223 protein-coding genes, 3 tRNA genes and 2 pseudogenes (1 of these 228 cut by a window edge) are annotated in these 230686 nt (G+C 59.2%); 156 read left to right on the top strand and 72 right to left on the bottom strand.

All coding sequences use genetic code 11. From position 1 onward, the window contains the following. A protein-coding gene (locus J2T09_RS12940) for a ligase-associated DNA damage response DEXH box helicase (protein WP_373458451.1) crosses the window boundary here: on the top strand, positions 1 to 528 show its 3' end. The gene continues 1986 nt to the left of window position 1, outside the view; only the last 528 of its 2514 coding nucleotides appear in the window; the start codon falls outside the window, past its left edge; it ends in the stop codon at positions 526 to 528. A gap of 176 nt (positions 529 to 704) precedes the next feature. Further along, positions 705 to 1430, top strand: coding sequence for a ligase-associated DNA damage response endonuclease PdeM (gene pdeM, locus J2T09_RS12935; RefSeq protein WP_373458450.1), 726 nt, complete (start codon positions 705 to 707; stop codon positions 1428 to 1430). On the opposite strand, the gene J2T09_RS12930 is transcribed toward pdeM, so the two are convergent. After that, entirely contained in the window at positions 1431 to 1868 is a 438-nt protein-coding gene (locus J2T09_RS12930; RefSeq protein ID WP_306835230.1) for a universal stress protein, read from the bottom strand. It lies immediately after the preceding gene. Between the two features lie 67 nt (positions 1869 to 1935). Further along, on the bottom strand, positions 1936 to 2496 hold the full coding sequence (locus J2T09_RS12925; protein WP_306835224.1) for a dihydrofolate reductase family protein: 561 nt from the start codon (positions 2494 to 2496) through the stop codon (positions 1936 to 1938). Between the two features lie 94 nt (positions 2497 to 2590). Here J2T09_RS12925 and J2T09_RS12920 point away from each other — a divergent pair, with 94 nt between their 5' ends. Continuing rightward, a complete protein-coding gene (locus tag J2T09_RS12920) occupies positions 2591 to 3094 on the top strand; it encodes a winged helix-turn-helix transcriptional regulator (RefSeq protein ID WP_306835218.1) in 504 nt (167 codons plus the stop codon). Between the two features lie 15 nt (positions 3095 to 3109). Here J2T09_RS12920 and J2T09_RS12915 read toward each other — a convergent pair whose 3' ends face one another. After that, on the bottom strand, positions 3110 to 3829 hold the full coding sequence (locus tag J2T09_RS12915; protein WP_306835216.1) for an anti-sigma factor: 720 nt from the start codon (positions 3827 to 3829) through the stop codon (positions 3110 to 3112). Beyond that, positions 3826 to 4380: a sigma-70 family RNA polymerase sigma factor gene (locus tag J2T09_RS12910; RefSeq protein WP_306835313.1), complete on the bottom strand. Its 555-nt coding sequence runs from the start codon at positions 4378 to 4380 to the stop codon at positions 3826 to 3828. The genes J2T09_RS12915 and J2T09_RS12910 overlap by 4 nt, the downstream gene beginning before the upstream one ends. 281 nt (positions 4381 to 4661) lie before the next feature. Here J2T09_RS12910 and J2T09_RS12905 point away from each other — a divergent pair, with 281 nt between their 5' ends. Continuing rightward, positions 4662 to 5450 (top strand): DUF4394 domain-containing protein, encoded by a 789-nt coding sequence (locus J2T09_RS12905; protein WP_306835214.1) that lies wholly within the window; start codon positions 4662 to 4664, stop codon positions 5448 to 5450. A 117-nt stretch (positions 5451 to 5567) separates the two neighbouring features. On the opposite strand, the gene J2T09_RS12900 is transcribed toward J2T09_RS12905, so the two are convergent. From J2T09_RS12900 to J2T09_RS12880, 5 genes are all read right to left on the bottom strand, one after another. Next, positions 5568 to 5882: a hypothetical protein gene (locus J2T09_RS12900; protein WP_306835212.1), complete on the bottom strand. Its 315-nt coding sequence runs from the start codon at positions 5880 to 5882 to the stop codon at positions 5568 to 5570. A gap of 106 nt (positions 5883 to 5988) precedes the next feature. Beyond that, positions 5989 to 6795 carry a TIGR02186 family protein gene (locus tag J2T09_RS12895; RefSeq protein ID WP_306835210.1) on the bottom strand — a complete coding sequence of 269 codons (807 nt, stop codon included), beginning with the start codon at positions 6793 to 6795 and terminating at the stop codon, positions 5989 to 5991. After that, positions 6795 to 7715 carry a sulfite exporter TauE/SafE family protein gene (locus tag J2T09_RS12890; RefSeq protein ID WP_306835208.1) on the bottom strand — a complete coding sequence of 307 codons (921 nt, stop codon included), beginning with the start codon at positions 7713 to 7715 and terminating at the stop codon, positions 6795 to 6797. Before J2T09_RS12890 ends, J2T09_RS12895 begins: the two co-directional genes overlap by 1 nt. Positions 7716 to 7983: 268 nt before the next feature. After that, entirely contained in the window at positions 7984 to 12048 is a 4065-nt protein-coding gene (locus J2T09_RS12885; RefSeq protein ID WP_306835206.1) for a peptidoglycan-binding protein, read from the bottom strand. Between the two features lie 254 nt (positions 12049 to 12302). Continuing rightward, on the bottom strand, positions 12303 to 12584 hold the full coding sequence (locus J2T09_RS12880) for a hypothetical protein (protein ID WP_306835200.1): 282 nt from the start codon (positions 12582 to 12584) through the stop codon (positions 12303 to 12305). Between the two features lie 129 nt (positions 12585 to 12713). Here J2T09_RS12880 and J2T09_RS12875 point away from each other — a divergent pair, with 129 nt between their 5' ends. The 4 genes from J2T09_RS12875 to J2T09_RS12860 all read left to right on the top strand — a co-directional run bounded on the left by J2T09_RS12875 (position 12714) and on the right by J2T09_RS12860 (position 18442). Continuing rightward, complete coding sequence (locus tag J2T09_RS12875) at positions 12714 to 14507, top strand: acyl-CoA dehydrogenase C-terminal domain-containing protein (protein WP_306835194.1); 1794 nt, start codon at positions 12714 to 12716, stop codon at positions 14505 to 14507. A gap of 89 nt (positions 14508 to 14596) precedes the next feature. Further along, a complete protein-coding gene (locus J2T09_RS12870; RefSeq protein ID WP_306835192.1) occupies positions 14597 to 14785 on the top strand; it encodes a hypothetical protein in 189 nt (62 codons plus the stop codon). A gap of 56 nt (positions 14786 to 14841) precedes the next feature. Further along, positions 14842 to 16050, top strand: a complete 1209-nt coding sequence (locus J2T09_RS12865; protein ID WP_306835191.1) for an acetyl-CoA C-acetyltransferase — start codon at positions 14842 to 14844, stop codon at positions 16048 to 16050. Positions 16051 to 16225: 175 nt separating this feature from the next. Then, a complete protein-coding gene (locus J2T09_RS12860; RefSeq protein ID WP_306835189.1) occupies positions 16226 to 18442 on the top strand; it encodes a 3-hydroxyacyl-CoA dehydrogenase NAD-binding domain-containing protein in 2217 nt (738 codons plus the stop codon). Between the two features lie 333 nt (positions 18443 to 18775). Here J2T09_RS12860 and J2T09_RS12855 read toward each other — a convergent pair whose 3' ends face one another. From J2T09_RS12855 to J2T09_RS12820, 8 genes are all read right to left on the bottom strand, one after another. Continuing rightward, a complete protein-coding gene (locus tag J2T09_RS12855; protein WP_306835186.1) occupies positions 18776 to 19060 on the bottom strand; it encodes a GIY-YIG nuclease family protein in 285 nt (94 codons plus the stop codon). An 83-nt stretch (positions 19061 to 19143) separates the two neighbouring features. Then, entirely contained in the window at positions 19144 to 21264 is a 2121-nt protein-coding gene (locus J2T09_RS12850) for a bifunctional diguanylate cyclase/phosphodiesterase (RefSeq protein WP_306835183.1), read from the bottom strand. A gap of 194 nt (positions 21265 to 21458) precedes the next feature. After that, entirely contained in the window at positions 21459 to 23555 is a 2097-nt protein-coding gene (locus J2T09_RS12845) for a DEAD/DEAH box helicase (protein WP_306835181.1), read from the bottom strand. Between the two features lie 153 nt (positions 23556 to 23708). After that, positions 23709 to 24992, bottom strand: coding sequence for a cystathionine gamma-synthase family protein (locus J2T09_RS12840; RefSeq protein ID WP_306835179.1), 1284 nt, complete (start codon positions 24990 to 24992; stop codon positions 23709 to 23711). 75 nt (positions 24993 to 25067) lie between these two features. Next, positions 25068 to 25787, bottom strand: a complete 720-nt coding sequence (locus J2T09_RS12835; protein ID WP_306835178.1) for an LrgB family protein — start codon at positions 25785 to 25787, stop codon at positions 25068 to 25070. Continuing rightward, positions 25784 to 26155 (bottom strand): CidA/LrgA family protein, encoded by a 372-nt coding sequence (locus J2T09_RS12830; protein ID WP_306835176.1) that lies wholly within the window; start codon positions 26153 to 26155, stop codon positions 25784 to 25786. Before J2T09_RS12830 ends, J2T09_RS12835 begins: the two co-directional genes overlap by 4 nt. A gap of 166 nt (positions 26156 to 26321) precedes the next feature. After that, the gene (locus J2T09_RS12825; RefSeq protein WP_306835174.1) at positions 26322 to 27593 is read right to left on the bottom strand and encodes an OpgC family protein; all 1272 of its coding nucleotides are present in this window, start codon (positions 27591 to 27593) and stop codon (positions 26322 to 26324) included. Positions 27594 to 27779: 186 nt separating this feature from the next. Next, positions 27780 to 31295 carry a PAS domain-containing hybrid sensor histidine kinase/response regulator gene (locus J2T09_RS12820; protein WP_306835172.1) on the bottom strand — a complete coding sequence of 1172 codons (3516 nt, stop codon included), beginning with the start codon at positions 31293 to 31295 and terminating at the stop codon, positions 27780 to 27782. 197 nt (positions 31296 to 31492) lie between these two features. On the opposite strand from J2T09_RS12820, the gene mscL reads away from it, so the two are divergent. The 3 genes from mscL to J2T09_RS12805 all read left to right on the top strand — a co-directional run bounded on the left by mscL (position 31493) and on the right by J2T09_RS12805 (position 34151). Then, positions 31493 to 31921, top strand: coding sequence for a large conductance mechanosensitive channel protein MscL (gene mscL / locus J2T09_RS12815; RefSeq protein WP_306835170.1), 429 nt, complete (start codon positions 31493 to 31495; stop codon positions 31919 to 31921). 102 nt (positions 31922 to 32023) lie between these two features. Then, positions 32024 to 33190, top strand: coding sequence for a pyridoxal phosphate-dependent aminotransferase (locus J2T09_RS12810; protein WP_306835168.1), 1167 nt, complete (start codon positions 32024 to 32026; stop codon positions 33188 to 33190). Between the two features lie 334 nt (positions 33191 to 33524). Then, positions 33525 to 34151 (top strand): sugar transferase, encoded by a 627-nt coding sequence (locus J2T09_RS12805; RefSeq protein WP_306835310.1) that lies wholly within the window; start codon positions 33525 to 33527, stop codon positions 34149 to 34151. Positions 34152 to 34155: 4 nt separating this feature from the next. On the opposite strand, the gene J2T09_RS12800 is transcribed toward J2T09_RS12805, so the two are convergent. Next, complete coding sequence (locus tag J2T09_RS12800) at positions 34156 to 34941, bottom strand: metallophosphoesterase family protein (RefSeq protein ID WP_306835166.1); 786 nt, start codon at positions 34939 to 34941, stop codon at positions 34156 to 34158. Positions 34942 to 35612: 671 nt separating this feature from the next. On the opposite strand from J2T09_RS12800, the gene J2T09_RS12795 reads away from it, so the two are divergent. From J2T09_RS12795 to J2T09_RS12785, 3 genes are all read left to right on the top strand, one after another. After that, positions 35613 to 36809, top strand: a complete 1197-nt coding sequence (locus J2T09_RS12795) for a polysaccharide biosynthesis/export family protein (protein WP_306835163.1) — start codon at positions 35613 to 35615, stop codon at positions 36807 to 36809. 301 nt (positions 36810 to 37110) lie between these two features. Beyond that, positions 37111 to 39366: a polysaccharide biosynthesis tyrosine autokinase gene (locus tag J2T09_RS12790; RefSeq protein ID WP_373458448.1), complete on the top strand. Its 2256-nt coding sequence runs from the start codon at positions 37111 to 37113 to the stop codon at positions 39364 to 39366. A gap of 93 nt (positions 39367 to 39459) precedes the next feature. Beyond that, a complete protein-coding gene (locus J2T09_RS12785) occupies positions 39460 to 40314 on the top strand; it encodes a DUF6030 family protein (RefSeq protein WP_306835159.1) in 855 nt (284 codons plus the stop codon). 85 nt (positions 40315 to 40399) lie between these two features. Here the strand turns inward: J2T09_RS12785 and J2T09_RS12780 are convergent, their stop codons facing one another. Next, complete coding sequence (locus J2T09_RS12780; RefSeq protein WP_153352837.1) at positions 40400 to 40624, bottom strand: hypothetical protein; 225 nt, start codon at positions 40622 to 40624, stop codon at positions 40400 to 40402. A gap of 166 nt (positions 40625 to 40790) precedes the next feature. Continuing rightward, positions 40791 to 40865, bottom strand: a tRNA-Thr gene (locus J2T09_RS12775). A 153-nt stretch (positions 40866 to 41018) separates the two neighbouring features. On the opposite strand from J2T09_RS12775, the gene J2T09_RS12770 reads away from it, so the two are divergent. The 12 genes from J2T09_RS12770 to J2T09_RS12715 all read left to right on the top strand — a co-directional run bounded on the left by J2T09_RS12770 (position 41019) and on the right by J2T09_RS12715 (position 49359). Further along, positions 41019 to 41243: a hypothetical protein gene (locus J2T09_RS12770; RefSeq protein ID WP_306835308.1), complete on the top strand. Its 225-nt coding sequence runs from the start codon at positions 41019 to 41021 to the stop codon at positions 41241 to 41243. Between the two features lie 133 nt (positions 41244 to 41376). Further along, entirely contained in the window at positions 41377 to 42669 is a 1293-nt protein-coding gene (murA, locus tag J2T09_RS12765) for a UDP-N-acetylglucosamine 1-carboxyvinyltransferase (protein WP_306835156.1), read from the top strand. A 171-nt stretch (positions 42670 to 42840) separates the two neighbouring features. Next, positions 42841 to 43695 carry an oxidoreductase gene (locus J2T09_RS12760; protein WP_306835154.1) on the top strand — a complete coding sequence of 285 codons (855 nt, stop codon included), beginning with the start codon at positions 42841 to 42843 and terminating at the stop codon, positions 43693 to 43695. A 156-nt stretch (positions 43696 to 43851) separates the two neighbouring features. Further along, positions 43852 to 44283: a DUF2948 family protein gene (locus J2T09_RS12755; protein WP_306835152.1), complete on the top strand. Its 432-nt coding sequence runs from the start codon at positions 43852 to 43854 to the stop codon at positions 44281 to 44283. Positions 44284 to 44331: 48 nt separating this feature from the next. After that, entirely contained in the window at positions 44332 to 45630 is a 1299-nt protein-coding gene (hisD, locus tag J2T09_RS12750) for a histidinol dehydrogenase (RefSeq protein ID WP_306835150.1), read from the top strand. Between the two features lie 3 nt (positions 45631 to 45633). Then, complete coding sequence (locus J2T09_RS12745; protein ID WP_306835148.1) at positions 45634 to 46107, top strand: UPF0262 family protein; 474 nt, start codon at positions 45634 to 45636, stop codon at positions 46105 to 46107. Between the two features lie 14 nt (positions 46108 to 46121). Further along, on the top strand, positions 46122 to 46601 hold the full coding sequence (locus J2T09_RS12740) for an arsenate-mycothiol transferase ArsC (RefSeq protein WP_306835306.1): 480 nt from the start codon (positions 46122 to 46124) through the stop codon (positions 46599 to 46601). Positions 46602 to 46758: 157 nt separating this feature from the next. Next, positions 46759 to 46977 (top strand): translation initiation factor IF-1, encoded by a 219-nt coding sequence (gene infA, locus J2T09_RS12735; protein WP_004435948.1) that lies wholly within the window; start codon positions 46759 to 46761, stop codon positions 46975 to 46977. Between the two features lie 9 nt (positions 46978 to 46986). After that, positions 46987 to 47607: a Maf-like protein gene (locus J2T09_RS12730; protein ID WP_306834889.1), complete on the top strand. Its 621-nt coding sequence runs from the start codon at positions 46987 to 46989 to the stop codon at positions 47605 to 47607. Positions 47608 to 47694: 87 nt separating this feature from the next. Then, positions 47695 to 47904 carry a DNA gyrase inhibitor YacG gene (gene yacG / locus J2T09_RS12725; protein WP_306834887.1) on the top strand — a complete coding sequence of 70 codons (210 nt, stop codon included), beginning with the start codon at positions 47695 to 47697 and terminating at the stop codon, positions 47902 to 47904. Between the two features lie 191 nt (positions 47905 to 48095). Further along, positions 48096 to 48171 (top strand) — tRNA-Phe (locus tag J2T09_RS12720). Positions 48172 to 48363: 192 nt separating this feature from the next. Continuing rightward, entirely contained in the window at positions 48364 to 49359 is a 996-nt protein-coding gene (locus J2T09_RS12715; protein ID WP_306834885.1) for a sensor domain-containing diguanylate cyclase, read from the top strand. A 96-nt stretch (positions 49360 to 49455) separates the two neighbouring features. On the opposite strand, the gene J2T09_RS12710 is transcribed toward J2T09_RS12715, so the two are convergent. The 4 genes from J2T09_RS12710 to J2T09_RS12695 all read right to left on the bottom strand — a co-directional run bounded on the left by J2T09_RS12710 (position 49456) and on the right by J2T09_RS12695 (position 53417). Continuing rightward, a complete protein-coding gene (locus tag J2T09_RS12710) occupies positions 49456 to 51651 on the bottom strand; it encodes a methyl-accepting chemotaxis protein (RefSeq protein ID WP_306834883.1) in 2196 nt (731 codons plus the stop codon). Positions 51652 to 51829: 178 nt separating this feature from the next. Continuing rightward, positions 51830 to 52423, bottom strand: coding sequence for an SCO family protein (locus tag J2T09_RS12705; RefSeq protein WP_306834881.1), 594 nt, complete (start codon positions 52421 to 52423; stop codon positions 51830 to 51832). A gap of 2 nt (positions 52424 to 52425) precedes the next feature. Next, a complete protein-coding gene (locus J2T09_RS12700) occupies positions 52426 to 52902 on the bottom strand; it encodes a copper chaperone PCu(A)C (protein ID WP_306834879.1) in 477 nt (158 codons plus the stop codon). 110 nt (positions 52903 to 53012) lie between these two features. After that, on the bottom strand, positions 53013 to 53417 hold the full coding sequence (locus J2T09_RS12695) for a DUF2946 family protein (RefSeq protein ID WP_306834877.1): 405 nt from the start codon (positions 53415 to 53417) through the stop codon (positions 53013 to 53015). Between the two features lie 236 nt (positions 53418 to 53653). Between J2T09_RS12695 and J2T09_RS12690 the strand changes: the two genes are divergently transcribed. Continuing rightward, on the top strand, positions 53654 to 53893 hold the full coding sequence (locus J2T09_RS12690) for a hypothetical protein (protein ID WP_306834875.1): 240 nt from the start codon (positions 53654 to 53656) through the stop codon (positions 53891 to 53893). A 14-nt stretch (positions 53894 to 53907) separates the two neighbouring features. On the opposite strand, the gene J2T09_RS12685 is transcribed toward J2T09_RS12690, so the two are convergent. The 4 genes from J2T09_RS12685 to mprF form a co-directional block, all read right to left on the bottom strand. Then, positions 53908 to 55134: a TIGR03862 family flavoprotein gene (locus J2T09_RS12685; RefSeq protein ID WP_306834873.1), complete on the bottom strand. Its 1227-nt coding sequence runs from the start codon at positions 55132 to 55134 to the stop codon at positions 53908 to 53910. An 87-nt stretch (positions 55135 to 55221) separates the two neighbouring features. After that, positions 55222 to 55854 (bottom strand): TerC family protein, encoded by a 633-nt coding sequence (locus tag J2T09_RS12680; protein ID WP_306834871.1) that lies wholly within the window; start codon positions 55852 to 55854, stop codon positions 55222 to 55224. A 177-nt stretch (positions 55855 to 56031) separates the two neighbouring features. Beyond that, a complete protein-coding gene (locus tag J2T09_RS12675) occupies positions 56032 to 57405 on the bottom strand; it encodes an AcvB/VirJ family lysyl-phosphatidylglycerol hydrolase (RefSeq protein WP_306834869.1) in 1374 nt (457 codons plus the stop codon). Continuing rightward, positions 57402 to 59948 carry a bifunctional lysylphosphatidylglycerol flippase/synthetase MprF gene (mprF, locus tag J2T09_RS12670; protein WP_306835304.1) on the bottom strand — a complete coding sequence of 849 codons (2547 nt, stop codon included), beginning with the start codon at positions 59946 to 59948 and terminating at the stop codon, positions 57402 to 57404. The genes J2T09_RS12675 and mprF overlap by 4 nt, the downstream gene beginning before the upstream one ends. An 824-nt stretch (positions 59949 to 60772) precedes the next feature. Between mprF and J2T09_RS12665 the strand changes: the two are divergent. The 13 genes and pseudogenes from J2T09_RS12665 to visR form a co-directional block, all read left to right on the top strand. Continuing rightward, positions 60773 to 62239: pseudogene (locus J2T09_RS12665) on the top strand (methyl-accepting chemotaxis protein); the annotation flags it as partial. A gap of 195 nt (positions 62240 to 62434) precedes the next feature. Next, entirely contained in the window at positions 62435 to 62734 is a 300-nt protein-coding gene (locus tag J2T09_RS12660) for an STAS domain-containing protein (RefSeq protein ID WP_306834865.1), read from the top strand. Beyond that, entirely contained in the window at positions 62731 to 63096 is a 366-nt protein-coding gene (gene cheY1 / locus J2T09_RS12655) for a chemotaxis response regulator CheY1 (protein ID WP_112727556.1), read from the top strand. The genes J2T09_RS12660 and cheY1 overlap by 4 nt, the downstream gene beginning before the upstream one ends. 16 nt (positions 63097 to 63112) lie before the next feature. Then, a complete protein-coding gene (locus J2T09_RS12650; RefSeq protein WP_306834861.1) occupies positions 63113 to 65341 on the top strand; it encodes a chemotaxis protein CheA in 2229 nt (742 codons plus the stop codon). Between the two features lie 30 nt (positions 65342 to 65371). Then, positions 65372 to 65839, top strand: a complete 468-nt coding sequence (locus J2T09_RS12645) for a chemotaxis protein CheW (RefSeq protein WP_306834860.1) — start codon at positions 65372 to 65374, stop codon at positions 65837 to 65839. Beyond that, positions 65836 to 66744, top strand: coding sequence for a protein-glutamate O-methyltransferase CheR (gene cheR / locus J2T09_RS12640; protein WP_306834859.1), 909 nt, complete (start codon positions 65836 to 65838; stop codon positions 66742 to 66744). Before J2T09_RS12645 ends, cheR begins: the two co-directional genes overlap by 4 nt. Further along, entirely contained in the window at positions 66741 to 67778 is a 1038-nt protein-coding gene (gene cheB / locus J2T09_RS12635) for a protein-glutamate O-methylesterase CheB (RefSeq protein WP_306834858.1), read from the top strand. The genes cheR and cheB overlap by 4 nt, the downstream gene beginning before the upstream one ends. Next, positions 67779 to 68168 (top strand): response regulator, encoded by a 390-nt coding sequence (locus J2T09_RS12630; RefSeq protein WP_112727551.1) that lies wholly within the window; start codon positions 67779 to 67781, stop codon positions 68166 to 68168. After that, complete coding sequence (cheD, locus tag J2T09_RS12625) at positions 68165 to 68722, top strand: chemoreceptor glutamine deamidase CheD (RefSeq protein WP_306834856.1); 558 nt, start codon at positions 68165 to 68167, stop codon at positions 68720 to 68722. Before J2T09_RS12630 ends, cheD begins: the two co-directional genes overlap by 4 nt. 79 nt (positions 68723 to 68801) lie before the next feature. After that, positions 68802 to 69191 (top strand): chemotaxis protein CheT, encoded by a 390-nt coding sequence (gene cheT / locus J2T09_RS12620; protein WP_306834854.1) that lies wholly within the window; start codon positions 68802 to 68804, stop codon positions 69189 to 69191. Between the two features lie 116 nt (positions 69192 to 69307). After that, positions 69308 to 71005, top strand: coding sequence for a flagellar basal-body MS-ring/collar protein FliF (gene fliF / locus J2T09_RS12615; RefSeq protein WP_306834852.1), 1698 nt, complete (start codon positions 69308 to 69310; stop codon positions 71003 to 71005). 308 nt (positions 71006 to 71313) lie between these two features. Beyond that, on the top strand, positions 71314 to 72051 hold the full coding sequence (gene visN / locus J2T09_RS12610; protein WP_306834850.1) for a transcriptional regulator VisN: 738 nt from the start codon (positions 71314 to 71316) through the stop codon (positions 72049 to 72051). 14 nt (positions 72052 to 72065) lie between these two features. After that, entirely contained in the window at positions 72066 to 72812 is a 747-nt protein-coding gene (gene visR, locus J2T09_RS12605; RefSeq protein ID WP_373458439.1) for a transcriptional regulator VisR, read from the top strand. 67 nt (positions 72813 to 72879) lie between these two features. Here the strand turns inward: visR and J2T09_RS12600 are convergent, their stop codons facing one another. The 6 genes from J2T09_RS12600 to motA form a co-directional block, all read right to left on the bottom strand. After that, complete coding sequence (locus tag J2T09_RS12600) at positions 72880 to 73323, bottom strand: hypothetical protein (protein ID WP_306834845.1); 444 nt, start codon at positions 73321 to 73323, stop codon at positions 72880 to 72882. Continuing rightward, positions 73320 to 74408, bottom strand: coding sequence for a flagellar biosynthesis protein FlhB (flhB, locus tag J2T09_RS12595; RefSeq protein ID WP_306834843.1), 1089 nt, complete (start codon positions 74406 to 74408; stop codon positions 73320 to 73322). The genes J2T09_RS12600 and flhB overlap by 4 nt, the downstream gene beginning before the upstream one ends. A 165-nt stretch (positions 74409 to 74573) precedes the next feature. Further along, positions 74574 to 75638, bottom strand: coding sequence for a flagellar motor switch protein FliG (fliG, locus tag J2T09_RS12590; protein ID WP_306834841.1), 1065 nt, complete (start codon positions 75636 to 75638; stop codon positions 74574 to 74576). Between the two features lie 29 nt (positions 75639 to 75667). Next, on the bottom strand, positions 75668 to 76309 hold the full coding sequence (gene fliN / locus J2T09_RS12585) for a flagellar motor switch protein FliN (RefSeq protein WP_306834839.1): 642 nt from the start codon (positions 76307 to 76309) through the stop codon (positions 75668 to 75670). A gap of 76 nt (positions 76310 to 76385) precedes the next feature. Next, positions 76386 to 77339 carry a FliM/FliN family flagellar motor switch protein gene (locus J2T09_RS12580; RefSeq protein ID WP_306834837.1) on the bottom strand — a complete coding sequence of 318 codons (954 nt, stop codon included), beginning with the start codon at positions 77337 to 77339 and terminating at the stop codon, positions 76386 to 76388. A gap of 3 nt (positions 77340 to 77342) precedes the next feature. After that, positions 77343 to 78218 carry a flagellar motor stator protein MotA gene (gene motA / locus J2T09_RS12575; RefSeq protein WP_306834835.1) on the bottom strand — a complete coding sequence of 292 codons (876 nt, stop codon included), beginning with the start codon at positions 78216 to 78218 and terminating at the stop codon, positions 77343 to 77345. A 271-nt stretch (positions 78219 to 78489) separates the two neighbouring features. Here motA and flgF point away from each other — a divergent pair, with 271 nt between their 5' ends. The 14 genes from flgF to J2T09_RS12505 all read left to right on the top strand — a co-directional run bounded on the left by flgF (position 78490) and on the right by J2T09_RS12505 (position 88550). Beyond that, on the top strand, positions 78490 to 79224 hold the full coding sequence (flgF, locus tag J2T09_RS12570) for a flagellar basal-body rod protein FlgF (RefSeq protein ID WP_306834833.1): 735 nt from the start codon (positions 78490 to 78492) through the stop codon (positions 79222 to 79224). 14 nt (positions 79225 to 79238) lie between these two features. Next, positions 79239 to 80621, top strand: a complete 1383-nt coding sequence (fliI, locus tag J2T09_RS12565) for a flagellar protein export ATPase FliI (RefSeq protein ID WP_306834831.1) — start codon at positions 79239 to 79241, stop codon at positions 80619 to 80621. 6 nt (positions 80622 to 80627) lie between these two features. After that, positions 80628 to 81200 (top strand): flagellar protein, encoded by a 573-nt coding sequence (locus J2T09_RS12560; protein WP_373458446.1) that lies wholly within the window; start codon positions 80628 to 80630, stop codon positions 81198 to 81200. Between the two features lie 53 nt (positions 81201 to 81253). Next, a complete protein-coding gene (gene flgB / locus J2T09_RS12555; RefSeq protein ID WP_306834830.1) occupies positions 81254 to 81640 on the top strand; it encodes a flagellar basal body rod protein FlgB in 387 nt (128 codons plus the stop codon). A gap of 4 nt (positions 81641 to 81644) precedes the next feature. Further along, positions 81645 to 82064: a flagellar basal body rod protein FlgC gene (flgC, locus tag J2T09_RS12550; protein WP_306834828.1), complete on the top strand. Its 420-nt coding sequence runs from the start codon at positions 81645 to 81647 to the stop codon at positions 82062 to 82064. Continuing rightward, positions 82061 to 82399, top strand: coding sequence for a flagellar hook-basal body complex protein FliE (locus J2T09_RS12545; RefSeq protein WP_306834826.1), 339 nt, complete (start codon positions 82061 to 82063; stop codon positions 82397 to 82399). The genes flgC and J2T09_RS12545 overlap by 4 nt, the downstream gene beginning before the upstream one ends. 22 nt (positions 82400 to 82421) lie before the next feature. Beyond that, positions 82422 to 83210, top strand: coding sequence for a flagellar basal-body rod protein FlgG (gene flgG / locus J2T09_RS12540; protein ID WP_306834824.1), 789 nt, complete (start codon positions 82422 to 82424; stop codon positions 83208 to 83210). A gap of 20 nt (positions 83211 to 83230) precedes the next feature. Further along, entirely contained in the window at positions 83231 to 83725 is a 495-nt protein-coding gene (flgA, locus tag J2T09_RS12535) for a flagellar basal body P-ring formation chaperone FlgA (protein WP_373458438.1), read from the top strand. Positions 83726 to 83727: 2 nt separating this feature from the next. Further along, positions 83728 to 84840 carry a flagellar basal body P-ring protein FlgI gene (locus tag J2T09_RS12530; protein WP_306834823.1) on the top strand — a complete coding sequence of 371 codons (1113 nt, stop codon included), beginning with the start codon at positions 83728 to 83730 and terminating at the stop codon, positions 84838 to 84840. Positions 84841 to 84854: 14 nt separating this feature from the next. After that, positions 84855 to 85382: a MotE family protein gene (locus J2T09_RS12525; RefSeq protein ID WP_306834820.1), complete on the top strand. Its 528-nt coding sequence runs from the start codon at positions 84855 to 84857 to the stop codon at positions 85380 to 85382. Beyond that, positions 85379 to 86098, top strand: coding sequence for a flagellar basal body L-ring protein FlgH (flgH, locus tag J2T09_RS12520; protein ID WP_306834818.1), 720 nt, complete (start codon positions 85379 to 85381; stop codon positions 86096 to 86098). The genes J2T09_RS12525 and flgH overlap by 4 nt, the downstream gene beginning before the upstream one ends. Positions 86099 to 86134: 36 nt before the next feature. Beyond that, entirely contained in the window at positions 86135 to 86653 is a 519-nt protein-coding gene (locus J2T09_RS12515; RefSeq protein ID WP_306834816.1) for a flagellar basal body-associated FliL family protein, read from the top strand. Then, entirely contained in the window at positions 86650 to 87387 is a 738-nt protein-coding gene (gene fliP / locus J2T09_RS12510) for a flagellar type III secretion system pore protein FliP (protein WP_306834814.1), read from the top strand. Before J2T09_RS12515 ends, fliP begins: the two co-directional genes overlap by 4 nt. A 173-nt stretch (positions 87388 to 87560) precedes the next feature. Then, entirely contained in the window at positions 87561 to 88550 is a 990-nt protein-coding gene (locus J2T09_RS12505) for a glycosyltransferase family 2 protein (protein ID WP_306834812.1), read from the top strand. A 77-nt stretch (positions 88551 to 88627) separates the two neighbouring features. On the opposite strand, the gene J2T09_RS12500 is transcribed toward J2T09_RS12505, so the two are convergent. From J2T09_RS12500 to J2T09_RS12490, 3 genes are read right to left on the bottom strand one after another with little or no spacing between them, the layout of a single operon-like run. After that, positions 88628 to 89368, bottom strand: coding sequence for a hypothetical protein (locus J2T09_RS12500; protein WP_306834810.1), 741 nt, complete (start codon positions 89366 to 89368; stop codon positions 88628 to 88630). Positions 89369 to 89377: 9 nt separating this feature from the next. Continuing rightward, positions 89378 to 90064 (bottom strand): hypothetical protein, encoded by a 687-nt coding sequence (locus J2T09_RS12495; RefSeq protein WP_306834808.1) that lies wholly within the window; start codon positions 90062 to 90064, stop codon positions 89378 to 89380. 30 nt (positions 90065 to 90094) lie between these two features. After that, a complete protein-coding gene (locus J2T09_RS12490; protein WP_306834805.1) occupies positions 90095 to 91657 on the bottom strand; it encodes a hypothetical protein in 1563 nt (520 codons plus the stop codon). 268 nt (positions 91658 to 91925) lie between these two features. Here J2T09_RS12490 and J2T09_RS12485 point away from each other — a divergent pair, with 268 nt between their 5' ends. Together J2T09_RS12485 and J2T09_RS12480 are read left to right on the top strand one after the other, a co-directional pair. Further along, positions 91926 to 93752 carry a glycosyltransferase gene (locus J2T09_RS12485; protein ID WP_306834803.1) on the top strand — a complete coding sequence of 609 codons (1827 nt, stop codon included), beginning with the start codon at positions 91926 to 91928 and terminating at the stop codon, positions 93750 to 93752. An 82-nt stretch (positions 93753 to 93834) separates the two neighbouring features. Next, entirely contained in the window at positions 93835 to 95040 is a 1206-nt protein-coding gene (locus tag J2T09_RS12480; RefSeq protein ID WP_306834802.1) for a glycosyltransferase family 2 protein, read from the top strand. Positions 95041 to 95225: 185 nt separating this feature from the next. Here the strand turns inward: J2T09_RS12480 and J2T09_RS12475 are convergent, their stop codons facing one another. Then, positions 95226 to 97139, bottom strand: a complete 1914-nt coding sequence (locus J2T09_RS12475) for an O-linked N-acetylglucosamine transferase, SPINDLY family protein (RefSeq protein WP_306834800.1) — start codon at positions 97137 to 97139, stop codon at positions 95226 to 95228. Between the two features lie 334 nt (positions 97140 to 97473). Here J2T09_RS12475 and J2T09_RS12470 point away from each other — a divergent pair, with 334 nt between their 5' ends. From J2T09_RS12470 to J2T09_RS12315, 32 genes are all read left to right on the top strand, one after another. Then, a complete protein-coding gene (locus J2T09_RS12470) occupies positions 97474 to 98409 on the top strand; it encodes a flagellin N-terminal helical domain-containing protein (protein ID WP_306834799.1) in 936 nt (311 codons plus the stop codon). 306 nt (positions 98410 to 98715) lie between these two features. Further along, complete coding sequence (locus tag J2T09_RS12465; protein ID WP_306834797.1) at positions 98716 to 99654, top strand: flagellin N-terminal helical domain-containing protein; 939 nt, start codon at positions 98716 to 98718, stop codon at positions 99652 to 99654. A gap of 318 nt (positions 99655 to 99972) precedes the next feature. Then, positions 99973 to 100932: a flagellin N-terminal helical domain-containing protein gene (locus J2T09_RS12460; protein WP_306834795.1), complete on the top strand. Its 960-nt coding sequence runs from the start codon at positions 99973 to 99975 to the stop codon at positions 100930 to 100932. A 303-nt stretch (positions 100933 to 101235) separates the two neighbouring features. Further along, positions 101236 to 101898, top strand: a complete 663-nt coding sequence (locus J2T09_RS12455) for a hypothetical protein (protein WP_306834793.1) — start codon at positions 101236 to 101238, stop codon at positions 101896 to 101898. After that, positions 101895 to 103244 carry a MotB family protein gene (locus tag J2T09_RS12450; RefSeq protein ID WP_306834791.1) on the top strand — a complete coding sequence of 450 codons (1350 nt, stop codon included), beginning with the start codon at positions 101895 to 101897 and terminating at the stop codon, positions 103242 to 103244. The genes J2T09_RS12455 and J2T09_RS12450 overlap by 4 nt, the downstream gene beginning before the upstream one ends. A 2-nt stretch (positions 103245 to 103246) precedes the next feature. Beyond that, a complete protein-coding gene (gene motC / locus J2T09_RS12445; protein WP_306834789.1) occupies positions 103247 to 104569 on the top strand; it encodes a chemotaxis protein MotC in 1323 nt (440 codons plus the stop codon). After that, complete coding sequence (locus J2T09_RS12440) at positions 104566 to 106014, top strand: flagellar hook-length control protein FliK (protein ID WP_306834787.1); 1449 nt, start codon at positions 104566 to 104568, stop codon at positions 106012 to 106014. The genes motC and J2T09_RS12440 overlap by 4 nt, the downstream gene beginning before the upstream one ends. Further along, the gene (locus J2T09_RS12435) at positions 105953 to 106639 is read left to right on the top strand and encodes a transglycosylase SLT domain-containing protein (RefSeq protein ID WP_306834785.1); all 687 of its coding nucleotides are present in this window, start codon (positions 105953 to 105955) and stop codon (positions 106637 to 106639) included. The genes J2T09_RS12440 and J2T09_RS12435 overlap by 62 nt, the downstream gene beginning before the upstream one ends. Before the next feature lie 280 nt (positions 106640 to 106919). Continuing rightward, on the top strand, positions 106920 to 107591 hold the full coding sequence (locus tag J2T09_RS12430; protein ID WP_306834783.1) for a response regulator transcription factor: 672 nt from the start codon (positions 106920 to 106922) through the stop codon (positions 107589 to 107591). A 172-nt stretch (positions 107592 to 107763) separates the two neighbouring features. Next, positions 107764 to 108972 (top strand): flagellar hook protein FlgE, encoded by a 1209-nt coding sequence (locus J2T09_RS12425; RefSeq protein WP_306834781.1) that lies wholly within the window; start codon positions 107764 to 107766, stop codon positions 108970 to 108972. A 32-nt stretch (positions 108973 to 109004) separates the two neighbouring features. Next, positions 109005 to 110534, top strand: a complete 1530-nt coding sequence (flgK, locus tag J2T09_RS12420) for a flagellar hook-associated protein FlgK (protein WP_306834780.1) — start codon at positions 109005 to 109007, stop codon at positions 110532 to 110534. Between the two features lie 2 nt (positions 110535 to 110536). After that, positions 110537 to 111559 carry a flagellar hook-associated family protein gene (locus tag J2T09_RS12415; RefSeq protein WP_306834778.1) on the top strand — a complete coding sequence of 341 codons (1023 nt, stop codon included), beginning with the start codon at positions 110537 to 110539 and terminating at the stop codon, positions 111557 to 111559. A gap of 37 nt (positions 111560 to 111596) precedes the next feature. Continuing rightward, positions 111597 to 111944, top strand: a complete 348-nt coding sequence (gene flaF, locus J2T09_RS12410) for a flagellar biosynthesis regulator FlaF (RefSeq protein WP_306834776.1) — start codon at positions 111597 to 111599, stop codon at positions 111942 to 111944. Continuing rightward, a complete protein-coding gene (gene flbT, locus J2T09_RS12405; RefSeq protein WP_306834775.1) occupies positions 111941 to 112390 on the top strand; it encodes a flagellar biosynthesis repressor FlbT in 450 nt (149 codons plus the stop codon). Before flaF ends, flbT begins: the two co-directional genes overlap by 4 nt. Next, positions 112381 to 112938, top strand: coding sequence for a flagellar hook assembly protein FlgD (gene flgD / locus J2T09_RS12400; protein ID WP_306834772.1), 558 nt, complete (start codon positions 112381 to 112383; stop codon positions 112936 to 112938). Before flbT ends, flgD begins: the two co-directional genes overlap by 10 nt. 64 nt (positions 112939 to 113002) lie before the next feature. Next, positions 113003 to 113269, top strand: coding sequence for a flagellar biosynthesis protein FliQ (gene fliQ / locus J2T09_RS12395; RefSeq protein ID WP_306834770.1), 267 nt, complete (start codon positions 113003 to 113005; stop codon positions 113267 to 113269). Positions 113270 to 113379: 110 nt separating this feature from the next. Next, positions 113380 to 115467 (top strand): flagellar biosynthesis protein FlhA, encoded by a 2088-nt coding sequence (gene flhA, locus J2T09_RS12390; RefSeq protein WP_306834768.1) that lies wholly within the window; start codon positions 113380 to 113382, stop codon positions 115465 to 115467. Between the two features lie 53 nt (positions 115468 to 115520). Next, positions 115521 to 116282, top strand: a complete 762-nt coding sequence (fliR, locus tag J2T09_RS12385; protein ID WP_306835298.1) for a flagellar biosynthetic protein FliR — start codon at positions 115521 to 115523, stop codon at positions 116280 to 116282. 9 nt (positions 116283 to 116291) lie between these two features. Continuing rightward, entirely contained in the window at positions 116292 to 116702 is a 411-nt protein-coding gene (locus J2T09_RS12380) for a hypothetical protein (protein WP_306834766.1), read from the top strand. A gap of 131 nt (positions 116703 to 116833) precedes the next feature. Continuing rightward, positions 116834 to 117382, top strand: a complete 549-nt coding sequence (locus J2T09_RS12375; protein WP_306834764.1) for a rod-binding protein — start codon at positions 116834 to 116836, stop codon at positions 117380 to 117382. A 25-nt stretch (positions 117383 to 117407) separates the two neighbouring features. Beyond that, positions 117408 to 117773: a hypothetical protein gene (locus J2T09_RS12370; protein WP_306835296.1), complete on the top strand. Its 366-nt coding sequence runs from the start codon at positions 117408 to 117410 to the stop codon at positions 117771 to 117773. Continuing rightward, a complete protein-coding gene (locus J2T09_RS12365) occupies positions 117773 to 118318 on the top strand; it encodes a hypothetical protein (protein WP_306834762.1) in 546 nt (181 codons plus the stop codon). The genes J2T09_RS12370 and J2T09_RS12365 overlap by 1 nt, the downstream gene beginning before the upstream one ends. 149 nt (positions 118319 to 118467) lie before the next feature. Continuing rightward, complete coding sequence (locus J2T09_RS12360) at positions 118468 to 119121, top strand: hypothetical protein (RefSeq protein WP_306834760.1); 654 nt, start codon at positions 118468 to 118470, stop codon at positions 119119 to 119121. 113 nt (positions 119122 to 119234) lie between these two features. Continuing rightward, positions 119235 to 121052 carry a hypothetical protein gene (locus J2T09_RS12355; protein ID WP_306834758.1) on the top strand — a complete coding sequence of 606 codons (1818 nt, stop codon included), beginning with the start codon at positions 119235 to 119237 and terminating at the stop codon, positions 121050 to 121052. 140 nt (positions 121053 to 121192) lie between these two features. Next, positions 121193 to 122092: a bifunctional methylenetetrahydrofolate dehydrogenase/methenyltetrahydrofolate cyclohydrolase FolD gene (folD, locus tag J2T09_RS12350; RefSeq protein WP_306834756.1), complete on the top strand. Its 900-nt coding sequence runs from the start codon at positions 121193 to 121195 to the stop codon at positions 122090 to 122092. A 120-nt stretch (positions 122093 to 122212) separates the two neighbouring features. Continuing rightward, positions 122213 to 123574 carry an ABC transporter substrate-binding protein gene (locus J2T09_RS12345; RefSeq protein ID WP_306834754.1) on the top strand — a complete coding sequence of 454 codons (1362 nt, stop codon included), beginning with the start codon at positions 122213 to 122215 and terminating at the stop codon, positions 123572 to 123574. A 280-nt stretch (positions 123575 to 123854) separates the two neighbouring features. Further along, positions 123855 to 124868 carry a carbohydrate ABC transporter permease gene (locus J2T09_RS12340; protein WP_306834752.1) on the top strand — a complete coding sequence of 338 codons (1014 nt, stop codon included), beginning with the start codon at positions 123855 to 123857 and terminating at the stop codon, positions 124866 to 124868. A 1-nt stretch (position 124869) separates the two neighbouring features. Continuing rightward, on the top strand, positions 124870 to 126063 hold the full coding sequence (locus J2T09_RS12335) for a carbohydrate ABC transporter permease (protein WP_306834750.1): 1194 nt from the start codon (positions 124870 to 124872) through the stop codon (positions 126061 to 126063). Positions 126064 to 126115: 52 nt separating this feature from the next. Then, positions 126116 to 127774, top strand: coding sequence for a beta-galactosidase BglA (bglA, locus tag J2T09_RS12330; protein WP_306834748.1), 1659 nt, complete (start codon positions 126116 to 126118; stop codon positions 127772 to 127774). 34 nt (positions 127775 to 127808) lie between these two features. Next, positions 127809 to 128900, top strand: coding sequence for an ABC transporter ATP-binding protein (locus tag J2T09_RS12325; protein WP_306834747.1), 1092 nt, complete (start codon positions 127809 to 127811; stop codon positions 128898 to 128900). A gap of 183 nt (positions 128901 to 129083) precedes the next feature. Further along, the gene (locus J2T09_RS12320) at positions 129084 to 129440 is read left to right on the top strand and encodes a hypothetical protein (protein ID WP_306835293.1); all 357 of its coding nucleotides are present in this window, start codon (positions 129084 to 129086) and stop codon (positions 129438 to 129440) included. A 25-nt stretch (positions 129441 to 129465) separates the two neighbouring features. Then, positions 129466 to 129966 (top strand): hypothetical protein, encoded by a 501-nt coding sequence (locus J2T09_RS12315; RefSeq protein ID WP_306834746.1) that lies wholly within the window; start codon positions 129466 to 129468, stop codon positions 129964 to 129966. 114 nt (positions 129967 to 130080) lie between these two features. On the opposite strand, the gene J2T09_RS12310 is transcribed toward J2T09_RS12315, so the two are convergent. The 6 genes from J2T09_RS12310 to J2T09_RS12285 all read right to left on the bottom strand — a co-directional run bounded on the left by J2T09_RS12310 (position 130081) and on the right by J2T09_RS12285 (position 137264). Beyond that, complete coding sequence (locus J2T09_RS12310; RefSeq protein ID WP_306834744.1) at positions 130081 to 130263, bottom strand: hypothetical protein; 183 nt, start codon at positions 130261 to 130263, stop codon at positions 130081 to 130083. Between the two features lie 63 nt (positions 130264 to 130326). Further along, positions 130327 to 132147 carry a phosphogluconate dehydratase gene (edd, locus tag J2T09_RS12305; protein ID WP_306834742.1) on the bottom strand — a complete coding sequence of 607 codons (1821 nt, stop codon included), beginning with the start codon at positions 132145 to 132147 and terminating at the stop codon, positions 130327 to 130329. A gap of 120 nt (positions 132148 to 132267) precedes the next feature. Beyond that, positions 132268 to 132966: a 6-phosphogluconolactonase gene (gene pgl, locus J2T09_RS12300; RefSeq protein WP_306834740.1), complete on the bottom strand. Its 699-nt coding sequence runs from the start codon at positions 132964 to 132966 to the stop codon at positions 132268 to 132270. Between the two features lie 3 nt (positions 132967 to 132969). Beyond that, the gene (gene zwf, locus J2T09_RS12295) at positions 132970 to 134442 is read right to left on the bottom strand and encodes a glucose-6-phosphate dehydrogenase (RefSeq protein ID WP_306834738.1); all 1473 of its coding nucleotides are present in this window, start codon (positions 134440 to 134442) and stop codon (positions 132970 to 132972) included. A gap of 94 nt (positions 134443 to 134536) precedes the next feature. Beyond that, positions 134537 to 135826 (bottom strand): NAD(P)/FAD-dependent oxidoreductase, encoded by a 1290-nt coding sequence (locus J2T09_RS12290; protein ID WP_306834736.1) that lies wholly within the window; start codon positions 135824 to 135826, stop codon positions 134537 to 134539. Positions 135827 to 135836: 10 nt separating this feature from the next. Continuing rightward, positions 135837 to 137264, bottom strand: coding sequence for a glutamine synthetase family protein (locus J2T09_RS12285; protein WP_306834734.1), 1428 nt, complete (start codon positions 137262 to 137264; stop codon positions 135837 to 135839). 149 nt (positions 137265 to 137413) lie between these two features. On the opposite strand from J2T09_RS12285, the gene J2T09_RS12280 reads away from it, so the two are divergent. The 3 genes from J2T09_RS12280 (at position 137414) to J2T09_RS12270 (ending at position 140928) form a co-directional block, all read left to right on the top strand. Beyond that, positions 137414 to 138607: an NAD(P)/FAD-dependent oxidoreductase gene (locus J2T09_RS12280; protein WP_306834733.1), complete on the top strand. Its 1194-nt coding sequence runs from the start codon at positions 137414 to 137416 to the stop codon at positions 138605 to 138607. Between the two features lie 143 nt (positions 138608 to 138750). Beyond that, entirely contained in the window at positions 138751 to 138882 is a 132-nt protein-coding gene (locus tag J2T09_RS12275) for a hypothetical protein (protein ID WP_306834731.1), read from the top strand. Between the two features lie 207 nt (positions 138883 to 139089). After that, on the top strand, positions 139090 to 140928 hold the full coding sequence (locus J2T09_RS12270; protein ID WP_306834729.1) for a methyl-accepting chemotaxis protein: 1839 nt from the start codon (positions 139090 to 139092) through the stop codon (positions 140926 to 140928). Between the two features lie 313 nt (positions 140929 to 141241). Here the strand turns inward: J2T09_RS12270 and J2T09_RS12265 are convergent, their stop codons facing one another. Then, the gene (locus J2T09_RS12265; protein ID WP_373458434.1) at positions 141242 to 141508 is read right to left on the bottom strand and encodes an SMc00767 family acetate metabolism repressor; all 267 of its coding nucleotides are present in this window, start codon (positions 141506 to 141508) and stop codon (positions 141242 to 141244) included. A gap of 230 nt (positions 141509 to 141738) precedes the next feature. Beyond that, on the bottom strand, positions 141739 to 143028 hold the full coding sequence (gene aceA, locus J2T09_RS12260) for an isocitrate lyase (protein WP_306834727.1): 1290 nt from the start codon (positions 143026 to 143028) through the stop codon (positions 141739 to 141741). A 191-nt stretch (positions 143029 to 143219) separates the two neighbouring features. On the opposite strand from aceA, the gene J2T09_RS12255 reads away from it, so the two are divergent. From J2T09_RS12255 to J2T09_RS12235, 5 genes are all read left to right on the top strand, one after another. Next, positions 143220 to 144638 carry a helix-turn-helix domain-containing protein gene (locus J2T09_RS12255; protein WP_306834725.1) on the top strand — a complete coding sequence of 473 codons (1419 nt, stop codon included), beginning with the start codon at positions 143220 to 143222 and terminating at the stop codon, positions 144636 to 144638. Positions 144639 to 144781: 143 nt separating this feature from the next. Beyond that, positions 144782 to 145879 carry a polyamine ABC transporter substrate-binding protein gene (locus J2T09_RS12250; RefSeq protein ID WP_373458433.1) on the top strand — a complete coding sequence of 366 codons (1098 nt, stop codon included), beginning with the start codon at positions 144782 to 144784 and terminating at the stop codon, positions 145877 to 145879. A 93-nt stretch (positions 145880 to 145972) separates the two neighbouring features. Then, positions 145973 to 147124, top strand: coding sequence for an ABC transporter ATP-binding protein (locus tag J2T09_RS12245; RefSeq protein ID WP_306834723.1), 1152 nt, complete (start codon positions 145973 to 145975; stop codon positions 147122 to 147124). Positions 147125 to 147135: 11 nt separating this feature from the next. Further along, positions 147136 to 148074: an ABC transporter permease subunit gene (locus J2T09_RS12240; RefSeq protein WP_306834721.1), complete on the top strand. Its 939-nt coding sequence runs from the start codon at positions 147136 to 147138 to the stop codon at positions 148072 to 148074. Between the two features lie 4 nt (positions 148075 to 148078). Then, entirely contained in the window at positions 148079 to 148891 is an 813-nt protein-coding gene (locus J2T09_RS12235) for an ABC transporter permease (RefSeq protein WP_306834719.1), read from the top strand. A 3-nt stretch (positions 148892 to 148894) separates the two neighbouring features. Here J2T09_RS12235 and J2T09_RS12230 read toward each other — a convergent pair whose 3' ends face one another. Then, a complete protein-coding gene (locus J2T09_RS12230) occupies positions 148895 to 150742 on the bottom strand; it encodes an AsmA family protein (protein WP_306834717.1) in 1848 nt (615 codons plus the stop codon). A gap of 160 nt (positions 150743 to 150902) precedes the next feature. Between J2T09_RS12230 and J2T09_RS12225 the strand changes: the two genes are divergently transcribed. Continuing rightward, the gene (locus J2T09_RS12225) at positions 150903 to 152858 is read left to right on the top strand and encodes an acetoacetate--CoA ligase (protein WP_306834715.1); all 1956 of its coding nucleotides are present in this window, start codon (positions 150903 to 150905) and stop codon (positions 152856 to 152858) included. A gap of 298 nt (positions 152859 to 153156) precedes the next feature. Here the strand turns inward: J2T09_RS12225 and J2T09_RS12220 are convergent, their stop codons facing one another. After that, positions 153157 to 157149, bottom strand: a complete 3993-nt coding sequence (locus J2T09_RS12220) for a PAS domain-containing sensor histidine kinase (RefSeq protein WP_306834713.1) — start codon at positions 157147 to 157149, stop codon at positions 153157 to 153159. Positions 157150 to 157381: 232 nt separating this feature from the next. On the opposite strand from J2T09_RS12220, the gene J2T09_RS12215 reads away from it, so the two are divergent. The 8 genes from J2T09_RS12215 (at position 157382) to J2T09_RS12180 (ending at position 164499) form a co-directional block, all read left to right on the top strand. After that, positions 157382 to 157828: a phasin family protein gene (locus J2T09_RS12215; protein ID WP_306834711.1), complete on the top strand. Its 447-nt coding sequence runs from the start codon at positions 157382 to 157384 to the stop codon at positions 157826 to 157828. A 126-nt stretch (positions 157829 to 157954) separates the two neighbouring features. Next, positions 157955 to 158031, top strand: a tRNA-His gene (locus J2T09_RS12210). A 369-nt stretch (positions 158032 to 158400) separates the two neighbouring features. After that, on the top strand, positions 158401 to 159540 hold the full coding sequence (locus J2T09_RS12205) for a DUF262 domain-containing protein (RefSeq protein ID WP_306834709.1): 1140 nt from the start codon (positions 158401 to 158403) through the stop codon (positions 159538 to 159540). Position 159541: 1 nt separating this feature from the next. Further along, positions 159542 to 160042 carry a hypothetical protein gene (locus J2T09_RS12200; protein WP_306834707.1) on the top strand — a complete coding sequence of 167 codons (501 nt, stop codon included), beginning with the start codon at positions 159542 to 159544 and terminating at the stop codon, positions 160040 to 160042. 174 nt (positions 160043 to 160216) lie between these two features. Then, complete coding sequence (locus J2T09_RS12195) at positions 160217 to 161368, top strand: plasmid recombination protein (RefSeq protein ID WP_306834705.1); 1152 nt, start codon at positions 160217 to 160219, stop codon at positions 161366 to 161368. Beyond that, positions 161365 to 162039: a hypothetical protein gene (locus J2T09_RS12190; protein WP_306834702.1), complete on the top strand. Its 675-nt coding sequence runs from the start codon at positions 161365 to 161367 to the stop codon at positions 162037 to 162039. The genes J2T09_RS12195 and J2T09_RS12190 overlap by 4 nt, the downstream gene beginning before the upstream one ends. After that, a complete protein-coding gene (locus J2T09_RS12185; protein WP_306834701.1) occupies positions 162036 to 163997 on the top strand; it encodes a DotA/TraY family protein in 1962 nt (653 codons plus the stop codon). The genes J2T09_RS12190 and J2T09_RS12185 overlap by 4 nt, the downstream gene beginning before the upstream one ends. A 166-nt stretch (positions 163998 to 164163) precedes the next feature. After that, positions 164164 to 164499, top strand: a complete 336-nt coding sequence (locus J2T09_RS12180; protein ID WP_306834700.1) for a hypothetical protein — start codon at positions 164164 to 164166, stop codon at positions 164497 to 164499. Positions 164500 to 164895: 396 nt separating this feature from the next. Here the strand turns inward: J2T09_RS12180 and J2T09_RS12175 are convergent, their stop codons facing one another. The 5 genes from J2T09_RS12175 to J2T09_RS12155 form a co-directional block, all read right to left on the bottom strand. Then, positions 164896 to 165234 (bottom strand): hypothetical protein, encoded by a 339-nt coding sequence (locus J2T09_RS12175; RefSeq protein WP_306834699.1) that lies wholly within the window; start codon positions 165232 to 165234, stop codon positions 164896 to 164898. A 4-nt stretch (positions 165235 to 165238) separates the two neighbouring features. Then, complete coding sequence (locus tag J2T09_RS12170) at positions 165239 to 165568, bottom strand: hypothetical protein (protein ID WP_306834697.1); 330 nt, start codon at positions 165566 to 165568, stop codon at positions 165239 to 165241. Between the two features lie 62 nt (positions 165569 to 165630). After that, positions 165631 to 165870: a hypothetical protein gene (locus J2T09_RS12165; RefSeq protein ID WP_306834695.1), complete on the bottom strand. Its 240-nt coding sequence runs from the start codon at positions 165868 to 165870 to the stop codon at positions 165631 to 165633. A 33-nt stretch (positions 165871 to 165903) separates the two neighbouring features. Further along, a complete protein-coding gene (locus J2T09_RS12160; protein WP_306834693.1) occupies positions 165904 to 166428 on the bottom strand; it encodes a hypothetical protein in 525 nt (174 codons plus the stop codon). Between the two features lie 567 nt (positions 166429 to 166995). Then, complete coding sequence (locus J2T09_RS12155; protein ID WP_306834691.1) at positions 166996 to 167238, bottom strand: hypothetical protein; 243 nt, start codon at positions 167236 to 167238, stop codon at positions 166996 to 166998. Positions 167239 to 168007: 769 nt separating this feature from the next. On the opposite strand from J2T09_RS12155, the gene J2T09_RS12150 reads away from it, so the two are divergent. Continuing rightward, positions 168008 to 168601, top strand: coding sequence for a hypothetical protein (locus tag J2T09_RS12150; RefSeq protein ID WP_306834689.1), 594 nt, complete (start codon positions 168008 to 168010; stop codon positions 168599 to 168601). Positions 168602 to 168743: 142 nt separating this feature from the next. Here the strand turns inward: J2T09_RS12150 and J2T09_RS12145 are convergent, their stop codons facing one another. Continuing rightward, positions 168744 to 169910, bottom strand: a complete 1167-nt coding sequence (locus J2T09_RS12145) for a flagellin N-terminal helical domain-containing protein (RefSeq protein ID WP_306834687.1) — start codon at positions 169908 to 169910, stop codon at positions 168744 to 168746. A gap of 327 nt (positions 169911 to 170237) precedes the next feature. Continuing rightward, positions 170238 to 171572, bottom strand: a complete 1335-nt coding sequence (locus tag J2T09_RS12140) for a hypothetical protein (RefSeq protein WP_306834685.1) — start codon at positions 171570 to 171572, stop codon at positions 170238 to 170240. A gap of 233 nt (positions 171573 to 171805) precedes the next feature. On the opposite strand from J2T09_RS12140, the gene J2T09_RS12135 reads away from it, so the two are divergent. Next, the gene (locus tag J2T09_RS12135; RefSeq protein ID WP_306834682.1) at positions 171806 to 172498 is read left to right on the top strand and encodes a helix-turn-helix domain-containing protein; all 693 of its coding nucleotides are present in this window, start codon (positions 171806 to 171808) and stop codon (positions 172496 to 172498) included. 116 nt (positions 172499 to 172614) lie between these two features. On the opposite strand, the gene J2T09_RS12130 is transcribed toward J2T09_RS12135, so the two are convergent. From J2T09_RS12130 to J2T09_RS12115, 4 genes are all read right to left on the bottom strand, one after another. Continuing rightward, positions 172615 to 173496 (bottom strand): NaeI family type II restriction endonuclease, encoded by an 882-nt coding sequence (locus J2T09_RS12130; RefSeq protein WP_306834680.1) that lies wholly within the window; start codon positions 173494 to 173496, stop codon positions 172615 to 172617. Between the two features lie 34 nt (positions 173497 to 173530). After that, complete coding sequence (locus tag J2T09_RS12125) at positions 173531 to 174496, bottom strand: DNA cytosine methyltransferase (protein WP_306834677.1); 966 nt, start codon at positions 174494 to 174496, stop codon at positions 173531 to 173533. Positions 174497 to 174649: 153 nt separating this feature from the next. Then, positions 174650 to 175072 (bottom strand): very short patch repair endonuclease, encoded by a 423-nt coding sequence (locus J2T09_RS12120; RefSeq protein ID WP_306834675.1) that lies wholly within the window; start codon positions 175070 to 175072, stop codon positions 174650 to 174652. A gap of 159 nt (positions 175073 to 175231) precedes the next feature. Beyond that, positions 175232 to 175684, bottom strand: coding sequence for a deoxycytidylate deaminase (locus tag J2T09_RS12115; RefSeq protein WP_306834674.1), 453 nt, complete (start codon positions 175682 to 175684; stop codon positions 175232 to 175234). A gap of 78 nt (positions 175685 to 175762) precedes the next feature. Here J2T09_RS12115 and J2T09_RS12110 point away from each other — a divergent pair, with 78 nt between their 5' ends. Beyond that, on the top strand, positions 175763 to 176497 hold the full coding sequence (locus J2T09_RS12110) for a dCTP deaminase domain-containing protein (protein WP_306834672.1): 735 nt from the start codon (positions 175763 to 175765) through the stop codon (positions 176495 to 176497). Then, complete coding sequence (locus tag J2T09_RS12105; protein WP_306834669.1) at positions 176494 to 177363, top strand: thymidylate synthase; 870 nt, start codon at positions 176494 to 176496, stop codon at positions 177361 to 177363. The genes J2T09_RS12110 and J2T09_RS12105 overlap by 4 nt, the downstream gene beginning before the upstream one ends. 49 nt (positions 177364 to 177412) lie before the next feature. Here J2T09_RS12105 and J2T09_RS12100 read toward each other — a convergent pair whose 3' ends face one another. Then, the gene (locus J2T09_RS12100) at positions 177413 to 178939 is read right to left on the bottom strand and encodes a hypothetical protein (protein ID WP_306834667.1); all 1527 of its coding nucleotides are present in this window, start codon (positions 178937 to 178939) and stop codon (positions 177413 to 177415) included. 518 nt (positions 178940 to 179457) lie between these two features. Between J2T09_RS12100 and J2T09_RS12095 the strand changes: the two genes are divergently transcribed. The 6 genes from J2T09_RS12095 to J2T09_RS12070 all read left to right on the top strand — a co-directional run bounded on the left by J2T09_RS12095 (position 179458) and on the right by J2T09_RS12070 (position 185545). Then, a complete protein-coding gene (locus tag J2T09_RS12095) occupies positions 179458 to 179547 on the top strand; it encodes a potassium-transporting ATPase subunit F (protein WP_153354446.1) in 90 nt (29 codons plus the stop codon). 10 nt (positions 179548 to 179557) lie between these two features. Beyond that, the gene (locus tag J2T09_RS12090; RefSeq protein WP_306834665.1) at positions 179558 to 179716 is read left to right on the top strand and encodes a hypothetical protein; all 159 of its coding nucleotides are present in this window, start codon (positions 179558 to 179560) and stop codon (positions 179714 to 179716) included. Between the two features lie 65 nt (positions 179717 to 179781). Continuing rightward, entirely contained in the window at positions 179782 to 181851 is a 2070-nt protein-coding gene (gene kdpB, locus J2T09_RS12085; protein WP_306834663.1) for a potassium-transporting ATPase subunit KdpB, read from the top strand. Between the two features lie 109 nt (positions 181852 to 181960). Continuing rightward, positions 181961 to 183637: a potassium-transporting ATPase subunit KdpA gene (kdpA, locus tag J2T09_RS12080; RefSeq protein WP_306834660.1), complete on the top strand. Its 1677-nt coding sequence runs from the start codon at positions 181961 to 181963 to the stop codon at positions 183635 to 183637. A 12-nt stretch (positions 183638 to 183649) separates the two neighbouring features. Further along, positions 183650 to 184210: a potassium-transporting ATPase subunit C gene (locus tag J2T09_RS12075; RefSeq protein WP_306834658.1), complete on the top strand. Its 561-nt coding sequence runs from the start codon at positions 183650 to 183652 to the stop codon at positions 184208 to 184210. 642 nt (positions 184211 to 184852) lie between these two features. Further along, entirely contained in the window at positions 184853 to 185545 is a 693-nt protein-coding gene (locus tag J2T09_RS12070) for a helix-turn-helix transcriptional regulator (protein ID WP_306834656.1), read from the top strand. Between the two features lie 97 nt (positions 185546 to 185642). Here J2T09_RS12070 and J2T09_RS12065 read toward each other — a convergent pair whose 3' ends face one another. Then, positions 185643 to 186539: a LysR family transcriptional regulator gene (locus tag J2T09_RS12065; RefSeq protein WP_306834654.1), complete on the bottom strand. Its 897-nt coding sequence runs from the start codon at positions 186537 to 186539 to the stop codon at positions 185643 to 185645. A gap of 119 nt (positions 186540 to 186658) precedes the next feature. On the opposite strand from J2T09_RS12065, the gene J2T09_RS12060 reads away from it, so the two are divergent. The 5 genes from J2T09_RS12060 (at position 186659) to J2T09_RS12040 (ending at position 192935) form a co-directional block, all read left to right on the top strand. Further along, positions 186659 to 188155 carry a CoA-acylating methylmalonate-semialdehyde dehydrogenase gene (locus tag J2T09_RS12060; RefSeq protein ID WP_306834653.1) on the top strand — a complete coding sequence of 499 codons (1497 nt, stop codon included), beginning with the start codon at positions 186659 to 186661 and terminating at the stop codon, positions 188153 to 188155. A gap of 214 nt (positions 188156 to 188369) precedes the next feature. Further along, positions 188370 to 189443, top strand: coding sequence for a YjgN family protein (locus J2T09_RS12055; RefSeq protein ID WP_306834651.1), 1074 nt, complete (start codon positions 188370 to 188372; stop codon positions 189441 to 189443). Then, positions 189433 to 190497 carry a M48 family metallopeptidase gene (locus J2T09_RS12050; RefSeq protein WP_306834649.1) on the top strand — a complete coding sequence of 355 codons (1065 nt, stop codon included), beginning with the start codon at positions 189433 to 189435 and terminating at the stop codon, positions 190495 to 190497. The genes J2T09_RS12055 and J2T09_RS12050 overlap by 11 nt, the downstream gene beginning before the upstream one ends. Before the next feature lie 462 nt (positions 190498 to 190959). Then, positions 190960 to 191439: an iron-responsive transcriptional regulator RirA gene (gene rirA, locus J2T09_RS12045; RefSeq protein WP_306834648.1), complete on the top strand. Its 480-nt coding sequence runs from the start codon at positions 190960 to 190962 to the stop codon at positions 191437 to 191439. Positions 191440 to 192275: 836 nt separating this feature from the next. Further along, a complete protein-coding gene (locus tag J2T09_RS12040) occupies positions 192276 to 192935 on the top strand; it encodes a TetR/AcrR family transcriptional regulator (RefSeq protein WP_306834646.1) in 660 nt (219 codons plus the stop codon). A gap of 11 nt (positions 192936 to 192946) precedes the next feature. Here J2T09_RS12040 and J2T09_RS12035 read toward each other — a convergent pair whose 3' ends face one another. Together J2T09_RS12035 and J2T09_RS12030 are read right to left on the bottom strand one after the other, a co-directional pair. Beyond that, complete coding sequence (locus J2T09_RS12035; RefSeq protein WP_306834644.1) at positions 192947 to 194194, bottom strand: NAD(P)/FAD-dependent oxidoreductase; 1248 nt, start codon at positions 194192 to 194194, stop codon at positions 192947 to 192949. Positions 194195 to 194293: 99 nt separating this feature from the next. Further along, complete coding sequence (locus J2T09_RS12030) at positions 194294 to 194524, bottom strand: hypothetical protein (protein WP_306834642.1); 231 nt, start codon at positions 194522 to 194524, stop codon at positions 194294 to 194296. Positions 194525 to 194752: 228 nt separating this feature from the next. Between J2T09_RS12030 and J2T09_RS12025 the strand changes: the two genes are divergently transcribed. Then, positions 194753 to 194986 carry a tautomerase family protein gene (locus tag J2T09_RS12025; protein ID WP_306834640.1) on the top strand — a complete coding sequence of 78 codons (234 nt, stop codon included), beginning with the start codon at positions 194753 to 194755 and terminating at the stop codon, positions 194984 to 194986. Positions 194987 to 195194: 208 nt separating this feature from the next. Here J2T09_RS12025 and J2T09_RS12020 read toward each other — a convergent pair whose 3' ends face one another. Next, positions 195195 to 196445, bottom strand: coding sequence for a D-amino acid dehydrogenase (locus tag J2T09_RS12020; RefSeq protein ID WP_306834637.1), 1251 nt, complete (start codon positions 196443 to 196445; stop codon positions 195195 to 195197). Positions 196446 to 196690: 245 nt separating this feature from the next. Here J2T09_RS12020 and J2T09_RS12015 point away from each other — a divergent pair, with 245 nt between their 5' ends. From J2T09_RS12015 to J2T09_RS11935, 17 genes are all read left to right on the top strand, one after another. Next, the gene (locus J2T09_RS12015) at positions 196691 to 197152 is read left to right on the top strand and encodes an Lrp/AsnC family transcriptional regulator (RefSeq protein WP_306834635.1); all 462 of its coding nucleotides are present in this window, start codon (positions 196691 to 196693) and stop codon (positions 197150 to 197152) included. Positions 197153 to 197331: 179 nt separating this feature from the next. Next, positions 197332 to 199488: a type VI secretion system tip protein TssI/VgrG gene (gene tssI / locus J2T09_RS12010; protein WP_306834633.1), complete on the top strand. Its 2157-nt coding sequence runs from the start codon at positions 197332 to 197334 to the stop codon at positions 199486 to 199488. 429 nt (positions 199489 to 199917) lie between these two features. Further along, entirely contained in the window at positions 199918 to 200721 is an 804-nt protein-coding gene (locus J2T09_RS12005; protein WP_306834630.1) for a hypothetical protein, read from the top strand. A gap of 41 nt (positions 200722 to 200762) precedes the next feature. Continuing rightward, positions 200763 to 201167, top strand: a complete 405-nt coding sequence (locus J2T09_RS12000; protein WP_306834628.1) for a PAAR domain-containing protein — start codon at positions 200763 to 200765, stop codon at positions 201165 to 201167. Position 201168: 1 nt separating this feature from the next. After that, the gene (locus J2T09_RS11995; RefSeq protein ID WP_306834626.1) at positions 201169 to 202401 is read left to right on the top strand and encodes a hypothetical protein; all 1233 of its coding nucleotides are present in this window, start codon (positions 201169 to 201171) and stop codon (positions 202399 to 202401) included. Then, positions 202401 to 202868 carry a hypothetical protein gene (locus J2T09_RS11990; RefSeq protein WP_306834625.1) on the top strand — a complete coding sequence of 156 codons (468 nt, stop codon included), beginning with the start codon at positions 202401 to 202403 and terminating at the stop codon, positions 202866 to 202868. Before J2T09_RS11995 ends, J2T09_RS11990 begins: the two co-directional genes overlap by 1 nt. Positions 202869 to 202893: 25 nt before the next feature. After that, positions 202894 to 203214, top strand: coding sequence for a hypothetical protein (locus J2T09_RS11985; RefSeq protein ID WP_306834623.1), 321 nt, complete (start codon positions 202894 to 202896; stop codon positions 203212 to 203214). A 208-nt stretch (positions 203215 to 203422) separates the two neighbouring features. Further along, a complete protein-coding gene (locus J2T09_RS11980; RefSeq protein ID WP_306834620.1) occupies positions 203423 to 204199 on the top strand; it encodes a GAD-like domain-containing protein in 777 nt (258 codons plus the stop codon). A gap of 146 nt (positions 204200 to 204345) precedes the next feature. Continuing rightward, on the top strand, positions 204346 to 204780 hold the full coding sequence (locus J2T09_RS11975) for a hypothetical protein (RefSeq protein WP_306834618.1): 435 nt from the start codon (positions 204346 to 204348) through the stop codon (positions 204778 to 204780). Between the two features lie 278 nt (positions 204781 to 205058). After that, on the top strand, positions 205059 to 206234 hold the full coding sequence (locus tag J2T09_RS11970; RefSeq protein ID WP_306835287.1) for a cell wall hydrolase: 1176 nt from the start codon (positions 205059 to 205061) through the stop codon (positions 206232 to 206234). A gap of 231 nt (positions 206235 to 206465) precedes the next feature. Beyond that, complete coding sequence (locus tag J2T09_RS11965) at positions 206466 to 206816, top strand: AtpZ/AtpI family protein (RefSeq protein ID WP_306834616.1); 351 nt, start codon at positions 206466 to 206468, stop codon at positions 206814 to 206816. 68 nt (positions 206817 to 206884) lie between these two features. Beyond that, positions 206885 to 207634, top strand: a complete 750-nt coding sequence (locus J2T09_RS11960) for a F0F1 ATP synthase subunit A (RefSeq protein ID WP_306834614.1) — start codon at positions 206885 to 206887, stop codon at positions 207632 to 207634. A 72-nt stretch (positions 207635 to 207706) separates the two neighbouring features. Then, complete coding sequence (locus J2T09_RS11955) at positions 207707 to 207934, top strand: F0F1 ATP synthase subunit C (RefSeq protein ID WP_003494147.1); 228 nt, start codon at positions 207707 to 207709, stop codon at positions 207932 to 207934. A 79-nt stretch (positions 207935 to 208013) separates the two neighbouring features. Then, the gene (locus J2T09_RS11950) at positions 208014 to 208649 is read left to right on the top strand and encodes a F0F1 ATP synthase subunit B (protein ID WP_306834611.1); all 636 of its coding nucleotides are present in this window, start codon (positions 208014 to 208016) and stop codon (positions 208647 to 208649) included. 4 nt (positions 208650 to 208653) lie between these two features. Beyond that, positions 208654 to 209139: a F0F1 ATP synthase subunit B gene (locus tag J2T09_RS11945; protein WP_306834609.1), complete on the top strand. Its 486-nt coding sequence runs from the start codon at positions 208654 to 208656 to the stop codon at positions 209137 to 209139. A gap of 230 nt (positions 209140 to 209369) precedes the next feature. Further along, positions 209370 to 209738, top strand: coding sequence for a hypothetical protein (locus J2T09_RS11940; RefSeq protein ID WP_306834607.1), 369 nt, complete (start codon positions 209370 to 209372; stop codon positions 209736 to 209738). Next, positions 209728 to 210270 carry a hypothetical protein gene (locus J2T09_RS11935; RefSeq protein ID WP_306834605.1) on the top strand — a complete coding sequence of 181 codons (543 nt, stop codon included), beginning with the start codon at positions 209728 to 209730 and terminating at the stop codon, positions 210268 to 210270. The genes J2T09_RS11940 and J2T09_RS11935 overlap by 11 nt, the downstream gene beginning before the upstream one ends. A 10-nt stretch (positions 210271 to 210280) precedes the next feature. On the opposite strand, the gene J2T09_RS11930 is transcribed toward J2T09_RS11935, so the two are convergent. Both J2T09_RS11930 and J2T09_RS11925 read right to left on the bottom strand, forming a co-directional pair. Then, positions 210281 to 210940 carry a ribonuclease HII gene (locus tag J2T09_RS11930; protein WP_306834603.1) on the bottom strand — a complete coding sequence of 220 codons (660 nt, stop codon included), beginning with the start codon at positions 210938 to 210940 and terminating at the stop codon, positions 210281 to 210283. 149 nt (positions 210941 to 211089) lie between these two features. Further along, on the bottom strand, positions 211090 to 212247 hold the full coding sequence (locus J2T09_RS11925; protein ID WP_306834601.1) for a PA0069 family radical SAM protein: 1158 nt from the start codon (positions 212245 to 212247) through the stop codon (positions 211090 to 211092). Positions 212248 to 212379: 132 nt separating this feature from the next. Here J2T09_RS11925 and J2T09_RS11920 point away from each other — a divergent pair, with 132 nt between their 5' ends. Beyond that, positions 212380 to 212892, top strand: coding sequence for a glycosyl transferase (locus tag J2T09_RS11920; RefSeq protein WP_306834600.1), 513 nt, complete (start codon positions 212380 to 212382; stop codon positions 212890 to 212892). A gap of 3 nt (positions 212893 to 212895) precedes the next feature. On the opposite strand, the gene moaB is transcribed toward J2T09_RS11920, so the two are convergent. The 4 genes and pseudogenes from moaB to J2T09_RS11900 form a co-directional block, all read right to left on the bottom strand. Further along, positions 212896 to 213450, bottom strand: a complete 555-nt coding sequence (moaB, locus tag J2T09_RS11915) for a molybdenum cofactor biosynthesis protein B (RefSeq protein WP_306834598.1) — start codon at positions 213448 to 213450, stop codon at positions 212896 to 212898. A gap of 21 nt (positions 213451 to 213471) precedes the next feature. Continuing rightward, positions 213472 to 214353: a 4-(cytidine 5'-diphospho)-2-C-methyl-D-erythritol kinase gene (locus J2T09_RS11910; RefSeq protein WP_306834596.1), complete on the bottom strand. Its 882-nt coding sequence runs from the start codon at positions 214351 to 214353 to the stop codon at positions 213472 to 213474. Between the two features lie 288 nt (positions 214354 to 214641). Next, positions 214642 to 216450 (bottom strand): annotated as a pseudogene (locus tag J2T09_RS11905) (tetratricopeptide repeat protein); the annotation flags it as partial. A gap of 146 nt (positions 216451 to 216596) precedes the next feature. Continuing rightward, positions 216597 to 217613 (bottom strand): polyprenyl synthetase family protein, encoded by a 1017-nt coding sequence (locus tag J2T09_RS11900; RefSeq protein WP_306834592.1) that lies wholly within the window; start codon positions 217611 to 217613, stop codon positions 216597 to 216599. Between the two features lie 102 nt (positions 217614 to 217715). Here J2T09_RS11900 and J2T09_RS11895 point away from each other — a divergent pair, with 102 nt between their 5' ends. The 7 genes from J2T09_RS11895 (at position 217716) to J2T09_RS11865 (ending at position 221715) form a co-directional block, all read left to right on the top strand. Then, positions 217716 to 217946 carry a putative signal transducing protein gene (locus tag J2T09_RS11895; RefSeq protein WP_306834590.1) on the top strand — a complete coding sequence of 77 codons (231 nt, stop codon included), beginning with the start codon at positions 217716 to 217718 and terminating at the stop codon, positions 217944 to 217946. Continuing rightward, positions 217943 to 218755 carry a tRNA1(Val) (adenine(37)-N6)-methyltransferase gene (locus J2T09_RS11890; protein ID WP_306834588.1) on the top strand — a complete coding sequence of 271 codons (813 nt, stop codon included), beginning with the start codon at positions 217943 to 217945 and terminating at the stop codon, positions 218753 to 218755. Before J2T09_RS11895 ends, J2T09_RS11890 begins: the two co-directional genes overlap by 4 nt. Before the next feature lie 95 nt (positions 218756 to 218850). Next, a complete protein-coding gene (locus J2T09_RS11885) occupies positions 218851 to 219714 on the top strand; it encodes a S49 family peptidase (protein ID WP_306834586.1) in 864 nt (287 codons plus the stop codon). A 27-nt stretch (positions 219715 to 219741) separates the two neighbouring features. Beyond that, entirely contained in the window at positions 219742 to 219936 is a 195-nt protein-coding gene (locus tag J2T09_RS11880) for a hypothetical protein (protein WP_132272831.1), read from the top strand. 93 nt (positions 219937 to 220029) lie between these two features. Then, complete coding sequence (locus tag J2T09_RS11875) at positions 220030 to 220260, top strand: AbrB/MazE/SpoVT family DNA-binding domain-containing protein (RefSeq protein ID WP_306834583.1); 231 nt, start codon at positions 220030 to 220032, stop codon at positions 220258 to 220260. Next, positions 220260 to 220664: a PIN domain-containing protein gene (locus tag J2T09_RS11870; protein ID WP_306834581.1), complete on the top strand. Its 405-nt coding sequence runs from the start codon at positions 220260 to 220262 to the stop codon at positions 220662 to 220664. The genes J2T09_RS11875 and J2T09_RS11870 overlap by 1 nt, the downstream gene beginning before the upstream one ends. Before the next feature lie 115 nt (positions 220665 to 220779). Beyond that, entirely contained in the window at positions 220780 to 221715 is a 936-nt protein-coding gene (locus J2T09_RS11865) for a glycine--tRNA ligase subunit alpha (protein WP_373458445.1), read from the top strand. Between the two features lie 32 nt (positions 221716 to 221747). On the opposite strand, the gene J2T09_RS11860 is transcribed toward J2T09_RS11865, so the two are convergent. Next, the gene (locus J2T09_RS11860) at positions 221748 to 222038 is read right to left on the bottom strand and encodes an addiction module antidote protein (RefSeq protein WP_306834576.1); all 291 of its coding nucleotides are present in this window, start codon (positions 222036 to 222038) and stop codon (positions 221748 to 221750) included. A 2-nt stretch (positions 222039 to 222040) separates the two neighbouring features. Then, positions 222041 to 222340 carry a type II toxin-antitoxin system RelE/ParE family toxin gene (locus tag J2T09_RS11855; RefSeq protein ID WP_306834574.1) on the bottom strand — a complete coding sequence of 100 codons (300 nt, stop codon included), beginning with the start codon at positions 222338 to 222340 and terminating at the stop codon, positions 222041 to 222043. A 123-nt stretch (positions 222341 to 222463) separates the two neighbouring features. Here J2T09_RS11855 and J2T09_RS11850 point away from each other — a divergent pair, with 123 nt between their 5' ends. The 10 genes from J2T09_RS11850 to J2T09_RS11805 all read left to right on the top strand — a co-directional run bounded on the left by J2T09_RS11850 (position 222464) and on the right by J2T09_RS11805 (position 230422). Further along, entirely contained in the window at positions 222464 to 223015 is a 552-nt protein-coding gene (locus J2T09_RS11850) for a LemA family protein (RefSeq protein WP_306834572.1), read from the top strand. 119 nt (positions 223016 to 223134) lie between these two features. After that, entirely contained in the window at positions 223135 to 224388 is a 1254-nt protein-coding gene (locus tag J2T09_RS11845; RefSeq protein WP_306834570.1) for a 3-phosphoshikimate 1-carboxyvinyltransferase, read from the top strand. Positions 224389 to 224413: 25 nt separating this feature from the next. Further along, positions 224414 to 226366 (top strand): DUF2207 domain-containing protein, encoded by a 1953-nt coding sequence (locus J2T09_RS11840; protein WP_306834568.1) that lies wholly within the window; start codon positions 224414 to 224416, stop codon positions 226364 to 226366. 47 nt (positions 226367 to 226413) lie between these two features. Then, on the top strand, positions 226414 to 226695 hold the full coding sequence (locus J2T09_RS11835) for a type II toxin-antitoxin system RelE/ParE family toxin (RefSeq protein WP_306834566.1): 282 nt from the start codon (positions 226414 to 226416) through the stop codon (positions 226693 to 226695). Positions 226696 to 226707: 12 nt separating this feature from the next. After that, on the top strand, positions 226708 to 227004 hold the full coding sequence (locus tag J2T09_RS11830) for a HigA family addiction module antitoxin (RefSeq protein WP_306834564.1): 297 nt from the start codon (positions 226708 to 226710) through the stop codon (positions 227002 to 227004). Between the two features lie 127 nt (positions 227005 to 227131). Continuing rightward, positions 227132 to 229285, top strand: a complete 2154-nt coding sequence (gene glyS / locus J2T09_RS11825) for a glycine--tRNA ligase subunit beta (RefSeq protein ID WP_306834562.1) — start codon at positions 227132 to 227134, stop codon at positions 229283 to 229285. A gap of 183 nt (positions 229286 to 229468) precedes the next feature. Beyond that, complete coding sequence (locus J2T09_RS27590) at positions 229469 to 229657, top strand: type II toxin-antitoxin system RelE/ParE family toxin (RefSeq protein ID WP_373458430.1); 189 nt, start codon at positions 229469 to 229471, stop codon at positions 229655 to 229657. A gap of 1 nt (position 229658) precedes the next feature. Beyond that, entirely contained in the window at positions 229659 to 229973 is a 315-nt protein-coding gene (locus J2T09_RS11815; RefSeq protein WP_306834559.1) for a helix-turn-helix domain-containing transcriptional regulator, read from the top strand. A 52-nt stretch (positions 229974 to 230025) separates the two neighbouring features. Then, entirely contained in the window at positions 230026 to 230277 is a 252-nt protein-coding gene (locus J2T09_RS11810) for a type II toxin-antitoxin system ParD family antitoxin (protein ID WP_306834557.1), read from the top strand. Next, a complete protein-coding gene (locus J2T09_RS11805) occupies positions 230270 to 230422 on the top strand; it encodes a hypothetical protein (RefSeq protein ID WP_306834555.1) in 153 nt (50 codons plus the stop codon). Before J2T09_RS11810 ends, J2T09_RS11805 begins: the two co-directional genes overlap by 8 nt. The last annotated feature ends 264 nt before the right edge of the window (positions 230423 to 230686 follow it).

Genomic DNA, 230686 nt, shown 5'->3' with positions numbered 1-230686 from the left:
CTCGGTTTTGTCGCCACCGATTATTCGCTGGCCATCTGGGGCCTGAACGATCTGGGGGCGATGATCGCGGATGGTTCATTGAGCCTGTCGGACCTGTTCGACGAGGATATGCTGGGTGATGATCTCGAAGCATGGCTGGACGAAAGCTACATGCTGAAACGCACATTTCGCAATTGCGCCGTCATTTCCGGCCTGATCGAACGCCGCCATCCGGGCAAGGAAAAGACCGGACGGCAGGTGACGGTGTCGACCGACCTGATCTACGACGTGCTGCGCACGCACGAGCCGGACCACGTGCTTCTGGAAGCAACTCGGCGCGATGCGGCATCGGGGCTTTTGGATATCGGCCGTCTGGGCGATATGCTGGGACGAATCAAGGGGCATATCACCCACCGTGACCTCGATCGCGTGTCGCCATTGGCAGTACCGATCATGCTGGAAATCGGCAAGGAAAGCGTGCCCGGCGAAGCACAGGATGCGGTGCTGCAGGAAGCGGCGGACGAGTTGATTGCGGAGGCTGGATTGTAGGGATGGGTGAGGCAGTTACGCATACTCTCCGTCATCCCGGCCTTGGGCCGGGATCCAGCAGCGCCGCGTCTGCGGCGCAAAGACTTCTTTCACGCGAAGGACTTCGCGTGGCTGGATTCCTGTGACAAGCACAGGAATGACGTAGAAAAAAGCATTTGAAAGACGAACCAACCGTGATGAACCGCCTGGGGCTTAGTCCCCGCACCATGCTGACCAACACCCCCGCCACCGAGGACATTCTCGTCCACGGTGTGGCGGCCGTGTGTGATCCGCTCGGTGGTCTCTACCTGCCGGAAACCGGCATGCTCGTCGTTTCCGACCTGCATCTGGAAAAGGGCGCTGCTTTCGCCCGCCGCGGCATGATGCTGCCGCCCTATGACACGATCGCCACGCTCAACATCCTCGCCGCCGTCATCGCCCGTTACGATCCAAAGATCGTCGTCTCTCTCGGTGACAATTTTCACGACCGGCGCGGCTCCGAATTCCTGCCGGCTGATCTGCGCGCGATGATTTTGGACATGGCCCGCGGCCGTGACTGGATCTGGATCAACGGCAACCACGATCCCGACGGCACCACCGATCTGCCCGGCATCAGCATCGACGAACTCGTCTATGGCGGTCTCGTGTTCCGCCACGAACCGAGCCTGATATCGGGCAAGGGCGAGGTGGCTGGTCACCTCCACCCGTCCGCCACCGTGAGACGGCGCGAAAAATACGTGCGTCGTCCCTGTTTCGCCACCGATGGCCACCGCCTGCTGATGCCGGCTTTCGGGGTTCTGACCGGTGGACTGGATCTCAATCACAAGGCCATGCAGGGCATTTTTGACCGGCAAGCGCTGGTGGCGCATCTGCTGGGTCGCGACCGGATTTATTCGGTGCGTTATGGCAACCTTTTGGCGTGATTACCGATAGACCAGCACTGGCGTCTTGGTCAGCGCCAGCACTTTCAACGTCACGCTGCCCAGCATGAAGGCCGAAATGCCCGAACGGCCGCGCGAGCCGATGGCGATCAGGTCGCATTCGTGTTTCGCCGACACATCGACTATCACCTGCGCCGGGTTGGTGCTGGTGATCCTTTCCACGTGGATGCGCACGCCGCGTTTTTCGGCTTCCGCCTTCGCATCGGCCAGAATGCCCTTTGCGGCTTCCTCCACCTGCCGGTCATATTCGGCATAGGCGATCTCCAACCCGGTCGGGTTGAGCGTGATGGCCTGCAACGGCTCTACCACCACCAGTACGGTCGCCGCCGCATTCATCTCGACGGCAAGGTCGAGCGCCTTTTCCAGCGCTTCGGTTGCCAGTTCCGAACCATCGGTGGGGATCAGGATATGCTTGTACATGGCTGCCTCCTTGGCTGTTGTTGAGAAGGAGGATGCGACCGCTAAGCGCTGCCTGCCTTGACCTGTGTCAAGTCTTGCCGCTGACCGCATAAGTCAACAGCGCAGCGCCCTTTTCAGTTCGGTCGGTGGAGATCAGCGTCAGGTCCTTGAGCGCATCCGCCTGCTTGAACAACGGATTGCCCTTGCCCAGCAGAACCGGCACGATGCACAGCCGGTATTCATCCACCAGCCCGGCATCGAGCATGGAGGCCACCAGTTCGGCGCTGCCGAAGATGAAAATGGTCTTGCCGTCCTCGCTCTTCAGCCGCGTCAGTTCCGCCACCGGATCGCTGACGACACGCGTATTGTTCCACGCCGCATCCGTCAGCGTTTTCGAAACCGCCAGCTTGGCGATCGAGTTCATCATGTCCTTGATGCGGCCGGGTTCTTCCGCCGTCGGCCAATAGGCTGCCATGCCCTGATAGGTCTTGCGACCGAACACGAGGAGATCGCCTTCCTCGCCAAACCGTTCCGAAAGCTTTTCCAGCTCCGGCCCCCAGGCCTTTTCGTGAAAGGAAAGGTCCCAAGGCGTCTCACCCTCGAAATAACCGTCCAATGTCATCAGGTTCCATACCACCAGCTTGCGCATGTCTTTCTCCATTACGAGTTAACCGGTTGCATTTCGAAACTGGTTGAACGCTAGCGTGACCGATTGTAGAATGCAAGCGGTTTTGGAGAATGGCATGGAAGACAGAATTCGCTCGGGCTGCCCGATCAATCTGACGCTGGAGGTGCTGGGCGATCGCTGGAGCTTGATCGTCATCCGCGACATCATGTTCGGCAATCGCCGGCATTTTCGCGAGTTGTTGCAGAATTCCGAGGAAGGCATTGCCTCCAACATTCTCGCCAGCCGGCTGAAGCGCCTCCTCGAACATGGCCTGCTCACCCGCGTGGATGATCCCAGCCACAAGCAGAAGGGCATTTACAGCCTCACCGAAATGTCGATCAGCCTCATCCCGATCTTCGCCGAAATGGGCGCCTGGGGAAACCGCTTTCTTCCCGTTTCGGAAGAACTTTCCATCCGCGCGCAATTGCTGGAAGAGGGCGGCCGGCCGCTCTGGAATGATTTCATGGAGGAACTGCGCGTGCTGCATCTGGGCGCCGAACGCGATCCGCAAAAACCGTCCGTGTTCGAACGCCTGCAGGCTGCCTATCAGGAGGTCGTTGCCCGCAGGCAAAGTGCCTGATGCGCTGACACGGCTTCACCGCGCCAGTTTTGCAAAACCCTTGGCAAGGATTGGCCCAGTCGGTCGTCCGGTCGGTGAGCCGCCGGCCTGTTCCAGCGTGATCTCATAGAGTTGCGTATCCTGCGGTTTCGGCAGGGTCGAGCCGCTCAATGTTTTCGATTGCGGTCCTTCCAGCAGACCAAGCGACATCGGCCCCATTTCGCGCGAGGGCAGGGTCCAGACCTGCATGGTCTTGTCCGCCGGCACGGCAAAATCGGCCAGCAGGCGGACGCTGGCGGTATCGTTGCCAAAATCCTCGACAACGGCCTGCACCTCACCCGCCTCGTTCAGGAGAACGGCGACAACCAGCGGCTCGATCGTGCGCGTCACGCTCCAGATCAGCCCGCCCGCGAGGATCAGTGATGCGGCCATTGCCGAAATCGCCGCAGCCCGCCAGCCGGAACGGCCATTGTCATTGCCGGCGGAAGGCAGGCGCGGCGAAACCGAGCGGATGGAGGTGTTGCCGGTATTGTCCGGCAGTCGTTTGGCGATTGCATCCCACAGCGTCGGTGAGACGGTTTTCGGCTCGATGCTTGTGTCGAGTGGCAGAAAACGCTCCCGCGCCTTGGCAATGGCGGCGGCAAGCTCGGCATTGCGTTCGATTTCGGCTTCCACGGCCGCAGCCTCTGCCTCGTCCAGAAGCCCGAGCACGTATTCGTCGGCGATGGTCGGGATGTCGGCGGGATCGATCCTCATGCCATGCACTCCCGCAGCGACAGAAGCCCGCGCCGTATCCATGATTTCGCGGTTCCGAGCGGCAGTTTCAGCCGGCCGGCAATCTCGCCATGGGTATAACCGCCGACATAGGCCATCAGGATGCCGCGTCGCTTGGTATCATCCAGCCCGCCAAGGCATTCCTTCAGGCGGCTGTCGCGGTCCAGCCGGTGCCAGGCCGCCATGATCTCTTCCTGCTGCTCGCTGTCCTGCAGCGCCTCCAGCCCGTCTTCGCCGACAAGATCCTCGCGTCTGCCATCGCGCAACATGTTGAGCGCGCGGTTACGCACGATCGCATAAATCCAGCCGCGCGCCGATCCGCGATCGGGAGCGTATTGATGGGCGTGCGTCCAGATGCGGATAAAGGCTTCCTGCACCACTTCCTCGGCAAGATCACGTCGTCTGACGATCCGCTGCGCCACCGCCACCAGCTTTCCGGCCTCATGGTCGAAGATCTGGCGCAAGCCATTGCGGTCACCGGAGGCGCAGGCCTCAAGTGCTGCTGCCAAATCCGTCGTCTGGTCTGTCGCCAAGGCCAAGTCGCTCTCTCCTCGTGAGCATTCGCGGATATGCGAATATTCCAATTCTGCTGTTGCCACGGCTGACATGGGCTCGTCCAGTCATCAAGGTTTCACACAGCCGTTATGGGACCGCATATGGAAGACACCGCGCAGACGAAAATGGATGCAGTCGAAAAAATATTTTTGGCCGCTGCATCCAGATGCCCCCTCCCGTGTGTCTACCTTCCGAGAGACCTGAAAAGGCCGCGCGCCAACAGCGCTCTCGAAGAGATCGAAACAAACGGGAGAAAGCCATGAACATCGCTCGCACCGCTCTGATCGCATCCACCATGCTTGCAGCCTCTGTCGTCACCGCCTCCGCGGCCCCCGTGCTCGGCCTTGCCGGTGACAAGACGCTGGTCATGTTCGACACGGCAAAGCCGGAAGTCACCAAGACGATGGACGTCACCGGCGTTGATAAACTCGTCGGCATCGATTTCCGTCCCGGCAACAAGACGGTCATCGGCGTCACGCCGGAACACGTGATCGTCTCGATCAACCTCGAAACCGGCGCCGCCACCGAAGTCGCCAAGATGGACAAGATGCTGACCATGACGGAAGCACCTGTCGTCGTCGACTTCAACCCGATGGCCGACCGCCTGCGCTTCATGACCGGCACCACCAATCACCGTGTTCACCCGGATACCGGTGCAGTGACCGTCGATGGCGTGCTGGCCTATGAAGAAGGCGACATGCACAAGGGCGAAACGCCCAACATCGTTGCCGCCGCCTACACGAACTCGATCGGCAAGCCGGAAAAGACGGCGATGTACAATATCGACGCCACGATCGGCGCGCTGATCCAGCAGACCAAGCCGAATGACGGCACGCTGAAGGCCATCGGCAAGCTCGGCATCAAGGACAAGCCTGCCACCTATGCCTTCGATATCCAGGGTGAAGAAGGCGGCAAGAACACCGCTTACCTCGCCGCCGGCAAGATGCTCTACACCGTCAATCTGGAAACCGGTGCAGCCACCGAAGTCGGCGCCATCACCGGTACGGACAAGGAAATCCGCGACATCGCCATCCTGCCGGCGATGTGATCGTGTCCGAAATCTCCATCCGCAGCGGCGACGTTGCGGATGGGAGGTGTCTTCGAAGGTAACAATAGCGCATGTCGATGACTGAAATTCGTCTTCAAGCTGTTTTTCAGTGCAGGCTTATCCGAAGAAGAAACTGATATCGTTGATCAATATCTTATCGTCATCAGAAAATTTCACAGTGTGCATCTCAAAGATTTTATAAATCAAAACTTTCGCTGGCGGTCTGTCTTTTTGTTCTTCGATCAATGATATCAACTCACGGGAATTTTCTGGATCGTCAACGTATTTTTCAATGAGATATATCAGATGGCTGACGCATTCTTCTTTTGTCATATAAATTTGTGGCTCTCTGATTTTTAAAATGAGCTGGAACCAGCGCGTGCCGTCGCCTGGTCGATGAAATGAAACGGCAATAAAATATGCTGTGATCACACAATCTTTCCTCCTCTGCCACGACGAAAAAAGGGTTTTGGAAGCCAGATATTGATTGATCACCTGCAGAAATGCCCGCCGCTTGCCAGCGCAAAGCCACCACCACTCACTTCTTGCGGAACATCAAACTCGCGCCCCATCCCGTCACCAGCGCGATCATCACGCATAAAATGCCATAGAGGATCGGCTGGTTGTGGGCCGCATCGGTGATCTGCTGTTCGATGCCGGTCTTGTTGACGCGCAAGGGCAGTTCGCGTTCGGCCAGCAGCGTGCCGCTCTTGAACAGGTAAGCGCGCACCATGTGTACGCCATCCGGCACGTTGGCGGGCAGGCGCAGGCTGGCGCGAAACAGGCTGGACGAGACGAAGCGCACGCCGCCAAAATCGTGCTGGTAAAGCCCGCCCGCCAGTTTCAGGCGGCGATAGGCATCGCGGAATTCGGTCAGATTGCCGGCATTGCCGACATAACCGGTGGGTGACAGGCGCATATGGTCGGTGCCGATCGGCAGGCCGCCTTCGCTCGAAAGGATGTCGTCGATCTGCCGCGTCGCCGCCACCGAATAGGAGGCCGGCACCTGTTCGAAGGTCATGGATTCGGTATTGACCCAGATGCCGAGCACGCGGCTTTTCTTGCGCACCGTGGCGTAATCCAGCGGGCCTTCCAGCGTCACCACCACATCATACTGGCCGATCGCCAAAAGCAACTCGTCGGCATTGGTCAGCGCCCCGAAAATCGTCAGGTCGGCGCCGCGAAAATCCGAGGCGATGCCGATTTCGCTGGTCGAGGTGCCGATTTCCAGCCCTTCCTTCACCGCCGTCGCCTGGCCGAACGGCACCTGGGCTGCGGCCGGCTGGCCGATAAAGGCGAGGGCAGCGACAAGCGCGAAACGACGAAAGGCAGCGGCAGGCGACATCAGAAGCTCCCGACGCTGACGGAATAGAGATCGGCCGGCGTCACCACCAGCGTCACGGCAAGGCGCAGCGCCACGGCGAGAACCAACAGCGCCAGCAGCGCGCGCAGCTGTTCGCCGCGCAGTTTCTGGCCCACACGCACGCCATATTGCGCGCCGATGACGCCCGCCACCATAAGGATCGTCGCCAGAACGATATCGACGGAATAGTTGGTCGCGGCCTGCACCATGGTCGTATAGGCGGTGACGAAAATGATCTGGAACAGCGATGTGCCGACAACCACATTGGTCGGGATGCGCAACAGATAGATCATCGCCGGCACCATGATGAAGCCGCCGCCGACACCCATCACCGAGGTCAGGACTCCGATGGCAAAACCCAGCGCCACGACCGGAATGGCCGAGAGATAGATCTTTGATTTCTTGAAGCGCATCTTGAACGGCAGCCGATGCACCCAGCTGTGGTGCCCGGGCCGTTTCAGCGTCACCTGTTCTTGTCTGGCGGCGCGGCGCATGGCGCGCACGCTCTCGTTCAGCATCAGCGTGCCGACCGTGCCGAGCAGAAGAACGTAAAGAATGGCGATGAAGAGATCGAGCTGGCCGATGCTGCGCAGCCAGGAAAACACCCAGATACCCGCCGTCGCCCCTAGAAGGCCCCCCACCAGCAGCACCGTGCCGAGCTTGATGTCGAGCGTGCCGCGCCTGAAATGGGTAATCGCGCCGGACACAGAGGAGGCGACCACCTGGTTTGCGCCGGTGGCAACGGCCACAACCGGGGGGATGTTGTAGAAGATCAGCAGCGGCGTGATCAGAAAACCACCGCCAACGCCGAACATGCCGGACAGAAAGCCGACAGCCGCACCCATGCCGAGGATGATGAAAATGTTCACCGAAAGCTCTGCAATCGGCAGATAGACAGTCACGGTCAACCTCGAAACGGCTTCGCCGTCGCGGGCGGTGGTCGCGTGCTAACCGCCCGTTGCGGCGATGAAAAAACAATGCCGGCCACACGTCTTCAATGACGCGGCCGGGCTCGATTGTCATGCGCCCGCCCATTAAACAGGTCAATCCATAAGCTTGGATTAATACGGCATTTTTCCGTTCGCCAATCCGGGCATTCGCCGGGCACATGACACAAAAAAGCGCGCGAACCTTGCGGCCGCGCGCCTTCGATACACTGCGTTGACCTGATCAGCCCTGGTTGGTGGCCAGCAGCTTGCGCACCAGCGGTTCGCTGACCTTGCCGTCCGGTTCCATGCCATTGGCCTTCTGGAAGGATCGGATGGCGGCAACGGTCTTGTTGCCCATCTTGCCATCCGGCGCGCCGGCATCAAAACCGTTCTTGTTCAGGATGGCCTGGATGTTGCGGATCGCCTTTTCCATGTCGACCGAGGCGGTCTTTTCGCCCTTGCCGACCCATTCATCCGGCAGGTTGACGCTGTTGGCGGTCGGATCGACCGGCTTGACCTGCCACTGTTCGGCCGTGGACTTGGCAGCCTCTAGCTGTGCCGGGGACATGGCAGCGCCCACTTCGTCACGCTTCTGCGCCGCATCCTGATCGCCGCCACGGGCCGCGACCGCGAACCACTTGTAGGAAGCATCGAGGTTCTGCGGCACGCCATTGCCGCGCGCATAAAGGATGGCGAGGTTGAACTGGCTGTCGGAAACGCCGAGATCGGCGGCCTTTTCGAACCAACTGACGGCCTTGGCATAATCCGGTGTGCCGGCCGCACCCGATGCGTAGAGCACGGCGAGATTGTGCATTGCGCTGGCATTGCCGGCTTCTGCTGCCTGCTCGTAATAGGTCATCGCCTTGCCGAAGTCGCGGGTAACGCCGGTACCCTTTTCGTAGAGGTTGGCGACACGGTATTGCGCAGGCGCCAGACCGCGTGTCGCGGCCATCTCATACCAGCGCACGGCTTCGGGCAAGTTGGCGGCAACGCCGCGACCGTCCTGATAACGCGCGCCGATTTCAAACAGGGCCTGCGGATCGCCGCTGGCTGCCGCATCGGCAAGCGATTTCGGGCCCATCGTGGCCGGAACCTCGATCGCAGCCTGCGGGGCGGCCGGGGTAGCAGTTTCTGGAGCAACGGGTGCCGGCGCGGTTTCGGCGGAAGGTGCCTGCTGGGTTTCAGCGAGCGGTGCCGTATCCAACGGTGCCTGCGCCACATCCGGCAGCGGCGCGGGTGCGGACGAAGATGCCTCGCCACTCTCCAGCGGTGCCGCGTTTTGAGCGTCTGCGCCGGTGGGCTCCTGCAGGGATGTATCGGCCTCGTTGGCGGTCATGCCCGTTGCCGGCGTGCCCTCGGCCGGGTTTTCAGCCGGTGCCACCATGCCCACTTCCGGCGGCGCTGCGGGTGCATCGTCGCCACGTGTCAGGGTATTGACCAGCGGCATCGCCATCAGCGCCAGAAGCACGGCGCCGACTGCCAGCAGGATGGGCTTGCGGTGTTTGGCAAAGGCTGCGGAAAGTCCGCCACCTTTCGCACTGTCCGCCTTCAGCATGGCGGCGCGACCGGCCTTCACGGCATTGGGCTTTTCCGCCTTGGTCTTGCCCTTACCGCGCGAACCGGCGGAAACGGCAAGTGTCGGGTCGGTTTCCATGGCAGCAGCCTTGGCGGCGCGGCGTGCGGCGGCAATGTAATCGACGCTTTCTCCGTCACCTGCGGTGTTTCCCGCCTGACCGGCCTGGCTGGCGCGAACGCGCTCGAGAATCTTCTTCACGTCTGGCATGCCGGAGCCCGGTTCCAGCGGCACGTTCTGCTGTTCGGGCGGCAGCATGTCGACAGGATCGATCGACGGTGTCGGCTCCACTACCGTGCGGTCGGTCGCCTTCGGTTCGGCTTCCCTGTGGCCGGACAGAAAACGCTTCATGCCGCCGAGAAGGCTCTTGCCGGACTTGTCACCGGCCGCGATCACACGACCTTCCTTGTCGGCGGTGCGCTGCGCATTTTCCAGATCGTCGCTGGCATCGCCATTGTCCAGAAGGCCGCTCTCGAGATCGTCCGCAAACAGCGAGCGTTCGTCCAGACGGTCTTCAGCCGGCAGGGCAACGGAATTGTGCAGGTCTTCACCGCCGGCAAACATAGGCACCGTCGCCTTCGGCATCACAGGTGCGACCTGCGCGGCAGGCGTGGCCTGTGCAAACTGCGCGGCAGGCGCGGCCTGTGCGGCAGGCGCAGACTGCATGGAGGTTCTGGTCGTTGTCGGCGAGGGAGCCGGAACAGAACGTGCCGGCTCAAGAGTGCCCTGTCGGGCAATGCTGCCTTCCATCGTGTCCAGCCGGTCGGCAATGCTGACCAGCGTCCGGTGCAGCATTTCAAACGTCTGGTGCGTGCGTTCTTCCGAACCGCGCGTCAGATCTTCCAGATGGCGCAGATCTTCGGCCAGCGCCGTCAATGCGCCCATGTCGGGGGCGGCGCCACCGGAAGCCGCGCCGTTGCGGGCATAAGCCTCGACAACGGCCTCGGCAGCCTGACGGGCAGCCTCGATCACATATTCGTCGCTGGTCGCCATATAACCTTCGATGGCCGACATGCGCTCCTCGAAGGCGGCGGGCAGCTCGAAGGCTTCCGCGGCCGGCTTCGGTTCGCTGATCAGGCGGGAAAGATTGGCGATCTGGTCTTCGAGATTGCGCAGCGCATCATTGTCGCTGGCCGGTGCGGAAGCCGCATCGTCCAGACGCGCGGCGATATCGCTGAGGCGGCCTTCCAGTCGGCCGAACAGTTCATTGTCGACAGGTGCTGCCGGCTGCGTGACTTCGATTTCTTCGATACGGCGCGAGATATAGTCCAGCCGTTCGGCCAGCGCGTCGTTGACGGAACCCTGTTCCAGCGCGTCGATCTTGCGGGAAATGTCGGAAAGATAACCGGTCAGTTCGGCCGGCTGGGCCGGTTGCTGCACGCGTTCCATCAGGATGGCGAGGTCTTCCAGACGCTCGTCCAGACGCATCGCACCCTGTTCGCGGGAAAAATCGTCGATCTTGCGTGCCAGCGCCTCGATGCGCACACCCATCTCGTCATCCATGGCGGACGGCACAGCGGATTGCAGCGCATCGCGATGCATGGCGTCGATCTGGTCGGCAAGGCCTTCGAGCCGGCTTTCCAGCCGTCCGATCATGCCATGGTCGAGAGCGGCATCGGCCGAGGCACGGCTGCTTGCCGTCAAGGCGCGGCTGATCTCGTCCAGACGCTTGTCGAGCACGGAAAACTGCTCGACGATCATCGGATCGTTATGCGGCACCATGCGGGTGCCGAGCTGTTCCACCGCGCCGGCCAGCGTCAGCAGCTTGTCTTCCAGCGCAAAGATCGCGCTGTTGTCGCCGACGGCGCCCAGTTGCGTCTTGATGTCGTCGATCCGGTAGGCGAGCGCCAACAGTTCCTCGCGCAGCGCCTGCGGATCGGCATCGAGCACGCGCTCTTCCAGACCCAGAAACTGCGTTTCCATGCGTTGCACGGTGTCTTCGCGGGCCAGCCCCTGCATGGCCGCACGCAGGCCTTCGAATTCCTCGCGCAGGTCATCCGTTTCGGGCGCGCCGCGATGGTTGAGGTTGCCGATGCTTTCGGCCAGCTTTGCCAGGTCGTTGCGCATGTCCTCGGCAAAATGACGGTCCTCGGCAATCGCCCGGATCGAACGGATTTCCGTGCGCAGACCATCCATCTCGCGGGCAACGCCCTGTGAAATATCCTGTTTCAGATCCTGCCGCAGGCTGACCAGAGCCTCGGCGATATCGTTCATGATCGCATCCGGCAGCACGGCCGTCATCGTTGCGGGCGCGGCAGCGCGCGCCGCCACGGCAGATGCCAGCGGACGGTTCTGTGAAACCGGCGGCAGCGGACGGCTTTCGGCGCGTGGTGCGCGGTTGTCGGCATAGGCTGCGGCGGGCTGAGCCGCCGGACGGCGTGGCGCAATCGGCGCACGCGGTGTTTCGACATAGGCTTCCGGCGGACGCATTTCCCGCTCCGGATGACGGGCGGCATCGAGCGCGCGCTGGCGGCGACGAATTTCCTCAAGCGGGTTCAACTGTGCGGCTGCGGCCGGCTGCGGCGCTGCTCTTTGTGTTGTCTGCTGCTGCGGCTCGGCATGACGGCGCTGCTCGCGGACATCACCAGTGTGACGTTTACCAGTCTGGCGATCGCGGCCGGACGAATGCATCAGTCCCTCGATCCGTGCTTCCAGCCCTTCGATCGTACGGTTGAGCGCGTCCAGGGAGGACGTCTCGCCGCGACGGGATGGCGTGGGTCGTGATCCGTTCATGGTCTCGCTCGCTTCGACAGCGCGGACCGGCTTGCGATCCGCTGATTGGTATTCGCCAACGATCTCCGGTTACGGGAGATCGAAGGAAACCACTCCAGGAAAGAATGCCGTACGGGACTTTCCTCAACCTTGGGTGGTTGCGGGCTACCTCATGAATACAACGCGAGACAAATGAAATGAGGTACGCCACGACTAGTTCAGAGCACACAATCCAACGAACGTGGTAAACGGCGGGTTAATCCCTCCCGGTTTTTTTAACTTTTGATTTTGAAAGCCCGCTTGACGCGGTCGGATACCCGCTCTCGCGCAAGGTGTAGATGTTGTTTCATGATGCCGTATTGCTCGATTTTGGAAACAGTCATGAAAGCTGCCTGTTGTAGTGAATTGGAGAGGAGGTTGAATGTTTGGCGCGGTGGCCACGATTCCGGCTGCTGTGCGTGCACCGCCATGGTGGCAATTCGCAGTTTTTCGATATCCGGCGCGGTTGCCGCCGGCATGTCTGGTAACGTGGCCGACCGTTTGCGGCTCTCCTTCATAAACCTGCATCACAGACACGCGATGAAACGGAAAACTGTCCTGTCGCGGGATTGACGTTTACGCAAACGTCAATATTTTAGCGATGGAGTTTGCCGGTGACCACCGGCGCGCAGAGGAGGAGTTTGCGCATGCCCGTCTACAAGGCCCCCGTTGAAGATACGCTGTTCATCCTGAACGACGTGCTCGGTCTCGAACGTTTCGGAAATCTGCCCGGCTTTGCCGATGCGACGCCCGACATGATCGAGGCGATTTTGGGCGAGGCCTCCAAAGTAGCCGAAGAAGCGCTTTTCCCGCTCAATCTGTCCGGCGATCAGGAAGGCTGCATCCGCAAGGATGACGGCTCGGTCACCGTGCCAAAGGGTTTCAAGGAAGCCTATGACCAGTATTGTCAGGGCGGCTGGATCGGCCTTGCCGTGCCGGAAGAGTTTGGCGGTCAGGGCCTGCCCTATACGCTGCACGCCGCCGTCGGCGAATACATGTCGTCGGCCAACATGTCGCTGATGATGTATCCGGGCCTGACACAGGGCGCGATCGCCGCCATTCTCGTGCATGGTTCGGATGAGCAGAAGGCCACCTATCTGCCCAACATGGTCGGCGGCACATGGTCCGGCACCATGAACCTCACCGAACCCCATTGCGGCACCGATCTCGGTCTGCTGCGCACCAAGGCCGTGCCGCAGGGCGATGGCTCTTACAAGATTTCCGGCCAGAAGATTTTCATCTCCGCCGGCGAACACGGCATGACGGATAACATCATCCACCTCGTGCTCGCCCGTATCGAAGGCGCGCCTGAAGGCACCAAGGGCATCTCGCTGTTCATCGTGCCAAAGTTCATGGTGGGTGAAGACGGATCGCTCGGCGCTCGCAACGGCGTCACCTGTGGCGCGCTCGAAGAAAAGATGGGCATCCACGGCAATTCCACCTGCGTCATGAACTATGACGAGGCCACCGGGTATCTCATCGGCGCGGAAAACAAGGGCTTGTCCGCCATGTTCGTGATGATGAACGAGGCCCGCCTCGGCGTCGGCCTGCAGGGCCTGTCGATCGCCGAGACCGCCTATCAGAACGCTGTCGCCTATGCCAACGAGCGCATTCAGGGCCGCTCGCTTTCGGGGCCTAAGGCACCCGACAAAAAGGCCGATCCGATCATCGTCCACCCGGATATCCGCCGCTCGCTGATGACGATCAAATCGTTCAACGAAGCCGGCCGCGCCTTTCTGCTCTGGACGGCGCTGAAATCCGATATCGCCCACCGCTCGCCGGATGAGAAGGAACGTCAGAACGCCGACGACTTGCTCGGTCTCGCTACGCCGATCCTGAAAGGTGTGCTGACCGACAAGGGTTTTGACCACGCGGTGATGGCGCAGCAGGTGTTTGGTGGCCACGGTTACATCGAGGAACATGGCATGAGCCAGTATGTCCGCGATGCCCGGATCGCCATGATCTACGAAGGGGCCAACGGCATTCAGGCACTCGATCTGGTCGGCCGCAAACTGGCGCTCAATGGCGGCCGCGCCGTCATGGCGATGTTCAAGGAAATCGGCGATTTCTGCGAGGAAAACCGCGCCGACGAAGCGATGGCGCCTTTCACCAAGGCGTTGAAAAAGGGCCTGAACGACGTTCAGGCCTCGACCATGTGGTTCATGCAAAATGCCATGGCCAAGCCCGACAATGCCGGCGCCGGTTCCACCGACTACATGCACCTCTTCGGCCTCGTGACCTTGGGCTACATGTGGGCAAGGATCGCCAAGACCGCGCAGGAAAAGCTTGGCAGCGGTGATGCCCGCGAGGAGTATCTGAAGAACAAGCTGGTGACGGCACGCTTCTTCATGGAAAAGATCATGCCGGAAACCGCACTGCGCAAGGTGCGCATCGAAGCCGGCGCGGACAGCGTGATGGAACTGGCGGCTGAGGCGTTTTGATTTGCGCCGAGGCGCTCCCTCCCCCTTGTGGGGAGGGTTGGGGAGGGGCATTCTCGCTCGGTGTTCCTGTCTTTGATGTGGAGGCGAAAATGAAGACCGTTGTGACGCTTCAGGAAAGCGAGGGGGAGATCGTCATGCCGATCTCGGAGGAACTTCGTGCCGCAACCGGCTTCAGGATCGGCGAGCCATTGGATCTGCGGGTTGAAAATGGAAGGCTTATCGTCTTGCCGGTAACGACCCCGCCAACATCGAAAGAGCGCCCGGCGATTCAAGGCTAAGCGCGACATAAACTGAAATTGCCGGCAACCCGGTTGCCAGCCAGGGAGATGACACCATGACCGAAGTCTTCATTTACGACCACGTGCGCACGCCGCGCGGCCGCGGCAAGAAGGATGGATCCTTGCACGAAGTGCCGTCCGTTCGGCTCGCCGCCAAGACGCTGGAAGCCATCCGCGACCGCAACGGCTTGAATACGGAGACCGTCGACGACATCATCATGGGCTGTGTCGATCCGGTGATGGACAGTGGCGCCGTCATCCCCAAGGCCGCCGCTTTTGAGGCCGGCTATTCGACCAAGGCTCCGGGCATGCAGATTTCCCGTTTCTGTGCCTCCGGCCTCGACGCCATCAATTTTGGTGCGGGCAAGATTGCTGCCGGTTCGGATGACATCGTCATCGCCGGTGGCGTCGAGAGCATGTCGCGTGTCGGCATGGGCATGTCCGGCGGCGCCTGGTACATGGACCCGTCCGTCAATTTTCCGGCCTATTTCATGCCGCAGGGCGTCTCGGCCGATCTCATCGCCACAAAATACGGATTTTCCCGCGATGACGTCGATGCCTATGCCGTCGAAAGCCAGAAGCGCGCCGGCAAGGCGTGGGAGGCCGGTTATTTCAAGAACTCGGTCATTCCCGTAAAAGACCAGAACGGCATCACGATCCTCGACCGCGACGAGCACATGCGCCCGACCACGGACATGCAGGCGCTGGCCTCGCTCAACGCCTCGTTCCAGATGCCGGGTGAAATGGGCGGTTTCGAAGCCGTCGGCATTCAGGCGCATCCGGAAATCGAAAAGATCAATTACGTCCACCACGCCGGCAATTCGTCCGGCATCGTCGATGGCGCCGCCGCCGTGCTGATCGGCTCGAAGGCGGGCGGTCAGTCTCTGGGCGTGAAACCGCGTGCCCGAATCAAGGCCTTTGCCAATATCGGCTCCGATCCGGCGCTGATGCTGACCGGCCCGGTCGATGTCACCGAAAAGCTGCTTGCCCGCACCGGCATGACGATTGCCGATATCGACCTGTTCGAACTCAACGAGGCCTTTGCCGCCGTGGTTCTGCGCTACATGCAGGCCTTCGACATTTCCCACGACATCATGAACGTCAATGGCGGTGCGATTGCCATGGGCCACCCGCTCGGCGCCACCGGCGCGATGATTTTGGGGACGGTTCTGGACGAGCTGGAGCGCCGCGATATGAACACCGCTTTGGTCACACTCTGCATCGGCGCCGGCATGGGCACGGCGACGGTTATCGAGCGGGTTTGAGGAAAGGCCCCCTCATCCGCCCTTCGGGCACCTTCTCCCCGTTGGGGAGAAGAGAGGAGCAGGCAGCAAGGTCTCTGTTCCTCCTCTCCCCTTGGGGAGAGGTCGCCGAGCGAAGCGGAGGCGGGTGAGGGGGCTGCGCCACCCATAAAAATTTCAGGGAAGAGGAAATCCCGACATGAGCACCTACAAAAACTTCACCATCGAAACCGGCGCAGACGGCATCGCTCTCATCACCTGGGACATGCCGGACAAATCGATGAACGTCTTCACCGTCGAGGTGATGGACGAACTCGAAGCCCTGCTGAAACAGACGGTGGAAGACGCCGCCATCAAGGGTGTCGTTTTCACCTCCGGCAAATCCTCCTTCTCCGGCGGGGCCGATCTCACCATGATCCGCGGCATGTTCTCCATGCTGCAGGAAGCCACGGCAAAAGACCCGGAAACCGCCAAACAAAAGCTGTTCGAAGTCGCGGGCCGCATGACCTGGCTGTTTCGCGCCATCGAGACCAATGGCAAGCCCTGGGTGTCTGCCATCAACGGCACCTGCATGGGCGGCGCGTTCGAATTGTCGCTCGCCTGCCACGGCCGTGTCGCCGCCAATGGCAAGTCGGTCAAGCTGGCGCTGCCGGAAGTCAAGGTCGGCATCTTTCCGGGCGCCGGCGGCACCCAGCGCGTGTCGCGCCTCACCGATGCCCAGTCCGCCCTGCAGATGATGACGACAGGCCAGTCGCTCACCCCGCAGCGCGCTAAGGCCATGGGCCTCGTACATCAGGTGGTCGAACCGGCCGAACTGGTGAATGCCGCAAAACAGATGATCAAGGACGGACTTAAGCCCGTCGCCCCATGGGATGAAAAAGGTTTTAAAGCCCCCGGCGGTGGCGTGTGGACGCCACAGGCCGCCCAGCTCTGGCCGGCAGCTCCCGCCATCCTACGCCGCGAAACCGCCGGCAATTATCCGGGTGCGCTCGCCATCCTGAAATGCGTTTATGAAGGCCTGCAGCTTCCCTTCGATACGGCCCTGAAGGTCGAGCAGCGCTATTTCACTCAAGTTCTCGGCACGACCGAAGCGTTTTCGATGATCCGCTCGCTGTTCATCTCCATGCAGGAACTCGGTAAGGGCGCGCGTCGCCCGGCCGGTGTACCCAAAAGCGAGTTCAAGAAGATCGGCGTCGTCGGCGCCGGTTTCATGGGTGCGTCCATCGCTTATGTCACAGCCGCCGCCGGCATTCCTGTCGTGCTGATCGATCGGGATCAGGAAGCCGCGAATAAGGGCAAGGCCGTCTCTGAAAAGCTGGTGGCGGAAAGCATCTCCAAGGGCCGCCTGACCAAGGAAGAGGGCGAAAAACTGCTCTCGCTTGTCACGCCGACGCCGGATTATTCCGCGCTGTCGGATGCCGATCTGGTCATCGAAGCGGTGTTCGAGGATCGTGCGGTGAAGAAGGCGGTCATCGAACAGGTCGAAGCCGTCATCCCGGCCACCACCATCTTTGCCTCCAACACCTCCACCCTGCCGATCTCTGGGCTTGCGGAAAACTCAAAACGCCCGGACCAGTTTGTCGGCGTGCATTTCTTCTCGCCGGTCGAAAAGATGATGCTGACCGAAGTCATTCTCGGTGAAAAGACCGGCGACAAGGCACTGGCCACGGCGCTGGATTTTGTCGCCAAGATCAAGAAGACGCCCATTGTCGTCAACGACACGCGCGGTTTCTTCGTCAACCGCTGTGTCTTCCGTTATATCAACGAGGCCTATGACATGCTGGCCGAAGGCGTGCCGGCAGCGATGATCGAAAACGCCGCAAAAATGGCCGGCATGCCGGTCGGCCCGCTTTCGCTCAACGATGAGGTCGCCGTCGATCTCAGCCAGAAGATCATGAAGGCGTCTATTGCCGATCTGGGCGAGGCTTCGGTCAAACCCGGCCACATGACCCTCATCGACAAAATGGTCAACGAGCTGGACCGTCGCGGCCGCAAGAATGGCCAGGGTTTTTACGATTACCCGCCAAAACCGGCGAAAAAGTCACTCTGGCCGGGCCTGAAGGATCTTTATCCGCAGAAGCCGGCGTCCGAAGTGGATGTCACCGTGCTGAAACAGCGCTTTCTCGTGACGATCGCCTTGGAAGCGGCCCGCACGGTGGAAGAAGGCATCGTCACCGATCCGCGCGAAGCCGATGTCGGCTCCATCCTCGGTTTCGGTTTCGCTCCTTATACGGGCGGCACGCTCAGCTATATCGACGGCATGGGTGTGAAGACCTTTGTGGCGTTGGCGGAGAAGCTGGCGGCTGACTACGGCGACCATTTTGCGCCGACGCCGTTGTTGAAGGACATGGCCGCAAAAGGCGAGACGTTTTATGGACGGTTCGATCCCTATGGGAAAGTGGGGGAGGCGGCGTAAGGGTTGCCTTTCTGCGGGACGGTCGGTTCGGTCTCGCTTTGCTGCCTTTCGCGACTTGCCTTGAACGTCTCGGGGCTTGGTTGTGGATCCTCGGGTCAAGCCCGAGGATGACCAAGAATGGGGACGAGCGGGGTGCCACAAGCTACCGCTTCCTCAAGTGCAAGCGCTCTCGGAGTTTCTAATTCATTCAGGACTTCTCGGCTCGCCACAGCATCAGTTTGGGGCAACCTTATCCCTTCGCACACTTGGTCATCCTCGGGCTTGACCCGAGGATCCACAGCCCAGCCCGCCAACGGTCCACGGCCGAGGCCATCCAAAGGCCCAACGCCGCCGTCACCACAGCTCCTCATACAAATCGCGCCACTCCGGATTCAGCCCCTCGATCAACTCGATCTTCCACTGCCGATACCATCGCTTCAATGATTTCTCCCGCTGAATGGCCGTGCCGATACTGCCGTGTTCCTCATACCAGACGAGGCGCGTGCAGCCATATTTCGACGTAAAACCCGGCGAAAGCGCCTCGCGGTGTTCCCAAATGCGGCGCTCAAGATCGGAGGTCACGCCGATGTAAAGCGTGCCGCGCTTGTGGTTGGTGACGATGTAGACAAATCCCGCCATGCACGGAGAATGATACGGACGCGGAAGCCGCGCCATCCTGTCGATGAGGGGGATATTCCGCAGTCACTGCGATCCCACTCCCCTCACGCCGCACTCACCCGCACCAGTGCTGCAATATCCGCGCCGCTCATCGGCTTGCCCAGCAAAAATCCCTGCAGCTGGTCGCAGCCCGTCTGCTTCAGCGCCGCCATCTGTTCGGGTGTTTCAACGCCTTCCGCCGTCACCGGAATGTTGAGCGCATGTGCCAGCGAAATCGTTGCGGTGAGCACTTCCGAACCCTCGCGGTTTTTCAGCCCGCTCACCAGCGAACGGTCGATCTTCATCCGGTCGAAACCGAATGTGCGCAGGGCGCCGATACTGGCATAACCGCAGCCAAAGTCGTCGAGCGCGAATTTCACGCCGATCGTGCGCAGCGTCTCGATCGCCCGGCGCGCCTGATCCGGGTTGGACATCAGCACGCCCTCGGTAATTTCCAGCGTCAGCCGGTGCGGGTCGAAACCGGTCTTTTCGAGAAGCCGGATCACGTCGGCGGGAAAATTGGGGTTGCGCAGCTGGATCGGCGACACATTCACCGAAAGCGCCAGCGTTTTCCATTGTTGCGCCTGTTCGATCGCGGTTTTCAGAACCTGCATGCCCAGCTGGTCGATCAGGCCGGAACGCTCGGCGATGGGAATGAAAATTTCCGGGCTGACACGGCCGGTGATCGGCACCCATTGCGCCAGCGCCTCCACGCCCACCACGCGCCCGGCCTTGGCATCGAACAGCGGCTGATAGGCAACCTGAATTTCGCCCCGGTCCAGCGCCTTGCGCAGCCGGTCTTCCAGTTCCGCTGCCATCAGCCGGTCATTGTCGAGCTCGGCGGTAAAGGTCACCGCCTGGCCGCGTCCGCCTTCCTTGGCGGTATAAAGCGCCATGTCGGCGCGGCGCAGCAGTTCCAGCGCGTCGGGCACGTCGTTTTCAGCCGTTACCGTGCCGATACTGGCGCCGATCTCGATCGTGCGGCCGCCGATCATGAAGGGTTCGGCCACACATTCCACGATTTTCCGGGCAAGGTCTGGCGCGGTGTGCAGCGGTGTCGCCACTGCAAATTCGTCGCCGCCCAGCCGGGCAAACAGCGCGTCGGCCGGCAGTTCGTTTTTCACCCTTGCCGCCACCAGCTTGATCAGCTCGTCGCCCACCGCATGGCCCCAGGCATCGTTGACGCCCTTGAACCCGTCGAGGTCGATCAGGTGCAGCATCAGCTCCGCCTTGTCGGATGCGATTGCCCTGTCCAGCAGTTCGAGAATGCCGGCGCGGTTCAGAAGTCCGCTCAACACATCGTGGGTGGCGCGGTGGCGGGCACGGTCGGTGGAACGCTGCAGCATGCGCACCGCGAAAAACCCGGTCACCAGAACAGCCACAAGGAAAGCGGCCAGAACCAGCGCCGCCGCCAGCAGGTAGGCGTAAACAAGGCCATAGATCATCGCGCCGGGATCACGGCTTTCCCATTGCAGATAGGTCAGTGTGTTGCCGTCGGCATCTTTCAGTGGCACGGAAAGCATGTGAGGTTCGGGTGTTTCGCTGACGCTCAACTCGTCGAGGTCAAAGGTCTGTTCGATTTCGTCCAGCGTTTCTGCCGACATGAACCGGACCAGCACCAGCGTATAAAGAGGCGTGCCGGCCGCTGGCGTCCGGTTATAGGGCTGGATCATGCCGGCCGCCATGATAGCCAGTCCGTCCATGCTGCGCACGAAACTGACGACGGGCACACGGCCGGAGGTTTTGGCATGGCTGATAATGTCGGCAAGCGAGCCGCCAAAAAAATCGACAGGGTCGAATTCCTCGCCCTTCTTGTAGCTGCTCAGAATGGCCTGCTGCGGCGTGACCACGATGGCCGCGTCAAAAAGAGGGTTGTCGACCGTGCTCTTGCCCCAGGTCGTATCGGAGAATTCCTTGGCTTCGGGAGAGGTCATGTGTTCGTAACCATCGTCCCACACGGTGTTGTCGCGTGCGGTGGCGCTCAGATGTTCCTGCAGGGCGCCAATGGCTGCGGTCGCGGCATGTTTTGCCCGCGCATCATCGATACTGGTAGCCGTATTCGTCATGTCGCGCACCGAAATGGCGATCAGCACCGCCAATATGGCTGCAACAGCCAGAAAGAAGGCGGTCACCGCAATGACGACGCGAATGCGAAGCGGCAGTTTGGCAAAAAACAATGTCGACATAACACACCGATGCGAGGGGCTGGGATCTCGTCAGCTGCGCCCGTCGGACTTTTATATTATGACTATCTAAATAAGAAATTTATGTCGCATTGAGGATTATATCATTGCGGAGTGAGGGGCATGCAATGGTGCGCCTCGATCAAAAGAAAAGGCCGGGAAAAACCCGGCCCCTCGTCGATCAGCGATAACGGGCATCAGCCCCGCTTGTCGGATTTGGCGAACTTGCCGCCTTTTGGCGCGCCCTTATCAAAACTGGGCTTGTCAAAACCGGGCTTGCCGCCATCCTTGCCCTTCTTGGCAAAGGGCTTTGCGTCGCCCGCCGGCGCGTCATTGGCCTTCTTTTTCCAGGGCTTGTCCTTCGGGCCATCGCGGAACGGCTTGTCGTCGCCAAAGCGATCGGACTTTACCTTGTCGCCCTTATAACCTTCGGACTTGAAGCCATCATTGGCCTTGCCCTTGGGCTTCCAGTCCTTGCGCGGCGCATCGCCATCCTTGAAGGGCTTGTCGCCATACGGTTTGTCGCGGAAAGGCTTGTCGCCGCGTGGTCCATCCTTCTTGAAAGGTTTATCCTTCCACGGCTTGTCCATGCGCGGGCCTTCGCGCTTGGTGAAACCTTCGTCGTCCGTGCCGCGCGAAAACTTGGAAAAGTCCGGTGCGCCGTCCAGCCTGGTCACGCGGATGCCGCGCTCCATCATGCGGTCCTTGCCAAGCTTGGCCATGAAGCGCTCGGCATGGGCTTGCGAGATTTCGACAAAGGTCTCGTCGGCCTGCATCTTGATGGCGCCGATCTCGTTCTTGCTGAGATCGCCGCTCTTGCAGATGGTGGGGATCAGCCAGCGCGGTTCGGCGCGCTGCTTGCGGCCGACCGAAAGCGAGAACCAAACGGCGGGGCCAAAGTCGCCACGCGGGGTCAGCGGGCGGGAAGCCGGGTCGCCGGCCTGTCCGTCACGCGGCTTGCGCGCGCCCGGCTGCAGCGAAACTTCGCTGATGTCCTCCGGCGCGGAGTTTTTGCCGCGATACATGGAAACGAAAGCGGTCGCCAGCTTCTGCGCGTCGAAACGCTCGGTCAGCTTGGCGATCAGCGCCAGTTCGTCCTCGTCGGTCGTCACCTCGGTGAAGATCGGGTTGGCGAACAGACGTTCCTCGTCGCGCTCGATAACGGCTTCGGCGGATGGCGGGTTGGCCCAGGTCGGCTCGATCTTGGCGCCGAACAGAAGGCGCTCTGCCTTGCGGCGCTGGCTCACCGGCACGATCAGCGCGCTGATGCCCTTGGAACCGGCACGGCCGGTACGGCCCGAACGGTGCAGAAGCGTTTCCGAATTGGTCGGCAGGTCGGCATGGATAACCAGTTCAAGGCCCGGCAGGTCGATACCGCGGGCGGCAACGTCGGTCGCCACGCAAACGCGGGCGCGGCCGTCACGCATGGCCTGCAGCGCATGGGTGCGCTCGTTCTGCGTCAACTCGCCGGAAAGCGCGACGACGGAGAAATTGCGGTTGGAAAGGCGGGCTGTCAGATGGTTGACGGCAGCGCGGGTGGAGCAGAACACGATCGCATTCGGCGCTTCGTAATAACGCAGCACGTTGACGATGGCGTTTTCACGGTCCTGGTTGGTCACCAGCAGGGCGCGCTGTTCGATGTCCACATGCTGTTTCTGCTCGGCGGCCGTGGCAATGCGCACGGCATCGCGCTGGTAGCTTTTGGCGAGCTTGGCAATGGCGGCCGGCACGGTGGCGGAAAACATCAGGGTGCGGCGATCATCCGGCGCGCTTTCCAGAATGTATTCGAGATCCTCGCGGAAACCGAGGTCGAGCATCTCGTCGGCTTCGTCGAGAACGGCAACCTTGACCTCGGACATGTCCAGCGCGTTGCGGCGGATATGGTCGCAGATACGGCCCGGCGTGCCGACAACGATATGGGCGCCACGTTCCAGCGCACGGCGCTCGGAACGGATGTCCATGCCGCCGACGCAAGACGTGATGACGGCATCTGCTTCGGCATAAAGCCAGTCCAGCTCGCGCTTCACCTGCATGGCCAGTTCGCGGGTCGGTGCGATCACCAGTGCCAGCGGCGCGCCGGCGCGACCGAAGCGCTCGGCGTCGCCCAGCAATGTCGGCGCCATGGCGATGCCGAAGGCCACCGTCTTGCCGGATCCGGTCTGCGCGGAAACCAGTGCGTCGGAATTGATGAGGTTGGGATCGAGCATCGCCAGCTGAACCGGGGTCAGCGTGGTGTAGCCGCGTTTTTCCAACGCCTTGGCGATCGGCGGGATCGCGCCGTCAATTGCGGTCATGAATTACTGTCTTTCGGATTTAACGCGCCCACGTTTCCGGGGCGCCCTGGCTGCAAGGCTCGCAGCCGAACATGGGCGCGTCTCTACTGGCTTCAAGGGCAAATGTCAAAGTGCGCCCGCGCAAGGCTGCCCGTCGCGGCGGGCAGGTCTCGCTTATGCCTTATCGAGAGCAACGGTCAGATCGGCGATCAGATCGTCCGGGTGTTCGATGCCGATCGAAAGCCGGATCGTGCTTTCCAGGACCCCGATCCGCTGGCGCACATCCGCCGGCACGCCGGAATGCGTCATCGTCGCCGGATGGCTGGCGAGCGATTCCGTGCCGCCAAGGCTCACCGCCAGCTTGAAGATCGAAAGCGCGTTGAGGAAACGGAAGGAAGCCGGCTGTCCGCCCTTGATGTCGAAGGAGAATGTCGAGCCCGCACCGCTGCACTGGCGCGCAAACACCTTTCCGGTCGGCGATTGCGGATCGTGATAGGGCAGGTAATGGATGCTTTCGACCGCCTGATGGCTTTTGAGGAAATCCGCGACGGCCTTCGCATTGGCATTGGCCTTTTCCATGCGGATCGACAGGGTTTCAAGCGAACGCCCGAGCATCCAGCAAGAATGCGGATCGAGCTGCGTGCCGATCGCGCCGCGCAGTGCCTTCACCGGCTTCATCACTGCCTTCGAACCGAGTGCGGCTCCTGCAATCAGGTCGGAATGGCCGCCGACATATTTGGTCAGCGAATAGACGGAAATATCGGCGCCATGTTCGATCGGCCGCTGGAAAACCGGGCCGAGCAGCGTGTTGTCGCAGACCACGATCGGCGTGTGACCTTGGCTCGCGCCAATGGCATCGGCGGTGCGCCGCATCAGCGCCACATCCACAAGACTGTTTGTCGGATTGGCCGGAGTTTCGATCAGGATCACCGACACGCGACCCTTGGCCACCGCCGCCTTGGCGGCAGCGGTAACGGAAGCCTCGTCGACGCCATCGGAAAAGCCCACTGCCGCGACATCCAGCTCAGCGAATTTTCTGGCCAGCAGCGTTTCGGTACCGCCGTAAAGCGGCTGCGAATGCAATATGCAGTCACCGGGTTTCACGAAGGCCAGCAATGTGGTGGCGATTGCCGACATGCCGGAGGAAAACAGCGCGCCGCTTTCCGTGCGCTCGTAAACCGCCAGCCTGTCCTCGACGATCTCGCTATTGGGGTGGTTGAAACGGGAATAGACGAGGCCGGCGGCCGTGCCTTCCGGCGGTTCCTTGCGGCCGGAGACGTAATCGAAGAAATCGCGGCCTTCTTCCGCCGATTTGAACACGAAGGTGGAGGTGAGGAAAACCGGCGGTTTGACCGCGCCCTCCGAAAGTTCGGGGTCGTAACCGTAATTCAGCATCTGCGTTTCGGGGTGAAGCGCGTGATTGCCGATATGCGTCTTCGAGGGATGCGGTTTGGTCATCGACCTGCTCCTGTCTTCGCGATGGAGAAGAAGATAACGCCGCAGGCCTCGCCGCCAAGTGGTGTGAGCGCCGCTTCAGGGCATCAGAAACGACGCGGCCAGCGGCACCACCACAGAGGTCGCCACCGCATTGAGCGCCATGGCGATGCCGGCAAAAAGACCGGCCGTGGCATCCACCTCATAAGCGCGGGCGGTGCCGATTCCATGCGAGGTCAGGCCTGCCGCAAAACCGCGCGCCGCATAGTCGCGAATGCGCATCAGGTTCATGAACGGCGTCACGATGACCGCGCCGATAATGCCGGTCAGGATCACCAGCACCGCCGTCAGCGATGCATTGCCGCCCATGTCGGAAGAGATGGCCATGGCAACGCCGGCTGTCGCGGATTTCGGCAGGAAGGAAATCATCACCTCCTGCGACAGGCCGAAGGCGCGGCCAAGCACCACGACCGAAGCCACCGCCGCAAGCGAGCCGATCACAAGGGCGGCGATGATCGGCAGCAGCAGCTTTTTCACACTCTCCCAGTTGCGAAAGAGCGGCACGGCGATCGCCACCGTCGCCGGCCCAAGCAGGAAATGCACGAACTGCGCACCGGCAAAAAATGTCTCGTAGGGAATGCCGAGAGCCGTCATCACCAGCGACAGGAACATCACGGAAATGAGCACCGGATTGGCCAGAGGGTGTCGTTTCAGCCTTTGCGAAATTCCGGTAGCAGCGATCCATGTGCAGACTGTCAGCGTCAACCAGATCAGCGGCGAGGTCGACAGATAGACCCAGAGTTCGACCGGGCTTCTCATCGGCCCGCTCCGCTTCGTGCGATCAGTTTCCGAACGCCGATGAAGGTCCACACGGTAATCGCCAGCGTGAAGATCGCCGAGAGCACCAGAACAGCAATGATCGCGGTTGCCTGGTTTTGCACCACGCCCCACAGCGCCACCACCCCAACGCCGGCGGGCACGAACATCAGGCCAAGATTGGAAAGCATCGTATCGGCGACCGCCTCGATGCGCGGATATTTCGTGTGGCCGAAACGGCGGCCGGCCTGCATGACGGCAAACAGCAGCACGATGCCGACCACGGGGCCGGGAACAGGCAATCGTGTCAGGAAGACGAGGCTTTCGCCGAGGAGCTGGAAAAGAAGAAGGGCTGCGATACCGCGTAACATGGGGTCTCCGGTCGCGGAAAGAGGGGTGGCCCAAGACCTCTACCGCATGCATTCGCCGCCGTCACCGGGCTTGGCTGCCGCCGTCTTCGCAAAGGGGCAAGAACGCACCCAACAAAAAAGGGCGACCTGTCGCCAGGCCGCCCTTTCAAACGCATGGATGTATCGTTCAGGCCGTGCGCGGACGCGTAGCCGGTACGCTGGCCTTGGCGGTTGCCTTGGCCGCAACGACGGTCTGGCCATTCGGGCCGCGTGGTGCCGGCGCATTGTCCTCGGCGGTGCCGAAAAACTTGTCGCGTTCGCGCCACAGGGCGGGCAGGGCCAGAAGCGCCACGCCGACCACGGCGATCATCGCCTTGGTGAACTGCGACAGTTCCGGCGAACGACCGTCGAAATAATAGACGGCGTAAACGATGGCGACGTGCCAGACATAAACATGCAGCGAATGGCGGCCGAGAAGCTGCAGGAAGCGGATCGAGAACACCCAGACCAGCGCATTGGCGATCTTGCGAACCCAGACTGCCGGATGTTTCGGGCCGGCAATCAGCATCCAGGTCATCAGCGAGGCGGCAGCCATGAAGTTCAGGAGGTAAACCACGCTGAAATCGGTACGGATTTCCAGGCTCGCGAACTTGGCAGCCAGTTCCGGCGGCATCCAGCCATAAGCGGTCATGATCCGCAGCGGCAGGAAGAACAGGCAGACGGACACGGCAGCCAGCGGAATGAACGAGTTTTCCGGCGAAAAGATCTTTGTCCACGGAATGCGGTTGAGCGAGGTCAGCGCGCCGAGAACCAGAGCCGAATAGAACACGATCTGCCAGCCGAACAGGTTGAACGAGGTGCGCATGCCCTGATCGTCCGGTCGCATCAGGAAGGTGTTGATCGGGTCGGTGATCAGCTTCTGAACACCGATCTGACCGGCCATCCAGACGATCAGCGAACCGATCATCACATAGGCCCACTTGCCGTCGATCACCAGCTTCACCAGCATCGGCGCAAAGATCATGTAGACGATATATTGCGGCAGGATGTCCATGAAAGTCGGCTGGAACAGGAATGTCGCAATCGCCGCCAGACGCATCGGGTCGTCGAAGGTCGTGTAACCCAGCCAGTTATACCAGACATAATAGGCGCCCGGCAGAACCATCTGCGCGGCAAGTGCCACGAGCACGATGCCCATGGCATAACGGTAAAGCTCGAAGGCGCGCGAATAGATGGCCGCACGACCGGCTTCATAACCGTGTTTGGCCATCTTGCGCACATAAACCATGCCGATCAGCAGGCCGGACAGGAAGACGAAGCCCTGTGCGTCCTCAACAAAGGCAAGCTGGTTATGGTTAATTTTGACCAGCCAGTAGCCGCCGGCAAAAACCAGGTGGTTGATGAGCATGAAAACGAGGAAGTACCCCCGCAATCCATCAATAATCTCAAAGCGTTTCATCGGTCGCGTTCTCCGTCTTTCAGGTGCCGAACGCGGGCGCGATCGATGCCTTGGTGCCTCTGCGGGCCGGTGGAAGATACGCGCCTAAACGCGGCAAAAAGGCGTGCGGTTCCAAACATGGGCCAATTTTGCAACCCACACGCGATCAACAAGGGATCAGGGAAATGTGTGTTTCAGATTGGGAACCTATTCGGCCGCGGTGCGACGATGACTGGCGATCTGGGAAATATAGGCGCGAAGAGCCGCCGGTTTGACGGGCTTGTGCTGCAATCCCAGGCCGTGTTTTTTTGTCTCGGCGCGAACCTCCTGGCTGCGGTCGGCGGTAATGATAAGGGCGGGAACATCGGTTTCGAATCGTGCTCTCAGCCCGAGAATTGCCGCAATCCCGGTTCCGTCGTCAAGGTGATAATCGGCGATCACGAGATCGGGAATGGGCGTGACGCCGGTGCTGTGGAAATCCTCGGCCAGCGCCTCCGCTTCCGCCTTGGAGGAAGCCTGCAAAACCGTGCAACCCCAGCCGGAAATCAGGATCGCCATGCCGGCCAGAATACGTGGGTCGTTGTCGATGCAAAGAACGGTGATGCCGGAAAGCGATTGCGGGGCAAGCGAGACGGGCAGGGCGGCAGGCTGCCTTGCCGCCTCCGCCTTTGGCAAGGTCACGCGAAAAATCGTGCCGCGGCCGGGGGCAGACACGATCTCGACCGGATGCGACAATACCCGCGAAATACGGTCGACGATGGAAAGGCCGAGGCCGAGCCCGCTTGCTGTGCGAGCCCCTTCATCCAGCCGGGTGAATTCTTCGAAGATCGCCTCGAAACTGGCCTTCGGGATGCCGATGCCGCTGTCGGCCACTTCGATCACCACATCCTCGCCACGTCGACGTACCCCCACCAGAACCTTGCCGGACACCGTGTATTTGATGGCGTTGGAAACAAGGTTCTGCACCAGTCTTCGCAACAGATTGGCGTCGGAGCGAACGCTGAGCGAGGTCGGCATCACTTTGAAGGTCAGGTGCTTCTCCCGCGCCAGCGGTGCAAAATCGGTCTCGATCCGGTGCAGAAGGTCGCCGAGTGAAACGGTTGCTAGCTGCGGTTTCATGGCGCCGGTATCGAGCCGCGAGATGTCGAGCACCGCGCCGAGAATGGCTTCGACCGATTCCAGTGCGGAATCGATATTGCCGACCAGTTCGCTGTTTTCCGATTGCCCGAGCCTTCCGACCAGCGCCGAGGAATAAAGCCGGGCGGCATTAAGCGGCTGCAGGATATCGTGGCCGGCGGCGGCAAAAAACCGGGTTTTTCCCAGATTGGCATCATCGGCGGCGGCACGTGCGGCGGCCAGTTCGCCGTTCACCTGCGTCAGTTCGGCGGTGCGCTCGCTTACCCGCAGTTCCAGCGTCTCGTTGGCCTCCTGCAATGCGCGGGCTGCCGAAACACGATCGGTAATATCGGTGAAGGTGGCGACGAACCCGTTGTCCGGCATGGCGTTGGACCGCACCTCGATAATGCGTTTTCGTTTGCCGAGCGACAGCGAGAAGGGGATGTCGAGTGTCTTGAAACGGGCGATCAGCGCCGCCTTGCCGGCAGCATCGAGATCGCCACGGGCCACAAGAGTGGAGACGAGATCGGAGAGCGGATAACCGACCTGTCCCGCTTCTTCTGGCAGGTCGAGCAGCGTTCGAAAACGCCGGTTCCACACCGTCAGCCGACCGAGACTGTCAAACACGGCAATGCCCTGGTCCATCTTGGACAACGCCGTTTGCAGCATGTCCTGATTGTGCTGCAGGGCTTCGCTGGCCTGATCGAGCAGCCACGCGGTGTCCGGCCCGGCCCCCTCGGCTTTCTGCAAAACCAGCGAGAGGACAAGACGGGCGGAAGCCGAGCCGATCGCGCTGCCGAGCAGCTGTTCGGAAAAATGGATCACGGCCATGTCGGCGGCGTCCGCATCGGCAAGCTTTCGCCCGGTCGAGCGTTCATGGCTGGCAAAGGAACGGCGCATGCGTTCCTCGCCAAGGTAACGGCCGATCGTCGCCTTCAGCGTGCCGACCGTCACCGCCGTTTTCCAGCCACGGCTGACCAGTTGTGAGCGTGGCTGGCGGCGCACGAACACGCCGGCCTGCACGCGTTCCAGCGGCCGCGGATTGCGCGACAGGGAGCCGAGCACGAAAGCCGTGAGGTTGAGGAGAAGGCTGAGCGTGACGGCATTGACGAGAGGATCGGCACCCGGGCCGGAAAAGATCCCGGTGCCGGGAAACAGGAAATTCAGAACGGCGGATGCCACATGGGCATTGTCCGGTCCGCCAAGGCTCGGCACGAACAGCAGATAGGCCCATGCGAAAAAGCCGGCCAGCATGCCGGCAATGGCGCCACGCGCATTGGCGCGGTGCCACCAGAGACCGACCAGCACCGCCGGCGCCATCTGGGCGATCGCGGCAAAGGACAATAGGCCGATAGAAGCGAGGCCCGATTGACCGTCCGACATGCGGTAATAGACGTAACCGAGGATCAGCACGGCAAAGATCGCCATGCGCCTTATCGTCAGCAGCAGCGGTGCAAAATCGGCACGCTGGTCGTCGGAGCCGATCAGGCGGCGGCGCAGAAAAACCGGCATGACGATATCGTTCGACACCATGATCGACAGCGCCACGGATTCGACGATCACCATGGCGGTGGCGGCGGAAAAACCGCCGATGAAGACGATCAGCGACACCGCCGGCATATGCTGGGTGAGCGGCAGAAGCAGAAGGTAGAGGTCGGAATCGCCACTTCCCCCGAGCAGGATCAGGCCGGCTGCCGCCACCGGCAGCACGAACAGGTTGATGGCGATCAGGTAAAGCGGCAGCAGCCAGCCGGCCATGCGCAATTCCCGCATCGTGCGGTTTTCGACGACAGTGACGTGGAACTGCCGCGGCAGCAGGATGATGGCAAAGACCGACAGCACGATCAGCACCACCCAGCGGCTCGTCGGTATGCGGTAATCCATCGAGGCCGTTACCATCGGGTGATTGCTGGCCTGCCGGAAAAGGTCGGCGGGTCCATCGAACAGGAAAAACAGCACCGCCACGCCTGCCGTGAAAAACGCCACCAGTTTCACCAGCGATTCCGCCCCGATCGCCAGGATAAGTCCGTCCTGATGTTCGGTGGCGTCGGTGTGGCGTGTGCCGAACATTACGGCAAAACAGGCCATCATCAGCGTCACGATCAGCGCCAGATCGAGGAAGCCGGGCGAAAGGTCGGCGGCGGCCCCGAAACCTGAAGGATCGAGCATGGCGGCGACCGAACTGGACACGGCGCGCAGTTGCAGCGCGATATAGGGGATGACGCCGACGAGAGAGATGACGGCGACGATCAGCGCCACCGTCTGGTTCTTGCCGTAGCGGGCGGCGACGAAGTCGGCCACTGATACCAATCGCTCGGCCTTGGCGATCTCGATGATGCGACGGATGATCGGCAGGCCGATGGTAAAGGCGATGATCGGGCCGATATAGATGCCGGCAAATTCCAGCCCGTGACCTGCCGCCAGCCCCACCCCGCCGAAATAGGTCCAGGAGGTGCAATAGACGGCAAGGCTCAAGGCATAGACGAGCGGTCGCCCGTTGCGGCTCACGCCAAGGCTTGCGCTGCGGCGGTCGCCATAGGTGGCAACCGCGAACAGCAGCAGAATATAGGCACATGCCGATAGCAAAATGGCCCAGCCTGGAAGCATTTTTCCTCCGCGACCGGGCATGCCGGTCGTCCTCCGGGAAGAAGTCTAGGGGAAAAGCGGACGCTTGAAAATCAGCGGCTTCTCGTCAAAAAGTTGAAGATGACCGGATCAGGCCCGATTACCGGGTCGCGGCCTTTTCAGTATTTCCGAATGCGCTATGTTGCGTTTCAGGGTGGAACATACACAGAGGGTCAAACATGTCTTTCGTCAGCGAATTTCGCTCCTTCATCGCCAAGGGTAACGTCGTCGATCTCGCGGTCGGTATCATCATCGGTGGCGCCTTCACCGGCATCGTCAACTCGCTCGTCAATGACGTCGTCATGCCGGTGGTCAGCGTCGTGGTCGGTGGTATCGATTTCTCGAACTATTTCTTTCCGCTCAACTCAGCCGTCACCGCAACGACGCTGGATGCCGCCAAGGAACAGGGCGCCGTTTTTGCCTATGGCAAGTTCCTGACTGTCATCATCAACTTCCTCATCCTCGCCTGGATCATCTTCCTGATGGTGAAGGGCGTGAACAAGCTGCGTGCGCAGGAAGAAAAGAAGCCGGTCGAGGCTGCACCGGCACCGCCGCCGGCCGATATCGCGCTTCTGTCGGAAATCCGCGATCTCCTGAAGAACCGCTGATCGGCAACGCTTCACATAATTCAATAGAAAGCCGACGGATTCTCATGGGATTCGTCGGCAAACTTGCGTTATGAAATCTCCAAACGGGAGAATTGATAACGCATGACCATCCTTGAAAGCCTGAGCAGCCGTGCCCTTTCCGCTCCCCCGAGCGGCATTATCGAAGTCGTCCAATATGCGCGCGGTCGCGAAGGCCTGATCCCGCTCTGGGCAGGCGAGGGCGATCTGCCAAGCCCCGATTTCATCAACAAGGCGGCCAGCGACGCCCTGATGGCCGGCGAAACGTTTTACACATGGCAGCGCGGCATTCCGGAAATGCGCGAGGCGCTTGCCGATTTTTACCGTCGTCATTTTCAGGTCTCGCTGCCGATCGACCATTTTTCGGTCACCAGTTCCGGCATGCATGCAATCACGCTCTGCGTTCAAGCGGTGACAGCACCCGGCGACGAACTGATCTATCTGACGCCGACATGGCCGAATATCGTTTCCGCTGTCGGTATCGGTGGTGCGACGCCGGTTCCTCTGGAGCTTGATTTTGTCGATGGCGGCTTCAAGGTCGATATCAACAAGCTGGAAGCGCTGATCACGCCACGCACCAAGGCGCTATTCATCAATACGCCGTCAAACCCGACCGGCTGGACAGCCACGAAGCAGGATCTCGCCGATATCCTTTTCGTCGCCCGCAAGCACGACCTGTGGATCATCGCCGACGAGATTTATGCGCTCTACCATTATGCGGGTGGCCGCGCGCCGTCCTTCTTCGACGTGATGGAAGAGGGCGATCGTATTCTGTTCGCCAATTCCTTCTCGAAGAACTGGTCGATGACCGGCTGGCGTGTCGGCTGGATCGTCGGACCTGCCGAAATCGGCAATGTCATCGGCAACCTCATCCAGTATTCCAGCTCCGGTCTGGCGCAGTTCATGCAGCGTGGTGCGGTCGTGGCGCTCAATCAGGGTGACGACTTCGTGCGGAAAAATATCGAGCGCGCCACCATCTCGCGTGACATTCTCTGCGACACGCTGATCTCCACCAACCGGGTGGAAACCCGTAAACCCGATGGCGCGCTTTACGCCTTCCTGAAGGTCGACGGCATCACCGACAGCCGCGCCGCCGCCTTCGATATCGTCGACAAGACGCTGGTGGGCCTGGCGCCCGGCACGGCGTTCGGTCCGGGCGGGGCGCCTTTCCTGCGTGCGTGCTTCCTGCGCGATCCGAACCAGATCCGCGAGGCGGCCGGCCGTCTGGCGGACTACATTCTCAAGCTCTGAGAACGCGATAAAGACACGGTTGGCGGCGCCCCCGCCAGCCGTATTTCTACGCAAAGATGAGTTTCGCTCATCAAGCCTTGAAAAGCTGCCGCACTGCAACATGTACCATCGCTGATCGTTTCGTTGCGTCATTAACCATTCGTTGATGATGCGCATTGAGGATCGGCAATTTCCTGGGCTACCCAAGGTGCCAGGCAAATTTGACTGTATGTGTTGAACAGATGCGGGTGATGACGTGACGGGATCGGGACGCCAGTTAGACGCAATTCGCGTGGCAGCGGAACAGCAGAAACCATTTCCTTTCAATATCGAGGATTATGGCGCCGCCAGCGTGATGCGAAGGGTGAGCCATTCGCGTGCGCACCTCGCCGCCAAGCGTGCTGTCGATATTTCCGTCTCCTTGATGGCGTTGATTGCGCTCGCCCCGCTGCTCTTGGCGGTTGCCGTTCTGATCAAGCTCGACAGCCCCGGTCCGGTGCTTTTCCGCCAGACCCGCTGGGGCAAGGATTGCAGCAAGATCCGGGTCTACAAGTTCCGCTCCATGCGCACCGACCTGGGGGATTCCACCGGCGTTGCCCAGACGGTCAAGAACGATCCGCGCATCACCAAGATCGGCGCCATCCTGCGCAAGACCAATATCGACGAGCTGCCGCAACTCCTAAACGTGCTGAAGGGCGACATGTCGCTGGTCGGTCCGCGCTGCCACGCGATCGGCATGCTGGCCGCCGGCATTCCCTACGAGGATCTGGTGCCGGATTATCATCGTCGCCACATGGTCAAGCCGGGCATGACGGGCCTCGCCCAGATGCGCGGCCTGCGCGGTCCCACCGATCGTCCCGGCAAGGCACGTGCCCGCATCGCCTGCGATCTGCATTATATCGACAAGTTTTCCGTCTGGTTCGATATCCGCATCATGGTCGGCACCGTCGTGTCCGAACTGCGGGGCGGCAAGGGTTTTTAACGCTTCAGATGATGCTCGCCTTGCCGTCGACGATCTTCAGGACGGCAAGATGGCCGCTGTAATAGGCGCCGGTATCGATGCTGATCCGTCCGGCGGCGAATTCTGGTTTCTCGACCGGCGTGTGGCCGTGGATGACGATTTTCGGCAGCATCGGCCCCTTTGAGAGAAACGGCTGACGGATCCACATCAGGTCCTCGTCACGCTGCTCTTCCAGCGGCACTTCCGGGCGAATGCCCGCATGTACGAAAACATAATCGCCCACTTCCAGCATGACCGGCAGGTTTTCCAGCAGCTCGACATGATGCGCCGGCACGATGTCCTTCAGGATCGAACGCATGAGAGCCGGATCTCCCCCACTGCGGCTGACCAGATGTTCGGCATCCATGCCGTAGGACAACAGCGTCTGGCGGCCGCCGAATTCCAGCCAGCGGTCGATCTGGTTCGGATCGCGGAGGAACTGCAGAAAGACATCGTCGTGGTTGCCGCAGAGCGGAACGCGTCGCAGCGTCGTGTCCGTTGGCCGTGCCAGATGTTCCAGAACGGCTGCGGATCGCGGGCCGCGATCGACGTAATCGCCCAGCAGGATCGTCAGGCCCTGCTTTTCGTATTGTCTTGCATCCGACTTGATCCGTCGCTCGGCATCCAGCAACTGGTCCATACAGCCATGCACGTCTCCAACCGCATAAAGAGGGTAGGCCGGTCCCGGCTGGCCGAGCGTAAAACGCCGCCGCGGCGGCGTAGCCTGTGTCGGCCCGCCCTGCCGGAAGAACCGTTGCAGGAGAGATTTCATGCGGTCATGCTTTTCCAAAAAACACCGGCCGCCATCCGCGACCTGTGTGCGAGTTGCCTTATCTCCCGAAAGAAGCATGATGCCTTCTCGGTTTCGCGTCCACTCGCTTCTGCGCATCATCCACTCAATAAGTCGAGACCGATCCGCCGGATAAGCTGAAGCGGGCCTCAAACACCTGCCGTACTTTTGGGTGTCGAGGCGGGGGGGCGGCTTATCCACATGCGCGCATCCCGGCGTTGCAGTGCCGCGAGCGGAGATCTTTAAAGCATCTGAATTCAACCAGCGCGGGAAATGGGGCGGGCCTATCTTGATGTCGCCACGCTGACGCCATGATTGCATCCTGTGCGGGTCCCGATATGACAAGTGCTAATAATCGTTGATTGATGATGTGTCATCGAAAAAGATTCAATTTTAACAAAGCGACTGCCCGTTCAGGCGGGCGTTGACTTTAAGCCTCTGTTTACCATGTTCTAGCCGAACTGCTTCAAAAAAGCTCAATGCAATCAATGGTGGTTAATGGGCGTTAATCGGCTGTGATACAAACGCCACACAGAGATTGCCAGATGACTCGCAGGAGTAGCGTTTCGGACGTGCCGCTGTGGTGCGTCCGACGTTTTTTGACTATTGCATTGCAGCATATGTCTGCACGACTGAAGGAGATCCGAGTGATCATGCGTTGCTCCGTAATGCTGCTGACAGTAACCGCCCTGGGTTTGGCCGGTTGCACGGCACTCCCGAATTCCGGCCCGTTGTCGGAGGCGGTCGAGTCCCAGGCCTCAGTCAAGGTCACCTCAGCCTCCAAGGCCAAGACGGCCGGTATCGATTATGCACTGGTCGACCTCAACAAGACGCTGCTGGCTTATGTGGGTGATACGGTCACGCCATCCTTTGCGAGCGGTTTCGGCACGGGCCGCGGTGGCGCTCCCAACCTGCCGCTCGGTGTTGGCGATGTCGTGCAGGTCACGGTATTCGAATCCCAGTCCGGTGGTCTCTTCATTCCGGCCGATGCCGGCAGCCGTTCCGGCAATTTCGTTTCGCTGCCGAACTACACGATCGGCCGCGACGGCATGATCAGCGTGCCTTATGCCGGTCGTATCCGCGCCAATGGCCGCACGGTCGAGCAGGTTCAGCGCGAGATCGAGGAAAAACTCGCCAACCGCGCCATCGAGCCGCAGGCGATCATCACCAAGATCAACAGCCGTTCCGCACAGGTTGCCGTTCTCGGCGACGTCAACGAACCGACCAAGATCGAATTGACGGAAGCGGGCGACCGTATTCTCGACGTCGTTTCGCAGGCGGGCGGTCTGAGCGTGCCGGGTGAAGAAACCTATATCACGCTCCAGCGCGGTAGCCGCACCGGCAAGGTCTATTACGAGGATCTGGTCAAGAACCCGCGCGAAAACATCTTCGTTGCGCCGGGCGATACGATCGTCGTCAAGCGCGAGCGCCGCACCTATCTGGCATTCGGTGCTTCGGGTCTCAATGGCCGCTTCAACTTCGAAGAGTCGTCGCTCACATTGGGCGAAGCGCTCGGACAGGCCGGTGGTCTTCTTGATCAACGTGCCGATCCGCAGCAGGTTCTTCTTTATCGCACCGTCAGCCGCGATCTTCTGGTCAAGCTTGGTGTCGATACGTCCCGCTTCAAGGGCCAGACTGTGCCTGTGATCTTCCGCGCCAACCTGCGCGATCCGGCCATGTTCTTCGCGGTCCAGAAGTTCCCGATGCAGGACAAGGATATTCTTTACGTGACGAATTCGAAGTCCGTTGAGCTGACCAAGTTCCTGGATATCCTGAACAACGTCACGTCGACCGCTTCGGGTGTCAGCAACGACGCTCTGGATACGCGCAACGCGATCCGCGACCTCTAAGAGTGGTTCCTTCGGGAGGTGCATCAGTACCTCCCGAGGTTTCGAATAGGATTGCTTTCGTCTAAAACTTGATCATTGTCCGATCATGTGCCACGTTTTGCCGGCAGGTCGAAATCCGATCGTTCCATAAAAAAGCCTTGGGAGGAGGTTGGAACGGTCATCGGGCGCTTGCTCGATACTCGACAGCCGTGCGCCCCGCCCTATTTCTGCCGCGGGCACCCGAAGTGCTTAACGTTTCGCTCCCGACGTCGAGGTCAAGAATTTGCAACTGTATAATAGGGACTTGCCGAGTGGTGCCTTGCTGGAAAAGCTGAGTGCACCTCCTGTCCGTCGCCAGTTGATCGATGTCGAAGCCATCATGGGCATCGCGCGACGTCAATGGGTGGTCGTGGCTCTCTGCGCCACTGTCGGCGCCATGTTCGGCATTGCCTATGTGATGACCGCAACGCCGCTTTATACGGCTGGCACCAGCGTCATGATCGATCGCGGCGATACCAGTCAGGTCGTCGCCCAGCTTTCCACCGCAGGCCCCGCGCCGGGTGAAGAAGAGGCAATGATCGTCAGCCAGATCGCGCTTCTGCAAAGCCAGGCGGTCATCGGTGCCGTGGTCGACAAGCTCGACCTTACCAACGATCCCGAATTCGTCGGCACCCCCTCGGCTGTCGCCACGGTCAAGAACGGCATCAAGTCGCTGATCAGCCTCACCGGCCTCTATTCTCCGAAGGAAGCGCAGGCCGACACCGCCGCCCGCCGTCAGGCCGCGATCGAGCAGGTCGGCCGCGGCATGACTGTTGCACGTGCCGGCCGAAGCTATGTGATCGGCGTCGCCTACACCTCGCCGTCGCCAGCCCTGTCGGCCCGCGTCGCCAACGCCATCGGTGACGCCTATCTCGACGACAAGCTGGAGAGCCGCTACGAGGCGACCCGCCGCGCCGGCAGCTGGTTGGAAGGCCGCATTGCCGAACTGCGCCAGAAGGCGCTGGAGGCCGATCTCGCCGTCCAGAAATTCCGCGCCGAGCACGGTCTTGTTTCCGCCGGTCAGACACTGATGTCCGACCAGCAGCTGACCGAACTCAACAGCGCTCTCATCGTCGCCCAGTCGGAAACTGCGCAGGCGCGCGCCAAGCACGAGCGCATCCAGAAGATCCTCGATGCCGGCCAGAGCGACGCGATCGTCAACGACGTGCTCGACAGCTCCATCTCCAATGACCTCCGCCAAAAGTATCTCGAAGCGGCCAAGACCGAAGCCGACATTTCCGCGCGTCTCGGCACCGACCACGTTCAGGCCGTGCGCCTGCGCGGCGAAATGGCGGAATACCGTCGCCAGATGTTCGAGGAACTGAGCCGCATCGCCCAGAGCTATCAGAGCGAGCTGGAAGTGGCGCAGGCGCGCGAAAAGAGCCTGCAGGAAAGCGTCGAAAAGGCGATGGGCGTCACCTTCAGCGCCAATGAGACGCAGGTACAGCTGCGCGAACTCGAGCGCGAGGCCGATACTTACAAGAACCTCTACCAGAACTTTCTGCAGAAACACCAGGAAGCCCTGCAGCAGCAGAGTTTCCCTCTCACCGAAGCCCGCGTCATCACCAAGGCGACCGAGCCGGACAGGGCAAGCCATCCGAAGAAGCTGATCATGCTTCTGGCCTTCTGTTTCCTCGGCGGCGCAGCGGGCGCCGGTATCGGTGCATTCCGCGAATTCCGCGACCGGTTCTTCCGAACCGGCGATCAGGTGCGCGATGTGCTCGATCTCGAATTCATCGGCACCGCGCCGATGATCGACGAAAGCGCCGGCAAGGTGGCGGGCGTGCAGGCCGGACAAAGCCCAAGGGCGCTGCGCAAGAGCAATGTCGCCTCCAACTATGTCATCGATCACCCGCTGTCGTCCTTTGCCGAAACGCTGCGCAGCGCAAAAATCGCCGCTGACCTGACGCTGGCCGGCAAGGACTGCAAGATCATCGGCATCGTTTCGACCCTGCCGGGCGAGGGTAAGTCGACCACGGCGATCAATTTCGCCGAGCTTCTGGCCAGCCAGGGCGCCCGCACCGTGCTGATCGACGGCGATTTACGCAATCCCGGTGCCACACGCGCCATCGGCCTGCATGCCGAAGAGGGTATTCTCGAAGCGATCCTGGAAAAGAAGCCGGTCGGTGATCTGCTGCTCTACAATCCGCAGACCAAGCTCGCCTTCCTGCCGGCGGTGATCAAGCGCCGCGTACCGCATTCGGCCGAACTGATCGGGTCGCTGGCCATGCGCGATATTTTGACCAGCCTGTCGGCGGAAGCGGATTACATCATCGTCGACCTGCCGCCGCTCGGCGCCGTGGTCGATGCCCGCGCGGCCGCCAACCGTGTCGACAGCTTCATCTATGTCGTCGAATGGGGCAAGACCGCCCGCCGCGCCGTGCGCCAGACTATCGGCAACGAACCGCAGGTGCGCGACAAGACGCTTGGTGTCATCCTCAACAAGGTCGACCACGAGAAGATGAAGCTCTACCGGACCTATGGATCAAGCGAATATTATTATTCGCGCTATTCCGAGTATTATCAGGAAAACAAGTGATTTTTCCCCGGGGGGCGGTGTTTGGGTATGCGGCGGTGCCTGTGCTGAGGTGGGGCACGACACCGGACGCAATCGGCAGGATATGGCCCCGTCATGGTGCAGGATAAGGACGACAATGATCGGCGGCCGGAGGGGCTGATGCCCGCCAACGAGGCTGAGCGTTATCCGCAGCGGCATCCCGGCCGGCGTATCGTCATGATGTTGTTCGTCTGCATCGCCATCTGCGCCGTCAGTGTTCCCGTGCTGCTCGCCAATAACGGCCGCAATCTCGACATGCTGGGCGAGCGCCTCGGCCTGCCGCTCTCCGATTGGTGGCGCGGCAAAACCGAACGCGTGGCCCTGCCGGAGCCGCCGAAACCATCAGGTCAGCCGGCACCGGACAGCAATACGGCAGCGGCTGCCCGGCGTCACATACCGGCACCGGCGCTTGCCAGTCCCGCATCGCCTCTGCTCCGCCCCGCAGCCGTCTGGCAACCCGAGGAAAGCTGCAACACGCTGCAGCCGGGTGTGACGGGTGAAAAGCCGGTATTCCTCGCCGCACCGGATGGACGCTCGGAATGCACGGTGCTGATTGCGCTGAGCGAGGCCGAAAAGGCGAGTTCGCTGTTCCTGCAGGTCAGGTCGTCCGGCGGCAATGTCGACAGCTTTCGCATGAAGCTCAATTTCGGCGAGGACGGCAAGACGGAAGAACTTGTCGAGAGGGCCGACGACATGGCACAGCACATCCTGGTACCGATCAGCGACGACGATCGTGCCTATCTGGTTGCCAAGATGACGGAACGTCAGGCGTTTCGCACCGAGATCGGTGATTACCGCATGAGTTTTCGCGCTGAGGGCAACGACACGTCGCGTTTCAATTTCATCGCCGTGTCAAAGGTCAAGGAGCCGGCTGTGACGGTGCAGGATGAAAACAATCCTGACGCGGCGCCGGAGAACGCTCAGCCTTGAAGGCGTGGACCGTTTTGACGGTTCAAAAAATGAAAGCGCGGCCGCACCCGTCAGGGCAGCGGCCGCGCCGACAATTTTGCGGAGCTTAGCGGCAGACGCGCGTCGTACGCACCACGGTGCGGCCATGGTGGTGCGTACGCACCTTTTTCACGACGCATTTTTCGCGGTGATGGCGCGGGCGGGCATGATGGCCATGGCGATGATCGACACGCTCGACAGTGCGCACGGTCACGCTTGCCGCCTGCGAGGCGGTGGCAAAAGGCAGGATGGAAGACACCGCGATGGCGGCGGCGAGAACGAGATTTTTCATGGATGCCTCGGGGGATGAATGAAGGTTGGCGGCCGATAATGCCGATGACCTGCCCGAGGTTCCGTGGAAACAGGACCGCTGGCGAAATATATTTGCAGACCAAGCAAAAACGCCAGGCGATCTGTAATCGCCAGCGTCCAAGTAGCATGATGTTCTAAGAAGAAAATGGTGCTGCTAGAGAGATTTGAACTCTCGGCCTCTCCCTTACCAAGGGAGTGCTCTACCCCTGAGCTATAGCAGCATCTTGCGCCGGTTCGTGGCCCAGCGCGTTGGGATGGCGGCCTATTGCCATAGGTTTTTATGAAGCGCAAGCGACAAAAAACGACTTCGTGACATTTGCGTGGAAAAGTTCGCATGGCTTTCGGTCTCGTCGCTTTTGTTCTATGTCGATCTCATGAACGAAAACGACGAGAAGAACCATGCCGAAAGCCTTGCTGGCGAGGCGCAGGAGCCTCAGTTGAAGCGCGGCGAAAAAAGCGAGGCCGAGCGCAAGGCGCGGGCGGCGGCAAAACTGCGTGAAAATCTGCTCAGGCGCAAGCAGCAGGCCCGCGCCCGCCGTGCCGGCGAAGAAGATGCAACGATCGGCCTTCCTGCCGCAAAAACGGACGAATCATCGTGATTGTATCCGCCATTCTCATCCATCCGGGTTCTCCGGGCGTTTTTTGCAACTGAATTGAAGCCGTGCGGGATATCGTTTAAGACGCCCGCTTTCGCGCATTAAAAAGAAAGGCGGGCCCGGCCCGTTATAAAAGATGGATCGCATCAGAGTTATCGGCGGCAATCAGCTGAACGGCATCATTCCGATTTCGGGCGCCAAAAATGCGGCCCTGCCGCTGATGATCGCATCGCTGCTGACCAGCGATACGCTGACGCTCGAAAACGTGCCGCATCTGGCCGATGTCGAGCAGCTCATGCGCATTCTCGGCAATCACGGCGTCGACCTTTCCGTCAATGGCCGCCGCGAAGGCCAGACCGAGACCTATTCCCGCACCGTGCAGTTCACCTGCCGCACCATCGTCGATACGGTGGCGCCCTATGAGCTGGTCTCGAAAATGCGCGCCTCGTTCTGGGTCATCGGTCCGCTTCTGGCGCGTGAAGGCAAGGCCCGCGTTTCGCTGCCGGGCGGTTGCGCCATCGGCACGCGTCCGGTCGATCTTTTCCTCGAAAGCCTGCAGGCGCTCGGCGCCACCATCGAGATCGATGGTGGTTATGTCGAAGTGACGGCACCGAAGGGCGGCCTCGTCGGCGCGCATTACACCTTCCCGAAAGTCTCGGTCGGCGCAACGCATGTCATGCTGATGGCGGCAACGCTTGCCAAGGGCACGACGGTGATCGAAAACGCCGCCCGCGAGCCTGAAGTCGTTGATCTCGCCGCCTGCCTCTCCGCCATGGGTGCGAAGATCGAAGGCGCCGGCACGAAAACCATCACCATCGAGGGCGTGTCGTCGCTGCACGGTGCCCGCCACCGTGTCCTGCCGGACCGTATCGAAACCGGCACCTATGCCATGGCCGTCGCCATGACCGGCGGTGACGTGACGCTCGAAGGCACCAATGGCGCACTGCTCGAAAACGCGCTCGACGCCCTGCGTCAGGCCGGCGCCACCATCACGCAAACGGAAACCGGCCTGCGCGTCGTGCGCAATGGCAACGGCATCCAGCCGGTCGATGTCGTTACCGAACCTTTCCCGGGTTTCCCGACCGACCTGCAGGCGCAGTTCATGGCGTTGATGACGCGCTCTTCGGGTGTGTCGCACATCACCGAAACCATCTTTGAAAACCGCTTCATGCACGTGCAGGAACTGGCACGCCTCGGCGCCAAGATTTCGCTGTCGGGCCAGATGGCGCGCATCGAAGGTGTGTCCAAGCTGAAGGGTGCTCCGGTCATGGCGACCGACCTGCGCGCGTCCGTATCGCTGGTCATCGCCGGTCTGGCGGCCGAAGGCGAAACCCTGGTCAACCGCGTCTACCATCTCGATCGCGGTTTCGAGCGCCTGGAAGAAAAGCTCACCCGCTGCGGCGCCGTTGTCGAGCGCGTCAGCGAATAAGTTTTCGCTCATCAGGGACATTTCGAAACGGGCGGCAGGGTTTTCCTTGCCGCCCGTTTTCGTTGAGCCTATCTCTTGCCCGTTCCCATCGAACGATCCTCTCCCACGTGCCGGCGGTTTTCTGCTGTCGACATTGGCCATCACTGCCATTGGTTTCACACGGAGTTTTTCATGACCACACTGACCAATCCCGTCTGGTTCATCACCGGTTGTTCGACCGGTTTCGGCAAGGAGCTGGCAAAACTCACCATCGCCCGCGGCTGGCCGACCGTCGTCACCGCCCGCGACAAGGCGCGTCTAGCCGATCTGGTTGCCAGTGGCGATAACGTGCTGGCGCTCGATCTCGATGTCACCGATCAGGCCCAGATCGATGCGGCGGTAAAAGCTGCCGAGGATCGTTTTGGTCGCATCGACGTGCTCGTCAACAATGCCGGGTATGGGTATCAGGCTTCGATAGAAGAGGGCGATGATGCTGAAATCCGCGCCATGTTCGATGCCAATGTGTTTGGCCTGTTCGCGATGACGCGGGCCGTTTTGCCGGGCATGCGCACGCGGCGAAAAGGGCATGTGCTCAACATCACCTCGCAGGCGAGGTTCATCGGTTTTCCGGGCTCGGGATATTACGCGGCCAGCAAACATGCCGTCGAAGGATTTTCCGATGCGCTGGTGGCGGAAGGTGCACCTATCGGTATCAAGGTCACCTGCGTGGCACCCGGGCCGTTCCGCACGGATTGGGCCGGTCGTTCGCTGAAACAGACGCAGGTGCAGATCACCGAATATGAGGCGACCGCTGGTGCGCGTATCAAGGGCACCGCCAATATCAGCGGCCAGCAGCCGGGTGATCCGGTGCGCGCCGGCGAGGCGATGATTGCGGTCGTCGAGAGTGACACGCCGCCGCGTCATCTGGTGCTGGGCAAGCTTGCCTATGACGGCATTACCGGCAAGCTGAAGGAACGGCTGGCGCAGGTGGAAAGCCTGAAAGATGCCAGCCTCGGCGCCGATTTTCCGCCTTACGGCGAATATTGATCGCTCGCTGCTCGTGAAATCCCTCCGGCAATGCGCTTGAGCCCACCACCTTCGGCGCATTGCTGTTGCTTCTCGTCTCGTGCCATCCTATTTCCAGAACCGTGTGTAATTCCGTAGTGTCTCTTCATCGGGGCGCGCCAAAAATGGAAACCTTTGATGAGCGATCTCAGGCTGCTGGCCATGGACAAGGACGATCTCGATATCGTCTCGGCGCATATGCAGGATAGCGTTTTCAAGGCGCCTGATATTGCCTGGGATGCCAAGCGCCAGCAGTTTTCGGTGGCGGTCAACCGCTTCGTCTGGGAAAACAGCGACCGCCGTGCCAAGGGGCATGAGCGCCGTCGTGCGTTGCTGGTGTTCAAGCGCGTGCAGGCGGTGCGCTCAATCGGCGTCAGCCGTGGCAATGACGAGGTTGTGCATGCGCTTCTGGCCGTGCGTTTCGAGCAGAATGGTGAGGGGCCGGACGGCACGATCGAGCTGACTTTGGCTGGCGACGCCGCCATCAGCCTCGATGTCGAATGCATCGAGGCGCAGCTGGCTGACACCGGCGGTGCCTGGGAAACCACCAATAGGCCCGATCATGCCTGACAGCGCGCGTGACCGGCAAATTGAATTGAATGTGTAAGGGGATGACGAGTGGCGATCTGGCTTGAGCAGCAGGCGGCCGATTTCGAGGCGCAATTCAAGGCCTTTTTGACGACCAAGCGGGAAGTGTCGGCAGACGTCAACGCTGTTGTGCATGATATCATCGAAGATGTTCGCGCCCGTGGCGATGCGGCGCTTGCCGATTATACGCTTCGTTTCGAGAAGGTTGATCTGAACGTCGTCGGCCTGCAGGTGACCGAAGCGGAAATCGATGCCGCGATCGCCGTCACCGATCCGAAGGTGCTGGATGCACTGAAGCTGGCTGCCGAACGCATCGAAAAACACCATGCCCGCCAGCTGCCCAAGGACGATATCTATGAGGACGCGCTCGGCGTCGGCCTCGGTTCGCGCTGGACGGCCATCGAAGCCGTCGGGCTTTACGTGCCGGGCGGTACCGCCAGTTACCCCAGCTCGGTGCTGATGAATGCCGTACCGGCCCGCGTTGCCGGTGTGCCGCGCATGGTCATGGTCGTGCCGGCTGGTGGCGGCGCCATCAACCCCGCCGTGCTTGCCGCTGCCCGCATTGCCGGTGTCACGGAAATCTATCGTATCGGTGGTGCGCAAGCTGTTGCCGCACTCGCCTATGGCACGGAAACCATTGCCCCGGTCGCAAAGATCGTCGGCCCCGGCAATGCCTATGTCGCGGCGGCCAAGCGTCAGGTGTTTGGCACGGTTGGTATCGACATGATCGCCGGCCCGTCGGAAGTGCTGGTGATTGCCGACGCGGAAAACGATCCCGACTGGATCGCCGCCGATCTTCTCGCCCAGGCCGAACATGATGCCGGTGCACAGTCGATCGTCATCACCGACAATGCCGAGTTCGGCCGCGCCGTTGAAGCCGCCGTCGAACGTCAGTTGAAAACCCTGTCGCGCTCTGAAACCGCCGCCGCCAGCTGGCGCGATTTTGGCGCCATCATTCTGGTCGATGATCTGAAAGATTCCATCCCGCTCGCAAACCGCATCGCTGCCGAACATCTGGAACTGGCCGTGGCTGATCCCGATGCGCTGATGGAAAAGATCACCAATGCCGGCGCCATCTTCGTCGGACGCCACACACCGGAAGTGATCGGCGATTATGTCGGCGGTTCCAACCACGTCCTGCCGACGGCGCGCTCTGCCCGCTTCTCGTCCGGCCTTGGCGTGCTCGATTTCGTCAAGCGCACGTCTATCCTCAGGCTCGGCCCGGAACAACTGCGCGCGCTTGGCCCTGCGGCGATCACGCTCGCCCATTCCGAAGGGCTGGATGCCCATGCCCGTTCCGTCGCCATCCGGCTCAACCAGGAGAGTTGATAAATGGCCGCTGGCGACTTCCGGCTCTGCGACATCGTGCTCGACGACAGCGTCGGCCGGTCGACGCCGGATGTCGAACATGAGCGCGCCGTCGCCATTTTCGATCTGGTCGAGCAAAACAGTTTTTGCCCGATCGGCCATGAGGGGGGGCCTTACCGGTTGAGTATTTCGGTCGCCGGCCCGCGTCTGGTCTTTGCCATCACCACGGAAGAGGGGGGCGAGGTCGCCACCCATATCCTGTCGCTGACGCCGTTTCGCCGCATCATCAAGGACTATTTCCTCATTTGCGAAAGCTATTATGAGGCGATCCGTTCCTCGACGCCGAGCCAGATCGAGGCGATCGACATGGGCCGCCGTGGTGTCCATAACGAAGGTTCGGAAACCCTGCAGGAGAGGCTGAAGGGCAAGATCGAAGTGGATTTCGATACTGCCCGCAGATTGTTCACGCTGGTCAGCGTGCTCTATTGGAAGGGGTGATTTCCATGGAAACCATGGATCAGCTCCCTTTCGAAACCCATATCGCGCGCCCGAACGCCATTCTTTTCGTCTGCGGCATGAACGCCATCCGTTCGCCGATGGCCGAAGTCATTGCAAAACATCTTCTGCCGCCCGATATCTATATCCAGTCGGGTGGGGTGCGTGCCGGCGAGCCTGATCCGTTTGTCGGCGTTGTGCTGGAAGAACTCGGGCTTGAGACGAAAAAACGCCATGTGCCGCGCACGATGGAAGATCTGGAAGACGATTTTTTCGACCTGATCATCACGCTGGCGCCGGAAGCGCATCACGCAGCGCTTGAGCTGACGCGGTCTAATGCGGTGGAAGTGATCTATTGGCCGACGCCCGACCCGACCGTGGAAACCGGTTCGCGCGACTTGCGGCTGGAGGCGTATCGCGGTGTGCGTGACCGTCTCTGGGCGCTGATCGAGGAACGTTTGGGAAAACACCTGCGCCGCCGTGCGCAAACGCCCTGACAGGTGCCGCAAAAGCATTGATTTCGGCCCTTCTCAACAAGACCGAGAATCAATGTTCACAAAGCCGCGCCGATTGTGTAGTTTCCGCGCAAATTCTCAAAGGCTGCCGGTTCGGCGGCCTATTCCGCATTCAAGAAAACAGGAAGACAAGCTCTAGATGGCTAAAGAAGAAGTTCTCGAATTCCCGGGCGTCGTGACGGAACTGTTGCCGAACGCGACATTCCGCGTGAAGCTGGAAAACGAACACGAGATCATCGCCCACACCGCCGGCCGCATGCGCAAGAACCGTATCCGCGTTCTCGCCGGCGACAAGGTGCTGGTGGAAATGACCCCGTACGATCTGACCAAGGGTCGGATCACCTACCGCTTCAAGTAAGCGGTTTCCATGGCGCAGGACCAAAAACTTATCCTGGCCTCCGGGTCTCCGCGCAGGTTGGATCTGCTCAATCAGGCCGGCATCAAGCCGGCTCGGTTGATGCCGATGGATATCGACGAGACCCCGAAAAAGTCCGAGCATCCGCGCTCGCTCGCCCGCCGTCTTGCGACGGAAAAGGCCGAAGCGGCACTTGGCCATCTGAAGGGCGATCTCGAATGGCGCCACAGCTACATCCTCTCGGCCGATACGGTGGTTGCCGTCGGACGGCGCATCCTCTCGAAGACGGAGTATTCGGATGAAGCGTCTTCGGCGCTGCATCTGCTCTCCGGTCGCGGCCACAAGGTCTATACCGGCATCTGCCTCGTCACCCCCGGTGGCCAGGCGCGCATCCGCGTTGTCGAAACCAAGGTGCGCTTCAAGCGCCTGTCGGGCCTCGAGATCGACCATTACCTCGCCTCCGACCAGTGGCGCGGCAAGGCCGGCGCTTATGCCATTCAGGGCATTGCCGGCGGTTTCGTGCAGAAACTGGTGGGCTCCTATACCAATGTCGTCGGCCTGCCGCTGTTCGAGACACTCGGGCTGATGTCCGGCGAAGGTTTTGACGTGACGGCCGGCTGGGCCGAGGGCTAAAGGCCCGTTTGCCGCGATGGCCGGTCCCGAAGCGGGCCGGTTTTTCCACATCGCGCCTGCGCCTCAAAAATATCGAAAGGACAAGCGATGTCTGATCCGATCAAGACCGGCGGTAATGTGGAGCCGCTGCGCAAGACCATGCCATGCCCGGTCTGCAACAAACCATCGGTGCGCGAACATTATCCCTTCTGTTCGGACCGTTGCCGCACGCTCGATCTGTCGAAATGGCTGAACGGTTCCTACGCCATTCCGGTCGCGGATGATGAATCAAAGGCGGACGGCTCTGACGAAAATTGATGTAAGTGCCTGTTTTACAGGTGTTTTCATCGTTTCTGCACAGATGGATTTCGATAAAATCGCTTCAATGTCAAAAAAGTGCAATGGGGCGCTTGCCATGGCCGAACAAGATGTTATAACCCCGCTCGCTCCCGGAGGAAAACTCCTCTGGTCAGCCGGAAACGGTTGATAGGCTTGAACAAAGCCAAGATGCCCGGATAGCTCAGTTGGTAGAGCAGCGGATTGAAAATCCGCGTGTCGGTGGTTCAAATCCGCCTCCGGGCACCATTCTTTCCCAGTTTGGTTCTCCTGCAGATTTAGATGGCCAATGGCTGATCAATCGCTGCGTGCGCTTTCTGCCAAAAGCCAATAATTCCTTGATCGCAAAGACTTTTCCGGAAACGGAAACGCAATGTTTTGGGCGCAGTCTGGTTTCCGTTAAGCGCCGATATGAGATCGGCGTGTCGGGAACTGTCCTTGATGTCGAACACCCTGCGATCGCATCGCGACCTGTCCAATGAAGGACGGGAAACCAATGCCGGCAAAATCCTTCCGGCCAGCACCTCAAGCTCCGTACAATTCGATCGCCTTCAGGCGCTGTTCGACCGCTCGTTCAAGGCGGCCCGCGTCGGCATATGGGAATGTACCCTGCCGGATCAGGTGATTACCTGGACGGATACCGTCTACGACATCTTTGAGCTGGAACCGGGCTCGTCGCTGCTGCGGCAGGATACGGTCGATATGTACACGCCCGAATCCCGACAGAAGCTGACGGAAATCCGCAGTGCCACCATCGACAAGGGCGATGGGTTCACGCTGGATGCGCAGATCATCACCGGCAAGGGCAATCTCCGCTGGATCCGCATCACCGCGATCGTGGAGCGGGAAAACGGTAGCCCCGTGCGCATCTTTGGCATGAAGCAGGATATCACGGCGGAAAAGAACACTTTCGAACATATCCGCCAGCTGGCCGAAACCGATGCCCTGACCGGGCTTGCTTCGCGCATGCGGTTCGAAGTGGTACTCGGCGAGGCGATTGCCGGTCGCTCGTTGAGGCCACAGGCGCTGTTGCTGGCCGATCTCGATGGTTTCAAGGCCGTCAATGATACGCTCGGCCATCAGGCCGGTGATGAGTGTTTGAGGAATGCCGGACGGCGGATTTTTGAGGCGGCACCCGGCGCAAGCCTGATCGCACGGCTGGGCGGCGATGAATTCGCCATCATCCATGATTGCGATGGTGTGGCCGGCCTTGAGAAGATCGGGCAGCGCATCGTTGCCAATCTGGAATGCCGGGTCGGCACCTATCCGAACAAGCTCAAGATCAGCGGTTCCGTCGGCGCGGCACTGATCGTGCCCGGCGTGCCGGCCAAGGATGTTTTTGCGCAGGCCGACCGGGCGCTTTATGCCGTCAAGGCCAAGGGCAAGAACGGCTTTGAAATGTCGCAGGATTGCGATCCTGTTGCGGATGTCGCCTGACGACGTCAGTCATGCTTGCGACACGGGTTCTCCAACAGAAAACGGCCGGTGCAGATCGCTGCACCGGCCGTTTCACTTTGTTGGTTTATGATCCGCTCAGCTTGCCATGGCGTAATGCTGGTGGCCGGTCTGCTGGCTGCCTGCACCGCTGCCCACCTTGAAGCGGCTGATCATGTGCGCCAGTGCCTCGGTTTCGTGTGACAGGCTCTGTGCGGCGGCGGTGGTCTCTTCCACCATGGCGGCATTCTGCTGCGTGACCTTGTCCATCTGGTCGGCGGCGGACGACACCTCGCGCAGGCTGACGGCCTGTTCCTGGGCGCTGGAGGCGATCTGGCCGATCGTCTGGCTCATGCCGAGTACCTGTTCGACGATCTTGCCGAGCGAGCTGCCGGTATCCTGCACCAGTTGCACACCGGCATCGACCTGCGTCGAAGACATCGAGATCAGCGTCTTGATCTCCTTGGCGGCCTGGGCCGAACGCTGGGCGAGTTCGCGCACTTCCTGTGCCACGACGGCAAAACCCTTGCCGGCTTCGCCTGCACGCGCCGCTTCCACGCCGGCATTGAGCGCCAGCAGGTTGGTCTGGAAGGCGATCTCGTCGATGACGCTGATGATGTTGCCGATCTTCGAGGACGAATCCTGGATTTCGGTCATGGCGGCGATGGCGCGGGCCACCACGTCGCCGCCCTTTTCGGCATCGCCGCGGGCCACGTTCACCGTCTTCTGGGCGGTGTTGGCGCCGTCGGCGGTGTCGTTGACGCCGCGGGTGACTTCACCCAGCGCCGCCACCGTTTCTTCCAGCGATGCCGCCTGCTGCTCGGTGCGGCGGGCAAGGTCGTTGGAGGCGGTGGAGATTTCGCCAAGGCCGGAGCGGATCGCATAGACCGCCTGCACGACATTGCCGATCGTGTCTTCGAGAGAGGCGACCGAAGTGTTGAAGTTCTGGCGGATGGTTTCGAATTCCGGTGCCAGCCTGTCGTTCATGCGCACTGTCAGATCACCCGATGCGAGAATGTCGAACCGGCTCTGCACGACTTCCACGAAACGGCGCAGGTCTTCCGCCTTGGCATGTTCCAGGTTGCTGCGCTCTCTGCGGTCGGCTTCCACCTGGCCCTGCAGTGCTTCCTGTTCGGCCTTCAGGGCCTCGCCGCGGGCAAGCTGGTGGCGGAATTTTTCGAGTGCCGCTGTCAGGCTGCCGAGTTCGTCCCTGGCTCCGCTCTCACGGATCGGGTCATGGTAGTTGCCGCTCGACATCTTTTGGACGGCGGACAGCACACTGTTCAGCGGCTTGCCGATAAGGATGCGGCTGGCGATGAGAATGACGCCGATGGTGACGGCGAGGATCAGAATGCCACCGATCGCGGTGTTATAAATCTGGCTCCAGACCGGGCCGGAGAAGGTGGCAGCCGGAACGTCGAGAATGGCCGCCCAGGTCGTGTTCATGCCCGGAGCGGTGAACGGGTAGACCAGACGCACGGATCCATCCGGCATGCCTTCAAGGATCTGCGGCTTGCCATCGGCAAGCGCCTGCTTGACCTTGTCGGCGCCCTGATCGGCATAGTCCTTCATCAGGTTGTCGGCGCTCGGGTTGGCAAGCCATTTGGTGTTGTGGGCCACCAGCATGACACGGCCGCCTTCAAACGCCTTCATCTGGCTGACGGCGGACGTCAGGTCGTCCAGCTTGATGTCTGCACCGGCAATCGCGACGATCTTGCCGTCCACGCGCATTGGCACGGAAACCGACGTCACCAGCTTCTTCATGTTGGTCATGTAGGGAGAGGTGATGATGCCGGTGCCGGTCGAAAGCACGCGGGCATGATATTCGGCCGTGGTGTCGATCTTCCAGGTGGACAGCTCCATCCGGTCGTTGTCGCCCTTGGTCCAGTAGGGGGTGAAGACACCTTCCTTGTTCACGCCGTCATCATTGGTGGCCAGCGTCGGGCTTTCCAGTTCGGGCACTTCATACATCCAGGCACCGAACATGCTCGGATAACGTGGCGCCACGGCCTTGATGGCGGCAATGATGTCGCCGCGGCTCTTGGATCCATCAACGATGATGCCATTGAGCGTGCCGGCAAGGGCAGCGCCGGCAGAGGTTGCCTGCGTGATGTCGGTGGCGACGCGCTGGCTGACGAGTGCCGCCTTTTCCATCGCAAGCGCCATGACCTCTTTTTCGGTCTGGGCTTTAACGTGGACGACGTTGAATGCCGTGTAGGCGACGAGGATGCTGGCAATGGCCGCCCCTGTCGCAAGGATAAGTTTGCCCGATACGGTCCTCAGTATTGCAGTCATGGCGGATCCCCCAAAAATTATGGGGAATTTGAATAAAATGTATGAAGAATCCGCAAATGAACTTGGGTATCACGCGTCGGCCAAGTAAAAACCTGCAATTCCACTTGGGAAGTGGTTCGAGCAAACGCGCGAGGAGTAGATCGCGCGTTTCCTTTATGCGGAAAAATGCGTCTGCATCTCACGCCTGCGGCAGCACGGCCCGGATCTTTTCGACAGCCTCGTCCTGATCCGCCCCATAGGGAATGAGGCCCTTCAGCCGTCCATCTGCGCCGATCAGGAACAGATCCATCGTGTGGCTCATGGAATAACCACCGCTCTTGTTCGGCTGTTTTCTGGCAAAGGCACGCCAGCCGGAAATCACCTTCTGCATCTCTTCAGGTGCTCCGGTCACGCCGGTGATCCGGTCGGAAAAGGCGGTCACATATCCGCGCATGATTTCCGGCGTGTCGCGCTCGGGATCGACCGTGAAGAAATAGGTTTTCAGCGGTGATCCGGCATCGCCCAGTTCCTTCAGGTAACTGGTCACTTCCAGAAGCGTGGTCGGGCAGACTTCCGGGCAATGCGTGTAACCGAAATAGACCAGCGACGGACTGCCCTTGAACAGGGACTGGTCGACTTCTTCTCCCCGGTCGTTGACCAGGGAGAAGTTGGCATTGAAGCCGCCCGCACGCGGTGTTGCGCTCGTCATCCAGACCATGACGCCGACAAGGGCCAGAACGAACAGGCCCGAAACCACGCCGGCCACCATCATGAACGGATTTTTAGGCGCCATGTTCAGTGCTCCGCATGCTCGTTCTTGTCGCCGGCAACAGGCCCGACGGAAAACTCGACCTCAACCGGCCCGGCCTTTTCGAAAACGAGCGTCGTCTTGATCATCTCGCCCTCCTTGAAAGGCTGGGTGACATTCATGAACATCACATGATAACCGCCCGGCTTCAGTTCGATCGTTTTTCCGGCCGGCAGGGTAACGCCATTCGGCAGTTCACGCATCTGCATGATGCCGCCATCCATCTTCATCTCGTGGAACTCGACACTGCCGGCGCGATCGGATGTGGCGCTGACAAGACGGTCGTCGGCACCGTTATTGGTCAGCTTCATGTAACCGCCGCCCACCTTGGCAACCGGCAGCATGGCGCGGGAAGAGGGGTGGCCGATCTCGATTTCACCGACCTTGAAGCCGTGGGCCTGAGCCGTGCCGAAGCTGAGAAGCGCGCCGAGCATGGCGCCGATGACGATGTTTTTCCTGATCATGGTTTCCTCCTGTCCGGATGCCTTTGCATCCGCGAAGACAGCCTCTGCGGCCCGTCTCCTCAAAATGATGCTTTTTGCGAAGCGCCGTTGCGTTTCACATCTGAAGGTTTTCAGGAGTATTGCGGAGGCGCTCGTGGCTCGGCCAGCAGGCGGCGCTGTTGCTGCGGCGCAGTGGAATTTTCAGTCGGCAATATCCGGCTATCAACGGCGGTCGCCGTGGTGATGACAAAAATGAAGCCTGCGACCATGGCCGGCATGGCCGAACCGGCAAGCCGGCAAAGCAGCGCGCAGGGGCATTCAGCACTTTTCTTCAGCGGATTGTCTTGTTTGTCCGTTGATGCGTCGGTGACGCCATAGCTGGCGCATATGACGTGGAAAGGGTTTTTCGCCGGGCTGATCGTGGATGCGCGCGCATAACCGCCGACAACGGCCTGAAGCACGAGCACATAGGCGATCACCACTGCCATTGCAGTGGCCAGAATCCTGTCGGAAAGGATTTGCCGGATCGCTGTCATGCGATTTCAATGCCACAAAGCGGCCGCGATGTCACCGAGCTGGATTATGCCAGTTTGCGGCCGTTTGTCGCTGTCTCGTGCGGCAGGGCCTTTTCGGCAATGGTCGCCATGGTGTCGCAGCCGGTATCCGTCCTGTTTCTGCCGCTTGACAGAAAGCCGTCTCGGCGCAAGGCTTGGCGTACCGCGGGCAGGCTCACGGCTCATCCGTTGCCTTTGTGATCCGCGGACAGGGAGGAATGCGTATGACATGGCAGATCGTGCTGAAGGACGGTTCCCGTCACGAAGTGTCCGGCGATATCCATTTTGAAAGCGTGCGCGGCAGCAAGCGCATTTGCCCGAGCCCCATTGCCGCAGCCAACGACATTCTCGTTCGTGCCGTCGAACAGCACGATGTCGTGCTGGAATCGCCGCATGGCCATCATTACAAGGCCGCCGTCGAAATGGTCGATGGCAAGTGGCGCGTCGTCGGGCTTTAGGCACGGTTGGCCGGTTATCGGTTAAGCCATGCCTCGATGCCATGGGCAGCTGATTTGCCGGTGGCGAAACAGGCGGTCAGCAGGTAACCGCCGGTCGGCGCTTCCCAGTCCAGCATCTCGCCGGCCGCAAACAGGCCGGGCAGGGCGCGCAGCATGAAATTGTCGTCGACGGCGTCACGTCTGATGCCGCCGGCGGACGAGATCGCTTCGGCGATCGGGCGCGGTGCCGTGAGCGGAATGGCAAGCGCCTTGATCTGCCTCGCCAGTGTTTCCGGATCGTTCAACGTTTCCGGCGGCGATAGTTCGCGCAAGAGCGCCACTTTCACGCCATCCAGACCCGCACCCTTGCGCAGCCGGTTGGAAAAGCTCGCCTTGCGGTCCTGACGGGCCAGATCGCGGGCCAGGCGCTCATGCGTGCGCCCGGGCATCAGATCAAGTGTCAGCGAGGCCGCGCCGGTTTCCGTCAGCCGGTCACGCAGGGCGCTGGCATGGGCGTAAACGAGACTGCCTTCGATGCCGTGGCGGGAGATCACGAACTCACCGGGCAGGCCGTCCTCTCCTGTCACCGACGCGATCACCGACTTGATCGGTGCGCCGGCATTGCGTTCGCGAAAATGCGCGCTCCAGGCAACATCGAAACCGCAATTGGCGGGCTCAAACCCGGCGATCCCGACACCACGGTCGCGCAGCCATGGCAACCATGCGGCATCCGAGCCCAGTCGCGGCCAGCTTGCGCCGCCCAGCGCCAAAAGCACGGCGTCGGCCTCGATGGTTTTTGCGCCTTCCGGCGTCTCGAGGATCAGCCTGTCGCCGTCAAATCCCGTCCAGCGATGGCGTGTAAAAATGTCCACACCCTGTTCTTTCAGGCGGGCGACCCAGGCGCGCAGCAGCGGCGAGGCTTTCATGACAGTCGGAAACACACGGTCGGAAGAGCCGACAAAGGTTTCCGTGCCAAGACCTTGCGCCCAAGCGCGTACATCGTCCGGCGTAAAGGCGTCGAGCGATGCGCTCAGCCAGTCGTTTGCCGCGCCGTAACGTTTGGAGAACCGGGAAAAATCTTCGGAATGGGTGATGTTGAGACCGGATTTTCCGGCCAGCAGAAATTTGCGGGCAACGGTCGGCATGGCCTCGTAAACCGTCACGGCATGGCCCTTGCCGGACAGGATTTCGGCAGCCATCAGCCCGGCCGGTCCGCCGCCGATAATGGCAATGTGCTGGCCGGTTTTGAAGGCAGCCGTCATGCCGGCTGCCTGTATCGGTGAGAAAAGGCGTTCATGAGGGCCAGTATCTTGGTCATGGTCGCCTTCCTTGTTCAGTCCGTTAGCGCATCAGGCCATCCATTGCTGGACATAAGGCATCAGCTGATGGCCGCCTTCGTAGAGCATCTTGGCCGCCACATAAACGATGACGGCAAGACCGACATAGGCGATCCAGCGGTGGCGATGCAACAGGCGGGCAACGAAGTTGGCGGCAAGGCCCATCAGCGCGATGGAGATGACGAGACCGATGATCAGGACCGTCGTGTGTTCCTGTGCGGCGCCGGCAACGGCCAGAACGTTGTCGAGCGACATGGAAACGTCGGCGATGACGATCTGCATGGCCGCCTGCAGGAAGGTCTTCTTGACGCGGGTTTCGCCGGCAGCCTCTTCGCTTTCGGCGTTTTCGGCCTCGTGTTCAGCCGAACGTAGCTCGGTCCACATCTTCCAGCAAACCCATGCGAGCAGCAGGCCGCCGATGAACTGCAGGCCGACGACGCCGAGAAGCTGGGCGGTGACGGCGGCGAAGCCGATGCGCAGAACGGTGGCGGCGATGATGCCGACAAGGATGGCTTTCTTGCGCAGATCAGCCGGCAATCCGGCGGCCGCAAGACCGATGACGATGGCATTATCTCCTGCCAGAACGAGGTCGATGGCAATAACCTGCAGGAGAGCTGCAAATCCTGCAGCTGTAAAGATTTCCATTGTGTGACTTACCTTTTCCTCTGGTGTCCGCATGTCTCGGGCGGCCGGAAACCTGCCGGCCGGAACGGCAGCATGATGCGCGTGCGTCGCCGCAGTGGTGCGATTAAACTCCGACATCACGGCTAATGACATTTCCGTGATGATGGCAAGTGAAAACTTGCCGCGGACTGGCTGTCGTCAAGGCTTCGGTGCGAGGCGTGTCTTCAATGCTGCAACGATATGCGCCGCGAGACCCTTGTAGTCCTCGTCGAAATGATGCCCGCCTTCGATGGCAACGGTTTCAACGCCGGACGCTGCAAGTGTCGGGCAGGGGTCATCGTCGTCGTCGGTGCCATAGATGCACTGCACGACTTTCGGGTTGATCTTCTTCAGATCCTCCACCGTATCGCCGCCCTTGCCCTCACCGGCAACACCCAGCCAGCCGGTCACCGAAATCTCGTAATCGACCTCGCGGGCGAGCGCCAGCAGCGACATCTGCACGACATGCGCCTTCTGATCGGCTTCCAGCAGGTTGTATGTGGCGGGCAGAACATCGGCGCCGAAGGAATAACCGATCAGCACCACATGCTTGACGTTCCATTCGCGTCGATAATTCTTGATGATCCGGTCGAGGTCATCGGCCACCTGCTGCGGTTTCAGCTCGGTCCAGAAATAACGCAGGGCATCCAGCCCGACGACCGGAATGCCTTCCGCCTGAAGCGTCGCGCCGATTTCGCTGTCGATATCGCGCCAGCCGCCATCGCCGGAATAGATGATCGCCATCGTATCCAGTGTCGGCTTGGTTTCGAGAATGGTCAAAGGCAGGCCGAGCGGCTGGTCGGTATTGGCGGCCGCATCGATATGGTCGGACAATGTCGCCGAGAGGATTTCATCGGCAGATTCGTCGGTGTCGTTGAGGTCGATATCGGTCCAGGTCTTTTCCAGGTCCTGCGCATGGGCCTTGCCGGCATCGTCGGCCTGCGGGGAAAAGAGCACGGTGACCGGTGCCGGCAGCGGCCCTTCCGTCAGCGCGTAGACAATGCCGCCATCGACCGGCTTTTTCGCGGCCGGCGTGCAGAGTTCCCGCGTCAACGGCACGCTGGCAACGGGATCGACTGCAATTGCTTCATCGATCGTGGCGGGCGGGCTCTGGGCGATCATCGCGAGAACCAGACCGCCGCCGGCGCCGATGCCGGCCAGCATCGGCCGGTGATAACTGCTGTTGCCGAGCGAACGCTGCACCTGCTGGGCAAGCGACTCGATATCCGAGATCGTGTAAATGCAATCCTGCGGATCTTTGGCGAGCGACGCCATGTAGCTCGGGAAATCGATGCCGATGACGATCGCACCCTTTTCCGTCAGTGCCTGCGCCTGTTTTTCCTCCGCCTCGCCCCAGCCCTTCGCATCCGAAACCAGGAAGACGTTGGCGGTGATGTCGCCGCTCGGCTGAAAGATATGCGGCGAGGGGATCAGGCCGGTATCGTAGCTTGCCGGTGCCTGCTGCGCCGATGCAGGCAAGGACACAGCCGCTGCCAGAGCCATGGACAATATGCGGGAAAAGAAACGGTTCATTTGCCGACCACTCCTCGAACGCCTCCACTGATGAGGAGGGTGACATCCATCAGCGCCAGCACCGCGCCGGTACCGCCGGAAACGGCAAGATAACGCGGTTGCCACAAAGGATGAAATTTTGATTTGAAGGCGCGCAGGCCTTTGAAGTTGTAGAAGCGCTCACCGTGTTCGAACATCGTGCCGCCGATGCGGTCCCAGACGGGTGCGATCTCGCGTTTCGACATGCCCGAAAGCGGCGCCATGCCGAGGTTGAAGACCTGATAACCCTCGCTTTTCAGATATTCGAGCAGACTGACGAACAGGAAATCCATCGATCCGCGCGGGGCATCTGGCGCAAACCGCATGATGTCGACCGTGCCCTCATGTTTTGTCTCGGTCACGAAGATCGTGGCGAAGGCAACGACATGACCCGCCTTGCGCAGCAATGCAACCGGCTGCGATGTGACGTAATCATCATCGAAAGCGCCGAGCGAAAATTTTTTCTCGCGCGTGTTGTGTTCGGAAAGCCAGGCATCGGAAACGGCACGCAATTCGCCAAGAATGTTGGCTACTCCAGGCGGCGAGACGATCGAAAACTCCAGCCCCTCGCGTGCGCCCTTGCTGAGCGCCTGTCTGAGACCGGCCAGCTTGCCGCCTTTCAGTTCGAATGTCGGCAATGGCACCGAAGCCATCTCACCCAGCTTGAAGGCCCGAAGGCCCGCATCGGCGCAATAGGACAACAGGGAGGGAGAGACCTGATAGAGAACCGCGCGTCCACCGGCGGCACGCGCCGTCTCGACGAAACGCCAGATCAGTTCCGCCGTGTCTTCATCCGCGCCGATCGGGTCACCGAGCGCGATCCACGAGCGACCCTGAACGCCGTACATGATGAAGGCGCGGCCGCTATCGGAAAACATCACCCGCTTGTCGCCCATGCGCACCAGATTGGCGTCGGCGATATTTTGCGTGGCTGCAATGGCGATGGCGCGCTCGATATCCTCAGGCTCCACCGCGTCCGGCCGGCTGAAGGCCGGTCGCAGCAGGCTGAAAAAGGCGATTGCCGCTGCCGCGACACTCAAGGCCAGAAGGGCACGCAGGCTGCGCGGCGCTTCTTCATCGAATTCGAACTGCCACCAGAGATCACGGCTGTAATCGACATCGCGATAAACGAAGAACAGGATGGTGACGGCGCAGGTGATGATGACGAGAATGGCGGCAAGCCATGCCGGGCTGAGCGCCTGCCCGAACAGCGAGGCCGGCCGGTTGAAGCGTTTGACGTTGAGGATCATCGCGAAAATGAAGATGGCGAGAACCGTTGCTTCCACAACGGCAATGCCCTTGAGGAAGGCAAGGACGAAGGCGGCGCTGGCCGAAATCAGGGCGACCCACCATGCGCCATCCAGTCGCTGGCCGAGACCACGTGAAGCGATCGCGAGGATCAGGCCGAGCAGGCTCGAAAACAGATGCGCCCCTTCGATGACCGGCAGCGGCAGGAAGGCGGAGAGGAAATCGAGATTGGTATCGGGCGTCGGCGTCACGCTCGAAAAGATCAGCATGGCACCGAGGATGAGGCCATAGGCCGAGAGAAGATGCGGCGCCAGCCGCACCGCCATGTTGCCGATATCGTTGGCGACCGGGTGCTGCAAAGCCTCGCGCAGTTCCGCGCCGACCACCAGAAGCACGGCAATGACAAGCGGCAGGACATGGTAGATCAGGCGATAGAGAACGAGGCTGCCGAGCAGGACATCGATGCTGATCGCATTGCCGAGCGCGCCGAGCATGACCGTTTCGAACACGCCGAGACCGGCCGGCACGTGGCTCAGCACGCCAAGGCCGACGGCGGTGGCGTAGATCGCAAAAAAGGCCGGCCAACCGACATTGGTTTCCGGCAGAAGAACGTAGAGCACGGATGCCGATGCGGCGATATCAAGCGCGGTGATCAGGAATTGCCGTGACGAGGTCAGCGTATCGGGCAGGCGCAGTTTCAGCTTGCCGATGGCGATCACCCGACCATTGCGGCCAAGGATCAGCAGGCCGACAAGAACGGCGATCACGGCAAGCGCAATCAGGCGCAGGATGTCGGGATCCATGCCGGCAACGGTCGCCAGACGCGGCGCAGTCACCAGTGCGGACAAGGCGCTCACGGCCAGAAGGCCGATGCCGAAGGCAAGCGTCACAAAGGCAATGACGCGGGCGATTTCTTCCGGTGTCAGCCCGAGACGGGAATAGGTGCGAAACCGGATGGCGCCGCCGCTGAGCGCACCAAAACCGGCGGTGTTGCCGATCGCATAGGCGCTGAAGGCCGTCATTGACACCGGTACGGTCGGCAGTTTGCGCCCGATATAGTCGAGCGCGTTGAGATCGTAGCAGATCAGCGCGGCAAAACTGATGCCGGTAAACAGGATCGCCAGCGCTATGGAGGTCCATGTCGTCTGCGACAGCGCATCCAGTACTTCGTCGTAACGGACCTCGTGGGTCAGGTTATAGACGGCCACGGTCATCAGCCCGAAAACGGCGATCATGGCGATGGAGGTGAGATAGACTTTGAAACGGATGAGCGTCATCAACAGCGGATGACGGTCGGTTTCATCTGTGGCAGGCGTATCTGAAGGTATCACGTGAGCACCTGGGTGGAAGGCTGCGCTATTTACCGTCGTTACCCGACGCCAAATAGAGCGCAAGCCATCCTCGTCCAATCAGGCGGAATTTCGGCGGAAAATACGGAACTGCAAAGCACGGCAAACGCCGTTTCATCTGCGTTGCTACGCCGAGACGTATCCGAGGCGCGCGTGATCAGAGAATTTTGCGACGAACGGGTGCGCGTTTCTGTTCCAGCTTAAGGATCTGCAGCATGGCTGCCAGAAATGTGATAGAAATAAACAATGCGCATGCTTGAAGAACAATCATTGCTCTCTCTCCGATGGCGGTCATGGCCGGGGCATATTGTAGTATTGCACGCCAAGCTTGCTCGAAGCTGACGTATTTACACTTGGGAATTTTATCCGAGCATCTATCGGTCCAAGTTTACGCATAAAAGACCGCGCCGTTGCACGTTTCATTAACCTTCGGGCAAGGAATTAACCATACATATGGAAGCACACGGCGAAATGGCCGGACGTGCGTCCGACCGTCAGGCATGAAGCCGCCGACGTCGTACCGGTTTCGATCCGGTATCCCACCAGACATTGCGAAAAGCTGGAAAGCTGGAACGTGAGGCTGCCGCAGACTTCTGTCGTGCGCCGAAATTCAGCGGTTTCATCTTTGCGGAAGGCTGGCTCGAAGCTGGGGGCTCGGGCAGGCCGGCAATGACAGACAAAGCGAGAATTTCATCCAGTTCCGGCCGAGCCGGAACCCTATCGGGGACTGTATTTTGGGGCAGGATACGCCAATGGATCAGGCGAGAAACGCACAGGCAGGCAGCCTGCGCGACCGCCTTGCCTTTGCCGGTCTCGATGCCCAGCAATGTGATCTGCTGCGCCGCTTCCGCCCCATGCTCGAAGAGCAGTTGCAGACCGGCCTGCGCGATCTCTTTCTGCGGTTCCAGTCCTTTCCCGATGCCGCCCGCAATTTCGAGAACGAACGCCAGCTCGATCGTCTGCATGACCTGCAGGCCTCGCACTGGAGCGTCCTCACCGATGCCCGTTTCGATGCGCTCTACGCCGAGCGGGTAAAAGTTCTTTCCGATGCCGAAAGTCGCATGGGTCTTGATCCGCGCTGGCATGTGGCCGGTCATGCGGTCATGCTCGAACATCTGGTTGCGGCACTCGTCGAACAGATCGGCGCAAAGTCGCTCCTGCCGGGCGCCCGCCGTCGCGATCAGGAAATTTCCGAGGCCATTGCTGCGGTCATCCGCCTCGTCATGGTCGATGTCGAGATCGCCGTTTCGCTGCGCTTCAACGAATTGCGCCAGCGCCATCAGCGCGTCGCGCAGGAACAGCGCAAGGGCGATCAGGCCCAGGCTGTCGATACGTTCTTCGATTTTGCCTCCGCTCTGTCCGTCAAGGACCTGACCGCGCGTGTCGAAGGCGACGTGCCGGATGTCTATTCGGAACTGGCCGGCATCCTCAATCAGGCAACTGAAGCCATGCGCGGCGCGATCGAAACCGTCGGCGACAGGATGAGCCGGGTCGATGCGCTGTCCTCCGGTCTTATCGCCGATGCGCGCACCATTGCCACCGAGACGGCCGAGCATGCCCGCAATCTTGCCGATACCTCCGGTGAGTTGCAGGAGCTGACCATCCGTTTCCGCGATACCGCCGGCCGCACCGTTGCCGCCGAAAAGGCCGCGACAGAGACCCGCAAGTCGGTGGAGCAGAGTGGTGAGATCGTCGGTCGCGCCATCAATGCCATGACCGATATCGAAAACTCGGCGGAAAAGATCGGCGAGATCATCGGCGTCATCGACGAGATCGCCTTCCAGACCAATCTTCTGGCGCTGAATGCCGGCATCGAGGCAGCGCGCGCCGGCGATAGCGGCCGTGGTTTTGCCGTTGTGGCGCAGGAAGTGCGCGCCCTTGCCCAGCGTTCAGCCGATGCCGCCCGCGAGATCAAGACGCTGGTGTCAGGCACCAAGACCCAGGTCGGCGCCGGTGTCGACATGGTTCACCGCACGCAGGAGGCCATTGCCGGCATCGTCCGTCAGGTGTCCGAGATCAACGACAGCATTGCCGGCATCGCAACCGATAGCGGCGAGCAGGTCGACTGTCTTGCCCGCGTCGCCGGTGAAGTCGGCGCGATCGGCAACCGCGTCTCGGTGACCTCCGATATCGCCGCCCGCTCCGGCGAAAATGCCGACCAGCTGCATACCGTCATTCTCGAACTCGGCCAGACGGTGCGCGAATTCCGCATTGCCCGCCATGCGCATGAGAAGGCACACGAGAAGGCCAACCGCCAGACGCCGCGCATCCAGGTGCAGCAGACGCCAGGTGAGGCCGACGCAGAAGAATACCATAACCCGGTGCAGCAACTGTTTTCGGCGCAACTCGCCGCGTTCAGGGGCTGATATGCGAACAAGCAATTTTCTTTTTATGCCAACGACAAGGATCGGCTGATGGCGAGCAAGAAAGCAGACAAGGGGAGCCTCAAGCTGGTTCCCGTACTCGACCTCAACGAGGCTTCGGTCCTGCACGGCCAGTTGACCAACATGCGCGGCGAGGACGTCAAGATCGACGCTTCCGAAGTCGAGCGCGTCGGCGTCCAGTGCGTCCAGGTCATTTTGGCCGCGGCCAAGACCTGGGAAGCCGACAAAAAGAACTTTGTCTTCGAAAAGGTTTCGGAGGCTTTCGAAAAGACGATGCAACTCATCGGCATCGATATTGACCATCTGCTCGCCAAGGAGATCCGGCAGTGAAGAAAAAAGTCCTGACAGTGGATGATTCCAGAACGATCCGTAACATGCTTCTGGTCACCCTCAACAATGCCGGTTTTGAAACCATCCAGGCAGAAGACGGTGTCGAAGGCCTCGAAGTTCTCGAAGGCTGCAACCCGGACGTCATCGTCACCGATATCAACATGCCCCGTCTCGACGGTTTCGGCTTCATCGAAGGCGTGCGTCGCAACGAAAAGTATCGCGCCATCCCGATCCTGGTCCTGACCACGGAAAGCGATGCGGAAAAGAAGAACCGCGCCCGCCAGGCCGGTGCGACGGGCTGGATCGTAAAGCCCTTCGACCCTGCAAAACTGATCGATGCGATTGAGCGTGTAACCGCCTGATACGGGAATTCCTGAAATGGATATGAACGAAATCAAAGAGATCTTCTTCCAGGAGTGCGAGGAACAGCTCGCAGAACTGGAATCCGGTCTTCTCAAGCTGAATGACGGCGACCGCGACCCGGAAACGGTCAACGCAGTGTTCCGTGCCGTCCACTCGATCAAGGGCGGCGCCGGCGCGTTCGGCCTCGACGACCTGGTTTCGTTCGCGCATGTTTTCGAGACCACTCTCGACTGCGTGCGCTCCAACAAGCTGGAGCCCAATCAGGACGTTCTGAAAGTCATGCTGAAGTCGGCCGACGTCCTGGCCGACCTCGTCACCTGCTCGCGTGATGGCGGCAGCGTCGAGGACAGCCGTACCCGCGGTCTCGTCAAGGAACTGGAAGCATTGGCCAAGGGCGAAATGCCGAGCGGCGGTGCAGCCGAGGCTCCCAAGCCGGCGGCGGCTGCCGCTCCTGCTGCGGTCGCACCGACCGATGACAGCGGTTTCCAGCCGATCCCGTTCTCCTTCGATGACGATTTCGGCAGCGATGATGCCGGCAAGACGATGTTTGAAGTCACCTTCAAGCCGCGTCGCGATCTTTATTCCAAGGGCAATGAAGCCGCTCTCCTGCTGCGCGACCTGTCGCGTCTCGGCGAGATGTCGATCAATTGCGATACCGACGCGCTGCCGGCACTGGAAGCGATGGATCCGGAGGAGACCTATTTCTCCTGGACGATCTCCATCTCCACCGAGAAGACCGAGCAGGATATCCGCGCCGTCTTCGAATTCGCCGAATGGGATTGCGATCTCGAGGTGAACGAAATTGCGGCGGAAGCCGCTGAAGAACTGCCGATGGTACCGGTTCCGTTCGATCTTTCCGCTCTCGACGACGAGCCTGCTGCCGCACCGGCACCTGCTGCCGAAGCGCCGGCCGACACAAAGATGGCCGCAGCCGCCGCCCGCGTCGAAAAGAAGGAAGCCGCAGCCGCTCCGGCCGCAGCCGCCGCCAACAATGCCGCCGCAGCCGCCAATGCCGCCGGCCAGACGATCCGCGTCGATCTCGATCGCGTCGACCGCCTGATCAACCTCGTCGGCGAGCTCGTCATCAACCAGGCCATGCTCTCGCAGAGTGTCGTCGAAAACGACACCAATGGTACGTCTGCCGTCAACATGGGTCTCGAAGAGCTGCAGCAGCTCACCCGCGAGATCCAGGACTCGGTCATGGCCATCCGTGCGCAGCCGGTGAAGCCGGTCTTCCAGCGCATGTCGCGTATCGTTCGCGAAGTGGCCGACATGGTCGGCAAGTCTATCCGCCTCGTCACCGAAGGTGAAAACACCGAAGTCGACAAGACGGTCATCGACAAGATCGCCGAACCGCTGACCCACATGATCCGTAACGCCGTCGACCACGGCATCGAATCGCCTGAAAAGCGCGAGGCCGCCGGCAAGGATCCGGAAGGCACGATCAAGCTGTCGGCAAAACACCGTTCGGGCCGCATCCTGATCGAACTGATCGACGATGGCGGTGGTATCAACCGCGAGCGCGTGCGCCAGAAGGCGATCGACAACGATCTGATCTCGCCGGACGCCAACCTGTCGGACGAGGAAATCGACAACCTGATCTTCGCGCCGGGCTTCTCGACCGCAGACAAGATTTCCGACATTTCCGGCCGTGGCGTCGGCATGGACGTGGTCAAGCGTTCGATCCAGGCACTCGGTGGTCGTATCTCGATCTCCTCGCGTCCGGGTCTCGGTTCGACCTTCACGATGAGCCTGCCGCTGACGCTCGCCGTCCTCGACGGCATGGTCGTCACCGTTGCCGGTCAGACGCTGGTCGTGCCGTTGACGGCCATCGTCGAAACCCTGCAGCCGGAAGCCTCTGCCATCCACTCCTTCGGCGCTACCCAGCGCCTGATCTCGATCCGCAACTCCTTCTGCCCGCTGGTCGATGTCGGTCGTATCCTGAACTTCCGCTCCACCCAGGCCAACCCCGTCGAAGGCGTGGCGCTTTTGGTGGAATCGGAAGGCGGCGGTCAGCGCGCTCTGATGGTCGATGCCATCCAGGGGCAGCGTCAGGTCGTCATCAAGTCGCTCGAAGCCAACTACACCCACGTTCCGGGCATCGCTGCCGCAACCATCCTCGGTGATGGCCGCGTCGCGCTCATTCTCGATGTGGATGCCGTTGTCGGTGCTTCGCGTGGCCAGTCCATGAAGCAGGATGGTGGTGCCCTCAAGGCGGACGTGTCGCTGGCAGCGGCAGGTTGATAGAACAGTCTCAAGAGACGGAAACGGAACATGTCGTATATCGTGAAAAATCTTGCTCAAGGTGACCGGGAACTCATCGCGTTCCGTGTCGGCGATCAGGAATTTTGCGTGAATGTCATGGCGGTGCGCGAAATTCGCGGCTGGACGAAAGCCACGCCCATGCCGCACGCACCTTCCTATGTCATCGGTGTCATCAACCTGCGTGGTGCCGTCCTGCCGATCGTGGATTTTTCCGCCCGTCTCGGCATGCGCAAGACCGAACCGACCCAGCGCCACGTCATCATCGTGTCGCAGGTCGGCTCGCGCATCGTCGGCCTCCTCGTCGAGGCCGTCTCCGACATTCTGACCGTCACCGAAGACAACATCCAGGCCGTGCCGGAAGTGGCCTCCAGCCTGGTGAAGCAATACGCGCGGGGCATCCTCGCGATCGACAAGCGCATGATCTGCATGATCGAACTCGATTCACTGTTCCCCGAGAACGAAAGCGAAGCCGCATGAAGGCGATGAACGCCATGGATAGCCGGCAGTCACCGGACGAGATACTTGCCAGCGGCGAATACCCGCTGTCGCGCAAGGATCTCGCCGATATTGCGGCAATGATTTATGCCGATGCAGGGATTTACCTGAACGATAGCAAGGCATCGCTGGTGTATTCGCGTCTGTCGAAGCACATTCGTAACCTGGGCTTGAGCGGCTTTCGCGAATATTGCGCACTGGTCTCCTCGCCGGAAGGTGCGGCACCGCGTCGGGAAATGCTGTCGCACCTGACCACCAATTTCACGCGTTTCTTCCGTGAAAACCACCATTTCGAACACCTGCGCGACGAGGTCCTGCCGGGACTGCTCAACCGTGCCCGCTCGGGCGGTCGTGTGCGCATCTGGTCTGCCGCCTGCTCGGACGGTCAGGAACCCTATTCGATCGCGCTCACCGTTCTGGCGATGATGCCGAACGCTGCCGACTACGATTTCCGCATTCTGGCAACCGATATCGACCCGAAGATCCTGGCGCAGGCCCGTGCCGGCGTTTACGACGAGAACTCGCTGGAAACGGTGTCGCCCGCCATGCGCAAGCAGTGGTTCCGCGAAGTCGATGCCGGCGGCCGTCGCAAGTTCCAGGTCGATGACCGCGTCAAGAAGCTGATCACCTTCAACGAACTGAACCTGATGGCGCAGTGGCCGTTCAAGGGCGGCTTCGACGTCATTTTCTGCCGCAATGTCGTGATCTACTTCGATGAGCCGACGCAGATGAAGATCTGGTCGCGTTTTTCCAGTCTGCTTCCGGAAGGAGGCCATCTGTATATCGGCCATTCCGAGCGCGTATCGGGAGATAGCAAGAATGTCTTCGATAACATCGGAATAACCACCTACCGTTATACTGGTAAAGCTGCAGGAAGGAGAGCTTGACCATGCCGGCACGCGTTCTCGTCGTAGATGATTCACCCACCATGCGTGGTTTGATCACCGCCGTCCTGAATTCAGATCCGGACGTCAGTGTTGTCGGTCAGGCCGGTGATGCCATGGAGGCGCGCGCCGCCATCAAGGAACTCAATCCCGATGTCGTGACACTCGACGTCGAGATGCCGAACATGAACGGCCTCGAATTCCTCGACAAGATCATGCGCCTGCGCCCGATGCCGGTCATCATGGTCTCCGCCATGACCCATCACGGCGCCAATGCCACGCTCGCAGCGCTCGAAATCGGCGCCTTCGATTGCGTCGGCAAGCCCGCGCCGGGCGATGCCCGCCCCTTCGGTGATCTGGCCGACAAGGTCAAGGCTGCGGCCCGTTCCACTTTGCGCCGCACGTCTGCGCCGGCAGCAATTGTGACACCTGCTACAGAATACAAGGTCGGTCGCAAGGTTGTGGCGATCGGTTCGTCTACCGGTGGAGTAGAAGCACTTATAACAGTACTTCAGAACTTCCCAAAAAACTGCCCGCCGACAGTAATTACTCAACACATGCCGTCGACGTTTACGAAAAGTTTTGCAGAACGTCTTAATCGTATCTGCGCTCCTGTGGTGCAGGAAGCAACCGACGGCGCCCGGCTGGAGATCGGCAAGATCTATCTGGCGCCCGGTGGTGAACGGCACCTGCAGGTCGCCAATCCGTCCGCTCCGGTCTGCCGACTGGTCGAGCGCGATCCGGTCAACGGCCACAGGCCGTCGGTGGATGTGCTGTTCGACTCGGTTGCCGAACTGGCCGGCCGCAATGCCGTCGGGGTCATCCTCACCGGTATGGGCCGCGATGGAGCATCCGGCCTCCTGAGAATGCGCCAGGCCGGCGCACGCACGGTGGGCCAGAATGAAAAGACATGTGTGGTCTACGGCATGCCGCGGGTCGCATACGAAATAGGGGCGGTTGAGACCCAGCTGCCCTTGAGCTCCATCGGTGAGGAAGTTTTGAAATTAACCGCCGCCCGCAAAGAAGGTACTGAATAAATGTCTATCGCTGAAAAAATCAAAGTTCTGATCGTCGACGATCAGGTCACCAGCCGTCTTCTGCTCAGCGATGCCCTGACCCAGCTCGGCTTCAAGCAGATCACTGCTGCCGGTGACGGTGTACAGGGCATGAAGATCATGTCGGAACAGCCGCATCACCTGGTGATCTCGGACTTCAACATGCCGAACATGGATGGCATCGGCTTCCTGCAGGCCGTTCGCGCCAACCCGAACACCAAGAAGGCTGCCTTCATCATCCTGACCGCGCAGGGCGACCGCGCGCTGGTTCAGCGGGCCGCACAGCTGGGCGCCAACAACGTTCTGGCCAAGCCATTCACGATTGAAAAGATGAAGGCTGCCATCGAGGCAGTATTCGGAGCCCTAAAATGAATGACCTGGCAGGTGCCAAGAAAGTCCATATTATCCAGGGCGAATTCAAGGTGGTGGACGATCCCAATATCGTCCTTTCGACCATCCTTGGTTCTTGCGTGGCCGCCTGCCTTCGTGATCCTGTCGCCGGTGTCGGCGGCATGAACCACTTTCTTCTGCCGGGATCCGGCGGTGCCATGAGCGGGGGCGGTGATGCAAGCCGTTATGGGGTGCATCTCATGGAACTGCTGATCAACGGGCTTCTCAAGAAGGGCGCACGGCGCGAACGACTGGAGGCCAAGATCTTCGGCGGCGCAAAGACCATTGCCAGCTTCTCCAATGTCGGAGAGCAGAATGCGGCTTTTGCCATGGAATTCCTTCGCGACGAAGGCATTACCGTGGTCGGCTCATCGACGGGCGGGGAATTCGGGCGCAAGCTCGAATACTGGCCCGTCAGCGGCCGCGCCCGTCAGTATCCGCTGACCGGTGCAGAAACCCAGAAGACAGTTGCTGCTGAACAGCGCATTCCCAAGCCGGCACCAAAGCCGGTGGAAGACTCGATCGAATTTTTCTGAAGTCTTTTTTTCGCATGCGAAGGGCAGGGGCGGCAGGGGGCTGCCTCACTCTTCACCAACTGCCAATTTGAGGAAAGCTATGAACGACCCTATGCCGACGCCGTCCGCTTCCCTCGAGGAAGCGCTGCCCGAGGTGCTGATGCGCCTCGTGACCGAGCTGCACGACGTTGCCTATCTGATCGAGCGTATCGAGCCGCAGCTTCTGGAAATGGGCGGCGAAGCCGACGTGATGTCCGCCGAAACCGTCAAGATCCTTCAGGGGATCGATCTTGCAGTGCAAAAGACCCGTGGTCTTGCCGAATTCGTCGATACGATCACCGCATCCATCCCGGATGAATGGATGGTCGATGTTTCCACCGCGCTCAGCCTCGTCAAGCTTGCCGACATGCAGAAGGCGCTTGGCAAAGGCATGCGCCATGGCCATTCGCAGCCCCTCAGCAAGGCTGCTGGCGATTTTGACTTCTTCTAAGAATCGGTAGGTTTCAGGGGCTTTGTTCCCGCGGGCGAAACGTTCGCACAAGCTTCGCGGACTAGGGTGCCAGTGAGCATTAGGCTCATAACCCTTGTTCATGATGCGGGAACAGAATGAATCTGTTAGCTCAATTTCAGCAAATCGGTAGAAATATCACGTCTTTAGGCCAGACAAAGCTGCTGGCACTTGCAGGCGTCGGTATCGTGTCCATGGCAATCGTGATTGCCGCGGCCATGTTCGTCAACAAACCGGCTTACGAGAACCTTTACGTCGGGCTCGAAACGACGGACCTCAACCAGGTCTCGATCGCGCTTGCCGAAAACAATATGGATTTCCAGATTGGGTCCGATGGGCAGAGCATCAATGTTCCCGTCGGCATGACCAGCAAGGCCCGCATCGTGCTGGCCGAGCGTGGCCTGCCCAATAGTGCCAATGCCGGTTACGAGCTGTTCGACAATGTCGGTTCGCTCGGCCTTACCTCCTTCATGCAGGAGGTGACCCGCGTTCGCGCGCTCGAAGGTGAGATCGGCCGTTCCATCCAGCAGATCAGCGGTGTCGCTGCTGCCCGCGTCCACATCGTCATGCCCGACGTCGGCAATTTCCGCCGCGCCGGTCAGAAGCCGACCGCATCGGTGATGATCCGCGCCAGCACGACGACCGGCCGCAAGGCTGCTTCCTCCATTCGCCACCTTGTCGCCTCGGCAGTTCCCGGCCTCGACGTCGACGACGTGACGATCCTCGATTCGACCGGCCAGTTGCTCGCGTCCGGCGACGATTACGGCAACAGCGCGCTCAGCCGCAACCTCAACATCGTCCAGTCGGTGCAGCAGGAAGTCGAGCAGAACATCGACAAGGCGCTCGCCCCCTTCCTCGGCATGGACAATTTCCGCTCCAGCGTCACGGCAGCCCTCAACACCGACAGCCAGCAGATCCAGGAAACCGTCTACGATCCGGAATCCCGCGTCGAGCGTTCGGTGCGCACCACCCGCGAAAATCAGCAGTCACAGCAGCAGCAGAACGACTCGGCGACAACTGTCGAGCAGAACGTGCCGCAGGCGGCACCCGAAACCGGTGGTGCCACCGGTCCGCAGTCCTCCGACAAGTCCGACAAGCGCGAAGAGCAGACCAACTACGAAATCAACTCGAAGACGGTCGCCACCACGCGCAACAGCTACAAGCTGGAAAAGATCTCGGTTGCCGTTGTCGTCAACAAGGGTCGCATCGGCAAGCTGGTCGGCGAACCCGTCGATCAGGCCAAGATCGATGCCTATCTCGCCGAAATGCAGAAGATCGTCACCTCGGCTGCCGGCATCAATGCCGAGCGTGGTGACGTCGTGACCCTGACGGCGATGGACTTCCTCGAAAACCAGCTCCTTGAAGAAGCCGTCACCTCCGGTCCGGGCTTCCTCGAAGTGCTGAACCGCAATCTCGGCGGCATCATCAACTCGCTCGCCTTCGTCGTGGTCGCCTTCCTGGTGGTCTGGCTCGGCCTGCGCCCGATGATCCGCAGCGTCACCGGTGGCGGTGCCAACAGCAACAATGCCATCGGCGAGCCTGCGGAAGAAGGTCTGGGCCTCGAACTGCCCGACTTCTCTCCGGGCGGTGCCAGCCCGGCGCTCATGGACGGTTTTGGTGCAGACTTCGGTTTCGACAGCTCGGACGATGTGTTCGGTGGTGGCGAGGATCCAAATGGCGGCTTCAACCGCCGCGTCAAGGAAGGCCCGGAAAAGCGCCTTTCCCGCATGGTCGAGATCTCGGAAGAACGTGCAGCCAAGATCCTGCGCAAATGGGCGGTCGATCGCGCCGCATAAGAGGGATTCACGCCTTCGTGATGACAGGGGTCGGCGCAAGCCGGCCCCTTTGTTTTTCGGGCTTCTGATTGGTTGGCTTACGAAAATACCGCAGGCGTTCCACAGGCGGGCGTCACAGACCTGTGCAGCGCACAACATAAAACGCCGACCGACGATAGCAATTCCTTTACGGATTCCTACAATGCAGTGATTCGTTACGGCGAATGGTTGTATTCGTGGAGGTCATGTTTACCGCGGGTCGGCCCGGATCGTGAAAATGCGCACGATCTTGTCCGAACGCTTATCCCTAGTAAGGGGAGAAATTCGAAATGGAGCTTCTGGGGGCAGAAAGCAAATCTGAGGGTCGGCCTTATCTGGAGCCGGTACCGCCGCGCACGGCAGTGCGCGACCAAATCGTGCGAAAGCTGGCGATCACGTCCGCGGCAAGCAATGTGCCTGCGACCATGCGTATTCTGTCCGAATATGTGGGCGCGTCGCATTTTCTTCTGGCACGTTACGACCTTATCCAGGATCAGGGGCTCGATTTCATCGTGGCGTCCAACTGGCCGTTCGATCTCGTGCGCCGTCTCGGCGCAGAGCTGACGCGCGGTTATGCGAAGTCGACGGAACTGGAAAAATGCCTGTCGAGCCTGACGCCGCAATTCGCGCTTCTGCCGGATGATGCACCGACGCCTGTCGAGATCAGCCGTCAGTATTGCGCCTTGACCTTCTGCGCCGGGCGCACGCGTTTTTCGCTGATGCTGCTGTTTCTCGAAGGCATCATCCTGTCGCAGGAACGTCTGCGCGAGGTTGGTCTGATGGCCGCCTATTCCTTGAGTTTCGGCGCCGGGACCGGTGCCAAGATCGAGCGCGATTTCGACCTGACCGAACGGGAGCTGGAATGCCTGTTCTGGATCGCCGAAGGCAAGACCAGCGACGAGATCGCCATGATCCTCGGCATCTCGCGCAACACGATCAACAACTACATCACCAGCGTCATGCGCAAGACCGCGACAAAGACGCGTTCGGAAGCCATTGCTTATGCTGTACGTAACAACCTTGTATAAGGCCGGCAATTGAAATGGGTTATTCGCGCGAACAGGCTTCTGATGTTGGAGCCGGGTTTCAGTACGTACGTGTAGCACGGGCGTCCAGCCGATCGGATTTGTTTCCGAAGCTGGTTTCCATGCAGAAGAACCTGAGTGCGCGCAATTTTGCGGTGTTCAGGGTTGCCGGTGCCGGCATGCCCAACAAGCGCAAGCTTGTCTGCGAGCTTGAGAACTGGGGCTCGGCGGGTGTCGAGAACGGCAATATGCTGATCGAGGCCTGTGGCGAATTTCTGCTCGAGCATATCGATTGTTCGCTTCTGCCGGTCGTCTGGAACGGTACCGATCTTGCAAACCGCGTCGATACCAACGAATTTGCGCCGATGATCCGCCGGCTGGAACAGGTTTCGGTGCCCTTCGGCGGCATTGCCTTCCCGGTGCGTCTCGGCGCGGTCGGCAACGGTTATATCGCCTTCCTGTCCAATGCGCTCGATCTGGCGAGCGACGTCATCGTCGACCAGCATGTGCGTAGCTGCCAGGTGATGGTCGATCTTCTGGCGCTGGAGGAAAAGCGGGCTGTTCCGTCCGAAACATTGAGCGATCGCGAGATCGCCTGCCTGCAACTCGCCGGTGACGGTCAGATCAGCGAAGAAATCGCCGACAAGCTCGGTCTCTCCGTGCATACCGTCAACGCCTATCTCGGCTCGGCGACAATCAAGCTCGATTCGGTCAACCGTATCCAGGCGATCGCAAAAGCCATCCGCCTTGGCTATATCCACTGACATTCCGACATCAAAAAAGCCGCCCGGGAAATTCACGGGCGGCTTTCGTATGTCCGGCTGTAGCTGTTCAGGCAGCTTCTGCCTGGTCCTGATGGTTGACCGTGAATTTTGCCTCGGAAAGGCTGCGGGCAAGGAAACGGGTGTTTTCGTCCGGATCTTCGGAAGGGTTCTGGAAGGCGATGTGATCGATCTCGATCGCCGCCATCTGGTCGGCCAGCGTCAGGCGCGCATAGACCGAAACGCCCTTGGGCTTGATTTCGAGATCGAGCGTGATTTCCGGAGCCCCGCTCCATTCCAGGCGATAATCGCCACCGGAACCGAAATTAATGGTGTTGGGATGAAAATACAGTTCGGCCGCAGAGGACACCAGATCCGCGATGCTGTTGTATCGTTCAAGTCTCAGCAAGGCGATCAGATCGCCGGCATCCAGTAATCGTAACTCCGACGCGACTGGTGCGATTGCAAGCCCAAGAATTTCTTCACGTTCTCTGGAGAAGTTACATTTTTTCATTGCGGTTGGCGTGTCCGTTGTTTGGGCGTACGAGCGGCGTAGACCCTGTGTATGAGTTCCGCGACAGCCTTGTAAAAAGCTGATGGAATCACACTATCCACCGAGACTTGCGCAAACATGGAGCGCGCAAGCGGCGGATCTTCGAATACGGGGATATTGTTTTCCTCTGCTATCTGCCTGATTCTCAAGGCAACCAGGTCCTGTCCCTTGCCAACGATGACAGGCGCGTCGTTTTCTTCGCGCACATAACGCAGCGCGATCGCGTAATGCGTGGGGTTGGTGATGACCAGCGTCGCGCGCGGAATGTTCTGGATCATGCGCTGGCGGGCGCGGCTGCGCATGACCGAGCGCTGGCGGGCCTTGACCATCGGATCGCCCTGCGACTGCTTGTGCTCGTCCTTGATTTCCTGCTTCGTCATCTTCAGGTTCGAGAACCACTGGTGCTTGGTCCAGAAGAAGTCCACCACCGCCAGCGTTGCCGTCGCCAGAAGCACGATGATCATCATCTTTCTGGTGGTCGCCTCCAGCTTCACCAGAATGGTGGCCGGATCGGAGAACATGATGTCCAGCGAACTCATGAAATCGCCGTGCAGCACGAAATAGAAGATCAGCGAAACGACCATGATCTTGAAGACGGACTTGCCGAATTCGACCAGGCCGGCGACGCTGTAGATCTTGGAAAAACCCTTGCTGATCGAGACACGGTTCGCCTGCGGGCGAATGCGTTCCAGCACGAATGACGGCAGGTTCTGCGCAAATGACGAGGCGAGGCCGAAAACGATCATCAGGATCATCGCCGGTGCCAGAAAACCGGCCATGTCCCAGCCGATGCGGCTGCCGATCGACACGATATCGGTGGTGTTTTCAAGCCGCCACTGGTCAGGCTGTTCGAAAATGTCCTTCAGCTTTTCCGAAAGAGTGGCGATCGATCCGGGCAGGTAGAAGACCAGATAGATGTAGAATGCCAGCGAGGATGCAAACAGCGTGATCTCGCGTGACATCGCCACGTTGCCCTTCTGGGCAGCGTCGGACATTTTTTTCGCTGTGGGGTCTTCTGTTTTACTGTCTTTATCTTCGTCAGACATCGCTGAAGTCCTGCTGCGAATCGCCCGGGTTTACCGGGCAGTCTATCGCATCGGGCGGTCAAACGCAGTTGCGTGGGGAAAGGTTGGTCGCGAAGCCGCAAGGCATGCACAACAAAAAGCCGGCGGGGTGGCCGCCGGCTTGGTGATTTTCGAATGCCTGAAAGATCAGGCGGCTTCCGCAGCATTCTGGGCCGGCTTGTCGCCTTCCGCATCCGGATCCTTGAGCTGGATCTGGCCGCTGTTGGACAACCGGATGGCTTCCTGGGCAACGGCGCGGCGGGCGATCGCCACTTCGCGCGGGTTGATGACGGTGTTGGTGGCCTGCAGATCCGATTCGATCATGCGGCGCTGGCGCGGGCTGATCGCCGACAGGACGGCTTCCTTGATCTCCATCGAGGCGCCACGCAGCGCCATGGTGATGATGTCGCCGGCGATATCGTTGAGCAGCAGGACGCGGCTGCGCTGCGGCATGGCCAGAAGGTCCTCGAAGAGGAAGATCTTCGGGCGAACCTTGTTGACCGAGGCCTTGCTCATCGTTTCGAGCGAGGTCAGCAACGTGTCGACCTGCGGCTTGTCGAGCTCGTTCATCAGCTCGGCAACCTTGTTCGCGCCGTTCGAATTGCGCTCGGCTTCGATCTTCGAGACGAGATCCATCACGCGGTTCTCGATGATCTGCGCAGCCTTCGGGCTGACGTCCTTCATGTTGACCGTACGGTTCATGATGTCGGCGCGGCGGCTTTCCGGCAGTTCCAGCAGAACCTTGGCGCCGAAGGCGGACGGGATCATGGAGAGGATGTAGGCGATCGTCTGGGGATGCTCGCGGCTGAGGAACTTGCCGATAAAGGCCGGTTCCGCATCCTGCAGCTGATCCCAGATCGAGGTCTGATAGGCTTCGAAGGCGGTGCGGCGGCCGAGCAGGCCGTCGACTTCCTCGGGGGTAAGACCTTCTTCGAGAATGCTTTCGATGGCCTTGGCGTTATCCATCAGGCCCGCACCTTCGGTGAACAGGTCCTCGAACTCGTTGACGAGCCCCAGCAGTTCATCCGGCGGAATTTCACGCAGGTTCTGAGCCGAGGCGATGATCGTCTGCAGCTCTGCCTGGGTGAAATATTTCAAAAGCTTGCCGGCGACGCCCTTGCCCATGGCAAGCAGAACCGCAGCAGCCTTTTCAGCCTGGGATAGGGGTGAACCGGCTACAGCGCCTCCACCGAAATCCTCGAAGTCCATCATGGTCTTACCTCACTGTCCCTACATCGGGATCAGGTTGTTTTGGTGCTCAAAACTTCCGTCAGTTTCACGCCGAAGCGCGTATCGTCGTGTTCAAGGACGGTAATCTCGCCCTTGGCAATGCGTCGGCCATTGACGGTGATTTCCACCGGCTCGCCGATTTTCTTGTCGAGCGCGATGGTCGCGCCTTCTTCCAGGTTCATCAGACCGGAAACCTGCATGCGGCTGGTGCCGAGCACGATTTCGAGGTTGATCGGGATATCCATGATCAGGTCGAGATTGGCATTCAGCGCGCTGCCCGGAGCAGACGTTGCTGACATCGGGGAGCCACCGAAATCGGAGGAACCGCCAAAGCTTGCGCCGCCGCCGAAATCGGAACCGCCCAGATCGGAGCCGCCGAAGTCGGAGCCACCAAAATCGGAAGCGCCGAAATCCGAGGAACCGGTATCCGTCGTGCCGAAAGCGGGCGTTGCGTCGATACCGCCGCCGAACTGTGCGTCGAGATCGAAGTCGCTCGAACCTGCACCGAATTCAGCGTCGAAAGCCGGTGCTTCGCCGGTGGCGTCGGCCTTCAGCACACCGCGCAGATCGTCGATCGCCTGGTCGAGATCGGCTTCATTGCCGATCGGGGACAGATCGTCGTTCTCGGTAATAGGGGTCGGTTTCTTAGCCATGGAAAACATTATTCCTTATGAAACTTGCGTCAGCCTGCCCAAGGGCACGATTTCATGCGGCGCGAACGATCGTCGATCATCCTGCCAGATGTTTGAGGATCTCGTCGTCGCTGCTGATATTATCCTTTACGCGAACCGTATAACGCTCGCCGGAGCGCCCGAATTCGCACATGTACATGTCGCGGCCGTTGGCGCTGACCTGTACCGATACATCGCGCGCATCCTCGAAGCCGATGACGTCGCCGGCGGCAAGCCGCGAGATGGTCGACAGCGTCAGCTTTTCGAGACGAATGCGGGCTTCAAGCGTCACCTGCGAGCGGCGCACCTGTTCGTTGATCCGGTCGGTCCATTCCTGCTTGCCCTTGCCGATCTGGCCGGTAGGTTTCGGCAGGACGACGCGCGTCTTCAAAAGCGCGCGCTGCGGAATGACAAGCGCGATTTCCGATTGAACATTGCCGAGCTCGATCGACATGCGAATGACGGCGCCGTATTCGGCGCGGCTGTCATCCTCGTGTTTCGAACGGTCGTCGGCATTGTGCGGGGCTTCCAGCGTCGCCTCGAAACCACCATCGGCATTGACGCCGGAGCGCAGCACGTTGCCGATCCGCTCATAGACCATGGCGGCGAGATCGAGCTCGATATCCGACAGCTGGCGTTCGGGTGGCTGCTCGATCGTTTCGGCTTCGGCGCCGAGCATCAGTTCCATCAATGAGATGACAAAACTGTTGCCGCAGGCGAGAACGAAATTAGGGCTCCAGTTGCGAAGCGAACCGTTGACGAAGGAAAAGGTGTCGCCGAGATCGGCCACCAGTTCGCTCATCAGGCCGCTTTCGAAGCCGGTATAACCGACCTGGATGGCAATGCCGGTCTCGCTGTGGAAGACGTCCGGCAGGAAGCCGGAATAGAGCTGACCGAAATCGATGCAGATCTTTTCCACCGTCTGCCGGTCGCCCAGGCCGCCGGTCAGCTTGGCCAGCAGCGAGTGCTCCATGGCCGGGATATGATGTTCGGAAGCGTTGACGTCGGTCATGGTTTAGGCTGCCTTCTCTGCGCCGCCGCCCGGGTTCATCATCTCCTGCTCGACGCTGTCGATCGACGGGCGCTCGTAGTTGGAGATGGTCTTGCGGCCATATTCCAGCGCAACCTGCGGAACCGAGCCGTTCATGTAGGCGAGCAGGGTCTGCTTGACGATGATGTAGAGGCGATGCTGCTTGCCGCGCACGATCTTGATCTGCGAGGTCAGCGGGTTCATCAGGCAGTAGGAGAGGAAGATGCCGAGCATGGTGCCGACGAGAGCGGCGCCGATCAGGCCGCCGAGCACTTCCGGCGATTCGTTGATCTTGGCCATGGCCTTGATGACGCCGAGAACGGCGGCGATGATGCCGATGGCCGGAAAGCTGTCGCCGATCGCAACAAGCGAATGATACGGCTTCATCTTGTCGTGCATCATCGTTTCGATTTCTTCGTCCATCAGCGCCTCGATCTCGTGGCTGCGGGCGTTGCCGATGATGATGAGACGGACATAGTCACAGATGAAGGACGTCAATTCCTTGTTCTTCAGAACGGTCGGAGCCGACTGGAAGATCGGGGATTCGTCGGGATTGTCGATATGGGCTTCGATCTCGTTGCGCGACTTGGTGCGCAGGTCGCGCATCAGCGAATAAAGAACGCCGAGCACGTCGAGATAATGCCGCTCCTTCGGAACCGAATATTTGAAGGCCTCGCCGATCGCCTTGCCCGAATCCTTCACCACCTTGAGCGGGTTGCCCATGATGAAGGCGCCAAGACCCGCACCGCCGATGATCACCAGTTCGAATGGCTGGAAAAGCGCATCCACGTGCCCGCCCATCGCCATGAAGCCGCCGATAATGCAGCCGACGCTGATCACAAATCCGATAATAATAGTCATCGCGTGTCTATGCCCGATCTTTTTCTCGTGTTGATGGGATACGGGTTCTGGCTTGCGTGAGGCTGGCTGTCGCCGGTTTTTTGGCAATCACATACGGTCCGGCATCATGCCGGGAGCGGGACAGTTTCGCGCAAGTCTATCCGCCTAGTTTCCGCGAAGATCGGTCGGAATCCCGCCCGAAGCGAGCATGCCATGCGGACGCGTCATCCTTTTAAATGCCGTCGGCCCGGACATGCTCTCGCCCCTTCAATGAAACACGGAGGCAGATGATATGCAATCCGGACTGTATGTCGGCATTTCTTCACAGATCGCGCTCGAGCGCCGTCTCAACACGATTGCCGACAACATGGCGAACATGAACACTGTCGGCTTCCGCGCCACGGAAGTGAAGTTCGACGAGGTCATGAGCAAGACCCGTAACGATATCAATGCCAAGGTCGCCTTCGTCACGCAGGGCAACGACTATCTCTCCACGCGCAGCGGCGCGCTGGAATCTTCCGGCAACCCGCTCGATTTCGCCATCAAGGGCGACGGCTGGTTCTCGCTCGATACGCCGGCCGGCCAGGTTTTGACGCGCGACGGTCGTTTTACGATGAAGGAAACCGGTGAACTGGTGTCCGTGCGCGGCTTCCCGGTTCTCGATGCCGGCGGCGCGCCGATCCAGCTCAACCGTGCCGGTGGCCCACCGCAGGTCGGCGCCGATGGCGGCATCCTGCAGGATGGCGTGCGCGTCGGCCAGCTCGGTGTCTTCACCGCCGATATCACCAAGGGTTACCTGCGTTACGAAAATTCCGGCGTGATCCCGACCGAAAACCCGCAGCCGGTCGTCGACACGATCAGCACCTCCGTCGTGCAGGGCTATGTCGAGGAATCCAACGTCAACGGCATCGGCCAGATGACGGAACTCATCCAGGTCAACCGTGCGTTCGAAGGCATCGCCTCGCTGATGAGCGACAGCGAAAATTCTCTCAAGGAAGCGATCAAGACATTGGGCGGCTCGCGCTGAGGATCATCTGACGGATGGAAACGATCATTGCCGAAACGCTGGCTTCGGGCCGTCTGGCGCATCTTGCCGGCCTTGCCAAACGTCATGCCGCTCCCGAACAGTCCGTCACCCATGGCGGCCGCGTGCGCACCATCGCGGCCGGGCACTACACGGTCAGCGGCCTTTCCAGACATGTGCGTCTGGGCGAATTCGTCGGCCATCGCAGCCCGACCGGCATTCACCTCGGCGAAGTGGTGCGTGTCGAACCCGACGTGATCTATGTCTGCCCGATCGAACCGGGCGAGCCGATCGGCATCGGCGATGTCGTCATCCAGAAGGGTGCATTCCGCATCGCACCCGATGACAGCTGGTGCGGCCGCACCATCAATTCGCTGGGCGAACCGATCGACAATCGCGGTCCGCTTTCCTCGGGTATGGATCGTCGTTCGATCTCCAACACGGCGCCGCCGTCGATGACGCGCAGCCGAGTCGAGACCGGTTTCATGACCGGCGTGCGCGCCATCGATATCTTTTCGCCGCTCTGCCTCGGTCAGCGTCTCGGCATTTTCGCCGGTTCCGGTGTCGGTAAATCGACGCTTCTGTCCATGCTCGCGCGTGCCGATGCCTTCGACAAGGTGGTGATCGCGCTGGTCGGCGAACGTGGCCGTGAAGTGCGCGAATTCATCGAGGACACGCTCGGCGACAACATGGCGAAATCGATCGCCGTCGTCGCCACTTCCGATGAAAGCCCGATGCTGCGCAAGATGGCGCCGCTGGTGGCCATCACCATTGCCGAACACTTTCGCGACAAGGGCGAAAACGTGCTGTTCATCGCCGACAGCGTTACCCGTTTTGCCCATGCCATCCGCGAGGTCGCGGTGGCTGCCGGCGAGCCGCCGGTCGCACGTGGTTATCCGGCCTCGGTCTTTACCGAACTGCCGCGCCTCTTGGAACGCTCCGGTCCCGGCCCGGAAGGCACCGGCACGATCACCGCGATCATCTCCATCCTCGTTGATGGCGACAATCACAACGACCCGATCGCCGATTCGGCGCGCGGTATTCTCGATGGCCATATCGTGCTGGAACGCAGCCTTGCGGAGGAGGGGCGTTATCCGCCCATCAACCCGCTGTCGTCAATCTCGCGTCTGGCCCGCAAGGCCTGGAGCGGAGACCAGGAAAAGCTGGTGTCGCGATTGAAGGCGCTGATCCACCGGTTCGAGGAAACCCGCGACCTGCGCCTGATCGGCGGCTACCGCACCGGCAGCGATGCCGATCTCGACATGGCGATCAAGCAGGTGCCGATCATTTACGACGTGCTTAAGCAGACCCCAGCCGACCAACCCAGTGCAGATGCCTATGCGGACCTTGCCAATGCCCTTCGGGCAGGCATGGCACCGCCGCCACGACCGAGAGGATAACCCGTGATCGCAGACGACCAGGATGTTCCGGTAAAGCCGATCCGGGCACCGAAGCAGAAATCCAAGCTTTCAGACCACATGGTTCTGGCGGTCGGCATCGTGCTGGCCGGAGCTTCCGCTTTTTTTCCGTGGTATGTATTCCTCAACGAAGACAAGTTCGGCATCAGGGTCAATCCGATGGATCACACCCGCGATCTGCCGCCCGGCCATGCCCGCAACGTCTTCAGCGTTTCGCCGCTCGCCATGGTGAACAGCAACAAGGACCAGCCAAAACCGCCGGTGGACATGATCGACAACATCACCACGGCGACGACCTCGTCCGTGGGCACGGTACGTCAGGCGCCTCCGCAGGATCTCCTGGAAGAACAACCGCTTCCGGGTCGCGGCGGCTTCCGCCTCATGCATGTCTCGAACGGCCGTGCCCTCATCGAGGATGCCGCCGGCATGTATATGGTCAGGGTCGGCTCGATCCTGCCCGACAACAGCCGTCTGGCCACGCTCGAGCAGCGTGATGGCAAATGGGTGATCGTCACCACCGCCGGTGAAATCTATTCCAACGAAGGAACGTCGCGCCCGTAAGTCTGACGCAAGATTACTAACATAGGTTCCCCTTACAAAATGGAGAGAAACCTATGCAACCCATTCAATTGTTCGCGCTGGCATCGAAGCAGGCCGAGTGGTTGACTGTGCGCCAGGAAGTTGTCGCCACCAACATCGCCAATGCCAACACGCCGCAGTACCGCGCCAAGGATGTCGCATCCTTCGACGCGGTTCTCGACAACACGTCGATGCGGATGTCCCGCACCAATGCGGCGCATTTCGGCGATAGCCAGCTCAGCAATAACGTCAAGGTCGAAGAGGCCGCTCTCAACGACGAGATCGGCATCCAGGAATCCGGCAACACCGTCGCAATCTCCAAGGAGCTGTCGAAGGCCGGTGAAATCAAGCGCCAGTACGAGCTCTCCGCCAATCTGGTGAAAACATTCAACAGCATGATGCTTTTGACAGTGAAGAGGTAAGCACATGGATCCGCTTTCAGCCGCTTCGAAGATTGCCGGGTCGGGAATGGAGGCTCAGGCCACCCGACTTCGCATCGTCTCGGAAAATATCGCCAACGCACGCACCACGGGCGATACGCCCGGCGCCGATCCCTATCGTCGCAAGACCATCACCTTCGGCGCCGAAATGGACAAGGCAGCCGGCGCGGAAGTGGTCGCGGTCAAGAAGCTTGGCGTCGACCAGGGCGAGTTCGCCCAGGAATACGATCCGAGCCATCCGGCGGCTGACGAGAAGGGCATGGTCAAGATGCCGAATGTCAACATGCTCATCGAAATGGCCGACATGCGCGAAGCCAACCGCAGCTATGACGCCAATCTCCAGATGATCAAGCAGACGCGCGACATCGTTTCCTCCACCATCGAACTTCTCAGGTCCACACAATGATCGACGCACTCAAGAACGTAAGCTCGCTTTCGCTGTCTCGCGGCATCGGTTCGATTTCGTCGGACGAAAACACCACCTCGCTTCTCGGTCAGGTCCAGAAGCCGGTCGAAAATGCCGGTCTGAGCTTCGCAAGCGTGCTGGGCAACGTGGCAAGCTCGGCGGCAGACGCGCTGAAAATCGCCGAGAGCAAATCCGTCGACGCCATCCAGGGCAAGGCCAACACGCGTGAAGTCGTCGACGCCGTCATGGAAGCCAACCAGTCGCTGCAGACCGCCATCGCGCTGCGCGACAAGCTGGTCTCGGCTTACCTCGATATCTCGAAGATGCAGATCTAGTAGCGGATAAGGAACCTTACCGATGAGAGCACTTTCCGTTGCAGCGACGGGCATGGATGCCCAGCAGACCAATCTTGAGGTCATCGCCCACAACATTGCCAACATCAACACGACCGGCTTCAAGCGCGGCCGTGCGGAGTTTGCCGACCTTCTTTATCAAACCGAACGCGCCCAGGGCGTGCCGAACCGCGCCAACCAGGCCATCGTGCCGGAAGGCGCCAATATCGGTCTCGGCGTGCAGACGGCTGCCGTTCGCTACATCCACGAACAGGGCCAGCTGACCCACACGGAAAACAACCTCGATCTGGCCATTGTCGGTCGCGGTTATTTCCAGGTCCAGTCGCCCGATGGCGGTACGATGTACACCCGCGCCGGTGCCTTCAACCAGAATGGCGATGGCCAGCTGGTCACCATCGAAGGGTATCAGGTCATCCCGAACATCACCTTCCCGGCCGATGTCACGGAAACCGTCATCAGCCGCACGGGCCAGGTCAGCGTCCGCATCGGCAATGCCACCGACTATACCGAGGTCGGCCAGCTGACGATGGCGAATTTTGCCAACGAGGCCGGTCTGAAGCCGCTCGGCGACAACCTTTATGCCGAAACGCCGGCATCGGGCGAAGCGGTCATCGCCGCTCCGGAAGACCCGGGCTACGGTTATGTACGTCAGGGCTATCTCGAAGCCTCCAACGTCGATGCCGTCAAGGAAATCACCGACATGATCTCGGCGCAGCGCGCCTACGAGATGAACTCCAAGGTCATCACGACCGCCGACGAAATGTCGAAGATCGTGAGCCAGAACCTCAAGTAAACCCAAAAGGCAGGGCAGACATGATGTTTCGCCGGACACACGAAAATGCAGCAAGGATCGGTCGAAAAACCGTCCTTTCCCTCTTGTCGATTGTCGCCGTGGGCATCGCCACGCCGGCCGCAGCCGATATGGGCATGGCCGTCGTGCCGACGCGGATCATCTATCCGGGCGAAGAGATTTCCGTCTCTTCGCTCAACACGGTCGAGGTGACCAACCCCAATCTCGCGGGCGATTATGCGCAGTCCGTCGAGGAAGTGAGCGGCATGATCACCAACCGCACGCTTTTGCCGGGCCGCACCATTCTCGTGTCCGCGCTCAGGGTTCCCTACCTCGTCAAGCGCGGCACCAATGTCCGCATCACCTTCGGTATCGGTAACATGACGATCTCGGCATCCGGTTCGCCGTTGCAGAACGGTTCGGTCGGCGATGTCATCCGTGTCCGCAATATCGATTCCGGCCTGTCCGTCAGTGGCACGGTCATGGCTGACGGCACCGTTCAGGTGATGGCGAAATGATCATGAAGCGTTTTCTTGCCCTTTCCCTCGCGATCGCGACCCTTTTGGGCCCGGTCCAACCGGCCTTCGCCGACGCAGCGCGTATAAAAGATATCGCATCGTTGCAGGCCGGTCGTGAAAACCAGCTGATCGGTTATGGTCTGGTCGTCGGCCTTCAGGGTTCGGGCGACAGCCTGCGCTCCTCGCCGTTTACCGAGCAGTCCATGCGCGCCATGCTGCAGAACCTCGGCATTTCCACGCAAGGCGGCCAGTCGAGCGCGCGAAATCTCGCCGCCGTCATGGTCACCGCCAACCTGCCGCCATTTGCCAGCCCCGGCAGCCGCATCGACGTCAATGTTTCTTCGCTGGGCGATGCCACGTCGCTTCGCGGCGGCACGCTGGTCATGACCTCGCTTTCCGGCGCCGATGGCCAGATCTATGCCGTTGCGCAGGGCGCGGTCGTCGTGTCCGGCTTTACGGCGCAGGGCGCGGCCGCAACCCTCACCGAAGGCGTCACCACCTCCGGCCGTGTGCCGAACGGTGCCATCATCGAGCGCGAACTGCCGTCCAAGTTCAAGGATGGGGTCAATCTGGTCCTGCAATTGCGCAACCCGGACTTTTCCACCGCGCAGCGCATGGCCGATGCCGTCAACATGTTTGCCTCGCAGCGTTACGGCGGCCCGGTCGCCGAAGCGCGCGACAGCCAGGAAGTCATCATCTCCAAGCCACGTCAGGCCGATCTCACCCGCCTGATGGCCGAAATCGAAAATCTGGTCGTCCAGACCGATACGCCCGCCAAGGTCGTCATCAACGAGCGCACCGGCACGATCGTCATCGGCGCCGACGTGAAGGTGTCGCGCGTCGCCGTCAGCTACGGCACCCTGACCGTGCAGGTGACCGAGACGCCGCAGATCATCCAGCCGGAACCGTTCTCCCGTGGTGAAACGGCGGTGCAGGAACAGACCGACATCATGGCGATGAAGGACGGCGGCCAGGTCGCCATCCTCAACGGGCCAGACCTGCGCACGCTGGTGGCCGGCCTCAACAGCATCGGCGTCAAGCCGGACGGCATCATCGCCATCCTGCAGGGCATCAAGTCCGCCGGCGCCCTTCAGGCCGAACTTGTGCTGCAATGACGGAGAAAAAAGCGATGTTCACGATCACGATTTCCGCATCGACCGTTCGCAAGCTCCTCGTTGCCGGCGTGGTTCTCGCCGCCGTGCCGCAGGTCAATGCGCAGCAGCAGATGGCCGAGCCTCTGGCGCCGACAACGGCCGACGATATCCAGCGTTTCTGCACCAATATCGCCGATCCGGCCCGCGACCAGCGTTACCTCCTGCAGAAGCAGGAACTGGAAAAGCTGCAATCGGATGTCGATGCCCGTATCGCCACGCTCGAAACCCGCAAGGCGGAATACGAGGACTGGCTGAAGCGCCGCAACGATTTCCTGAAAAGCGCCGAGATCGGTCTTGTCGATATCTTCAAGACGATGAAGGCCGATGCGGCAGCGCCTCAGTTGGCTGAAATGAAGATAGAGATCGCAGCCGCGATCATCATGAAACTGCCGGCGCGCCAGTCGGGCCTGATCCTTGCCGAGATGGACCCGCAGAAGGCGGGCATGATCTCGACGATCATCGCCAGCGCGTCAGACCCCAATACTTCGAAGGACCGTACATGATGAAGCGTGCTTCAGCCCTCGTGGCCGTGATGTTTCTGGCAGGCTGCCAGAACCAGACGCTGAAGGAAATCGGCAACGCCCCGGCGATGAGCCCGATCGGCAGCGGCCTGCAATATGCGCAGGCGCCGCAGATGTCGTCCTATCCCAAGCAGCCGCGCCAGATGGCCAGCGGTTATTCGCTGTGGAGCGACAATCAGGCGGCTCTCTTCAAGGATGCCCGCGCGCTCAATATCGGCGACATCCTGACGGTCGAGATCAAGATCAACGACAAGGCCGATTTCGACAATGAAACCGACCGCAGCCGCACCAATTCGACAAAGCTCGGCTGGCAGGCCGGCGTCAAGAATTTCCTCGGCTTCAGCACCGATGCCGGCACCTCCGGCGACATGGGCACGGGTTCGTCCTCCGAAAGCAACGGCAAGGGCACGATCAAGCGCGCTGAAAAGCTGAACCTGATGGTCGCCGCCGTCGTCACCGGCGTTCTCGAAAACGGCAACCTCCTGATCAGCGGTTCGCAGGAAGTGCGCGTCAACCACGAGATCCGTATCCTCAACGTCGCCGGTATCGCGCGCCCGAAGGATGTCGATTCCGAAAACCAGATCTCCTACGACAAGATCGCCGAAGCCCGCATCTCCTACGGTGGCCGTGGCCGCATGACGGAAATGCAGCAGCCGCCGATCGGCCAGCAGGTCGTCGACATGTATTCGCCCTTCTAAGCGGCACGGCAGGGATCGGATATAAGGAGCATGGCGATGGACGAAACGACGCCGGAAGACGGCCAGGCCAAGAAAAAGGGCGGCATGGTGATGACGATCGCCGGCGTGGCGATCGTGACGCTGGTTGGTGCCGGTGGCGGCTGGGTTCTCGGCGGCATGATCGCGCCACCGCCGCCGGCACCGCCGGCAGCCGTTGCCGCACCTGCTGCGGCAGGCGCCCATGGCGAAGGCGGCGCCCAGGAGGCCGGCATCCAGCCGATCTCGACGGAAGCCAACGGCATCGTCCTGCTCGACCCGATCACCACCAATCTTGCCTACCCTTCCGACAACTGGGTGCGGCTTGAAGTGGCGCTGATGTTCCGTGGTCCGACCGACGTGCCGCTTTCGCAGGAAATCCATCAGGACATCCTCGCCTATCTGCGCACGGTTTCGCTGCAGCAGATCGAAGGCCCGCGCGGCTTCCAATATCTTCGGGATGACCTTCAGGAACGAGTTGACCTGCGCGCAAAAGGCCGCGTATCGAAGGTGATGTTCAGAACCTTCGTGATTGAATGATTCGACTTCTCGTACTGCTCGCCGTCATCGTCGCGGCACCGGGCCTGGCCCACGCACAGCAGTCGCCGGCAGATCTTCTCAATCTGCCGACGGACGGTTCCGCGGCCTCGTGGATTATCCGCACCTTTGGCCTTCTGACCGTCCTTTCCGTCGCTCCCGGCATCATGATCATGGTGACGAGCTTCCCGCGCTTCGTCATCGCCTTCTCCATCCTGCGCTCCGGCATGGGCATGGGCACGTCACCGCCGAACATGGTTCTGGTCTCTATGGCGATGTTCATGACCTTCTATGTCATGTCGCCGACCTTCGACCGCGCCTGGAACGAAGGCGTGCAGCCGATGCTGTCGAACCAGATTACCGAAGCACAGGCCGTCGAGCGCATCGCCGAACCTTTTCGCGTGTTCATGAGTGCGAACACGCGTGACAAGGACCTGTCTTTGTTCGTCGATATCGCTCGCGAGCGCGGCCAGTCGGTCGGCACGCCGGAACGGGTGGATTACCGCGTCCTGATCCCGGCCTTCATGCTGTCGGAAATCCGTCGCGGTTTCGAGATCGGCTTCCTGATCATCCTTCCCTTCCTCGTCATCGACATGATCGTCGCCGCCATCACCATGTCCATGGGCATGATGATGCTGCCGCCGACCTCGATCTCCCTGCCGTTCAAGATCCTGTTCTTCGTGCTGATCGACGGCTGGAATCTGCTGGTGGGAAGTCTGGTCAGATCGTTCAACTGAGTGGCCAGGTGCCGTCACGCGGTGACGGCTGCGCCTCATCAAGGACGGCATTCAATTGCTGCCGCAAGCCTGAGGCAAGCACGCACGGACTAAAGTGAAGGCTATCGTTGTTCTCTGCCGGCACTCATCCGGCATTCCGGAACCAGCTGCTCGTTGCTTTTAAAAGGCCAAAAATGCCCCTTATCAGTGTCATGATCCCGGCGCATAACGCTGCGGCATCGATCGGTCGCACGCTCGACAGCATTCTGGCCAATACAGTGCCGCTCGAGATCATCGTGGTGGACGATTGCTCCACCGACGAAACCGCAGCGGTGGTGACGACCTATGCGCAACGGCATGCCGGGATCAGGCTGGTCCGCAACCGCGAAAATCTCGGCGGCGGCGGCTCCCGCAATGTTGCGCTCACGCATGCCGCCGGCGACTATTATTATTTCATCGATGCCGACGATGTTCTGCATGCCGGCGCGCTGGATGAGCTGTCGATCGTCGCGGAAAGATCAGGCGCAGACGTGGTCGTGTTCAAATACGCGATGATCACACGGGAAAACGCGCCTTCTGTCGGCATGATGGGCAAGGATCAGCAGGCATGGACGAAAATTGCTGGAGACAGACCCGCAGCATTGGTCGATCTCGAAAAGCACGGCATTCTGCTCGGCATGCTGAACTATCCGTGGAACAGGATACTGAAGGCGGATTTTTGCCGCTCGATCGGGTTACGCTTTTCGCAAACTGCGGTGCATAACGACATACTCGCTTTCTGGCTGACTTTCCTGAACGCCAGGACCATCGTGATGTATAACCGGGAACTGATCACGTACCGGCAGATCGTCAATTCCGATCAGACAACCAATGTTTTCGACGAGCGCCGGCTGGATGTTTTCAAGGCGTTCGAGGATGTGGAGGCCGTGTTCAGCGATCGAGGCGATTTGAAGGAAAAATATTATCCGTGGTTTCTGTTGCTGAAAATGGATGTGTTAGCATGGATAGCGTCACGACTGGCCCCAGGATTGCGTGACAGATTTATCGCCCTTGTCGCGGACAATTATTCCAGGCACATGACCGACAAGGCCTATGCGGACGCGCAGGCCGTGTTCCCGCAAGTGGCCCAATTTTCCGCAGTCCTGCGCAATTCTCCCGAGGCGATCGGTCGGTTCTTCCGGTAGGTAGAACGGTGGCTGCGCCCAGTCTCGATGCACTTCCAGACGAAAGGCGAACCGCTCTACAACGTGGAAAGCGGATCCTAAGGATCGCGCAGAGGGTCCGTGCCGAGAAGATGCTCTCCCCATCCCAGGTGCTGCACGAAGGCGCCGATTTCGGCCTGCGTGCCATGACGCAAAAAGAAGTGGCTGGGTTTCCAGTCCAGCGGGCGGCGCCGGCCGAACGGTAGGTCGGAAAATGCCAGCCGCATGCCTCTTGCGGCAATCGCGCATTTGACCTCGGGACTGAGCGCCTTGTCCGATGTCGTTATGTTCTGGTAGTTCGCGACGAACCGAGGGATGATCGCGGTCCTGAAAATCATGATGCCGGTCTGGAGCGGTTGCGGCGTTTCGTTGCCGTTTGGTGCAATGATATCGGCGTCCGGGTGTGCCGCGATCTGCTGCTCGATGATGTCTTGTCCATGGAACAGCGTGCCCTGTTCTATCAGGACGGTGTATTCGTCTCCGTTCGCATAACCGTACATGAGCCCAAGTATCAGCGCGCGCGACCAGCCGCACAGAAAGTCGATGTCCTGTGCGGCATGCCCGAAATTTTTCTGCAGCCGAACCTGGCTGATGCGCGGATCTGCGGGCAATTCGGGCAAAACGGGCGACGCGGAGTCGATGATCAGAATGCTTTTCGGGTCGGTAAACCGCTGAATGCAGTGATACCAAAGATCGAAACACCGGGCCGAGCGGACGAATTCGTCGCCATAGGTTTTGTAATCACGCTGAGCATGATCTGCGTACCAGCCCGTAACGATGCTGTAGGAAAATCGACTCATGATCTGCTTCTATAGCTTTTTCTGAATTGCAATCATCTTCGTTTGCCAGCTGTTGATGCCGCCGCGATTGTTGCGATGGACGAACACGTGCTGGATCTGCGAGGCGATGGACGCCAGATGATCGGGGTGTGCGAATGGTATGTCGAACGCACCGGTCTTGAGAAAACTCTCGAACACATGGGCGCTCTTGTGGCAGGCCGGCAGTTTGTCTTCAAACGGCGGTTGCCAGTGAAAATCCTCGATAATGTAGAAGCCGCCGGGTTCGACCTTGTGAAACAGTTTCAGGAAGGCGAATTGCTGGTGAAAGGATGCATGTGAACCGTCATCGATGACAAGTTTCAACATGGGCAGGACAGCCGCCAGCCTGTCCATATCCCGGCCGCTGCCCAAGTCGCCTCGAAAAAACTGGAAGCGTGGCAGGGAAATGCGTGAAAAATCGGAGAGATCGAAACCATAGACCTCGGCTTTCGGGAAATAATCCAGCCATACCCTTATGGACGGGACGTCCGAGCCGATCCGGTCAACCGACGATCCGGCTTCGACGCCGCCCCGTTGCAAACCCATTTCGAGCATTGAAAAGGCCTGATGGCGAAAACTTTCGAAAATGAAGGAATATAAAGGCGCATAATTATGGGCGTGGCCCGTCTTCGTGCCTTTGTCCGTCTGAAAGTAATCAGAGAGTTCCGAAAGTTCCATTGCCAAACCCCTGTATCGACCAAGTCTCTTTTAACGGCAGCCAATCGTGCCGCGAACGCGGGTCTCTTCTTCGACATGGCTTTTGCCATAGATGTGCCGAAGGTGCTGGTGCTGGGAAAGATTTGCGTAAAGCGCCGAGCCTACGGTGACTATCGACGATTTATCCAGTTGCAGGATCTGGTTGAGATCGTAATGTTCCATCAATGAAACGGCCAAATGAAACGTGTCCATCTGCGCTTTTACGGCCGCCATTTCCTGCTCGTTCCTGAGGTCGTCGGCAAAGACCGGAATGGCAGAGTCGTCGATCGTCCTGACGTCGCACACCATCCCGTGATCCGAGTAATTGCACATTTCCAGGAGTGTGTTGAACACACCTTGCTCGGCCGGACCGATGAGGGAGAAGAACTGGCAGCTGTCCGGTGTCTTCGACATGGCTTCATATGACTTGGCCGAAGGCAGCTTATGAAGAAGGTAGACGGGCAGCCGGGAGATGCCGAGCCTGTCTGCCATATGGGCAATAGACCAGCCCGTGCCACAGATGTCCACGATCAGGGCGTCGTCCGTGAACAGGCTTCGGGCATAGTCCACATAGCTTTCCGAGGGCGCCATTTTCGCCTGACGGCTTGTATAGAAATACCGCGCATCGCACGCCACGCCCATCCGCCGGGCCACCTCTTCGAAAAGCGGAATCCACATGTCGCAGTCGCGGCTTGAAAACAGCACGGTCTTGCGCTTGAGTTTGCGGACAAGATGAGCCAGGTCGATGCTGGCCATCAGCATCATCGGAAAATTCAGGTTGGCCTGAATGATCTGAATGAAACGGAGATCGGCATTCTCCGACCATGTGCGCAGGCGCGTTTCCCGGCAAAGCTCTGCCAACTGTCGCAAACCGAGTTGCAACAGGACGTTTTCGACCTTCGAAGGATCGCTGAGACGCGTGTGGCGGGATGGGATCTCAAACTGTTCCGGCATCTTGACGTCGGAATGGGCATTGTCGCCCAGATGTTCCGAGATGCGCAGGTTCTGCAGGATCGCCGGCCAGATCCGTCCGGTCTTCTTGCCGTCGTTGGTAACCACCAGCCCGACTTTTTGCACGAGCCCGGCGCGCTTTACGAATTCACGGATTGTGGCGTGCCCCAGATACATGTCGGAAACCAGAACATCACCGTGCCGGACGCGGGTCATATTTTCCTGGATAGGGATGAGGTTTTCACGCTCGATATCCAGCTCCATCGCCTTCAGCGCAGCGAGCTGCAACGGGTCGGTATCGAGAAGTTTGGCAAGCTCGGCATAAATAAGATCGAGATCATGGGTATCTTTGATCACGTTCAGCTCGGCCTGACGGCGTGCCTTGCTGAAGCCTTTCAGCCCGGAGCGCTTTTCAACCATGACAAAAATGGTGGAGGGCTCGATGCACCTGCGCGCAATCAAGGTGTCGAAAACGTCGAAAGTCCGCACCAGCGGACGTGCGTCCGTATCGTTGGAGGGCATCGTCGAAGTGTCGAGCCGCGTGGTGCCGGGCACATTCGTCTCGCCATTGGGTCCTATAAGATATTGCCCATCGGTCGTTTTGCTTCGAATGGGTAAATTCACAAGGCATCTCCACTGGCTTGCATGAGACCACAGACCCCTGGAATGTGCTGGGTCCCGAAAGCTGATTTGGGGTATTGGCGCGGAGCCTAGGATCACTGGCTTGTGCCAGACTGGAAAGTTCAAGCAAGGCCCGGCACGTCATCCAGCTTCAGGAAAGGCTGCCGCTCTAGTTATGGGCGGGAATGGATAATGCAAGTTGCAGCTTGGGCCGGATAAAGAGCCGCCTTGCGCCTCTTGACCTTCATCAACCTATGAATCTGGGCGTAAAATGTTTGCAAAAAAGAAACTGGGAATTCTGGTTGAAGTAGACAGCTTCATCGGCGACATTATCGGCCATCTTTCCGCAACCTACGATATCCGGGCGATCCGTCCGCGAAACATGCAGGACGTCAACCAGATCGTTCAATGGGCGGATGTCGTCTGGTTCGAGTTTTGCAACGAGCTGCTTCTGGCAGCCATCAATCAGAACATCAAGGCGATGGGCAAGCGGGTCATTGCTCGCTGGCATCGTTTCGAGATCGTGGAATCGACCTTTCCGCAACGCATGCGTTTCGACTATCTCGACGACCTGATCCTGGTCTCCCATGATATGCTGCGTGTCCTCAAGCAACGGGTGCCGCAGCTTGAGCACCAGACACGCACGCATGTTTTGTGGAATGGCGTCAATCTCGAAAAGTTCAAGCCTACCAACACGCTTGACCTCAAGAAGATCGCCTGGGTCGCCAAGCCGGTGCTGCGCAAGAACCAGCCGATGTTCCTGCAGATCATGCATGCGCTGGTCAAGAAGGACCCATCCTACACCCTGCATGTCGCCGGTGCTCAGGATGAGTTCGTGGCGATGCCCTATCTGCGACGCACCACGGAAAAGCTGGGACTGGTCGAAAACATCTTCTATTACGATTGGCAGCGTGACATGCCGGCATTCCTTGCCGACAAGGGTGTTATTCTCTCGACATCCATTCACGAAAGCTTCGGTTACAATATTGCCGAGGCCATGGCGGTCGGCGCATTGCCGGTGGTTCATGATTATCCGGGCGCGGAGGAGTTCTGGCCCGAAGCCATCCGCTTTTCCTCCATTGACGAGGCTGTCGAGAAAATCATGAGCGGCGCGCTTCACCAGTGGGTGAACTACGTCCATGAACAATTTCCGCTCTCCAGACAAATGACGCAACTGGACGCGATCATGGACGGCCCGCATGGCTCGCTGGTGCCGGATACCGGCCCGCGTGCTGGAAAGGCCGGAGCCAGCGAGGAGGGCCTTGCTTATGCCAAGGGTGCCGCCGAACTCGCCCTTGCGGAAATCGCTAAGCGCTTTTCAAGGGAAACCGTTCCTGCGTCGGACCCGCAGCCAGCCATCATGATTGCCGAAAAGTCGTCTTCGACCCCGGTCCGGCCCCAGAAGGCTGTCGCGCCCCCTGTCTTCGATTCCAATCGCTACTGGGAGGAACGGTATCGCCAGGGCGGCAATTCCGGCGCGGGGTCGTACAATGCCGTTGCCCGCTACAAGGCCCTTGTCATCAACTTTCTGGTGAGACAGCGCGACCTGGTCGACATCGTCGAACTGGGATCGGGGGATGGCAACCAGCTGCGCTACTTCGAATTCAAGAATTATACCGGTTTCGACGTGTCCGAAACGGTCATCGACAAAACCAGGCAGATGTATGCTGCCAACCCCAACTTCGAGTTCATCTGGACGAAGTCGCCATCACTGGATTGGGAGATACATGAAGACAACTACGATTGCGCATTGTCGCTCGACGTTCTCTATCACCTGATCGACGATACCGTTTTCACCGAGTATCTTGACCGTCTCTTTTCCCTCTCAAGTCGCTACGTCGTCATCTATGCGTCCAATTTCGATGCGGATGACAGAAATGGCGCAAAACATGTTCGCCACCGGAAATTTACCGACTTCATCGAACGTCGCTATCCGCAATGGACCTTGAAGAAAGTGATAGAAAACCCGTTGAAGTTCATCGAGCGGACGGAAGCCGACTTCTTCATCTATTCCCTGGACGATCTTGAGGACATGAGCTTCCTCGATGCGGTCAGCCAGGCGCAGGCGGCGCTGCGCGCCGAGCAGGCTGCGCGATAGGTCCGTACGGCCTGGATTGGCCCTGCAGCCATCAAGGCGGGTGACCGCGTTCTTTCTAGCCACTGACAATCTGGAGATACCGATGTCCGGTCAAACACCCATACTGTCGATCTGCGTGCCGACCTATAACCGGCTCAAGATGCTTCAGCGCAACATCAAGTTTCATCTGGACGTCTTCCGCAAGGCCGGTTTGCCTTTCGAGATCGTTGTCGTCGATGACTGCTCGACCGATGGCACCGACCGCTACATGCAGACGGTGTTGTCCGAGCCCGAGGTGAAGTCGTTCCGCCGGGTAAAAAATTCCGGCTTTCTCAGCAATTATGCCTTCGCGATGCAGCGTGCCAGCGGCAAGTATGCGCTTTTTCTGGGCGATGACGACCTGCTCATTCCCGAAAAGGTGATGGAATACCTGCGGATGATGGAAAGCGACGCGGATCTCGGCATGATCCAGGCACCGTGGATGCTGACCGACGAGCGCAAAGGCGGCAGCGACATGCAGCCCTTCTACGACATACCGGGTCCGATGCGCTTCAGAAAGGGCGATTTCTCGGACATGTTGGACTTCATTCTGAAATACCATGTGTTTCCAGAATTCCTGATCATTCGTCGCGACGTGCTGGCGCAGACCGTGTCGGGTGCCGCTCCGTTCATCTTCTGGGCCTTCCTGTTCACCACCCGTGCGCTCGGCAAGGCCGATGTCCTGTTCCTGCCGGCGCCGTTTGCGCGTGTCACGGGCATATCCGCGGATCCGGAACTGCAACAGGGCAAGAAGGAATGCATGTTCCAGTGGGACACCTATCGCGGTGGCCTGGAATATCTCGCGTCTCATGCCAGGACCGTCACGCTTGCGCCCGCGGCACGACTGGAACTGTTGGACAAGATCAGTCACTTCATGCTGGTGCGCAAGGCGGTGGCAATTCGACTTCATGTCCATGCGCGCAACTGGGTCGAGGCCTATATCATGTATCACCGCATGGCCGCCTATCATGCGTCGCCGGTTGCCGACGAGCTTTACAAGCAGATCTGCACCCTGGCCGGCATCGTCACCGCGTTGGAGGAAGCCGCCGGTTTCAGCGCGGAAGCGGTGATCGTCGATCCGGTCATCAATGACGACATGATCCACCTTGTCCCGGATCACCTCAAGCAGCGCCTGACCCGCCAGGCGTCCACAGCCGACGGGTGGCATCCGCCTCGGGCCTGGCTGCGGATGATGCCGGATTTCGGAGCGCAAGCCGATGACGGAGATGTGGTTTACGACCTGCGCAATTACCTTGCCCAGTTTGCCTGAGGCATAGACCCGCCACATTCACGGCAAAAGACAAAGACGCCCGGTCGCTCAGGGCGTCTTTTTTATGGCAGTTGTCCCGGTCGGCCCGCGGCGGCCCAAGACTTCGGAAACCGCATGAACGCAAAAGCCGCTTCTCGGGGCGGGAAGCGGCTTTTTCCGTTCATGCGGCCTGCGCAGACTGGTGGTTATGACCGGAAATCGGTTGTCCGGGCAGGCAATGCCGGCACGTCGATATGATCCGGCGGCTGGCCGGTGCGGGCGCGCTTGGCCATCATCTCATAGGCGCTTTCCAGATGCCGGCAGAAACGCTCGGCATCGAAGAGTGGCATGCGAAAGCGATTTTGGTGCAGGCGTTCGCTGTACTCTGCGACCGTTTGGCGATCGTTGTAAAGGTCCACCGCACGGCGGAAATAGTCGTCCTCGTTTTCGGCAATCGTCTCGGGCAGGCCGATGGCATTGAGAAGGCTTTCCGAAACACGCGACGCAAAATGCGTCCCCTTCATCGTCAGCACCGGCAGTCCGGCCCAGAGCTGTTCGGACGTCGTGGTGTGGCCGTTATAGGGGAAAGTGTCCAGTCCGAGATCGGCCAGCACAATGCGTGAAAGATGGGCCTCGTGGCCGACCATTTTCGTGAATACGAAGCGTTTTCGTTCGATGCCGCCCGCCTGAAGCTTGCGCGTTATGTTCGCTTCCGCCTCGGGTGTCTTGACCATCAGCCAGAGGACGCTGCCCGGTGTGGCCTTGAGAATGCGTATCCACAGATTGATGGTGGCTATGGAGATTTTCCGGGTGGCGTTGAAGGACGCGAAGACGAATGCATCCGGCGGCAGCTCGGCATCTGCCCGCGTGAACATGTCGGGCTGCGCCAGCGGCTGATGAGGATTGTTCGGCTGGTAGCTTTCCGGCAATCGGCAGAACTTTTCCCAGTAATGCGGCTTGGCCTTGTCGGGCAGAACCGAATGGTCGCCGATCACGTAATCGAGATCCGTATTGACGGTGCTGCCGGGGAAGCCCAGCCATGCAACCTGTACTGGGGCGGCGCTGTGATTGAGAATGGCTGCACGGCCACCACGGGTGTGCCCCTTCAATTCGATCAGGATATCGATATTCTGCGCACGAATGGCTTCCGCTGCCTGTGCATCCGTCATGTCGCGTACCGAAACGATCCGTCCCCAAAGGCCGCGACGCGTATCCTTTTCCAGATAGGCCGGCTCTGTGTAGCAGAACAGCGTCACGTCGAAGCGCGCCGGATCATGGCTCTCCAGCACCGCGCTGAACAGTTTCATTGTCGCATGGGGAGACCAGAAGTCGGAAGACAGATAGCCTATGCGGATTTTGTCGCCCCAGACATGGGGCGCGCTGCGCCGCTTTTGCGGCAGGTCGGCCGGATAGGCGTCTGCACGATAGCCCGCAAGCTTGTTCAGCGCTTCGTCCGCCAGCCATGTCAGATTGTAGAATGGTGCCTCCACCCGCAGGATGTGCTTGGGGTCCTTGGCAACCATGCGCTCCAGTTGCGGCTGCAGGCGTTCCTGCTCGAAATAGGCGTTTACCTCGCGCTGGTTGACCAGATGCGCCATGATGAGGATGATGCTCTTGGGCATCCGTGCCAGCATGTTGGCAACGGCCTCGCGATCGGATGCATTTTCCGGCGAGCCCGTCAGCAGCATGAAGGCCAGGCTGTTATGTCTGGAATTGGTACTCGTCGAAAGCACCGAGAGAAATGCGCGAAGGCCTTCGCTTTCGCCACGCTTCAGGAACAGGCTGGCAATGATGAAGGCAAGATCGGGGTCCTGTTGTGCCTGTTTCAGCAATGGCAGGCCCAGGCTGAGGGCTTCATCGTCCTGCCCCAGCTCGTAAAACAGCTTCAATGCCTCGGTATTGTATTCATCGGCGCGCGTGCCACCCAGTTCGGCGGCCAGCTTGTAGGCGCGTGCGGCGTCCTCGCGAAAACCCAACGCCAGAAAGGTCCGTGCCAGAAGCCCGTATGTTTTCACATCCTTGCTGTGGTCGAGCAGCCGGTTCAGTATGGTGAGAGCATCGGTATAGCGACCGCTGTGGAAGCTTTTCGATGCGTCGGCGAACTGGGGCTGCGATGTCACGTGTTACGCTCCACGGGTATGGTTGACAAAAGGTAACCCCTGACGATCGCCGGATTACCTCGAGTTTCCGTCATTATGGGATCAAGCTTGCCCGAAGCGGGAGCGTGAAAGCCGTGACCATCAAAATATATGACCAATTATCCTGTATTCGGATCAAATATTGGGAGTGCGCTTAAGGAATCCGAAATCATTCTCTGCGAGTTTCAGCATCACATGACGGGTTTGGTCATCTCTGGAGTTAGAGAGGCCGAGTGGGCATGAAGCCAGACGTCATCGCCGGTATTACAGCCCGGTATGTCCCCCACCGTATTCTGTTTAAAAGGGACTAAATTCCATGACCAGCATTCTCACCAACGCCGGCGCAACTGCAGCTCTTTCGACCCTGCGTTCGATCAACTCCGACATGGAGTCGACCCAGAGCCGCATCTCGTCGGGCTACAAGGTTGAAACGGCTGCAGACAACGCCGCTTACTGGTCGATCGCAACGACCATGCGTTCGGACAACAAGGCACTCTCCACCGTTCAGGACGCACTCGGTCTCGGCGCCGCCACCTCCGACGTCGCCTACACGGCACTGGAAGCCTCGATCGACGTCGTCGATGAAATCAAGGCCAAGATCACTGCCGCTTCCGAGCCAGGCGTAGACAAGGCAAAGGTTCAGAAGGAAATCGACCAGCTGCAGGACCAGCTGCGTTCGATCTCCAAGTCTGCATCCTTCTCCGGCGAAAACTGGGTTTACCACACCGCTTCCGCCGGTGCCGGTGTCGAATCCATCGTCGGTTCGTTCAACCGTGACGCCCAGGGCAATGTCAGCCTGACCACCCTGGACTATGACACCAACAACTCTTCGCTGATCGAAGTCGACGCTGACGATGCCGACGTGACCTCGGTTGGCCGTGGCCTTCTGTCGTCCAACATCGAATATCTCGATGACGACGGCGCAACCCAGACCACCGGCTTCTCGGTTCTGACGCTCGACGTCGGCACGGACGATCTGACCGCAGCTCTCAAGGCTGTCGACGCTGTCCTGCAGGACATGACCGACGCTGCCGCTGACGTCGGTTCGATCAACAGCCGTATCGACATGCAGAACGACTTCGTCGCCGATCTGATGGACTCCATCGACTCGGGCGTCGGCAAGCTCGTCGATGCGGACATGAACGAAGAGTCGACCCGCCTGAAGGCCCTGCAGACGCAGCAGCAGCTCGGCATCCAGGCCCTGTCGATCGCCAACTCCTCGACGCAGAACATCCTGTCGCTCTTCCAGTAAGATCGACTGCATCTGCAGGAACAAGGTCGCGCCCCGAAAGGGGCGCGATTTTTTTATGGCCATGCCGCAGGCGGCTTGTGACTTTCAGTCAGAAAAAGCTTTGTGAAAATCGTAACTTCCTGACAATGTTAGGAATATTGCGGATAGAATTTACCCTTCATTAAGGACGTTATGGTTAATTGATCTTACTCAAGAGGGTGCGTCTCCGGCGAAAGCAGTCGAGACGAGCATGATGCAGCTCATCTCTTGCCGGAGAGAAACCGGAGTTTGTTTTTTCAAATCAGTTCGTACTGAGAGGCATCACCCATGACCAGCATCCTCACAAACACCGCAGCAATCGCCGCTCTTTCCACGCTCCGTTCGATCAACACCGACATGGAGACCACCCAGAGCCGCATTTCTTCCGGTTACGAAATCGAAACTGCCAAGGACAACGCCGCTTACTGGTCGATCGCAACGACCATGCGTTCGGACAACAAGGCACTCTCCACCGTTCAGGATGCACTTGGTCTCGGCGCCGCCACCTCCGACGTCGCCTACACGGCTCTGGAATCCTCGATCGACGTCGTCGATGAAATCAAGGCCAAGGTTACGGCCGCTTCCGAGCCGGGCGTCGACAAGGAAAAGATCCAGAAGGAAATCGACCAGCTGCAGGAACAGCTGCGTTCGGTTGCGAAATCCGCATCCTTCTCCGGCGAAAACTGGGTTTACCACACTGCTTCCGCCGGTGCCGGTGTCGAATCCATCGTCGGTTCGTTCAACCGTGACGCCCAGGGCAATGTCAGCCTGACCACCCTGGACTACGACACCAACAACTCTTCGCTGATCGAAGTCGACGCCAACAATGACGACGTGACCTCGGTTGGCCGCGGCCTTCTGTCGTCCAACATCGAATATCTCGATGACGACGGCGCAACCCAGACAACCGGCTTCTCGATTTTGACGCTCGACGTCGGCACGGAAGATCTGACCGCAGCTCTCAAGGCTGTCGACAAGGTGCTGCAGGACATGACCGACGCTGCCGCTGACGTCGGCTCGATCACCAAGCGTATCGACATGCAGACGAGCTTCGTTTCCGACCTGATGGACTCCATCGAAACCGGCGTCGGCAAGCTCGTCGATGCGGACATGAACGAGGAATCGACCCGCCTGAAGGCCCTGCAGACGCAGCAGCAGCTCGGCATCCAGGCTCTCTCGATCGCCAACACCTCTTCGCAGAACATCCTCACCCTCTTCCAGCAGTAAGCTGGTCAAGACGGAAGATCTGGAAAGGCCGCGCCGAAAAGCGCGGCCTTTTTCTGTTGTCTTGTCAGTTATCCAGCCGCTTTTCGGATATATTTTGCCAGTTCAGGGCGCGAAACTGGTGCGAGGCTTAACCTCCACTTAACCTCGGTTAAAACTCCGTTTGCATTAACCTCTCATTAACCATATTAGCGTTAACCGTAGTTTAAGAACGAACGGGCCGGTCAACAGGGCAAAATGCTGACCGGTGAGCATGATGCTTCCGCACGTTGCCGGCACAGCTCCGGCATGTCCCGCACTCCTCCAGGGGCATTTTTCCAGATGACCAGCATTCTTACCAATACCGGCGCCATGGCGGCGCTGCAGACACTGCGTTCGATCAATTCCGACATGGAGACGACGCAGAACCGCATTTCCTCGGGTTACCGGGTCGAAACCGCAGCGGACAATGCCGCTTACTGGTCGATCGCGACCACGATGCGTTCGGACAATTCCGCGCTTTCCACCGTTGAAGACGCGCTCGGCCTCGGTGCCGCCAAGACCGACACGGCCTATACCGGCCTCGAGTCGGCGATCGACGTCATGACCGAAATCAAGGCCAAGATCACCGCGTCGCGCGAGCCGGGTGTCGACAAGACCAAGATCGACAAGGAACTCTCTGAACTGAAGAACCAGCTTGCCTCGATCGCCGAATCGGCATCGTTTTCCGGCGAGAACTGGCTCTACAACACCGCGACCGCCGGCATGCCGACCAAGGAAATCGTCGCCTCGTTCAACCGTTCGACGGACGGTACGGTTTCGCTGACCACGCTGAATTACACCGCCGCCGATTCCGTCATGATCGATACGTCGAGTGCCGGTCGCGGCATCCTCACCAAGGACTGGCCGATCGTCGATGAAGCCGGCGTGACGGTCGGTACCTACTTCCTGATCAATGCCGATTCCACCAATCCGGCATCAGGCACCGAAATCGAACTCGATGAGGATACGACTGACCAGCAGGTCGACGGCATGCTGAATGCGGTCGAAAAGATGCTGCAGCAGTTGACCGACAGCGCCGCCAATCTCGGCGCGGTCAGCAGCCGTATCGATCTGCAGACCACGTTCGTGTCGACCCTGATGGACGTGATCGACAAGGGCGTCGGTCGTCTGGTCGATGCCGACATGGATGAGGAATCGACCCGCCTCAAGGCCCTGCAGACGCAGCAGCAGCTCGGCATCCAGGCGCTTTCGATCGCCAATACCAACGCCCAGAACATCCTTACGCTGTTCCAGCAGTAAGGCGATTTGGAGGGAGGCGACCGGCCTCCCTTCCTTCGCATGGCTTTTCGCCGAGCCCCGGTCATCGGCAACGGCGACGCTGGACCGCGCATTTGCCCTGTCGCGGTCCAGCACCTTCATTTTCGCACAAGTTTGACTGCCTAGGTTGCCGCAAAAGTTACCCGCACGAGGCGCGTTTGCCGTGTGGCGGTAATTTCCTCTTAATCGGGACGGCGCAATGATTGCAGTGGCGAATTCCCGGTCCTTTCCCGCATGCGCATGCGGATCGACCGGCTATCAGGGCAAAGTTCACGGAGTGCACGCATGAGCGCGTCGATCGCCCGTTACCTCAAGGATTTTGGTGAGCCGCAGCCGGCGCCAGCGATGCTGACCCCCGAATTCGATATCGGCGGCTTCGGCGGCCAAGGCGGAATCTCCGATGATTTTGATTTTCCCGCCGTAGAGCCGGAACCCGCCATCGACCTCGAAGCCGAGCGCGCTGAGGCGCATGCCGAGGGTTTTGAGGCCGCCCGCGCGCAAGCCGAAGAGAAATGGACCGCCGAAAGGCAGGCGCTCGAAGCAGCCCACGCCGCCGAATTGGCCGAGCTTTGCGCGCGTCTTGAGGTGCAGGCATCGGAAAAGATCGAAGCGGGCCTGAACGCGATCGCCGGCAAGCTTGCCGCCGTGATCGGTGAACAGACGGCCGCCGCACTGGTGCCCTTCCTGGAACAATCGCTGGCCGACAAGGCTGTCGACGAACTGGCGGATCTCATTCGCAAAGCGATGTTCGATGGCGATATCGGCACGATCACCGTGTCCGGTCCCGGCGAAATGTTTGAAAAACTGAAGACGGCGCTCGGTTCCGATGCGCCGGTCCTGCGTCATGTCGAAGCCGATGATCTCGATCTGTCGGTCGATATAGACGGCAGTGTGCTGGTTACCCGGCTTTCCGCCTGGGCGGCGAGCCTCAGAAAGGTGCTCGGATGAGCGATAATCATCATCACGGCAAGAACGAGATCATCGTCGTCAAGAAGCACGGCGGCGGTCACGATGGCCACCATGGCGGTGCATGGAAGATCGCCTATGCGGACTTCATGACGGCCATGATGGCTTTCTTCCTGGTCATGTGGCTCGTCAATGCCGCCAACGAGGAAACCAAGGCCTCGGTCGCCAGCTATTTCAATCCGATCAAACTGTCCGACGAAACGCCGGCCAAGAAGGGGCTTGAAAAGCCCGTCGACACGTCTGAAGGTCAGGAAAAGAAGGACCGCTCGCAGGTCAAGGCCGACGAAGGCCAGACCGTCGGTTCGGCTGCCGCGACAGGTGAAGACCTGACGTCCAGCGCCGGTGATCAGCAGAATTACTCGGAAGCGGATTTCTTCGAGAACCCGTATTCCGTTCTCGCCGAGATCGCCCAGGAAGTCGGCCAGCAAGCCAATGTCAGCGCCAAGGGCGAGGGCGGGGCATCGACCTCCGGCCCGGCAACCGGCGCCGATGGCGGCGAAGCCTATCGAGACCCGTTCGATCCGGATTTCTGGACAAAGCAGATCCAGGTGATCCGCGCCGACGAGACACAGACAGAAACCGCTGAAAAGACGCAGGCCGAAAAGGCTGCCGAGGCGCAATTGCAGCAGCATCAGCAGGCAAATGCGGCTGATCCCGCGGATCCGTCAAAACCTGTCGAAATGCTGCCGGAAACCCCGCAGCCGCCGCAGACTGCCGCACAAGCGCAGAACAAGGACCAGCCGCACAAGCCGGGCGAAACCGAACTCGCCCTGGCCGTTCCGCAGCCGCGTCCCGATGCGACCAAGCCCGATACGGCTGAGGCGAAGCAGGACGCCGTCGAACCCGAGGCCACTGCCGAAGAGAAAAAGCAGGCGGAAGAACTGCGCGAGGCGATTGAGAAGCAGATTTCGGGCATTTCCGGCCGTCTTGCCGAAGGTCTGGAAGTGACGCCCTCCGAGGGCGGCATGCTGATCACGATTTCCGACCAGAGCAATACGCCGATGTTCAACCTGTCCTCTGCCGTGCCGCGTCGCGAAATGGTGCTCGCCATGGAAAAGATCGGCGAGATCCTCAAGGCGCGCCCGGGTGACGTGGTCATTCGCGGCCACACCGACGGCCGTCCGTTCACGACCGAAGGCAACGACAACTGGCGCCTGTCTTCGGCGCGTGCCCACAGTGCCTATTTCATGTTGGTCAAGGGTGGCCTTGCCGAAGATCGCGTCAAGCAGATCTCCGGTTTCGCCGACCGTCGCCTGCAGGTGCCGGATGATCCGTTCGCCGATGCCAACCGTCGTATCGAAATCCTGCTCGAGGCGGATAAGGGATAATCATGGCGCGCCTTCCGCATCGTCTTTTATGCCTGGCTTCGGTGGCCTTTGCAGCTTTCTCGCTGCAAAGCGCCTCGGCGCAGCAGGAGGGTGAAAATCTCGCCCCATACCAGATGCTGCGGTCTTTGCAGTTCGTGCAGGATACGGTGGTCACCGGTGATCACTCCGCCGGCGAGATGCAGCGATACATGATCGGCGCCATCGACAGGCGTCTGCGCTCGGTCGATCCTTCGGTCTATTCCGATCCGCGCAATGTCGATGCGGCGCTGATCTATGCAATGAGCGGCGGCAATCCCGCGACGCTCGAATATCTTGTCTCGCGCGATGTCGCCGGCAATTTCGATAACCGCGTGTCCGATATCCTGCGCAAATATCTGGGCGGGCAGGGCATGCTGGTGGCCAATACGCTCAAAGCCATGGTGCCGGAATACAAGAACGAGCGGATCGGGCCCTATCTGGCGCTGGTGGCCGGCAATGTCGCCGTCACCAATACGCCGCTCGAAGCACTCGAGCTTTATGACTGGGCGCGCCTGACGGCACCCGGCACGATTGTTGAGGAAGCCGCACTTCGCCGTTCCGTGTCGATTGCCGTCGAGGCAGACCTCGTCGACAAGGGGCTTGCCTATGCGCGCAAATATGCGCGGCGTTACGTGCATTCTCCTTATGCCAGCCAGTTTGCCGATCTTTTCGTGCTTCTGGTTGTGCGTCACTACGGCAAGGAAATCACCGCGCCCGATGTCGAGGGCACGATTGCCTTCATGGATGCCGACCGCCAGCGCGAAGTCTATCTGCGCATCGCCCGTCAGGCGGCGATTGCCGGCAAGAACGATCTTGCCCGTTACGCATCCGAGCAGGCGACCGGCATCAAGGGCGGCGCCGATGATCGCAATGCCGAACAGCTCGCGCGCCTTTACGGAGGCATGGCCGATATCCCGAGCGACAAGGTGACGGATGCGATGAAGGCGATCACCGATCTGCCGGAAGCCAATCTGTCCCCGGCCGACCAGGCATTGCGCGCGGCGGCAAAAGCGATCGCCGATGCCGTGGTGCGGCCTCCGGTCGCAGCAACCGGCACCGGTGCTGAAATACCGAATGCCGAAAGCCTCGGACAAGACACGGGCGCCAATATGGCTCCAACACCAGATGTGGCCTCACAGGCTGCGTCGTCCGCCAATGATGTGAGCGGATCAGGCTCTGCCCCCGGAGAAACCGCGGATGGCAGTGCGACGAAGTACGATGCTGACTTCCAGACCTATGTCGATAGGGGCCGTTCGACACTGAATGCGATCGACGATCTGCTGAAGGAAGAGGGTACTTTGCAATGATCAATGCTGAGGTGACGGCGAGGACCGGCGCGTCTGACGCGGCCGGTACGGTGAGGGGAATTGCCGGAAAACAGGGCAATGACGGCGAAAAGAGCGGATTTTCCGATGCGCTTTCCAGCGCCGGCAATGGCTCCCGCAAGCAGGATGATGCCACGTCAAAGGGCGAATCTGAGGTCACGCAGACCGGTTCCGAGACCGTCGAGGATGCGCCGTCTTCCAAGGGCCGCTCCGCGCTGGATCTGACCGCGCGGGTCCTGTTCGGCAAGGGCGAGGATACGGAACGCACCGCCACATCCGTCAAGGACGTTCTTGGCAACGCCAAGGTCACGGCAAAGCCGGCCGATGCCGAGGATGCGTCGGCGGTACTCGTCGATGCAAAGTCGAAGACCGATGCTGTGACCTCTTCCAAGGCAGCCAAATCCGACAAGTCGGGCAAGGCCGAAGACACCGAATCTAAAACCGACAAGGAGGCGGCCAATGCCGATGAGGCGGCTCCCGCGACGAAGGAAACCGGCCTGAGCGAAGTGTTGTCGCTGCTGGCCGGCGGTGCCAACGTGGAGACGGTCGCCAACGCGACGCCGAAACAGGCCGGCCTGGCGCGTGAGCGCGGCGAGGCCCGTGGTGACAAGGCCGTCGGCTCGGCGACCGAAGGCCGCGCTGCGCAGGCCTCTGCCGCGACGAAGGCCTCCGACGCCCTCGATATGCCGACAGATAGCGATGCGGCTCTTGTCGACGAAAAGACCTTCCGGCTCTCTTCCGGTCGTGGCCAGAGCCTCGACATGAAGATCGGTGTCGATGAACAGGGCAAGGTCGGCTTCGAGACCCGGGCTGCCGGCAGTGGTTCCGCCGAAAACGTCGTTGTGCTCGATTCGCGCCGTTTCCTCGGTTTCGGCCAGAGCGCCAATGGCGCGGCCCTGACCGCTGCCATGTCGGACGACAAGACCTGGGCGGCTGCGATGACATCGGGCGCATCGCTCGGTGATCCGATGGCATCCAGCACCGGCAATGTCGTCAACACACTCAAGCTGCAGCTCAACCCGCATGACCTCGGTTCGGTGACGGCCACGCTGCGTCTCAGCGGTGAAACCCTCAACGTTCACCTGACGGTCGAAAATCACGCTGCCCATCGCCAGCTGAGCAGTGACAGTTCAGGCATGATCGAAGCGCTTCGCTCGCAGGGCTTTGCCGTCGATCAGGTGACCATCAGCGTCGCCTCGTCCAACCAGTCGGATACGTCCAGCCAGCAGCAACAGCAGGGCCAGCAATCCGGCCAGACTGGCCAGCAGCAGGCGGCCAACGAGGGACGTCAGGGCAATAATGCCGGTCGCGAGCAGGGGCAGAACAATGCCCGCTCCGCCGCAGAGGATAATGCAAGAGGCACGAATGAACCGGTATCCGACACTGTCGCTGCTGGCAACGCTCGCCCTGATCAGCTCTATCTCTGACGCCGTCAACGCTGCCGGGCTTTTCTCCACGCCAGCTCCGGCAGCACGGTCCACCGCCCCGGTGCCGGCCGCCATCCAGCCGCCTTCCACCACCCGTCCGAATGTCAGCGCGGCCGCCCCGCCTGCCAGTGGTGCGGGCATCTGCGAGGCGCAGATACAGGCTGCCGCTGCAAAGTACGGCATACCGGAAGGCATCCTCTATTCAGTCGGCCTGACGGAAACGGGGCGCAAGGGAAGCCTTTATCCCTACGCCATGAATATCGAGGGCAAGGCGTTCTTTCCGCCCAGCCGAGAGGACGCAATGCGCAAGTTTCACGAGGCGCGCAGCGAAGGAAAGAAGCTGATCGACATCGGCTGCATGCAGATCAATCATCATTTTCACAGTGAGCATTTCGCATCGGCCGAGCAGATGTTCGATCCGCGCCTCAATGTGGAGTATGCGGCAAAGTTCCTCAGCAACCTTCACGGTCGCCACGAGACATGGACCATGGCGGTAGCGAGATACCACGCCGGACCCAATAACGACCCCGCCCAGAAGCGTTATGTCTGCCGTGTCATCTCCAATCTGGTTGCAACCGGCTATGGCACCTGGACCGGAAACGCCTCGAATTTTTGCCGTGGATGACTATTTTTAGTTGATTGACCGTTGGCCTGTTTGGGCGGATGCTGGCGATGTTCACGTTTTGGCCTCTGTACCTCTCACAAGGCTAAATTTAGGCATCGTTAACTTTTTCCACTGAAAATTTGTGCGTATTTTTACGGGGCATACTACATCTAGTGCAAATCGCGAGGCCGATCTTAATCAACTATTAAATTCTATGGTTAATTTTACCCAGTTGTTCGGGATTCGCTCGATTCGTATCCATTGGTCATCGAGGTTACCACAGTGATTCGGAGGCGGACGAATGATCGTAGTGGTTGATGAACGTGAACTGGTGAAAGACGGGTACACATCCCTGTTTGGACGTGAGGGTGTGCCCTCTACGGGTTTCGACCCGAACGAGTTCGGTGAGTGGGTCAACACAGCGGCGGATACCGACATAGCGGCGGTAGAAGCATTTTTGATTGGACAGAGCGAACGGTCGCTCGAACTGCCGCGGGCTATCCGCGACCGTTCGCAGGCTCCGGTGATCGCGGTCAGCGACCAGCACTCGCTGGAAGCAACACTGGCGTTGTTCGACAGCGGAGTCGACGACGTAGTGCGCAAGCCGGTGCATCCTCGCGAGATTTTGGCTCGCGCAGCGGCGATCCGTCGCCGGTTGAAGGCACTGTCCACCCATACGGATGTCGGCGCGATCCGCGTCTTCTCCGATGGTCGTGACCCGGAAATCAACGGCGAGATCTTTGCCTTGCCGCGTCGTGAGCGTCGCATCCTGGAATATTTGATTGCCAATCGTGGCCGTCGCGTTTCGAAGACCCAGATCTTCAACGCCATCTACGGCATCTTCGACGAAGAGGTCGAGGAGAACGTCGTGGAAAGCCACATCAGCAAGCTTCGCAAGAAGCTGCGCAAGAAGCTCGGCTTCGACCCGGTCGATTCCAAGCGCTTCCTGGGCTACTGCATCGACTGGAACTAACAGTCTGTAAATATTCTGAAAAAAGGCCGGTATCCGAAAATGGATGTCGGCCTTTTTCGTTTTTGGAAATGTAGCGACAGCTGATTGAAAACTGCGGCAAAGGCCAAAACAGACAGCTTCACGCAAGGCCCGTCATCTAGGGTCGTCAGCATAGGCAAAACGAGGATTTGAGATGAGCCTTTACGGAACAATGCGGACGGGTGTGTCCGGGATGAATGCGCAGGCGAACCGTCTCAGCACGGTTGCCGACAACATCGCCAACTCGAGCACCGTCGGTTACAAGAAGGCCTCGACGCAGTTCTCGTCGATGATCCTGCCGTCTTCGAACGGCTCGTACAATTCGGGTGGCGTCAACACCACCGTTCGTTATTCGATCAACGACCAGGGTTCGTTCACCTACACGACATCGTCGACCGATCTGGCCATCAATGGCGAGGGTTTCTTCATCGTCAGCGGCGCCGACGGTTCGAACTACCTGACCCGCGCCGGCAATTTCGAAGTCCAGCCTGACGGCTCTCTGATGAACGCTGCCGGCTTCACGCTGATGGGTTACCCCTATTCGTCGACCACCGATCCGACCATCGTCATCAACGGTTTCGACGGCCTGGAGGAAATCAACGTTCAGGCTGGCGGCATGAGCTCCACGCCGTCGACGACGGGTGTCGTTTCGGGCAACCTGCCGTCGGGCGAAGCAGCCGGCTATACCAAGTCGTCCTCGCTCGTCGCCTATGACAGCCAGGGCAATTCACGCCTGCTCGACCTGACCTACACGAAGAATGCCGATAACCAATGGTCGCTGGCCGTCAGCTACGAGGATGATGCCGGCACGGTTCATCCGCTCGGTTCCTACGCACTGGAATTCGACGAGACCGGCAAGCTGGAAGTACCGGCGGACGGCATGATCTCGACCAACGGCCTGACCATTGCAGGTGCGGAACTGAACGGTCTCGATATTGACATCGGCGACATGTCGCAGCTCGGTGCAGCCTACTCGATCGAAGGCAACATCAACGGCCAGGCCGCAAGCGCGGTCGACAAGGTGGAGATCAGCAAGGACGGCATCGTCTCCATTCTCTACAAGAACGGCCAGTCGATGCCTGCCTATCGTATCGCCATGGCAAATGTGCAGAGCCCCAACAACCTGACCCCGCGCGAAGGCAACGTCTATTCGCAGAGCAATGACTCGGGCGTCATCGTCATGGGTTACGCCGGCAATAGCGGTTACGGTTCGATCCTCTCGGGCGCGCTGGAAGATTCCAACGTCGATATCGCCGAGGAACTCACCAGCATGATCGAATCGCAGCGTAATTACACCGCAAACTCCAAGGTCTTCCAGACCGGTTCCGAACTGCTCGAAACCCTGGTCAACCTGAAGAGATAATCGCGGGGATGATCCCCGCAGAGGTTAGATAGATGTCGATTAGTTCAGCGATTTCCACTGCCCAGCAGATCTTCAACAACACCGGCACGCAAACGTCGGTGACGTCGACGAACATCGCCAATACCCAGAACGCCAACTATGCGAAGCGTACTGCGGTCCTGGTCAGCAATGGCAGTGGTGCGCTGGTCGCCATGACATCGCGCGAGCAGAATCAGCCGCTGTTGCGGCAGACGATTGCAAGCACGTCGCTGGCAAGTGGCCAGTCGACGCTGGCGACGGGTCTCGAAGAGATCCGCAGCCTGCTCGGCGGCAACGACTACGAAACCTCGATGAGCACGAAGATGACGGCGTTGCTCAACAATATCGGCGCCTACGCGGCAAAGCCGAGCGAAGCAACGCTTGCATCGACCGTGGTGTCGTCGGCCCAGGATGTCGTCAACACGCTGAACACGACCTCCAGCGAACTTCAGGCCATCCGCGCCCGCGCGGATGCCGAAATCAAGACCCAGGTGGACAAGCTCAACAACCTGCTTGGCCAGTTCGAGACCGCCAACACGGCGATCATGCAGGCCGAGGCGATCGGCAAGCAGAACAACGACGCGCTCGATACCCGCGACTCGTTGGTCAAGCAGATTTCCGAGATCACCGGCGTTTCGTCGACGATCCGCGCCGGCAACGACATGGCGCTCTACACGAGCGACGGCACGACGCTGTTCGAGACCATCCCGCGCACGGTCGGCTTTACCGCCACCAAGACCTATACCGCAGCGATGACCGGTTCTGCCGTCACCATCGACGGGGTGGCTGTCAAGGCCGGCGTCGGCGGCGACACCAGCGCCAGCGGTTCGCTCCAGGCGCTCTTGCAGATCCGTGACGATGTCGCACCGAAATACCAGAGCCAGCTGGATGAAATGGCGCGTGGCCTGATCACCGCCTTTGCAGAAGCCTTGCCGTCTGACCCGGAAGGTACGTTCGGTGCCATTGCGGGACTGTTCACCTACAAGGACGCAAGTGGCGTCGAGCAGTTTGATGTTCCCGCCAGTGGCATGGTTGACCACGATTACGACAATGACGGCATCATTGATGCCACCTTGCCCGGTTCATCCGGCCTGGGTGGGCGCATCATGGTTAATTCTGCGCTGGTTCCGCCCACAGGTGTGCCAACTTTGCTCCGTGATGGTGGCATTAATGGTGACGCCAGTTACGAATGGAATACCAATAAAGACTCTAGTTATTCCGCCCTGCTCGACAGATATGTCCAGATGATGCAGGCTAATCAGAGCTTTGATGAGATATCCGGCGGTACCGATATCGACCTGATGTCCTATGCATCGGATTCGACCGGCTGGCTCGAGGCCCTGCGCAGCTCATCGACCACGGCCACTGAAACCAAGTCAGCCATGCAGTCTCGCGCCGCTGAAGCCCTGTCTTCGGAGACGGGCGTCAGCCTCGATGAAGAGCTCTCGCTGCTTCTCGACATCGAGCAGTCCTACAAGGCAGCAACGAAGCTTGTCAGCACGATCGATGAAATGATCAGTGCCCTTATGAACGCAGCGGGTTGATCATGAAGACCTCCTTTAGCTCCACGCATTCCATACAGACGACGCTCCTGCAAACCATGGCGCGGGCGCAGAACGATCTGGCCACCGCCAACAAAGAGGTGACGACCGGCGTCTATGCCGATCTCGGTGTCGAACTCGGCGCAAAAACCTCGCGCAGTCTCGATCTGTCCCGCGACATGCTGCGGATCGAATCGCAGATGACCACCAATTCCATCGCGACCCAGCGCCTGACCTCTTCCGAGGAAGCGCTGTCGCAGCTCGCCGATATCAGCCAGGGCGTCATGGATTCGCTGGTCGGTCTGAGCTCCTCCTCCTCCACGCTCGACGTGGCGCGCGCGACGATTACCTCGGCGCTCAATTCCTTCACGGATGTCGCCAATACCTCGGTCAGCGGCGAATATCTGTTTTCCGGCACCAACAGCGACGTCAAGCCGATGTTGTCCTATGAGGCAGGCTCGGCACTGGATCTGGCTCTGACGGCTTTCGAAAGCGGTTATCCGGACCCGTCGACCATGACGGCAGCCGAGATGAGCGCCTTCCTGGGCGATCTTCAGGCGCAGTTCAACGACGACACGTTCTGGAGCGACCATGTGTCCGCAGCCAGCGACGCGAACATCACGACGCGCATCAGCCCCACGGAAGTGATCGACACCTCGACCAACGCCAATAACCAGGGCTTCCGGGCCTTCGTCTTTGCGTCCGTGATCTCGGCGCGATACCTGACCAACGATATTCCGGAAGCGACGCGTGTGTCGGTCACGGAAAGTGCGACGGCTTCCATCGGCAAGGCGATTTCCGGCCTCAACGACCAGCGTTCGGCGATCGGTCTTTCGACCGAGCGCGTCAGCAAGGCGACGGGTTCGCTCTCCGATCAGAAGGTTATCATCGAAACGCATATCAACGAGCTGCAGGGGGTCGATGTCTACGAGGCTTCCACCCGCGTCAGCGCGCTGCAGTCACTGCTTGAGGCATCCTACACACTGACATCGCGGATCCAGCAGCTGAGCCTTGTGAATTACCTTTGATGCAAAAGGTAAGTAATTGAAAATAAAGGGTACATGAATGTTCCAATTTTCATATGCCGAGATCATGAAGGATGACGTCGCCGACGCCAAAGCGCGTGAACGGCAGACGCTCGATCGGTCGATCGAACTCCTTCAGGCCGCTCGCGCAGACAACGGCCACTCCCGTTCGACGGTCGAGGCGCTGTTCTACACGAGACGGGTCTGGATCCGGTTCATCGAAGATCTTCGACAGCCGGAAAACGAGCTGAATACCGAACTGCGCGCCAATCTGATCTCCATCGCCATCTGGATCTTGAAGGAATGCGAAAAGATCAGGCGGCGCCAGTCCGACAATTTCCAAGGCATTATCGACGTAACCACCATCATCAGGGATGGCATTAAATGAAAAGCACTCTGCGTATCTCGCTCAAGTCCGGCGAACGAATCTTCATCAATGGTGCGGTTCTGCGCGTCGATCGTAAGGTTGCCCTGGAATTCCTCAACGACGTCACCTTCCTTCTGGAAAACCACGTCCTTCAGCCCCAGGATGCCACCACGCCGCTGCGTCAGCTCTATTTCATCGCCCAGATGATCCTGATCAATCCGGAAGGAAAGGATCAGTCGATGGCGATGTTCAAGAAGTCGATCGCCATGCTGCTCACCTGCTTCCAGGACGCCGAAGTCCTGGCGGAACTGAAGCGCATCGACGCCATGGTCGCTTCCGGCCGTGCCTTCGATGCTCTCAAGGCCATCCGCAGCCTCTACCCGGCTGAAGACCGCATTCTCAACAACAACGAGATCGCGCCGGCCATGGTCGAGAGCATTCGCAAGGAAATCGCGCCATGGCGATAGATCCTACCGCGTCAGCGACCACACCCAAGGTCGATACGACGACGGCATCCAACCCCTGGGCCAATGCCGGCGCCTCCAATACCGATGCCAACAAGGCCGCGCTGAACTATGACAGCTTTCTTCAGCTGCTGATCGCGCAGATGAAGAACCAGGACCCGACGGATCCGATGGATGCGTCGGAACAGGTTTCGCAGCTGGCATCGTTCTCGCAGGTCGAGCAGACGATCCAGACCAACAAGCACCTGAAGAGCATGCTTCAGGCCGAAGCCCTGACCAAGGCGGGTGATCTCGTCGGCAAGTACATCATGAGTGCCGACGACAAGACCATGGGCAAGGTCAAGGAAGCCCAGGTCTATGCCGATGGCGTGATTGCCATCACGGAGAAGGGTGACAAGGTTCTGCTTCAGGCCGGCGTCGTTATCTCGGACAGAGAGATCACGGCCACTGTCGATGAAGACAAGGACGGCAAGGAAGACGAAGTCACCACCCCGGTCGTCAAGGATCCGGATACCGGCCTGCCGGTGGAAGAACAGACCTCGACGGGTTAACACGCCGGCGATACAACGGGCCAACGCTAAGGCCGCGGATGATTCGCGGCCCCGGAGAGCTCCGATGAATGAAGCCGACGCCCTTGAGATCCTGCAGGCGGCGATCAGGACGGTCCTGATCGCTTCCGGCCCCGCCGTTCTGGCGGCGATGATCGTCGGCGTCGGCATCGCCTTCCTGCAGGCGCTCACGCAGATTCAGGAAATGACGCTGACCTTTGTTCCGAAGATCGTCGCCATCCTCGTCACCATCGCCATCTCGGCGCCCTTCATCGGTGGTCAGGTCTATCTCTTCGCCGAAATGGTGTTTTCCCGCGTTCAGACAGGCTTCTGATCGCCCTTTCGGCGTGACGGCATTTTCGCGCAAGCTTCGTTCTCTAAGACGCATGGTGAACTGGCGGGGTTGTGTATCCCGTCGCCTTCTCATGAAGAGACGGAAGACCCATGGCGCAACCACCTGCACTGTCCATTCCGAAGGTAAACCCGAGCGGCCGCGATATCGGCTTCGCGACGGGTATCATCGCGATCCTCTGCATCCTTTTCCTGCCGATCCCGACATTCCTGATCGACCTCGGTCTGGCTTTCTCGATCGCGTTTTCGGTGCTGATCCTGATGGTGGCCCTGTGGATCCAGAAGCCGCTGGATTTTTCGTCCTTTCCGACCATCCTTCTGATCTCAACCATGGTGCGCCTGTCGCTCAATATCGCGACGACGCGTGTGATCCTGTCGCACGGTCACCAGGGGCATGACGCCGCCGGCGGCGTGATCGCCGGTTTTGCCTCGCTGGTGATGTCGGGCGACTTCCTGATCGGTCTGATCGTCTTCATGATCCTGGTCACGGTCAACTTCATCGTCATCACCAAGGGCGCCACCCGTATCGCGGAAGTCGGCGCCCGCTTCACCCTTGACGGTATTCCCGGCAAGCAGATGTCGATCGACGCCGACCTTGCTGCCGGCACGATCGACGAGAAGGAGGCGCAGCGCCGCCGCTCCGAACTCGAAGAAGAAAGCATGTTCTTCGGCGCCATGGACGGTGCCTCGAAATTCGTGCGCGGCGATGCGATCGCCGGCCTGATCATCACCGCCATCAACATTTTTGGCGGCATCATGATCGGTTATTTCCGTCATGGCATGGAAATCGGCGAAGCCGCCGACGTCTTCGTCAAACTGTCTGTCGGTGACGGTATCGTCTCGCAGATTCCGGCGCTGATCGTCTCTCTCGCGGCCGGCCTTCTCGTGTCGCGCGGCGGCACGTCCGGCCCGACCGACAAGGCCGTCGCCGACCAGCTCGGCGGTTATCCGCGCGCGCTTGCCATGTCCTCCGGCCTGATGATCGTTCTGGCACTTGTGCCGGGCCTGCCGATGCTGCCGTTCCTGGCGCTTGGCTGTGGCCTCGGCTTTGGCGCCTGGTATATCCCGCGCCAGGCGGAAGCCGAAAACCGGCTGCTGCGGGAAACCGAGGAAAAGAAGGTCGTCCAGACCAAGGAAGCCGAACGCGATAGCGTCAAGTCGGCGCTGAAAACGGCGGAAATCGAGCTGGCACTCGGCAAGCAGGTCTCCACCCGTCTGCTCGGTGCGCATCAGGAACTGGCCTTCCGCGTCGGCAAGATGCGCAAGAAATTCGCCACTCAATACGGATTTGTGGTGCCGGAAATCAAGGTTGCCGACGATATCTCCATCCCGGAAAAGTCCTACCAGATCCGTATCCACGGCACGACGATCGCGTCCAACACGCTGCGCGTCGGCGATGTCATCGTCGTCACCGGTTCCGGCCGCAAGCCTTCCATTCCGGGCGACGAGATCCGCGAACCCGCTTTCGGCATGCCGGCCGTGGCGATCCTCGAAAACTTTGCCGAAGATCTGAAGCGCGAAGGTTTCCACCCGATCGACAACGTTTCGGTGGTTCTGACGCACATGTCGGAAGTGATCCGCAACAACCTGCCGCAGCTTTTGTCCTACAAGGACCTTAAGATCCTCATCGATCGCATGGACCCGGAATACAAGAAGCTGGCCGACGAGATCTGCTCGTCGCACATGTCCTATTCGGGCCTGCAGGCGGTGCTGAAACTGCTGCTCGCCGAGCGCGTCTCGATCCGCAACCTGCATCTCATCCTCGAAGCGGTGGCCGAACTCGCCCCGCATGTCAGGAAGACCGAGCAGATCGTCGAGCATGTGCGCGTGCGCATGTCGCAGCAGCTCTGCGGCGATCTGGCCGACAATGGCGTGCTGCGCGTGCTTCGTCTCGGCAGCAAGTGGGACATGATCTTCCATCAGGCGCTGAAGCGCGACGCCAAGGGCGAAGTCGTCGAATTCGACATCGATCCGCGGGCTCTGGAAGAGTTTTCCGAGCAGGCGAGCCAAACAATCCGTGAATTCATGGACCGCGGCCTGCCATTCGTTCTTGTCACGTCCCCGGAAACGCGCTCCTATGTGCGCATGATCATCGAGCGCCTGTTCGCAACGCTTCCGGTCCTTTCCCATGTGGAACTGGCCAAGGGGCTGGAGATCAAGATTCTCGGCGCCATTTCGTGACGGCATGCGCGGCTGGAAAAAGCCGCGCCAAAACCGTCATCAAGGAAGTCACCATGTTCAGCGGCCCGATAGACGCGCAAGGCATCATACTGACGCTGTTCCTGTGCTTCTGCCGCATGGGCGCCTGCATCATGGTCATGCCCGGCTTTTCCAGTGCCCGCATTCCGCTGCAGGTCCGGCTTCTGGTGGCCATCGCCATTGCCATGGCCATCATGCCGGTCCTTTGGGACACGATCTATCCGCGGGTTGCCAATCCCGGTCCGATCTATGTCGGTCTCGTTTTTTCCGAAGCCTTAGTCGGCGTCATCTACGGCCTGATTGCACGCATCTATGTGATCGGCATGCAGTTCGCCGGCACGATCATCAGCCTGTCGATTGGTTTCAACGCGCCGGGCGGCAGCGATATCCTTGAGGATTTTCCGGAAAACCAGCTGATCAACCTGCTCAGCTTCGGCGCTCTGATGGTGCTGTTCCTGCTGGATTTCCATCACATCATGTTCCGTGCGCTGGTCGATTCCTATGGGGTGACGCCGGTCGGCGCCCTCATCGAGCCGCAGAAGATGCTGATCACGCTGACAGACACGCTGCGCGCCTCGACGATGATCATGCTGCGGCTGGCGGGGCCCTTCCTGCTGTTCGGCATGATGTTCAACATTGCCATCGGCCTCGTGAACAAGCTGGCGCCGCAGGTGCCGGTATCCTTCATCTCGGCGCCGTTCCTGCTGTTCGGCGGGCTTTTCCTGCTTTACCTGTCCATCGGTGCGATGATCCGGCAGTTCGCCGATGGTTTCGTGCCGGTCTTCACGTCATTCTGAGGGTGAACCATGGCCGGCGGCGAACAGACACGATCGAAAAAACTCAAACGGCTCGTCAATCTGCAACGGCATCTCGAAAAGATGGCCGAGAACGAACTGGCCGCTACCGGCCGCCAGCTCGTCGAGGTCAACCAGTCCAAGGAAAGGGTGATCGAGGCGATCGGTTCGGTTACCCCCATCCATATCCAGTTCTCGCACAATTATGCCGGCCGTTTCGGCAAGCTGATGGTGCGCGAGAAGCAGCTGACAGACATCCAGAAGGCGCAGGAAGTGCGCGTCATCAAGGAACGCACCAAGGGCGACCGTCTGGAAGACCAGATGAAGGAAGCACGTGAAGCTGAAGATCGCGAAAAGGATGATAACGCCATCTATGATCTTCTGGAGATCACGCTTTCGACCGGCGGAACCAAGTCTTACTGACGACGATACATAGTATCGGTCAGTTTTTGCGGAAAATTCCGTCTAAATTTCGGTTTTCGATTTTCGCGCCAGCCTGCAGCAAGCTTCACCCGGCATAGTCCGCTCCAAGTTTTCTTAAATCAGGAGCTGACGTGGCTATATCTCCTCCAAGCGACCTCGTGCTTGACGTGCTTCGCGCCGCCGACCCGGTGGATGTGCAGGCAGCGCAGGCCAAGCTGAAGGCCAACAGGGCCGCCTTTGCCGCCAACAGCCTTGCCGAAGCCGGTGCCGGTTTTGGCGCTGCCATGGACACGACTGCAATGAAGGCCGGTCTCGGCCGCATCGACAAGTCCGCCAAGATGGCCGACATGCCGGAGGAATATCGCAAGTTCGAAGCCTCGGTTCTGCAGAGCTTCGTCAACACCATGATGCCGAGCGACAGTGAAAACGTCTACGGCAAGGGTTCTGCCGGCGAGTTCTGGAAGAGCATGATGTCGGAACAGATCGCCGACCGGATGTCGCAGACCGGCGGGATCGGCATTGCCGAACAGATGTATGCGCAGGCGCTGGATCGCCTGGACTCGAAGAAGGCGCTCAACGCCGAGACCGATGAGAACGCCCGTGCCCGCGCAACCGGCGCGATCGAGGATTTTCAGCGTCGCACGCTGAAGACGGAAGAAATGAAGAGGGAGGGGGCTTGATATGACGAAAACAGGAATGGAACATATGGAAGTGGTTTCGAGCGATTATCGCATCAAGACGGTACTTGGCCGCCTGGAGATGATCATCGAGAATGAGAACCAGCGGATCGGCCATGATCCGGAATTCGATTTCAAGGTATCGAACGCGCACAAGAGCCGCTGCCTGTATGAACTGACCATGCTGTTCCGCAGCGCCGACCCGAAGGAACTGGCGGCCAATCATGTCGACCAGCTGCATGCGCTGAAGGCCAAGCTCAAGGTCAATGCCCGCCGCGTCGAAGCGCATCTCAATGCCGTGCGTACGGTTGCCGATCTCCTGAAGAACGCCGTTCGCGATGCCGACGGCGACGGCACCTATACGCAGGAACAGTTCCTTTATAGCGAGGCCTGATGGTCAAGCTCATCCTCACCGGTCTCTGGGTCTGCGTCGTCACGCTCGGCGCCGTGTTCTTCTCCGTGCGCGCGTCGGCACCACCACCGCCGCTCGATGAAGAGGCCGCGCGCCTTGCCAACATGCAGGTCGTGAAAGGCGAAGTGATCAACGTGCCGCTGCTCGCCAACGGTACGGTCAACGGCTATTTCATCACCCGCATTTCCTTCCTGATGGCGAAGGAAAAGATGCATGTCGTCGCCCAGATGCCGCTGACGGAGATGATGACCGACGAGCTTTATACGCTGCTCGTCGGCAACAAGATGATCGATCTTGCCAATACCAAGGCATTTCAGCTCGAAGCCTTCAAGGGCAAGATCAAGGAAGGCCTGAACGCCAAGATGGGCGAAGGCACCGTTACCGACGTGATGGTCGAGCAGATCGACTATCTCGGCAAGGACGATATCCGCGAAAACACCTCGCGTTCGGCCAAGAACCAGGTTGCCCCGACCAAGATCGTCGAGGGCACGCCGGTTGCAGCACCTGCCAGCGGCGGCGGTCACTGACAACCGACAGGGCTGCGCCCATCGCGCGGCCCTTTCCGGTTAATGCCGGGTTAATATTTCTCATCGCATTGCTGCTGCCGGTTTAAACGGCATTTCATCAGATGGTGATACATGTTGGGACATGCATTCACCGGCTTGAAATGGCGACGATGGCACCCGTTCCCTATCCGAATTCCAGACCTGCGTCTTTCAGCCTGCTTTCGCGCCTCGAGACGAGGGGCGAATGGGCAGGTTTCGGGCAGCCAGAGGGCCTGCGTCGCCTTTTCGGCGTCAATATCTGCGACATGGGCTGGAACGAAGCCCTGACCTATGTCGAGACAATCTCCAATCTTCGCCTGAATGCGCGCGCGCTTTCCTTTGTCGATGGCCGCACGACGCTGCGCCTCTCCACATCCGCCGAAAGCCGCGCCGTGCTAGGCAATCGCATCCTGCTGCCGGCCAGCCGCACGCTGGCTTTCGCCGCGCGCCTGAAGGCGGATGGGCCGCTGAAAACCAGTTTCGAAGCGGGCGCTTTTGTCGATGCGCTGCTGACCTATGTGCCGCAGTGTCGGGTCGCGCTGGTTGGCGTCAATGCCGCGCGGCTGGATGCGACGCGTGAACGCCTGTCGGCGCACGCGCCCTGGCACGCATTCTCGGTCCTCAGCGCCGTCAATCTCGGCAGCGGCATTGCCGGCGCGCCGGATCTGGTAATCGCCGATGCGCTTGGCTATGACGAGGAACTGCGTTTCGAGCAGGCCCTGTCCCTGCGCCACAATGGCCTCATCATCATGGCCGGTGGCGCATTCGATCGGCGCAACTCCTAGTCATTTATAAGTGTGATGATTGCGCTCTTTAGGTGCGTCTGTGCGCCTCGTTAACGATTTGTTTGCCAGGAAACTTTAGCATGTCTTAATCATGGACAGGCGCGGTTGGGCAAATGTTTGCACCGGAACATAACGAGCGATCGCATCCGCTGACCGAAGCGGGCAGCGGCAAGACACGCAAGCTGCTTTTGGCGCTGACCACGTCGGCACTTGTTCTCGCCGGTGCCGCGGCGCCGCACCTGTTCGGCCACGATTTCACCCGCAAATACGCAGTGGAAACCATCATCGGCGTCGATGCAGCCGGTCTTTCCAAAACCGAAAGACAGAGCGCTATCGAAGAGGCCGGCAAGGCCGTGCGCTCTCCCGCCAATCTCGACGGCATGGCCCGCACGCTGGATCTCATCCGCGACGCCGAATTTTCCGTCGCCGGGCCGAGTGCCATCGGCGTCGTCTCCGATATCATGACCGGCAAGGCGATGACGGTATCGGCCGCCGATGCCGTGCTGCGCGAGCGCCTGTCTTCCGCCTTTACCGCCACCCCGGATGCCAGCGGCAGACGTATCGTCATTGCCGTGGAAACCGACGATGCCCGCAAGTCGACACGCATTGCCCGCGCGGTGGCGGAGCTTTATCAGCGGGAATTGTCCGGTGCGGCCGTGCGCTCGGCCAGTGCGCAGGCGGAAAACCTTGAGCGTGCCATGCAGGGCGCCGACAATGCGGTGGCCGAGGCCCTTTCGAAAAACGGTGGCCAGAGCCAGTTGCGCCGCGCCGAAGAAGAACGCCTGACGCTTGAGCAGGAGATCGCGACGCTGGAGGCCAGCGTCGGCCAATTGCGCGAGGATGCAAAAACGGTCTCCGGCACGTCCTCGTCCGACGTTCTGACCAAATCCCTGTCCTCTGCCTTCGATTATTCCGGCATCGACCAGATGCGGCAGACACATGTGGACGCCAAGCTTCTGGTCGACCAGCTTTCCGCCAGCCTCGGGCCGCGCCATCCGCGACTGCTCGCGGCACAATCCGCACTCACCGAAGCGCGCGGAAAAATCGATGCAGCGCTGATGCGGCTTTCCACCTCCCTGAAACAGCAGGAAGCGACGGCGGCCAAGGAACTGGCCGGACTGAAGGCGAAACAACAGAAAATGGCTGCCGCACCGCCGTTGCCGGAAGCGCAGGCGCTTGCCGATCTGCAGGCCAAGGCCGAAAAGGCGCGGCAGGATTATCTCTCATCCGTCCAGCGTCTCGATGCGACGGCCGTTGCCGGTCCGATTGCCGTGAAAACCGTTGCTCCGGCCAATGCCGCGACCGCCGAACCGGTCGGCCTGCCGATGTGGATGCTGTCGTCCATAGGGGCGGCGCTGGGGCTTGGTTTCGGCTTGGTGCTGGCCTTTGCCCTGCCGCGCAGGCCAGAGGAAGATGATGAGTATCTTTATGCGGTTGCCGAGGAAGAAGACGACCTGTTCGATGGCGAAGAGATAGATCTGTTGCAGCCGGCACCGGCACCCGCCGCCGTTCGCATCATCGAGCCGCCGGCCCTGGATCCAGCCATGGACCCGGCCTTTGACAAAGCGGCGTCGCAGCATGATGAAGACGAGATCTATCGTGACGATCATTTGTATGACGATCACGATATCTATGCCGAAGACGAGCCTGACGATCTGGACGAAGAGTACCGCGCCGTCGCCGCAAACAGTTCCACGCCACTGGCGGACCGTGTGCGCGAACTGCTGCTCGCCAACCGCATGAAGGAAGAAGAAACCCATCTTCCGCCGCTGGTTGCTGCCGTGATGGCGGGTGGCGTTTCCGTCGAGCCGCATTATCAGCGCGAGGCCGAGGAGGACGCACGCCAAACCGCGGCTTTGCGCGAGGACATCATGTCGCTGCGCGAACGCGTGGCCGAATTCAACGAACGCCGCGCTGCCGGACAGCGCTGATCTTTCTGGCCTCCACATCGCGTCCCAACGTCGTGAATGGCGTACTGTTTGTCCGTCCAAAAGCTTGCCATTCGCCGCATTTCCCAGCATACGCCTTCTGCTCAGGCAATGTTCACTGACATTTTGGAAGCGAGGCGCGCATGGCAACGGTAATCGACGGCAAACTGGCGGCTGAAAAGGTCATCGCCACGGTCACGCAAGCGTCCGCCGCGCTGGAAAGCCAGAAAGGTGTGCGCCCCGGTCTCGCCGTCGTCATCGTCGGTGATGATGCCGCCAGCCACACCTATGTTGCCGCCAAGAGCCGTATGGCCAAACAATGCGGCTTCAATTCCATCCAGCACAGCCTGCCCGGTGATACGACGCAAGAGGCGCTGGAAGCGCTGGTTTCCGATCTGAACGCCGATCCGGCCATTCACGGCATTCTCGTGCAATTGCCGCTGCCCAAACATCTCGACAGTGAGCGTGTGACGCAACTCGTCACGTCGGAAAAGGACGTTGACGGTCTTCACGTCGTCAACGCGGGAAAAATCGCCACCGGTGATTTCGAAACCGGCCTCGTCTCCTGCACGCCGGCCGGCTCCATGCTGCTCGTGAAGCAGGCTTTGGGCGACGATCTCTCCGGCCTCAATGCCGTCGTCATCGGCCGCTCCAACCTGTTTGGCAAGCCGATGGCGCTGCTTCTGCTCGCCGCCAATGCCACGGTGACGATGGCGCATTCGCGCAGCAAGGATTTGGCGTCCATCTGCAAAAATGCGGATATTCTGGTTGCGGCTGTTGGACGCAGCGAAATGGTCAAGGCCGATTGGGTCAAGCCCGGCGCCACGATCATCGATGTCGGCATCAACCGCATCCCGGCCCCTGAAAAGGGGGAGGGCAAAACCCGTCTGGTGGGTGATGTTGCCTTCGCGGAATGCGAAAAAGTGGCCGGATCGATCACGCCGGTGCCGGGTGGCGTTGGTCCGATGACCATTGCCATGCTGATGGCAAACACCGTGGTTGCCGCCAGCCGCGCACTGGGAGTTGCGGTTCCGAAATTCTAAGCCTTCACCGGGGGTTGACTCCTCCGCCAGCGCCTTATCTCTTCTGTAACGGTACGTTTATCGTATCGCTGTGGAGACAAGCGCGGCACGCGTCCGCGCATCATGGGCGGGAGGCTGACGATGAAACTGTCTTTTTTGATGGGAACGGCACTGGCGGCGGTTCTGGCAACGGGCGTTGTTGCGCAGGAACTGAAATTTGCGCCGGGCGAAGATGCGAAATTCAACTGGAAGAGTTTTGAGGATTTCAAGGCGGCGCATGGCGACCTCAAGGGTCAGTCGCTGACGCTGTTCGGCCCGTGGCGCGGCGAAGATGAAGTGCTGTTCAACAGCGTGCTTGCCTATTTTAATGCCGCCACCGGCATCAACGGCAAATATTCTTCCTCGGAAAACTATGAGCAGCAGATCGTCATCGATACGCAGGCCGGTTCTCCGCCCAATATCGCCATCATTCCGCAGCCCGGCCTGCTGGCCGATCTTTCGGCCAAGGGGTTTCTGACGCCGCTGGGTGAGGAAACCCAGGATTGGGTCAAGACCAATTACGGCTCCGGCGAGGACTGGATCAAATACGGCACCTATAAGGGCAAGGACGGCAAGGAGGCTTATTTCGGCTTCCCGTTCAAGGCCGATTTCAAGTCCATGGTCTGGTACGTGCCGGAAAATTTCGAGGAAGCCGGTTACGAGGTCCCCAAGACCATGGAGGACCTGTTCAAGCTGTCCGATCAGATCGTCGAGGATGGCGGTGTGCCGTGGTGCATCGGTCTCGGTTCGGGCGGCGCTACCGGCTGGCCGGCCACCGACTGGGTGGAAGACCTGATGCTGCGCCAGCAGTCGCCGGAAACCTATGACAAATGGGTGTCGAACGAGATCAAGTTCGATGATCCGGCCGTGGTCGGCGCCATCGAGGAATTCGGCAAGTTTGCGAAAAACGACAAATATGTCTCGGGTGGTGCGGCCGCTGTCGCCACCACCGATTTCCGCGACAGCCCCAAGGGCCTCTTCGACATTCCGCCAAAATGCTACCTGCACCATCAGGCCTCGTTCGTGCCGTCCTTCTTCCCGCCGGACAAGGAACTGGGCGTCGATGCGGACTTCTTCTACATGCCGACCTATGCGTCCAAGCCGGAACTCGGCACGCCGGTTCTGGGAGCGGGCACATTCTTCGCCGTCACCAAGGATTCACCGGCTGCGAAAGCCTTTATCGAATTCCTGAAGACGCCGATCGCCCATGAGGTGTGGATGGCGCAGGCCTCGTTCCTGACGCCATACAAGGGCGTGAAGCCGGAAGCCTATGCCAATGACGTTCTGCGCAAGCAGGGCGAGCTTCTGACCACGGCAACGACGTTCCGGTTCGATGCTTCCGACCAGATGCCGGGCAAGATCGGCGCCGGTGCCTTCTGGACCGGCATGATCGATTTTGTCGGCGGCAAGGATGCCAAGACGGCGGCCGGGGAGATCCAGAAGGCCTGGGATGGGTTGAAGTAGGGAACTGCTCTCGTCGGGCAAAGGAAGACCCCTCCCAACCCTCCCCTCAAGGGGGAGGGCTTAACCTAGCCGATCCGCCGAGGTTCAAATGCGCCAACGCGGGTGCCGCGAATTTTCTCCCCCCTTGTGGGGGAGATGGCCGGCAGGCCAGAGGGGGACTTCGCTGATCCGGGGTAGTGGGGCAGTTTTGCCCGGCAGTCCGGACAGGGAAAGCAGCCAAGTACGAAGACAATGACGGCGGCACCAGAACCGCAACGAACGGCACAAAGGGGAGGGAACAATGGTATCGCAGATCGTTTCGGCCATCGGCATCATGGTCGCCGGCGTGTTTGCCTGTGCGCTCTATTACTGGCTGTCAGACAAGCTTCTGTCGCTGGCGCTACCGGTGCCTGAAGGCAATGTCCGCAAGGCATCGATCAATCTCAACCGCCGCGCCACCATCCGCCCCTGGCTGTTTTTAGGGCCTGCGCTGATCCTGATTGCGGTCTATCTCGTCTATCCGGTGATCGCCACCTTCATCCTCTCCTTCTACGATCGCTCCGGTGATTATTACGTCGGCCTTGCCAATTACCGCTGGGCGTTCTTCGATCAGCAATTCCGCCAGTCGATCTTCAACAACATCCTCTGGCTTGCCGTCGTGCCGGCCGCCTGCACCTTCTTTGGCCTCGTCATCGCAGTGCTGACCGACCGCATCTGGTGGGGCAATATCGCCAAGAGCATCATCTTCATGCCGATGGCGATCTCCTTTGTCGGCGCTTCGGTCATCTGGAAATTCATCTACGAATTCCGTGGCGGCAACGAAGCACAGATCGGCCTGCTCAATGCCATCGTGAAAGCCATCGGCGGCGATCCGCAGATCTGGATTTCGCTGCCTTTCTGGAACAATTTTTTCCTGATGCTGATCCTCATCTGGATCCAGACCGGTTTTGCCATGGTCATCCTGTCGGCAGCCCTGCGCGGTATTCCGGAAGAAACCATCGAAGCGGCCGTGATCGATGGTGCCAATGGCTGGCAGATTTTCTGGAAGATCATGGTGCCGCAGATCTGGGGCACGATCGCCGTCGTCTGGACCACCATCACCATTCTGGTCCTCAAAGTCTTCGATATCGTGCTGACCATGACCAACGGGCAATGGAACACGATGGTGCTCGCCAACCTGATGTTCGACTGGATGTTCCGTGGCGGCGGCGACAGCGGCCGAAGCGCGGTCATCGCACTGGTCATCATGCTGGCCGTCACGCCGATCATGATCTGGAACATCCGTCAGGCACATCGCGATGCGGAGGGACACTGACATGGCGACCGCAACAGCAACCGCTTCCCATTCCCCCTCGATCATCACCCGCCTGCGCCGCGTCGGCCTGCCGCGTCTGCTCGTGCATCTCAGCGTGCTCGCCATCGTCATCCTGTGGCTCATCCCGACGCTCGGCATCCTCGTCACCTCGGTGCGCGACAAGGAACAGATCACCGCATCCGGCTGGTGGACGGCCTTTAGCGGCTCCACCCAGATGGAAGCGGTGCGGCTCGCCGATCCCGCGACACAAAAGGAAGAGGGCGGCCGCTTCGTCATCTCCGGTTCGATCTTTGAAGGGGCGGCTACCGGCACCGTCAGCGCCTTTGGCGTGCGCGTGCAGGATCCGTCAGCCTTCGAGGTCGGCGCGCCCGCCGATATCGGCGATGGCGAGACGCTGCAGATCAATCAGGATGGTTCCTACGTCTACAGCAAGGGAGCCGCTTTCGACGACAAGCGCCCGAAACGTGTCTACGTCTCGCTTGCCACCGCGCCGGAATTCACCACCCAGAACTATCGTGACGTGCTGACCTCTGCCGGTATCGGTCAGGCCTTTGTCAATTCGCTGACAGTGGCAGTGCCCGCCACCATCATCCCCATCCTGATCGCGGCCTTTGCGGCCTATGCGCTGTCATGGATGCATTTTCCCGGCCGCACTCTGCTGATCGCCGTTGTGGTGGGTCTGATCGTCGTGCCGTTGCAGATGGCGCTGATCCCGCTGCTGACGCTCTATAACGATATCGGCTCCTTCTTCGGCATCCCCTCGCGCTCCTATGCCGGGGTCTGGCTGGCGCATTCCGCCTTCGGTATGCCGCTCGCCATCTATCTTCTGCGCAACTATATCGCCGGCCTGCCGAAGGAGATCATCGAATCCGCCCGGGTCGATGGCGCCAGCGATTTTGAAATCTTCGTGAAGATCGTGCTGCCTCTGTCCTTCCCGGCGCTCGCCTCCTTCTCGATCTTCCAGTTCCTGTGGACATGGAACGACCTGCTGGTCGCCATGGTTTTCCTGGGCACAGGCAAGGATCAGCTGGTGCTGACCGGTGCGCTCAATGCGCTTCTCGGCTCCATGGGCGGCAAGTGGGAAATCCTCACGGCGTCTGCCTTCATCACCATCATTGTCCCCATTCTCGTCTTTTTTGCCCTGCAGCGTTACCTCGTGCGAGGGCTTCTCGCCGGTTCGGTGAAGGGCGGCTGATGCCCTTCAAGACATCACACCAGACAGCATTTCTAATCTACAGGATTTTTGCATGAGCAATGTAACGCAGATGACCGAAACGCCGCTCGACAAGGATTGGTGGCGTGGTGCGGTCATCTACCAGATCTATCCGCGATCCTATCAGGACAGTAACGGTGACGGCATCGGCGACCTGAAGGGCATCACCGCGCGCCTGCCGCATATCGCGGCACTCGGTGCCGATGCGATCTGGATTTCGCCCTTCTTCCCGTCGCCGATGAAGGATTTTGGCTACGACGTTTCCAACTACACCGATATCGATCCGATGTTCGGTTCGCTGTCGGATTTCGATTCGCTGATTGCCGAGGCGCATCGCCTCAAAATACGCGTCATGATCGATCTCGTCATGTCGCATTCGTCGGATCAGCATGCGTGGTTCATCGAAAGCCGCTCGTCGCGCTTCAACCCCAAGGCCGACTGGTATGTCTGGGCCGATGCCAAGCCGGATGGTTCGCCGCCCAACAACTGGCTGTCGATTTTTGGCGGGTCCGCATGGCATTGGGACCCGACCCGCATGCAATATTACATGCACAATTTCCTCACCTCGCAGCCGGATTTGAACCTGCACAATCCCGAGGTTCAGGACGCGTTGCTCGACGTCACCCGCTTCTGGCTGCAGCGCGGCGTCGATGGTTTTCGCCTCGACACGATCAACTTCTATTTCCACGACAAGGAGCTGCGCAGCAACCCTGCGCTCGATCCATCGCGCCGCAATGCGTCCACGGCACCGGCAGTGAACCCCTACAATTTCCAGGAACACCTCTACGACAAGAACCGCCCGGAAAATCTCGAGTTTTTAAAGCGTTTTCGCGCGGTGCTGGACGAGTTCCCGGCGATTGCCGCCGTCGGCGAAGTCGGCGACAGCCAGTATGGTCTGGAAATCGTCGGCCAGTACACATCCGGCAATGACAAGATGCAGATGTGCTACGCCTTCGAATTCCTGGCGCCGGATTATCCGACCGCACCGCGCGTTGGCGAAGTGCAGAACGCATTTTCGGCCGCAGCCCCCGAAGGCTGGGCCTGCTGGGCCTTCTCCAACCATGATGTGGTGCGCCATGTCAGCCGCTGGGGTGCCGATGTTCTCGACCGCGATGCCTTTGCAAAAATGCTGGCGGCACTGCTGTTCACCCAGCGCGGTTCGGTCTGCATCTATCAGGGCGAGGAACTTGGCCTCACTGAAGCCGATATCGCCTATGCCGATCTGCAGGACCCTTACGGCATTCAGTTCTGGCCGGAATTCAAGGGCCGTGATGGTTGCCGCACGCCGATGGTCTGGGATGCGCAGGCGCTTCAGGCCGGTTTCTCCACCGCCGAAAAGACATGGCTGCCGATCCCCGTCGAACACCAGATCCGCGCCGTCAGTGCTCAGTATGGTGATCCGGATTCCGTGCTGGAACAATACCGTCGTTTCATCGCCTTCCGCAAACAACACCCGGCTTTGTCCAAGGGCGAGATCCGCTTCGTGACGGCGGAAGGCCCGACGCTGATCTATGAGCGCATTTTTGGCAACGAAACGCTGCTCTGCGTCTTCAACATGGGGCCGGATGAACAAGCCATCCCGCTGCCGGAAGGCGACTGGCAGGCGCTGGAAGGCCACGGCTTTGAAAGCACGGTCGATAACAGAAACGTCGAACTGCCGGCCTGGGGCGCTTATTTCGCCCGGCTTGCCTGATAAATTTGGCTGATAAAAAAGGGGAGGGATGCGCATGACCGGGGTAATCCTCAAGGATATAAAAAAGTCCTATGGCCAGGTGCAGGTTCTGCACGGCATCGATCTGGAGATCGAACAGGGCGAGTTCGTCGTTTTCGTCGGCCCCTCCGGCTGCGGAAAATCGACGCTTTTGCGCATGATTGCCGGTCTGGAGGATATTACATCCGGCGAGATGTCGATCGACGGCCATGTCGTCAACGAGGTGCCGCCGTCACGCCGCGGCATCGCCATGGTGTTTCAGTCCTATGCGCTTTATCCGCATATGACCGTCTACGACAACATGGCCTTTGGCATGCGCATCGCCAAAGAGAGCAAGGAGGAAGTCGATCGCCGTGTGAAGGCGGCGGCCGAAATCCTCCAGCTCACGCAATATCTGGAACGCCTGCCGAAGGCGCTGTCCGGTGGCCAGCGCCAACGTGTCGCCATCGGCCGCGCCATATGCCGCGATCCAAAAGTGTTCCTGTTCGATGAGCCTCTGTCCAATCTCGATGCGGCGTTGCGTGTCGCCACCCGCATCGAAATTGCCAGGCTAAAAGAGTCCATGCCGGACACGACGATGATCTACGTCACCCACGACCAGGTCGAAGCGATGACATTGGCGGACCGCATCGTCGTGCTCTCGGCTGGCCGGATCGAGCAGGTCGGCCCGCCGCTCGAACTGTACGAGCGGCCCAAGAACCTGTTCGTCGCCCGTTTCATCGGGTCTCCGGCCATGAACATCATTCCGGCAAAGATCACCAGCGCCGGGCCGCAGACGGTGGTCGAGCTTTCCGGCGGCAAGTCGGTCACGCTGGATATCCCGAGCGATGCTGGCCAGCAGGGCAAACAGGCGAGTTTCGGCATTCGCCCGGAAGATCTGGCCGTGGCGGCGGATGGCGATCCCTGCCTGTTCGAAGGCAAGGTCGGCATCGTCGAGGCGCTCGGTGAAGTGACGCTTCTTTATATCGAGGGGCTGACCAAGGACGAGCCGATCATCGCGAAAATCCCGGGCATCCTGCCGGTGAACAAGGGCGACAGCGTCCGCTTCACGGCAAGGCCTGAAAAGATGCACCTTTTCGATGCGGATGGTCTCAGTCTGCGTCAGTAGACCGAGGTCATTGGCAAACTGTTATCACCGTCCACAGAGAAAGCGTTGCGTAAGGTGATCCGGGCTCGGCTCCATACGGTCTATTAAGTTTCGCACGGTAGATTTTCCTGTAACAACAGGAGAATAGACGTGGGTGCGATTGCCGGGAACCGACCGAGTTATCTGAGCAAGGAAGAGTCCTTCATGTATGACCGCGAAACGCGGTATCGCATGGAAGACACGATGAATGCCGCCCGCATCGAATATACCGAAAAGGCGGTGATGAACCTCGCCGCCCGCCGCTGCGACGTGCTGCGCATTTCGATGAGCGGCGCGGTGCTCGGTATTCTCACCCAGTACAATCTGCCAAAGCAGTTCTATCTCGATATTCCGGACGCCCGCATCAACAAGGTCGGCTGCCTTTTGATGCGCCAGAACGCGAACAACACGATCGACGTGCGTTTCCTGCGCCTGCTGACGCAGAAGGAACTGGACCGCATTTTCATCTTCTCCACCCACCCGGCGCATCGCGACCGCAAGCTGGATGTGCGGACCTGGTAACAGAGCTCAGCAGGCGACGACGCCGATGCTATTTGCAGAATGCCAGAGTAATTTTGGTCAAACAACGACGGGAATAATGCGAGTGCTTCGAGTTCTTCTAGCTGCTGCTGTTTCTGTGCTGCCTATCAATTATGCTCTTGCTGATACGATCAAGACAATTAATGGCGTGGTGAATGTCGGCAGTCTTGACTCTTCCGTCGGCGACTATGTTTTCATGACAAAATCAGCCATCGGAGACGCGATATTCTCCAGTTGCAAAATGGGTGATGCTTGCATCATTGAGGCTTATGTGAGCGGAGAAAAAATCAAGGCAATCGTTTCCGTAAAAGCCGTAAAAGCGCCGCCGCCATCGGACGCCGTCTATGACACACGGTCTGCATGTCTTTACGGGAGCATGGAAGGTGAGAAACTTTCCAGCAAAGATAGGATAACTGCCTGTGACGAGTTGGGTTCACTTGAGGCTCAGGCATTGGAGGCAGGTTATTGCTGGAACCAAATTGCTGGTGAGTATCGAACCTGTGAATAATTGATACCGCTCACGAAACTTCCTCAGGCGACGTAAGGATGGCGCCTCGATGCGGCTGCCGCTGAAGCTTACAAGGAAAATTCATCCACTATAGACCGGCAATGCACCAGCCAATCAGCGCTCCCTGTCTGCATCCTCGAGTGCCAGAACCTGCTCGTAGATCGGTTTGGTCAGGTCGATCCTTGGATCGAGCTTAAAGGGATGATCCTTCATCGAGCCGGCACCGCGCACGACAAGCACCTTCCCCGTCTTGGGGTCGGTCACAGTCATTTCCGTGGTTTCGCGTTTCTTGCTCATGCCACTATAGATAGCATGTCCGCAAAGGGATTGCGAGGGCGGCGCTTGGCCGCCCCGGCAACATTAAGCAAACACACTCGCGCCCTGATCGGCATGGCCGACATTGCGGCGAAACGCGCCGAACAGTTCGCGGCCCATGCCGAATTCGTTTTCCGACAGATCGGCGGTCGCGGCCGGGCGGGCTGCGAACTCGGTCGCATCCACCAGCACTTCCAGCGTGCCGGTCGTGGCATCGAGACGAACGATATCGCCATCCCTGATCTTGGCGATCGGGCCGCCGTCGCTGGCTTCGGGCGTGATGTGGATCGCTGCCGGCACCTTGCCGGATGCGCCGGACATGCGGCCGTCGGTGACCAGAGCCACCTTGAAACCGCGATCCTGCAGCACACCGAGCGGCGGTGTCAGTTGGTGCAGTTCCGGCATGCCGTTGGCCTTCGGGCCCTGGAAACGCACGACGGCGATGAAGTCGCGGTTGTTGAGATCGCCGCGCTTGAAGGCGTCCTGCAATTCCTTCTGGGTATGGAAGACGATGGCCGGGGCCTCGATGATATGGCGCTCCGGTTTGACGGCGGAGATCTTGATGACGGCCTTGCCGAGATTGCCATGCAGCATTTTGAGGCCGCCATTGGCCTGGAAAGGCTTGTCGATAGTGGTGAGCACTTTCGGATCGCCACTGACTTCGGGGATCGGCGCGCGGGCAACGCCGCCATTGTCGCCGAGCTTTGCTTCGATGGTGTAAGCCTCGAGACCCTGACCGAAGACGGTGCGCACGTCGTCATGCACGAGGCCGCCTGCGAGCAGTTGCTTGATCAGGAAACCCATGCCGCCGGCAGCGGCAAAATGGTTCACGTCGGCAAGACCGTTCGGGTAAACGCGGGTGAGCAGCGGCACGATGTCCGACAGTTCGGAAATATCCGCCCATGTCAGGTGGATGCCGGCGGCGCGCGCCATGGCCACAAGGTGCATCGTGTGGTTGGTCGAACCGCCCGTGGCATGCAGGCCAACAACGCCGTTGACGACAGAGCGTTCGTCGATCATCTCGCCGGCAGGCGTAAATTCGTTGCCGAGCGCGGTGATCGCCAGCGCCCGTTTGGCGGCTTCCTTGGTCAGTGCGTCGCGCAGCGGCGTGCCCGGATTGATGAAGGAGGAACCAGGCATGTGAAAGCCCATGATTTCCATCAGCATCTGGTTGGAATTGGCGGTGCCGTAGAATGTGCAGGTGCCAGGGCCGTGGTAGGACTTGGATTCCGACTCCAGCAGTTCTGCGCGGCCGACCTTGCCTTCCGCATAAAGCTGGCGAATGCGCGACTTTTCGTCGTTCGGCAGGCCTGATGTCATCGGGCCTGCGGGCACGAACACGGCCGGCAGATGGCCGAAGGAGAGGGCGGCAATGACGAGGCCGGGCACGATCTTGTCGCAGACGCCGAGATAGACGGAACTGTCGAACATGTTGTGGGACAGACCGATGCCGGCCGACATGGCGATCAGGTCGCGCGAAAACAGCGACAGTTCCATGCCCGGCTGGCCCTGTGTCACGCCATCGCACATGGCCGGCACGCCGCCTGCCACCTGCGCCACGCCACCGGCCTCGCGGGCCGCATCGCGGATCAGCGCCGGATAGGTTTCGAACGGCTGATGCGCCGAAAGCATGTCGTTATAGGAGGTGATGATGCCGAGGTTCGGAACGACGTCGCCAGCGAGCGCGCTCTTCTCGGCGGGGGAACAGACCGCAAATCCGTGCGCAAGGTTGCCGCAGGAGAGGACCGAACGATGGGGGCCGTGTTTGACGGCGCGGTTCAATCGATCGAGATAGGCTTCACGATGCGGTTTCGATCTTTCGACGATACGCTTCGTAATCGCCTCGATGCTGGAATGGGCGGCCATGTGCAATCCTCCTTCGGTCAATCCCGGTTTGGGAGAGGCCGAAGCCACCGGGATTGTTCTGTCGTAAAATGTGCCAGCGCGCGCGGTCTTAAAAACCAGCGTCGCCGGGGAGGGCGCCTGTTATGGCGCCCAGTAGATCTGCAGCGGTGAAGCGGCGCGGTTCAGAACGGCGCGGATGGGCATGTCCATCTCGTCGTCGCCATCTTCCGCCTTCTCCAGCACGATCATCTTGGCATCACCCTCGATATGCAGCACCAGCAGGCGCGCATCGGCAAGGCTGGTGAAGGAGAAGGTGAGGCGTTCTTCGCCGGCACCTTCCGCCTGCATGGTCAGAACGCCACGCGGACCTTGCGGGTCGATGGCCTTGGCCAGATTGTTGCCCTTCGGGAAGAAGGAGGCGGTATGCCCGTCTCCACCCATGCCCAGAATGACGACATCGAAAGGGTTGCCGAAACCGGCCGTTTTTTCGGTGGCGATCTTTGCGGCTTCCTCGGCGGTCGTGGCAGGCTGATAGAGCGGCACGAATGTCGCTGCCTCCGCATTGCCTTTGAGAAGATGCGTCGCCACCAGACGATGGTTGGAACGCTCGTCGTCGGCGGATACGAAACGTTCGTCCACCAGCGTGATCGTCACCTTCGCCCAGTTGATATCCTGTTCCGACAGCGCCTCGAAAAACCGCTTTGGCGTCGAACCGCCGGAAACGGCGATCGATGCCGCGCCGCGAACGGCAATCGCCGCCGTCAGCTGGGCCGCAACATCGATGGCAAGTTCGTGTGCCAGCGTTTCGGGATCGGGAAATTCGTGCAGTTTACCGGCCATGCCTCAGCCCTCGTGCCATGTGCGGCCGTCACGCTCGATCAGCGCGATAGCCTGGCTCGGGCCCCAGGTGCCGGCGGTGTAACCCTGCGCCGGCTGTCCGGTCTCTTCCCAGCCTTTCAGGATCGGATCGCACCATTGCCATGCGGCTTCCACTTCGTCGCGGCGCATGAACAGCGTCTGGTTGGCGCGGATCGTATCCATCAACAGGCGCTCGTAAGCATCCGGCGAGCGAACGTTGAAGGCTTCGGCAAAGCTCATGTCGAGCGAAACATTGCGCAGACGCATGCCGCCCGGACCCGGATCCTTGATCATCAGCGACTGTTTGACGCCTTCATCCGGCTGCAGGCGGATGATCAGCTGGTTGGCCGAAATACGGCCCGCCGCGGTGTCAAAGATGTTGTGCGGAACCGGCTTGAAGGTGATCACGATTTCCGACATGCGCTCCGTCAGGCGCTTGCCCGTACGGATGTAGAAGGGAACGCCGGCCCAGCGCCAGTTGCCGATCTCGGCCTTGATGGCGACAAAGGTTTCCGTGTTGGAAACGCCGCCTTCCAGCTCTTCCAGATAACCCTTGACCGGGCCGCCTGCGGAAGCGCCGGCACGGTACTGGCCGCGCACCGTCATCTGCTCGACGTTTTCAGCCGTGATCGGCTTCAGCGCGCGCAGAACTTTCAGCTTTTCGTCGCGCACAGCCTCGGAATTCATCGAGGACGGGGTTTCCATGGCAACAAGGCAAAGCAGCTGCATGATGTGGTTCTGCACCATGTCGCGCAGCGCGCCGGCCGTGTCGTAATAACCGGCGCGGCCTTCGAGGCCGACAGCCTCGGCAACGGTGATCTGCACGTGGTCGATATAGTTGGCGTTCCACAGCGGCTCATAAAGCGCGTTGGCAAAACGCAGCGCCATCAGGTTCTGGACGGTTTCCTTGCCCAGATAATGGTCGATACGGTAGATCTGTTCTTCCTTGAAGACCTTGCCGATCGTGTCGTTCAGCACCAGCGCCGATGCGAGGTCACGGCCGATCGGCTTTTCGACGACGATGCGGGTCTTTGGCGTGATCAGCTTGTGGTCGCGGATCTTTTCGGAGATCGCGCCAAAAATGCCCGGTGCCACGGCGAGATAGAATGCGCGGATGCGATCCTTGCCTTCGTCCAGCAGCTTTTTCAGCACGTCCCAGCCCTGATCGGACTTGGCATCGACGGATACGTAGAACAGGCGCTCGCAGAATTTCTTGACTTCCGCCTCGTCATATTCGCCCTTTTTCAAATGCTCTTTCAGGGCATCCTTGGCGAACTTGCGGTAATCTTCGTGGGAAAGCGCGCTGCGCGAAGCGCCAATGATGCGCGTCGGTTCGGTGAACTGACCCTCGATCTGGCGGTGATAGAGTGCCGGAAGAAGCTTTCGCTCCGCAAGGTCGCCGCTGCCGCCGAAGACGATGCAATCGAAGGGCTCAACTGGGATGATCTGGCTGCTCATACCTAATTCTCTCGAAGTCGCGTTGTTGATAGGGGTCATAATCTAATCGATTTAAAAGCGCCAGCCCGAAAACGGGTGGCTGTGATCTTTTGCCTCAGAACCGGTCGCGCAGCGCATACCAGGTCAGGGCGAGGAAAAGGAGCGGAGCCCGCAGGCGGGAGCCCCCCGGAAAAGCCGGAACGTCCAGATCGGCAAGATAGGAAAGCTCCGTCGTCTTGCCGAGTGTCATATCTGCATAAAGCTTACCACAATAATTTGACAGCATGACACCGTGGCCGGAATAACCGCCCACCGACATCACACCGGGCATCACTTCCTTCACAAAAGGCTGGCGGGTGAGGGTGATGCCCACCGAACCACCCCAGGAATGGGTGATCTCTATCTCGTTTAGATCAGGATAGATTTCGGCGATCTGCCGGCGGATATGGCTGGAAATGTCGCGCGGGCTATCGGCCGTATAGGCTTCGCGTCCGCCGAACAGCAGCCGCCCATCCTTCGATTTTCGGAAATACCGCACCACGAAGCGCGAATCGGCGACCGATTCATTGCCGGAAAGAATGGTCGGGTGGTCATCCAGCGGCTCGGTCGCGCCGATGAAGGAGCGGATCGGCATCACATGCGCCGCCGTCACCGGTTCCAGATTTTCGATATAGGCATTGGTGGCGATCAGAACGCGATTGGCGGTAATCGTGCCCGTTGGCGTTTCGATCAGCGTCTTGCCACCCGATTGCGAGATCGATTTCGCCGGCGTGTTTTCGTGGATCGCAGCACCCGCTGCCGCTGCCGTGCGGGCAAGGCCAATCAGCAGTTTAAGCGGATGGATATGGCCGGTGCCGCCATCATAGATGCCGCAATGATAATGGCTGGAGCCCAGCCGCTCGGCGGTCTCGGCCTTGTCCATGTAGGAGATGTAGGGGTAGTCGTAACGCGTCGCCGCAATCTCGGCGTTGGCGCGGTATTCCTTGTCATGCCCCGGCTTGTGCGCCACGCACATGTGGCCCTGTACATATTCCATGTCGATGCCGTGCTTGTCGGCAAAATCGAGCAGGTACCGTTTGGCATGTTCGGCCATGTCGAACAGGGCGCGCGACCTTTCCAGCCCGAGCACCTCTTCCTGATCTTCCGGCCACCAGCGCTGACCGGTGCCGAGCTGGCCGCCATTGCGGCCGGATGCGCCGTCGCCGAAATGGCAGGCCTCGATCAGCGTCACCGATACGCCCGCCGATGCCAGGCAATAGGCCGCTTGCAACCCGGTATAACCGCCGCCGATAATGGCGACGTCGGTGGTCCTGGAGCCATCGAGCGCCGGGTAGGTGGGGCGCTCGCCGACAGACGCCTGATACCAGGAAATGCCGGGTGCGATCGGGCTCTGCCATGCGGTCATGCCGTCTCCTTCAAACGTTCAGCAACAGGAATTCACGCTCCCAGGGACTGATGACCTGCATGAATGTTTCAAATTCGCCGCGTTTCACCCCGGCATAGATATTGATGAACTCGGAGCCATAAACTTCTTCAAAAGCTGGTTCGCCCTCCAGCAGCGCCAGCGCTTCCAGAAGCCCGCGCGGCAGTTCGATCGAACCTTCATTGGCGGTGTCGGATGTCGGTTCGGTCGGCTGGATTTCTTTTGTTATGCCCAAGAGGCCGCAACCGAGGGAGGCGGCCAGCGCCAGATAGGGATTGGCATCCGAACTCGGCAACCGGTTTTCGACACGCCGCGCCGAAGGATCGGAAACCGGTACGCGGAAAGCGGTGGTGCGGTTGTCGTAACCCCAGGCATTGTTGACCGGGCAGGCCATGTCGGGCGTCAGGCGGCGATAGGAATTCACGTAAGGCGCCAGCATGACCAGCGAACTCGGCACGAATTTCTGCATGCCGCCGATGAAGTGGAAGAACTCCTTCGATGGCGAGCCGTCGTCGTTGGAGAAGACATTCTTGCCGGTATTGATATCGACCACCGACTGGTGGACGTGCATGGCAGATCCCGGCTGGCCCTGCATCGGCTTGGCCATGAACGTGGCATAGATGCCGTGTTTCAGCGCTGCCTCGCGAATGGTGCGCTTGAACAGAAATACCTGATCGGCCAGCTGGATCGGGTCGCCATGGCGAAGGTTGATTTCCAGCTGCGCCGGACCTTCTTCATGGATCAGCGTGTCGATCTCCAGACCCTGCTTTTCGGAGAAATGGTAGATGTCGTCGATCAACTCGTCGAATTCGTTGATGCCGGCGATGGAATAGCTCTGGCCGCCGGAAATCGAACGGCCCGAGCGGCCCTTTGGCGGATGCAGCGGGTAATCCGGGTCTTCATTGACGGCGACGAGATAGAACTCGATTTCCGGGGCGACGACCGGTTTCCAGCCGCGATCCGAATAGAGTTTGACGACATGCTTCAAGACGTTGCGCGGCGTATAGGGCACGTTCTTGCCGTCGGCGCCGACGATATCGCAGATCACCTGAGCGGTCGGATCGCTTTCCCACGGCACGACGGAGAGTGTCGAAAGATCCGGCACGAGCTTGATGTCGCTATCGCGGCTGTCATAACGGAAATTGCCGGTCTCGTCCGGGTATTCGCCGGAAATCGTGTGGCGATAGAGCGCCGATGGCAAAGCCAGCGAGGTGTTGCTGGTGAATTTCGACGCAGGCATCATCTTGCCGCGCGGCACGCCGGCAAGGTCCGGCGTGATGCATTCGACATCCTCGATGCCGCGCACTTTCAGCCATGCGGCGGCTTCCTGCCAGGATTTTACCCCGCGTCGGCTGTCCAGAACGGCGGCCGGGATTTTGGGCTTGGGGGCTGAAGGCGTCGGCTTTTTCTTGGGCGGCATGGCTCACCGGAAGCGTTGGTCGGGAACCTTATAATAGTCACCTTGTGGCAATTGGCGATAGGCAGGTTCTGAATGTTTGATCTCTTTGTCGGCATTGACATCAACGCCTTATCACAACAGAAACGCCGCTCGTTTCAGGAGTTTTTGTTTTGGCCCGCAGATTTGACGTGGTGATCCTTGGTGCCGGTGCGGCCGGGCTGATGTGTGCGATCCGCGCAGGCCAAGGCGGCAAACGTGTTCTCGTGCTCGATCACGCCAAGAACCCGGCCGAAAAGATCCGCATTTCCGGCGGCGGCCGCTGCAACTTCACCAATATCCATGCGGGCCCGAAAAACTATCTGTCGGCCAATCCGCATTTCGCCAAGTCGGCGCTGGCGCGTTATACGCCGCGCGATTTTCTCGATCTTGTCGAAAAGCATCGCATCGCGTGGCATGAAAAGACCCTCGGTCAATTGTTCTGCGATGACAGCGCCAAGGACATCATCCACATGCTGCTCGACGAGATGCGGGCAGTCGGCGCAACGCTGGAGCTGAAGACAGAAATTTCCGCCGTCGAAAAAGCGCCCGACGGTTTTCGCATCACGACCTCGAGCGGCATGGTCGAAGCCGGCAGCGTCGTTATCGCCACCGGTGGCAAGTCGATCCCGAAAATGGGCGCGACGGGTTTTGCCTATCGCATCGCCGCCGAATTCGGCCTCAAGGTTACCGACACCCGTCCCGGCCTCGTGCCGCTGACGCTTGATCCGACGCTTCTCGAAAAGCTGTCGCCGCTCTCCGGCATTGCCGTCGATGCCGAAGTGAAACACGGCAAGACGTCGTTTCGTGAAGCTTTGCTTTTCACCCATCGCGGCATTAGCGGTCCCGCCATCCTGCAGATCTCGTCCTACTGGCGGGAAGGGGATGCGATCAAACTGCAGATCGAGCCGGATATCGACATTGCCGCGCGCCTGAAGGACGGGCGAAAGGCCAATGGCAAACAGGCGGCGCAGACGGTGCTGGGCGAAATCCTGCCGAAACGTCTGGCACAGTTTTTGACCGAAAATGCCGGGATGACCGGGCAGATGGCCGATCAGGGCGATCGCAAGCTGGAAGCTTTGGCCGCATCCGCGCAAGACTGGACCATCGTGCCGGCCGGTTCGGAAGGGTATCGCACGGCGGAAGTCACCATCGGCGGCATCGATACGTCTGAGATCGATTCCAAAACCATGCAGGCCAAAAACGTGCCCGGCCTTTATTTCATCGGTGAATGCGTCGATGTCACCGGCTGGCTCGGCGGTTACAATTTCCAATGGGCCTGGGCATCGGGCCATGCCTGCGGCGAGGCGCTGTCGCAACAGTTCTGATGCTGCGGATATCTTTTAGCACTTTTTAATAAGCCTGCGACATCCTGCCTTAATGCGCGCACAGTCGTGGATTCTTATCTGTTGTTAAGCGCTGGTCGTCGCCAAAGGCGGCGGTCGAAATCTCTCCAGTCGGGACCATCTTGATGCAGAACCGTCGTCGTGCTCGTGCCATCGCCATCGCAAAGACTGAAGCCGCCGCAGATATCGCTCTGCGTTTGGGCGTCATTACTGTGAGCGCAATTGTTGCGTTGCTGACTATCTCCTATCTGTTGTGATGTATATTGAATATAGGCGTTATGTTATTTTAGATATATCGACACTCTAATTGAGCTTGTCTGGAGATACACTGAACCAAATTTGGGATTGTTCCCATTTAGATTGCTGCCGCCTTAATGGCAAAACGCAGATTCAGTAAGTTTTTACGCATTTCGATTAAATTACCCCCAAATTACTACTGGTATTTCGCATTTGGGGGTCGCCGTATGTTAAACTTTCTGCCGTCATCCGTGGTCGCACGGATTGTCAGCCTTTGTCTTTTCCTTGTCTTCGTATCGATTTCTGCTCTCTCGGGTATGACCTATCTGAACCTGCGTTCGGACATCATGGGCAATGCCGTGGAAGATGCGCACAGCGCCGTGCGCGCCATGGGCGTTCTTTATGAGGTCGAGGCGGAAGGTGCCGATATGGCCGTCAGGGATGGTGAGGTTACCGGCATCACCAGCGCCGGCCCTATCGAGTTCAAGAGCCATTCGCTGGTTGACCGCACTGCCGAATCCATCGGCGGCGTCGCCACCGTCTTCAACAAGATCGGCAGCGATTATGTCCGCGTCTCCACCAATGTGAAGACGGAAAAGGGTGAACGCGCCGTTGGCACCAAGCTTGCCGCCGATCATCCGGCTCAGACGACACTTGCCGCCGGCCAGCCCTATTTCGGCCAGGCAGCCCTTTTCGGCCGTGATTTCATGACCGGTTATTACCCGATCAAGGACAAGGCCAATGCCGTGACCGGCGTCTTGTTCATCGGCATTCCGATGGAAGTCTATTTCGCGCAGCTCTCCACTGCCGTTACCCAGATGGCCGTGACCAGCCTTCTCGCCCTTATCGCCATGGGCCTGATCGGCTTCATCGCCATTCGTCATCTCGTCAAGCCGCTCAGCGTGCTCACCGGCACGATCCGCACCATGGCGGAAGGCACCGATACAGACGTGCCTTATCTCGACCGCCGCAACGAGTTCGGCAACATTGCCCGCGCGCTGGAAGTGTTCCGCGATAACGCCCGCCAGAAACTGCTGATCGAAGCCCGCAGCGCCGACGACCGCGCTGCCGCCGATGCCGATCGCCGTCGCAACGATGCCGAAAAGCAGGAAGTCGACAGCCAGATCAGTCTTGCCGTCACCGAGCTTGGCGCCGCTCTCGCCCGCCTGTCGCAGGGTGATCTCTCGGTCAAGATCGACCGCGCCTTTACCGGCCGTCTCGAACAGCTCCGCGTCGATTTCAACGGCTCTATCGAGCGCCTGCGTGATACGCTGTCGCGCATCCGTGAAAGCACGCTCGCCATCCAGCGCAACAGTGGTGAACTCAGCCAGTCTTCGGCCGATCTTGCCAAGCGCACGGAAAGCCAGGCTGCGTCGCTGGAAGAAACTGCCGCCGCCGTCGAGGAAATCACTGCCACCGTGCGTTCTTCCGCCGAGCGTGCCCGTGAAGCCAACGATGCCGTCGGCAAGACCAAGCAGAGCGCCGATAATTCCGGTACCGTCGTCAACAATGCCGTTGAAGCCATGGACCGTATCGAGGAAGCGTCCAAGAAGATCGAACAGATCATCGAGGTCATCGACGACATTGCCTTCCAGACCAACCTTCTGGCGCTCAACGCCGGTATCGAAGCCGCACGCGCCGGTGAAGCCGGCAAGGGTTTCGCCGTCGTTGCCCAGGAAGTCCGCGAACTTGCCCAGCGCTCGGCCGATGCCGCCCGCGAGATCAAGACTTTGATCAACCAGTCCAGCAACGAAGTCAGCAATGGCGCCGGTCTGGTGCAGCAGACGGGTCAGGTTCTCGCCTCGATCAGCCAGCAGATCACCGGCATCAGCAAGCACGTGGAAACCATCGCCACCGCTGCCCGCGACCAGTCGGCCGCCCTGCAGGATATCAACCAGTCGGTCAACCGCATGGACCAGATGACCCAGCAGAACGGCGCGATGGTGGAAGAAACCAGCGAAGCCAGCCGCACGCTGGCGGAAGAAGCCAATCAGCTGATGATGCTGGTGCAGCAGTTCCGCATCGAGGCCGAACACGGCGCCGGCCACAAGCGCTACGCCGCCTGATAACACTGCCAATTGCAAATCGATCAAAGGCCGGGCTGGGGATATGCCCGGCCTTTGGTTTTTGATCAGCACCGACGTCGGTGTTGATTTGATGAGGACCGACTCCACTCCTGCGTCATCCCGGCCTTGCGCCGGGATCTAGCCAGCCCAAGTCCTTGGGCTGGAAGAACTCTCTCGACGCGCGGACGCGCGTCTGCTGGATCCCGGCGCAAGGCCGGGATGACGCAGAGGAAGGGCACAGTCCTGCCTGAGTTGGCTGCCGTGATGGGAGCTGGCCAACCCGTTGTTACTGGCATCCGCTCTGCTCGCCCGGTCAGTTGTTACGGGCAACGACGACCGGGATCAGCAGATCGCCCCATTGCCCATCACCACCGTGATGGCGGGCGGAGCGGATCAGTTCGACCGAAACGCCCGCCTCGACCGCCTTCATGACGGAATGGTTCAGCCGGTGCAGATCATTGGCGAGCGACCGGATCGCCGCCTGCTGCTCGAAACTCATGGCGGAGGCCTGTTCCTCGGCGCGTTCCTTGACGTGGGTTTGGATCGGCGTTGTCTGGGGGATCGGGTTGTGCATGTTCATGATGTTTCTCCTCTCTGTGATTCTTGATGAGACAGGTCGTCGTGTGGCCAAGTCCCCCTCTGGCTGCCGCCATCTCCCCCACAAGGGGGGAGAACGTTTGCTGCAACCTCTTGCCTCAATTGGGCTTCGGCGGATCGGCTGGGTTAAGCCCTCCCCCTTGTGGGGAGGGTGGGGAGGGGTCTTCTTCGCTACTCGCTACTCGCTACTCGCTACTCGCTACTCGCTACTCACTACTCCGCCGCCGGCCGAAACTGCGCATGCTCCGTCGACTCGCCCATGGCCGTCGTAGAAGACTGCCCGCCACTGATCGCCACCGACACGGCATCGAAATAGCCGGTGCCGACCTCGCGCTGGTGTTTGGTGGCGGTATAACCGTGGATCTCGGCGGAGCATTCCGCTTCCTGCAGTTCCGAATAGGCGGCCATCTGCCGGTCTCGGTAACCGCGTGCCAGTTCGAACATGCCAAAGTTCAGCTGGTGGAAACCGGCCAGCGTGATGAACTGGAACTTGTAGCCCATTGCCCCCAGTTCTCGCTGGAATTTGGCGATCGTCGCGTCGTCAAGATTCTTTTTCCAGTTGAACGACGGCGAGCAATTATAGGCCAACATTTTTCCGGGATGCGCCTTGTGCACGCCCTCGGCGAATTTGCGCGCCTGTTCCAGATCCGGCTTGGAGGTCTCGCACCAGATCAGATCGCAATAGGGCGCATAGGCCACGGCGCGCGCGATGCACGGCTCAAGTCCATTGCGCACCCGGTAAAATCCCTCGACGGTGCGGCCTGCATCGTAATCGACAAACGGCTGGTCGCGCTCGTCTATGTCTGAGGTCAAAAGCTTGGCCGCCTCCGCATCGGTGCGGGCAATCACCAGCGTCGGCGTGCCCATGACGTCGGCGGCAAGCCGTGCGGCCGTAAGGTTGCGGATATGCGCTGCCGTCGGGATCAGAACCTTGCCGCCCAGATGGCCGCATTTCTTTTCCGATGCCAGCTGGTCCTCGTAATGCACGCCGGCAACGCCCGCCTCGATAAAGGCTTTCATGATCTCGAACGCATTGAGCGAACCGCCGAAACCGGCCTCCGCATCGGCAACAATCGGCGCGAACCATGTGTCGACCGAAAGACCCTTGCCCTCCGCCGTCTCGATCTGGTCGGCGCGTTGAAGTGTACGGTTGATACGCCGCGCCAGTTCAGGGGCGGCATTGGCCGGATAAAGCGACTGGTCGGGATACATGGAAGAGGCGGTATTGCTGTCCGCCGCCACCTGCCAGCCGGAGAGATAGATCGCCTTCAGTCCGGCGCGCACCTGCTGCATGGCCTGATTGCCGGTCATCGCGCCCAGCGAATTGACGAAATCTTCCGCGTGCAGAAGCGACCAGAGCCGGTTTGCGCCCACCTCCGCCAGCGAATGACGGATCGTCACCGAACCGCGCAGCCGCTTCACATCCTCGCCGGAATAGGGGCGCTCGATGCCGTCGTAACGGCCGGCAGGTGCGGTTGGAACGATGTTGTAAAAATCAGTCATGCCTCACTCCCTTGGGCTTCGGTAACGTGTCCGATGTCAAGGAATTTACAGAAGGTACGGAATTGTATCTAATCAAATCCGCAGTGTTTCGGCAGTAAAAGGGTCGAGATGTACTGTTCTTGACAAAGTCGAACGTGGTTTTGTCAACATTTGTAAATGTTGTGCTGGTTGCTTCTTTGGGAGGAGAGCGAATGGCGGAACGAAAGATCTTTGCCGGACCAAAAGTCCGGCGCATCCGGCTGGGGCTGGAATTGACGCAGGCGGCGATGGCGGAAGGGCTGGAGATATCTCCATCCTATCTCAATCTCATCGAACGCAACCAGCGGCCGCTTACCGTGCAACTGCTTCTGCGGCTCGCTTCCACCTACAGGATAGATTTGGAGGCGCTGCAAAGCGATGACGGCGTTTTGGTCGGTGAATTGCGAAACGTGTTTCGCGATCCGCTCCTGTCGGGCGAATTGCCGGGCGATCAGGAATTGGTGGAAATGGCGGATGCCGCACCCAACACCGCCGGCGGAATTTTGAAACTCTATCGGGCCTATCGCGAGCAGGCCGCACGTTTGTCCGATCTCGCCGAACTGTTGGCACGTGAAGGTCACGAGACCGGCATGGCCGCCGCGCGCCTGCCCGCCGATGAGGTGAGGGACCGGCTGGAGCATCGCCCCAACTTTTTTGCCCGCATAGAGGATGCCGCTGAAGCCTTTGTTGCAGACCTTGCCCCCGGTGACGATCTGGCCGCTGCCTTGCGCGACTGGCTGAAAACCCGTCACGGCATCGTCGTGCGATCCCTGCCTGTGCATGTCATGCCGGATCTGAAGCGCCGATATGACCGCCATTCGTTGCGGCTGTTCTTGTCCGAGCGCCTGTCCGCCAGCGATCGCCTGCGCGAAATCGCCATGGAGGTGTCGCTTTTGGCTTTGGGGGAGGCGATTGCCGCTGAGCTGGAAGACCTGTCCCTGTCGAGCGGCGAGGCCAAACGCATCGCCCGGTTCGAACTGGCGCGGTATGCCGCCCATGCACTGATGATGCCCTATGGCGCCTTCCTGTCTGCCGCCCAGCGCGCCCGTTACGATATCGATGTTCTGCGGTCGCGTTTCGATGTCTCCTTCGAACAGGCGGCGAACCGGTTGGCGACTTTGGCAAGGCCCGGCGCGTCCGGTCTGCCGTTTTTCTTCTTCGAGATAGACAATGCCGGTAACCGTCTTCGCCGTGCCGGTGCGCAAGGTTATCCGCATGCCAGGTTCGGCGGGCACTGTCCGAAACTCGGCGTGCATGCGGCCTTTGCGCAGCCGGGCCAAATTCTGGTCGATCGCGTCGAAATGCCGGATGGCGCGGCCTACCTGACGGTCTGTCGCACGCTGGAAGGCCCGCAGGCCGGTTTCAACGAGCGCGTGCGCCGCACCGCCATCCTGATCGGCTGTGATTTCGAGGCGGCGCGTGAAACGGTTTATGGCGCGGCGGCAAGTCTTCCCGGCGCAAACGTGCTTTCCGGCACCGCCTGCCGTCTGTGCGAAAGGCGCGGCTGTCTTTCGCGTGCCGAGCCGCCGGTGACACGGCCTTTGGGGCTGGACGAGATGGCGAGCGGCCTCAGCGCTTTCGATTTCAGGTAACGAAGATGGAAGTCTTTGCTGCAACGCAGCTTTTTGCTTGTGGGTAGCGTTGTTCCTTCATACTCTTGCACAAAACAAACGCATAAAGAGGGAAACAAGGTTTGGCACGCTGAACGGCCGACCTTCATAAAACAGGAGAACTCATGAGACCGCATCTGCTTCGTCTTCTGACCGCCGCTGCCGCCACGACGCTGATGGCCACCGTCGCCTTCGCGCAGGAGCGCACGGTCCATGTCTACAACTGGTCCGATTATATCGATGAATCGGTTCTGGAAGAATTCACCAAGGAAACCGGCATCAAGGTCGTCTACGACGTGTTCGACAACAACGATGTGGTCGAGACAAAACTGCTTGCCGGCGGTTCGGGTTACGACGTCGTGGCACCCACCGGTCCGTTCCTTGCCCGCCAGATCCAGGCCGGCGTGTTCCAGAAGCTCGACAAGACCAAGCTGCCGAACATGTCCAACATGTGGCCGGAAGTTTCCGAGCGTCTCGCCAAGTACGATCCCGGCAACGAATATGCCGTCAATTACATGTGGGGCACCACCGGCATCGGTTATAATGTCGACAAGGTGAAGGCGGCTCTCGGCGATGTGCCGGTTGATAGCTGGGATATCCTGTTCAAGCCGGAAAACGCTGCAAAGCTGAAATCCTGCGGCATCAACATCCTTGATGCATCCGACGAGACCTTTGCCATTGCCATGAACTATATCGGCAAGGACCCGGACAGCAAGGAAACCGCCGATCTTCAGGCCGGTGGCGATGTCTACAAGGCGATCCGCCCCTCGGTGCGCACCTTCAATGCGTCCGCCTATATCGATGAACTGGCCAATGGCGATACCTGCATCACCATCGGCTGGTCGGGCGATATTCTTCAGGCCAAGGATCGTGCCGAAGAAGCCAAGAACGGCGTCAATGTCGAATATGTCATCCCCAAGGAAGGCACTTACGTCTGGTTCGACAACCTCGCCATTCCGGCCGATGCCAAGAACGTTGCCGAGGCGCATGAATTCATCAACTTCATGATGAAGCCGGAAGTCATCGCCAAGTCGTCGAACTATGTCCAATACGCCAACGGCAACCTTGCCTCGCAAAAATTCGTGGACAAGGACGTACTGGAAAACCCTTCTGTCTATCCGCCGGAAGACGTCATGAAAAAACTGTTCGCGATCTCGCCTTACGGCCCGCGTGAACAGCGCGTGCTGAACCGCGTCTGGACCGAGATCAAGACCGGCAACTGATGCCTTCTCGGAGCGGGCCTCGGCCCGCTCCTCCAATATTGCCAAATCGGGCACCGGCGCGTGCCGCAAAAATCACGATGGATGGGGACAGGCATGGCGAAATCTCTCGGGCCGGTTAAGCGCAAATTTTCTCCCTGGACCGATCCGACATCGGTGCCCTTCATCCGTTTCGAAAACATCACCAAGCGGTTCGGCAATTTTGTCGCCGTCGACAATCTGACGCTGGATATTTACGAGCGCGAGTTTTTTGCGCTCTTGGGCCCGTCCGGCTGCGGCAAGACCACGCTGATGCGCATGCTCGCCGGTTTCGAGGAACCGACCGAAGGCCGCATCCTGCTGCAGGGCAAGGATTTGGCAGGCGTGCCGCCCTATCGCCGCCCGACAAACATGATGTTCCAGTCCTACGCGCTTTTCCCGCACATGACGGTTGAAAAGAACATCGCCTTCGGTCTGGAACAGGACAATCTTCCCAAGGCCGATATCGCCGCCCGCGTCGAAGAGATGCTGAAACTGGTGAAGCTCGAACAGTTCGCCAAACGCAAGCCGTCGCAGCTCTCCGGCGGCCAGCGCCAGCGCGTGGCGCTTGCCCGGTCGCTTGCCAAACGGCCAAAAGTGCTGCTGCTCGATGAACCGCTCGGCGCGCTCGACAAGAAGCTGCGCGAGGAAACCCAGTTCGAACTGACCGACCTGCAGCACACGCTGGGTCTTACCTTCCTCATCGTCACCCATGATCAGGAAGAGGCGATGACCGTCTCCGACCGTATCGCCGTGATGGACAAGGGCGTCATCATGCAGGTGGCGACACCGGCGGAAATCTATGAGGCACCGAACAGTCGTTACGTGGCGGACTTCATCGGCGACATCAACATCATCGAAGGCGCAGTTGTTTCCAACAGCGGTGCGGCGAGCGGTGGCGTGATGCTGGATTGTGATGGCCTGAAGGTCGTCGTCGATCAGGAATGCCCGGCATCGGCGGGAGACCGCGTCGCCTTCGCCATCCGCCCGGAAAAGGTGCGGCTCGGCATCGATCCGCCGACAGACACGGCCGTCAATGCAGGCGCCGGCGAGGTCTGGGATATCGGTTACCTCGGCGATTTTTCGCTGTTTCTCGTCAAGCTCGATGACGGCCGCATCATCCGCGCAGCCCAGGCCAATATCCAGCGTCTGGTGGATCGCCCGCTCACCTTCGGCGATCGTGTCTGGGTTCACTGGTCGCGCGATGCCGGCCTCGTTCTGACCCGTTGAAGGAGGGCGTCATGGCGATCGATACGCTTTCCCCAAAACCAGAACCGGTCATTGCCGATCCCGGCCGCGCCAACCCGGCACGCTGGCTGGTCGTTGCCATTCCCTATCTCTGGCTGTTGCTGTTTTTTGCCGCGCCGTTTTTTATCATCGCCAAGATCTCGCTGTCGGACACGGCGATCGCCATGCCGCCCTATACGCCGGTCTTCGAAGGTTTTGGGAAGTTCGGTGAATTTTTCTCGCAGCTGGATTTCGAGAATTACGAGTTTCTGGCGAGCGACAGTCTTTACATCAAATCCTATCTCAACTCGCTGCGCATAGCCGCCATCTCCACCGTCTTGCTTCTGCTGATCGGTTACCCGATGGCGCTGGCCATGGCGCGGGCGAAAACCTCGATCCGGCCGATCCTCGTGATGTTGGTCATCCTGCCGTTCTGGACCTCGTTTCTGATCCGCGTTTATGCCTGGATCGGCATCCTGAAGCCGGAAGGCCTGCTGACCCTGTTGTTCCAGAGCATCGGCCTTATGGGGCCGGATGAACAGGTGCAGATCCTGCGCACCGATTATGCCGTCTTCATCGGCATCGTGTATTCCTATCTGCCCTTCATGGTGCTGCCGCTTTATGCCGCGCTGGAAAAGCTGGACAACACGCTGCTCGAAGCGGCAAGCGATCTCGGCTGCCCGCCCTGGAAGGCATTCTGGCGCATCACCTTCCCGCTGTCTCTGCCGGGCGTGATTGCCGGCTCACTGATCTGCTTCATCCCGATCACCGGCGAATTCGTCATTCCCGATCTTCTCGGCGGTGCCGATACCTTGATGATCGGCAAGACCTTGTGGACCGAGTTCTTCAACAATCGTGACTGGCCGCTTGCCTCGGCAATCGCCGTGATCTTGCTGGCGGTGCTGGTCATCCCGATCGCCTATTTCCAGAACCAGCAGCAGAAGGCGGGATAAAACCATGAAAAATTCCCGTTTCGATGCGACCGTTCTGACCCTCGGTTTTGCCTTCCTCTACATCCCGATCATCATTCTGGTGATCTATTCGTTCAACGCCTCGCGTCTGGTTACCGTCTGGGGCGGGTTTTCGCTCACCTGGTATCAGCAGATGTGGTCGAACCAGGGGCTGATGGACGCCGCGTGGGTGACAGCCCGTGTTGCCGTCATCAGCGCCACCATTGCCACCGTGCTCGGCACGCTCGCCGCACTCACGCTGGTGCGGTTCCGCAAGATCCCCGGACGTCTGCTGTTTTCCGGCATGATCTATGCGCCGCTCGTCATGCCGGAAGTCATTACCGGCCTGTCGCTGCTGCTGCTGTTCGTCTCGCTCAATGTCGATCGCGGTTTCTGGACGGTGATCATCGCCCACACCACATTTTCCATGTGCTACGTGGCGATCGTTGTGCAGTCGCGGCTGCTGACGTTCGACCGTTCTCTGGAAGAGGCCGCACTCGATCTCGGTTGCCCGCCGGTCAAAACCTTCTTCCGCATCACCCTGCCGCTGATCCTGCCGGCGGTTCTGGCGGGCTGGATGCTGGCCTTCACCCTGTCGCTGGATGATCTGGTCATCGCCAGCTTCAACACCGGCCCGGGCGCCACCACGCTGCCGATAAAAATCTATTCGCAGGTGCGTCTCGGCGTCACGCCGGAAATCAACGCCATCTGCACCATCCTGATCGGCCTTGTGGCGATCGGCGTCATCGCAGCCTCGCTCGCCACCAAACGCAGCGAGTTGCGTCGCCAGCGTGACGAACACGCCGCCGCTCAGGGCTGAGGGTTATTGCTGGTGTTGCTGGTCTGTCATCGGCCAGAACACCGGCACCGGCCATGCGCCGCCGATGAACATCATCAGCGGATCGTTTGAAGGCGTGCCGTCCGTCTTGGCATAGATGTTTGCCGAAAGCGCCAGACCCTGCGTTTCCAGCGGCACCAGACCGCTCAGCACGATCAGGTCGTTTTGCCCGTCCAGCCGCGTTTCGCCAAGTTCTGCCACGCCATTGCCGATCGTCGCGGCAACATCCAGGCGATTGAAGGCGATGCTGCCATCGCGGGCATCCTTCAGGCCGAAATAGGCAGATGTTGTCGCAAGCCGTCTGATCGCGGAAAGATCGATCCCGCTCAGGCGGCCATCGCGGGCGGTCAGGCGCAGCGAGCCGGAGAGGTCGCCGGCGCCGGCCATGCCGAGCGGCTTGTCCAGATGCAGGTTCAGTTCGGCCGAACCATTGGCTTCCGGAATGATCGCCTGTGCGCCGAAACGACGCGCGACGCTTGCCAGATCGACATCGCGGAGCGACAGGCGAAGATCGGCGCTGTCGTTGATGCGCCCTTCCGGCGCGCTGATCTGCCCGGTCAGCCGGCCGCCATCGATCCCGGCATCCACCAGGTCGATCCGCGCCATCTGCCGGGTGTTGATCATGCTGACGGCGGCATTGGCGAGCGGCAGTGGCCCCAATTGCGCCTCTGCGGAGGAAAGCCGCAGATCGAGATCGAGAATGTCGCCGAGCAGGGCGCCCGGTGTCACGTCATCGCCGCCTGCCGCCCGAGGTTTTGGTGCAAGGGCGGAAATGATCGCGGAAAAATTCAGCTTGTCGAAGGCGAGCGTTCCGCTCAGCCGCGGCCTGCCGCTCTCCGGCTCCAGCAGATCCAGAATGCCGGTGGCAAATGCCTCGTTGGCCTGCAGCGACACCTGCTCGAAGCGCAGCGCATTGCCGGTGGTGATCAGCCTTGCCTTCAGCGAAAGCTGCTGCAGCCGGTCGAGCCCGGTTACCCGAATGCCAAGCCAGTCCAGCGCATCCGGCACCTTCTGCGAGTTGATGCCGAAGGAGCCGGACAGAAGCGCGTAATTCGCCACGTTGATGTCGCCGGAAAACTGGCCTGAAAACAGGGCGGAAGAGAGGGTGGCCTCGACATCGGTATTGCGGCCGGCCATCAGGGCAAGCGGCTGCGACGTGGAAAAGGACAGCACGAAACTTTTACCGTTCATCGTCGCGCTGAGTTGAGACGAAAGCGCGGCGGACAGTTCCGGCCATTCCACCGTTCCGTGGATCGCCGTCACGCTGGTCTTGCGCGCACTGTCCGTTTCGCTGATTTCGACCGATCCGTCGCGTATGGTGACTTCGCCGATTTTTGCGTCGAGCGCGCTGTCGAGCGTCGTCGTTCCGGTTTTCGTGTTCTCTACGGCATCGTTGAGAAGCCCGTCCATCGACCAGTCGATATTACCGGATGCATGGCGAATTGCGAAAAGCCTTGGCCGCGTCAGGTCGAAATCCTCGAACACCAGCTTGCCGCGCAGCGCCGGAAAAAGTTCGAACGATGCCGTCAGGCCGTCCACATGGGCGATCAGGCGTGATGCCGGGTCCTCGCTTTCGCGAATGGAGACATCGTTCAGAATGATGTGCGGGTGCGGCCAGAAATGCAGTTCCGGGTCACCTTCGATGGTTGCCTCGTGGCCGAACCATTCCTCCACGGCACTTTCCATGCTGTTTCGCACCAGTGTAGTGGAAATCAGATAGGGGGCGGCAACCTGCGACACCAGACCAAGCGCAACAACGCCACCTGCGATCACCATGGCGGCACGCCGGTATCGTTTTCGGGTCTTGAGCGAATGGATCAGCGACTGAAACATGCTTTCCTCGAAGCGCCCATGGCTTCGCAATCTCGGGGCCTCGGCAATGTCGAGGCCTTCGTTAGCGGAAATACGGCGCCCATGCAAATCAGCCGTTCCCGGCGTCTTTCTTGCAAATTCGCTTATGTTAGAGTGGCGTGCAGGTGGGAGGATTTTATTGATGCCGCATGCGCCGAAACCCTTATGGACGCCGGCACCGGACGCCGGCTCCCAAACATCGCTCGCACAGTTCATGCAGAAATGCGCGCAGCGACATGGCCGGAACTTCACCGGACCTGATGATTTTCACGTCTGGTCGGTGACCGAACGGGCGGATTTCTGGTCCGCTGTCTGGGACTTTTGCGGCGTGCGCGGTGAGCGGCCGGGGCCGGTTCTGGTCGATCAGGGCCATATGACCGAAGCCCGCTTTTTTCCCGAGGCGACACTCAATTTTGCGGAAAACCTGCTGTCGCGACGAGGCGGGAAAGATGCGTTGATCTTTCGCGGCGAGGACAAGGTTTTTAGCCGCTGGTCATGGGATGAATTGACCGCTTCCGTCTCGCGCTTGCAACAGGCTTTTCGCGCATTAGGGCTGAGGAAGGGCGACCGGATCGCCGCCATGCTGCCGAATGTGCCGGAAACCGTCGCCTGCATGCTGGCGGCCGCATCGATCGGCGCCATCTGGTCTTCCTGTTCGCCGGATTTCGGCATACAGGGCGTGCTCGATCGCTTCGGCCAGATCGAGCCAAAACTGTTCATTGCCTCCGATGGCTACTGGTATAATGGCAAGCTGCAGGACGTGTCCGACAAGGTGCAGGCGGTGGCCGCAAAACTCGCTGTGCGGGTTCTCGTCGTGCCTTACGCCGGTGATGCCGAAGCTCTCGCCGCTTCGCTTGCCGAAGGCCGCACTCTGGCGAAGTTCATCGAGCCATTTCAGGCGCAGGAACCGCAGTTCGAACAATTGCCGTTTGCGCATCCGCTCTACATCCTGTTTTCCTCGGGTACGACCGGCGTTCCAAAATGCATCGTGCATTCGGCCGGCGGCACGCTGTTGCAGCACCTGAAGGAGCAGCAACTGCATTGCGGTCTGATGCCCGGTGAAAAACTGTTCTATTTCACCACCTGTGGCTGGATGATGTGGAACTGGCTGGTCTCCGGTCTCGCCTCGGGCGCCAGCTTATGCCTTTACGACGGCTCGCCCTTCGCGCCTGACGGCAATGTCCTGTTTGATTTTGCGCAAGACGAGCAGGTCGCGATTTTCGGCACCTCTGCCAAATATATCGATGCGGTGCGCAAGGCAGGTCTTGTGCCGATCAAAACCCATGACCTTTCGCATCTGCGCATGATCACGTCGACCGGTTCACCGCTTTCGCCCGAAGGCTTTTCTTTCGTTTATGAGGGTATCAAGCCGGATGTACATCTCGCCTCGATTTCCGGCGGCACAGATATCGTCTCGTGTTTCGTGCTTGGTAATCCGCTCAAACCCGTCTGGCGCGGCGAGATACAGGGGCCGGGCCTCGGCCTTGCCGTCGATGTGTTCGATGAGGAGGGGCAGCCGATCCGTGGGGAAAAGGGCGAACTGGTCTGCACGAAGGCGTTCCCGTCCATGCCGATGATGTTCTGGAACGATCCGGATGGCGCAAAATACCGCGCCGCCTATTTCGAGCGTTTCGACAATATCTGGTGCCATGGCGATTTCGCCGAATGGACGGATCATGGCGGGCTGATCATTCATGGTCGCTCCGATGCCACGCTCAATCCCGGCGGGGTGCGTATCGGCACGGCGGAAATCTACAATCAGGTCGAAAAGTTGGATGAGGTCGCCGAGGCGCTCTGCATCGGTCAGGATTTCGAGGATGACGTGCGTGTCGTGCTGTTCGTGCGGCTTGGCCCCGGTATCGTTCTGGATGACGCCTTGCAGGCAAAAATCCGCGCCGGCATCCGGGCAGGGGCCTCACCGCGACACGTGCCGGCAAAGATCATCGCCGTGACGGACATTCCCCGCACCAAATCCGGCAAGATCGTCGAACTTGCCGTGCGTGAGGTCGTGCATGGCCGGGTGGTGAAGAACCGGGAGGCGCTGGCCAACCCGCAGGCGCTCGATCTTTTTGCGGGTCTTGCCGAATTGCGAACCTGAATGCGCACATGTGCCGGATTGACGCGGTTCGCTGCCGAAATACACGTTTCATTGTCTCTTTGTGAGAGGTACGTGATTCTTTATCGTAAAATGTGCCTTTTACCTGGCGGATAATGGGAAAATTTACCAGCTGTTAAGATCTGTTGGTGCAAGGTTAACACCGAACGGAAAAGCGGAATGTCGCCGGTTTCGGTGCTCCCTGTGTCCGTCAGTTCTTTTTTCCCGTCGTTGGGATTGCAGCATCAACTTATAAAAAGGCAGCTTCGGCTGCCTTCTTTTTTGCCGCTTTTCTCTGCGCTCAGTCCGCCAGAACGCGCGGTGAAGGAAACGTGATTTCTACCAGCGTGCCCTCGTTGGGTGCCGAAGTGATGGCAAAGGCGGCGCGGTTGGCGTCAACCATCGCCTTGGTCAGCGGCAGGCCAAGACCGGTGCCATCGCCACGCTTTCGTGCCGCACCCGTTACCTGCCGGAAAGGCTTCATCGCCAGTTCCAGTTCCGAACGTGTCATGCCGATGCCGGTATCGCGGATGCGCAGGATGACGCTGCCATTGGCTTCGAAGGCGGTCGACACGACGATCTGCCCGCCCGATGGCGTGAACCGGATGGCATTGGCGAGAATGTTGAGCACGATCTGCTTGACCGAGCGCAGATCGGCGACCACCTGCGGCACGGCCTGCGAAAGCGCGGTGCGGATGATCACCCGCTGGCCATTTGCCTGTGGCTGGATCAGCGACACGGCTTCCGACACCGTCTCGTTGAGGCCGACCGCCTCGAATTCGAGATCCATCTCGCCCGCCTCGATCTTGGAAATGTCGAGCAGGTCATTGACGATATCGAGTACATGGCGGCCCGAACGGCCGATGTCATTGGCATATTCGATGTAACGCGGATGGCCGATCGGCCCGAAACGTTCGGTCGCCATCATGTCTGCGAAACCGATAATGGCATTGAGCGGCGTGCGGATCTCGTGGCTCACATGGGCGAGGAAATCGCTCTTGTGGGCATTGGCGGTTTCGGCGGAGCGCTTGGCATTGCGCAGCTCTTCCTCGGTGCGCTTCCAGGCGGTGATATCACGGATGACGGCGCAATAGCCGTTGGAGGAGGTCAGGCGGCCGATCGTCATGAACAGCGGCAGGAAACCGCCGCCGGCCTCGCGACCGATCACTTCGCGACCATCATTCAGCACGCTGGCAACACCGTGGCCGGACAGACCGCCGAGATAATCGATGACTGAGCGCTGGCTTTCATGCGCAAACAGCATGGCGAAAGGCCGGCCGACCGTTTCGTCATTGTCATAGTTGAACAGCGCGCTCGCCGCCCGATTCATCGAGCGCACATCGCCTTCCGGGCCGATGATCACGACGCCGTCGGTGGCGGTTTCGAGGATCGAGCGCAACTCGTCCACTTCCACCTGCAGGCGCGACACTTCGGCGGCAGCGGCCGGCAGGTCTGCATCTTCCACGGCCTCCGTAACGGGCGGCGCGGCAACGGGTACCGCTTCGCTCGTCACGGCGACCGGCATCAGGGCCAGCATCAGCGCGGTCGAATTTTCCCAACGGATCGATTGCAGGCGGGCGCTCACCGGAACCAGCGTATCGTCGGCGCGCACCACCACCATGCCACCGGCTTCGGCGGTCTTGGCTTCCAGCTCGTCGCGCTGCAGGAGAACGTCCAGGCCGCCGAGTTCCTCCAGCTGTTCAAGGCTGTCGTAACCGGTCAGGCGCAGGAATTCGGCATTGGCGTGATAAAGCGTGTCGCCGGCATGCACGATCAGCGCCACCGGCATCTGGTCGAGAATATCCGCGTTGAGGCCAAGCCGGGCGCGCATCGGCATGATGTCGGCATAGGTCTGCGGTTCTTCCGCTTCATGCTCGTCTTCTACCGGTTCGCCTTCGACCTGTTCTTCTTCGGCGTCGATCTGATCGGTTTCGTCGATGTCTGCCGCCGCTTCATCGAGCAGCGGCAGCGCATCCGAAGTCACATCCTCGTTGTCCTCTTCGGCGGCCTCGACATCATCAGCGATTGCTTCGTCGGTCGCGTCCAAGGTCTCGGGCGCAGACGTTTCGTCCTGCTCATCCGTATCGGCGATGTCGCGCGGAGCATTTTCTTTGGCATAAGGCGTGGCCGCCGCATGGATGTCTTCCTCCTCATCCTCTCGCGGATGCGGATCGAGACGGCGGCCGATTTCGACGAAAGCTGCCTTTTCGCCGGGTGTCAGCCCGTCGTTGCGGAAACGGCGCTCTTCAAGCTGGATGACCTTATCGGAATGGCGGCGCGAGGGTGTTTCGACGAGGCGAAGTGCTGGTTTTTCGTCTTCCGGCTCGGGCAGCGTGTCAGCTTCGAACATCGCAGATTCGTCCGTAACGATGTCTTCCTCGCCTGCCGCGTCAGGAGCATCCTCCGCCATCCCGGCAAAATCGGCTTCTGCTTCAGTCTCGGTGGCGTCGCCGGCAAACGGGTCCTCTTCCGTTTCCGGCAGATCCGTCTCCGTTGAAACAGGCGCGGTCAGATCGACGATGTCATCGACAATGTCATCCGGCACCACGTCCGTTTCGCTGCCGGCCTCTGTCGGCACCAGCGTCACGCCAATTGCCAGCGGATCCTCCGCCACATCGGCAACCCGCACGATGCCAAAACCTCGAAAGCCGTCGAATTCGCGGTTGCGGGTATAGGTCGGCAGGGCGGCCAGATCGACCGGCACTTTCAGCGTCGTGCCCTCGATCGGCCACCAGATGGTCTTGCCGGACCAGGTGTCGCGCTTGCGCAGGAGTTCGGTGATCTTGCCGTCCGGGTCGAAATTGAACAGCGCCGCCAGATCGGAAAAGGCCAAGCCGTTGATATCGGCCGCATGCGGGCCGACGACGCGGGCAAACTCGCTGGAAACTTCGCTGAACCGGCCTTCGGCATCGATCTTCCAGACAAAACGCGTGGCGCGCATGTCCGGCGAGAACACGAAGGGTTCTGCGGTATTGATGGTTCGCGCCGTGCCGAACATCAGGGCCGGGGTCGGCTGCGGCTCGATTTCCGCAACCGGTTCGGTCACGGGTTCGACCACGGGCGCGTTGTCCGCCTCGACCGTTTCCACAGGCTCGACATCGTCCGCAACGACCGTGGTTTCTTCGCTTGAAACCTCTGCAACGGGCAGATTTTCTTCCGCTTCCGCTTCCGCTTCCGCTTCCGCTTCCGCTTCCGCTTCCGCTTCCGCTTCCGCTTCCGCTTCCGCTTCCGCTTCCGTCGGCGCGTCGGCTGCCACGGCTACGGTATCATCGTCTTCGGTTGCCGGTTCGGCGCCAAAACTGTCCAGCAGTGCCTGCCGCACATCGGCCATGGCCTGTTCGGTCTCGGTCGATTTGGCCGGTTCGGCGTCGGCATGTTCGAACTCGGTTTCTTCCGTCGGCTCGTCATCCACCTCGTTTATGTCGGCGAGCGCATCGAGCGCATCGGCATAACCATCGGCGGAAGGTGCAGACGCGTCATCGGTTTCCGCCGCCGCATCCTCGATCTCTGAATGCTCCGCTGCCGGCGCGTCCGGCTCGATGGTGTCCGGTTCGACCTCCGATACGGCGACGGGCTGCTCGTCTTCCGCCTCATCCTCGCGGGCTTCCATCGGAATGATGTCGCCGGAGCCCGCATCGGGCTCGACGATGAAGAGCAGGTACATGGCGGGCGTGTCGGAAACCTTGCCCATCGCGGCCGGCAGGTAACCGGTGCGGGTCGGCACCGGGCGCTTGACGAGGCCGTCAACATGCACGGTTGCCATGTTGACCAGCATGCGGCCGGTATGCGGCGTCATGTCCAGCGATGCGAAACGCGGCGATGCGGCAAGGATCTGGCCGTTCTGGTCCAGCACGGCGCGATGCGTGTCGGTATCATCGAACCCTTCGATCATGCGCGCCGCGCATTGGGCTATCGACATGGCGCCATCGCTTGCCGGTGCGGCAACCATGATGGCGCGGTCATTGCCGATCGTCATCAGTTCGCAGGTCGCCGGCACGGCGGTGCGCTGGAAACCGCTGGTGATGCGCATCATGAAGGAACGGCTGTCTCCTTCATTGGCCAGACCGCGCGCGGCGGCCTGCGCCTGGCGGAAGGAAACGTCCAGCGGTTCGGTGCCGTGGTCGAGAAAATCGTAGATGTTTTCGTGGCCGAAAAGCTCGGCGCCGCGTCCGTTTGCCCACAGCGCATGTTTCATGTCGGGTGAAAAGATGACGATTGCCTCGCCGCCGGAAAGGCGCGCGCGGATACGCGGATGAACGGCAATGTCTATAAACGGATACTGTACAGCGGACATGAACGAACCCTGGGAGCACCATCGTCAAATACGCGACGATGTGCCAAGTTAACATATTGTTAGTAACTTCAAAGGGGGGCTTCGGTCCACCTTCGCGAGCTTGCTATCGGGCAAAAGGGTTAACGCCGGAGCGTGCGGTGCAGCATCGCATTGCGACGCACAATTAGATATTGTAGATATATGGGTGAGGAGCCAGCGTGGAGTGCTGGAACAATGTCGAGGAGGACATGGCATGCCTTACAAACCCGATGATTTCTTTGGATTTTCCGCATTCGACCCGAGCCGCATGGCGCAAGGGTTTCGCGATGCCGCGCATATGGGGGCGCAACAGTCCCGCGAGGCCTTTTCACGCCTGCAAGACGCAACGACCGATGCGACAAAAACTGTGGAAGACACGTTTTACGTCGCCCGGTCCGGTTCGTTCGCGCTCGGTTTGAAGGCGGCGGATGCGATGCGCAGCAGTGCGGATCTTTCGATCGCACACATGCAGGCGCTGATGGGCGTGCGTTCCGTTTCCGAACTGGTGGAGCTGCAATCGGCCTTCGTGCGCCGGCAGGCGGAGCTGACTGTGGAAAACGTGCGCGACCTGCAGGAAGCGACCCGCAAGGTGACTGAGGAGGTGACAAAGCCCGGACGCGATGCGGCAGAGCGCGCCATGGCCGGTTTCAAGGCGGCCTGATTTCGGTCGCCGGTCATAAAGACCATGTGCTGCCATGTGGTCTTTATGACAATGAACTGCTCTAGGGGCTTGCAAAACGAGTTTTATCCTCGTATGTGAGCCGCAGACGCCCAAAACGTCTCATGTGCGGTTGTAGCTCAGTTGGTTAGAGCGCAGGTTTGTGGCACCTGAGGTCGGTGGTTCGACCCCACTCAACCGTACCATTCCCCTCTCCCGATAAGTCTAATAGTCACAAGGACTTACAGGGAGAGGGGAGTTTCTTCCTGATCATGTAATCAGGGATTATTCTCACAATTGGCAGTTTTGGAACATGTCTGGAACATCAGCTATCTCCATGCTTGCGCGCTGAGGTTATGTGACGCGCTGGTTGGATTGGCTGAATATCGAGTCGATGCGGCCGCCGAATGTGTTCGGCTACGACGATGATCCACAAACCGCCCTCTACAACGGCCATCCTGAGAATTTCGCCCTTTACCCTGTAATGCACAGTGGCGTATCAGAGTTAGAACTTTCAGCGAAATGGTCTACACGGGGGCGCAATCGCTGGCTCATTTGCCTGTAGGGAGGCCACTATGACTGAAAACGCCGAAGTCGAAATTCTGCCCGCCGAGCCGATTGATCCCGAAGCAAGCATAGAGCAACAGGAAGAAGCGGAGCGCGAAGTTGACGATTCCAATGAATCGCCACCGAGCGACATTGTTGCCTATAATGAGTTACGCTCCGGAGCAGACCTTCTCAGAATGTATCAGGAGGGTGACCTAATCATTCAACCTGATTTTCAGAGAGACGTAGTTTGGAAATCGACAGACCAGACTCGATTCATCGACTCCCTAATCAAGCAGCTTCCGATTCCCAGCATGTGTTTCGCTTACGATGCGAAAAAGAACGAGTGGTTGGTGATTGATGGCCTGCAACGCATCTCGACAATAGTCCGTTTCCTTAATGGAGAGGATTGGAGGCTTTCAAACCTTCCGGACATCGATGATGTACTTCGCAACAAATCGCCAGCGACCTTCAAAACAGCAAAACCTGGAACTGATCTCCGGAAGGTGTTTTCAAAAGTACAGAACCAGACAATACCAATTAACGTGTTGCGTTGTGATTTTTCGAAGCGTAGCCACAACGAGTACTTGTTCACGATTTTCCACCGTCTTAACTCGGGCGGCCTGAAGCTGAACAACCAGGAAATCAGGAATTGTATATACTCGGGAACATTTAATCAGGCTTTGAAGACCTGGGACAATGACCCTAACTGGCGAGCAGTCAACAATATGCAGCCGGGAGAAAAGTATCGCTTTGCTAAACAAGAAGCGATTCTAAGATTCTTCGCGTTTCTGCGGAACCGGGAAAATTATAAAGGTTCGGTCGCTAAATTTCTCAACGACTACATGTCCAGCAACAGACATGCAGATGACACGGTTATAAAAGAGCATGGCGACCTATTTACTCGCGTCGTAAAGGTTCTCGCTGAGAAGTTTATTACGCAACGTCCACCGTCTCGCATGCCTGGGACGGTGCTAGAAGCAATAATGGTCGGCATCGCAGAAAACCTCATACATCTTGAGGGTGCAACGGTTGCGCATTGCCAGCAGTTGCTCGTGAAGTTCCGGGCACATAATAGCATTTCGGACTCCGAGCTGGCAGAAGGCCTTTCAAAGAAAGACAAGGTTGACGCACGCCTTAACGCCGCAACGGCAATTTTCGCAGAATGATATGGTCGTAAAGAGATATATAGAGGAAAACCTCAAGCATCTCGACCAAGCTTATCGCGGGGAGGCGGATAACAAGAAGGCTACGTATTACTCAAAACTCGCGATACTTGAACTATGCGGTTGGATCGAAATCAGCATGGATGGCATCGTGCTAACTCACTGCACCAAGAAGGTTAAGCTCCCGAGTAATATCAAGCTAGTTGAGAACAACGTTAAAAGGACCTATGGTTTCGATTATGAGCAGCATTTTAGGAAAATGTTGATTCATCTTATCGGAATTCCAGCCTGCGAAAAAATAGAGCGCACCGTGGACGTTGGCGCCAAGGCAAAGCTAGAGGCGCAGCTGTCTTCGCTGAAAACGATGCGGGATCGTTTGGCACACACGTATATCAAAGGCACGCCACAAGCCAACTCGATCGACGCGCCGTCCGTAACCAAAGCTCGTTTGGCCGACATTTATGATGGCCTCAAGGCTTTCCAGAAGGCGCTAAACTCTCTGTAGCATCTGAATTGCGTGCGCTCGATACTCGCGTTGGCGACCAGATCGGTTGTTATCTCCATGAAATGGCCGATGCTTAGAACGCAGTGATAAGCTGTATTCGGTCTATACAGCTTATTTTTTCTTTGTTTTCTTTATCGCCGGCAGGCAGGCTTAGGCATTCCCTGAGTTTCCCTATTGGCCTACCAGTTCGCGCGTATCGAGCTCTACAGTCGCTCCGACAAAGCGGGGCGGACGACGGATTACATCTTCGATGAAGTCACGCGGGTTCCCTCTGCATCCGTCCACGTTCCATCGCCGAAGCCCCCAGAAGTCGTCCATGGCCTGCACCCCGATGCCGTGCGGGCGTTGCACGACCAAAGGGTGGTGGCCGCGAAGACCCCGCGGACCGACAAGGTTGGGAAAGTTACGTGGAAGGCAATCCGCAAGGATCAAAACACACTGGCTGGTCTGATCTTCTCTCATCCCGTGAGCATGGAGGAATATCGAGGCAGTGCCGAAGTTCGCCGTGATGTTGGCGAATGGGAACAGCGGTCAATTGCCTGGCTTCGAGCGCAGCACGGGGGCAGGCTGGTGTCTGTGGTTCGGCATACAGACGAGAGCCATCCACACCTCCACGCCTACCTACTTCCTGACGATAAGGAGATGCGAGCGGGCCTGTTGCATCCCGGATACCCGGCAAAAAATGCCGTACTCGCAGCCGGTCCGCTTCCGGGCGAAGACAAAAAAGCGATGGGGAAACGGGCTGACCGCGCATATGTCGCGGGAATGAAGGCATGGCTGGATGATTACCACGAGAAGGTCGCAATTCCGGCTGGCCTCACGCGTTTGGGTGCCGGCAAACGTCGCCTGACGCGGGCGCAATGGCATAAAGAGAAGGCTCAGGCGGCGGCGCTCAAGCAGGCCGTAAAGCGTGCTGCCATCGTAGAAGCCAAGAGCCGTGAATACATTGATCGAACCAAACGAAAGGCTGCCGTTATCACGGCTGAGGCCGCGGCGGTAAAGGCATCGACAGATCGTTTCAGGGGGGTGGGAGGGACGGTGCGTGCGGTTCTCGACGGTGCCCGCGAGTCCTCATTGCGTGAAAACCTAAGGAAACAGTTCGCTTTTGACATATCAGCAGCAACGGCCATGGCAGCAGCGGCCAAGGCGGAGGCTGCGAAAGCAAAAGCCTCACTGCGTGAGGCTGAGAAGCAGGCTGCAGACCAACGCCACGCCTTCAGGCAGCAGGCGCAGCGGCTCGCCACGGCACAGCAAAAAATCCGAAATTTGTCGCAGGCATTGGCCGCTGCGGTCGACGAACCAGCGCCAAGAGGGATGACACCATGACGGCAGGCGAAGAGATATTTCAGGAGAATTCCCATCTGGTTCTGCGGGACATTGGTATGACGCATCTCAGTTGGGAGCACGGGGCCGCGGTCGACATTGTGCGATGGTCTATGAATGTCCGTGGTCGGCCAACACATCATCGGCAGGCCTTCCTCGAAGCTGAGTCGCCAGCACTGCTCGCCTACCTGGAGAAGCTCGCAGCGTCGGGAGACATGACGGGCTGGCGGACCGTGGAAGCTCGAGTCCAGCTTCGAGCCGAGATTCTGCGGGAACGCGAGCTTCAACCATGCGCGCGCCCGTGGCTAGCCGCCATCTGGCAGACTCTCCCGGAGTTCGTTGCCTTGGGACAGTCAATCCTCGATCGCCCGACCAAAAAAAGTGGCCCAGTGCCCGATGCGGCCCCTGAAGCGTCGGATACCGCCACCGGTTCTGGGGGGGACGGAGACAATGGCAGTTCCGGAAAGGCTGGATCGGCGACATCGAACAAACCTCGCTCGCCGTCACGTCTTGCCCTGCCAATTGTCACGGTGACGCTGACAACGGCGGAGGAAAAGGCACTCGACCTCGGCAAAGACAGCGAGGATTCCAAGACGAAAAACGACATCACGCCTGATGGTCCAGGCGGGGCAGACGGTCCTGTAGGGCCAAAGCCGCCTGGAGGTATCAAATGATCGACCTGTTCGCGGAACCGTCTTCGACAAATCTGGCCTGGAAGCTTGTAACAGCGGTTTTGCCGTCCGACGCAACATCTGCATGGGGGCGCACGCTCCAAGTGTTCACATCGACATTGTTCGCATTTTGCTCGGCCCTGATTGCATACAACATCCTCTCGGGAATCGTGCAATCGGCCTATACGGGTAAAACACTTGGTGACCGCTGGCATCAGATTTGGACTCCGTTGCGCATCATCGTCGGCGCGGGTCTTCTGGTGCCATTGCCATCGACGGGCTTCTCGCCCGCGCATTACCTGCTTCGAGATGCCGTCGCCCGCGGCGGGATAAATCTCGCCGACGCGTCATGGGGCGTATTCGTAACGACGGTGGCCTCCGGGGAGACCACGATACTTCCGGTTTCGTCGTCGGGATCGACCGTGGCCATGTCGATCCTGCGACACGAGATATGTGCTGCCGTTTACAACACGGCCGGCGAGACATGGGGCTGGCAGGTGCCTTTGCCGGAGCCCGCCGGCTCCGTCTCGGGTCTTGGAATTCCCGGCTATGCTCAGAAGATCACATGGAGCTATGGCCCAACCTGCGGACATCTCTCGTACACGCTGCCGGATGACAGGGCAGCGTTTTCGGCCTCACGCAGCGAGGCGGTTGCGGAGATGATTTCTGCGTATCGGAAAGACGCACAGAAATATGCCAAGCTGGCTGCGCAGACATCAGGACTGTCGTCCGCCGAAGCTGTGACGAAAGCCATTTCCGGAAAGGTTCTGTCATCGACGATCGTGCAGGATATCCGCGCCCGCGGCGCGACGTTCGACACGAAAGTCTCCGAAGCGGCAAAGGTTGAGGCGGCGAAGGTTGAGGCGACATCGCGCTCCAAGCTCATCGAGAACGCAACACAGGAAGGTTTCCTGTCCGCCGGGACATATTTCCGAGCGCTTGGCCAGATCAGCGCGTTGACCACGACACTGGCAAATGAGATGCCCGAGGATGTAGCGCCGAGGACTGACGGCGATTTCGGTCAGGCGCTGGATCGGGCATTCAGTGTCCTCCGACAACAGGTCTCGGGGGAAAATGACAGAGCGAACCTATCGGCCAACGACTTTGCGGCCGCGGGCGATGAGGGCTCGACCTTCCTGGTGAAGCTGCTTGCTCCGATCTCGCGAGGATTGGCCGAATGGGGTGCATCGTCGTCGGCAGGGCCAGGTGATGCCATGTCAAACCTGATTTCGTCGGGACACGCGATGCTATCGATCGCCTGGACGGCAATAGCCGCTGGTGCCACGCTGATGGTCGCGTCCTCAAATTGGTTTTCCTCCGCGGTCGGCGCTGGCGGAGCCGCCGACTTTCTGCTCGGCTGGGGCAACTGGATTATTGGCGGTCTCATCTTTATCGGCAGTTTGCGGGCTTACGTAATCCCGATCCTTCCGTTCCTGTTTGTACTCGCCGCCGGCATCGCCCTTGTTGCCGCTCTGTTGGAAGCCATGATCGCCCTGCCGTTGTGGTGCCTCAAGTGGATGCGGATGGAAGGCGGTGAAGACTTCGCCGGCGAAGGCGTGCGGATGGGCTTGATGCTGACCGTCAACGTCTTCCTGCGTCCTTCCCTCGCGATACTGGCTTACTGTGGCTCCTACCCGGTTTTCGACATCGTTCTCCGGACAATGGACTCGATGTGGGCAACCGCCTTCCTGGCCCAGACTGGTGGCGCGGTCGTCGGCCTCATCGGCTTCCTGATCATGTCCATCATCCAGCTTTACCTGACCTGGTACGTCGATCTGAAATTGTTCGGGCAATCGTGGGCGCTCCCCGATCGCGTTCTCGGATGGCTGGGCCTCCCGGGAACCGCCGGGGAATCGAGCATCGCCTCAGGTGCTATCGGCGGAATGCTCAGTCTTGCCGGACGCGGAATATTGCCCAAAACTGGGATGGCGATGCTGACAAAAGGGGGCAAACCGAAATGAAGAAAACTACGGTGTGGACAATGTTCGGACTCACATTGGCCGCGGGCTGTGGGCTTGCGGGGCTCGCTCATTTGTCGGCGACGTTGGTGACGCTGACGGTTTTCCTTTCCGTGTCGGCATACCTCGTAACCTTGCTCGACATGTTCGATAGGTCGAGGAGTGGACTATGAAGTTCGTAATTGCCGCCGCTATTGGTTTGCTGACTACGGGAACCGCTTCAGCCGACACCCTTCGGTTTCCAGCTTCCCGGGTTAATCTCGGTGTCTCTCAGGTCGATGTCGCCTTCGCGGTGTATATGCACCCCGACTGTGCTGGCCGCTGGTCGGTGGGCTATCCTGCCGGCTTTTCGTTCAAGCGTGGAAGCCCCACCGGAGGCAACTTGTACGGCAATCCCGGGCGTGGTTCCTATGACATCTCTTTGACAACGGATGCCTGCTCCACACGGGGCTCGACATACGTCGAACCGGCCCACACGACCTGGCACAAAATCGTCGTCTATTAAGTCCGGGAAACAGTAGCAAGTTTCATTTTGTATTTTGTAACTTGCTATTTTTACTCAGTATTTCTGATTTTTTTGTTGACGAACCCAGGGGCTTGTCGCATCATTTAATAGTCGAAGGGACGCAAGGAACTACGACCGTTATCGCTCCCCGCGAGGGGTTAGGATTTGACAGGGTTTCGAACCTGGATTTTCCGGATATCGATCCCCATGAGGGATTATCGACCGCCGAACGGCGGCTCTGAATTATATAGTTACTGAACATGTAACATGTACTCGTTGACCGCCATGTAGGTGGATTGAGTGGGCGGCTTTCGGGTCGCCCTTTTTCGTTTCCGATCGATGGGTGGTGTGTGATGGGCAATCCGTTCTCTGAGCAAAGGAAACACGCCGAATATCTCACGCTTCGTTCTCAGTCGTGGACATGCCTATGTCGCCCATAGAGGCCATTTTGTCCTTGATCTGGTCACCGTCGTATCCCTTTTCCATAAGAGCGAGGCGGACCAGGTTTCTGAGGATCGCAATGACATCATGGCTTCGGGCATCGGCATCGCATTCTGGAGCAAGCTTGGAAATGTAAGCGCGCATCATGCGTTCGAGACCGCCACCTTCGACAGCGGCCAAATAGGCATCGGCAACGGCGCGGGCATCGGGCCGGCGGAGGGCTTTCGCCTTCCGCCGGTTCTTGGCTGCATACGCTGCCTGACGCTTCTTGTAGCTCAGCGCAATATCGCCCATGACATCAACGACGCATGATGGCGAGAGCAACGGCCGTCGCGTTGTCGCCGTAGGTGTTGTCCAGCCGTCGCCACGTCCGTTCTTCAGAAATCTCGTCGGCCTGCCGTGAGAAGTCTGCGGCGTAGAGCATCGCCTGCAGAACCGGAAGCTCTCCCGTTGAGAGTACGCCAGCGAGTTCCTTGGCCCTTTTTACCAGGTGGCCAGTGTCCTTGTCATTGGCAGCTCGAAAACGGCTGCCGTAATGATCCCAACTCAGGCAGCTGCCGATGTCGAAACCGAGTTTCCTTGCAACGTCCTCGACGGGATCGAGGTTCTTCCATGTTTCAAAATCCATGACGTTAATTCCTTTATTAGTGTCATCAGCATCTCACGGCGTGAGATGCTGATGAAGTGAAATCAAGCAGTGACGCAAATTAGTGCGCGCAAGCCTGCGTCTTCAGATGCGCGCCGCGCCTCCGCAGCGCTTACGGTGACACCGGACGCGATAACGTCGCAGGCATCAACAACGTCCCATTCGAAAGTGCCGTCACCGCAATATGTGACGACGAGATCGAGAACACGATCACCGAAGACAAGCCCCGCTGCTTCTCCGTAGACATCTGCGTCGGGCTTCCACTTGCTGAGTAGTGCTGTCATTTTGGTTCTCCTTTTGATTGGACGAGTGTTTTTTCAGTCTTTGCCGCATACTTGGACAGCCGCGAGCTTCGGCAGTCGGAGGATGTCCATCGCGTTGTATCGGGCCAGCGCTGGGGTCATGGTGCGGTTGTCCGCAAGCTGGTCCTGCGCCGCCGAGAGGAAGTCCAGCGAGAGTTTCGGCGGCAGCGTAATGCCGCGCAGCCCCTTCACCAGGTTCGTCGCCGAGTCTACTAAGTGGATGTCGATGTAAAGCCGCTGCTCGCCGCTGATGACATCTGGAAGGTTGAGGCGGTCTTTCGGGATGATCCGGATATCGAATGGGCAATCGAAAATCAGGTTGCCGGGGAACTCGAATACCCAAAGAAGCAGGGGGCCATCCTTGATGAAGCCAGCCTTCATCTTCCCGTTCCGGATTGCCTGAGCCTCTGAGCGCTCGATGCCTGGCATCCCAATAAGCAACAGATTGCCATCGGTTGTCAGGAAGTTCGCCTTCGCTCCCTCCATGTTCCGAAGGCGGATGGGATAAGAACCGCCTCGTTCTATTTTATTCATATTCATGCGTAGTCCTTTCTGTTGGCAAAGCTTCGCCATCCGGAGCGATTGCCGGTTGAATTGTTCGATGTTGTTTTTGGTAGGCGTTTTGGTCCGGTAGTCTGTCGTTATGACCAGGTCAGCTTAGGAGGCAGATGGAGGGAATTGCAATCGGCTGAGCAGAACCGCCGTTCGAAATTGGGCCGAATCGGGCGCAAATTGGGTCGAGTTTGGAGCATGGTATTTTAATGAAGACTCCAACTTTCGGGGTCCTGTGGACAACTGGAACTGAGGTCTTCCAGACCAATTTTTTACCTTGAGGTTTTCTGCCGGGCGCGCGAATTCCAAAACCCTAAGACACTCGAAACGGCACGTTTTGCGAAAAGCAAGAGAAGCTTTTAGATAATTTATTCACTTCCGCTGCCTCGCGAAAATTTTCAGTCCGACCAGCGCTGGTAGCAGAAGCCAAACGAATACATTGATGGATTCCACGGCGTGAGGTGCCTTATTCGCGACGACGTACAGCAGCGCGAAGGCAGCCAACGCGAGCGGCAGTGAGAGGATGCGGAGAACGAGCAAGGTTCTGTCCTCCATTCAGGATTTGGCTTCGAGGCGGCGGAATGCACGGATGCCGTCGCGATGGAACTCGCGCTTCATTTCGTCGGCTGTCCCGGGGATGCGCGAGCGCCGAACGAGGTGCCGTGCGGAGGTTTTGGGATCGAGCCGGTATAACGATGCCAAATAACAGATGAGGCCACCGAACTGGTCACGGTGATTAACCTCTTCAACCTGGACGAAAAATGTCATGCCCGGAATGGTGGTGGTGCTGACCTGCATCTGAGTGCTCTTTCTGTCTGTTTCCTATGCCTTTTTAATATCATTCCGTGAGAAGGGAGCCCAGGAGATAACGCGGCTTGGTTGTATCGTGCCGGAGGCGAGGTTAACGAAACAGGTTGGATTTTACGATTTTTCGGACGTGATGATCTGTTCCCTGTTCGATGCGGGCCGCAGGCCAAAGCTTCGGACCCGCCCGTAGGGCGGCCTTGATGTTCCCCGTCCCGATGCCTCGAAGATCGCCGGCGTTCGCAGTGGCAGTCACCCGCAGGGCCGCAACGAAGGGAAGGACGGCAGCGCCGTTGACCGAACGAGAACGCTGGCAGGCTTTGCGGTGAGGGTTTTGAAATGAATTCAGAGGTATCAGCCCCATCCAAACATATATTAGTGCCGTACGAGCCTTATACGCGCCTGTAGGGCGCCTTTTCCAAGCAACATGGCCCACAAGGCCTGCCGGTGCGGGCATCGCACCCCGGATCAAAGATGAGCATATCGGAGCGGCAAGCATAGCGTTCCTCGTAGACGAGGATGGCGCGGTAATTCGCGCATGCCGAGACCGGAAAAAGGGGTAGCCGCAGGAGGTTCAGCATCGCGCCGCCATGGCGGGAACCGGGATCGACTGCCCCCGGAGAGGCATTCCTTTTGATGTGAAGGTGCCTCCGGTAAATCTACCCATACAGATAGCAGTTTTCTAAACCGGACTTCTTATGCGGCCTTTAATCGCTGTTGCGCACACTTACCCAAGCTTTAATTGACAGTAGGGATTGAGACTATGTTGGGTGTTGGGAAAGTAAAGAAAATCGAGGGAACGGTGGCGCAGTTAAGCCAGCACCAGTTGATGCGAGACGGTGCATATTATGAGTTTGTGACGATCGATGCGGATGACGGCAATTCATACAAGATCAAGAGGGTGATCGCTGGAGCGGATGTAAACCAGGACCTTCAGGTCGGAAATCATCTGGCACTTTACGTCCTGCCATTCCGCAATTTCTTCACCGCTTTCCTCAAGAGAAACGTGATCTTGGCGACCGAAACGGAAAGAGGTGTCAGCGCCGGCCTCCGCCTATCCAAGCAGGTATTCGCTTTCCTTGGAACCGCATTCATGGTCGGTTTCCTGTCGGTTCCTTATCTCTGGCTTATGACAACGGCCATTGCATCGACTTATGCGGTGAGAAGAGAGTTTGGGGGATCGACAGACGGTTTCGGGTTTGCCTGGCTGATGGGAACGATACCGCTCTGGCCGTTCCTTCATCTTCTCGTGGTTATGGCAATCATAATGATCAAGGCCAACATCGTGAAACTACGACTAACAGGCGGAAGGCGCACGCAGACCCTATCAAATGGCCGGGTTCTTCAAGAGCTTTAGGCACGCGGGGTAGCGTTCGGTTGGTTTCACATGGGCGGCGTGGCAAGGTGCGCTACGCTGCCCATGGTTACGCCGTTATCAGCATCCCAAGAACATGCCGGGCCGCGTGGAACGACCGATCGACGGAGGCTTGACCAAGCCCTCAGGCGGTAAATAGCGCCATGATTGCCGAGGGCTGTTGATTGGCTATGCTGAGCGCCTGGACAGCTAATTGCTGCTGGGTTTGCAGCGCGTTCAATCTTGCCGAACTCTCTTCCATATCGGCATCGACCAGAATGCTTACCCCCCTCGTGACGGTATCGATCCTTTTCAAGTTGTCTTCGTCACGGGCTTCAAGAGCATTCTGTATGGAGCCGAGATTCGCCATGCGATCCGTCAGATCGCCGAGCTTGGAATCGATATAATTCACGAGATGAGAATACTGTAGCTGCCTGTCACCGCCGTGGCGGGCGATGTTGTTCTCGATGTTCATCAGGACGTAGGACGGGTTGACATCGTAGGCTTCAGGTTCGCCCGTGTCCGGATTGCTCACAGGGATGTTGTACCAATACACGGCGGCGGGAACAAATGATCCTGCCGTTGGCAGGATGTCCGACGAGTCAAACAGAGATTTCTCGGGATTGTATTGGCCGGGATAGGTCGTTGGATACGAGCCCACATCATCGTTGAGCAGAAGGAAATCCATCGCGTCGATGTCGAGCGTCTGCACTTCTCCCTGAGCGTACCCCACCACAAAGGTGTGTACCTTTTCGCTCGCCTTCACCGGATCGTCTTTCGTGTGATACAGCAAATTTACTCCCGCGAAGGAAGCCGACATCATGGCCGCCCGTGCCTGGTTCTGGTACTGCTGCATATGTCTTTCGATACGCGCAACACTCGATGTCGCGTAATATTCGTCGGCCACGAAACCGCCGATTATAAGGTTTTTGAATTCGGGGGCGGGCTCCTGGCTTGCCATTATGGCTAAATCTCTAATCTCGACGAAGCTGTCACGCACCGTCTCCATGGCACTATAGGCCGTCTGCACGATGCCCGTGGCTAGGCCCACACCCTCCGCTACAGCCGTCATTGCCTTGGTATCCGACCTCATCGTGGTCGAAATCGACCAATAGGCGACATCATCCGACGCTTCCGAGACTCTTAGTCCCGAAGAGATATCACGTTGGACACCGTTTAGGTTTGATCCTATGTCTCTCAGAACGCCAAGCGCCGACATCGCAGCGGTATTCGTGATCAAACTCGTCATATATCCCAATCCGCGCGGCGTTTTCCGCACGCGACTAAAAAATCCTTGAAAAGCAAACGCCATGAACATGAGCCTGTTCGCGGAACCTCCGCGACCTAAACATGGTTAAAACAGATTAACAAAGAAAAGCAGGGATAGGGAAAAACTACCCTCTCGTGAGGAGCGAGACGTATTTTTTCGGATTGATCTGCGATTGCTTGGAGCGGGTAGACCTCGCCCTCTTGTCGTTGTCAGCGTGTCCACGAACTCACCGAGCTGCCGAAGGTTCATTAGCGCGCCGTCTTCGCGACAAGACAGGATGTCGCTGGAAGCCATTCCTCTAAAAGAGAATTCCTTACTATATAAAGAAAACGGGACATTACATCTCAACTGACTGAAATATATGATTAATCATGAGGTGGTTGTCGTTTTATTCGTGGAATGCACGGGTAGGTAGCGAGAAAGCGTTTCGGGATCAGGTGCTTGCCATTCGCCCGACTTCTCCTTCTCCAGCATCTGGGCTAGCTCATTCTGAACATCATCGTAATAAGCGCCCGACTCTTCGAACCAGTCCCGAATGTAGGCAAGTTTGGCGAAGCTCTCGGGAGATGCCTCTGCGGTCTTGTCCATTATGCCGAGGACAAAGTCCACGGTTTGGAAGGCATCAAAGCACAGCGGAAAGCTACCCGTGAAACCCTTCAGTTCACGCATGATGGTGCCCAACCGCCTCACAGCTTTTCTGGTATCCGGGTCGGTGATCATTGATGCGAGATCGGACAGGTTCTCCGCCATGTCGTCGCCGGCATAGGAATGATATGCCCGCTCCAGCCAGGGCAGAACTGGTGTTATGTCGAACAAGATTCGTTCGAAACGGAAGATCGCATCCAGCTTGTTACTCGGATGGAATCGGCCAGTAACTGCCATGTCGATGACAGCCATAGCATCGATGACCACGGGATCGGCCCAGAAATATTCGGTCGTGGTTTCGGTTTGGGGAGACGGGTACCGGATCGGTGCGTAGCGATCGAGCCGCTTCTCTTCGGCGATCCACGTTGCGGCTTCGGATAGCGAGGGAAAACGGCGCCCTCGATGAATGCCGCAGATGTCATCGACGACAACAATACTGTAGCTCAAATTTGCCGCCGAAATCTCCGCCAGCATGGTCTTCAACCGCTTTCTCCGGGAGGTTCGTGTCGTCGCCGGCACCTGACGCGCCTCCGCGCCGTCCCACAGCGCCGCACCCAAGCGGTCCATTTGAATTATACCGTAGGCGCGCCTGTCGAATGTCTCGTCGAGAATTCGGGTGAGTTCTTGGCCCGTCTTCGATAGCTTTCGGATTTTGGCTTCGCGCCTCGGAGCAATGCCCTGTCGCGACAGGTGTCGGGCAACGGTGCTTACTGATTGGCCGGTTATCCGCGCCGTATTGCGGATCGATGCGCGCCCGAAGTCTTCCCCGGATATTTGATATGCTGCAGGTGTCAGGAGAAACATCTTGGCCCGCTCTTCGCGGCTGCGCTTCGGTTTATAGCGAGGACGATTGTACCGATTCATCGTCCATCGGACGACATCATCGATGAGGGCTCTATCATTCTTCGCGCTTGTTGCGGCGGAGCCACGGGCATCGCGCCAGCGGCCCATGAAGTCTTCACAGACAGCCCTCAGCGCCACCGCTTCCTTACCGTGCTCGTTCACAAACGAATATGCCGCTTTCCGAAGGGCATCGAACTCTTCTTGATTTTCGCTCACTTCCGCCGCTCTCACTCGCGATTTACACATCAATGCTGTGGCGAATGCCGGAAGATATCAAGTGGCCTGCGATCTTACACTGGGTTTGCGCCCGAAGCGTCGAACTCGTCAATTATGCAAAGTGATCAATCGTTTGTTCGCCTCATGTTGGGGCATAAAAATCACCCCTCAAACAATGCAATTGTTCTTTTTTTGCTCTTGGCTTTTGTTGCTGCGATTGAGAGGCCGACTGCATGCTAAAAGACAAGCCATTTACCGCCATTACCCAGAAGATGCTGGATGCATGGATCGAAACCGATCCAAGCCAGCCGGCAGAGCCGCAAACAGTCTATGCGGGTGCCCTGGATTTCTTATCCATCAAGATGAGGTTGACCGTTTTCCGCATTGAAGGTGATGATCCTCTGAAGTGGCGGATGACACCCGTGCGTCACTCCGGTTTCACGTCGAGCCTGATTAATGTGAACAAGCTTTTCGAGGACCAGAGGATAGGCGATTTCAAGGATCAGGCCTACATGGCAGAGGCGGTCATTCCTCGCCTGAAGCAGGTGATCACCAACCAGCAGCCATCTATGGAGCTCGTCAAAACGCGGATATTTGGGATCAACCTGGGCTACGATCGAATTTTGATACCGCAACGGACAACCGGTCGTCCCGCGTGGGTGATCTCATCGTCATATGCACGTTTTCTTCTCGATGCCCCGAAAAGCCACAACAAGTTCGACATTGATGATGAGGCCGTTGTGCAATTGCTGTTGGAGGGCTGCACTGCGAAGGAAATCGCGACTCAGCTAGGTTTGTCACATCGAACCGTCGAGCATCGTCTGGACCGACTGAAGACTCGGTTTGGTGCTCGGAATTTGGTCCATCTTGTTGTTATGCTGCTTGGAGGGCATGTGAACAGAGAGAAGAGTGGCAACGTAAATTAAGTTGCGTTCACTTTAGTCCGACAGCGAACGAGTCAATTCGATCGCAGCCACTTGGGCCCACGACTCAGGCGAACGCCGAATTTGAAGATTGATCCTCGTGCGGCTGTGCGTGCCTATCAATCGATATGATCGCGAGCCCGGAGAAGCGTGATGTCATCTGGGTCGACTGCGTGGTACGAGACAAATTCTCTGGAAGTGACGGGGCCAAGACCAAACCTCTCGATAAGATCACGGTCTTTCGATCCCCACAGTATGGCTATGTGTTTTGGCCCGAGTATGTCGCGAGCGCCACCATTCTTCCGGAGACGCTTCATGTAGTCGTCCTGTTGCCCAATCGCCTCAACTTGGCTTCGTGAAATCGGTTGACCTTGGATGCGTTCAAAAAGAGCCGCCAGCCGCCATTTCCCAGTCCCGGCCTCCATAATTGCTCTCCGCTCTACGACGGGCAGGACCTCCCAGAAATTCTTCGGGTAGGGCTGATTTCTCAAAATCCACCAGATGTGAACATATTGTGCAGCGGCGATCTGCCCCTTTTTGTCCTGGTTATTGCTTAGGCGAAGGTATTCGGGTCGGCAGACAACGAGGCCAACATCGCACAAGGCGGTACGCTCGTTCGCTTTCATCAAGATTGCAGGACGGCCGATGCTTTCCCTCGGGATCATCCAGTCTCGGGCGGTTGTCATCTTGATGTCGACCTCGATACCGTTGACGGCCAGGTCCAGAATTTTCCCTTTGGGCATTTTGAGAAAATTGCGAAGCAGGATTTCGACCTTCGTCCCTATGTAGGTCTTTTCTGTCTTCTCGATCTCCCCGAGGGTGAACCTGTTTGTTCGCGGCGCATCGATCACCTCGTCAAAGGCTTGTCGGAACAACCCTGTCACCATTTCCGTGAAAGAGTCGATACCGCCGCCGGCGGAAACGATCGCACTTTCGATGGCTGACAGGGTTGCGAAGTCCTGATGTAGCGAATCAAGGGGGACATGAGACATGCCCGCCATGATTGATGGACATAGTTAGCGCAATGTTAATACGTTATCCCGCGAGCGCCGAAACGGGATAGCTGGCGCGCGTCTCTATCGCCTCACGGATTTTCGAAGCCACAGCCTTAGCAACAGGTGGTGGAAACGCGTTTCCAACCTGGCGATAAGAAGCTGTCTTTCGTCCGTGAAACTGCCAAGCATCATCGAAGCCCTGTATACGGGCTGCCATGCGAACGGTCAGGCGCGGCATGCCGACAAAGTCGCGCTCAGGGGCTTCATCTGCAATAGACTTGCCATTTACGCCAAGCGTTGCCCAAGCCAGCTTTGCGCGAGTTGGCCCAAGGTCCGGGCCTCCATGTTTTTTCGACCCACCGACCAGCGTCGGGGCGACATCATTGGCTCGCTGCGCCCAAGATTTCGCTCCCCTCCAGCCATTGGCGGCCATCAGGTCAAAAAGAGTTTCACCTACAGTCGGCGCGTCGTACGGTGATGGAGCTGGCCATTCAAATTGATCTTTGATGTCGTCGCGAAGAGCAACGATCAGAACACGTGGCCGTAATTGTGGGACACCGTAGTCGGACGAGTTAAATAGGCGCCAATGGGCATCGTAGCCTAGCTTTTTTAATTCGCCTTTGATGAAACCCCGATAATCTTCGAATACCGCAGACAGAAAGCCGCGGACGTTCTCAATCATAATTGCTTTGGGGCGTGTTTCATCGACTAGACGGATTGCAGCGGGAAAGAGGTTTCTTTCGTCTTTATCGCCTAACTGTTTTCCGGCGATGGAAAACGGCGGGCACGGAAGCCCGCCGGCCAAAAGATCGATGCCCTTGTATCCCCTACCGTCGAAAAGGGACAGGTCTTCCTCGTGGACAGTCCATTGTTTCCGGTTCAAGCGAAGCGTTTCACAGCAATCGCGATCGATCTCCACAACACCAGAGTGATCGAAGCCAGCCAGCTCTAGGCCACGAGCTTGCCCGCCGGCTCCGGCGCACATTTCGAGCGACGTTAGCGACATTGGAGGCCTCCATAACAAAAAACATCATGAACAAAAGAAGAACGTTCTCGCCATAGCATGCCGACCGAATCAGCGCAACGGTTCATCCTTCAAACCTATGGATACAAGGTTTCCTCAACCTTAACCGGAGGAACGTAGCCAGAACCCACAAGATTACCTTTCGCCAAGGAAACTTGAGATGCGTGCATGCACAAAATCCATGTTTCTCAATTCACATTCCCAAATGACGAGGACCTGCCAGCCCGCTGCTTCGAGGAGAGCGACATTGTTCTCATCGCGTTCGACGTTGCGGTCCATTTTCGGCCCCCAGTACGCCCGATTTGATTTTGCCTCGGAGCGTGCTTCCCGGCACGAGGAATCGTATCGCAGGTGGGCGTGCCAATAGCACCCTCTGACTTCGATGATTTTCCGCCGTGGCCCGAACGTCAAGTCTGGTTTGCCAGGCAAATCCTTGCGGTGGAGGCGGAAGCGGTAGCCCATTGCATGAACAAGCCGACGGACTGCTAACTCCGGACCAGTGTCCTTCGAGCGGATGCGCTTCATGTTAAGGCTTCGCTGTTCCGTCGTTTCCGTCATTAGTTCTCCATCGCGCCCGAGAGGGCTGCTGCGGCCCTTTCCAAGTAAAGGTCTCTCGCCCCCGCGTGGCAACCTGCGCTCATCGCCATTTCGCAGACGCTCGGACGATGCCTAGCTACATCTGCGATATCGTGTTGAACCAGACGAGCTTTTCTCAAGCTAAACCGCAACAGCAACAAAAGGGCGAAATCTTAATGGTGAGTTTTCCTGAAGCAATTTTGAATGCTGGAATTCAACGGACCATTTTTGAAGCGAGTAGTCGGGAGCTGGCGCGACAAGTTCAGAAATCCCAGACTGAATGATGGCTCTCATGCAGGATGCACACGGGAATAGTGTCGAATAGACTGAACATCCAGTCAGGCTGATGCCTCTTCTTGCTGCGGAATAGATAGCTGCCCGCTCTGCATGCTCCACCCAGAACGTCTTTGAGTCATCATCGTTCAAGGCGATATGCACGGGGAGGTGTAGGTCGCCAAATAGTTCATTACATGCTGATGCGACGACATCACCTGACGGACTTGAGATGACAACACCAACCTTCCTCGTTTCAATCGGGCTTCGTTTAGCCTCCTGGCGAGCCAGTGACATCATCTCATCGTCAAATTGTTCCACTTTGCATTCCTCTGTATTTCCGCGCATCCATCGCTTGGTGTATGCGTGCATCCAATTGCCATATGGGGTACTTGTGACATGATGCTGACGGACAGGGAAATTAGGGAAGCCCGCCTCGTCTCTTTCGATAACGATGGTCGATATAGCGCGACCTCATACGATTTGTCGGTTGACACGATAATCGATTCAACGGGCATCACCTATCGAGGCGAAGGGTACTCTGTGAAGCCCCAGGAAATTGTATGGGTAATATCGCGTGAGCGCATTGAGCTTCCCGCCAATATCACAGCACACGCGGTCATCAAAACGAGCCTATGCAATTCCGGCCTTCTCGCGCTGAATATCGGAATTGTCGACCCGGGCTGGCAGGGCCCCTTGGCGACCGCCATTATCAACTTTTCGAGCTCGACGTACTACTTGAAGCCTAAAGAAAGTTTTCTTCGATTGAGCTTTTTCAGACACGAGACCCCCTCGAAACATAAGGCCTATATAATCGACGCGAATAATTACCTAGAGGACAAAAAGAAAGCCGCGATTGAGACATTCGGATCGACCTTCCTTGATATCGATGGTTTGGCGAAAAAGGTTAGCAGCAATCTTATAGGTGGAGCCAAAGAGAAGATTTTCTTCTGGAGTGCTGCGGCAGCTATTCTGCTTGGTTTCCTGTCCGTCTTCATTGCCGTATCAACTTACTTGATGCCCTGGAGTGGGCCCTATCAAGGCCACTTCGACGACCTCGAAAAGCGGGTGACAGTTCTTGAGGCGACTTCTAAGAAGGCTACCGCCGAGGAGCGGCAGGTAGGTGCAGAATGAGGTTTGATAACGCAAACGACATGCTCGCCAAATTGGCCGGATATGTTCTAACTAATGGGACACGCTCTGCCCCACGCGGCTCTGGTACGATTGAAACGCTAGGTGTCAGCTTCACACTCACCAATCCGCTGGCACGAGAAATCACGCTAGCTTCCCGGAAGTTTAGCTTGCCGTTGGCCTTAGGTGAACTTGGTTGGCATATTCGTGGCGACGATGACGTTGAGGCGCTTGCCTATTACGCCGGCGCTTGGCGAAATTTCACCGATGATGGCGAACGGGTAGCGGGTAGCTGCTATGGTAGAAAGCTAATGGCAGTCGACGCAAGCGGTTCATCTGCATGGCAACGTTTGGTGAGTTTATTCAAACACGATCCATCAACTCGACGCGCAACATTCAGCTTCATAAACAACGATGAAGATTTAGAAAAATCGAAAGACATCAGTTGCGTGAGCAGTATTCAGTTCCTTCTTCGGAATGGTCGCCTTGACCTATTTACGTTTATGCGGAGCAATGATCTGTTTTTGGGCGTGCCATATGACGTTTTTCTGTTCACTTATATGCAGGAATTAATGAGCCTCGACTTAAATGTAGAATTAGGTGAGTACCATCACTACGCAACTTCTCTGCATATTTACGACAAGCACGTTGAAGACTGCCGAAGGATTGCCGAGGATCGTTCATCAGACGAGGGGCTTTCGATCCGATCTAGATCGCGAGGCGATCTTGTCGAGTTGGCTACGGCTGAAGCGGTAATAAGGAACACCGGGTCAGTTGAGTCGTATAACGGCCCCTTCAAAACGTATGTCGAAGAGCTGCTGGCTTTTAGAGAGAAAAAGGATGCGTGGCGTTCTCATCTAGCGAGTTAGTAGAGAGATAAGGGGGGGCTAGCTCGTGAATGGTCGGCTGATCATAAATCTAGAGATTGCTCTGGGCCGGCATCCATTCTGATTTGAGGATGTCGTACTCATCCAGAACTGCATCCGCCCAGATTTTCATCGCCTTGCGCTTGAGTTGCAGATGTTGTGCGCCGCCGTAGGCCAATCTGGTGATGCGCGCGATCCGCTGCTCTCTGCTGTCATCGCCTTCGACATCCAACTTGTCGGTTCGTCTCACTTCGTGAGCAAGTACCACCGACGCGCCACCAGGAATGCCGGCCTCGTCCAAGACCTTGGTGATGGTCCGGCGCAGATCGTGTGGTGTCCACCATTTGATACCGTTTGCCGACAGTAGATCGACCGCCATTGCCCGCTTCCTCGTGAGGGTGTCTCGTGCGCCCAGGCGCTGGACGACAGCAAGGGTCGAGGAGCGGTGAATGTGAATGTCGTTTAGTCCCCGCTCTGAAGGCAACAGCCATTGGCTATCAGTTCTCTTTACCAGTTCGAACTTATCGGCCATGTGTTGGACCAGGCGCGGCGGTATCGGAAGGACGTGGGCAACTCCAGCCTTCATGATACCTTCGCCCCAGGCTGCTAGATACCAGCCTTCATTGTCAGGGTCGGGAATGTAGTCTGCTCTTTGTATGGCCAATGCAGCGCCCTGCCTTTGGGCGGTAAGGCATACCCAGTGGAATGCAGCGGCAACGCCATCGCGGATGCCATACTTATGATCATGCTTTGCCTGCATGCGTCCCGGCAGGCGTTTTGTGGTGTAAATGTCGGTGAGTATCAGGGTTTTGGCCAATCCCTCCAACCCGGGATTGCGGGTACGAGGTTTGACGGTGCGACCGACCGTCAAAAGCTTCCACCACGGGTCGACGCGTTCAAGACCGGATTGTCCACCATGAACAGATTGGCAATGGCTGAGAATAGTGCTGACGTTTGATACTGCTTTCCCCGCAGGGGAGGGGGAGGCATGCTTCTTGAGCATTACGTCGCGAATGCGTTCGATGTCGGCCCTTTTCAGATTTACGGCCGGCATGTTCAAAAGGTCGGCGAATTCTGGTTTTGAGAATGTCGACTTCAAAGTGGATACGGTTGTATCCCTCCACGGCTTCGTCGCCTTGCTGTCCGTCTTGTCCTCGATCGTCTTCTCAATGCACCGCTGTAACGTCCACGTTCCGCTCTTCGGGCGCATTTCCCGAATGATATCGTCATGCGAGAGGTTGAGGTTGTTTTCGACGACATGGTGATGCTGCCGTAGAAACTCCTCGGCGTAGGGCTCGCCGCCGAAATCGATCTGTCGCTTGACCTTGTCGGCCAGTTCCCGTGCGGCTTTGATCGAGGGGATATACCAGCCCTCTCCCTCATGCGCCCAACCGAGCGTTTTGCTGATGCCCTTGTAACGCAGAAAGAAGGCTACCTTCTCACCCTTCAGGCGAAGCGAAAGACCTGTGCATTTGAGGTCGGTGATGTAGTGGCTGCCTTTGTGGCCTGGGCGGGCGGCTTTCAGGAAGTCAGATAGGTGCGAGGGACGGAGGTCTGCTTTCTCGGAAATCGTTGTCATTGATGTCTTCAATTCGTTTTCTGGAACACGTCTGGAACATTTGCCTGTCGAATTTGAGGTCTTTCTGAGGCTACCAGGGGAGTATGCTGTTGTCTTGAATTGAGGACAGTTATTGAAAAATATCGTTATATGTCAACATATTGGAGAAAAATAAAATACTCCGAATTCCATCGGAGTCTTGCGATAACGCTAGGCTTTAGGTTTGTGGCACCTGAGGTCGGTGGTTCGACCCCACTCAACCGTACCATTCCCCTCTCCCGATAAGTCTGAAAGTCACAAGGACTTCCCGGGAGAGGGGAAAATTTCTCCCCCCGTGATCCCGATCTGCCGTGTCGTCGCGCGAATACGCCGCCATGCGCTCGCCTCCCATGTCCGGGCCGCCCCGCATCCGTGCGCACCAAATCCCTATAGGATTCCTATTTCTTTCACCCGCTCCCCGTCTCGAATTCCTACGCCCCCAAGGCGCACATGAGCCTTGCCGGAATATCGTGCCGGCGATGGTATCCAAGGGGCTGACAATGGCATTCGACTATATCCTGAGCGGGGGCGTGACGGTTCTGATTACCGTCTATCTCGCCTATGCGCTGTGGCGACCGGAACGGTTCTGAGGCACTCGTGATGTTCTATCTGACCAAACACTGCCGCCAATCCGTCGAGCGACTGATTGATAACAGACAGCTTTGCCGGGCTTCCAGCATCATTCTGGCCATGTGTCTGGTGTCCGGGCTTGGTGTCGCCGTACTGTCGTTGATCCTGCGACTGACGCAGGCTGTCTGACCAAGTCTGTCTGACACAGGCCTTCCGGCGCTTTCCAATTCTCTCAACATGTAATGGGGTCTCGTATGAGCCAGCCCAAAAGCGCGAGCATGTTCGATGCCCGCATCCTCGTGCCTGCCATCGGCGGCGCTTTCACCAAGCTTGATCCGCGAACCATGGCCAAAAATCCGGTCATGTTCGTGGTGTCCATCGTCTCCGCACTCACCACCATCCTGTTCGTCAAGGATTTGGCGACCGGCGCGGAAGGCCTCGGCTTTTCCTTCCAGATCATCCTGTGGCTCTGGTTTACGGTGCTGTTCGCCAATTTCGCCGAAGCCGTCGCCGAAGGCCGCGGCAAGGCGCAAGCGGAAAGCCTGCGAAAAACCCGCACCGAAACGCAGGCAAAACTTCTCACCTCCGCCGATGGTCGCGCGTGGAAAGAGGTCCCCGGCACCGCGCTCAAGGTCAACGATATCGTGCTGGTCGAAGCCGGCGACATCATTCCGTCCGATGGCGAGATCATCGAGGGCATCGCATCGGTCAACGAAGCGGCGATTACCGGTGAATCCGCGCCTGTCATCCGCGAATCCGGCGGCGACCGCTCGGCCGTGACCGGCGGGACGCAGGTTCTGTCCGACTGGATCAAGGTGCGCATCACCGCCGCTGCCGGTTCCACCTTCATCGACCGCATGATCGCGCTGGTCGAAGGGGCCGAACGCCAGAAGACGCCGAACGAAATCGCGCTCAACATCCTGCTCGCCGCAATGACGCTGATTTTTGTCATGGCCACCGCCACCATCCCGGCCTTCGCCTCCTATGCCGGCGGCGCCATCCCGATCGTCGTGCTCGTCGCGCTGTTCGTGACACTGATCCCGACCACGATCGGCGCGCTTCTCTCGGCCATCGGCATTGCCGGCATGGACCGCCTCGTGCGTTTCAACGTGCTCGCCATGTCCGGCCGTGCGGTGGAAGCTGCCGGTGACGTTGATACGCTGCTGCTCGACAAGACCGGCACGATCACGCTCGGCAATCGGCAGGCCACCGAGTTCCGTCCGGTCAAAGGCGTTTCCGAACAGGAACTGGCCGATGCGGCCCAGCTTTCCTCGCTTGCCGACGAAACGCCGGAAGGTCGCTCCATCGTGGTCCTCGCCAAGGAAAAATACGGCATCCGTGCCCGCGACATGAAAGAGTTGCACGCCACATTCGTGCCCTTCACTGCCCAGAGCCGCATGAGCGGTGTCGATTTCGACGGTGCCTCGATCCGCAAGGGCGCGGTCGATTCCGTCTTCAAACATCTGCAATTGCAGTCGGTCGCCGGCGGCAACGCGATGTCTGAAGCGGCAATCCGGGAAGGGCAGGCGATTGCCGACGAAATCGCCAGGGCCGGCGGCACGCCGCTCGCCGTGGCGCGGGATGGAAAACTGCTCGGCATCGTCCACCTCAAGGATATCGTCAAGGGCGGCATCCGCGAGCGTTTTGCCGAACTCAGGAAGATGGGCATCCGCACCGTCATGATCACCGGCGACAACCCGATGACGGCAGCAGCGATTGCCGCCGAAGCAGGCGTCGATGATTTTCTGGCGCAGGCAACACCGGAAAACAAGCTGCAACTGATCCGTGACGAACAGGCCAAGGGCAAGCTGGTTGCCATGTGCGGCGACGGCACCAATGATGCGCCGGCACTGGCGCAGGCCGATGTCGGCGTGGCCATGAATACCGGCACGGTCGCCGCCCGCGAAGCCGGCAACATGGTCGATCTCGACAGCGATCCGACAAAACTCATCGAGATCGTCGAGATCGGCAAACAGTTGCTGATGACGCGCGGTTCGCTGACGACGTTTTCGATTGCCAATGACGTGGCCAAATATTTCGCCATCATCCCGGCCATGTTCGTGACGCTTTATCCGGGCCTCGAAGCGCTCAACATCATGGGCCTGCATTCGCCGCAAAGCGCCATCCTGTCGGCCATCATCTTCAACGCCTTGATCATCATCGCGCTGATCCCGCTGGCTTTGAAGGGCGTTGCCTACAAGGCGATCGGCGCCGGCCCGCTCTTGCGCCGCAACCTGCTCATCTACGGCCTTGGCGGTCTCGTCGTGCCCTTCATCGGTATCAAGCTGATCGACATGATCATCGTCGCCCTCAACCTCGCCTGATCGGAGACTTTTATGACCATTCTTTACCTCATCCTCGGGCTGGTCGTCTTCGGACTGCTGTTTGCCCTCGCCTCCGCGCTCGATCGCGCCTGAGGCCGGAGACATTTCGATGACACAGGCAATTCTCTTCGTATGCTTCATACTCGGTGGAACGGCGCTGCTTTCCTGGCCGCTCGGTCGTTACATGGCGTGGGCCATGGACCCTGCCGGAGGGCAGGGAAAGCCGAACGGTTTCACCGCGCTGTTTCAGGCGATAGGCGGTTCCGTCACACGGCAGGAGCAGGGCTGGAAACGTTATGTCGTTTCCCTTCTCGGTTTCAATCTCGTGCTGTTCGTCACCTGCTTTGCCATCCTGGCGCTGCAGCAATATCTGCCGCTCAATCCTGATGCCAAAACGGCCATCGAAGGCAGCCTGAACTTCAACACGACGGCATCCTTTGTCGCCAACACCAACCTGCAGCATTATTCCGGCGAAGTGGTGATGAGCTATTTCTCGCAGCTCGCCGCGCTGATGTGGTTGCAGTTCGTTTCGGCAGCCGTTGGTCTCGCCGTGCTGGCTGCATTGTCACGCGGTCTTGCCGGCCGGGCGCTCGGCAATTTCTTCGTCGATGTGCAGCGCGCGACATTCCTGGTGCTGTTGCCCGCGGCCTTCATCGTTGCCGTTCTGTTGCTGCTGACCGGGTTGCCGATGACCTTTCATGGTTCGGTCGTGGCGACAACGCTTGAAGGTATCCAGCAGACCATCGCCCGTGGCCCCGTTGCCGCCTTTGTTTCCATAAAACAGCTCGGCACCAATGGCGGTGGCTTTTTTGGCCCGAACTCGACGCATCCGCTGGAAAACCCCAGCTTCTGGTCGAACGTCGTGCAGACCATATCGATCATCATCATCCCGATGGCCTGTGTGTGGATGTTCGGTCGTATCATTGGCCGCATGAAACATGCCGCTGTGCTTTTCACCGTGATGCTGATCCTCATGGGCACACGCATAGCAGGCGCTGTCGGCTTCGAATCCGTTCCAACGCAGGCCTTCAACGATCTACCGATCACTCAGGATGTGGGGAATCTCGAAGGCAAGGAACTGCGTTTCGGCGCGTCCGCCGGGCCGCTCTGGGCGGTGTTGACCACCTCGACCAGCAACGGCTCCGTCAATGCCATGCATGACAGCCTCAATCCGCTGACCGGCATGATGCCGATGATCGGCATGTGGCTGAACGAGGATTTCGGCGGCGTCGGCGTCGGCATGGTCAACATGTTCCTCTACATCATCGTCGGCGTCTTCATTGCCGGCATGATGATCGGCCGCACGCCGGAATATCTCGGCTGGCGGGTCGAGGCGAAGGAAGTGAAGTTTGCCATGATGGGGCTTCTGTCGCACGGCTTCTTCATTCTGGTCGGCACGGCGATCTTTGCCGCCACGCCATGGGGTGCGGCGACGCTCAACAATATCGGCCCGCACGGTTTCAGCGAGATCCTCTACGAATTCTCGTCGGCTGCCGCCAATAACGGCTCCGGCTTCGAGGGGCTGGGCGACAACACGGTCGCCTGGAACATCGCCACCGGTCTGGTCATGCTGTTTGCCCGTTTCATCCCGATCATCCTGCCGCTTGCCATTATCGGCTCGCTGTCGGCCAAACGCCGGGCAACGGAATCCTCCGGCACGCTTTCGGTCGAAGACGGCACGTTTGCCGGCATGCTGACGGCAACCGTCATCATCGTCGGTGCGCTCACCTTCTTTCCCGCCGCCACGCTCGGCCCGATCGCCGAACACGTCACCCTCATGAAATAGGAGGCCCAGATCATGGAAACTCTCATCTCCAGCCTTCGCATCACCGTCGCCACAATGGCCATCTGCGTCGGCGCCTATTCCGCAGCCGTCTGGGCGGTCGGTCGGGCGGTCACGCCCGACACGGCCGAAGCCTCGATCATCACAAGGGCAGACGGCACCGTCATCGGCAGCCGTCAGCTGGCGCAGGCTTTTACGCAGCCGCGCTATTTCTGGCCGCGTCCTTCGGCGGTCGATTACAACGGCGCGGGCGCCGGCGGCTCCAACAAGTCGCCGACCAGCACTGACCTGACGGATCGTGCGGCGCAGGCCGTGGCGGCTTATGGGGCAACAGTGGAAAATCCGCTTCCGGCCGAACTGGCCGCCGCTTCCGGTGCCGGCCTTGATCCGCATATCACCGAGCGCGCCGCGCTCTATCAGGTGGCGCGCATCGCGCAGGCGCGCAACATTCCGGCCGGTCAGGTGGAAAAGCTGATCTCCGACAAGGCCTTTGCGCCGGGCGGTGTGTTCACGCCGGAAAGGATCGTCAACGTGCTCGACATGAACCTCGCGCTGGACAACGTTCAGATCAGGTAAGTGAAAACAGCCCCGGCAGCGTGCAAACATTGCCGGGGCTTGCGAAGGGCGCATATGGCAATATTCAGACCCGCGCCCTCCCAGTTCCATAGGCGATAGCTCGGCCCCCGGCCGGATCCGTCACATCTTTCTTGCCGATTTTTTGCGCAACTGAATGAAATTTCAGTCACGGCATCCGGCCTGCTTTCGGTTGCAGACTGTGCTGACGCGACGTCGTGGACAACTAGTGCGAGTTTAAATCGCGCAAAGCGCAACTTTTTGCAGTGATCTGCAGGTTGATAGGCTCGCTTTTCCAATTTTCCTGAAGGTATATATTAAGGTTATTCGCCGTCTTTGTTTGGGCGAAACTGTGGCGACTGTTGCGTTGCTGGTCGTCCAAACTCGTTATTTTGACTGTTCTTTCACTATTTTGCTGTAAAAAAATCTAACCGTTTTGGGACCAGTATGTGCCATTTCAGGAATTTGGCATCCACTGGTTGTCGTTTTCGCGTTATCGTCGCAATGATGCGAGAAAACTAAATAAGCAGTTGCGTTTAAAAGGATTTTCTCCTTGTGCGGGAGGAAATATTCGGCTCGAATGTCGTCAGTTTTTAGCTGGGTACTACAACTTATCTTATGCCTAAAGAGACACCTTTTGCAGTAGTGAGCCGCAAGCTTCTTGATACATGGCTTGCATCCGACGCCAATCGCCCCGCCGATGCTATCGATATTTATCGTAGTGTGGTGGATCTTCTTTCCGTGCGCATGCGCCTTACCCTTATTCGTGTGGATGAGGGTGATCCGTGGCAGTGGCGCATGCGGGCAATCCGAACCTACGGATTTGCTTCGCGCCTTCTGGACATGTCCAAGCTTCTGCCCGATGGGCCGCTGGGGGATGTCTCGGATCGCCAGTTCATGGAGCACGCCGTCGTGCCGCGCATGCAGGAGGTGATCCAGACGCAGCAGCCGGTGATCGAGGTGGTCAAGACCCGTGTCATGGGCCTCAGCGTCGGTTACGACCGGATCATGTTGCCGCAGAAAAACGCGGGACACCCGGAATGGGTTCTCACCTGCACAATGGGACGTTTCATGTTCGTTGCACCACAAAAACACGCCGAACTGGATCTCACGGACGAATCGATCGTGCAGTTGCTGGTCGAGGGTGCCACCGCCAAGGAAATCGCGGCGCAGATCAATGTTTCGCCGCGAACGGTCGAGCATCGCCTCGAGCGCATGAAGGACCGGATGGGGGCACGCAATCTCGTTCAGCTGACCGCCATGCTGATGGCGCACCGTCTCGGTCATTTCGCGCCGGAGCCGGAGATGACCTCCATGGAACGTAAGCCGGTTTACTGAACCAGTCGCATCAGCGGCTGTGAATCGGCATCGGCCAGCTTGCCGATGCCGATATCGATGGTCTCCATCCCTGACGCGGTGAATTCCGTCTGCTGTGTCAGGCCTCGCCGCCCGGCGTGAAGGAGACGCTTTCCTCGCGCACGATTTCCCGCAGAAATGCGATGACGGTGCGGATGCGCGGCAGATCGCGCATGCTTTCATGATAGGTCGTCCAGTAGGATCGACGGATACTGATATCGGGCAGTATCCGCTCAAGGCTCTCGTCATCGCGGGCGATATAATCGTGCAGGATGGCGATGCCGGCACCGGCGCGTACCGCGTGCACCTGGCCGATCGCGCTCGAAATCTCGAAACCCGCATCCCAGTTGCGCATCACTTCCCCCGTGAAATTGAGCGAGGGGGAAAAGATCAGGTCTTCCACATAGCCGATCCGGGCATGATCCCTAAGGTCATCGACCGTCTGTGGCGGGGTCCTATGCTTAAGGTAGTCGCGCGATGCATAAAGCCCGAGCGTGTAATCCGTCAGTTTTGCCGAGATCAGCCGGCCCTGTTGCGGTCGTTCGATGGTGATGGCGATATCCGCCTCGCGTTGTGACAGCGAAAAGGAGCGCGGAACCGGCACCAGCTGCAGTTTCAACTGGCTGTGTCGCTGCATCAACTCGCCGAGCCGTGGCGCCAGCACGGCAACACCAAAACCGTCCGGCGCGCCGATCCTGACCGTGCCGGCAATGGCGGCGTCGGTCGATCCGGTGGCGGCCTGCATGGCCAGCATTTCCGTTTCCATCCGCTCGGCGCTGGCATAAAGCGCGTGGCCCTCCGGCGTCAGTTCGCAGCCGGTGGTGCGGCGGATCAGAAGCTGCACCTGCATGTCCGCTTCCAGCGCGGTGATGCGCCGCCCGAGCGTCGCATGATTGATGCCGAGCCGGCGTGAGGCGGCAAGAATTTGCCCGGTGCGCGCCACGGCCAAAAACAAACGGACATCATCCCAGTTCATCACGCTGTTCCCGATTTCGCGCTTAATGTCGAAAAATGCACAACGGATGCGTAAACTATGGCGTTGCCCTGTGCAAATGTGAGTGTCATCCTGCCGCCAACTGAATGGAGGATTTAGTGATGATGACACTCGGACATTTCATCGGCGGCAGCCACGTTCCCGGCACCAGCGGCCGCACGGCCGACGTCTTCAATCCGGCGACCGGCGAGGTTCAGGCCAAGGTGGCGCTGGCCAGCGTCGCGGATATCCGCGCAGCGGTCGAGAATGCCAAGGCCGCGCAGCCGAAATGGGCCGCCACCAATCCCCAGCGCCGCGCGCGCGTGTTCATCAAGTTTGTCGAACTGCTCAACAAGCATATGGATGAACTTGCCACCATGCTGTCGAAGGAGCACGGCAAGACGATCGAGGATTCGAAGGGCGATATCGTCCGTGGTCTCGAAGTCTGCGAATTCGTCATCGGCATTCCGCACCTCTCCAAGGGCGAGTTCACCGAAGGAGCAGGGCCGGCGATCGACATGTATTCGATCCGCCAGCCGGTCGGTATCGGTGCCGGCATCACGCCCTTCAACTTCCCGGGCATGATCCCGATGTGGATGTTCGCGCCGGCAATCGCCTGCGGCAACGCCTTCATCCTGAAGCCGTCGGAACGCGATCCGTCGCTGCCGCTGCGTCTGGCCGAACTGATGATCGAGGCGGGGCTTCCGGCCGGCATTCTCAATGTCGTCAACGGCGACAAGGAAGCCGTCGACGCGCTGCTGACCGATCCGGATATCGGCGCGGTTTCCTTTGTCGGTTCCACGCCGATCGCCCGGTATGTCTATGGCACGGCGGCTGCGAACGGCAAGCGCGCCCAGTGCTTCGGCGGCGCCAAGAACCACATGATCATCATGCCCGACGCCGATCTCGATCAGGCCGTCAATGCGCTGATGGGTGCCGGTTACGGTTCGGCCGGCGAGCGCTGCATGGCGGTATCCGTTGCCGTGCCGGTGGGTGAGGAAACCGCCAACCGTCTCGTCGAAAAGTTGATCCCCAAGATCGAATCCCTGCGCATCGGCCCCTATACGGACGACAAGGCGGACATGGGACCGGTCGTCACCAAGGCGGCGCAGGAGCGCATCAATGGCCTGATCGATCGCGGTGTCGAGGAAGGGGCCAAGCTTCTGGTCGATGGTCGCGGTTTCAAGCTGCAGGGTTACGAGAACGGCTATTTCGTCGGCGGTTCGCTGTTCGACCATGTCACCCCGGACATGGACATCTACAAGCAGGAGATCTTCGGGCCGGTCCTGTCGGTCGTGCGTGCCAAAAATTATGAAGAAGCGCTCGACCTGCCGATGAAGCACGAATACGGCAATGGCGTTGCCATCTATACCCGTGATGGTGATGCGGCGCGCGATTTCGCCTCGCGCATCAATATCGGCATGATCGGCATCAATGTGCCGATCCCGGTTCCGCTCGCCTATCATTCCTTCGGCGGCTGGAAGGCCTCCTCCTTCGGCGATCTCAACCAGCACGGCACGGATTCGATCAAGTTCTGGACCAAGACCAAGACGATCACCGCCCGCTGGCCCTCCGGCATCAAGGATGGTGCCGAATTCGTCATGCCGGTAATGAAGTGATCAGGACCAAGGCCATTTGAAACAGAGACCTGGTGAAGGGTGGCGTCAGCCGCCCTTCGTCGTTTGGGAGGCCTTTTTTGCTGATCGGAAGTGGAGGGTAAAACTCCCCTTTTTCCATTCTGTGATTGAAATTGATTTTTTTTGCGCTAATTGCCGCACCCGATCATTGAGGGTTGCCGCTTTCTGCGGCAATTGAAGGATAGGGGAAATATACATGTCCTTTTCAGACTTGGCGCCCAAGGCGTCAGGCACGCTTGAGCGTGCATCTTTCAGCGGAAACGCGCGCGAATATTTTGGCATCTGGATCGTCAACGTACTTCTGACGATCGTTACCCTTGGCATTTACTCTGCCTGGGCCAAGGTGCGCCGCAATCGTTATTTCTACGGCAACACCGTCATTGCCGGCCGCGCCTTCGAATATCACGCCACCGGCAAGCAGATTTTCATCGGCCGCCTGATCGTGTTCGTTTTCTTCATCGTCACCAACATTCTTTCGACTATCTTCCCGCCCTTTGCCCTGATCGTGTTTCTGATCATCCTCGTGGCGTTGCCCTGGCTCATCCAGCGCAGCCTGCGCTTCAGCGCCCGCGTCACCAGCTATCGCAATGTGCGTTTCGATTTTAAGGGCACGACCGGCGGCGCCTTCGTGGCCGTCCTGCTCGGCAGCATGGTGGCCTCGATTTCCTTCGGTATTCTGGCGCCGCTCTCCAGCCGCTGGGTCTGGCGTTATGTCTTCAACAACCTGCGTTATGGCGATCGTCCGTTTGCCACCGATCCGAAAATCGGCGCGCTCTACCGCGTCTGGATCCTGCCGGCTGCGCTGATCGTCATCGGTACCCTGCTGATCGTCGGTATCGGTTTTGCTGCTGCCGCCGCAACGCAGGCCATGAGCGATACCGAAATGCTGGACAGCATGGCCGGCTTCAGCTCGATCCATTGGGGCATTCTGTTCGTCTTCCTTGCCTATGGCCTCGCTGGTCTGCTCTATCGTATCGGCGTGCGCAACGTTGTGTTCTCCGCCACCACGCTGGACGGCAAGCACCAGCTGGTCAGCGATGCGCCGCGCTTCCAGTATGCATGGGTCGCCATTTCCAATGTCATCGTCACGGTTCTGACGCTCAGCCTGATGCGCCCGTGGGCAGCCGTGCGCATGGCCCGTTTCATGGCCATTCACACCGGCGTCATTGTTGTCGGCGATCTGGGTGAGGTATTGTCTTCGATGGAAGCAAGCGGCTCTGCCATCAGCGCCGAATATCTCGATCTGGAAGGATTTGACTTTGGTTTCTGACGGCACAGTGATCGCGCGGGGCGAATGGCAACCTGCTCATTCCAGCCGCGCGGTCGCAGCTGATCTTCAAGAAAAGCAGGACCAGCTTGTCGCCGTCTCCGACGGCACCACGCTGGCCTCCGGCCGTCGACAGGAGATCGACATCACGCCGCGGGTCGGATCGATCCCGCGGCGTCTGACCTTTGTCGATGGCTCGGTGTTCGAAACCCGCGACAATGACGCCATCGATGCGCTTGTCAGCCGCCATGGCGGCAAGCGAAGCGGTTTTGTGCATCGGCTGGAACAGTTTCATCCGCGCCTGATCGCCTTCACCTTTGCCGTGATCCTTCTGGCCGTCGGTATCTATCGATACGCTCTGCCGATCATGGTCGAGATTGCGGTTCTGGTCACGCCACCGGTCGTGCCGGAAATGATCGGGGCCAGCACGCTCGCATCGCTGGAAAAGACCCTGCTGCGTCCGAGCGAGCTGCCGGAGGCGGAGCAGAACGCCATTCGCGCCGAATTTGCACCATTGGCGAAAAATGCCAAGGGCGGCGAGGGCGCCTACAAGCTGCTGTTTCGCGATGCCCGGCTGATGGGACCGAATGCCTTTGCGCTGCCGGACGGCACGCTGGTGCTGACCGACGATCTCGTGCAGCTCGCCAAGGGCGACCGCCAGATGGTGCTTGGCGTTCTCGGCCATGAGATCGCCCATGCCGAGGGCCAGCACAGCCTGCGGCAGATCTACCGCGTGGCCGGCTTTGCGGCGCTGGTCATGCTGATCGCCGGTGATGTCGGTTCAGGCGTGGAGGATATCCTCTCGCAGGGCGGTGCCCTTGTGGCGCTCTCCCATTCACGCGGCGCTGAAGAAGAGGCGGATCGGCGTTCCGTGGAATTGATGAAGGCCGCCGGTTACGAACCCGCCGCTCTGGCACGTTTCTTCGCAATCCTCGAGGAAAAGCTCGGCGATCGCGGTGAAACCAGCATGCTGTCGACCCATCCCGGCACGCCGGCCCGGCAAGCCTATATTCGGGATTATGCCCAGCAACTTGAAGGTGCTGTTAACGATCCGTGACAATGTACGGCTTTGACACATTGACCTTCCCGGCGACCGGACTAATTTAGCGGTCGAGTAATGAGTTGGGGGAGTTCTGCGTCATGGTTTACGAGTGGGATGCCAAGCGCGCCCGCCGCGTGCAGCTGGGCAAGCTTGGCCTTGCCTTCATCGCGGCCTGCGGTGTTTTCGCGATCGGCAGTTGGGTCGTTTCCATCGTCTGATACAATATAAAGAGCCGCCAGTTGTGGCGGTTCAGCGCCGCGTGTCCAAAAGACGCGGCCGCGCGGCCTTGTGATGGCCTCCTGAACAGCATATAAGAAAAAACTGGAGTAAGGCGCTCATCAAATCGATGGGATGCCTTTCCGGCATTTTTCGGGCGCGTGCATATTTATGTTATTGCGCGAATGAAAATTGTAATTTGGAATTGTTCAAAACTAGCAAAGCCCCTATATAGGACTTCAAGAGTCTCTGGAGACGAAGATGCGCCTGACAAAACAGACCAATTATGCCGTTCGCATGCTGATGTACTGCGCCGCGAATGAAGGCCATTTGAGCCGCATCCCCGAGATCGCCAAGGCTTATGGCGTGTCCGAGCTTTTCCTGTTCAAGATCCTTCAGCCGCTCACCCGGGCAGGCCTTGTCGAAACCGTGCGTGGCCGCAATGGCGGCGTCAGGCTTGGTCGCGAGGCGGCCAAGATCACGCTGTTCGACGTCGTGAAGGTCACCGAAGACAGCTTTGCCATGGCGGAATGTTTTGAGGACGGTGTGGCGGAATGTCCGCTGGTCGACAGCTGTGGCCTCAACGCCGCGCTGCGCAAGGCGCTCAACGCCTTCTTCGATGTTCTTGCCGAATACACGATCGACGATCTGGTGAAGGCCCGTCCGCAGATCAACTTCCTGCTCGGGCTGGAAGAGTTCCCGCCGGTGGAACCTGCCGCCCTGCGCGCTCCGGCGGCCTGAGCGGATCAGGTTCGGGCGACAACCCAAGTAAAAATGACTTTCTTGAAAGCCGCGGAGCGATCCGCGGCTTTTTTCGTTTGTCCTGCAGCTCGCTTCGCCCCGATTCGCAGCTTTTTGAGGTGAGGTGTCGAGGCACCGCGACAGGTTTTTACCGCCCCTTGGTGGCAAGTGCATTCGAGTTGCGCGTGATGAGGGTCTTTTCAGCGTAAAAATAATGTTAATCGATGTATATTCTTATGTTGTCATTGAACCGTTCTAATCAATGAAGTACATGTTGCTCATAAAGGAAGTGGTTGCATTTATTGGTTGAGGGGCTGGTACAATTTCACGGTGCAATGAACGTTTCCATGAAGTGATCTTCTGGAAAACTACATGCCGCGCTAATGGTTTGTCTGGCGTTGATTTGCAGGTCATCGAAAATCCTTGCGTTTGCACATTTCCAATATGTTGTCGGGTTTCCCGAGGTCGCTGCTGAAAGCATGAGGCGATGTTCTGCTTCTGCTTGTTGTGCGGATTTTTGGGATAATCTGTCGGGTTCGTGAAACTATTTCCGACACCTGCTCGTCTGTTCTTGGGCGAGGGTGGTCGTGGAGGTTCACGGATCGGGTGGAGTGCCCTCGAACGGTCGAAGGACGGTTCTGTCCGTTGGGCAGGGCCGGTTGACGAACACGCGCCATGCGGCCCCTCCCGCGCGGCGGAAAATAAAAACGAGGGGGAGGTGATCCGTTCGCGGGTCACTTCCGTACAGTAGTCAGGTTTTAGGATTGCGTATCCGGATACCGCGCTTGTTGCAGCAACAACGCTCCGCTACGCCGAATAACGGTTTGAGGAATATTATGCCAGGTCTCGGTCATGACAGTGGAAGTACATCGTCGCTCCGTCGCGTTCCCAAGCAGGGAAGAAGCCGTGACCGCATCGACGAGATCCTGAAGGTTTCGATGCATCTGATTGGTGAAAAGGGCATCGATGCCGTCACCATGAAGGAAATCGCTGCCCTTTCCGGCGGTCCGATCGCATCGGTCTATCAGTACTTCCCCAACAAGTCGGCCATCATTGCGATGCTTTATGATCGTTATGTCGACCAGACCCGCCTGATCATCGCCAAGTCGATCGAAGGCATCAAGGCGTCCGAGGACGCGCTCAACGCGACCGACACGATGTTCGACGTCTATTACAACAATCTGCGTCAGAATCCGTCGACCCAGGATCTTCTCAACGCCATCCAGGCCGACAAGAGCCTTGCCGATCGCGACATCGAGGAAACCCGCTACCAGTCGGACAATTTCTACGATGCGACCGAACAGTTCATTCCCGAGCAGATGCGCGATGCCTATCGCCGCACCCTGTTCCTGATGTTCCACATGGCCTCGGCAACCCTGCGTCTGGCCCTGATGGTTTCGGAAAAGGAAGGCGAAGTTCTCGTCTCCCAGTTCAAGGCCGTCGTTCGCGCCCAGGCCAGCTACTATTTCGAAGGCAAGTTCCCGGCCTCGATGTAATCCGGCAGAGTTCAGGCCCGAAAACGTTCGGGCCTGTAGGCTGAAATGTCGATGACCGGTTGTTCGCCGGTCATCGTTTCCGCCAGCACGCGGCCGGTTATCGGGCCGAGCGTCAGGCCGTGATGCGCATGGCCGAGGGCGAACCACAGCCCGCGATGGCGTGGCGCCTTGCCGATCACCGGCATCATGTCCGGTGTGCAGGGCCGCGCACCCATCCATGGCTCGCTGTCGAGCCTTTCTCCCAATGGAAATATTTTTCGCGCGATCGCTTCTGCCCGTGCCAGCTGCACCGGCGTTTTCGGCGCATCGCGAAGTGCGAATTCGGCCCCCGTCGTCAGCCTGATGCCTTGGTTCATCGGCGCCAGCAGATATCCGCGCTCCGCATCCATCAGCCAGCCATTCAGCCTTGCGCCATCGCTCGGTGCATAATGCATGTGATAACCGCGCTTGACGCCCACGAGATAACGGTAACCGAGCGGCGCAGTCACCGTGTCCGACCACGGCCCGAGCGCCACGACAACCTCTTCACCCTGCACCGGGCCATCCTGCGTTTTCACCGTCCAGCCATTGGCAACGGGTGAAAGCGTGGTGGCATCGCCATGGACAAAACGTCCGCCCAGCGTTTCGAACAGCCGCACATAGGCCTGTGTCAGCGCCAGCGGGTCGAGCACCGCCCACGGATCACGCCATGTCAGGCCGCCAGCAAAATCCTCGCTCAGATGCGGCTCGCGCCGCGAAAGCTCCGCCTTGTCGAGTGTATCGAATGCAAGCCCGTATTCCGCCTGTTTTGCCCGTGCCGCAGCGAGCTCCGCCTCCAGCGCGGCAGGGCTGCGAAAAACCTCGGTCCAGCCATCCTTGCGGATCAGGTTGCCGGCATTCGCCGCTTCGATCAGGTCCGCATGTTCCGATATCGAATGTTCGATCAGCGGTGCATAAGCCTTTGTGATCAGCCTGTGGCGATCGGCATTGGAATGCCACCAGTAGCGTAGCAAGAAGGGCGCCACCTTCGGCATCGCGCGGGCATGATAAAAGGCATCGACCCTGGTGTTGAGCGCATAACGCAGCAGCACGCCGAAATTCTGCGGAAAACCATAGGGTGCCACGCCCTCGCGCTGGATCAGCCCGGCATTGCCATAGGAGGTTTCCTCGCCGGGATTGCGCCGGTCCACCAGAATGACCGACTTGCCGCGTCGCACCAGATGAATGGCGGTCGAAACACCGATGATACCGGCACCGAGAACGATGACCTCTGCTGTCATGATGATATCCCAAGCAATGATGTCGGTTTCATCTTACAGGCAGGTTGGCGTTCGGCAATCACGCGATATCAGCGGCTATTCAATCTCAGGCGGCTGTTTTCAGGTCCCCGTCGCCGGCAGGCCGGCTGGATCGATCATCGGGTTCAGCATCGATTTCAGCTCCTGCTTTTCCCGGATGCCGAACAGGAACCAGTTGATCAACTGGTCGGCCACGGCCTTTTCCTCCTCGCTGCCGGGCGCGATCGTGCGTTCGCGACAGACCTCGGTCAGAACCTCGTGCAGAAACGACAGATCGTCGCTGTCGATGATGTCGTTGGACGCAAACGGCATGCTGCACCTCCGATCGCGGCTTTTAGGCGGCCAATCCCAGGTCCTCGCCTCAAAGCCTCCAGATTGTCTTGAAGCAGGCAACGCGTCTTTTCCGTGAGAGTTCCATGTGTCGATCTCGTGGTCTTGCCCGCGTCGGATCTGATTTCCGGATTGTCGTGTCGTGGTTATGTTGTAATTCACGGGCATGCGGGCGCCAATGCACGGGCCCGGAAACACAAAGGAGAGCCCATGCCGCACGTGATCGTGAAAATGTATGCCGGCAAGACGGAAGAACAGAAACAGGCGCTGACGGCGGAAATCCAGAAAGCGCTGATGACGGCGATCGGTTCGACGGAAAAGTCGATCTCGGTGGCGATCGAGGATGTCGATCCGGCGGAATGGACGGACAAGGTCTATGTGCCCGATATCGCCGGCAAGCCTGATCTCATCTACAAGAAGCCGGGTTACGATCCCTTTGCCTGAGTGGGCCCTTTTGCCTGAGCGGGTAGGGCTAACGCCATATGGAAAACCCCTCCCAACCCTCCCCACAAGGGGGAGGGCTTAACCCAGCCGACCCTCTCAAGCTCAATTAAGGCAAGAGGTTGCCGCAAACTTTCTCCCCCCTTGTGGGGGAGATGGCGGCAGCCAGAGGGGGACTTGCTGTATAAGCGTCGCCGCAGCTGACAAAAGATCAGGCGTAACGGCTGACCGAAAGGTCGCTCGCATCGATTTCCGGTTCGCGGCCGCTGACGAGATCGGCGATGACGCGCGCCGAACCGGTGCTCATCGTCCAGCCCAGCGTGCCATGGCCAGTGTTGAGATAAAGGCCGGCGATATGCGTGCCGCCGATGATCGGCGTGCCATCCGGCGTCATGGGCCTGAGGCCCGACCAGAACTCGCCCTTGCCGGCTTCGCCACCCGGAAACAGGTCCATGACCGAATGTTCCAGCGTGCGGCGGCGGGCAAGGCCCAGATCATTGGTATAGCCGGAAATTTCCGCCATGCCGCCGACGCGGATACGGTCGCCCAGCCGCGTGATGGCGATCTTGTAGGTCTCGTCCATTACCGTCGATTCCGGCGCGCGCGTTGCGTCGGTGATCGGAATGGTCAGTGAATAGCCTTTCACCGGATAGACCGGCAGATGGATGCCGAAGGATTTGACCAGAAGCGGCGAATAGGAACCGAGCGCCACGACGACGGCATCCGACTTGATGTCGCCCTTGTCCGTATGCACGCCGGACACCTTGCCGCCGGAAATGTCGACGGCCTTAATGTTGTGGCCCCAGAGGAATTTGACGCCCATCGCCTCCGCCTTGGCCGCCAGCGCATTGGTGAACTTGAAGCAGTCGCCGGTCTCGTCCTTCGGGGTCAGAAGCCCGCCAACCACCTTGTGGCGCACATGCGAAAGCGCGGGTTCGACGCGCACGCAGCCATCACGATCCAGCACGTCATAAGGCACGCCATCGGCGGCCAGCGCCTTCACATCCTTGGCGGATGCATCCAGCTGCTCCTGTGTGCGAAAAAGCTGCAGCGTGCCCTGCATGCGCTCATCGTAAGCGATGCCGGTCTCTTCGCGCACATCCGCCAGAGTGATGCGGGCGTAATCGGCCAGCCGCAGCATGCGGCTCTTGTTGATCGCATAGCGCTCCGCTGTGCAGTTCATCAGCATTTTCAGCATCCACGACAACATCGCCGCATCCATTTTGGGACGCAGGATCAGCGGGGCGTGTTTCATGAACAGCCATTTCATCGCCTTGTGCGGAATGCCGGGAGCTGCCCATGGCGAGCAATAACCGAAGGACACTTCGCCGGCATTAGCAAAGCTGGTCTCGAGCGCAGGGCCTAGCTGTCGGTCGATGACTGTGACCTCGTGGCCGGCCTTTGCCAACTGGTAGGCGGATGTCACGCCGATAATGCCGGCGCCGAGAATGGAGACTTTCATGCTGCCCTCAGTGTTTCATGCCGGAAAGGCCACAATACTGCAAAACACAGTTTTGGCCGAGTCCGCACTGCGGCAGCCGCGTTTGAACACGCCCTGAAACCACGCTGCATCACCCGTTCCCGTCATTAATGACTTGATCAGAGCAGCTTATTGAAACGATCACGCAATATCCCGTCGATTATTGCTTGATCATTGCATGATTAGATGTTTTTCAGGCGGTTCTTCGAATTTATGGAACAATTCGCATGTCCGCCATCGATGCTACCGACCGCGATATCATCCGCCTGCTGCGGCTGAACGCCCGCATGAGCAATGCCAAGATCGCCGCTGAAGTCGGCCTGTCGCCATCCGCCTGCCTGCGCCGCATCAACCTTCTGGAAAAGGCGGGCGTGATCAAGGGGTATACGGCGCTCATCGAAAGTGCCGGCGGCAACACGATCGCGGTCATCATCAACATCACGCTGGAGCGGCAGACGGAGGACCACCTCAACCGTTTCGAGGCGGCAATCCGCAAACACCCGGAAATCCGCGAATGTTTTCTGATGACCGGCGATTCCGATTATCTGTTGAGGGTGGAAGTGGAGAGCGCGCTGGAATTCGAGCGCATCCACAAGGAGATCCTCTCCGCGCTGCCCGGCGTGCTACGCATCCATTCCAGCTTTTCGATCCGAAACGTGCTGGCGACGAGGCCAAAAGGCCGGCGATAAAGGCCACTTTATGCCGATTTTCTAAAATTCCCGTAAAAACACCCTATATTCAAATACCGCCCATTCAGGGTTGATTTGCCGCCTTCACGCCATATTTTTCCCCGCACAGACACACCTTCAATTGAGCGCTGCCGACAGTCCGGTGGCTGTTTTACTTTTGGGATTTGCCGGGGCAATTCATGGACAACGCATCTTCCGCCGCCGATTTCATTCAGGCGAGCCGTATCCTGAAGATCAATTCGCCGCTGGGAGAAGACCAGCTTCTGGCCGAGCGCGTGACGATCCAGGAAGGCATTTCCTCCCTGTTCGAGATCCACCTCGTCGCCCGCACCAAGAAGGAGCAGATCAAGCCGGAAGACCTGATCGGTCGCCTGCTCGATGTGTCGGTGGAAGTGCAGCAGGGGGACGGCGAAGATATTCCGGCCATCCGTCGCCCGTTCAACGGTTTGGTCACCGAACTCAACGAAGGCCCGCCGATCACCCGCGGTCTGCGCTCCTATGCGATGGTGCTGCGCCCGCAGATGTGGCTGCTCACCCGCCGTTCCGATTGCCGTATCTGGATGGACAAGACGTCGATCGAGATCGCCGAAATCCTGTTTTCGGAACACGGCATTCCCGCACCGGACACATCGGGTGTCATCACATCGCCGCCCAAACAACACTATTCGGTCCAGTTCAACGAGCGAGACTTCGACTATCTCTGCCGCCGTTTTGAAGAGGATGGCCTGTTCTACTGGTTCAGCCATGAGGACGGCAAACACAAGCTGCATGTGGCCGATACCGCCAATGGCTGGCTTGGACCGTCAGCCTCGGCCCAGGGCGAAAAACGAGTGCGCCTCGCGCAAGGCTCGTCCGACCGCAATCATATCAACGAATGGGCACGTCGTTTTTCCTACGTTCCGGGCCAGCGCGCCGGCGCCGACTGGAATTTCGAGACCCCGCGCATGGTGCCGGGCACGATGACACCGTCGCTGGTGCAGATGCCGGATGCGACCAAACGCGAGCTTTACGAATACCCCGCGCGCATCTCATCCGTTGCCGAAGCCGAGCGTGCGCAAAAACTGCGCGTCCAGGCATCGGAAGCCGACCACGACCGGGTTTATGGCGCCTCCACCAGCCGCATCATCGAAACCGGTCGCCGTTTTACGCCCTATGAAGTCGCGCATCCCGACCATGCTTATGAAGAGCATGTGATCATCAAGTCGATCCAGACGGTGGTGGATCGTTCCTATGAGACCAACAGCAACGAACCGGAATATCGCAACGAATTCGAAGCCGTCCCCTCCCGCGTGCCGATGACCCCGCACCGCGAGACCAAACGCCCGCGTATCGAAGGCACACAGGTTGCCATCGTTGCCGGACCGGAAGGCGAAGAAATCCACCCGGACCAGTATGGCCGCATCAAGGTGTGGTTCCCGTGGGATCGCAAGGCCAAGAAGGATGGATCGGACACCTGCTGGGTGCGCGTGGCACAGAACTGGGCCGGCTCAACCTGGGGCGGGCAGGTTATTCCACGTATCGGCATGGAGGTGATGATCGCCTATGTGGATGGCGACCCGGATCGGCCATTGGTGACGGGGGTGGTGCCGAATGCGATGCAGAAGGTTCCGTATGATCTGCCGGCGAACAAGACGAAGAGTACGTTTCGGACGAATACGCATAAGGGTAGTGGCTTCAATGAGCTGAGTTTCGAGGATGATATAGGTCGCGAAGAAGTTTATTTCCGCGCGGAGCGAAATAATAATCTTCATATCGGGTTCAATCGATCAAAGCGCGTTGAAAACACGCAGTTCGAATCCGTGGGGAACAATCACGTAAGCGAGGTTGGGCGCCATAGGAACGAAGTGATTGGCGGGAATATGCGTCTCGTCGTCGGGTCCTCTTTGGAGGCCAGCTTTCAGGAGCAGATCCTGAATAAGGTTGTGGATCACATAGCTTACAAAAACGGCAGTCTCGCTTACAGGCCAGTCGAACTCGACATGCTGATGCAGGATGATGAAACGAAAGGAAAATTGGAAATTCTCGTCGGTTCTCACAAAATGGAGCGGGTAAAAGTTTCCTCGACCGAAAAAGTGGGCAAGGGGAAAGTAACCGAAGTCGGAGGGTCGCGTGAGGATATTACCCGCGACAACCATACGTCAATCGTAGGGGGGCATCGCGTTGTAGAGGTCGAGAAAGTAACGACATTCATGACTGGAGATCGATTTATATTTCAGTGCGGTGAAAGTAGCCTCGTCATGAAGAGCAATGGTGAGATCGAATTGAATGGAATTAGCATAAAAATAAAAGGATCAAAATCGATCAAAGTTTCTTCTGAAAAAATAGAGTTGAACTGATGGTTTTTTTTCGATTTATTTCATATGTATTCTTGATTTATGCGATGATATCTAGTGCATATATCGTATATGATGAATGGTACAGGTTTCATACTGTATTTTTGTTTATTAATATAATAAACATATTTGTATTTTTTACTTTTTATATTATGATTCCATCCGTTTTTGTTTTTATATTAAGGGATGGCGGGATGAATTCGATGTTTTTGGAGTTAATTTTTATATTAATATATGTGGTATTCGCGTCGTTTATGCAGTCGCAGTTGTCCGGGGTCCGTGATTTGCAGTTCGGGGCTGATTTCTACATCAAGGATGGTGTGGCAATGCCAATATATTATTGGGATAGATTGTGGCAGGTCTTGAGTACATATTTCGTGTCCTACGCCCTGTTCCGGGGTGCGATGTTCATATCAGCAAGAGGTGAGGGTAATGGGCGTTAGTATCAGCTCTGATGATATGACGACGGTGAGTTTTGATGATGGTACCGTTTACATATTTAAGTCCCGAATGATATCGGAGTCCCCTGGTAGTGAGGACTGGCATTATTATGACACGACCGGAAGAGTGCTGCCAAACTACATGGTGAATACATCGAAGTTCAATCCGAAGCCTATCAAACTGCGCTTTGAGATCGATGATGTCTGGATGGGACTGAGGGATTATCCAGCGCTGGAATATCTGGATTTCGATGGTGATGAATTCGGCGATCCTGTGACCACGGGCTCCGTGACGCGAGTCGATCTATTCGGAAACGTCTCGCATATTGTTAACGCTGCGAAACGTGTACTGGTAAACAAGACCATGCCTGGCCACAAGCTGAATGTGGGGTATGTAGTAAGGCATGTATGGGCAGAGGGGCCTCGAAACTACATCCAATCGATTGGTTTCGGAACCGGACCGATGGCTAGGCCCAATGAGTGGGGGGCCGACCTTGTTTGGGGGGCGGTCTCGCTACGCTCAATACGCAACATGGCCATGCGTTACTATGAACAGCGGACTGGAAAATCTTCAATGCTTTTCCCTCACGAAGACGGCTATGACGATGTGCCTCTTGTGGTGGAGGACGGTCGGAATGCGCGTGTGGGCATGATCAGAACTCATGCTCCTGTTGCTACTCTGTCCTCCGCTCGCCTTCCCGGTGTCATGGGTAACATCCCCCTTGGCAGCGAAACGAACGCATTGGACGTGATTTCGGAGCAAAATCATATGTTGTCGTCTGGTAGACTAAAATGATCTCCAGAAGTCATTACTACTAATCGCATGCAGGATCACCCATGCCCCCAGCACACCGACGCGCCGATATCGGCTCCGCACACGCCTGCCACTTCCCGCCATCGCCGGCGACCGGCGGCAGCCCGGATGTCTACGTCAACGACCGCCCTTTGATGCGCGTCGGCGACAGTTACATGCCGCATGCCTGCGTGGCCGGTCATGCCGGGCCGCATGGGCGGGCGCTGGCGGCGGGTTCCGCTACCGTGTTCATCAATGGCAAACCGGCCGGTCGTATCGGTGATGCCATCGACTGCGGTGGCAATGCGCAGACCGGATCCGGCAACGTCTTTATCGGTGACGATGAAGGCAAGGGTGCGGGTGGCGGTTCTGCCGGCGGTGCGGCAAGCGGCGGCACGCCGTGCCAGGCCAGCATGGCCGCGCAATCCATGCCGACCGTGAGAGGATAGGATGATCGATCGCGAGCGCGAAGAAAACCCGCTCTCCACCGAGGGGCAGGCGCTTTTGGCGCGTCTTGGTGATCTGGCTGCCGAGCCGGGCCGCCGCATCTTTGCGGTCATGGATGGTGCGCGTTTCAACAATCTGGCAGCAAAACTTTACCGCGCCGATATCGCCCATCGCCCGCTCTATCGCCATGCCGGTGGCGATTATGCCATCGTGGCCGGCGGTCCCTGGTTTGTCGATCCTTCGCTTGCCGCCCAGCCGACACCGCTGGATGACCCGGGCCTGTCCGGTGAGGCGGATGCGCTTTCCGATGACGCCCTTGCCGCGCAGGCAGCGTTTCTGTCGCAACAAATGCTGGAAAATCTGTCTGCCGGCGATGTTTCGGCCGGCGGCATGCTGGCTGGTACAGGGGCGCCGCAGCCGGAAAACGTCGCGGCCCGGCTGGAGGCGCTTATGCGCATCGCCGATGGCCGCTCGGCGATCGTCTTTTGGGTCGGCGATGAAAGCCTGACCGCCGAAATCCTGTTCCGCCATCTGCGTGGCCTCAATCGCATCGCCATTCCGCGCGGTGCCGCATCCGATGTTTTTGATGGCGAACGGGTGGAGCTTGCGGCGGCCGGTGGTGCCGATGCTTCGCCCCATCAGCCCGGGCCCGATCGCACCTCCGCCACGGAAACGGTGATCTTTCGCCATGCCGATCCGAACGTGATGATGCAGGTTTTTCCGGTGCTGGACGAGGCGCAGGCCTTGCGCCTGTTCGGTCCGGTCGAACAGCTCTTTTTCTCGCCGGATGCGCTTTGGGGCGGCGGGGTCAAGCGCGGGCGGCGTCCGGGCGCCGAGGTCTCTTCGGATGTCGTGGCGGGCAGGGGCATGCTGCAGCTGTCGCCAGAGATGATTGCCCTCATCGAAAATGCCCGCATGCAGGCTTCGCGCCTGAAAGTGGTGGCCTATCTGCGCGATGTGCATCCCGCAACGGAAGCGGTCGGTGAGCGCGAGATGATGGAGCGCGTCCTTTCTTATGAAGCTTCTGGCGCGAGGCTGGGTCTGGCGTCGGAGCGGGCGCATATGAAATGGGCCTATCTGATGTCGATCACCGAGGGTGAATGTGATGGCCCGGAGGCGGAGAAATTCTTCCGGCAGACGGCAAAACATCCCGACGACGCGATAGACGACCTGCTGGTTGCCCTCGACAGGGCCGCCGGTGATGACTGGGAGAACTTCTGGGGCGAGGTCGGCTGATGGGCGGTTTGATCAAGGTTCTGCTTCAGATGCTGAAGGGCGGTACCCGGCGGCCGCCCGCGCCGCCGAAACCGACGCCACCGCCCACAAAACCGCCACAGGCGCAGCAGAAGGCCGATCAGCAGGGCAGTCCCTCGCAACAGCGCGACAATTGCAGCGGCAATTGTGCGCCGAAAAAGCCGAAACCGCAGAAGCGCGATACAAAACCTTATGCCGAACGCCTGCAGGGAAAGCGTTACGAAGAGGCCGAGGAAATTCTCGACCGGGAATTGCGTGATGGCGCGAACTGGACCAAGGCGCCTCTCGGCAAGGGTGACGGCGTGCGATATTATGATGGCAAGGGTGGTGCCGTATCGCTCAATCGCGGTTATCCCGAGGGGCTGAAGGGTGGCGGCGGCGATGCCGTGCACCAGGGGCCTTACGTGAAAATTCAGCCGTCGGGCGATCGCGTACCGCTCGGGCAGTGAGACGGGTGCAGTGAGAAGGGCAATGATGGACAAGAGATTGATCGAGCGTGAGTTGCTGCTGAGCGCCCTGGATGAAGATGCCGTTCTGAGCGCGGCGGAAAACCTGCTGGAGAAGGCTGGCGTCGAAGTGGACGCGGTTCTGGCGTTGGCGCGCAGGCTGGCGGAAGGCGGTTTTCTGGAATTCTACAAATATGCGGATGACCAGACGCCTGTGGTGATCGACCCCGAAAATGTCTCTGTCGAAATGCGTGATGAACCCTACGGCGTGTTTCTGCAGCAGACGGATGCGACGGCCGGCCGGCTGGCTGCCCTGTCGCAGGATGGCGAGGGCGCGGCCTCGGCCTGATCTGCGGGGCAGCGGTCGCGAAGGGGCGCTTCGATGGTAAGACATGGGAGCGCATCGACTTCCCGTTTAATGAGCCAATCCGGTAGATTTGTTCTAGGGGAGGCCTGTGTGAGCGCAACTGATTGCATTCCTGGCAGTAGTTCAAAGGATTTTGCCGGGAAATACAGTCGGCCTGTGATCGCCGATAACGTATGGCTGGCGAACTGCTATGAATGACAAGGTCGATTTCACCTACGAACAGCTGCAGGATGTGCCGCGGACGGATCGCGAGCGCCCGTTTCATGACATCGTCGATATTCTCGGGCCGATGAGTCATGTCACGCCGGTGAGCCCGGAGGAGGCCGAAAAGTATCGAGGCCGGTTACCCGATGGACTGATCGAGTTCTGGCTGGAGCATGGGCGCGGGGCGCTTTTGAAAGGGTATATATGGATTTGCGATCCGGCGCTTCTGCGGCCCGTTTTGGAGGCCGCCTTCGAGGGCGATCCCGTATATTCGGCTGATGATTTCGATTGCTGTATGTATGATTATGATGGTCGAGTTTTTGCCTGGAGCAAGCAATTTCATTTAACCAAGCTAGACTTGGCGGGATTTGATCGAACGATATCGGTCGGCAAAGAGGGCCCAATATACGACGGCGAGGGTAAAGAGATGACGCCCGACCTCGCTCTTGGTCACGCCATACGCGTCACCGGATATTCACTTAGCCGCGATATGGACGAACGATATTCCGATTACGACCTGTTCTCGTCAGCCTCCAATCGCCTCGGTCTTTTGGAGTCAGGCGAAATCTTCGGCTTTTTCCCTTCGCGCCAGATGGGTGGTGAAGGTTATCCGGAAGACATGCGGAAGGCCGGTATCGTCGAGCATCTTCTTTTCCACCTGCAGCTTGGACCGGCCACGTTGATCGAGTGGCAAAAGGATCCCAACAATCCGGATAATTCCTTGCGGCGTCCGGTTCCTGTTCGCCTGCTCGGTCCGCAATAACCCGGCGTAGCAGGGTAGAGGAATTGTCATCCTGATGATCTCAGGTCGATGAAGACGAGATAATTTCGAGGACTTCCGGCTATAGGGGGCGTGTCATGAAACCGGCTGGAACGGGCAATTCGCGGAGCTTGCCACGGATGCGAAACATGACCCTTGTCTGCCACGGGCCGATGCCGGATGTGTTCATCGATGGCCGGCCTTCCATGGCGGTTTTGCAGGCCGCGTTTGCCACGGCTTTTGCTGTCCCTTCACCAAGCCTGTTCGAGGGCGAGGATACATCCGTTACCTTCGTCGATCATATCGACCGGCATACGGTCGCGACATGCTGGCGGATGCAGCACGAGGGTTTTGCCACCAAGCTGGATATCCACCTGTTCGAACGTGAGGATGTGGCCCCAAGGCTTGTCGCCCTGGCCGCTTTGTTGCGCATGCCGGTGGCGATCGATCTCGGAGTGGACATCGCGGATGACCTTACGGTGCTGTTCATGCCGGATGGTGCGGTGCTGAAAGGGTTTCTGACGGCAGTGGCGGGTGCGGACGGCCGGCAGGATATGCGTTTTTCCGAGATTGGAGATCGTTGATCCGGGCGAATGTCCGCCTGCCGGCTTCAAATCTTCAGCGAGCCGATAAGCACACGGTTTTCCTTCACATTTCTGACCATCATGTGGCGTGGCACAAAGGTCACGCTGTGCTGACGTTTGTGTGAGAACGCTAAAACGCCAGCGTTTGCAGGGCGTGCCACCGGCCGCGTTAACCGCTCATCAAGGTTAATGATTCATCTTCAAGTCATCGATTTGCCTATCAGCCTGCCTTGTGGCCTGCCGTCTTGGAGTACCCGGTTTTGCGTTCGATCAGCGTTTTGCGTCGCAAGTCCTCGTTCCGTATGGAAGGGTGGACATCCCCCGCCGTCTTCGGCCTTGCTGCCTGGCTCGTGTTTCCCGCCATGCCGTCCAATGGTGACCTCACCGATCTTCTCGCCGGGTTCGAGCGGGATGGCAGCCAGTGGCGCATGGTGATGACCAATTCGCCGGCAGGCTCCATTCATAATGCCGAACTGGCTTTCCCCAATGCCACGGGAAAATTTGGTGATGCCGGCATGCAATTGCCGGATGGCCGCAAGGTGGCCTTTGTCGGCAATGGCAAGACGAATGCGGAAAAGGACAATCCCGGCGATGGCACGACGGACGAGGAGCGCGTCAACCGCGCCTCCAAGAAGGGCCGCGTGATGGCGGTGGAGCGCATGTTGCCACCCAAGGCCTTTACCGCCGGTTCGGTCCTGCAGCGCACCAGCTATCTGTTGAGCAGGCCTGAAAAGGGCGCCGAAAAAGTCGCCTTCGTGAAGCCGAAAAAGGGCGAAAAGACCGTCGAGCTTGCCGCCTTCTATTTCCGCAAGAAAGAAGACAAGCTGATCGATGCCGGCATGAACCCGATGATCGCCAAGCTGGTCACCAACAACAATCCGGATATTCTGGCCACGGCTTACGCTCCGGCCAAGCCGGATTATTCCCGCCAGTCGCCCTTCGATGCCATTCTGACCCCGAAAGCGGATGCCGGTCGTTTCGTGCCGGAGATCGGCCCCAAGGATCATGCCTGGGCGGCAACGGCGCTTCCTGCTGCGACCTTTTCGTCCAAGGAGCAGCAGTGCCTTGCCTCCGGTATCTATTTCGAAGCGCGCGGAGAATCGGTGAAAGGGCAGGCGGCCGTGGCGCAGGTCATTCTCAACCGTGTGCGAAATCCCGCCTATCCCGATACGATCTGCGGCGTCGTTTACCAGAACGAGAACTGGCGCAACCGTTGCCAGTTTTCGTTTGCCTGCGACAACATCAAGGATCGTGTCCGCTCCGAAGAGCACTGGAAGATGGCCCGCGAGATTGCCATGGCTGTCACCGCGGGCAAGATCTGGCTGACGGAAGTCGGCTCCGCCACCCATTATCACGCCGTTTATGTGCGGCCCGGCTGGGCACGTTCCATGCAGAAGGTGGGGCGCATCGGCCTTCATGTCTTCTACCGCACCTATGGCGGAGGCTGGAGCTGAGCGGCGACCGATTCCCCGGCAAGTTTGACGCGCAACCGGGTCAAACTGTCTAAGGCTATGATTTTTATCGGTTAATTTCCATTGGATGAAGCGTGCGCGACGCCTTGACTATAAGGGCGTGCAAAACTATGTTGCGGCGACTTCAAAACGGGCCGGAAGGCGCGATTTCCCTCGCTGGCTGGGCTTCGTCCGTGTCGGGTGGCTTCGAGATTGAGGCCTTGGGAGATTGTAATGACCGATGACCGTGAAGATAGTCTGGAAGAGCGCCGGAAGCGCCTGTCTGCAGAACTTGCGGGCAAGCACGCTGAAGACGCAGCCGAGGCGAAGAGGGACGCGCAGTCCGAGGAAAGCCGCAAGGGCATGGCCCTTGGTCTGAAGATTTCCTCGGAGTTCATCTCGGCTGTCGCTGTTGGTGCTCTTTTGGGTTATGGGCTGGATTATGTTGCCGGCACATCGCCTTGGGGGATGATCATTCTTCTCCTCCTCGGTTTCTGTGCGGGCATTCTGAATGTGCTTCGTTCCGTTGGTATGGTTGCTCCTCAGGCAACCTTCAATGATCGAAGTGACAAAACTGGGAAATGAAACTGTCTTCTTTGAGGCAGTTTCGGAAGTGAATTGGCGCCTTAAGGCGGCGAGGGAAAGAGGTAGCGGTGGCTAACGATCCGACTCATCAGTTTGTGGTGCAGCCGATTATTCCGATGGAAATCGGCGGTTGGGACCTGTCCTTCACCAATGCTTCGCTGTTCATGGTGGCAACCGTGGCTGCCGCCACCGGTTTCCTGTATTTCGCGACCGCCAGCCGCTCGCTGATCCCGGGCCGCATGCAGTCGGTTGCCGAAATGAGCTACGAGTTCATTGCCGGCATGCTGCGTGAAGGTGCCGGCACCAAGGGAATGGTCTTCTTCCCGTTTGTCTTCTCGCTCTTCATGTTCGTGCTGACGGCAAACCTGCTCGGCATGTTCCCTTATTTCTTCACGGTCACCAGCCAGATCATCGTCACCTTCGCGCTGGCGGTTCTGGTCATCGGCACCGTCATTGTTTACGGTTTCTACAAGCACGGCCTGCATTTCCTCGGCATTTTTGCGCCGCAGGGTGTTCCCAAAGTGCTTCTGCCTCTCGTGTCTTCGATTGAGGTCATCTCGTTCCTGTCCCGTCCGATCAGCCTTTCGGTTCGTCTGTTCGCAAACATGCTTGCAGGCCACATCACGCTGAAGGTTTTCGCCGGCTTCGTCACCTCCATGGGTGCTCTCGGAGCTGTCGGTATCGGTGGTGCCGTCCTCCCGCTCATCATGACGGTCGCAATGACCGGTCTGGAGTTCCTGGTTTCCTTCCTGCAGGCCTATGTGTTCGCGGTGCTCACTTGCATGTACCTGAACGATGCCGTGCACGGGGGTCACTAGTCGGAACAAGTCGCTGGCCCGGTCTCCGGCGCCATCATAAGCCGCCCTAATCCATCCAAAGGAGTTTTCAATATGGAAGCGGAAGCAGCAAAGTACATCGGCGCCGGTCTCGCATGCCTCGGCATGGCTGGTACCTCTCTGGCTCTCGGCCGTATCTTCGGTGATTACCTGTCGGGCGCCCTGCGCAACCCGTCTGCCGCTGACAGCCAGTTCGGCCGTCTGGTATTCGGCTTCGCCGTTACGGAAGCTCTGGGCATCTTCTCGCTGCTCGTTGCTCTCCTTCTCCTGTTCGCCGTCTAATAAACGGTCCGGGTATGGATCACGGCCGCTTGCAAAAGGCGTGCCGTGATCCTTCGCATTTGGAGTACACCTGGAGGTGATGATGTTCGTGACCCCGGCATATGCGCAGACAGCGCCGGCCGCTTCTGAGACGCCAGCCGCGACCGTCGGCGAACCGCACGCCGCGCCTGCCGGCGAACTGCACACGGAAACCGGCGTACCCGGCGACCATGGTGCCACCGGCGTATTTCCGCCCTTCGATTTCGCGACCTATCCGTCGCAGCTCGTCTGGCTCGCCATCACCTTCGGCATTTTCTTCCTTGTCATGCACAAGGTCATCGCGCCGCGTCTGGCTGCCATTCTTGGCGACCGCCATGATCGCATCGCCGCCGACCTCAGCGAAGCCGGCCGCCTGAAGGCTGAAGCCGACGCCGCTGTCGAAACCTATGAAAAAGAACTGGCGGCCGCCCGCGCCAAGGGTGCCGGCATTGCCGATGCCGCCCGCGAAGCCGCCAAGACCAAGGCCGCTGCCGATCGTGCCGCGATCGAGGAGGAGCTGGCTTCCAAGCTTGCTGCCGCCGAGGCGCGCATTGCCGATATCAAGGCCAAGGCTTTTGCCAATGTCGGCGATATCGCCGAAGAAACCGCAGCCGGCATCGTCGATCAGCTGATCGGCGCCAAGACCAGCGGCGAAGAAGTCAAGGCTGCTGTTGCCGCCGTAAAGACGGAGGCCTGATCCTATGGCATTTGATGCAAGTTTCTTCGCCCTCGTTGCCCTCGTCCTGTTCTTTGTCCTGATCGCCTATCTCAAGGTGCCGGGCATGATGGCCAAGTCGCTCGACGAGCGCGCCGGCAACATTCAGGCCGAACTCGATGAAGCCAAGCGTCTGCGCGAAGAAGCGCAGGCACTGCTCGCCGAATACCAGCAGAAGCGCAAGGAAGCCGAAGCCGAGGCCGCCAACATCGTTGCCGCTGCCGAACGCGAAGCAGCTAGCCTGACCGCCGAAGCCAAGCAGAAGACGGAAGAGTTCGTTGCACGCCGCAACGCGCTGTCCGAGCAGAAGATCAAGCAGGCCGAAACCGATGCGATCGGTTCCGTTCGCGCCGCTGCCGTCGACCTCGCAGTCGCTGCCGCCGAAAAGGTGATCGCCGCCAAGACCGACGCCGCCACCCGCAACACGCTGTTTGCTGATGCCGTTTCGCAGGTCAAGACGCGCCTCAACTGATCGGATCGGTCAGGGTGAAATTTGGAAAAGCCGGGTGGTGACGCCCGGCTTTTTTGTTGTTTTAGTAGAAAATCGTCGGATCATCCCGACATTATTCTTCGGTACCCGGATTTACGCGTTACTCAGCTTGTGAAAGTGTGTTGGGTGAAAGTGATCTGTCTGGGTTGTGTCTTTGTGTCGTGAACATTGCAACAAGGCTCTTTATAATCTGTTGGGAGAAAAGGCGCCACGTGAGTGATGAGGAGAAAAGAGATCAATCATTTTGGGTAAGTGCGATCCGTCACGCATCAAAATTCGATAAGGACACATTTGTAATATGTCTGATCGTAATAAGTGCCTTCCTCGCGCTGATCGCTGGCGTGCCTCTAGCAAGCGCTATCGGGGCCGCAGTCTGTCTCATGGCGGCTTACGCTATATTTCGCGCGTGGATGCTACAAACGCAAATTAAAGAGCGTATATTCCTGATAAAGTCGACAACGCCGGAAGAAGCCAAAAAGCTCTCTGAAGCAGTGTCTACAGAGGCTGAGAACAAGCTCATGTTGGAATATTCCAAGGCGCTCGAATATCAGCGTGCAAAGGAAAATGACAATGGACGGTAATGACCTGCTTTTGTGGTTGAATGCCGCGGCCTTTGGCGCTCTGTTGGCTTCGGGTTTTCTCGCTTGGCGCATTGCTGGCAAGGCGAAAAAGACAATGTCGCTGATCGATCATGTTCAGGGCGACATTAACCGCTCCATGGCCGCCGCCCGGCGCGTTCTCGAGAATCCAATAGTGAAGGGTGAGCCACGCGAAGCAATTTTGATCCTGCTTCATGGGCTGGCAAATCGTGAATTTGGACTCTGGTTGGTGAATCGAATTTCCGCCGTTCAGCCGGATGAGGCAAGAGGGAAAAGTTCATTGATGCAGGCGATTGACGAAATCAGGGAAATGGATCCCGTGGTTGCAGATGACTTGGATCTTGCGATGGTTGGAATTTCGACCGTGGCTTTGCCGATGACCTACAAGATTGGTGAAGTTGCAGAAATGGCAGCGAGATCGCCCACGTCCGAGCGTCGCGTGGCCGACTTCGTCGGTGGGATTTTACAGATGAGACAGCGTTTGACGGAAGGACAGATGTCTTTTTCTGTGTGATTTCGCAGCCTCACACCCCATCCTTCTTCAGCGGTCGAAAACTCATCCGGTGCAGCACGCATGGTCCATGCTCGATGATCGCACCCCGGTGCTGCGCCGTGCCATACCCCGCGTGGCCCTCAAACCCGTAGGCAGGCCACACAGCGCCCGCCCGCGCCATCATCCGGTCACGCACCACCTTGGCAACGATCGAGGCGGCCGCGATCGACACCGAGCGGGCGTCCCCCTTGATGACGGCGCGGCCGGTGCAGGTGATGCCGGGCACCACGTCGCGACCGTCCGAGAGAACGAGGGCAGGAGGCGTTTCCAGCCCCGCCACCGCACGCCGCATGGCATCGAGGCTGGCGCGCAAGATATTCATGTCGTCGATGCGTCTCGGGCCGGATGAGGCAACCGATACCTGCGCCGTGGCGATGATCTCCTCGAACAGTTTTTCGCGCTGTTTCAGGCTGAGCTTTTTCGAATCGTTCAGTCCCGCCGGAATGTTTTCAGGATCGAGAATGACGGCGGCGGCAACAACCGGGCCGGCCAGCGGTCCGCGACCAGCTTCGTCGGTTCCCGCCACCGGCCAGAGGCCTTCGGCGCGCGCGGCATCCTCGATGCTGAAATCGGGTTTCAGCGGCAGGTCATCGAACAGTTTTTGAGAATCGGGCGGCGTGCTTCTTTTCATGGCGGCGAAAATCGCACGCCGACCCGATCTCCTGCAAGCCCCGGCATAACGGCGGCAACGTTTCCTCGCCAAGGGGAAGGCGGGGCCGGGGTGTTTCGACACGGAAAGCGGCGGTGGACCGTGTCGAATTCTCTTGAGTTTTTGAAAGGTCAGAGCAGCGACAGCTGCACGCCCCCTCCATCGGGCCTCACAAACAGATCGTCGCGCAACGACATGCCGCGACGGGCGAGACCCAGACGTTTGGTGGCCATCTCGAAACGACGGCCGATCTGCCAGGCATAAGGACCGGCGCCCTTCATGCGCTTGGTGAAATCGGCATCGTAATCCCTGCCGCCACGCATCGAACGCACAAGGTTCATCACATGCCGGTAGCGGTCCGGATAGTTTTGCAAGAGCCAGTCGCGAAACAGCGGTGCGACTTCCAGCGGCAGGCGCAGGAGCACGTAGCTCGCCTCGCGCGCACCGGCAGCGTGGCCCGCCTCCAGCACCCGTTCGATCTCGTGATCGTTGAGCGCCGGAATGACCGGCGACATCATCACCGCCGTTGGAATGCCGGCCTCGGTCAGCGCCTTGATCGTCTCCAGACGGCGCGATGGCGTGGCGGCACGCGGCTCCATGCTGCGCGCCAGCTTGCGGTCCAGCGTCGTCACCGAAATCCCTACCTTGGCCAGGCCCTTGGCCGCCATGTCGGAGAGGATGTCGATATCGCGGGTGATCAGCGATCCCTTGGTGACAATCAGGACCGGGTGATTGGCCTTCTGCAGCACTTCGAGAAGCTGTCGCATGATGCGCCATTCCTTCTCGATCGGCTGGTAGGGATCGGTGTTGGTGCCGATGGCGATCGGCCGGACCTTGTAATCCGGACGGCTGAGTTCGCGCTCCAGAAGGCGCGGCGCATCCGGCTTGGCAAACAGTTTTGCCTCGAAATCCAGCCCCGCCGAAAGGCCCATATAGCTGTGCGTCGGGCGGGCAAAGCAGTAGATGCAGCCATGTTCGCAACCGCGATAAGGATTGACCGAACGGTCGAAGCCGATATCCGGGCTATCGTTGCGGGTGATCGCCGTGCGTGGTTTTTCCACCTGCACTTCGGTGCGGAACGGGGCGAGTTCTTCCAGCGACTGCCAGCCGTCATCGAACGTCTCGCGGCGCTGTTCCTCGAAACGGCCGCTCGGGTTGATGCCCGCACCCCGTCCGCGCCGGCGGTCGATCTCGATCCGAAGACCGGAAGCGTTCACCAGTGCGTTGGCAATATCTGCCGTATGGCCAGGTGCCAGCGCACCCTGCCTCAAGTCTGACAGCTCGTTCATCGGAATCTCCCGCAGGCGGCGATGCGCCGCTGCATGTGAGAAATTCCTATCTCGGAAGCGAGAACATTGCAAGAACAAAATTGCGAGAAACCGCGAGTGGCCTTTCATGCTGCAATGCGCTAACTGTCACAAATGCTGACTGTCATCATGGAATGCCGCGATCAGGAAACAGAACTGGCGCAGACACTGTCTGTGCTGGTGGCAGGCGCCGTGGAGGGGCTGATCAGCGATGTCGTGGTGCTCGACCATGGCTCGCGCGATGCCTCGGCGCGGGTGGCCGATGCGGCCGGCTGCCGGTTTCATACGGCGTGGGATATCAAGGACATCGTGCAATCGGTGCGCGGCGAGTGGTTGCTGTTGATGGAGCCGGGTGCGCGCCCGCAGGTAGGCTGGATCAACGAGCTTCAGGAACATCTGGCGATGAACCGCAAGCCGGCAAAATTTTCGCCTTCACGCAATCATCTGCCGTCCTTTTTCAAGCGGCTTACCCACCGTGTGCCGCCGCTGGAACATGGTTTTGTCATGCCGAAGGCGCAGGCACTGTCGGTTGCTCGATCCGGCATGTCGCTGGAGCAACTGGTGCAGAAACAGAAGACATTCATGCTGATCAGCGAGATGGTGCCGGCCTGGGCCGCACGCGGCTGACCATCAGGCCTTGCCGCCACCACGTTTCAGATGTTCGTCCAGCCTTGGCAGGATCTCGATGAAATTGCAGGGCATGTGGCGATAGTCCAGCTGCGGTTTCAGGATGCCGTCCCAGGCATCCTTGCAGGCACCGGGAGAACCGGGCAGAACAAAGATATAGGTGGCATTGGCAACGCCGCCCGTGGCGCGCGACTGGATGGTCGAGGTGCCGATCTTGTCGTAGGAAATCCGGTGAAAGGCGTGTGAAAAGCCGTCCATGCGCTTTTCGAACAGCGGCTCGATGGCCTCAGGTGTGACGTCGCGGCCGGTAAAGCCGGTACCGCCGGTGGTGATGACCACGTCGATCGCATCATCCTCAGTCCACGCCTTCACCTGTGCGGCGATCTTTTCCCTGTCATCGGGCACGATGGCGCGGTCCTTGAGGGCATGGCCGGCCTCGGTGATGCGGGTTACCAGCGTGTCGCCGGAGCGGTCGTCCGCCAGTGTGCGCGTGTCGGAGACGGTCAGCACGGCAATGCCGACGGGAATGAAGGGGCGGCTTTCGTCGATCCTGTTCATGGGGTTCTCTCCCGGCTGTTTTCAGGCAGACATGGTATTGGTGGCGCAGAAATACCAGTCCGGCCGTTGGCGGCGAAGTGCCTCTGCCGCGGCTTTCGCCTTTTCAAAACTGCCGAAAATGCCAAAGCAGGTGGCGCCGGAGCCGGACATGCGCGATAGCAGCGCGCCCTCGGCATCCAGCATGGCGCGTGCAGCGGCGATCTCCGGCACCAGCCGTGTCGCGGCAGGCTCCATATCATTGCGCAGGTTTTTGAGGCAGTCGATCCAGTCCGCGAGGTCGGCGGAAGCGGGCAGCGCGCCCACGGGCGGGTTGTCGCGTCGCTCCAGCGCCTTGAAGATGGCGGGTGTCGAAACACCAATCAGCGGGTTGGCCAGAACCAGCGCCATGGCCGGCATCTGCGGCAGGGGGGTGATGTTCTCGCCGATACCACGCGCGGCAAGCGGTGTTCCGGCAAAACACATGGGCACGTCGGCCCCCAGAGACAGCAGAAGCGCATTGCTTGTCCGCGGTTCCAGATCGGTCTTCCACGCGCGTAACAGGCCGTGCAGGGCGGCGGCCGCATCGGCTGAGCCGCCACCGATGCCGGAGGCGACGGGCAGGTTTTTTTCGAGATGAATGGCAACCGGGCCGGTGATAATACCGGCAGCGGCGAGGCGTTGACGCAACCCGTCACGCGCCTTCAGTACCAGATTGTCGGCCGGCGCCCCCAAAACATCGGCAAAGGGCCCCGAAACGGAAAACCTGTCTTCATCGGAAGCGGTTATATCCAGTCGGTCGCCGCTCTCGCAGAATGTCACAAGACTGTCGAGCAGGTGATAACCGTCGTCACGTCGGCCGGTGACATGCAGCGCGAGATTGATCTTGGCTCGCGCCACTTCCGTCACGACAGGCATTTCGGTCATGCGTCAGTTGCCGGCAGGAGCCGAGGACGGGTCCGAAGAAGGGGTGACGGGGGCCGCCACACCCGGCAGGTCGAGAACCTGACCCGGAAAGATCCGGTTCGGGTTGCGGCGAAGGCGCGGGTTTGCCTTGATCAGCTCGATGAACAGGTCGCCGTCGCCAAGCGCCTCATGCGCGATCTTCCACAGCGTGTCGCCGGGGTTAACCGTGTAATTGGTCGGCCTGGCTCCACCGTCTGCCGGCGGCGTGACGAGAGCCGTCTCGGCCGGAGGCGTGGTGGCAGGTGTCGCCGGTTCAGGCGTGGCCGAGGCGGCTTTTGCATTCGCCTTCATCGCCGCAAGCTGTGCCGCGTCGAGTTCCGGCAGGCCGTTTTCGATCTTCGCCTTGATTTTTGGAATTTCCGCTTCTTCGGGCTCCAGCGTCAGCGCGCGCTTCCACTGGTAATTGGCTTCCAGCTTGCGGTCCACGCGCCAATAGGCATCGCCCAGATGGTCGATGATGGCGGCGTCGCCGGCACGCAGCTGCGCGGCGCGCTCCAGCTCGGTTACGGCTTCGTCGAACTGGCCGAGGCGATAATGCGCCCAGCCGAGAGAATCGACGATGTAACCATCATCCGGCCGTGCCTCCACGGCCTTCCTGATCATCTCCATGCCCTCGTCGAGATTGCGGTTCATGTCGACGAAGGAATAACCGAGATAGTTCAGAACCTGCGGCTGGTTGGGGTTCAGTTCCAGCGACTTGCGGAAGGCAGGCTCCGCCTTGTCCCACTGTTTCAGGCGCTCATAGGCGATGCCCTGCTGGAAAAAGATCGTCCAGTCGGCGGGGCGGGCAATCGGGCCCACCACCTGCGCAGCCTTGTCGTAATTCTCCGCCATCGCCTTGTAGTCCTTGGCGTCGGAAAGAACCGCGCCATAGGCAAGGTAACTGCGCAAGTCGGCCGGATCGGAAGCGATGAGGTTCTTCAGGTGCTCGCGCGCCTTGTCCACTTCGCCGGTCTGGGCAAGCGTCAGGCCCAACTGCAGCTCGGAAATGCGGCGCATCGGCGAATCGGCCGGCACCTTTTCATAAAGCGCGATCGCCTGTTTAGGCTGTTCCAGCTTTTCGGCAATGCCGCCGAGCATGATCAGCGTGTCGGCGCTTTTCGGATCCAGCGCATGCGACATGTGCAGGTAGAGCGACACCATTTCTTCCGCGCCTTGGCGGTTCAGCGCACCGCCGACGGAAAACAGCACGGCGGCAGCCCCTTCGGTGGCCGTCGTCACCTGCTGGTCGGGTTTGTCACCGGCCTCGATGCTCTGGCGCAGCGCCTTCAGGGGCGCGTAATTGCTGATCAGCCGGTCGCCGACGGCAATCGTGTCGAGCGCCTTCTGTTTGTTGCCCTGGCTTGCTTCAAGGCGAGCCAAAGCCATGATCGCGCGCATAAACGTGTCGGGTGTGGTGGCGACGCCATCGTCATTGGTGATCGCCGCCGTCAGGCTGGAACGCGCCGCGTTGATATCGCCGGACACCAGCGCCATGGCGCCGAGATGGTAATCGGTGAAGACCTTGAACCAGACCGGGCCCTTGATGCCGCGCACCAGCGCCTGCGCTTCCTTGCCCTTGCCGGCGCCAACACGGGCCCATGCGGCCAGCAGTGTGTGGGTAATGCGGTCGAGGTCGTTGGTGCCCTTGTAGGTCAGCAGCTTTTCGGCTTCAGCGAATTTCTTGTTGCGGATATCGTCCAGCCCGCGAACGATGACGGTGATGCGCTCCACCGCCTCGTCTGCCTTCAGATCCTGTGCGATCGGCAGCGCGCCGTCGAAATCGCCGCTCATCAGCATGGCCAGCATCAGCCGTTCGCGGATTTCCGTATTGGCCGGTTCCAGCTCCAGTGCCTTGCGGTAAAGGGTGATGGCGTTCGGATAATCGTGGTCCACATCGGCGGTGCGTGCGGCGAGGAACGCGCCGGAAAAGGTGTTGACCTTGCCCGCATCAAAAGTCTGGGCCTCTTCGGTCGCCGGCTTTTCAGTACTGGCAGCGGCAAGCGCCTGGCCACCCAGCATGATGGCGGCGGCAAAGGCCGCGCCGGAAAGCAGACGAAGGGCGAATTGCTGCCGCATAAAAGTGCCTCTCATGAAAAGCGCAGGGCGACAGAATGGCCGCCGAAGGTACATGTACCGATGATTCACGATAGAATGGCTTTTTTGAAGCAGGTCCGCAAGAATATCGCGGAACCCGCTCTTTCCGCCCAATGTGTCGACAGGGGTCAGTTCACCCGGTCGATGCAGAAGTCGATGACCTCGAGAAGCGCTGATTTGTAAGCGGAATCAGGTAGCGGGGCGAGTGCGTCGCTGGCAATCGTGCCATAGTGCTTTGCTCGCGCAATCGTGTCCTTGAGACCGTTATATTTGGTGATCAGGGCCAGCGCCTTTTCGAGGTTTTCCTCGGTGCTTTCGCCGTTTTCGATCGCCTGACGCCAGAATGCGCGTTCCTCGGTCGTGCCGCGACGGTAGGAAAGGATGACCGGAAGGGTGATCTTGCCTTCGCGGAAATCGTCGCCGACATTCTTGCCGAGTTCTGCAGCCTTGCCGCCGTAATCCAGCGCATCATCGACCAGCTGGAAGGCGAGGCCGAGGTTCATGCCGTAGGAACGCAGCGCGCTGCGGCTGGCCTTGTCGGTGGCAGCGATGATCGGGCCCACTTCTGCGGCCGCCGCAAACAGCGCCGCCGTCTTGGCGCGGATGACGGACAGATAGTCGTCCTCGGTGGTTTCCATGTTCTTGGCGACGGAAAGCTGCAGCACTTCGCCTTCCGCGATCACCGATGCGGCGGTGGCGAGCACATCGAGCGCTTCCATGGAGCCGACTTCGACCATCATCTTGAAGGCCTGGCCGAGCAGGAAATCGCCGACAAGGACGCTCGCCTGATTGCCCCAGATGGTGCGGGCGGTGGATTTGCCACGGCGCAGGTCGCTTTCGTCGACCACGTCGTCATGCAGCAGCGTGGCCGTATGCATGAACTCGACCGAGGTGGCAAGCTTCACATGGCCTTCGCCCTCGTAACCGAACATGGCGGCGGAGGCGAGGGTGAGCATTGGCCGCAGGCGCTTGCCGCCGGATGAAATCAGGTGGTTGGCAACCTCCGGGATCATCTGTACGTCGGAGCCGGCCTTCGACAGGATCAGCTGGTTGACACGCTCCATGTCGCCCTTGGTCAGATCGACGAGGGGCTTGACCGAAGCCTGTTTGTTCTTGCTCTCTTCGAGCGGAATGACGACGCCCAAGAATGCGTACTCCTGTTCAAATTTTGCGGGGGACCATAGAAAGGGCAGGGTGAACCGGCAAGGGGCAAAAGGCTCCGTACCGGTGATTTTGAGGGAATTGTGATGATAGAACTGATCCGCACCAACGATGTCGTGCTGCTCTCCTTCGCCGAGAGCCTGATGCGCGACGCCGAAATTCCCTGCATGATCGCCGATCAGTCCATGAGCATATTGGAAGGTTCGCTCGGTTTGCTGCCCAAACGCCTGCTGGTGGCGGAGGATCTCGCCGATGAAGCGCGCAAGCTTCTGGTCGATGCCGGGCTGGAGCATGAATTGCGGGACGAGAAGAAGTGAGCAGCGAAAGACCTGCGCCCAAGACCGAAACGCTCGACGCCTTCCATCGCGGCGCCTTCCATGTGTTGCAGCCGAAAGGCGAGGGGCACCGCTCAGGTTCCGATGCCATGCTGCTGGCCTCGTTGGTGGCGCAGGAGGGGCCGATCACGGTTGCCGATATCGGCGCCGGTGCAGGTGCTGCCGGCATGGCGGTCGCCTCGCGTCTGGCCGGTGCGCAGGTGACGCTGGTGGAACGGTCATCGTTGATGGCCGATTATGCGCGCCGCAGCGTGGCGCTTGCCGAAAATGCGCATCTGGCGGATCGGGTATCGGTGATCGAAGCCGACGTGACCCTGACCGGCCGGGCGCGCGTTGCCGCTGGTCTTGCCGATCACAGTTTTGACCACGTCATCATGAACCCGCCCTTCAACAATGCCGATGACCGCACCACGCCTGACAGGTTGAAGGCGGAAGCGCATGCGATGACCGACGGCCTGTTCGAGGCGTGGCTGCGCACGGCAGGCGCCATCACGGTGGCCGGCGGGCAATTGTCGCTGATCGCGCGGCCGGAATCTGTTTCCGACATCATCGCCGCCTGCGGCAAGCGGTTTGGCGGTATCGAGATGACGCTCATTCATCCGCGCCCGGATGCAGATGCCACCCGCATTCTCCTCACCGCCATCAAGGGCTCGAAAGCGCGTCTCATTTTTCGAGCCCCGCTTTTCCTGCATGGCGAGGATGGTCATGCCTTCCTCGAACGCGCCGATAATCTCAACAATGGCCGCAGTGCTTATGCGCGTCGCACCGGCCGTCAGGCCCGTGTCGGGTAAGCGTGACGGTAATTTGACACGCTTATGGAACGCAGAGATTGCGCTGGCCGTTCAAATCCCTACATGAACAGCTGTTCGATTTGGAAGGATGACACATGGCCGGATTTCTGACACGCCTGCTGCCGAAACGCCTGCGCAAGAAGGGCGTTTCGATCCCCGTCGTGCGACTGCACGGCACGATCATGGCAGGCGGCAGCCAGTTCCGGCCGGCGCTCAATATCGCAACCGTTGCACCGCTGCTGGAAAAGGCGTTTGCCAAAAAGGATGCGCCGGTCGTCGCCATCTCCATCAATTCGCCCGGCGGCTCGCCGGTGCAGTCGCGGCTGATCTTCCAGCGCATCCGCTCGCTTGCCGGAGAAAAGGACAAGCGCGTGCTGATGTTCGTCGAGGATGTCGCGGCATCCGGCGGTTACATGATCGCGCTTGCCGGTGACGAAATCTTCGTCGACCCGACCTCGATCGTCGGTTCGATCGGCGTCGTGTCCGGTGGTTTCGGTTTTCCGGAAATGCTGAAGAAGATCGGCGTCGAACGCCGTGTCTACACGGCCGGTGAAAACAAGGTCATCCTCGATCCCTTCCAGCCGGAAAAGGAAGGCGATATCGAATACCTGAAAAGCCTGCAGCTGGAGATCCACAAGGTCTTTATCGACATGGTGAAGATGCGCCGTGGCGAACGGCTGGCCGATGAAGACACGATCTTTTCCGGCCTGTTCTGGACCGGCCTTCGCGGCGTCGAGCTCGGCCTTGTTGACGGCGCAGGCGAGATGCGCGAAACGCTGAAACGCCGCTACGGCCCGGATGCCAAGCTGGAACTGATCGGCGGCGGGCGCAACCTTTTTGGCCGTCGTGTGCCGGGTGTCGTTTCGCATGCCGGCGCGACCGAACTTGCGGCGGGTGCGGCATCGGGACTGGCGGCAACGCTGGAAGACAAGGCGATGTGGAGCCGTTACGGGCTCTGACAACAATCAAGAACGTCTGAGGGGACAATGGCGCAAATCATATTCCTGGCTATCCTCGTGGTGGGCGGCTGGATGATCTACAAAAAATTCGTCGGCGACGCGGAAAAGCTGACCGCACGCTCGAAGAAGGCCGAACGCGAACGCCAGACCGGCGCCATGGGCACCTTGGAAAAGGACCCGGTGACGGGGGAATACCGGGTGAAGCGCGAGGAAGAGGAATAGGGTTAGTTCAGCCGTATTTGGCTTGGAGCTTCGCTTCTTTCGCCATGCCATCGCCAATGGTATAAATGAGAACACCTTGTCCGGAGATGTCCCATGCGCGTAACCCGATGGAATGATGCGCTTGCCGTTCAAATCCCTGATGACGTTGCCAGATCGCTCGATTTGAAGGAGGGCGATGAGGTAACTGTGACCGTTGCCAATGAAACTTCGCAGGATGCTGTACGAAAAAACGCGAAAAAGCAGGCGCTTGAACGCATCAAGGCGTTGCAGCTCGAACTGCCCCCCGACTGGAAGTTTGATCGCGAAGAGGCCAATGCCCGCTGATGCCGGCGGTTGCGAATTTCCTTGATGCCAATGTTCTGGTTTATTCCACGACAGGCGGCGCCAAGGCCATCGTGGCTCAAAAGCTGATGAGCGAACCATTCGTCATCAGCACTCAGGCCCTCAATGAATTTGCAAATGTCGGACGGCGAAAACTTGGTTTGTCATGGGGCCGGATAACTCAGATTGTCTCGGACATGGCGGAAACCGCCGAAAGTGTCATTGCCGTTGAGCCGGACATGACCAAGACGGCTCTGAGGCTGGTTCAGCATTACAATCTGGCATTTTATGATGCGGTCATGATCGCAGCCGCGCTCAAGGCGGATTGCAGCATTTATTATTCCGAAGACCTTCACCACGGCCTCACCATTGATACCACCCTGACGATCCAGAACCCCTTCCTTTGACGGCCCTCCTTATAAAACCTTGACCCTCGCCGCCTTGCGTGGCACTCGTCCGCATCCTCAATCAAACGATGCCGATATGCCCATGACCGATCTGCCCGAACACATGGCCCCCCATATGGACCCCAAGCGCTCCTTTCAGGCGCTCATCCTGACGCTCCATAACTATTGGGCCGACAAGGGCTGCGCCGTTCTGCAGCCCTACGACATGGAAGTCGGCGCCGGCACGTTTCACCCGGCCACCACTTTGCGCGCGCTTGGTCCAAAACCGTGGAAGGCCGCTTATGTGCAGCCGTCGCGCCGTCCGTCGGATGGCCGTTATGGTGAAAATCCCAACCGGTTGCAGCATTATTACCAGTATCAGGTCATCCTGAAGCCGAACCCGTCCAACCTGCAGGAGCTTTATCTCGGCTCGCTGAAGGCGATCGGTCTCGATCCGCTTCTGCACGATGTGCGTTTCGTGGAAGACGACTGGGAAAGCCCGACGCTGGGTGCCTGGGGCCTCGGCTGGGAATGCTGGTGCGATGGCATGGAAGTCTCGCAGTTCACCTATTTCCAGCAGGTCTGCGGCATCGAATGCTCGCCGGTTGCCGGTGAGCTGACCTATGGTCTGGAGCGCCTCGCCATGTATGTTCAGGGCGTCGACAATGTCTACGACCTGAACTTCAACGGTCGCGAAGGCGAAGAGAAGATCTCTTACGGCGACGTCTTCCTGCAGGCGGAGCAGGAATATTCCCGCCACAACTTTGAAGCCGCCAATACCGAAATGCTGCATCGCCATTTCATCGATGCGGAAAAGGAATGCCTGGCGCTTCTGGCTTTCGGTGCGCCGGTCGAAAACTCTAACCAGATGCTGCACAAATGCGTCTTCCCGGCATACGACCAGTGCATCAAGGCATCCCACGTCTTCAACCTCCTGGATGCCCGCGGCGTGATCTCGGTCACTGAACGCCAGAGCTATATCCTGCGTGTGCGCACGCTGGCCAAGGCGTGCGGCGAGGCGTTTCTGCTGACCGATGCCGGTGGCGCGAACCTGGGTGACAAGGCGGCCTGAGGCTGCCTTTGCGAAATCGGCGGTGCCGTCCGTCAGGCGGCGTCGCTCTTTTCCAGCGAGAGCCGGAAACCGAGAGCCTGAACCACTTTTTGCACGGTCTCATAGCGCAGCTTCGAGCCGGATTTCAGTGCCTTGTAAAGACTTTCGCGGCCAAGGCCGGAAAGCTCCGCCACCTCCGACATGCCCCGTGCTTTGGCCACATGCCCGAGGGCGGCGATAAACACGTTTGGGTTTTCATTCCCCATCGCTAGCTCGAGGTAGTCCAGCATGTCTTCGGGAGTGTCGAGATAATCGGCGATTTCAAACGGGCTGGTGTTTGTCATGACTACTCTTTCCCGATTGTGGCGGCCATGTCGATCGCTCGCCGAATATCGCGTTTCTGCGTTGATTTGTCGCCGCCGATCAGCAGCAGGTAAACGGTCTGGCCGCGGCGCGTGTAGTAGACCCGGTAACCTGGCCCGTAATGGATGCGCATTTCAAACACGCCGCCGCCAACTGGCTCACGATCGCCGAAATGCCCCTGTTCGGCCGAGGTAAGACGATCAAGGATCAGTAGCTTTCCGGTCCTGTCTTTCAGCGACCTCAGCCAGTCGTTGAACTGTGATGTTCTCTCGAAGCGATACATGATGATTGTATCCGACTAGATACGAATTTTCAATCGGTCCTGGCCACCCAATGTTTCCGCAGCCTCGCTCTTCAATAACGCGCGGATTGCATTAGATATACCTCGGAAACAGGGGATCTCCGCATGTATATCATTCTCGGCATCATCGTCGTCGCAGCGCTTTACGTCGTCATGATCTATAACGGCCTCGTCAAATCCCGGCAGATGGCCGAGGAGGCGTGGTCGGGCATCGATGTGCAGCTGAAGCGTCGCGCCGATCTCATCCCCAATCTCATCGAAACCGTCAAAGGCTATGCCGCCCACGAAAAATCGACCTTCGAGGAGGTCGTAGCCCTGCGCAACCGGGCGCAGGCGGTGCCGACGGGTGATGTCGAGGGCAGGGCGGTGGCTGAGGGCATGCTCTCGCAGGCGCTCGGAAAGCTGTTCGCGCTGGCCGAAGCCTATCCTGATCTGAAAGCCAACCAGAATTTTCTCGAACTGCAAAACTCGCTGGAAACGCTGGAAAGCGAAATCCAGATGTCGCGGCGCTATTACAATGGTGCCGCGCGTGACCTGAACGTCAAGGTCGAAAGCTTTCCGTCCAACCTCGTGGCCGGCCAGTTCGGGTTTGCCAAGAAGCCTTTCTTCGAGATCACCAACGAAGCCGATCGCGCGGTCCCATCTGTCAAGTTCTGATCGTGCGCCTTCCCGGTGCTTCCCCTTTTGGCGGCGACGGTCTATGACGCTGCCACACGATATTCTGGCCTGAAAACCCAGCCGCTACCTAAGGCCGCTGGGCGAGAGATGCGAAAACAATGCCCAAGGAAAAGCTGACCATCGTCCCCCATCCGGCGCCGCTTTCCGGCCGTGCCGTGCCGCCCGGCTCGAAATCGATCACCAACCGCGCGCTGCTGCTGGCCGGCCTCGCCAAGGGCACTAGCCGGCTCACCGGCGCGCTGAAAAGCGATGACACGCGCTATATGGCGGACGCCCTGTGCGCCATGGGCGTGACGGTCGAAGAGCCGGATGCGACGACCTTTGTCGTCACCGGCAATGGCGAACTGAAAGCGCCGGAAGCATCGCTTTTCCTCGGCAATGCCGGCACCGCCACTCGCTTCTTGACTGCGGCGCTCGCGCTCGGCCATGGCCGTTATGTGGTCGATGGCGACGAGCATATGCACAAGCGGCCGATCAAGCCGCTGGTCGATGCGCTGAAATCGCTGGGTGTTTCCATCGAAGCCCCCACCGGCTGCCCGCCGGTCACCATCGATGCCAACGGCACATTTGCCAGCAACAAGGTCGTCATCGATGCCGGCCTGTCGAGCCAGTATGTCTCCGCCCTGCAGATGGCAGCCGCTTGCGGTTCCGAACCTTTCACCATCGAGCTTGCCGGTGCCGATATCGGTGCGCGCGGTTATATCGACCTGACGCTGGCGGCCATGCGCGCCTTCGGTGCAAAGGTCTCGCAGCCGACGCCGTCCTCCTGGGTGATCGAACCGACGGGCTATACGGCCACCGATTTCGTCGTCGAGCCGGATGCCTCCGCCGCCACCTATCTCTGGGCTGCCGAAGTGCTGACCCAAGGGAAAATCGATCTCGGCGTCGCCAACGAGGATTTTACCCAGCCGGACGCAAAGGCCTTCGATGTCATCCGCCAGTTTCCGAACCTGCCGGCCGAAATCGACGGTTCGCAGATGCAGGATGCGGTGCCGACCATCGCCGTTCTTGCCGCGTTCAACGAAACGCCGGTGCGTTTTATCGGCATCGCCAACCTGCGCGTCAAGGAATGCGACCGTATCCGCGCCGTCTCGACGGGCCTGAACAATATCCGCGAGGGGCTGGCCACCGAAGAGGGTGACGACCTCATCGTCGCCTCCGATCCGTCACTCGCCGGTCAGACGCTGCCGGCCGATATCGACACGTTTGCCGATCACCGCATCGCCATGAGCTTTGCGCTGGCAGGCTTGAAGATCGGCGGTATCACCATTCTGGATCCGGATTGCGTGGGCAAAACCTTCCCGGAATATTGGGATGTCCTGTCCTCGCTCGGCGTTTCCATCGAGGACTGATTTCAGAAGCAGGAGAAGAGTGTTGATGCGACGGATTTCCGCCTTTGGTCTTGCTCTTCTCCTGTTGCTGGCCTTGCCACTCGCGGTTTTGGCGCGCGAGGAAATCCTTACCTACCATTCCGATGTGGTGGTGGAGCCGGATGGTGCCTTCACGGTCACGGAAACCATCCGGGTCAATGCCGAGGGGTTTGATATCCGCCGCGGCATTTTTCGCGATTTTCCACTGCGGGCCCGCGCCCAGTCGGGCCGGTTGATCACCGCTGGTTTCGAGCTCCTCTCGGTCATGCGCGACGGCCGGCCGGAATCCTCGCATACGGAAAACATTTCCGGCGGCATCCGCATCTATGCCGGCAATGAAAACACCCGCCTGTCGCCCGGCGTCTATACTTATACGATCCGTTATCGCACCGATCGCTGGATCCTGCGTTATGACGATCAGGATGAGGTCTACTGGAACGTCAACGGCACCGGCTGGAAGTTCCCGATCCGAAAGGTGTCGGCCGCCGTGCATCTGCCCGGATCGACCGCCCCCATCGCCACCGACTATTTCACTGGCGGTTATGGCGCGGAAGGCAAGGATGCCCGCGTGCGGGTAAACGGTAACACCGCCTTTTTCGAAACCACGCGTCCTTTTGCCGCCGGGGAGAACCTGACGGTGCTGGTCGGTTTGCCCAAGGGCGGCATTCCCGAACCGACCGCCTCGGAAAATTTCTGGCTGTTCGTGCGCGATCATGCCGGCTGGTTTATCGGTGCCATCGCTGTCGCGATCGTCGGCCTCTATTACTGGTGGGCATGGAGCCGCGTTGGCCGCGACCCCGAAAAAGGCGTGGTCGTGCCGCGCTGGGATGCACCGGAGGGCCTGTCTCCGGCGCTGGTCAATTACGTGGAAAACAAGGGCTTTTCCGGTGCCGGCTGGACGGCTTTTTCCGCAACGCTTCTGCATCTGGCGGTCGGCGGTTATGTCGAGCTTGATGATTTCGACAGCGATATCGTCATCCGCCGCACGGAAAAACCGGCGCCAGCAGATCTGCCGTCGGGCCAGAAGGCGATCCTTTCCGATATCGGCAAGCCGGGGCAAAAATTCACCATCAGCAAGGCCAATGGCCCATTGGTACAGCTCCTCGGCAGCCGTTTCCGCGCCGCCATCGAGCGCGAACATCGCGGCAGATATTACGTCACCAATATGGGCCATGTTCTGGCCGGCATCGCGCTCAGCCTCGCGGTTCTGGTGCCGCTTTTTATCTATGGCGGCTTGTCGATCGACGGGTTCGCCGCAGTGGGAATGCCCATCTGGATCGCGGCATTCATGAGCTATTCCTTCGTCCGCCTGATCGGCAAGGGGCTGCGCCGTCAAGCGGCGCTTGGTCAGCGCATTTATTCCATCATCGTTCTCGCCATCGTCAGTTTTTCCGTGCTGGTGCTGATCGCGGGATCGGGTGTCATGCACTTGCTGGGCGAGTTGCTGCATGGCGGCGATATCGGTGCACCCGTGGCGATCGCTGCCATTGTCCTGATCAACCTCGTGTTCTTTTTCCTGATGGGCGCGCCGACCCCGCTCGGCCAGAAACTCATGGACGGTATCGAAGGTCTGCGCCTTTATCTCACGGTCGCCGAAAAGGACCGCATGAACATGGCCGGCGCCCCAACCATGTCGCCACAGCATTTTGAGAAACTGCTGCCTTATGCGGTGGCGCTCGGCGTGGAAAAACCGTGGTCCCAGGCATTTGAAAACTGGCTCGCGGCCGCCGGTGCTGGTGCTGCTGCAGGTGCTGCTTTCTCCTACAGTCCGGGTTGGTACCACGGCGGCTCCATGGGGGATTTCTCCGGCCGTGTCAGCAACTTCTCGTCCTCCATGGCCTCGACCATTTCCTCCACCATTCCGGCGCCCAAAACCAGTTCCGGCGGTGGCGGCGGATTTTCGGGAGGCGGCGGTTTTTCCGGTGGCGGAGGCGGCGGCGGCGGTGGTGGCGGCTGGTGAGAATTGATTTTTGTATCGTGAAGTGATACATTTTTGGGGCGGCACAGATGATACGATCCTATGCCAATGCCATGACGCAAGAGATCGCCAAAGGGCATGCCCCTAAAGGTTTTCCAGCTGATCTGGCCCGGCGGGCGGTGGTCAAGCTGACGATGATCGAAAACGCTGTTGAACTTCGAGATTTGCGCTCTCCACCAGGTAACCGTCTGGAAGCCTTGAAGGGAGATCGTAAAGGCCAGCATTCGATCCGCATCAACGACCAGTGGCGGGTCTGTTTTTTATGGACGCAAGCAGGCGCGGAAAATGTCGAGATCATCGATTATCACTAAAGGGCAAGAGAAATGAAAAGCCTGCTTCCTCCGGTTCATCCCGGCGAAATTTTGAAAACGGAGTATCTGGATGAGCTCGGCTTGAGTGCTGGCGCGCTTGCCCGCAAGCTCCATGTTCCACGCACCCGCATTGAAAGGCTGGTTGCAGAACAGTCTCCGGTGACGATCGATACGGCGCTTCGTCTGGCGCGTTATTTCGATACCACCCCGCAATTCTGGATGAACCTGCAGGTCAGTTATGATCTGAAAATCGCAGAGGTGGAAAAGCGGGAAGAACTGGAAGCGATCCCGGTCATTGATGCGGCCTGATAGGCGCGTTGCGCATTCGGTTTGCGACACGCGTCTTTCCCCAATCCAAGTGGTGACTTTTGTCCCCCGGCTTGCTAGAGCCAGCACAGCCATCTTTCCCGTGAAATTCACATAAAAGTTGAATTCTATGCCCGATCTCCTGCTTGAACTTCGCTCCGAGGAAATTCCTGCCCGCATGCAGCGCAAGGCGGCGGGAGACCTGAAAAAGCTCGTCACCGACGCGCTGGTGGATGCAGGCCTCACTTACGAGGGTGCGCGCGAATACTGGACGCCGCGCCGCCTGACGCTGGATATAAGAGGCCTCACCGCCCGCTCCGCCGATCAGCGCGAAGAGATCAAGGGCCCCTCGACCAAGGCACCCGAACAGGCGGTCGCCGGTTTTCTGCGCAAGGCGGGTCTTTCCGATGTGTCCGAGGCGCAGGTCGTGTCCGACCCGAAAAAGGGCGATTTCTATGTCGCCGTGGTCTCGAAACCCGGCCGTGCCGCGGAAGAGATCATTTCGGACGTGATGCCCGGCATCATCCGCACCTTCCCCTGGCCGAAGTCGATGCGTTCGGGTTTCGCCTCCATGCCGAAGGGCATGGTCTATGGCGGCATCGACGGCAAGGGTTCGGAAAGCCTGCGCTGGGTACGTCCGCTGCAGTCGATCGTCTGCCTGTTCGGCCCCGAACATGACGAAACGCAAATCATCCCGTTCGAGATCGACGGTATCGTCGCCGGCAATGTCACCTACGGCCATCGTTTCCACGCGCCTGATGCCATCACCGTGCGTCGCTTCGATGATTACGTCTCGAGCCTGGAAAAGGCAAAAGTCATGCTGGATGCGGATCGCCGCAAGGACATGATCCTGCACGACGCCCGTGACATCGCTTTCGCCAACGGCCTGGAACTGGTCGAAGACGAAGGTCTGCTGGAAGAAGTGTCGGGCCTTGTCGAATGGCCGCATGTGCTGATGGGCACGTTCGAGGAGGATTACCTGCAGATCCCGGCGGAAATCATCCGCCTGACCATCAAGACCAACCAGAAATGTTTTGTCACCCGTCCGCAGGGTGCCGAAGAAGGCCTTTCGAACCGTTTCATCCTGATTTCCAACATCGACGCCAAGGATGGCGGCAAGGAAATCATGCACGGCAATGGCAAGGTTGTTCGCGCACGCCTGTCCGATGCCAAGCATTTCTGGACCCGCGACCAGGGCGACCTGCCGGATCTCGAGACACTCAAGGCATCGGCGGAAAAATTCGGTCTGGACCTCAAAAAGCCGCTCGACCAGCGCATGGCAAAACTCGATGCGCTGAACGTCACCTTCCATGCCAAGCTCGGTAGCCAGGGTGAGCGCGTCGACCGCATCCGCGCGCTGGCAAAACAGCTTGCCGCGATTACCGGTGCCGATGCCGCTCTGGTGGATCGCGCAGTGGTGCTGGCAAAAGCGGACCTGCGCACCGAAGCGGTGGGCGAATTCCCCGAGCTTCAGGGCCTGATGGGCCGCCGTTACGCGCTGCTTCAGGGCGAGGATGCCTCCGTTGCCGCTGCCATCGAAGACCACTGGAAGCCCAACGGCCCCTCCGACCGTCTGCCGGAAGACAAAGTGGGCCTGACGGTTGCGCTCGCCGACAAGCTGGACACGCTGACCGGTTTCTGGGCCATCGACGAAAAGCCGACGGGCTCGAAGGATCCGTATGCGCTGCGCCGCGCGGCGCTGGGCGTGGTGCGCATCATTCTGGAGCGGAAGGTAAGGCTGCCGCTGCTTTCCGTCGTCAAGGATGCCGATCTCCTCTCCTTCTTCCACGACCGCCTGAAAGTCTATCTGCGTGATATGGGCGCGCGCCACGACATCATCGATGCCGTGCTGACGCCCGAGGCCGACGATCTTCTGCTGGTCGCCCGCCGCGCCGAAGCGCTGACCGCCTTCGTCTCATCGGAAGACGGCAAAAACCTGCTGGCCGGCACCAAGCGCGCCACGCAGCTGCTTGCCGCAGAAGAAAAGAAGGGCACCGTGGTTGCGACAAGCGTTTCGGAAACGCTGCTGACGCTCGACGCCGAAAAAGCGCTCTGGGCGGCCATCACCGCTGCCTCGAAGGAAGCTTCGGAAGCCGTCGCCAAGGAGGACTTTATCGCCGCCATGGAAGCGCTCTCCAAGTTGCGTGCGCCGGTCGATAAATTCTTCGAGGATGTTCTGGTCAACGACGAAGACAACGCCATCCGCGCCAACCGTCTGGCTCTGCTCAAGGCCATCCGAGAGGCGACCGGCACGGTTGCGGATTTCTCGAAGATTTCGGGGTAAGGCGGGTTTTAAATCTCTTGGATGATGGTGACGCAAGTGTTACCATCGTCTCATGAAGATTGCCGAGTATCTGGATGATAGCGGTAAAAGTCCGTTTGGGCGCTGGTTCGAACGGATCGATTTCCATGCTGCTTCGAAAGTGACCATAGCTCTGGCACGCATGGACAGGGAAATCTTTCCAATGTGAAATCGGTGGGCTCGGGCGTCTTCGAATATCGTATCGATTTCGGGCCGGGTTACCGGCTCTACTTCGGCCGCGATGGCGAACAGCTTGTCATTCTTCTGATCGGCGGAACCAAGCAGCGGCAGCAGGATGATATCGCTACGGCCCAGACCTATTGGCGGGATTACAAATTCCGGAAAGGACGCTGACATGGCATTGACCCGCGAGTTCAAGCAAACGGTAAAAGCGCGGCTGGACAGCGATCCGGCATTCCGCGCTGCCTTGTTGTCCGATGCCATTTCGGTCCTGCTTGAAGGGGATGTCGAGACAGGCAAGAGCGTTCTGCGTGATTTCATAAATGCGACTGTCGGTTTTGAAGCGCTGGCGCAGGAAGTTGGAGTGCCGGCGAAAAGCCTGATGCGGATGTTTGGACCCAAGGGTAATCCGCGTGCCGACAATCTGTTTGCCGTCATCCATAAGCTCCAGCAGAGTTCCGGCATTCAGCTTGCTGTCGCCGCCGCCTGACAAGGCTTCCGTGCCGTGTTAAGTTACTGCCTCCATCCGCCCCGGAGCCGTCATGAACAAGCCTGTGCAAGTGACGATCGGTGAACACGCCGCAAGCTTTGTTGCGCGCGAACTGGAAAGCGGGCGTTGCGAAACTGCCGATGATGTCATTGAGGCTGGCCTTCGAATGCTCGAAGACGAGCAGATGAAGATCGAGCGGTTGCGCGAATTGCTGATCGAAAGCGAGAATAACGGCCCCGGCAACCTCTTTGATCGTGAAGCGCTGATGGCTTCCTTCCGTGCTTCGCGGGCCAAGAATGGCTGAGATCAAGCCACCTCTCAAGGACGAGGATCAGGCTAAATACGCAAAGCTGCGTGAAGCTCTCAGCGATGGTGTGAGAAGCGGTGAGCCGCGTTATGTCGACCGGACTGAGTTTGCAGATTTGATGCTGAAGAAATATGGACAATGAGGCGATATCGTTCCAGCCGGAAAACTCTCCTCCCTGAAAACGAGAAAACCGCCAGCACCTTTCGGTACTGACGGCTTTCCCACCCCGCGTCCCCCGCGTAGCTCGTAATTATTCCTAAAGCGTGTCGCATCTAACAGGATTCGGGATTACGGTTTTGCTTGATCTGTGATTCACTTTGCCCATGGAAGGAGAAGCGCCATGGGCAAACCGCATCCGATGGAGTTGCGTGAGCGTGTCGTTGCGTTTGTGAATGAGGGTAATAGT

Origin of the sequence: Neorhizobium huautlense, from assembly GCF_030811685.1 — a bacterium.
Classification (GTDB): Bacteria; Pseudomonadota; Alphaproteobacteria; order Rhizobiales; family Rhizobiaceae; genus Neorhizobium; species Neorhizobium huautlense_A.
This window is presented reverse-complemented; position numbering and strand designations above follow the sequence as displayed.

Coding starts and splice junctions, on each gene's coding strand:
- J2T09_RS12065 (WP_306834654.1), bottom strand. CDS start 186,539: ATGAACTGGGATGATGTCCGTTTGTTTTTGGCCGTGGCGCGCACCGGG.
- J2T09_RS11975 (WP_306834618.1), top strand. CDS start 204,346: ATGACCCTTGTCTGCCACGGGCCGATGCCGGATGTGTTCATCGATGGC.
- J2T09_RS12160 (WP_306834693.1), bottom strand. CDS start 166,428: ATGAATATGAATAAAATAGAACGAGGCGGTTCTTATCCCATCCGCCTT.
- J2T09_RS12040 (WP_306834646.1), top strand. CDS start 192,276: ATGCCAGGTCTCGGTCATGACAGTGGAAGTACATCGTCGCTCCGTCGC.
- J2T09_RS12315 (WP_306834746.1), top strand. CDS start 129,466: ATGCTATTTGCAGAATGCCAGAGTAATTTTGGTCAAACAACGACGGGA.
- J2T09_RS11865 (WP_373458445.1), top strand. CDS start 220,780: ATGGACCCCAAGCGCTCCTTTCAGGCGCTCATCCTGACGCTCCATAAC.
- J2T09_RS12175 (WP_306834699.1), bottom strand. CDS start 165,234: ATGGGCGATATTGCGCTGAGCTACAAGAAGCGTCAGGCAGCGTATGCA.
- J2T09_RS12245 (WP_306834723.1), top strand. CDS start 145,973: ATGGCGAAATCTCTCGGGCCGGTTAAGCGCAAATTTTCTCCCTGGACC.
- J2T09_RS12460 (WP_306834795.1), top strand. CDS start 99,973: ATGACCAGCATTCTTACCAATACCGGCGCCATGGCGGCGCTGCAGACA.
- J2T09_RS12285 (WP_306834734.1), bottom strand. CDS start 137,264: ATGCCGCCCAAGAAAAAGCCGACGCCTTCAGCCCCCAAGCCCAAAATC.
- J2T09_RS12880 (WP_306835200.1), bottom strand. CDS start 12,584: ATGAAGGAGAGCCGCAAACGGTCGGCCACGTTACCAGACATGCCGGCG.
- yacG (WP_306834887.1), top strand. CDS start 47,695: ATGTCTGATCCGATCAAGACCGGCGGTAATGTGGAGCCGCTGCGCAAG.
- fliR (WP_306835298.1), top strand. CDS start 115,521: ATGTTCAGCGGCCCGATAGACGCGCAAGGCATCATACTGACGCTGTTC.
- J2T09_RS12310 (WP_306834744.1), bottom strand. CDS start 130,263: ATGAGCAAGAAACGCGAAACCACGGAAATGACTGTGACCGACCCCAAG.
- J2T09_RS12360 (WP_306834760.1), top strand. CDS start 118,468: ATGGCACCCGTTCCCTATCCGAATTCCAGACCTGCGTCTTTCAGCCTG.
- fliG (WP_306834841.1), bottom strand. CDS start 75,638: ATGATGGACTTCGAGGATTTCGGTGGAGGCGCTGTAGCCGGTTCACCC.
- J2T09_RS12165 (WP_306834695.1), bottom strand. CDS start 165,870: ATGACAGCACTACTCAGCAAGTGGAAGCCCGACGCAGATGTCTACGGA.
- J2T09_RS11990 (WP_306834625.1), top strand. CDS start 202,401: ATGGGCGGTTTGATCAAGGTTCTGCTTCAGATGCTGAAGGGCGGTACC.
- J2T09_RS12925 (WP_306835224.1), bottom strand. CDS start 2,496: ATGCGCAAGCTGGTGGTATGGAACCTGATGACATTGGACGGTTATTTC.
- J2T09_RS12600 (WP_306834845.1), bottom strand. CDS start 73,323: ATGAAAAAATGTAACTTCTCCAGAGAACGTGAAGAAATTCTTGGGCTT.
- J2T09_RS12660 (WP_306834865.1), top strand. CDS start 62,435: ATGGCGAGCAAGAAAGCAGACAAGGGGAGCCTCAAGCTGGTTCCCGTA.
- motA (WP_306834835.1), bottom strand. CDS start 78,218: ATGACTATTATTATCGGATTTGTGATCAGCGTCGGCTGCATTATCGGC.
- flgD (WP_306834772.1), top strand. CDS start 112,381: ATGGCGATAGATCCTACCGCGTCAGCGACCACACCCAAGGTCGATACG.
- J2T09_RS12505 (WP_306834812.1), top strand. CDS start 87,561: ATGCCCCTTATCAGTGTCATGATCCCGGCGCATAACGCTGCGGCATCG.
- J2T09_RS11805 (WP_306834555.1), top strand. CDS start 230,270: ATGGCTGAGATCAAGCCACCTCTCAAGGACGAGGATCAGGCTAAATAC.
- J2T09_RS12005 (WP_306834630.1), top strand. CDS start 199,918: ATGGGCGTTAGTATCAGCTCTGATGATATGACGACGGTGAGTTTTGAT.
- J2T09_RS11840 (WP_306834568.1), top strand. CDS start 224,414: ATGCGACGGATTTCCGCCTTTGGTCTTGCTCTTCTCCTGTTGCTGGCC.
- J2T09_RS12785 (WP_306835159.1), top strand. CDS start 39,460: ATGGTGCAGGATAAGGACGACAATGATCGGCGGCCGGAGGGGCTGATG.
- J2T09_RS12525 (WP_306834820.1), top strand. CDS start 84,855: ATGTTCACGATCACGATTTCCGCATCGACCGTTCGCAAGCTCCTCGTT.
- J2T09_RS11885 (WP_306834586.1), top strand. CDS start 218,851: ATGGCCGGATTTCTGACACGCCTGCTGCCGAAACGCCTGCGCAAGAAG.
- J2T09_RS12780 (WP_153352837.1), bottom strand. CDS start 40,624: ATGAAAAATCTCGTTCTCGCCGCCGCCATCGCGGTGTCTTCCATCCTG.
- J2T09_RS12025 (WP_306834640.1), top strand. CDS start 194,753: ATGCCGCACGTGATCGTGAAAATGTATGCCGGCAAGACGGAAGAACAG.
- flaF (WP_306834776.1), top strand. CDS start 111,597: ATGTTCCAATTTTCATATGCCGAGATCATGAAGGATGACGTCGCCGAC.
- J2T09_RS12035 (WP_306834644.1), bottom strand. CDS start 194,194: ATGACAGCAGAGGTCATCGTTCTCGGTGCCGGTATCATCGGTGTTTCG.
- J2T09_RS12110 (WP_306834672.1), top strand. CDS start 175,763: ATGATGCTGACGGACAGGGAAATTAGGGAAGCCCGCCTCGTCTCTTTC.
- J2T09_RS12185 (WP_306834701.1), top strand. CDS start 162,036: ATGATCGACCTGTTCGCGGAACCGTCTTCGACAAATCTGGCCTGGAAG.
- J2T09_RS12845 (WP_306835181.1), bottom strand. CDS start 23,555: ATGACCGCAATTGACGGCGCGATCCCGCCGATCGCCAAGGCGTTGGAA.
- J2T09_RS12030 (WP_306834642.1), bottom strand. CDS start 194,524: ATGCCGTTTGCGTCCAACGACATCATCGACAGCGACGATCTGTCGTTT.
- J2T09_RS12930 (WP_306835230.1), bottom strand. CDS start 1,868: ATGTACAAGCATATCCTGATCCCCACCGATGGTTCGGAACTGGCAACC.
- fliP (WP_306834814.1), top strand. CDS start 86,650: ATGATTCGACTTCTCGTACTGCTCGCCGTCATCGTCGCGGCACCGGGC.
- J2T09_RS12340 (WP_306834752.1), top strand. CDS start 123,855: ATGGTATCGCAGATCGTTTCGGCCATCGGCATCATGGTCGCCGGCGTG.
- J2T09_RS11980 (WP_306834620.1), top strand. CDS start 203,423: ATGAATGACAAGGTCGATTTCACCTACGAACAGCTGCAGGATGTGCCG.
- J2T09_RS12875 (WP_306835194.1), top strand. CDS start 12,714: ATGCCCGTCTACAAGGCCCCCGTTGAAGATACGCTGTTCATCCTGAAC.
- J2T09_RS12125 (WP_306834677.1), bottom strand. CDS start 174,496: ATGTCGCTAACGTCGCTCGAAATGTGCGCCGGAGCCGGCGGGCAAGCT.
- J2T09_RS11920 (WP_306834600.1), top strand. CDS start 212,380: ATGCTGACTGTCATCATGGAATGCCGCGATCAGGAAACAGAACTGGCG.
- J2T09_RS12325 (WP_306834747.1), top strand. CDS start 127,809: ATGACCGGGGTAATCCTCAAGGATATAAAAAAGTCCTATGGCCAGGTG.
- J2T09_RS12105 (WP_306834669.1), top strand. CDS start 176,494: ATGAGGTTTGATAACGCAAACGACATGCTCGCCAAATTGGCCGGATAT.
- cheR (WP_306834859.1), top strand. CDS start 65,836: ATGAAGGCGATGAACGCCATGGATAGCCGGCAGTCACCGGACGAGATA.
- visR (WP_373458439.1), top strand. CDS start 72,066: ATGGGTTATTCGCGCGAACAGGCTTCTGATGTTGGAGCCGGGTTTCAG.
- J2T09_RS12215 (WP_306834711.1), top strand. CDS start 157,382: ATGCCTTACAAACCCGATGATTTCTTTGGATTTTCCGCATTCGACCCG.
- mprF (WP_306835304.1), bottom strand. CDS start 59,948: ATGACGCTCATCCGTTTCAAAGTCTATCTCACCTCCATCGCCATGATC.
- J2T09_RS11835 (WP_306834566.1), top strand. CDS start 226,414: ATGATACGATCCTATGCCAATGCCATGACGCAAGAGATCGCCAAAGGG.
- bglA (WP_306834748.1), top strand. CDS start 126,116: ATGAGCAATGTAACGCAGATGACCGAAACGCCGCTCGACAAGGATTGG.
- J2T09_RS12145 (WP_306834687.1), bottom strand. CDS start 169,910: ATGGCGTTTGCTTTTCAAGGATTTTTTAGTCGCGTGCGGAAAACGCCG.
- folD (WP_306834756.1), top strand. CDS start 121,193: ATGGCAACGGTAATCGACGGCAAACTGGCGGCTGAAAAGGTCATCGCC.
- J2T09_RS11855 (WP_306834574.1), bottom strand. CDS start 222,340: ATGTATCGCTTCGAGAGAACATCACAGTTCAACGACTGGCTGAGGTCG.
- J2T09_RS11880 (WP_132272831.1), top strand. CDS start 219,742: ATGGCGCAAATCATATTCCTGGCTATCCTCGTGGTGGGCGGCTGGATG.
- J2T09_RS12530 (WP_306834823.1), top strand. CDS start 83,728: ATGAAGCGTTTTCTTGCCCTTTCCCTCGCGATCGCGACCCTTTTGGGC.
- flgF (WP_306834833.1), top strand. CDS start 78,490: ATGCAATCCGGACTGTATGTCGGCATTTCTTCACAGATCGCGCTCGAG.
- J2T09_RS12265 (WP_373458434.1), bottom strand. CDS start 141,508: ATGAACATGCACAACCCGATCCCCCAGACAACGCCGATCCAAACCCAC.
- J2T09_RS12155 (WP_306834691.1), bottom strand. CDS start 167,238: ATGCAGGTCAGCACCACCACCATTCCGGGCATGACATTTTTCGTCCAG.
- flgC (WP_306834828.1), top strand. CDS start 81,645: ATGGATCCGCTTTCAGCCGCTTCGAAGATTGCCGGGTCGGGAATGGAG.
- J2T09_RS12580 (WP_306834837.1), bottom strand. CDS start 77,339: ATGACCGACGTCAACGCTTCCGAACATCATATCCCGGCCATGGAGCAC.
- J2T09_RS12795 (WP_306835163.1), top strand. CDS start 35,613: ATGCGTTGCTCCGTAATGCTGCTGACAGTAACCGCCCTGGGTTTGGCC.
- J2T09_RS12630 (WP_112727551.1), top strand. CDS start 67,779: ATGTCTATCGCTGAAAAAATCAAAGTTCTGATCGTCGACGATCAGGTC.
- flhA (WP_306834768.1), top strand. CDS start 113,380: ATGGCGCAACCACCTGCACTGTCCATTCCGAAGGTAAACCCGAGCGGC.
- J2T09_RS12825 (WP_306835174.1), bottom strand. CDS start 27,593: ATGAAACGCTTTGAGATTATTGATGGATTGCGGGGGTACTTCCTCGTT.
- J2T09_RS12345 (WP_306834754.1), top strand. CDS start 122,213: ATGAAACTGTCTTTTTTGATGGGAACGGCACTGGCGGCGGTTCTGGCA.
- J2T09_RS11830 (WP_306834564.1), top strand. CDS start 226,708: ATGAAAAGCCTGCTTCCTCCGGTTCATCCCGGCGAAATTTTGAAAACG.
- J2T09_RS11895 (WP_306834590.1), top strand. CDS start 217,716: ATGATAGAACTGATCCGCACCAACGATGTCGTGCTGCTCTCCTTCGCC.
- J2T09_RS12480 (WP_306834802.1), top strand. CDS start 93,835: ATGTCCGGTCAAACACCCATACTGTCGATCTGCGTGCCGACCTATAAC.
- J2T09_RS12205 (WP_306834709.1), top strand. CDS start 158,401: ATGACTGAAAACGCCGAAGTCGAAATTCTGCCCGCCGAGCCGATTGAT.
- J2T09_RS12860 (WP_306835189.1), top strand. CDS start 16,226: ATGAGCACCTACAAAAACTTCACCATCGAAACCGGCGCAGACGGCATC.
- J2T09_RS11845 (WP_306834570.1), top strand. CDS start 223,135: ATGCCCAAGGAAAAGCTGACCATCGTCCCCCATCCGGCGCCGCTTTCC.
- flgA (WP_373458438.1), top strand. CDS start 83,231: ATGATGTTTCGCCGGACACACGAAAATGCAGCAAGGATCGGTCGAAAA.
- J2T09_RS11910 (WP_306834596.1), bottom strand. CDS start 214,353: ATGACCGAAATGCCTGTCGTGACGGAAGTGGCGCGAGCCAAGATCAAT.
- J2T09_RS12705 (WP_306834881.1), bottom strand. CDS start 52,423: ATGGCGCCTAAAAATCCGTTCATGATGGTGGCCGGCGTGGTTTCGGGC.
- J2T09_RS12830 (WP_306835176.1), bottom strand. CDS start 26,155: ATGTTACGCGGTATCGCAGCCCTTCTTCTTTTCCAGCTCCTCGGCGAA.
- J2T09_RS12690 (WP_306834875.1), top strand. CDS start 53,654: ATGCGTATGACATGGCAGATCGTGCTGAAGGACGGTTCCCGTCACGAA.
- J2T09_RS12545 (WP_306834826.1), top strand. CDS start 82,061: ATGATCGACGCACTCAAGAACGTAAGCTCGCTTTCGCTGTCTCGCGGC.
- flgG (WP_306834824.1), top strand. CDS start 82,422: ATGAGAGCACTTTCCGTTGCAGCGACGGGCATGGATGCCCAGCAGACC.
- J2T09_RS11935 (WP_306834605.1), top strand. CDS start 209,728: ATGGACGGTAATGACCTGCTTTTGTGGTTGAATGCCGCGGCCTTTGGC.
- J2T09_RS12015 (WP_306834635.1), top strand. CDS start 196,691: ATGTCCGCCATCGATGCTACCGACCGCGATATCATCCGCCTGCTGCGG.
- motC (WP_306834789.1), top strand. CDS start 103,247: ATGGCGCGCCTTCCGCATCGTCTTTTATGCCTGGCTTCGGTGGCCTTT.
- J2T09_RS12290 (WP_306834736.1), bottom strand. CDS start 135,826: ATGACCGCATGGCAGAGCCCGATCGCACCCGGCATTTCCTGGTATCAG.
- J2T09_RS12650 (WP_306834861.1), top strand. CDS start 63,113: ATGGATATGAACGAAATCAAAGAGATCTTCTTCCAGGAGTGCGAGGAA.
- J2T09_RS12470 (WP_306834799.1), top strand. CDS start 97,474: ATGACCAGCATTCTCACCAACGCCGGCGCAACTGCAGCTCTTTCGACC.
- J2T09_RS12365 (WP_306834762.1), top strand. CDS start 117,773: ATGGTCAAGCTCATCCTCACCGGTCTCTGGGTCTGCGTCGTCACGCTC.
- pgl (WP_306834740.1), bottom strand. CDS start 132,966: ATGGCCGGTAAACTGCACGAATTTCCCGATCCCGAAACGCTGGCACAC.
- J2T09_RS12380 (WP_306834766.1), top strand. CDS start 116,292: ATGGCCGGCGGCGAACAGACACGATCGAAAAAACTCAAACGGCTCGTC.
- cheT (WP_306834854.1), top strand. CDS start 68,802: ATGAACGACCCTATGCCGACGCCGTCCGCTTCCCTCGAGGAAGCGCTG.
- J2T09_RS11985 (WP_306834623.1), top strand. CDS start 202,894: ATGGACAAGAGATTGATCGAGCGTGAGTTGCTGCTGAGCGCCCTGGAT.
- J2T09_RS12180 (WP_306834700.1), top strand. CDS start 164,164: ATGAAGTTCGTAATTGCCGCCGCTATTGGTTTGCTGACTACGGGAACC.
- J2T09_RS12415 (WP_306834778.1), top strand. CDS start 110,537: ATGAAGACCTCCTTTAGCTCCACGCATTCCATACAGACGACGCTCCTG.
- J2T09_RS12730 (WP_306834889.1), top strand. CDS start 46,987: ATGGCGCAGGACCAAAAACTTATCCTGGCCTCCGGGTCTCCGCGCAGG.
- J2T09_RS12430 (WP_306834783.1), top strand. CDS start 106,920: ATGATCGTAGTGGTTGATGAACGTGAACTGGTGAAAGACGGGTACACA.
- J2T09_RS12700 (WP_306834879.1), bottom strand. CDS start 52,902: ATGATCAGGAAAAACATCGTCATCGGCGCCATGCTCGGCGCGCTTCTC.
- J2T09_RS12275 (WP_306834731.1), top strand. CDS start 138,751: ATGCAGAACCGTCGTCGTGCTCGTGCCATCGCCATCGCAAAGACTGAA.
- J2T09_RS12885 (WP_306835206.1), bottom strand. CDS start 12,048: ATGAACGGATCACGACCCACGCCATCCCGTCGCGGCGAGACGTCCTCC.
- fliI (WP_306834831.1), top strand. CDS start 79,239: ATGGAAACGATCATTGCCGAAACGCTGGCTTCGGGCCGTCTGGCGCAT.
- fliN (WP_306834839.1), bottom strand. CDS start 76,309: ATGGCTAAGAAACCGACCCCTATTACCGAGAACGACGATCTGTCCCCG.
- tssI (WP_306834633.1), top strand. CDS start 197,332: ATGGACAACGCATCTTCCGCCGCCGATTTCATTCAGGCGAGCCGTATC.
- visN (WP_306834850.1), top strand. CDS start 71,314: ATGGAGCTTCTGGGGGCAGAAAGCAAATCTGAGGGTCGGCCTTATCTG.
- J2T09_RS11930 (WP_306834603.1), bottom strand. CDS start 210,940: ATGAAAAGAAGCACGCCGCCCGATTCTCAAAAACTGTTCGATGACCTG.
- infA (WP_004435948.1), top strand. CDS start 46,759: ATGGCTAAAGAAGAAGTTCTCGAATTCCCGGGCGTCGTGACGGAACTG.
- kdpB (WP_306834663.1), top strand. CDS start 179,782: ATGAGCCAGCCCAAAAGCGCGAGCATGTTCGATGCCCGCATCCTCGTG.
- J2T09_RS12715 (WP_306834885.1), top strand. CDS start 48,364: ATGTCGAACACCCTGCGATCGCATCGCGACCTGTCCAATGAAGGACGG.
- J2T09_RS12270 (WP_306834729.1), top strand. CDS start 139,090: ATGTTAAACTTTCTGCCGTCATCCGTGGTCGCACGGATTGTCAGCCTT.
- J2T09_RS11925 (WP_306834601.1), bottom strand. CDS start 212,247: ATGAACGAGCTGTCAGACTTGAGGCAGGGTGCGCTGGCACCTGGCCAT.
- J2T09_RS12075 (WP_306834658.1), top strand. CDS start 183,650: ATGGAAACTCTCATCTCCAGCCTTCGCATCACCGTCGCCACAATGGCC.
- J2T09_RS12320 (WP_306835293.1), top strand. CDS start 129,084: ATGTATGACCGCGAAACGCGGTATCGCATGGAAGACACGATGAATGCC.
- J2T09_RS12760 (WP_306835154.1), top strand. CDS start 42,841: ATGACCACACTGACCAATCCCGTCTGGTTCATCACCGGTTGTTCGACC.
- J2T09_RS12770 (WP_306835308.1), top strand. CDS start 41,019: ATGAACGAAAACGACGAGAAGAACCATGCCGAAAGCCTTGCTGGCGAG.
- J2T09_RS12685 (WP_306834873.1), bottom strand. CDS start 55,134: ATGACGGCTGCCTTCAAAACCGGCCAGCACATTGCCATTATCGGCGGC.
- J2T09_RS12895 (WP_306835210.1), bottom strand. CDS start 6,795: ATGTCGCCTGCCGCTGCCTTTCGTCGTTTCGCGCTTGTCGCTGCCCTC.
- J2T09_RS12255 (WP_306834725.1), top strand. CDS start 143,220: ATGGCGGAACGAAAGATCTTTGCCGGACCAAAAGTCCGGCGCATCCGG.
- J2T09_RS11850 (WP_306834572.1), top strand. CDS start 222,464: ATGTATATCATTCTCGGCATCATCGTCGTCGCAGCGCTTTACGTCGTC.
- fliQ (WP_306834770.1), top strand. CDS start 113,003: ATGAATGAAGCCGACGCCCTTGAGATCCTGCAGGCGGCGATCAGGACG.
- kdpA (WP_306834660.1), top strand. CDS start 181,961: ATGACACAGGCAATTCTCTTCGTATGCTTCATACTCGGTGGAACGGCG.
- flgK (WP_306834780.1), top strand. CDS start 109,005: ATGTCGATTAGTTCAGCGATTTCCACTGCCCAGCAGATCTTCAACAAC.
- J2T09_RS12850 (WP_306835183.1), bottom strand. CDS start 21,264: ATGTCGACATTGTTTTTTGCCAAACTGCCGCTTCGCATTCGCGTCGTC.
- J2T09_RS12170 (WP_306834697.1), bottom strand. CDS start 165,568: ATGGATTTTGAAACATGGAAGAACCTCGATCCCGTCGAGGACGTTGCA.
- J2T09_RS11965 (WP_306834616.1), top strand. CDS start 206,466: ATGACCGATGACCGTGAAGATAGTCTGGAAGAGCGCCGGAAGCGCCTG.
- J2T09_RS12020 (WP_306834637.1), bottom strand. CDS start 196,445: ATGAAAGTCTCCATTCTCGGCGCCGGCATTATCGGCGTGACATCCGCC.
- J2T09_RS12865 (WP_306835191.1), top strand. CDS start 14,842: ATGACCGAAGTCTTCATTTACGACCACGTGCGCACGCCGCGCGGCCGC.
- J2T09_RS12060 (WP_306834653.1), top strand. CDS start 186,659: ATGATGACACTCGGACATTTCATCGGCGGCAGCCACGTTCCCGGCACC.
- rirA (WP_306834648.1), top strand. CDS start 190,960: ATGCGCCTGACAAAACAGACCAATTATGCCGTTCGCATGCTGATGTAC.
- flgB (WP_306834830.1), top strand. CDS start 81,254: ATGCAACCCATTCAATTGTTCGCGCTGGCATCGAAGCAGGCCGAGTGG.
- flbT (WP_306834775.1), top strand. CDS start 111,941: ATGAAAAGCACTCTGCGTATCTCGCTCAAGTCCGGCGAACGAATCTTC.
- J2T09_RS12755 (WP_306835152.1), top strand. CDS start 43,852: ATGAGCGATCTCAGGCTGCTGGCCATGGACAAGGACGATCTCGATATC.
- J2T09_RS11870 (WP_306834581.1), top strand. CDS start 220,260: ATGCCGGCGGTTGCGAATTTCCTTGATGCCAATGTTCTGGTTTATTCC.
- J2T09_RS12810 (WP_306835168.1), top strand. CDS start 32,024: ATGACCATCCTTGAAAGCCTGAGCAGCCGTGCCCTTTCCGCTCCCCCG.
- J2T09_RS12000 (WP_306834628.1), top strand. CDS start 200,763: ATGCCCCCAGCACACCGACGCGCCGATATCGGCTCCGCACACGCCTGC.
- J2T09_RS11875 (WP_306834583.1), top strand. CDS start 220,030: ATGCGCGTAACCCGATGGAATGATGCGCTTGCCGTTCAAATCCCTGAT.
- J2T09_RS12425 (WP_306834781.1), top strand. CDS start 107,764: ATGAGCCTTTACGGAACAATGCGGACGGGTGTGTCCGGGATGAATGCG.
- J2T09_RS12485 (WP_306834803.1), top strand. CDS start 91,926: ATGTTTGCAAAAAAGAAACTGGGAATTCTGGTTGAAGTAGACAGCTTC.
- J2T09_RS12680 (WP_306834871.1), bottom strand. CDS start 55,854: ATGGAAATCTTTACAGCTGCAGGATTTGCAGCTCTCCTGCAGGTTATT.
- J2T09_RS12150 (WP_306834689.1), top strand. CDS start 168,008: ATGTTGGGTGTTGGGAAAGTAAAGAAAATCGAGGGAACGGTGGCGCAG.
- pdeM (WP_373458450.1), top strand. CDS start 705: ATGAACCGCCTGGGGCTTAGTCCCCGCACCATGCTGACCAACACCCCC.
- J2T09_RS12230 (WP_306834717.1), bottom strand. CDS start 150,742: ATGTTTCAGTCGCTGATCCATTCGCTCAAGACCCGAAAACGATACCGG.
- J2T09_RS12840 (WP_306835179.1), bottom strand. CDS start 24,992: ATGACCAAACCGCATCCCTCGAAGACGCATATCGGCAATCACGCGCTT.
- glyS (WP_306834562.1), top strand. CDS start 227,132: ATGCCCGATCTCCTGCTTGAACTTCGCTCCGAGGAAATTCCTGCCCGC.
- J2T09_RS12250 (WP_373458433.1), top strand. CDS start 144,782: ATGAGACCGCATCTGCTTCGTCTTCTGACCGCCGCTGCCGCCACGACG.
- J2T09_RS12465 (WP_306834797.1), top strand. CDS start 98,716: ATGACCAGCATCCTCACAAACACCGCAGCAATCGCCGCTCTTTCCACG.
- J2T09_RS12200 (WP_306834707.1), top strand. CDS start 159,542: ATGGTCGTAAAGAGATATATAGAGGAAAACCTCAAGCATCTCGACCAA.
- J2T09_RS12440 (WP_306834787.1), top strand. CDS start 104,566: ATGATCAATGCTGAGGTGACGGCGAGGACCGGCGCGTCTGACGCGGCC.
- J2T09_RS12120 (WP_306834675.1), bottom strand. CDS start 175,072: ATGACGGAAACGACGGAACAGCGAAGCCTTAACATGAAGCGCATCCGC.
- J2T09_RS12220 (WP_306834713.1), bottom strand. CDS start 157,149: ATGTCCGCTGTACAGTATCCGTTTATAGACATTGCCGTTCATCCGCGT.
- J2T09_RS12190 (WP_306834702.1), top strand. CDS start 161,365: ATGACGGCAGGCGAAGAGATATTTCAGGAGAATTCCCATCTGGTTCTG.
- J2T09_RS12455 (WP_306834793.1), top strand. CDS start 101,236: ATGAGCGCGTCGATCGCCCGTTACCTCAAGGATTTTGGTGAGCCGCAG.
- zwf (WP_306834738.1), bottom strand. CDS start 134,442: ATGAGCAGCCAGATCATCCCAGTTGAGCCCTTCGATTGCATCGTCTTC.
- edd (WP_306834742.1), bottom strand. CDS start 132,147: ATGGCCGCCCATTCCAGCATCGAGGCGATTACGAAGCGTATCGTCGAA.
- fliF (WP_306834852.1), top strand. CDS start 69,308: ATGAATCTGTTAGCTCAATTTCAGCAAATCGGTAGAAATATCACGTCT.
- J2T09_RS12500 (WP_306834810.1), bottom strand. CDS start 89,368: ATGAGTCGATTTTCCTACAGCATCGTTACGGGCTGGTACGCAGATCAT.
- J2T09_RS12515 (WP_306834816.1), top strand. CDS start 86,135: ATGGACGAAACGACGCCGGAAGACGGCCAGGCCAAGAAAAAGGGCGGC.
- J2T09_RS12805 (WP_306835310.1), top strand. CDS start 33,525: ATGCGAAGGGTGAGCCATTCGCGTGCGCACCTCGCCGCCAAGCGTGCT.
- J2T09_RS12645 (WP_306834860.1), top strand. CDS start 65,372: ATGTCGTATATCGTGAAAAATCTTGCTCAAGGTGACCGGGAACTCATC.
- J2T09_RS12740 (WP_306835306.1), top strand. CDS start 46,122: ATGGATCAGCTCCCTTTCGAAACCCATATCGCGCGCCCGAACGCCATT.
- J2T09_RS12370 (WP_306835296.1), top strand. CDS start 117,408: ATGGAAGTGGTTTCGAGCGATTATCGCATCAAGACGGTACTTGGCCGC.
- J2T09_RS12335 (WP_306834750.1), top strand. CDS start 124,870: ATGGCGACCGCAACAGCAACCGCTTCCCATTCCCCCTCGATCATCACC.
- J2T09_RS12100 (WP_306834667.1), bottom strand. CDS start 178,939: ATGACAACGATTTCCGAGAAAGCAGACCTCCGTCCCTCGCACCTATCT.
- J2T09_RS12450 (WP_306834791.1), top strand. CDS start 101,895: ATGAGCGATAATCATCATCACGGCAAGAACGAGATCATCGTCGTCAAG.
- J2T09_RS12090 (WP_306834665.1), top strand. CDS start 179,558: ATGTTCTATCTGACCAAACACTGCCGCCAATCCGTCGAGCGACTGATT.
- J2T09_RS12915 (WP_306835216.1), bottom strand. CDS start 3,829: ATGAGGATCGATCCCGCCGACATCCCGACCATCGCCGACGAATACGTG.
- mscL (WP_306835170.1), top strand. CDS start 31,493: ATGTCTTTCGTCAGCGAATTTCGCTCCTTCATCGCCAAGGGTAACGTC.
- J2T09_RS12800 (WP_306835166.1), bottom strand. CDS start 34,941: ATGAAATCTCTCCTGCAACGGTTCTTCCGGCAGGGCGGGCCGACACAG.
- J2T09_RS12675 (WP_306834869.1), bottom strand. CDS start 57,405: ATGAACCGTTTCTTTTCCCGCATATTGTCCATGGCTCTGGCAGCGGCT.
- J2T09_RS11810 (WP_306834557.1), top strand. CDS start 230,026: ATGAACAAGCCTGTGCAAGTGACGATCGGTGAACACGCCGCAAGCTTT.
- J2T09_RS12710 (WP_306834883.1), bottom strand. CDS start 51,651: ATGACTGCAATACTGAGGACCGTATCGGGCAAACTTATCCTTGCGACA.
- J2T09_RS12240 (WP_306834721.1), top strand. CDS start 147,136: ATGGCGATCGATACGCTTTCCCCAAAACCAGAACCGGTCATTGCCGAT.
- aceA (WP_306834727.1), bottom strand. CDS start 143,028: ATGACTGATTTTTACAACATCGTTCCAACCGCACCTGCCGGCCGTTAC.
- J2T09_RS12095 (WP_153354446.1), top strand. CDS start 179,458: ATGGCATTCGACTATATCCTGAGCGGGGGCGTGACGGTTCTGATTACC.
- J2T09_RS11815 (WP_306834559.1), top strand. CDS start 229,659: ATGGCATTGACCCGCGAGTTCAAGCAAACGGTAAAAGCGCGGCTGGAC.
- J2T09_RS11995 (WP_306834626.1), top strand. CDS start 201,169: ATGATCGATCGCGAGCGCGAAGAAAACCCGCTCTCCACCGAGGGGCAG.
- J2T09_RS12745 (WP_306835148.1), top strand. CDS start 45,634: ATGGCCGCTGGCGACTTCCGGCTCTGCGACATCGTGCTCGACGACAGC.
- flhB (WP_306834843.1), bottom strand. CDS start 74,408: ATGTCTGACGAAGATAAAGACAGTAAAACAGAAGACCCCACAGCGAAA.
- moaB (WP_306834598.1), bottom strand. CDS start 213,450: ATGAACAGGATCGACGAAAGCCGCCCCTTCATTCCCGTCGGCATTGCC.
- J2T09_RS11955 (WP_003494147.1), top strand. CDS start 207,707: ATGGAAGCGGAAGCAGCAAAGTACATCGGCGCCGGTCTCGCATGCCTC.
- J2T09_RS11950 (WP_306834611.1), top strand. CDS start 208,014: ATGATGTTCGTGACCCCGGCATATGCGCAGACAGCGCCGGCCGCTTCT.
- J2T09_RS12820 (WP_306835172.1), bottom strand. CDS start 31,295: ATGCTTCCAGGCTGGGCCATTTTGCTATCGGCATGTGCCTATATTCTG.
- J2T09_RS12135 (WP_306834682.1), top strand. CDS start 171,806: ATGCTAAAAGACAAGCCATTTACCGCCATTACCCAGAAGATGCTGGAT.
- J2T09_RS12130 (WP_306834680.1), bottom strand. CDS start 173,496: ATGGCGGGCATGTCTCATGTCCCCCTTGATTCGCTACATCAGGACTTC.
- J2T09_RS12695 (WP_306834877.1), bottom strand. CDS start 53,417: ATGACAGCGATCCGGCAAATCCTTTCCGACAGGATTCTGGCCACTGCA.
- flgH (WP_306834818.1), top strand. CDS start 85,379: ATGATGAAGCGTGCTTCAGCCCTCGTGGCCGTGATGTTTCTGGCAGGC.
- J2T09_RS11860 (WP_306834576.1), bottom strand. CDS start 222,038: ATGACAAACACCAGCCCGTTTGAAATCGCCGATTATCTCGACACTCCC.
- murA (WP_306835156.1), top strand. CDS start 41,377: ATGGATCGCATCAGAGTTATCGGCGGCAATCAGCTGAACGGCATCATT.
- cheD (WP_306834856.1), top strand. CDS start 68,165: ATGAATGACCTGGCAGGTGCCAAGAAAGTCCATATTATCCAGGGCGAA.
- J2T09_RS11945 (WP_306834609.1), top strand. CDS start 208,654: ATGGCATTTGATGCAAGTTTCTTCGCCCTCGTTGCCCTCGTCCTGTTC.
- J2T09_RS12855 (WP_306835186.1), bottom strand. CDS start 19,060: ATGGCGGGATTTGTCTACATCGTCACCAACCACAAGCGCGGCACGCTT.
- J2T09_RS12355 (WP_306834758.1), top strand. CDS start 119,235: ATGTTTGCACCGGAACATAACGAGCGATCGCATCCGCTGACCGAAGCG.
- J2T09_RS12920 (WP_306835218.1), top strand. CDS start 2,591: ATGGAAGACAGAATTCGCTCGGGCTGCCCGATCAATCTGACGCTGGAG.
- J2T09_RS12495 (WP_306834808.1), bottom strand. CDS start 90,064: ATGGAACTTTCGGAACTCTCTGATTACTTTCAGACGGACAAAGGCACG.
- J2T09_RS12225 (WP_306834715.1), top strand. CDS start 150,903: ATGCCGCATGCGCCGAAACCCTTATGGACGCCGGCACCGGACGCCGGC.
- J2T09_RS12870 (WP_306835192.1), top strand. CDS start 14,597: ATGAAGACCGTTGTGACGCTTCAGGAAAGCGAGGGGGAGATCGTCATG.
- J2T09_RS12905 (WP_306835214.1), top strand. CDS start 4,662: ATGAACATCGCTCGCACCGCTCTGATCGCATCCACCATGCTTGCAGCC.
- J2T09_RS12835 (WP_306835178.1), bottom strand. CDS start 25,787: ATGAGAAGCCCGGTCGAACTCTGGGTCTATCTGTCGACCTCGCCGCTG.
- J2T09_RS12235 (WP_306834719.1), top strand. CDS start 148,079: ATGAAAAATTCCCGTTTCGATGCGACCGTTCTGACCCTCGGTTTTGCC.
- J2T09_RS12435 (WP_306834785.1), top strand. CDS start 105,953: ATGAACCGGTATCCGACACTGTCGCTGCTGGCAACGCTCGCCCTGATC.
- J2T09_RS12055 (WP_306834651.1), top strand. CDS start 188,370: ATGTCCTTTTCAGACTTGGCGCCCAAGGCGTCAGGCACGCTTGAGCGT.